The sequence below is a fragment of the Pseudomonas asplenii genome (genome assembly GCF_900105475.1).
GTDB lineage: Bacteria > Pseudomonadota > Gammaproteobacteria > Pseudomonadales > Pseudomonadaceae > Aquipseudomonas > Aquipseudomonas asplenii.
This window is the reverse complement of the sequence record NZ_LT629777.1, coordinates 1-226,695: the sequence shown is the minus strand read 5'-3', so window position 1 is coordinate 226,695 and position 226,695 is coordinate 1. Positions and strand designations below refer to the sequence as shown.

Here is a 226,695-nt window from a genome sequence, read left to right as displayed (position 1 = left end):
GGACCGCCATCGGCAAGGACGTGCCAGCTTATGTCACGGTGTTCGGCAACCCGGCCGAAGCCCGCAGCATGAACTTCGAGGGCATGCGCCGTCGTGGTTTCAGCGATGACGCGATCCATGCGCTGCGTCGAGCCTACAAGGTGGTCTATCGCCAGGGCCTGACTGTAGAACAGGCGATTGCCGAATTGGCCGAACCGGCCGCTCAGTACCCCGAGGTGGCAGTGTTTCTCGAATCGATCCAGTCCTCGACTCGCGGTATCACCCGCTGACCATGGCCGGTTTGCGTATTGCGCTGGTCGCCGGCGAAGCGTCCGGAGACATTCTCGGCTCCGGCCTCATGCGGGCACTCAAGGCCCGTCACCCTTCTGTCGAGTTCATCGGCGTGGGTGGTCCGTTGATGGAAGCCGAGGGCCTGGTTTCCTATTTCCCCATGGAGCGCCTGTCGGTCATGGGTCTGGTCGAAGTGCTCGGGCGCCTGCCTGAGCTGCTCAAGCGGCGCAAGCTGCTGATCCAGACGTTGATCGACGAGAAGCCCGACGTATTCATCGGCATCGATGCACCGGACTTCACGCTCAATATCGAACTCAAGCTGCGTCGAGCCGGGATCAGGACGGTGCATTACGTCAGCCCTTCGGTTTGGGCGTGGCGCCAGAAACGTGTGCTGAAGATCCGCGAAGGCTGCGACCTGATGCTGACGCTGCTGCCGTTCGAAGCGCGTTTCTACGAAGAGAAGGGCGTACCGGTGCGTTTTGTCGGGCACCCCCTGGCCGATACCATTCCCCTGCAGGCCGACCGCGTGGCCGCCCGTGCCGAACTCGGGCTGCCGGATGGTCCGCTGGTGGCGTTGATGCCCGGTAGTCGCGGTGGCGAAGTCGGGCGTCTCGGCGCGTTGTTCCTGGATACGGCCGAGCGGCTGCGGGCCGCTCAGCCCGGTATCCGCTTTGTCATGCCATGTGCCAGTGCGCAGCGGCGAAGCCAGATCGAGGCCTTGCTGGTCGGGCGCGATTTACCGTTGACCCTGCTCGATGGTCAGTCCCACAAGGCCCTGGCGGCCTGTGATGCGGTACTGATCGCGTCGGGTACCGCGACGCTGGAAGCCCTGTTGTACAAGCGTCCGATGGTGGTCGCCTATCGTCTGGCGCCACTGACGTTCTGGATTCTCAAACGGTTGGTGAAAAGCCCCTACATTTCCTTGCCCAACCTGCTGGCCCAGCGCCTGTTGGTGCCTGAGTTGCTGCAGGATGACGCCACGCCCGAGGCGTTGGCGAACACCCTGTCGCCACTGATCGAGGGGGGCGAGGAGCAGACCCGCAGTTTCGACGAGATCCACCGGACTCTGCGCCTGGATGCTTCGAACCAGGCCGCCGATGCAGTCCTGGCATTGATCGCAAAACCTGTATGAGTAATACCAAGATGCAGATGGGACTGGATTTTACCCTGGTGGCGGATGCCGAAGACCTGGTGGCCGGTGTCGATGAAGTCGGTCGTGGCCCGCTCTGCGGCGCAGTGGTCACGGCGGCGGTGATCCTCGATCCCAAACGACCGATCCTCGGTCTGAACGATTCGAAGAAGCTGACCGAGGCACGACGCGAAAAGCTCTTTGACGAGATTCGTGAAAAGGCGCTGAGCTGGTGCATTGCCCGGGCTGAAGTCGAGGAAATCGACGAACTGAATATCCTCCATGCCACCATGCTTGCCATGCAACGCGCGGTCGAGGGGCTGCATATTCAGCCCAAGCTGGCGATGATCGATGGCAACCGTTGCCCCAGGTTGTCGATGCCGGCGGAAGCGGTGGTCAAGGGTGATAGCAAGGTGCCGGCGATTGCCGCAGCATCGATCCTGGCAAAAGTCAGTCGCGATCGGGAAATGACTGCCTTCGAAGAAATCTATCCCGGTTACGGCATTGGCGGGCACAAGGGTTATCCGACGCCGGTGCACCTGGAGGCCCTGAGCCGCCTGGGTCCGACGCCGATTCACCGACGGTCGTTCGCGCCGGTGCGACTGGCCTGGGAGGCCCGCGAAGGGCGTTAGTCTGCTGATGTTTTAGCCAAGGCCCGGTACAATCCGGGCCTTGTTGTTTTCCAAGCTTTGGACAGGATCACTATGCCGGCTTCATTCGTTCATCTACGCCTGCACACCGAGTTCTCCCTGGTCGACGGTCTGGTCCGGATCAAACCGCTGGTCAAGGCCCTGAACGGCATGGGCATGCCCGCCGTGGCGGTGACCGACCAGAGCAACATGTGTTCCCTGGTCAAGTTCTACAAGGCCGCCATGGGGAGCGGGATCAAGCCGATCTGCGGCGCCGACCTGTGGCTGTCGAACAAGGATCCCGAGGCCCCGCTGAGTCGTATCAGCCTGCTGGCAATGAACGCCGAAGGCTATCGCAACCTCACCGAACTGATCTCCCGTGGGTATATGGATGGTCAGCGCAACGGCCTGATCGTCATCGAGCGTGAATGGGTGGCAGAAGCCGCGCAAGGCCTGATCATGCTTTCTGCGGCCAAGGAAGGTGAGATCGGCATGGCGCTGGTGGCCGGCAATCCGGAGGTGGCCGAGGCGTTGGCACTGGAGTGGATGGCGATCTTCCCGGATCGTTTTTATCTGGAAGTGCAGCGCACCAACCGCCCCTACGATGAAGAACATTTGCATGCGGCCGTGGCCCTGGCTGACAGGATTGGCGCGCCGCTGGTGGCGACCAACGATGTGCGCTTCATCAAGCAGGATGATTTCGACGCCCACGAAACCCGCGTGTGTATCGGCGAAGGTCGGGCTCTGGATGACCCGCGCCGCTCGCGCAACTACAGCGACCAGCAGTACCTCAAGAGCGCCGAGGAAATGGCCGAGCTGTTCAGCGACCTGCCCGAGGCGCTGGAAAACACAGTCGAAATTGCCAAACGCTGCAATATCAGCGTGCAGTTGGGTAAATACTTCCTTCCCGATTTTCCGACGCCCAACGGCATGGGGATCGACGACTACCTGCGCCATGTTTCCCATGAGGGTCTGGAAGAGCGTCTGACAGTCCTTTGGCCGAAGGAAACCACGCCCAATTACGAGGAAAAGCGCCAGACCTACCTGGACCGCCTGAAGTTCGAGCTGGACATCATCATCCAGATGGGCTTCCCCGGCTACTTCCTGATCGTTATGGACTTCATCAAATGGGCCAAGAACAACGGCGTGCCGGTCGGTCCTGGTCGGGGCTCGGGTGCCGGTTCGCTGGTGGCCTATGTGTTGAGGATCACCGACCTCGACCCGCTGGCCTACGACCTGCTGTTCGAACGTTTCCTCAACCCTGAACGTGTTTCCATGCCCGACTTCGACGTCGACTTCTGCATGGACGGCCGTGACCGGGTGATCGATTACGTGGCCGAGGCCTATGGTCGTAACGCGGTAAGCCAGATCATCACCTTCGGTACCATGGCCGCCAAGGCGGTGGTGCGTGACGTGGCGCGGGTCCAGGGCAAATCCTATGGCCTGGCCGACCGGCTGTCGAAGATGATCCCCTTCGAGGTCGGCATGACCCTGGAGAAGGCCTACGAGCAAGAGGAGATGCTGCGCGACTTCCTCAAAGTCGATGAGGACGGCCGGGAAATCTGGGAGATGGCCCTCAAACTCGAAGGGGTGACCCGCGGTACCGGCAAGCACGCCGGTGGCGTGGTGATCGCGCCTACCAAGCTGACCGACTTCTCGCCGATCGCCTGTGATGAAGAGGGCGGCGGCCTGGTGACCCAGTTCGACAAGGATGATGTCGAGGCGGCCGGCCTGGTGAAGTTCGACTTCCTGGGCCTGCGGACCCTGACCATCATCAAGTGGGCGATGGAAACCATCAACCGCGAGCAGGCCAAGAGCAACCTGCCTGACCTGAACATCGACTTCATTCCGCTCGATGACCGCAAAACCTACGAGCTGCTGCAGAAAGCCGAAACCACGGCGGTGTTCCAGCTTGAATCGCGGGGCATGAAGGAGCTGATCAAGAAGCTCAAGCCAGACTGTCTGGAAGACCTGATCGCACTGGTGGCGCTGTTCCGTCCGGGGCCTTTGCAGTCGGGCATGGTGGATGACTTCATCAACCGCAAGCACGGTCGTGCCGAGCTGGCCTACCCGCATCCCGACTACCAGTATGACGGCCTGAAGCCGGTCCTGGCGCCGACCTACGGCATCATCCTGTATCAGGAACAGGTGATGCAGATCGCCCAGGTCATGGCGGGTTACACCCTGGGTGGTGCGGACATGCTGCGCCGGGCAATGGGTAAGAAAAAGCCCGAGGAGATGGCCAAGCAGCGCGGCGGTTTCATCGAAGGTTGTGCCAACAACGGCATCGATGGCGAACTGGCGGGTAACATTTTCGACTTGGTGGAAAAGTTCGCCGGTTACGGTTTCAACAAGTCGCACTCGGCTGCCTACGGGCTGGTCTCGTACCAGACCGCCTGGCTCAAGACCCACCACCCGGCGCCGTTCATGGCCGCGGTACTCTCGGCGGATATGCACAACACCGACAAGGTGGTGATCCTGATCGAGGAAGTACGCAGCATGAAGCTGCGCCTCGATGCGCCGGATGTGAACAGTTCCGATTTCAAGTTCACGGTCAACGACGATGGGCGCATCGTTTATGGGCTGGGTGCGATCAAGGGCGTGGGCGAGGGGCCGGTCGAGGCCATCGTCGAGGCGCGGGCCGAAGGGGGCGCGTTCAAGGACCTGTTCGACTTCTGCAGCCGGGTCGACCTCAAGCGTATCAACAAACGCACCCTCGATGCTCTGATCCGCAGTGGTGCGCTGGATCGTCTGGGGCCGTATTTCCATGACGAGATCAAGGCCTACCAGGCCAACATCGACCGCAACCGCGCGGTGTTGCTGGCGGCGCTGGAAGAGGCGATCAAGGCCGCCGAGCAGACTGCCCGGACTGCCGACAGTGGTCACGCCGACCTGTTCGGCGGACTGTTCGTCGAAGAGGATGCCGACGTCTACGGCAGTCATCGCAACGCTCGCGAGTTGACCTTGAAAGATCGTCTGCGCGGTGAGAAGGACACCCTCGGCCTGTACCTGACCGGTCACCCGATCGACGAGTACGAAGGTGAGATCCGCCGTTTCGCCCGTCAGCGCATCATCGACCTGAAACCGGCACGCGACACCCAGACCGTGGCGGGAATGATCATTGCCCTGCGGGTGATGAAGAACAAGAAGGGCGACAAGATGGGCTTCATCACCCTCGACGACCGCTCGGCGCGGATCGAGGCTTCGTTGTTCGCCGATGCATTCATGGCGGCTCAGTCGCTGTTGCAGACCGACGCGATGGTGGTGGTCGAGGGCGAAGTCAGCAACGACGACTTCTCCGGCGGCCTGCGCTTGCGGGTCAAGCGCGTGATGAGCATGGAGGATGCACGGACCAACCTGGCCGAGAGTCTGCGCTTGAAGGTGCAGGGTGCTGCCCTGAAGGTCAATGAGCTACGCTGGCTGGGCGACCTGTTCAAGCAGTACCGAGGTGCCTGTCCGATCACCCTGGAGTACACCGGCCCTGATGCCAAGGCGCTGTTGCAACTGGGTGACAGCTGGAAGATCGACCCTGCGGACGGTCTGATTCAGGCATTGCGTGACCAGTTAGGGCGAGACAACGTCTTTCTCCAATACCGTTGAGGGGGTGGGTGCCATCGTTGCGCCCCAACCTTGAACTTACTTTAATCTCGACCTGAATGCGCCATATCCCTTAAGGTAGGGCGCGATACAGATCAATCGGCCGGCCAGGCTGTGTAAAAACTACTGTGCTCGACCCAAGACGGACGCTTATGAACCCGAATTTTCTTGATTTCGAACAGCCGATCGCTGACCTGCAAGCCAAGATCGAAGAACTGCGCTTGGTCGGTAACGACAACTCGCTGAACATCGGCGATGAGATTTCCCGACTGCAGGAAAAGAGCAGTACGCTGACAGAAGATATTTTCGGCAAACTGACCAGCTGGCAGATTGCTCGTCTGGCGCGTCACCCGCGTCGCCCCTACACCTTGGACTACATCGAACACATCTTCACCGAGTTCGATGAGTTGCACGGCGACCGGCATTTCTCCGATGACGCCGCCATCGTGGGCGGTATTGCCCGCCTGGACGACCAGCCGGTGATGATTATCGGTCACCAGAAAGGCCGTGAAGTGCGCGAGAAGGTTCGTCGCAACTTCGGTATGCCGCGTCCGGAAGGCTACCGCAAGGCGTGCCGCCTGATGGAAATGGCCGAACGCTTCAAGATGCCGATCCTGACCTTCATCGACACGCCGGGCGCCTATCCGGGTATCGATGCCGAGGAGCGCAACCAGAGCGAGGCGATCGCCTGGAACCTGCGGGTCATGTCACGCCTGAAAACGCCGATCATCGCCACCGTTATCGGTGAGGGTGGTTCCGGTGGTGCGCTGGCCATTGGTGTCTGCGACCAGTTGAACATGCTGCAGTACTCCACCTATGCGGTGATTTCGCCGGAAGGTTGTGCTTCGATCCTCTGGAAAACCGCCGAGAAGGCCCCGGATGCCGCCGAAGCCATGGGTATCACGGCCGAGCGCCTGAAAGGCCTGGGTATCGTCGACAAGGTGATCGCCGAGCCGCTGGGCGGTGCTCACCGTGATCCGGCTGCTGCCTCGGCGCTGATTCGTGCCGAACTCAGCTCGCAGTTGGCAATGCTGAAGAAATTCGACAACGATACGCTGCTGGCTCGTCGCTACGAGCGACTGATGAGCTATGGTCTCTAAATAGAGGCCACCTCGTCATTCGTCGCGGGCCTGCTCGCTCCTCCAGGAGACTGTAGGAGTCGAGCTTGCTCGCGAACCGCCGCAGGCGGCCATTCAGTGAGTTCGCCTCGTGGGTGAAATCGCTTTCGCGAGCAAGCTCTGCTCCTACGGAATCCGGGGGCGTCTCAATTCATGCGTCAGTCAGATATCGATCTACCCTCCCGGCTCCTTAAAGCCTTGGCGCCTTGGCGCAGCGCTTCGACCTGGCGGCTGGCCTTCTCCGGCGGCCTCGATTCCACCGTTCTCCTGCATCTGCTGGCCCGCCTGGGCAAAACCGAATCCCTGCCCGAACTCAAGGCCCTGCATATCCATCATGGCCTGCAGATCGCTGCGGACAGTTGGCCAGAGCATTGCCAGGCCATCTGCGATTCGCTGGGCGTGCCGTTGCAGGTGGTGCGGGTGAGTGTCCAGCTCGGTGCCAGTCTCGAACGTGCCGCGCGCGACGCGCGCTATCTGGCGTTTGCCGGAGTGACCGAACTGAACGATGTACTGCTCACCGCCCAGCACCGCGATGATCAGGCTGAGACTCTGCTGTTCCGCCTGTTGCGGGGAGCAGGGGTACGTGGCCTGGCCGCGATGCCGGTCGAGCGGGAAGTGGGGGGAGGGTATCTGGTGCGACCGCTGCTCGACGTTTCGCGTGGGCAACTGGAACGATACGCTCGTGAGCACGGCTTGAACTGGATCGAGGATCCGTCCAACACCGATGAGCAGTTTTCGCGCAACTACCTGCGGCATCGGGTTTTCCCCGGCTTGGCCGAGCGCTGGCCGCAGGCGGTCGGCAGCATGGTGCGCAGCGCGGCGCACCTGCGTGAGGCTCAGGAGCTGCTGGATGAGTTGGCCGAGATCGACCTGGAAAATGCCCAGGCCCATTCCCGCTATGACTGGCTGGGCATGCCCTCGCTGGCCCTGGACGCACTGACCGAGTTGTCCGAGGCCCGTCAGCGCAACCTGCTGCGGCATTGGCTGGAACCGTTGACGCGACTGCCGGACAGCGACCACTGGGCCGGTTGGGATGATTTGCGGGATGCCGGGCATGATGCCCGGCCCAGGTGGCGCCTGGCCGAAGGCGAGTTACACCGCGCTGACGAACACCTGTGGTGGCTGAGTGGCTCCTGGTTGCGCCAACCCGTGGCGGATCTTGAATGGAGCCATCCGCAGCGCGCCCTGGAATTACCGGACAACGGCGAGTTGCTGATCGTCGGTGATGCGCCGCCCGGACCGCTGCAGGTGCGCTATCGCCAGGGTGGCGAAGTGCTGCACCTGCCCGACCGTGGACACCGCGACCTGAAACGTCTGCTCAATGAAAGCGGCGTGCCCTGGTTTGTCCGCGGCCGATTGCCGCTGGTCTACCGCAATGGACAGTTATTGGCCGTGGCCAACCTGGCGGGGCTCGACGGGCGGGCCTTTGGTGACTGGCATTTGCAGTGGCAACCACCTTCGAGCGATCAAGGTTTGAGCTGAAAGCCGCTTTCCGGTAGACTACGCTCCCTTCTTGATACAACTTCTGTTGATTCGCCTGAATGACAGCAGTTGCCGATTACCAAGCAGTCTTTGCTGGGCGATTCCAAAAAATGTGTAGCGAGCAACGTACCGGTGTTTTCACTTCCGGTCTGTCCCAACGCGGCGGTTTTTTTGAAAGATGCACTGTGATTAATGCTGGTGATCGGGGGCTTCGGCCTTCCTTCGCTTTCCCGGGCGGCTCGGACCGCTTTAACGCAGACTTCTAGGGTTTTTCATGACGCGCTATATATTCGTCACGGGCGGTGTTGTTTCTTCATTGGGGAAAGGCATTGCCTCGGCTTCATTGGCGGCTATCCTGGAGGCGCGGGGGCTGAAAGTCACCATGCTCAAGCTGGATCCGTACATCAACGTCGATCCGGGCACCATGAGCCCGTTCCAGCACGGTGAAGTGTTCGTCACCCACGATGGTGCCGAGACCGACCTGGACCTGGGTCACTACGAGCGGTTCATCCGCACCACCATGACCCAGAACAACAACTTCACCACCGGCCGCGTGTACGAGCACGTACTGCGCAAGGAACGCCGTGGTGACTACCTGGGCGCGACCATCCAGGTGATCCCGCACATCACCGACGAAATCAAGCGTCGCATCATCAAGGGCGCCGGCGATGCTGACGTGGCTCTGGTCGAAATCGGCGGTACCGTGGGCGACATCGAGTCGCAACCGTTCCTCGAAGCCATTCGCCAATTGCGGGTCGAAGTCGGCTCCAAGCGCGCGATGCTGATGCACCTGACCCTGGTTCCGTACATCGCCACCGCTGGCGAGACCAAGACCAAACCGACCCAGCACTCGGTCAAGGAACTGCGCTCCATTGGCCTGCAGCCTGACGTGCTGATCTGCCGCTCCGACCATCCGGTGGATGTGTCCTCGCGTCGCAAGATTGCGCTGTTCACCAACGTTGAAGAGCGTGCGGTGATCTCCCTGGAAGACGTCGACACCATCTACAAGATCCCGGCTGTGCTGCACGCCCAGGGTCTGGATGACTTCGTCGTCGAGCGTTTCGGCCTGCAATGCAACGGTGCCGATCTGTCCGAGTGGGAAAAGGTGGTCGACGCCAAGCTCAACCCCGAGCACGAAGTCACCATCGCCATGGTCGGCAAGTACATGGAACTGCTGGACGCCTACAAGTCGCTGATCGAAGCGATGAGTCACGCCGGCATTACCAACCGCACCAAGGTCAACCTGCGCTATATCGATTCCGAGGATATCGAGAACCAGGGCACCGGCCTGCTCGAAGGTGTCGATGCGATCCTGGTTCCGGGCGGCTTCGGTCTGCGCGGCGTGGAAGGCAAGATCACCGCCGTTCAGTACGCCCGTGAGAACAAGGTGCCGTACCTGGGTATCTGCCTGGGCATGCAAGTGGCGGTCATCGAGTTCGCGCGTAACGTGCTGGGCTGGAAAGACGCCAACTCCACCGAATTCGACCGTACCAGCGCTCACGCGGTCGTGGGTCTGATCACCGAGTGGGAAGATGCCACCGGCGCGGTCGAGACCCGTACCGAAACTTCCGACCTGGGCGGTACCATGCGCCTCGGCGCCCAGGACTGCCTGCTGGAGTCGGGCTCCAAGGTTCACGACTGCTACGCCAAGGACGTGATCGTCGAACGTCACCGTCACCGCTATGAAGTGAACAACAAGCTGCTGCCGCAGATCATGGAAGCCGGCCTGAAAGTTTCCGGTCGTTCCGGCGATGGCGCGCTGGTCGAAGTGGTTGAAGTGGCGGATCACCCATGGTTCGTCGCTTGCCAGTTCCACCCGGAATTCACCTCGACGCCACGTGACGGTCATCCGCTGTTCAGCGGTTTCGTCAAGGCGGCGCTGGCCCAACACCAGAAGAAGGCGTGAGACTGATGGCCCAGAAGATCATTCGCGTCGGCGACATCGAGATCGCCAACGACAAGCCGATGGTGCTGTTCGGTGGCATGAACGTGCTGGAAAGCCGTGACATGGCGATGCAAGTCTGCGAAGAGTACGTGAAGGTGACCGAAAAGCTCGGTATCCCCTACGTGTTCAAGGCCAGCTTCGACAAGGCCAACCGTTCCTCCGTGACCTCTTACCGTGGCCCAGGCCTGGAAGAGGGCATGCGGATCTTCCAGGACATCAAGCAAGCCTTCGGCGTGCCGATCATCACTGACGTCCACGAGCCGGCCCAGGCCGCCGTGGCTGCCGAGGTCTGCGACATCATCCAGTTGCCGGCCTTCCTGTCGCGCCAGACCGACCTGGTGGTCGCCATGGCCAGGACCGGGGCGGTGATCAATATCAAGAAAGCCCAGTTCCTCGCGCCCCAGGAAATGAAACACATCCTGAACAAGTGCGTGGAAGCCGGTAACGACCAATTGATCCTCTGCGAGCGTGGTTCGAGCTTCGGCTACAACAACCTGGTGGTGGACATGCTCGGCTTCGGCATCATGAAGCAGTTCGAGTACCCGGTGTTCTTCGACGTGACCCACGCCCTGCAGATGCCGGGCGGTCGCTCGGATTCTGCGGGTGGTCGCCGGGCCCAGGTCACCGATCTGGCCAAGGCCGGCATCAGCCAGGGCCTGGCGGGCTTGTTCCTTGAGGCGCATCCAGACCCGGACAACGCCAAGTGCGATGGCCCTTGTGCCTTGCGCCTGGACAAGCTGGAGCCATTCCTGAGCCAACTCAAGACACTGGATGAGTTGATTAAGAGTTTTCCGACGATAGAAACCGCTTAATCGGAAAATCTCCGGTAAAGTACCGCACGATTCAGGGCTCTGGACCAAGGTTCGGAGCCTTTTCGTCTGCAAGGCTGCCAATTTTCATACGCTTGCGGGCGAACAAAGATTTCCTTCAGCTGCGTCGTTTTCGTCAACTTTGGAGTGTTTACAACAATGGCAAAAATCGTCGACATCAAAGGTCGTGAAGTTCTCGACTCCCGTGGCAACCCCACTGTGGAAGCGGACGTGCTTCTGGACAACGGCATCATCGGCAGCGCCTGCGCTCCGTCCGGTGCTTCCACCGGCTCGCGTGAAGCGCTCGAGCTGCGTGATGGCGACAAGAGCCGTTACCTGGGCAAGGGCGTACTGAAGGCCATTGCCAACATCAACGGCCCGATCCGTGACCTGCTGCTGGGCAAGGATCCGTCCGACCAGAAGGCCCTGGATCACGCGATGATCGCCCTGGACGGAACCGAGAACAAGGCGAACCTGGGGGCCAACGCCATCCTCGCGGTATCCCTGGCTGCGGCCAAGGCTGCTGCACAGGACCAGGACCTGCCGCTGTACGCGCACATTGCCAACCTGAACGGCACCCCGGGCGTCTACTCGATGCCGGTGCCGATGATGAACATCATCAACGGTGGCGAACATGCCGACAACAACGTCGACATCCAGGAATTCATGGTTCAGCCGGTTGGCGCCAAGACCTTCTCCGAAGGCCTGCGCATGGGCACCGAGATTTTCCATCACCTCAAAGCCGTGCTGAAGGCCCGTGGCCTGAGCACCGCAGTGGGTGACGAAGGTGGCTTCGCGCCGAACCTGGCCTCCAACGAAGATGCCCTGAAAGTCATCTCCGAAGCCGTCGCCAACGCGGGTTACACCCTGGGCACCGACGTGACCCTGGCTCTGGACTGCGCCGCCAGCGAATTCTACGAAGACGGCCAGTACAACCTGTCCGGTGAAGGCCAGGTGTTCACCGCCGAAGGTTTTGCCGACTACCTGAAGGGCCTGACCGAGCGCTACCCGATCATCTCGATCGAAGATGGCCTGGACGAGTCCGACTGGGCCGGCTGGAAAATTCTCACCGACAAGATTGGCGAGAAAACCCAACTGGTGGGTGACGACCTGTTCGTGACCAACACCAAGATCCTGAAGGAAGGCATCGACAAGAAGATCGCCAACTCCATCCTGATCAAGTTCAACCAGATCGGTTCCCTGACCGAAACCCTGGAAGCCATCCAGATGGCCAAGGCGGCCGGTTACACCGCGGTGATCTCGCACCGTTCCGGTGAAACCGAAGACTCGACCATCGCCGACCTCGCCGTGGGCACCGCTGCCGGCCAGATCAAAACCGGCTCGCTGTGCCGCTCCGACCGCGTTTCCAAGTACAACCAACTGCTGCGTATCGAAGAGCAATTGGGTGCCAAGGCGAAATACAACGGTCGTTCCGAGTTTCGCGGTTAAGCCGTAGATGGTAAAAAGACACCTGATTGTGTCGGAAAAGTCGCTATAGCGATTTTTCCGCTACTAATCTGATGGCTGACAAGCACACGCCTGGGTATACCCATGTTTGTGCTGTTGGTGTATTGACGTCGGCTTGGCTGTCTTTTTCACTGGGTAAACGAAATTCGATGCGCAGTCCCAACTGGTTGTTCCTTGTCTTGCTCTTGCTGCTGGCTGGCCTGCAGTACCGCCTTTGGGTGGGTAACGGGAGCTTGGCGCAGGTAGCCGACCTGACCCAACAGATTGCCGAACAGCATGCCGAGAATGCGCGCCTGCTGGAGCGTAATCGCGTCCTCGATGCAGAAGTTCTTGAACTGAAGAAAGGCATGGAAACCGTAGAAGAACGGGCCCGCCATGAACTGGGCATGGTCAAGGACGGCGAAACCCTTTATCAGTTGGCGCAATGACTGACTCATCGTTACCGGCCTTCTGGGCCGTGATTCCTGCCGCGGGTGTGGGTGCCCGTATGGCTGCCGACCGTCCCAAGCAATACCTGCAACTGGGCGGACGAACCATTCTCGAACACAGCCTTGGCTGTTTTCTCGATCATCCGGGTCTCAAGGGGCTGGTGCTGAGCCTGGCGCCCGATGATCCCTACTGGCCGACCCTGGCCTGTGCCGGCGATTCGCGTATCCGCCGTGTCGACGGTGGTGCCGAGCGTGCCGATTCGGTGCTCAATGCCTTGTTGCATCTGCATGCCCTGGGGGCGGCGGATGAGGATTGGGTGCTGGTGCATGATGCGGCCCGACCGAATCTGTCCCGCGACGACCTCGATAACCTGCTCGCCGCACTGGCCGACGATCCGGTGGGTGGCCTGCTGGCCGTGCCGGCGCGTGACACGCTCAAGCGTGTGGACAAGCAGGGGCGGGTGCAGGAAACCGTCGATCGCGCGCTGATCTGGCAGGCCTACACGCCGCAGATGTTCCGCCTGGGCGCCCTGCATCGGGCGCTGGCCGACAGCCTGGTGGCCGACGCGACCATCACCGACGAAGCCTCGGCGATGGAGTGGGCTGGCCAGGCCCCACGGCTGATCGAAGGGCGCTCGGACAACATCAAGGTCACCCGTCCCGAAGACCTGGAGTGGCTGCGCCTGCGCTGGGCCAATCGTCGCTGAAACCTTCAAGTCTCACCGCCCCTGTCGACGCCATCGACGGAACGCCGGTCAGACGGTGTATTCGGGCTGTTGCGCCAACCCCTCCTTGAGATAATCCACCAGCTTGCGCACCTTCGGTGACAGGTGTCGTTGTTGTGGATACAGCGCCCACACTGCGGTATTGGGCGGCTGGTGCGCGTCGAGCAGGGAAATCAGCGTGCCGTTGTGGAGATGCTCCAGCACGTAGTAGTCCGGCAACTGGCATAAGCCAACCCCTTGCAACGCTGCATCGAGCACGGCCTGGCCGCTGTTGCAGCGCCAGTTGCCCTGCACCCGCTGGGAAAACTCGCGGCCCTCCTGTTCCAGTTGCCAGATATCCGAACTACCGATCAGGCAGTTGTGCCGGCTCAATTCCGACAGACTGTGGGGCCGGCCGTAGCGCTCCAGATAGGAAGGGGAGGCGCACAGGTACATCCGCCGCGGTGCCAGCCGCGTCGCTACCAGCCGTGAATCCTGCAGGCGACCCAGCCGAATCGCCAGGTCCAGGCCTTCCTGCACCAGGTCCAGGGTGCGGTTGCTCAATTCGATGTCGACCCGCAACTGCGGATACAACCCCATGAAGGTGGTCACCAGCGGCACGATGAAGCGTTCGCCATAGGCCACCGCACAGGTCATGCGCAACATGCCCTTGGGTTCGCTGGTCAGGTCGCCCACCGCGCGCAGGGCTTCTTCGCGACCATCCTGAAGGCGCTGGCAATGCTGCAGGAAGGTCTGGCCGGCTTCGGTCAGCGTGACTCGGCGGGTGCTGCGATACAGCAGGCGGGTTTGCAGGCGTTCTTCCAGGCGGGCGATCTGCCGGCTGATATGCGAAGAGGACACCCCCATGCGTTCCGCCGCCGCAGTGAACTGGCTGCACTCGGCCACGGCGACGAACTCGTCGATCCCTTCCCAGCCGTTATCGCTCATCTGATTATCCCTGTATGGCAATAATGTTTTGCTTTTGGCTGGATTATTCACCAATAGTCGATGATTTACACTGGGGTCTTTGCCATTCACTGTCAGGAGTTGCTGGATGATCAAGTCACGTGCTGCCGTTGCCTTCGAGGCGAAGAAGCCTCTGGAAATCGTCGAAGTCGATGTCGCCATGCCCAAGGCCGGTGAAGTGCTGCTGCGTGTCGTCGCCAGCGGCGTCTGCCACACCGACGCCTACACCCTGTCCGGCGCGGATCCGGAAGGCATCTTCCCGTCCATTCTCGGTCACGAAGGTGGCGCGATTGTCGAGGCCATCGGCGAAGGCGTGACTTCGGTGGCGGTCGGTGATCACGTGATTCCGCTGTACACCCCGGAATGTGGCAAGTGCAAATTCTGCCTGTCGGGCAAGACCAACCTCTGCCAGGCGATCCGCGCCACCCAGGGCAAGGGCCTGATGCCGGACGGCACTTCGCGTTTCTCCTACAAGGGTGAGACGATTTTCCACTACATGGGCACCTCGACCTTTTCCGAGTACACCGTGCTGCCGGAAATTTCCGTGGCCAAGATCGCCAAGGATGCACCGCTGGAAAAGGTCTGCCTGCTGGGCTGTGGCGTCACCACCGGGATCGGTGCAGTGCTCAACACCGCCAAGGTCAAGGCTGGTGATACCGTGGCGATCTTCGGCTTGGGCGGGATTGGTCTGTCGGCGGTGATTGGCGCGGTGAAGGCCAAGGCTGCGCGGATCATTGCCATTGACATCAATCCGGCCAAGTTCGAGATCGCCCGGCAACTGGGCGCCACCGACTGCGTCAACCCGAAGGATTTCGATCGTCCGATCCAGGAAGTCATCGTCGACATGACCGACGGCGGTGTGGATTTCTCCTTCGAATGCATCGGCAATGTGCAACTGATGCGTGCGGCGCTGGAATGCTGCCACAAGGGTTGGGGCGAATCGGTGATCATCGGCGTGGCCGGGGCTGGCCAGGAAATCGCCACCCGTCCGTTCCAGTTGGTGACCGGTCGCGTCTGGCGCGGTTCGGCATTCGGCGGCGTGCGCGGTCGCAGCGAACTGCCGAGCTATGTCGACATGGCACAGAAGGGCGAGATTCCGCTGGATACCTTCATTACCCACACGATGGGGCTTGAGGACATCAACAAGGCGTTCGACCTGATGCATGAAGGCAAGAGCATCCGTACCGTCATCCACTTCTGATTACTGTGCAGGGGCCTGCGTGTCAGCCGGCCCCTGCCGTGCGGAGTTGTCCCAATGTCTCTGGAAAACCTCTCTTGCCAGAAGAGCTTCGGCGGCTGGCATAAACGTTATAAACATCATTCCGATGTGCTCGGTTGTGACATGGTCTTCGCCGTCTATCTGCCGCCGCAGGCCGAGCAGGGCGTCAAGCTGCCGGTACTGTACTGGCTGTCCGGGCTGACCTGCACCGATGAAAACTTCATGCACAAGGCCGGCGCCCAGCGCATGGCCGCGCAACTGGGGTTGATCATCGTTGCGCCGGACACCAGCCCGCGCGGCCCTGAGGTGCCTGGTGATCCCGATAACGCCTGGGACTTCGGGCTCGGTGCCGGTTTCTACCTGAATGCCACCCAACAACCCTGGGCTCGTCACTACCGCATGCACGACTATGTGGTGCACGAGTTGCCGGCCCTGGTCGAAGCGCATTTCCCGGCTAGCGACAAGCGCGGCATCAGCGGCCACTCCATGGGCGGCCACGGCGCGCTCGTCTGTGCCTTGCGTAATCCGGGGCGTTACCAGTCGCTCTCGGCCTTCGCGCCGATCAGCAATCCGATGGATTGCCCATGGGGGCAGAAGGCTTTCTCGCGTTATCTGGGTGATGAGCGTTCGCGCTGGCGCGAGTGGGATGCCTGCGCGTTGATCAGCGAGGCGAGCGAGAAGCTGCCGATCCTGGTGGACCAGGGCGACCGCGATGACTTCCTGGCCAATCAGCTCAAACCGGAAGCCTTGCAGCAGGCGGCCAGGCTGGCCGGGCATCCGCTGACCCTGCGCATGCAGCCGGGTTACGATCACAGCTATTTCTTCATCGCCAGTTTCATCGACGACCATCTGCGGCATCACGGCGAAGCTCTGGGCGCCGGTTCTGCACGATAATGGTCTGCGCCCGCTCGGCCTGTTTTACCTGGCCTGAGCGTTGCTCGACTAATTCTCGTACTAGAACCTAATACCGGACAAAATAGGTAGAATCACGCCCTGACTAAATCGGGGCGTTTTTTATGCGTATTGGCCACGGCTATGATGTTCACCGTTTCGCCGAAGGCGATTTCATCACTTTGGGCGGTGTGCGGATTGCCCACCACCATGGGCTGCTGGCTCATTCGGACGGCGACGTGCTGCTGCACGCCCTGAGTGACGCGCTGCTGGGCGCGGCGGCATTGGGTGACATCGGTAAACATTTCCCCGACACCGACCCGACCTACAAGGGCGCCGACAGCCGCGTGCTGTTGCGTCACGTGGTGTCGTTGCTCAAGGCGCGCGGCTGGCAAGTCGGCAACGTCGACAACACCATTGTTGCCCAGGCTCCGAAAATGGCGCCGCATATCGAATCGATGCGCGCGCTGATCGCCGAAGATCTTGAAGTTGAGTTGGACCAAGTGAACGTAAAAGCCACCACCACTGAAAAGCTCGGTTTCACCGGGCGCGAAGAAGGCATCGCCGTGCATTCCGTCGCCTTGTTGCTGCGCGCATGACGGAACTTGAACTGCTGGGCCCCCGAGCCCATGGCGATGCCCTTGGCCGCGCGGTACTGAAGGCCACTGCGGAAGATTTCCAGGTCGATGAAGTCCTCGATATTCCCTTGTCCGGTGATGGCGAACACCTGTGGTTGTGGGTGGAGAAGCGTGGCCTGAACACCGAGGAAGCGGCTCGGCGCCTGGCCAAGGCCGCTGGCGTGCCGCTGCGGACGGTCAGCTACGCCGGCCTGAAGGATCGCCAGGCCCTCACCCGGCAATGGTTCAGCATCCAGTTGCCGGGCAAGGCCGATCCGGACATGACGGCCGCGCAAAACGATACGCTGCGGATTCTCAAGAGTGTCCGGCACAAGCGCAAACTGCAACGCGGGGCCCATTCGGCCAATGGCTTCACCTTGCGCCTTAGTCAGTTGCAGGCTGACAAGGCGGGCCTGGAACAACGCCTCGAACAGATCTGCCAGTTGGGTATTCCCAATTACTTCGGCACCCAGCGCTTTGGTTACCAGGGCGGCAATCTTGGTGAAGCCCGCGACTATGCGGCGCGCCAGGCGTTGCCGGAGCAGCGCAACGTACGCTCGCGGCTGCTTTCCACCGCCCGCAGTTATCTGTTCAACCAGGTGCTGGCGGCGCGGGTCGCCGAGGGCAGTTGGAACCGCGCCCAGGTCGGCGACCTGCTGGCCTTTACCGACAGCCGCAGCTTTTTCCCGGCCAACGAAGCCGAATGCCACGACCCGCGCCTGGCGATTCTCGACCTGCATCCGACCGGCCCCCAGTGGGGCGAGGGGCCTTCGCCGACCGCCGGGGCGACCTTCGACCTGGAACAGGCGGTCGCAGCCAGTGAACCGCAACTGTGCCAATGGCTCGCCAAGGCAGGAATGGAGCACGAACGTCGCATCCTGCGGCTGCCCATTGGCGGGCTGACGTGGCATTATCCGTCGCTGGACATTCTGCAACTGGAATTCGTCCTGCCGGCCGGATGCTTCGCCACTGTTCTGGTGCGCGAACTTGTTGATCTGGTGCCGGTGGGACAGACGGACAGCTCATGCGTATTCTGATTTCCAACGACGATGGGGTTTTCGCCCCCGGCCTCGCCGCGCTTCACGCTGCGCTGGCGGACTATGCCGAGTGCCGGGTGATTGCCCCGGATCAGGACAGGAGCGGTACCAGCAGTTCGCTGACCCTCGACCGTCCGCTGCATCCGCACGCCTTGCCCAATGGCTTTATCAGCCTCAACGGCACGCCGACCGACTGCGTGCACCTGGGGGTCAATGGCCTGCTGGGCTACGAGCCGGACATGGTGGTCTCGGGTATCAACCTGGGCGCCAACCTTGGCGATGACGTGCTGTATTCCGGTACGGTCGGGGCGGCGCTGGAAGGCCGTTTCCTCGCCCGGACCTCCTTCGCCTTCTCGCTCGCCTCGCATCAGGTCGACAATCTGGCGAGCGCGGCGCATTTCGCAAGGTTGCTGGTGGAGGCCCACGAGAGCCTTCAACTACCGCCGCGCACCGTGCTCAACGTCAATGTGCCGAACCTGCCGCTGGAGCATATCCGTGGCATCCGCCTGACCCGCCTGGGACACCGGGCACGGGCGGCCGCGCCGATCCGCGAGGTCAATCCGCGCGGCAAGGCCGGATACTGGATCGCGGCGGCCGGTAATGTCGAGGATGGCGGTCCCGGGACGGACTTCCATGCCCTGATGCAGGGCTTCGTTTCGGTCACGCCGCTGCAGCTGGATCGTACGTTCAACGATGCCTTTGCCAGTCTCGACGGTTGGCTGGAGGGGCTTGCCTGATGGCACGTGAAAACGATTTGCTGCGGGGCGGGATCGGCATGACATCGCAACGGACTCGCGAACGTCTGATCCAGCGACTGTACGACGAAGGGGTGTCCAATCCCCAGGTGCTGGAAGTGATCCGCCGTACGCCGCGCCATCTGTTTGTCGATGAAGCCCTGGCCCATCGGGCCTATGAGGACACCGCGTTACCGATCGGACACAACCAGACCATTTCCCAGCCTTATATGGTGGCCCGCATGAGCGAGCTGCTGCTGGAGGCCGGGCCGCTGGACAAGGTAATGGAGATCGGTACCGGCTCCGGCTACCAGACCGCCGTGCTCTCGCAACTGGTCGAGCGGGTGTTTTCGGTGGAGCGGATCAAGGTCCTGCAGGACCGCGCCAAGGAGCGCCTGGTCGAACTCAACCTGCGCAACGTGGTGTTCCGCTGGGGCGACGGCTGGGAAGGGTGGCCGGCGCTGGCACCGTACAACGGCATTATTGTCACCGCGGTCGCGACCGATGTGCCCCAGGCGTTACTCGACCAACTGGCTCCCGGTGGGCGCCTGGTAATTCCGGTCGGGTCGGGCGAAGTCCAGCAACTGATGCTGATCGTGCGTGAGGAACATGGATTTTCCCGGCATGTGCTCGGCGCGGTACGCTTTGTGCCGCTGCTCAACGGGCCGCTGGCCTGAGCCTTGATGTTATTTGTTCAGGTCGTGCGCTGAATTCTGTTGAGTGTTGTCGGTCTTAGTGCCGGAACTTGCAGGCAGCGTCTGTTTAAAAGTGTGTCGAGTTTCACTGTCGAACTGTACAAGCTGCTCGCATATCGGGCTTTGCTGTCCGTAAAACTCCAACGGCCAGTTATACTTGCGTCACACTACGGCCTGTATGGGCACTCTATTATTCATGTCAGCCAACACAAAGGGAGCGGCGGGTGAGTCTCACAGTCATTCGGCAGCGTATGGGTAAAACAAGCGTTCAGCGCCTGATGATCGGTCTTGCCCTCAGTGCGTTACTGGCTGGTTGCTCCAGTGCTCCCAAGAACGGCGTACGCGTCGTGGATCGCAATGGCAATGTAACCAGCTCCGCCAGTGCCGCACCGCAACGGCCGATGACCACCACTGGCCAGCATGTGGTGGTCCGGGGCGATACCTTGTTCTCGATCGCTTTTCGCTACGGCTGGGACTGGAAAGCCCTGGCTGCACGCAACAATATTCAAGAGCCATACACCATTCACGTCGGTCAGGCGATTCGCTTTGACAGCCGTTCAAATTCAACAGCGGCTGTGGCGACATCGACGACGACCTCTTCGTCCTCTTCGTCGAGCAAAACCACCATCACCCGACGCCCGGCGACCGTCGCCGGCACCCCGGCGGCAGCGACTCCCACGCCAACCGCCACGGCGACACCGACCCCTCCACCGGGGCCCGCCCCGAAGGGCTGGGCCTGGCCGGCAAACGGCATTTTAATTGGAAAATTTGCTTCAAACGGTAGTTTGAATAAAGGTATTGATATCGCCGGGGATTTGGGACAGCCTGTTTTAGCTGCGTCTGATGGCTCAGTTGTATACGCCGGAAGTGGGTTACGGGGCTACGGCGAACTGGTCATCATCAAGCACAGCGATACCTACGTCAGTGCCTACGGTCATAACCGCAGGCTGTTGGTTCGGGAGGGGCAGCAGGTCAAAGTCGGACAGACAATTGCCGAGATGGGATCAACTGGTACAGACCGGGTGAAACTGCACTTTGAGATTCGCCGCCAGGGTAAACCCGTAGATCCGCTGCAATTCCTGCCCCGTCGTTGATCCGTTTTCCAGCCTGTTCTCATGATGTAGTGGGAACAGGCTCCAGCGTTGCCAGGGATAAAGGCGCCGCTTGAGCCTGAGGTCGAACTCACCAAGGGACTATAAAAATGGCTCTCAGTAAAGAAGCGCCGGGGTTTGACATCGACGATGAGGTGCTCCTTATGGACTCCGACATTGTCATGGACATGATGCCGGAGGACGACGGTTCTCCCCCCCCAGTTCGTGCCAAGACCAAAAATGCTGCGGCACTCAAGCAGCACAAATACATTGATTACACCCGGGCCCTTGATGCGACCCAGTTGTATCTCAATGAAATCGGTTTTTCCCCTTTGCTGTCCCCGGAAGAAGAAGTCCATTTTGCGCGTCTGTCGCAAAGCGGCGATCCGGCGGGCCGTAAACGCATGATCGAAAGCAACTTGCGTCTGGTGGTGAAAATTGCCCGACGTTATGTCAATCGCGGGCTTTCGCTGTTGGACCTGATCGAAGAGGGCAACCTCGGGTTGATCAGGGCGGTCGAGAAATTCGACCCGGAGCGCGGCTTCCGCTTTTCGACCTATGCCACCTGGTGGATTCGTCAGACGATCGAACGGGCGATCATGAATCAGACCCGCACCATCCGTCTGCCGATCCATGTCGTCAAGGAACTCAATGTCTACCTGCGGGCTGCCCGTGAGTTGACCCAGAAGCTCGACCATGAGCCTTCTCCCGAAGAAATCGCCAACCTGCTGGAAAAGCCGGTCGCGGAGGTCAAGCGCATGCTCGGCCTGAACGAACGGGTCTCCTCGGTGGACGTTTCCCTCGGTCCGGACTCGGACAAGACCTTGCTCGATACCCTGACGGATGACCGGCCGACCGATCCCTGCGAGTTGCTGCAGGACGACGACCTGTCCCAGAGTATCGACCAGTGGTTATCGGAGTTGACCGACAAGCAGCGTGAGGTGGTGGTACGCCGCTTCGGTCTGCGCGGCCACGAAAGCAGCACGCTGGAGGATGTCGGCCTGGAGATCGGCTTGACCCGTGAGCGGGTACGGCAGATTCAGGTCGAGGGCCTCAAACGGCTGCGCGAGATCCTGGAGAAGAACGGTCTGTCCAGCGAGTCGCTGTTCCAGTGACTGCCGAGGGCCTGTAGGAGCAAGGATTGCCTGCGAAGGGGCCAGTGCGGCCATTAAAAGCTTCGCGGGCAAGCCCGGCTCCTACAGGGAACGCTAGATCACCCGCCCCTATCAAGCAGTGGTCCTGAACCCAGCTTCAAGCATCCTTCCTCGCCAGCAGGCTGTAGACGCATGGCAGCACGAACAGCGTAAACAGCGTGCCCACCGACATCCCGGTGGCGATCACCATGCCGATGTCGAAACGACTGACCGCCCCCGCACCGCTGGCGAGAATCAACGGCACCATGCCGAATACCATGGCCGCCGTGGTCATCAGCACGGGTCGCAGGCGAATCGCCGCAGCTTCTTCCACCGCCTCACGAGCCGACAAGCCCTTGTCCTGGCGCAACTGGTTGGCGAACTCGACGATCAGGATGCCGTGCTTGCTGATCAGTCCGATCAGTGTCACCAGGCCCACCTGGGTGTAGATGTTCATGCTCGACCAGCCCAGGAACAGCGGAATCAGCGCCCCGCAGATCGACAACGGCACGGTCACCAGGATCACCAACGGATCGCGGAAACTTTCGAACTGGGCGGCCAGCACCAGAAAGATGATCGCCAGGGCCAGGCCGAAAGTTATCCACAGCGCGTTGCCTTCGTGGACAAATTGCCGCGAGGCACCGGCGTAGTCGCTGGCAAACCCCGTCGGCGCCTCTTCGGCGGCGATCTGGCGAATGGTCTCGATGGCCTCTCCCATGCTGACGATGGGTACGCCGGAAATGATCGCCGAGTTCAGTTGCTGGAACTGGTTCAGCTGGCGGGGTCGGGCGCGGTCCGACACCTTGATCAGCGTTGACAGCGGCAGCAGCCTGTCGGCGCTATTCTTCACGTAATAGTTGTTCAGCCAGTCGGGGTTGTCCCGATAGGCGCGTTCCACCTGGGCAATCACCTTGTAGCTGCGGCCTTCGAGTGTGAACCGATTGATCTCGGCTTCCCCGAGCAGGGTCGCCAGGGTCGCGCCCAGGTCCTGCATCGATACGCCCATCTGCGCAGCCTTGCCCCGGTCGATATCCACCACCACTTCGGGTTTGTCGAACGCCAGGTCGATGTCGAGGAACGCGAACTTGCCGGATTCCAGTGCCCGCTTCTTGATGCGGTTGGCAACGTCCAGCAGGGCGCTGTAGTCGTTGGAGGTATTGAGCACGTACTGGAACGGCAGGCCCTCGCCAGTGCCTGGCAGCGACGGCAGGTTGAAACCGAAAACCTGCAGTCCGCTGATACTCGCCAGCTTGCCCTGGACCTCGGGCAGAATCTGCATCTGGGTCCGTTGGCGCTCATTCCAGGGTTTGAGCAGGAAGCCGCCGATACCCGACTGCACACCGTTGAAACCGTTGATCTGGAACGACGAGTAGTACTCCGGGAACTCCTTGAAAATGGTGATGAATTCGTCGGTGTAGTGGTTCAGGTAGTTCAAGTTGGTGGGTTGCGGTGCGGTGGCCATCATGAAGATGATGCCCTGATCCTCGTCGGGTGCCAGTTCCGAATGGGTGAATTTCAGCAGCACCGGAATCAGTCCGAGGACGATGACCGCGAAGACCACCACCACCGGCCGGGTATCGAGGGTGCCATGCAGCAGTGTGCGGTAGCGCCGCTTGAGCCCTTCGAACAGTTGGTCGAGGCGATGGGCCAGCCCCGAGGCGTTTGCATTGTGGCGCAGCAGCAGGGCACACATCATCGGTGACAGGGTCAGGGCAACTATCCCGGAAATCACCACCGCGCCGGCCAGGGTCAGGGCGAACTCCTTGAACAGCGCGCCAGTCAGGCCCTGCAGGAAACCGATGGGGGCGTAGACCGCGGCCAGGGTGATAGTCATCGAGACCACCGGCAGGGCGATTTCCCGTGCACCTTCGAGGGCGGCTTCCAGCGGTGTCTTGCCTTCCTCGATATGTCGGTGGATGTTCTCCACCACCACGATTGCATCGTCCACCACCAGCCCGATGGCCAGCACCATCGCCAGCAGGGTCAGGAGGTTGATCGAGTAGCCCATCAACTGCATGAAGAACAGCACGCCAACCATCGACAGCGGAATGGTGATGACCGGAATCACCACCGAACGCAAGGCACCGAGGAACAGGAACACCACGACGATGACGATCAGGACCGCTTCGAACAGCGTCTTGATCACCTCGTTGATCGAAGCCTGAATGAACAGGGTCGCGTCGTAGGCAATTTCCGCCTTGAGGTTGGTGGGCAGTTGGGCCTCCAGTTCCGGCATGATCTTGCGCACTTCCTTGATCACATCCAGCGGGTTGGCGCCCGGCGTGGCCTTGATCCCGATGTAGACCGAAGGCGTGCCGCCGAAGGAACTGATGGTGTCGTAGTTTTCCGCGCCCATCTCCACCCGGGCCACGTCGCCGAGCAGCACCCGGCTGTCGCCGGCGGTCTTGAGGGGGATCGCCGCGAACGCCTCGGCAGACTTCAGTTCGGTGCTGGCATTGATGCTGGTCACCACGTATTCGCCCTTGACCTCACCGGCTGCAGACAGGAAGTTGTAGTGGCGTACCGCGTTGGTCACGTCGGCTGCGCTGAGGCCGAAACCGGCCAGCTTCACCGGGTCCAGCCACAGGCGCATGGCGAACACCTGGTTACCAAGAATTTCCGCTTCGGCCATGCCGGGCAGGGTCGCCAGTTTGGGCTGGATCACCCGCGACAGGTAGTCGGTGATCTGCGGGTTGCTCAACTGGTCGCTGAAAAAGCTGATATACATCAGCGCCGAGGCATCTGCGGCTTCCTTGCTCAGGACCGGATCTTCGGCGTCCTGTGGCAGCTTGTTCTTGACCTCGTTGGCCTTGGCCAGCAGTTCGGTGAACAGCCGGTCGCTGTTGGCGCCGATCCGTGCATAGACCGAAATCACCGAGAAGTTCTGTCGGCTGACCGAGGTCATGTAGTCGATGCCTTCGGCACTCGCCAGGCTCTGTTGCAACGGTTGGGTGATATAGCCCTGAATGGTCTCGGCGTTGGCCCCGGGGTAGGCGGTGGTCACCGTGATCAGGGCGTTTTCCATCTGTGGATACTGGCGCAGCGGCAGCTTGCTGTAGGCCTGGAAACCCAGCAGAACGATCAGCAGGCTGACCACGCAGGCAAGCACCGGACGACGGATGAACGGGTCGGTAAAGGCCATGATCGACTCCCTGATCAGTTCGCTGGAGGGGCTGGAGTAGCTGTCGGGGCCATCTTGTCCTGACTGATGGCGATGTGTGCGCCATTGTCCAGCTTCAACTGACCGCCGCTGACCACCTGCTCACCGTCCTTGAGGCCCTCGATGACCTTCACCAGTCCGTCGCGGCGTTCGGCGGTCTTGATGAACCGGCGTTCCGCCATCAACTGTGGCCGGCCGTCGGGCTCCTTCAGCAGCGTGCCATCCTCGGCTTTTTTCTCGGCCACGACATACACCGAGTTGCCATAGAGGGTGTAGGTGACGGCACTCTCCGGTATCACCACCTGGGCTTGCGGGGCTGGCAGCAACACCTGCAGGTTGGCGAACATGCCCGGCAACAGCTTGCCATCAGGATTGGCCAACGTGGCCCGGACCAGCACGTTGCGGGTGGCTTCATCGACCTTGGGGTTGATGGCGCTGAGCCGACCCGGGAACACTTCCTGGCCATAGGCGGCGACGCTCAACTGCACGGGTTGGCCGACCGCCAGTTTGGGGACGAACTGTTCGGGCAGGTAGAAGTCGACGTAGAGGCTGCTCAGGTCCTGCAGGGTGGCAATCACGGTGCCACTGGCGAGGTAGTCGCCGACATCCACCTGGCGAATGCCGATGGTCCCGCTGAAGGGGGCGAGGATCTTCTTTTTCGCCAGAGAGGCCTTGAGCTGGTTGACCGTGGCCCGGTTCTTTTGCCGAACCGCCGAAAGCCGGTCGAACTCACCCCGGGAGATCGCCTGGCTACCGACCAGCTTGGCGCCGCGTCCATAGTCCAGTTCCGCCAGACCGAGGTCGGCCTGGGCGGTTTCCAATTGGGCGCTTTCGACATCGCTGTCGAGTTGCAGCAGCGCTTGACCGGCCTTGACCTTTTGCCCCGACTCGAACTGCAGGGTCTTGACCGTACCCGCAACTTCCAGGCTCAGGTTGACGCCTTGCAGTGCCTTGAGGGTGCCGACCGTGGGGAGGCGCTCCTGCCAGGGGCGGGCGTTCGCGGTGACGGCAGTGACCTGAATGGCCGGTTTGGGGGCGGAGTAGACCTGGATCTGCTTGTAGATCGAAAAGGCCTTGTAACCGGCGAGCGCCAGTACGACAAGCAGGACGATACCCAACATGATCAGCATGCGGCGACGCAGCATATTCCAGTTCCTTGGAAGCGAGGCTAAAGGGAGGTCGAAAAACCGCCTTGCACGATAACTCCCGCACCCAGGCGTCGCCTTGACGCTATGTGAGCAGATATTACGCCAATGGCGAGAGTTGAGAAGAGGGGGTATTTGGTGAGGGATGCGGTGGCTGGTCATGCCCTTTCGCGGGCAAGCCGGGACCCCGCACCGCCAGGGGCCCTCCAGGTCCTACACCAGATGCAGATGGTTGTCCCAAAGCCCTGCAGGCAGATCCAAGGGTTTTGCTGTCAGCTCTTTCTGCCGGCAATCATAGAAACGGCAGCGGCCCTGGCCGGAAGTGACCACGAATCCATCGGCGACTGCGCCGACACCGGCACAGTCGGGCAGTGGTGCATCCAGGCGCAGTTGTCCGCTATCCAGCTCCCAGATGAAGAATCGGTTGCCCCTGGGCGCCGTCAACGCCACCAGGCGCAGTTCACTGTGCACCGCAACACTGGCGGTGTAGTGCCCCATCGCCTGCAGTTGCTGTTCGGCCACCGGGAAGGCCACGAACGGTTGGCCGGGACGCTTGATCGCCAGCAACTCGGACGACTCATGGGACGGCCCCATGAACTGCTGGCCGGCGACGATGGTGCCGTCCCTGGCCACGCCCAGGTGCCGGACGCTGTTCATCTGCTGGGCCAGACGCTCCTTGCTCAACAGGGTACCGTCACGCCGCATCAACACCAGGCTCGGTTCCATGGCATTGAGGTTCATCTCCACCCGGCTTTCGGCCTCGGTACGGATACCGCCGTTGGCGACGACCAGGGTTTCGCCATCGGGCATCCACGAGACCTGGTGCGGGCCAATGCCATGGGTCGGAATTTCTCCATGATGGACCAGGCGCTCGTCCTCGAACCGATAGACCCCCAGCAGACCCCGCCCGGGATCGCGGGTGTCGTTCTCGGTGGCATACAACCAGTCGCCGCTCTGATGGATTACCGCATGGCCGTAGAAGTGCCGGTCCGGCTGCGACACGAGGGTCTGCAACAGGCGTCCGTCGCGCAGGTCGATCAGGTAGCTCTCGGTGCCGGGACGACGGGCGATGAACACCGCCAGGGGCAGTGTCGGGTGGTTGATGATGTCGTGGCAACGCTGGCTGACACGGGTCGCGAAGACCTGCTTGCCGTCCAGCCGATACCCCACGGCATAGTGTCCGCCGTCGCCATCGTCGCGGGCCGAGAGCAGCAGCGGGTTTTGGTCTTTCTGTCGGAACAGGGTCCAGCCACCCAGCGTGATCGCGCTGAGCAGCAGGCTACCCAAGGTCAGGGCCTGGCGTCGCAACATCATCAGTCACCGTCGTTGGCATTGAAGCCGAGTTGGATGCCCAGCGCCTTGGCCAACTCGCCTTCGTGCAGGCGGTGGACGACGTTGAGGCTGTCGTAGAGGTCATTGAGTTGCTGGCGACCGGCGTCGTCGCCGAGCATCTCGGTCAGCGAGCGCTGGTTGCTGGCGAACAGCTTCAGCGACGCAGCATAGGCGGCGTCGATCTTGTCGGCCAACGGCTTCTGCTCGGCCGGCAGCAGGCCGCGCAGGCCCTTGTCGTCGACCCCAGCCCAGACGGTGCGGGCGGCGGCCAGGCTGGCTTGCAGGCTTTGCAGCGAAGACTGGCTGCGCCAGGCGTCGGCCTGGAATGGTTGGGCGATCCCCTTGGCCTGACGCCCCATCGGCGTGCCGAGTTTTTTCTTCAGGGTGTCCAGCGCGGTGACCTGCACCCGCAGCAGATCGGCGATGGCTTCGTGGGAATCGGCGTAGCGCTGGTTCGGGAACTTGCTCATCTGCGCGAGCATGCCGTCCTGGGTGTTCCAGCTCGACAGGATCTCTTCGGCAAGGTTCTTCTGGCGTTCGCCAATGGCCATCAGCAGGGGGCAATAGTGGGCTTTCTGGGCGCTGTCGGCCATGTCGATCCGGCTGTCGAACAGGATGTATTCGTAGGCTGACAGGCCTTGCACCACCACGCTGGACTTGGCCAGGGTCGCGGCATCGATCTGTGGCTGGGCGCTGACCAGTTGCTCGACCTGGCGTCCGACGAGGTTCTTCTTGTCCGGCCAGAACTGGACCTGCCAGGAGCGATTGCCTTCGGCCAGAGGCCCGATCAGCAATGGCTGCAACTCGGCCCAGGCTTTTTGCGCGTGGAGGAAATCGGCACGGGCGGTGTCCAGGCTGGCTTTGCCTTGGCAGAACGCCAGGGCGCTGACCGCCAGTTGCCGGTCGGCATCGACCCAGCGGCTATAGGTCGGCAGGATCACCTGCTTGGCGATGGCCGCCGAGGTGATTGCCTGCGGGTCCTGAGGTGAGCAGGCGCCAAGGGCGAGTGCGGCGAGGCTGGTGAACAACAGTTTGGGGCGGAACATGTCCAGGTCCTCTGATTTAAGGATTTCTTATAGCGAATTCAGGAAAGCCAGCAACGCAGCGCGCTGCTCGGCATTGAACGACAACACGCGCTGCTGCGCCGGCAAGGCTTCGCCGCCGTGCCAGAGCACCGCTTCGATCAGGTCGCGGGCCCGACCGTCATGCAGGAACTGGCTGTGGCCGCTGACAGTGCGGGTCAGGCCGATGCCCCACAGCGGCGGGGTACGCCAGTCGCTGCCGCTGGCGAGGAACTCGGTACGGTTGTCCGCCAGGCCCGGGCCCATGTCATGCAGCAACAGATCACTGTAGGGGCGGATCACCTGGCTGGCCAGTTCCGGTTCGGCGGCGGTGGCCGAGGTGGTGAATTGCGGGGTGTGGCAGTTCTGGCAGCCGGCCTGGTGAAACAGTGTCTTGCCGGCCAGCACTTGCGCCGCACCGACGTCCCGGCGGGCTGGAACGGCCAGGTTGCGGGTGTAGAACAGTACCAGGCGCAGGATGTTGTCGCTGACTTCCTGTTCGCCGTCGGCACCGTTGCCGTTGGGGGCGTTGCGGCAGGCGGTCTGGGTGGCGGTGCAGTCATCGAAGGGCCGCAGCGTCGTGGTGAGGCCTATGTCACCCGAAAAGGCGTGAACGTTCTGTTGATTGAGGTTGGGTTGCCCGGCTTTCCAGCCGAAGCGGCCGAGTACGGTTTTACCCAGGGCATCGTCCCAGACCCGGTTCGGCCGCCCGGCGATGCCATCGCCGGGCGGGTTTTTCGCGTTGGCGAGAATCGCTTCCTCGGGAATCGCCTCCAGCAGGCCCAGCCCGATCATCGGCGGGGCGACGCGGGCGGAAAAACGTGTGTCTGGGTGCATCGGACCGTAGCCCAACTGGCTGATCAGCAAGCGTGGCTTGCGCAGCTCGACTTCGGTGCCGTCCTTGAAACGTACCGGCACGGGCTCGTACTCGACCCGGACCTTGCCTTCCGGCACAACGCCGGGAATGGCCATGTCCTGCAACTGGCCGCCGTAGACCGGTTCAGGTACCACGCCCTGTTGTTCGATCAGTTGCGCGTAGGCCGGGGCGTTGGGGATCGACAGGCGCACCAGCATCGAGACAGCGTTATCCGAATCGGGTGTGGGCGGATGGCCGCGTCCGTCCCTGATATGGCAGTTCTGGCAGGCATTGGTATTGAACAGCGGCCCCAGGCCGTCACGGGCCGTGGTGGTCGAGGGCGCGATCACCCAGGGGCTGCGAAAGAAACTGTTACCGACACTGAAGTCCAGGCGGCGGTTCGGCGACAGGTTGGCCGCCGGTAGCGAAAAGGCGTTGCGATCGCTCCCGCTCACCGTGGTCTGGCCACCGGAGCGCGCTTCGCCGGGTTCGGGCGCGGTAAAGCGCGAGGCGTCATCGCAGGCACTCAGGCCCAGGGCCAGGAGCAACGAGGACAGGCGAAGGGGTAACGAAGGCATGGACATAGGAACAGGATTCGAGACAGGGCGCGAATTTTATCGGGCCGGGACTGGGCAAGTGTTTGCCCAGATCAGTAAATGTTGTGCTGAACCAACCGTTATCCGTGACGGCATCAGCCGTTTTTGGCAAGTGGGTTCGTTTGTGGCGAGTGGGTATCCGTCTACAGGACCGCCCCTCTGTTCAGGAGGGGCGGCCAGGTGTCGATCAGAACTTGTGGTCGGCGCTGTCCGGGTTCAGTTCACTGATGCCCAGCTTGCCAGCAGCCTGTTCGATCGAGCCGGTCTGCTTGACCAGTGCGGCGATGGCGTCGCGCACGATCTTGTTGCCCGCGTCGTTGCCGGCGGCGATCAACTGGTCATAGTGCTCACCCTTGTTGGCATGATCGACCATGACCTGGATCTTCGCTTCGGTCGTTTCCAGGTCGCTCTTGAGCGCGCTGTCGGTGGCCGGGTCGACCTTCGCCACCAGCGACGACAGGCTCGGACCGGTCAGCTTGGTACCGTCGGTACGGGTGTATTCACCCAGGTAGACGTTGCGGATGCCCTTGGCATCGTAGAAGTGCGAGTTGTGGGTGTTGTCGCTGAAGCAGTCCTGTTCGTCTTCCGGGGAGTTGGCCTCCAGGGACACTTTCATCCGCTCGCCCGCCAGTTCGCCGAGCGACAGGCTGCCCATGCCGAACAGCATCTTGCGCAGGCCGCTTTCGGCCGGTTCGGCCTCCAGGCTGGCGCGATAGTTGTCGGCCACGTTCGGCTTCCAGTTGTCGACCATCTCATCCAGGTCGTTGACCAGCAGTTGGGTCACGGCCTTGAGGTAGGCTCGGCGGCGATCGTTATGACCACCGGTGGCACCGGCACCTTCCAGGTAGTCCGAGGCCGGACGCTGGCCGGCGCCCGGGCCGGTACCGTTGAGGTCCTGGCCCCAGAGGAGGAACTCGATGGCATGGTAGCCGGTGGCGACGTTGGCTTCGGAACCGCCCAGTTCGTTCAGTTTGGCGAGGTTTTCCGGGGTGATCTCGGAGACATCGAACTTGTCTTCGCCGACCTGAACCTTCTTGTTGGCGATGATGTTGGCGTTGGCGCCCGCGTTGCCCACGGTGTGCTCGTAGGAGGCATCGACATAGTCGATCAGCCCCTCGTCCAGGGGCCAGGCGTTCACCTGGCCTTCCCAGTCGTCGATGATGGTGTTGCCGAAGCGGAACACTTCGCTCTGCAGATAAGGTACACGAGCCGCTACCCAGGCGGCCTTGGCGGCCTTGAGGGTGTCGTCGTTCGGCTTGGCGAGGAAGGCGTCGATGGCTTGTTGCAGGGTCTTGGCGGTGGATTCGGCGTCGCTGTATACCGCGAAGACCAGTTCGGCGTAATGCGCGACCACCGCCTTGCCGGCGGCCTCGTCAACCTTGCCGGCAGCGTCGCTGGCAGGCGTGGCCGCAGCGCTGGCGGCCGGTGTCGGCGTGGCGGCTGCGGTTTTTTCCTTGTCCTTGTCGCCACAGCCGGCGAGGGCGATGGCAAGGGCCAACAGGCTGGCGGTGGCCAGAGGCATACGAATCATGGCGGAGTATCCTGCTTCGAGAGGTTGGGCAAGTGCGCGTGGGGACACGCAAAACCGGCACATAATGCGAAAGATTTGCATTTTGTGTAAAGGATTAGTGGTGGAAATATTTACTAATAATCTATTGATTGATTACGGTTTGATATATGCATGGGGCGGCAGTTACTGAAGGAGGAGCGCGTTGTTGCGTTGGGCCTGTTTGAGATAGGCGCCCAGCTCCCGCGCCGGGAGTGGCTTGCTGTAGTAATAGCCTTGGCCTTCATGACAGCCTTCGGAAATGATATAGGCCTCCTGCTCGACGGTCTCCACGCCCTCGGCGATCACCTGCATGCCCAGGCTCTTGCCCAGCTGGATGATCGCTCGGACGATGGTCGCATCGTCGTCGTCATCCAGCAGGTCCTGGACGAAGCTCTTGTCGATCTTGATCTTGTCCAGCGGCAGACTCTTGAGATAGCTCAGCGACGAATAACCGGTGCCGAAGTCGTCGATGGCAATCAGTGCGCCGGAGCGGCGCAGGCTCAGCAGATGCTGGGCGGCGGTGCTGATGTCTTCCATCAGGCCGGTTTCGGTGACTTCCAGTTCCAGGCTGCGCGGCGGCAGGCGGTACATCTGCAGCAGATTGTTGACCACCCTTGGCAGCTCGGCGTGGTGCAACTGCACGGTGGACAGGTTGACCGCCATGCGCAGCTCGCTGAAACCCAGGTCATGCCATTCGCGCAGTTGCCGGCAGGCCTGGTCCAGTACCCATTCGCCGATGGCGATGATCGTGCCGTTCTGTTCAGCCAATGGAATGAACAGATCAGGTGGTACCAGCCCATGCTCCGGATGTTGCCAGCGAATCAGCGCCTCGACGCCGACTACGCGATGATCGCGGTAGCTGATCTGCGGCTGGTAGACCAGATAGAACTGGTTGCGATTGAGGGCTTCGCGCAGGTCCTTTTCCAGCTCGCGCCGGCGGCGCATTTCGCTGTCGACGCTGGCGATGTAGAACTGGTAGCGATTGCGCGAGCGCGTCTTGGCCAGGGTCATGGTCTGCTCGGCTTTCTGCAGCAGCTTCTCGGTGCTGTCGCCATCTTCCGGGAACAGCGTGATGCCGATGGTGGCCCGCAGGCGGATTTCCTGGTGGTCGAGGGCGAACGGTGCTTCCAGGTCATCGAGGATGCTTTGCGCCAATTCGGCGGCTTCGTAGGGCTGTTCGATGTCGGCCTGGACCAGCGCGAACTGGTCACCACCCAGCCGTGCCAGGGCTCCGAGGCGTCCACTGTGGGCGCGCAGGCGGTCGGCGAGGGCGAGCAGCAACTGGTCGCCCGCCTGGTAACTGAACTGTTCGTTGATGCCCTTGAAGTCATCGAGGCCGACCACCAGTACCGCAACCCGACGTTGCAGGCGTCCGGCGTCGATGAGGATCTTGTCCAGTTGTTGCTGCAGTTGCAGACGGTTTGGCAGACCGGTGAGGAAGTCGTACTGGGACATGCGCAGCAGGCTGTTTTCCGCTTCGTGGCGCAGATGGGTATTGCGTTCGATCGAGGCCAGCAACTGGTTGGCGGTGTTGATCCAGGTACCCAGTTCGTTGGTCTCGTGGCCCTTGAGCAGGGGCAACTGGTTGGCGGCGGGGCGATCGGGATTGATGTTGGTCAGGTGATCGATGATCCGCGACAGCGGCTTGGTCAGCAGCCAGTGGTAGACCAGGTACAGCACCAGTGCCATGAGCAACGCCCGCAGCATGCCGGAGATGAAGATGATCACTGAACTGAAGAGAAAGCTCTGGCCATAGGTTGCGGTGTCGAGGGTGATGCTCAGGTCGCCGTAATACTCGCTGTAGGGGCCGCGGCCCACCAGTTGAGTGGTGAAGGTACGTTCCTGGCCGAGGATCAGGTCGGTGAGCCAACGGCTGGAGGAGGTCTGTAGCTCACGGGATTTTTCTGCGAGCATGGTTTCATTCGGATGGCCGATGGACGCCATCCGCACGGATTTGTCCCGGAACAGGCCTTCGATTACTTGCATGCCCATTTCCCGGTCGAGGCTGTAGACGGCTTGAGTCGAGGGATCACGGAACATGTCGAGGATCCGCTGGGCGTCGTTGGCCACGGCCTCGCGGGTCTTGTAGGCATCGAACACGATTTGCGCACAGCTCAGCAGCATGCCGACAATCAACGCCGACAGCAGCACGACCCGGAGCAACTTCACCGACAAGCTGTTCTTGAGTTCCAGCTTCAAAGGGCTATTCCTTGTTCCGTGCGGGTAGCATCAAGTAGCCATGAGTATTGGCAATCCGGCCCCGGCAGTCAAAGGGACAATGCGGCGGGGGATGATCGGTGTCTACGCTTGGCCAAAATGCCACATTTGTGCCTTTTCGGACCCTAGGCACTGTGTCGGTAGCGCGCTTGCTGAACTTGAGGGTTCATCTTTCAATTTAGCTGACTTGGCGGCAGTCGGCTGGAGCGTTTAAACGATAAACAACATCCAGGCAAGGGACTTTCGCGGGCAGGCGCCGTCAACGACTGCCGCGTGGGCATAAAAAAACCCGGCAGGGCCGGGTTTCTTGAAGGCGAGCTTCAGTCTCAAGCGGTAAAGGTTTTGCCTTCGAACTGCTCGGCGACGAACTTCCAGTTCACCAGGTTCCAGAACGCCTCGACATACTTAGGACGCACGTTGCGGTAGTCGATGTAGTAGGCGTGTTCCCAGACGTCGCAGGTCAGCAGCGGGGTATCACCGCTGGTCAGCGGGTTGCCGGCGCCGATGGTGCTGGCCAGGGCCAGGGAACCGTCAGCCTTTTTAACCAGCCAGCCCCAGCCGGAACCGAAGGTGCCGACGGAAGTCTTGGTGAACTCTTCCTTGAACTTGTCGAACGAACCGAAGGCGGCGTTGATCGCTTCAGCCAGGGCACCGGTAGGTTGACCACCAGCGTTTGGCGCCAGGCAGTTCCAGTAGAAAGTGTGGTTCCATACTTGAGCGGCGTTGTTGAAGATGCCACCCGACGAAGTCTTGACGATTTCTTCCAGAGTCTTGCCTTCGAACTCGGTGCCTGGCACCAGGTTGTTCAGGTTCACGACATAGGTGTTGTGGTGCTTGTCGTGGTGAAACTCCAGAGTTTCCTTGGAGATGTGCGGCTGCAGGGCATCGTGTGCGTAGGGCAGCGGCGGCAGTTCGAAAGCCATGATTGTTCTCCTAATCAGGTCAGTTGCGGTGAGCGCAAGGCCGATCACGGGCGGCCCGACAATGCGCCGTGGAGTTTGTACTCCTTGCGGCACAGGCTTTCGATCATAGCACCGGGGTGGCGGCTTAACCACGCAACAACTGTGTGGAATAAAGGTTCCAGAGCCTTTTGTCCCCTTAACCGGCAGCGATCAGTTGCGCCGCCACGCCGAACATCATCGCCGCCACCAGCAGGTCGAGCACACGCCAGGTCGCCGGTCGCGCCAGCCAGGGCGCCAGCCACGCGGCACCCAGGGCCAGGGTGAAAAACCACAGCAAAGAGGCACTGGCGGCGCCGATCACATAGGCGCCCGGCTCGGTCTGTTGGGCGCCGAGTGAGCCGATCAGCAGCACGGTGTCGAGATAGACGTGGGGGTTGAGCAGCGTCACCGCCAGGGCGCTGAGCAGTACCGCCCGCAACGAGCGGGTGGTCTGGCCCTCGCCCTGCTGCAGGCTTTGCCGCGAGCAGGCGCGGCGCAGTGCCTGGCTGCCGTACCAGATCAGGAAAGCGGCGCCGCCCCAGCGGGCGATGGCCAACAATGTCGGGCTGTGGGCCAGCACGGTGGCCAGGCCGAACACACCGGCCGCGACCAGGATCGCATCGCAGGCGACGCACAGCGCGGCGACCGGCAGATGATGTTCACGGCGCAGGCTCTGGGCCAGGACAAAGGCGTTTTGCGTGCCGATCGCCATGATCAGTCCGGCCGCCACCAACAGGCCATTCACATAACTTTGCCACATAACCAGGGTGTTCCTTATCGTTCAAGAGTTTGGGTCGTTCAACCGTTCTGGCGGGCATTCTCCGCCGCGATCCTGTATAAGAAAAACAAATATTGATGATCGCTCATTAGGAAAACTGATGTTCGACTACAAGTTGCTTTCCGCCCTGGCCGCCGTGGTCGAACAGGCGGGGTTCGATCGTGCTGCGCAGGTACTGGGATTGTCCCAGTCGGCTGTTTCCCAGCGGATCAAACTGCTCGAGGCGCGGGTCGGCCAGCCGGTGTTGGTGCGGGCCACGCCGCCGAGCCCGACCGAGATCGGTCGGCGTCTGCTCAACCACGTGCAGCAGGTGCGGCTGCTCGAACGCGACCTGCAGAGCCAGGTCCCGGCGCTGGACGAGGAGGGCCAGCCGGAGCGTCTGCGCATCGCCATCAACGCCGACAGCCTGGCGACCTGGTGGGCACAGGCGGTGGGGGACTTCTGTGTGGCCAACCATCTCTTGCTGGATCTGGTGGTGGAGGATCAGACCGTGGGCCTCAAACGCATGCGTGCAGGCGAAGTGGCGGCCTGTGTCTGTGCCAGCGAGCGTCCGGTCGCCGGTGCGCGCAGCCTGCCTCTGGGCGCCATGCGATACCGGGCGCTGGCCACCCCGGCGTATGTGGCCCGGCATTTCCCCGGCGGGGTCGATGTGCATTCGCTGGCGCGGGCGCCGGCGCTGGTGTTCGGCCCGGACGATCTGCTGCAGCATCGTTACCTCGCCGCGTTGGGCGTGGAGGGTGGTTTCGAGCACCATCTGTGTCCGTCGGCCGAAGGTTTCCTGCGGATGAGCGAAGCCGGCCTCGGTTGGGGCCTGGTACCCGAATTGCAGGTCCAGGAGCTATTGGCACAGGGGCGATTGGTGGAGTTGATTCCAGATAGGCCGGTCGATGTGCCGTTGTACTGGCATCATTGGCGCAACGGTGGCCAGTTGCTCGGCCACCTGACCGAACACCTCGCGCGTTCGGCGGCCCACTGGCTGGTGCCTTTGCTGTGAGCGGCAGCGTTTAAGTAGCAGGCAACACGAATCAAGGTATTTGGAGACGACATGAAAATTCTGGTCACCGGCGCGAGCGGCTTTATTGGTGGACGCTTTGCGCGTTGCGCCCTCGAGCAGGGCTATGAGGTGCGTGTCAATGGCCGCCGGGCCGAGGGCGTCGAGCATCTGGTGCGCCGCGGTGCCGAGTTCATCCAGGGCGACCTTGGCGACCCGCAACTGGTGCGCGAGTTGTGCCGCGATGTCGAGGCCGTGGTGCACTGCGCCGGCGCTGTCGGCTTGTGGGGGCGCTACCAGGCATTTCACCAGGGCAATGTGCTGGTCACCGAAAACGTGGTCGAGGCGTGTCTCAAGGAGCAGGTGCGGCGCCTGGTCCACTTGTCCTCGCCTTCGGTGTATTTCGACGGCCGCTCGCATCTGGGGTTGACCGAGGAACAACTGCCCAAGCGCTTCCGGCATCCCTACGCGGCGACCAAGTTCCTCGCCGAACAGAAGGTCTTCGGCGCTCAGGAGTTCGGCCTGGAGGTGTTGGCCCTGCGTCCGCGTTTCGTCACCGGGGCCGGCGACATGAGCATCTTCCCGCGGCTGTTGAAAATGCAGCGCAAGGGCCGTCTGGCGATCGTCGGCAATGGCTTGAACAAGGTCGATTTCACCAGCATGCAGAACCTCAACGAGGCGCTGTTGAGCTGCCTGCAGGCCAGCGGCTCGGCGTTGGGCAAGGTCTACAACATCAGTAACGGCACGCCGGTGCCGTTGTGGGATGTGGTCAACTACGTGATGCGCCAGATGCAGGTCCCGCAGGTGACGCGTTACCGCTCCTACGGTCTTGCCTACAGCGTCGCGGCGCTCAACGAAGCGGCGTGTGCGTTATGGCCGGGACGCCCGGAGCCGACGCTGTCGCGACTCGGCATGCAGGTCATGAACAAGGATTTCACCCTCGACATCAGTCGCGCACGGCATTATCTGGGTTACGAGCCGAAGGTCAGCCTGTGGGCGGCGCTGGATGAGTTCTGCCACTGGTGGCAGGCTCAGGAGCCGGCTGCGCGCTGAAACATTCGGTGACCAGCACTGAACCGAACGCCCGGTTCAGAGTCGATCAGAGCGGCGGGTAACGGGTTTATACTCGCGTATTTAGCCATTAAACGGGTTCGTAAAGGTTCTTTCATGCGTAACGATGCCAACGACGATTTCGATGATGTACCGAGCCTGCGTGCCGACGTGGAGGATGACGACGAGTTTCCGGTCACTCCCGCCGCGCGTGAGCGCACGCGGGTTGCTTCGCGCAGCACGCCGGTGGTCAAGGTCAAGGGGCCGAGTACCGGTCCATTGTGGGCGCTGGTGGGGGCGCTGTTCTTTGCCTTTGCCGGGCTGGCCTGGTGGAGCTTCCAGCAGATCTCGCTGATGGAGCAGCAACTGGTGGCCACCCAGGAAAGCTTCGCGCGTATCAGCGAGGAAGCGGCGGGGCGCCTGCAGGCGATCTCCGGCAAGGTGGCGTCGAGCGAAACGAGCAGCACCAGCGATACCGAAGCCCTGAAGTCGCAGATCCGGCAACTGGAGGGCAAGTTGCAGGAACAGGATCGTCAGCAGCAGGGCGTCGCCGGGCAGCAGACCGGTCTGGATCAGCGCCTGCAGAAAATGAACGAGCAGACCGCTGACCTGAAGACCGCCAACGGCCAGTTGCAGGCGCAGCTCAAGAGCCTGAGCAGCGATCTGGCGGCACTGAAGACGGCCCAGTCGGATAACACCAAATACGACGCCGAGCTCAAGAGCCATGCGGCCGACATCGCCGCCTTGAAGAAGCAGGGCAATCCGAGTGCAGCGCTGGAGCGTCTGGAGCAGGACATGATCGTGCTCAAGAGCGAGCAGGACAATCGCCAGGCGGCGGGCGGCCAGGGCGCCAGCACGGCGGAGTTCGACGCTTTCCGAGGGCAGGTCACACGCAATATCAACACCCTGCAGAGCCAGATCCAGAACCTGCAACAGCAGCTCAACGCGCGTCCCTGAGACAGTCGCGCGAATCCCTTGGGTGCCGTTGAATGCATGTTTCAAAATATTGCGTAAACGGCACTTCATGAGGGTTTCAGTGTCTTAAAGGTAGGCGTCGATATCCCCATCGGCATCTGCCAACCAGCGTCGCTGGCCTGGCATCTTCGCGGTCCAGGAGGCCGCCATGTCCCTTCGACTTCTTCTCACGGCAAGCCTGGCTTTGACTCTCTCCGCGTGTGCGCCTTATTACGAGGGCGGTGGGAGCTATTACCGTTCCGACGTCTACACCTCACCGGCTCCGGTCTATTACGGCGGCGGTTCCTATTACCGGCGCGACTACTACTACGCCCCGCAACCTCGTTACTACGCACCGCAGCCGCGTTACTACTCGGCGCCGGCGCCGCGCTATTACGCTCCGCCGCCACGCCCTTATCCGAACCGGGGCTGGGGGCAGCCTAACTGGCAAGGCTGGGGCGAGCACGGTGGCAACGGCGGTCATGGTCACAACGGTGGCCATGACGGGCGTGGTGGAGGCCGTGGCCACTAGACAACACAGTGTGGCGAGACACAAGACCTGCCACTCCCCCTCAGTAATTGGAGAGGTCCGCCAGTGGATGGCGCCCTTCCCAGGCCTTGTGGAAATGTGCCTCGACCACCGCCCGTGGCATGCTCGTCACATCCGGCCAGTGCCAGCGCGGCTGCTGGTCCTTGTCGATCAACCGGGCGCGCACGCCCTCGCTGAATTCCGGGTGACGGCAGCAGTTCAGGCTCAACGTGTATTCCATCTGGAACACCTCGGTCAGCGACAGGTAGCGCGCCCGGGCGAGCTGTTCCCAGACCAGGTGAGCGGTCAGCGGGCAGCCGTCCCGCAGGTTCTTTGCCGCCTGGGCCAGCAGGCTGTCGGCATCCTCGGTGTGCTGCACCAACCCCTTCCAGGCACAGGCCACATCAGCGACATCCAGCAGTTCATCAATCCGCTCCCGACGCGGCATCCACTGCGCCGCCGGACGCAGCTCGCGGGCCTGATGTTCCAATGCCCTGAGCAGGCTGTTGAGTTGCAGCGCCGGGGGTTCCTGCCAGTTGAGCTGCAGCAGGCCGTCGATCAGTTCATCCTGCTGCGCGTCGTGCAGGATGCGGTCGGCCAGGCCGAGGTCGACCGCATCGCGGGCGTTCATCCGGGCACCGGTCAGGCCGAGGAAAAGCCCCAGCTTGCCGGGCAGGCGCGAGAGGAACCAACTGGCACCGACATCCGGATACAGGCCGATGCCGATTTCCGGCATCGCCAACTGGCTGCCCGGCGTGACGATCCGGATACTGGCACCTTGCAGCAGGCCCATCCCACCGCCCAGCACATAACCATGCCCCCAGCAGATCAATGGTTTGGGGTAGGTGTGCAGGGCATGATCGAGACGGTATTCGGCAGCGAAAAAGTCCGCGGCCAACGCCGGTACTTCCCCGGGCCGGGCGCGGCAGGCTTCGGCCAGGCTGCGCACTTCGCCTCCGGCACAGAAGGCCTTGGCGCCATTGCCGCGCAACAGCACACAGACGATATGAGGGTCTCTGGCCCAGGCATCGAGTCGTTCGTGCAGGGCGGTGATCATCGGCAGGGACAGGGCATTGAGGGTATGTTCGGCATTCAGGCTGGCGATGCCGATGCGTGCGCCATCGCTGCTGATGAGTTCTTCGAAAAGCAGGTTCATCGCGACCTCTGACTGCGGGTTGAATGCTCAGTATGATCCCTGTGTGGGAAACTGCCGGTAATGCCTCGGATCAATTGACAAGCGCGGTGGGCTTTCCCTAGTGTCCGCCCATTGTTATTTCCGGACACCTGCAGGCCATGACCGACGACGACCGCATCAAACTCGAACCGAGCTGGAAACACGCGCTGCGTGAAGAGTTCGACAAACCCTACATGAACGAGTTGCGGGAATTTCTGCGCCAGGAGCATGCGGCGGGCAAGCAGATCTATCCGCCCGGTCCCTTGATCTTCAATGCGCTGAACACCACGCCGCTGGACCAGGTGAAAGTGGTGATCCTCGGCCAGGATCCCTACCACGGTCCCGGCCAGGCCCATGGCCTGTGCTTTTCGGTGCAGCCGGGCGTACCGACGCCGCCATCGCTGGTCAATATCTACAAGGAATTGCAGCGCGACCTGAACATCGACATCCCCAACCACGGTTACCTGCAAAGCTGGGCCGAGCAGGGCGTGCTGTTGCTCAACACCACCATGACCGTCGAGCGGGGCAATGCCGCCTCTCATGCCAACCGCGGCTGGCAGTTCTTCACCGACCGGATCATCGAAGTGGTCAGCGAGCGTCAGGACAAGCTGGTGTTCCTGCTGTGGGGCGCCCATGCCCAGGGCAAGCAGAAACTGATCGACGCGACCAAGCACCTGGTGCTCAAGTCGGTGCACCCGTCGCCGCTGTCGGCCTATCGCGGCTTTATCGGTTGCGGGCATTTCAGCCGCACCAACAAGTTTCTCGAACAGAACGGCCTGGCGCCGATCGAGTGGGCCTTGCCGCCACTCTGACACGGCCCGAACTCGCCAACGCCCCCCGCCAGAACACCCCGGCCCCTGCTACCCAGGGGCTGATTTTTCAGACGTAAGGCCCTGCGACCTGTCATTTCTGACAGTACCCGTCGCACGGCTTTGCGCATTAAATGTGTTTCACGGCCTTGTCGGTTGGTCATGCGCCAACCCGGTGGTCAACGGCCGCTCGTTGATCATTGTTCGAGGAGAAGACAAATGGCCAAAGCCAAGGCTGAACCCAAAGGAAAATCCAGGTTATCCATCGCTGACCCGCCTCAGGACACGTCGCTGCCCAGTGCCCCCGACCCTGGAATCCTTGAATTGGACGAACCGCACATACCCGCCGCCTTGCCACTGCTGTTTGACGAAACCGCACTGACGATTCCGCTGAGTGCCCAGCTCGAGGACCTGCAGGTCACGATCGAGAAAGTCTGGGCGGGTCATCAGGCCCATCTGCCCGTCGTGACCACGGTCGAGCTGTTATGGGGCAGTGAGACGGCCGCCAAATACGAAATACAAGGGCCCTACGATCCAGACCAGCTGTTCCCCTATACCCGCACTATCCCTGTCAACTACCTGACCCAGCCCGGCTTTCGGGTCATCCGCTACCGAGTGACCAGCCCGGCGGTGGGCACCGCGACTTCGGATCCGACCTTTATCAATGTCGATCAAACCGCGCCGAATCAGGATAACTCCGGGCCTCCATTGCATTTCGAGAATGAGGTGGAGCGTGACGGGCTGACCGACGAGTACCTCAATACCCATGGTGGTGCGCCGACCACCGTCGATCGATGGCCTGATCTGTTGATGGAAGACCAGGTGATTTACTACTGGTCGAAAACGCCTCGGCGACTGACTGCAGATGAGGACGAGGCTGGAACTCTGTCGATCACCTTCGATCACGCCCAGGGGCAGCCCGTCGAGTACACGATTCCCGAATCCGTCATCCGCAAAAGCGGTCCCGGCGTGCGTTATGCCAGCTATCGCTTGAAGGATCGTGCCGGTAACCTCGGGGGTTTCTCCGATCCGACCAAGGTTGAAGTCCTGACGGCGCAGATGCCGGGAGATCTGGAGAAACCCAGGGTACCTCTGGCGAGTGATGACCTGATCGATCTGGCCGATGTTCGCGCCGGCGTGGTCATGAACATACCGTTCATTGATGGCGCGCAGGCGGGCGACGGGGTAATGCCCTATTGGAACACCCATGCGATGCCGTCTTTTTTGTTGGAGGATGTCAACCTCTGGCCGATTCCTCGTGACGTCAGTTGGCAGATCGTTTCCTCTGGAGGCTTTGCGGCACCCACGTCGACACGAATCTACTACAGATACCAGAAGGGCTCGCTGCCCCCCGAGAACTCACCTTCGGCATTCTTCATGGTCGACCTGACGGTCGCGGGCCCGAACCCGGAAGGGCCTGATCCGATCAATCGGTTGCTTGACCCTGTCACGGTCAAGGGGGTGACCGGCGACGATATCGTCACCTCGGCCGATAGCAATCGGCACCTGAGGGTGGAGGTGCTTCTGTTCGATGATCCCCAGGTGGGCGAAACCCTTGAGTTGATGTGGGGTAGCGATTCGGCCCTGGCCGTCACTTACACGGTCAAGGCCGGGGATATCGGCGGACAGTTGCTCGAACTCTACGTGCCATGGCCCATTGTCGAGGGAGTTGGCAGCCATCCCCGCTTGCCGGTGTATTACTGGACCGATAATGGCGTCAATCGGCAACGTTCCCGCGATACACCTGTTCAGGTGACCATTACCCGGATCGAAGACCTGGTGGCGCCGAGCTTCATCGATGCGGTTCAGGGCAAGATCAATTGCCACACCATGCCGCCTCCCTGGGAGGGGGTCCGAGTGCAGATTCCCGGCGATCCGCGTTTTGCTGAAAACGACACCGTCACCCTGTTCTGGGGGGGCCACAGCTCGACCAACGGCTCGGGGCCAGCCATTCCGGGCTCGGAGGAGCGATTTCCTCATGTACTGAGTGAGGAAGAGGCCCGCAATGGTGTGGTGATCACCGTCCTGCCGTTCAACCCGTTGATCACGCTTCCCGGGCTGGTTACGCCACAGAATGGATCTGCGGTGGTCTATTACACCCTGAGTAAAACAGATGGCACGGGCGGCGAGTCGAAGATGAGAATGGTGGCGGTCTCATTGATTCTTGCATCAGGAAAACGATGCCTGGGGGAATAGCGCACCGGCCTTGAGCATCAGCGAAGCGAGTAGACGAGAGGGCGCCATGCCCTTTCGTTTTTCATTCTCGTAGAGGGGTTGTTAGTTTGTTTTGAAATAGCCGCCGGGTCTGCTGAGCATCACGCGTTTTAAAAAAAACACTTTTCCGGTTTTTTCCCGCGATGCACAGTTTTCCGATTCTGGCACCTGTCAGAACTGACAGGATGCGCGAGGTACGGATTTCCCCTCTAATGAATTCACCTTGATCGACGTACGGCGGTGGGCCCTTTTCGGGCTGCCGGTGGTAAAGGCCGCAAAACATGTTCACCTGCACACAAGGGTGAGTGTTCCGTTACCGCGAGGGAGTTCATCAGCATGCGTACCACCAAAAAACATTTTGAAGCAGAGCGCCAACGGGCGCAGTACTTGACCGCAAGAAACACCGGGGCCAGTACCCGTGAGGAAGTGGAGATCGCCCCGGTAACCCTGACCAATTTGCTGCCTGATGTGCCCGGCGGTCAACCGGGGCTTATCAGTCGGGCAGAATTGAACAGCAACGGACTGATGTACGATATTCCGCAGTGGGTCGGCAACAACGTGCCGGGACCGGACTATTTGACGATCAAGCTTGGCAACGTGACGCTGGACCCGATCATCAGGGTGGATAAGCCGTTGGCCGGCAAATTTCCCATGAAGCTGAGCATTCCGAAAAGCCTGCTGGGGGCGGATGGTCTGAAAAAGTTGCACTATGAAGTTCAGACTTCAGGCATACAATACGGGATCGCGGAACCGGTCAGTTTCACCGTCGACCTGTACGATCCCAATACCCTGAGTGAGCCCAAAGCCGTGGAGTTGCCCGCAGAGGTCGGCGATCTGCTCACCGGCGACTACCTGGATGACCATGGGGGGGTGGAAGTCACGATTCCTCCCTATTCGGATCCCCATCCGGGTGACTGGTACGAGTTCTTCTGGAGTTACTTCGATACCCAGCCGATTGCCCGGGGGGACTTGCCGGGCGATGGCACGGCCTTCTCCTTCACGATCCCGGCCACCGCCATCGTTGCCCAACAGGACGGTGAAAAATACCTGACCTACAAATTATGGGATCGGGCCGGTAATGACAGTAAACCTGCCAAACCCTACCCTTTGCGGGTGGTCATCGACCCGGTGCCTTCCAATCTGCAGCCGCCTCGGGTCCCCCTGGCGCCCATCGATCTCAAGGATGCGCAGATAGGTGTCACGGTCGAGATCGATCGTTACGACAACGCCATGATTGGCGACAGCATCGTCGTCAGCTTCAACGGGCATTCGCTGGTCAAACCATTGGATCGGCTGTCATTTCCTGCCTCGGTGAATGTGCCCTGGGAGACTCTCAAGGCCGGAGGCGTCACGGCGCCATATACTGCGCCGGTGAGCTACAAGATCGTGCGCGGTGGCGATAATTATGATTACACCCCGCCCATTTCCGTGGATGTGGACCTGTCGGTCGCTGGCGGCGGTGTTAATCCGATTGATCCGGGGCCGATCAACCCGGACCTTGATCCACCCCTGGTGACCTCCTCTGAGGACGAAGAAAATGAACTGGGGCCAGGTGATATCGGCGAGCCGGCGACCGTCACCTTCGATCTGTATGACGATGTTGCGATCGGTCATCAGGTTCAGTTGTATTGGGGGACGGAAGCGGTTTTCTCTCCTGCGCATACGGTCGACGATGCGGACCTGACACGAGGTCATTTCGAGTTGATCGTTCCCTGGACGGTGATCGACACCGTCAAAAATGGCGCACACCCGGTGTATTACACACTGAATAACAATATCAACGACAATGAAATCGAATCACCCAGGACAACGGTCAACGTCAATATATTTGAAATAGGCGATCTTGAAGTCGTCACTTTCATGCGCAAGATAGATTTGACGCCGGGGTTGTTTCTGATCAACTGCACGCACCAGCCCTATAATGGAATTCCCCTTCGGATATTGGACAGGACCCATATAAAAGTCGGTGATCAGATCGTGGTCGAGTGGCGACTGTTACAGGGGTTTGAGACCGAGACCGAGATTGGTGCCGCCGCAGGCGATTTCCCCATCGAGGTGACCCAGGACCACAGTGATGCCGGTCATCCCGGAGAGCTGCTGACCGTGCCCTATTCACCCTATATCGAATTGGGCGGATTCGAGTCGAAAATCAGGGTTCGCTATCGGCTGATCAAGGCGGATGGCTTCGGCGGTGGCACTTCCGACCCGGCTGAAGCCTTACTGCTTCAACAGGAACTGGACGGTGAAGGCTGTCGCATCACCCTGGACGAGTGAACGAAGGGCCTTGTTTGACCCGGGAGCAAGGGGTTTGAACCTCGTGCTCCCTTTTTTATATCTGGACAGATCTTGAGGAAATTACTTCATTGTTGAAGGAATTATCCTACATGATCTTTGCCTTCATATCTGTAGTTTGAGCGCCTCTCGAAGCCGGGACCAAATACTCGGCTTTATGGATCGGGATATTCCCGTCACATGATGTTAGAGGTTTGCTTGAAATGTGTGTAGATATGAAAAAAGGTTTCAACTATTCGCGATTATCCATCGCCATCAAGTTTATTGCAGTAGCGCCCTTTACCCTGTTGGGTAGTTATGCGCAGGCCGCTGTGATTGATGGTCGGGAGCATACTGTTCGTTCTGGCGATCTTCTTGATCGTTATCAGTTGAACAATGGCGCGACCTTGAATGTCGTCGATGGAGCTCGCTCCCTGGATATTAACGCGCGTAACTCGACCGTGAATATCAGTGGCGCGGGTGTTTCCGCCTCCACGCAAACGGGTATCCAACTGTTCAACAGTAATGCCAGTATTACCGACTCCACGGTTTCCAGCCGCGATGGCGCCGGGCTTTCGTTGGGTAGCCTTATTGGTGTGCCAAACAGCGGGTCCACTGCCGTGGTCCGTAACAGCAGCATCAGTGGTGGTTCCCGGGGTGTCATCATCGGCGCCTATGGCGATCTGACCCTTGAGGGTTCCCGCGTCACCGGAACGGGAGCCGAGAGCAGTGGCGTGGACATGTTGGGCGGACGCCTGACCGCGATCAACAGCACCATCACCGGCAGCGCCAACGGTGTTGTCATGTACCCGGACTTTGAAACGGACGAGGGTGCCACCCTGACGCTGGACGGCACCCGGGTCGAGGGTTTGACCGGCGCCGCGCTGCGGGTTGTCGCTGACCCGGCGTTCCCGACCACCGCCGAAATCGATGTCAACAACGGCTCGACCCTGATCGGCGGCAACGGCAACATGCTGGAACTGGCCGAGGGTGCCGACGCCAACATGCGCGTCAGCAACAGCGCCCTGACCGGCAATATCCAGGTGGGCGATGCCAGTACCCTGAACCTGAGCCTCAATGGCGCGTCCATGACCGGCGACCTGGTCAAGGATGTCAACGGCACCGCCCATGTAGCCCTGAACAATGGCTCGGTGCTCACCGGCCGCCTCGACAACGTCGACAGCCTGGCGCTCAACAGCGATGCCACCTGGGTGATGACCGACGACCAGAGCATCGGTGACCTGAACATGGCCGGCGGCAACGTCAAGTTCGGCGACCTGGGCGCGTTCTACCAGTTGGACGTGGAAAACCTCGCGGGCAACGGTACCTTTATCATGAGCGCCGACTTCGCTCATCTGCAGGGTGATTTCCTCAACGTCACCGGCACCTCCGAAGGCGCGCATCAACTGCTGATCAACAGCAGCGGTGCCGACCCGCTGTCCGAGGACCGTCTGCACGTGGTGCACACGGCCGATGGTCGTGCGACCTTCAGCCTGCTGGGCGACCGCGTGGACGTCGGGACCTACTCCTACAGCCTGATCGCCGATAACGACGGCAAAGACTGGCACCTGGACCCGGACACCAAGGTCATCAGCCCGGGCACCCGTTCGGTACTGGCCCTGGCCAATGTCGCGCCGACCGTGATGTACGGCGAGCTGACCTCCCTGCGTTCGCGCATGGGCGAGTTGCGCTTCAACGGCGGCCAAAGTGGCGGCTGGATGCGCACCTATGGCAACAAGCACAAGGTCGATGCCGGCAAGGGTGTCGCCTATGACCAGAACCAGCAGGGCTTTGCCCTGGGTGCGGACGGGCGCCTGCCGGTCGGTGACGGGCAATGGCTGGCCGGTGTGATGGGCGGCTACAGCAAGTCCGACCTGAACCTGGGTCGTGGTACCCACGGTACTGTGCACAGCACTTATATCGGTGGTTACGCCACCTGGCTGGACGAGCAGAGCGGTTACTACTTCGACGGTGTGGCCAAGCTCAACAGCTTCCACAACAAGTCGTCGGTGGCGCTCAGCGACGGCCAGAAAGCCAAGGGCAATCACAAGAACATGGGTGTGGGTGTTTCCGGCGAGTTCGGTCGTCACATCAAGCTGGACAACGACTACTTCGTCGAGCCGGCGGTACAGCTTTCGGCCATGGCCGTGGGGGCCAAGGACTACAAGCTGAGTAACGACATGAAGGCAGAAAACGGTCGTACCCTGTCGCTGCTCGGCAAGGTCGGCGTGACTGGCGGGCGCAACTTCGACATCGGCGACGGTCGCGTGGTCCAGCCGTACCTGCGCACTGCCTTCGTGCAGGAGTTCGCCAAGAACAACAAGGTGCAGGTCAACGACAACACGTTCCACAACGACCTCTCGGGTTCGCGAGTGGAAGTGGGGACCGGTGTCGCGGTGTCCTTGAGCGATAAGTGGCAAGTGCATGCCGACCTGGACTTCAGCAAGGGCGAGAAGGTCGACCAGCCCTGGGGTGCGAATGTCGGGATTCGCTATAGCTGGTAAGTAGGTTGTGTCATACGAAAAGAGGAAGCCTTGGCTTCCTCTTTTGGTTTGCTTTGTTTTGTCATGAATAATGGGAGGTCATTTTACAGTGAAGACAATGCTGTGGGTTAATACGAAGCTCGTATACAAAAAGCCGTCAAAACCAAAATAACCCTGCAGTAGGGTTCCTGCAGCAATTGTGCCTGTGGTCACAGTGCCTATTTTTAAAAATTCCAATTTTGCAGTAGAGTTCAGATTATTGCCGAAAGTAGCACCTGCTCCCAAAAGCCTTGGTCCTGTAATCTGTCCCGGATTACCACTAATAACGTATCGGTACCAGATTCCAGGTACGTTGGTGGGGTTTAAATTTGATGAAGGGGCCGGCTCGCTTCCGATTCGATTGATATAATAGTAGTGCATCGCTTTTGAGTCGGCTTCACGCATTTTCGTGACTCTATCCGCGGTATTCCCGTTTGTGGTCAGCAGTACGGTATAATCTGGAGTGTTGGGGTCTACCATAATGATCGAGTACGAAGCCGTTAATCGATAGGTATGGTGTGTTGTACCCTCCAGGTAAATGGGACGACCGGTCGGTTGGATGTTACTAATGGCAATGCTCAGAGTGGGCGATGGATCCATCTCCTCGGTTGCCCCCTTGGGGAGTACGCGGTAGTAGATCCTTACCGTTCGATTCCAGTTAGGGTTAAAAACTATATAGGTCACAGGAAATGTCTGGAGCCCTAGTGCCGTGACCGTTTGGGTCTGTGATGTGGAGCCTGGTCCAGCGGTACCTTCCCAGACCATTGTGATCTGATCCCCAATTTGCATGCCCTCATAATCTACTTCGATATGGACGGTGGTGAGGGGTTTTATCAGGTTGAGGGTGTCATTGAGCGAGTCCGCTTGCCGCATGACCGGTGCCTTCAGGATTCGAGGGTTGTTTTTCACCCTCAATCCGAGTGTCGGAAATACCTGGGCATTGGCCTCGACGCTGCTGTGGTCAAACGTTACCTTGAACGTTGCCGACAGCGAGCTGCCATCGCCCAGCTCAATCAGGTAACTGGCCGGTACCGATATTTCCGCATACCCGGTGCTGACCCACGTCGCCGAAACCGTGGTGGCTTCCCATAGGGGATAGTTGTGCTCTGCGCCGCTGGCGTTCCGTCCCTCCAGTCTCAACCAGACTTTCTGCCCTGCGGCGATCAATGGCCAGGAGAGCACGCGCACTTTTATGGCCTTGCGGACATCAAGCGTATCGCCAGTCACTTCGACGTTATCCGCGTAGAATTTGGGCCTCTGCAGGTTGGCCTGTGGAATCTCCAGCACGCTGAGGTTCAGTAGCGGCGAGGGCTGGGTCGCCCCGGCACGGGTCACCTCATAGCTGACCTCCACCACCTTGCCGATATTGGGCCCCACAGCCGTGGCACCCGAGAGGGTGAAATCAACATAACCCTGGGCGGCATTCCCCGGTTTTGGCGCCACGACCGGACTGCCGATCCCTGCTACGCCTTTCCAGTAAACCTGGATATTGTCGGTATTGCTCATGCCGTCGTAGCGCACGCGCACGGTGACGGCGGTCTCGGCATGGATCGGATTGAGCTGATTACCGCCCGGCTCAGTGGTTTCCAATACTTCGGGTTCTTTCAACTGCAGAGCGGCACCGATGGTGATCGGGAGCACATGGGAGTAACGCACCGGCTCACGCCCGCGCTCGACGATGTAGAACGCCTTCACCGATCCGCCCTTGTTGGCCTCGACATACTGCTGCCCGATCGGGAACGGAATATCGCTGTTGAGCCAGGCGCTGGTCACTTCGAACTTGCGGTAGGAAAAGTTGCCGCCGGGCTTGCTGCCTTGCCAGTAGACGCTGACCAGATCGCCTTCCTCCAGGTTGGCGGCGCGTGGCACCACCACGTTGGCTCCGCGGGTCGAGGCCTCGGGGTCCAACACCCCGTCCGGAGCTTCGGGGACATTCGGTGGGGGCAGGGTGGCGGTGGCTTCGCCGACATTGAGCAAGGTGTGCAGGGATTCACGTTCACCTTCGGCATTGGTGATCACATAGTGCACCTCCAGCCTGCCGCCGTTGAGCCCGGCAATATCGATGTCCAGATCATGCTGCAAATGGAAGAGCACCGGCGCATCGGTGCTGCCAGCCATCTTGAAGAAATGCCAGAATTCCCGCTCACCGTTGGCACGGGTCCCCAACAAGTACAGGTCGACACGGTCGCTGGCTTGCTGGCCGGTGTAGGGGCTGATTTCCACGGTGACCAGCAACGAGGTGGGGTCAAGGAAGTCGCCGATAGCTTCGAGCACTACCGGCTTGGCCAGACGACTGAGGAAGCTGCCGACAATGACGAGACGTGTCAACTCGGAAGGTTGTGGTTCGGCTCCGGCACGAATCCGTTGATAGCTGAGCACCGCCGTGCCGCCGACCAGTTCCCGGACCACCTCGTTGCGCAGGGGCAGGCGGGTGTTACGGCCGATCTGATCGTCGGGAATGTCGTAGTCGATCACCTCGCGCACGATGGCTCCGTCCACGGTGCGACCTTCGAGGGTAATGCGTAGTGCATCGCCGATTACGTAACCCTGGCGCACCTGGGTGATCACCAGGGTGGCGTCGTTGTCCTCGCCGAGTAAGTCGTAGTCGAGGGTATCGAATTCCTCGCCCAGGTCCGACTCGTCGATATAGGCATAGGGCAGACGAGGCCGAGCGTCGTTGCCGATATCGACCCGTAGCACCACCTGTGGCGACCACTTCACCGAGTAGTTGCCGCACTGGTCGATGACTTCGTATTCGAGCACCTTCTGGCCGTCGCCGACCTTGAGCCAGGTTTCGTAGTAGATGGTCAGGGCCAGTTCCCGCCGGTTGTTGGCCTCATCCCAGGTGACGCTGTGCACAGGTGTGACCAGGACGCCGCCGATAAACAGGCGAACCTTGTCGAATTCGGCCATTTTCCAACTGGCCGGTGCGGACTCATCCAGCGGATACGGGGCAATGGTGATGGGCACGCCTTGCTCGGCGGTGCCCTTGTCGACCCCGTAGTCGATGACGAACTGGGGTGGCAGCGGCGGGGCCAGCTCTTCATGCCAGGGCGTGCTGGGGATCGGGTCATGAGGGCCGGCAGGTGGAACCGTGTCGACCAGCAGGCTCTGGTGCTCGGTCTCTTCGTCGTTACCACCGCTGAAGCGGCTGAGGCGAAAAAACAGCGGCTGGATCAGACCGTCGGGCAGTCGGGCGTAGGGAATGAACAGCGGGATCTTCTCGCCTTTTTCTTCCTGGGCCGCAGTCACCGAGGTAAAGGCGACGGGGTCGTCGACGTTGCCACAGAACAGCTGGACGAAATCGCCTTCTTCCTGCCTGTAGTAGGGGTTCAGGTAACAGAGCAATCCTTCGGGGTAATAGGTATCGAAGGCGCCCTTGTTGACGCCGATATCGGCGCCGATCACCTTGCGCTGGCCATAGACTTCGATGAACAGGTCTTCGAAGTCACGGCGTTCGGGTTTGGGTTCCCGCTCGAAACTGTGGTCGGGGGGGCCAGGTACGAGCAGCGGGTCGATAACGGAGGACGCGGGCAGGGAAGGATCTTCGTTCATGACGAGGCACCTTTGGAGTACTCAAAGAGGTGACCCGAATGCCCGACCGCCAGGTCCTGAAGATGTATTCAACGCCGGGAGGGAGGTGCTGACTAGCTGTCAGAAATGACAGTGGCGACGAGTGGTTGAGAACATTCGTCGCGTTGATTGCGCGGCGGTATCCGGCGTTATCGCTAACCTGCGATCCAGTTTTCGACAATCAGGCCATCGACGCGCTTGAATTCACCTTCATTGTTGGTGACCACCACCAGGCCCGAGCTTCTCGCATGTCCGGCAATGTGCAGGTCATTGACGCCGATGGGGATGCCTTTCTTTTCCAGGTCTGAACGGATAGAACCGTAGTGATAGGCGGCTTTTTCGTCGTAGTGCAAAACATCGAGCCTGGAAATGAAGTCTTCGACGGCACGGGTGTTTCTTTCGACGAGCTGACTTTTTTCGGCTCCGTGCATGAGCTCTGCCAGCGTGATGGACGAGATAGCCATGCGCCCGGCATTGGCATTGAACTTGTCCAGCACTTCGAGGGGGCGGCGCTTGATGACGTAAATGACAATGTTCGTATCAAGCATGTATTTAATCATCAAACGACTCTCTTTCTTTCTGCGCCTGTTCGGCTCGTTCGGTCATGAAGTCGTCTGATACCGACTCTTCGGCGAGGAAAAAACTGTCCCAGGTATTTTCAATCGGCGAGATGATTCGCTCGCGTCCCACGGCGCGGACGGTGACCAATTTGACGTCAGCCGGAAAGCGCATATCCGCAGGGATGCGAATGTTTTGCGTGCGGTTGTTGATGAAGACAGTGCCGTGGGACATGGGGAACCTCTCTTGAATGGATAGCCCTTGGAAATCATACCAAGGCCATGCTCTATCGCATAGCTCTATAGCGGTGGACGTTAAACCCATACCTCACCAAAACCCTCAGTTCGACGGGGGCTTGTCTGTTGCGTTGCCACCGCTCTCATGACTATCATTAATCGTCGTTGCCAACTCAACGACCGGGCTTGGTCGCCCGATGACCTCAATGCGCACAAGCGCCACCATCCGAATGCGGGCGTTTTTTTTCGTCCCGACTTCGTGTCATGGCGGCTGTGCGCGGGACACCTTCGGGTGTGCTGGGAGTCATTGAGGCCCGGTCGACCAACCTGCGTACAGCTGCCACCCCCTTTGCTTGGTCGCAAAATGTGGCAGCTCCTGACCTCAATGGAGTTTCACATGATCTACCAGCCGCTTACCCCCACCTGCACCCATCACCACATTCTGCTGATCAACTCCCGTGCTTCAGTGCTGGATCTGCATGCCTACGGCAGTGAAAGACTGCGGGCCGGCAAGGACATTATCGACAGCTTGTCCTGCATGAACCTGGGCAAGATTGATGACGAAGACCTGGCCCACCTCATCCAGGGCGCGGCGCTGTTGTTGCGTGATGGTTATGATATCTGGAAGGTGATCGAGGTGAGGGCGTTGGAGGCTGATCGGCAGGGGAGCTTATCTGCTGGTATGGCCTGAAAAAACAGTATAGACAGCCATTCAACTTCTTCGTGACGGCCAAAGGTCTTGATCGGTTTGAGAGGATCGACCAGCCCAAGGATGCCAATTCGGGTTCCGCTATAGCTGGTAAGCGAGTTGTGTAATACGAAAAGAGGAAGCCTTGGCTTCCTCTTTTTGTTTTGGCTGGTGTGGTATATCCGACAGGTTCGTTGCGCTCAGCCCCACAGGGTAAAGAAGTCCAAGGAGATCCCGTCGCGGTCACTTGTCACTTCCATGAACGCAATGGGGTCATTGATCGACGTAGCGTAGTCAACCCAGTAGTGGCGAAGGTCATGCCCCCCTCCTTCATAGGTACGCTCGTCCAGGAGTGCCCCAGCAGAGTTATAGAAAAAAACCTGCACAGGACGATTGAGGTACGTCAGGGCAAATCTGACTCTCACGTATGGCCGTTTGAACGTCAGGCGCATGCGTTGTACGCCTGTGTTTCCTCGGCTCACGATAATCGAGTGTCCAGATTGCATATCAGCAGGAGCGTGACTGCCTTCATAATCTATTATCCCAGCCTCCCCTATTGATCCAGGCAGTAAGAGAATCACCATCAATGAGGTGTCGATGCTCTGCCCGGCCGTGATCAGCCGCTCGGGTTCTGTTTCGAAGTCTTCATAGTAGATTTGGATAACGGTAAAGGTACGCGCTGGGGACGACTCCGGATTGCTGCCATAGAGGCCACGCGCGACGATGCTGTAGCCCTTGCTTGTCACCGCCAGGGCGGGGGTGGTCCAGACCCCGCTGCTGGAATTGGCAGTGACCGTGCGCATGACGTTGTTGCCGTCACGAATCTCCACCTGTTCTCCCTTGGCCGCTGTGCCTGTGAGCGTCACTGTTGTCGTGATCACGGCAGTGGTGTTGGCGATCTCTTTGCCGGTGGCGTCCCTGATGGAGGTGATGGTCGGCACCTCGACCACGTTACTCACGGTATAGGTCTTCGTCGGGAACACCAGGGCCTCAGCCTCGTTGCTACTGCCACCGAACGCTACCTTGAAGATCACGCGCAGGGTGCTGCCGTGTGCCAGGGCTCGTAGCCATTCGGCATGAGCCGATGTGTTGGTGATCACCCGTTGCAGGTAGCCCTGGTTGAATTCCCCGGCGCTGATTGACGATGCGGTCCAGATCGGCAATCTATTGACGCCCGGACTATCGCTTTCCAGCGCCAACCATACCCGATCACCCTGGCGATAGAACGGCCAGGCATTGACCCGGAAGGTCACGGTGCCGTTGACATCCACCTGGCCGTCGGCGTGGGCCTGGAGGATCTGCAACGGCGGCAAGGCCGAGACGGGCAAGCTCTGTACGGTCAGGTTCAGTGTCGATGAGGGCTTGGTTGCTCCGGCGCGGGTCACCTCATAGCTGACCTCCACGGTCTTGCCGATATTGGGGCCCACGGCGATGGCACCCGACAAGGTAAAATCAACATAACCTTGGGCGGCGTTCCCCGCTTGTGGGGGGACGACCGGGCTGCCGATCCCGGCAACGCCTTTCCAGTAGACCTGGATATTGTCGGTATTGCTCATGCCGTCGTAGCGCACACGCACGGTGACGGCGGTCTCGGCATGGATCGGATTGAGCTGATTGCCGCCCGGCTCGGTGGTTTCCAATACTTCGGGTTCTTTCAACTGCAGGGCGGCGCCGACGGTGATCGGGAGCACATGGGAGTAACGCACCGGCTCACGGCCACGCTCGACGATATAGAACACCTTCACCGATCCGTCCTTGTTGGCCTCGACATACTGCTGCCTGATCGGGAACGGAATATCGCTGTTGAGCCAGGCGCTGGTCACTTCGAACTGGCGATGGATGAAACTGCCACCGGGCTTGCTGCCCTGCCAGTAGACACTGACCAGATCGCCTTCCTCCAAGTTGGCGGCGCGGGGTACCACGACGGTGGCGCCATCGGTCTCGGCCTCCGGGTCCAGCACGCCGTCCGGGGCTTCGGGGACACGCGGTAGGGGCAGGGTGGCGGTGGCTTCACCGACATTGAGCGGGGTGTGCAGGGACTCACGTTCACCTTCGGCATTGGTGACCACGTAGTGCACCTCCAGCTTGCCGCCGTTGAGCCCGGCAATATCGATGTCCAGATCATGTTTTAAACGGAAGGTCACCGGGTCATCGGTGCTGCCGGCCATCTTGAAGAAATGCCAGAATTCCCGCTCGCTGTTGGCGCGGGTTCCCAGCAGGTACAGGTCGACGCGGTCGCTGGCTTGCTGGGCGGTGTAGGGGCTGATTTCCACGGTCGCCAGCAACGAGGTGGGGTCGAGGAAGTCGCCGATCGATTCGAGCACCAAGGGCTTTGCCAGGCGACTGAGGAAGCTGCCGACAATGACGAGACGGGTCACTTCCGAGGGTTGTGGTTCAGTGCCGGGGCGAATCCGCTGATAGCTCAAGACAGCCGTGCCGCCGACCAGTTCGCGCAGGATTTCGTTGCGCAGGGGCAGTTCAATATTTCTGCGGGTATCGGCGTCCTGAAGGGGGTAGTCGATGGTTTCACGGATGATGGCGCCTTGCGCAGTACGTCCTTCCAAGACGACATGCACACTGTCCCCCATCAGATAACCCTGGCGGATGGTGGTGATGACAAGTGTGGCATCGTCGTCCTCGCCGATCAGGTCGTAATCGACCGTATCGAATTCGGCACCGAACTCCGCTGACTCCTCGATATAGGCGTAGGGCAGGCGGGGCCGAGCGTCGTTGCCGATATCGACCCTGAGCACGGTCTGTGGCGACCACTTCACCGAGTAGTTGCCGCACTGGTCAATGACCTCGTACTCGAGCACCTTCTGGCCATCGCCGACCTTGAGCCAGGTCTCGTAGTAGATAGTGATGGTGAGTTCCCGCCGGTTGTTGGCCTCGTCCCAGGTAACGCTGTGCACGGGTGTGACCAGGACGCCGCCGATAAACAGGCGAACCTTGTCGAACTCGGCCATTCGCCAGCTGTGGGGTGCGGACTCATCCAGCGGATACGGGGCAATGGTGACCGGCACGCCTTGCTCGGCGGTGCCTTTGTCGACCCCGTAGTCGATGACGAACTGGGGGGGTAGTGGCGGAGCCAGTTCCTCGTGCCAGGGCGTGCTGGGAATCGGGTCATGAGGGCCAGCAGGTGGCACGGTGTCGACCAGCAGGCTCTGGTGCTCGGTCTCTTCATCATTGCCGCCGCTGAAGCGACTGAGGCGAAAAAACAGCGGCTGAATCAGACCGTCGGGCAGACGGGCGTAGGGAATGAACAGCGGGATCTTCTCGCCTTTTTCCGCCTGGGCTGCGGTCACCGAGGTAAAGGCGACGGGGTCGTCGATGTTGCCACAGAACAGCTGGACGAAATCGCCTTCTTCCTGCTCGAAGTAGGGGTTCAGGTAACAGAGCAGTCCCTCGGGATAGTAGGTATCGAAGGCGCCCTTGTTGACGCCGATATCGGCGCCGATCACCTTGCGCTGGCCATAGACTTCGATGAACAGGTCTTCGAAGTCACGGCGTTCGGGTTTGGGTTCACGTTCGAAACTGTGGTCGGGTGGGCCAGGGGCGAGCAGCGGGTCGATGACGGAGGACGCGGGCAGGGAAGGATCTTCGTTCATGACGAGGCGCCTTTGGAGTAATCGAAGAGGTGACCCGAAAGCCCGACAGCCAGGTCCTGAAGGTGTATTCAACGCCGGGAGGGGAGAGGTGGCTAGCTGTTAGAAATGACAGTGGCGACGAGTGGTTGAGAGAAATAGCGTGACGCCGTTGGTCTGTTTTGCAGCTCGGCAAGGCGGAACCTGTCATTTCTGACAGTAGACACTCGTCCCGTTTCCGGCCCCAATGAGGCCAATCAGCAGTGGCGGCGGGCGGCCGATGGCCCATGTTCCGAATGGAAGTGTGCCTGATGAAAGACCAACCGCTTGCCGAACTCGATCTGCCCCAAGCCACTTTACTGGATGCTGTCGGTGGTGACCTGGACTGTCTCCAGGTGCCACTGGACGGTACACCTGTCGAGGTCAGTTACCCCGGCATGCTGCCAACCGACCTGATCCGTTTCTGCTGGCCCGGGCTACCGGAGAAGGAAACCTTTGCGCCGATAGAGCCTGTCTACGGCAACACCGATGAAGTAGTTCATTTCACGGTGCCCTATGACTATGTCGGCTATTACCTGGATACCTACGCCCACTTCTTCTACACCGTGACACGGGATGAGGAGACCTTCGAGTCGCGGGGAGCCAATGTCAGGATCACCCGGCCGAACACTTTTCCGCCTCTGGATCTTCTGCCATTGATCGACGAGACTCTGTTCCTGTCGGCACTGGTCGACGATCACTTCACGCTGGAGATGGCACCCTGGCCGTTCATCACCTCGGCCTGCCGGGTCACGATCTGGGCCCACGTCGAAGAACCTGAGGGTGAAAGAACCAACTTTCGCCTACTGGCACAGGAGCCGGTGACCGAGGACGATATTCGCTTCGGCTGGAAGCGCAGTTTCTCCAGCGACGTGTACGCGCAGAGTCCCTCCGGCAGCCGGCTGTTCTTCGATCTGTTCGCCTCCTTCGGTGGGCATACCCATACCATTCAGTTCCGTCCGGGCATCGCTTTCGTGATCTTGAACAAGGACCCTCTGCCGGTTCCTCGGGTGACGCAGGCCCATCAAGGCGAACTGGATATCCGCACGTTCGACGGCGATGCCGAGTACACCGTGGCGCCCTGGCCGTTTATCCAGGCCGGGCAAAAGGTCTGGTTGCAGGCGGTGGGAACGCGGCGCGACGGTAGCCTGTTGGACTTCACGTTGATGCAGGGCGAAGCGGTCACGGACAGTGAAGTGCAGAAGGGGTTGAGTCGTCTCCTGCCGCGTGAGGACCTGGAGCAGTTGGCCGATTCGAGCCTTTTGACGGTCACCTGCAAGATCGACCGGGGAGACGGCGGGACAATTGCCCTGGCGCCGTTGGAACTGACCCTGCGGGTACCGATCCGGCTGGTCCTGCCGCCGCCTGTTGTTCGTGAGTCGACACAGGACGAGACCGAGGGGTGGTTGCTCAATCCGCTCAACACCACGCACGGCGCGACTATTCAGGTGGCGTATGACGGCATGAGCGCCGGTGATTGGGTCTGCCCCGCCTGGGCCGGCACGCCTGGGGCCGGTTCGCCATCACTCGAGTGTCGTGAGGTGGTGGAGGGGGAAACGTCGCTTGAGTTCCGGGTACCGCCCTCGGCCATCAGTGCGAATTTTCGTCAGACGGTGACGGTGTCCTACAGCGTGACGCAAAGCTCGGGCGTCTTCTGGGAATCGCCAACGCGCCCGGTGAGCGTGCTCGATATCAGCCAACTACCGCGACCGGTAGTGGAGCAGGCCACTGCCGACACACTGGATCTCAATACCTTTTCCGGGGATGCCAATTGCCTGGTGGAACCCTGGGACTATCGGGCGCTTGAGCAACCTTGCTGGCTGTGGGTGACCGGTGAGCAGGAGGATGGCATCGGCTACAGCTTCCAGGTGCTTGAAGGCGAGCCGCTCGATGCCGAGTGGCTGGAGCAGGGCGTAAGTACCTGGCTACCGCGTGCCCAGTTGCAAAAGCTGGCTGACTGCAGCCGGTTCGAGGTGCACTTTGCGGTGAATTTCAACGGCGTTGCCGATAAGCCCACGGCCACGCTGTTCCCGACCCTGACGCTGGAGATCACCCAGGAGGACTGGGTGTTGAAGGCGCCCACGGTCCGTGAAGCCGTCGGCTCGCTGCTGACCGTGTACAACGGCCGGGACGGCGTGACACTGCGTGTGGAATACGACGCGATCAGTGCCCGGCAGAGCATTCAGCCGTGCTGGAAACTCGAGGTCGGAGGTTGTTTGCCGCTGGCGCCGAAACCCGGTAACAGCGATCCGGGACATGTCGATTTTCATATCCCGCGCGAGGCGGTGATCCATGGTATCGGCAAGACGGTGCCGATCAACTATACGGTTACCGGTAGCTGCAAGGTCGCGACTTCCGCGGATCTCAACCTGCAGATCAGCATGCCGGTGCGCTTGCCGATCCCCGTCGTGCCGCAGGCTATCAAGGACCTTCTGGACCTGCGTACCTTTACCGGAAACGCCTCGGTCACCGTGGAGCGATGGTGGTTCATCCTGCCGGGGCAACGGGTCTGGTTGTCTGGTGTCGGGACTGGGAAGGACGGCCTGCCGTATACCCTCAAAATATTGCAGGGTTTGGTGGTGACAGCAGCCCATGTGCTCCATGGGCTGAACGAGCCCTTGCTGCGCTCCCAGCTTGATAGGCTGCAAAACGTCAGCACCCTCAGGTTTACCTGCAAGGTCACGGCCGATGGCAGTACTCATGAAAGTGAGGCGGTGGTGTTCCCGGTATTGACGCTGACGGTACGCCTGCCATTCGACGACCTGACCACGTTCGACAACAATAACTGGAATGGTTGGCAAAAAGGGCCGGCGGCCGCTGATCCTCGTGATCTGGTCATCAAGCATGAAGACGGGAACTGGTTTCTATACAACTGGACGTATACGGACCGATCCAATGGTGTGTTTTTGTATCGGGACTACCGTGGCCTTGAGCCGGGCATGCGTTATGAGTTCAGCATTTACATCAGGCGGGTGAACAATGTGCCGAGCGCGCCGATGGTATCCCTATTGGTCGAAGGTAGAACCCTGGTGGGACCAGTGACGATTTCCCAGGAGCACTGGCAGACCATGAAAGGCGTGTTTACCGCAACCGCTACCACCATGCGTCTGCAACTCTACAACCATGTTGCGACCGGGCTGGGCAATGACTACGCGGTGGACAATGTCCGCGTCAGGGAACTGGGACTGTCAGGTTGAATCACGTGGCCCCGGGTCACCCGGGGCCTTTCGTCGGGACTGTCAGAATTGACAGTATCCCGAGTGTTGGAATCTTGTTTGGATAATCAGGGGAAATGACGATAGGGCAGAACAACTCTGCTCCTGTCGACGTTTCTTATATCTGTCCTTATTAAGGGAGTTGCAATCATGTCTGGATCAAAAAAAGTTCTCAAAGTCAGCCTGCCGGCACCTCATGTCGTTGAGGTTAAAAATGGCGTGCTTTACGTTACTGGCCTTGATGGCAAGCCTGCCACGGCAGAGGTGAGGTATGACGATATCAAGGTGGGTGATTCCATTGTGCTGGTCATGGACCGGCTTTTCGTCATTTACGAGATGACCCATATCGTTTCAGCGTCTGATGTTTCAAATGGCAAGGTGACCATCTTGCTTGATAATGAAGATCTTACCGATGACCCGGGTCTTGATCGGGTGAATCTGTTTTACCGTGTTAATTTGAGTCCTCGGTCGGAGGTACTTTTGTTTCAATTGACCTACTGACCAACGCAAAAATCAGGCGCTTTAACGATGTGCACGGGCGGTTTTCCTGAAACGTTTTCCTTGCCGATGATCCGGTATTGATCGGCAAGGAAAGGGTTGCGCGACCCGCAAGCCAGGCCGACTCTCAGGCAGGCCGGTTCCAACGCCGAAACAACGGCTCTGCCAGAAACAACACGAACAACAACCGCATCACCTGCATGGCCGTCACCAGGGGCACCGACAGTTGCAGGGTCTCGGCGGTCAGGCTCATTTCCGCGATGCCACCGGGCATCATGCCCAGGGTCAGCGAACGCAGGTCGAGGTGGGTCAGGGCGCTCAAGGCCCAGGCCGACAGGCTGGCGATCAGCATGGTCAGTGCCGTGCCGAGCAGGGTTCGGCCCATGAACGAAGGCGCCCTGCGGAAGAATTCACGATTGAAATGACAACCCAGGCCACTGCCGATCAGCCACTGGCCGATCTGGCTGCCACCGTTGGGCAGGCCGATATGCAGGTCCCAGGCGATGCTCACCGTCGCGCTCAGCAGCAAGGGGCCGAACAACCACGGGTTGGGTTGGCGCAGGCGCTGCCAGAGCCAGGCGAGCAGGGCACCGAGAGGAAACAACACGGCCAGCCAGTGCCAGTCGACGACGCTTGCGCCGTTCAGCGGCACGCCGTCGCCGAGCAGGTACTTGAACGCGGCCGGCACACAGAGCACCACCACCAGTACCCGCAGGCTCTGCCCGGCGGCGACCCGGCTGAGCACCGCGCCGTTACGGGCACCGAGGTTGACCATTTCGCCGGAGCCGCCCGGCATACTGGAAAAGAATGCCGTGGCGCGATCTTCACCGGTGCGCCGTAGCAGCCACACGCCGAAGACGCTGGAGAGGCTGGTGACCAGCGCGCCGAACAGGATCAGGCCGAAATGCGCCAGCACCTGTTCCATCACCAGTGGCGTGAAGTGCAGGCCGATACCGATGCCGACCACCCACTGGCCGGTCTTGCGTCCACCGGGAATCTCCGCCAGTTGCCAGGGGGTCAGGCAACGCACCAGGATGATCGCCAGCAACGAGCCGACCATCCACGGCAGCGGCCAGCCGACCTGGCTGGCGAGGTAACCGCCAGCCAGACCGACCAGCGGTGTTCCCCACCAACCACGCCAACCGGTGTCAGGCATTGGCCAGCGCACGCCGTTGGGCGGCACGCTTGCGCCAGATGCGCAGCAACGGCATGGCCAGCATGAACACGGTCAGCACCCAGACACCCATGCTGATCGGGCTGGCCCAGAGGATCTCCAGTGCACCGTTGGAAATCGACAGCGCCCGACGCAGGTTCGACTCCATCAGCCCGCCGAGGATAAAGCCCAGCAGTACCGGCGACAGCGGGAAGTCGAGCTTGCGCAGGATGTAGCCGAAGATGCCGATGCCGATCATCAGGAACAGGTCGAAGGTGGTGGCGTGCACCGCGTAGACCCCGATCGCGGTGATGATGGCGATCACCGGCACCAGCGCCCAGTTCGGCACCGAGAGGATGCGGGTGAAGATGCGGATCATCGGGATGTTCAGGATCACCAGCATGATGTTGGCGATGAACAGCGAGGCGATCAGGCCCCAGACGATATCCGGCTGCTGTTGGAACAGCAGTGGGCCAGGGGTGATGTTGTACAGCGACAGGGCGCCGATCATCACCGCGGTGGTGCCCGAGCCGGGTACGCCGAGGGTCAGCATCGGCACCAGCGCGCCACAGGCCGAGGCGCCGATCGCGGTTTCCGGTGCCGCCAGGCCGCGCTTGTCGCCCTGGCCGAAGGTGCCGCTATTACCGGCCATGCGTTTCTCGGCCATATAGGCCACGGCGCTGGCCAGGGTTGCGCCGGCACCGGGCAGTACGCCCATGATGAAACCCAGCAGGCCGCAACGGATGTTCACCACGAACACCGACGCCGCTTCCTTGAAGTTGAACATCATCCGTCCGGTGGCCTTCACCGCTTCCTGACCATGGTGGGTCTTTTCCAGCAGCAGGAGGATTTCACTGATGGAGAACAGGCCCAGCACCAGCACGACGAACTGGATGCCGTCGGTCAGGTGGATGTTGTCGCCGGTGAACCGGTACACGCCACTGTTGGCGTCGATCCCGACACTCGACAGGAACAGCCCGATCAGCGCCGCGATGAAGGTTTTGAGCGGGCGGTCACCGGCCATGCCGCCGAGGCAGACGATGGCGAACACCATCAGCACGAAGTATTCCGCCGGGCCGAAGGCGATCGCCCATTTCGCCAGCAGCGGGGCGAACAACACCATGCCGCAGGTGGCGATGAAGGCACCGATGAACGAACTCCAGGCCGACAGCGAGAGGGCAACGCCGGCCAGGCCCTGGCGAGCCATCGGGTAGCCGTCGAGGGTGGTCATCACGGTGGAGGCTTCACCGGGGATGTTGAGCAGGATCGAACTGATCCGTCCGCCGTACTCGCACCCGAGGTACACCGCTGCCAGCAGGATCAGCGCCGACTCCGGCGGCAGGCCGAGGGCGAAGGCGATCGGGATCAGCAGCGCAACGCCGTTGATCGGGCCCAGGCCCGGCAGCAGGCCGACGACGGTGCCGATCAGGGTGCCGCAGAGGGCGGTGACCAGGTTGTAGGGACTGAGCGCGACGCCGAAGCCCTGGCCCAGGTAGCTGAAAGTATCCATGTCAGTTCTCCAGAACGTCGAGCAGTCCGAGGGGCAGCGGTACGTCCATGGCCTTATCGAACAGCAGATAAAGGCCGACGCTCATCAGGCTGATGATCACCACGCTGGGCAGCCAGCGGCCGCCATACAGGCGCGCCATCGGCACACCGATCAGAATGCTGCTGAGGATGAAGCCCAAGGGTTCGAAGGTCCCGGCGAACACCAGCAGCAGGCCGGTGCAGATCGCGATCTTGGTCAGGGTTTCGCGGTCCAGCGGCGGCTCGTCGTCGCTGTGCTTGATCGGCGCCGGGCGAAACAGCATGTACAGCAGGGCCAGACTCATCAGACCGAGCATCAGCAGCGGGTAGGCACGCGGCCCGACCGGCTCGTAGGAAAAGGCGGCCTGATAGGGCCAGGCCATCAGCGCCAGGCCGGCACAGGCCAGCAGCAGCACGGAGGCAAAGAGACGTTGCAAGAGCATGAGCGACTCCTGGGCCACACCCCGCCATGCAGCAGGGTGTGGCCGCGACTAGAGGACGGTGGTCACTGGATCAGGCCGAATTCCTTGGCCAGCACTTTGTAGTCGGCGACTTGCTTCTTCACGTAGCTGTCCAGCTCCGGGCCGGTCATGGCGAACGGGAAGAGTTCACGCTGGTCGCGCAGCTTGGCGAACTCGTCGGAGGTCAGCAGCTTGTCGAAGGCGTTTTTCCACCAGGCGTAGTCTTCGTCGCTGACCTTCGGCCCCAGGTAGAAACCGCGCACCACTGGCCAGACGATGTCGTAGCCCTGCTCGCGAGCGGTAGGGATGTTTTTCATTTCCGGCTCGTCCAGGCGCTGTTCGGAGAACACCGCGAGCAGGCGCATGTCACCGCTGAGAATATGCGGCATGGAGTCGGAGATATCGGTACTGCCGACCTGGATGTGCCCGCCGAGCAGGGCCGTGGCGATTTCGCCGCCGCCTTCGAGGGCCACGTAGCGCAGGTCGCGCGGGTTGATCCCGGCAGCCTTGGCGATCAGCGCGGTCTGCATCCAGTCCTGGCTGCCGACGGTGCCGCCGGAGCCGATCACCACGCTGCCCGGGTCTTTTTTCAGAGCCTTGACCAGGTCGTCGAGGCTCTTGTACGGCGAATCGCTTTTCACCGCGATGGCGCCGTAGCTGGTGCCGACCGCTGCCAGCCAGCGGACTGCGCTTTCATCGAAGCGACCGAACTTGCCCTGGGCCAGGTTCAGCAGCGAGCCGCTGGACCAGGCCACCAGGGTCCCGGCATCGGCCGGGCGCTGGGCGACCACCGCGTTGTAGGCCACGGCGCCGACGCCACCGGGCATGTAGGTCACGCGCATTGGCTTGCTCAGGACTTTTTCGTTGACCAGGGCGCTTTGCGCCAGTTTGCAGGTCAGGTCGAAGCCACCGCCGGGGGAGGCCGGGGCGATGCATTCCGGGCGCTTGGGCTCGGCGGCGAAGGTCTGGCCGGCCAGCAGGGCAAGGCTGGCGGCGAGGGCGATTTTACGTAGTGACAGGTCCATTGTTCTCTCCACGGGAGTTGTTGTTATGGGGTGTTCGATGTCCATGGGGCCACGCAGCGGCGTGCCGGCGGGTACGCGCTGGCGTTGGCGGGATGCGTGGAAGCGGCCAGGGTAGTTGCGCTGGCGCAAAGGGGGGGAGCGGTAGGGAAAAGCGGGCCAGGTAGGCAGGCCTGAGGCTTTGGGGACAGCATGCTGTCGGACTCCGTTATTGTTCTTATTCTTGATGGAAACGCATCGTGGCGTCTCTCGAGGTATTACTATTCTGGAAGCAGTTGCAATGCGTAGGATCTTGCGCTTGGAACTGTCCGTAACAAGACTGTAAAGACTTAACCTTTCACCAAGCTTTCAGCAGGAAAGGCCCGCCAAACAAGGGCGAAGGTGACTGGCGGGCGCGGGTTTATTGGGTAAACTCCGCGCTCAGAAGGGCCTCCAGCAGCCCCAGTCGAGGTAGCAAATCCATGCGTGTGCTTCTGGTCGAAGACCACCTGCAGTTGGCCGAAAGCGTCGCCCAGGCCCTCAAGAGTACCGGTTTGACGGTGGACGTCCTGCATGACGGGGTCGCTGCTGACCTGGCCCTGAGCAGCGAGGACTATGCGGTGGCAATCCTTGATGTCGGCCTGCCGCGCATGGATGGCTTCGAGGTACTGGCACGCTTGCGGGCACGCGGGAAAAACCTGCCGGTACTGATGCTGACCGCCCGCAGCGATGTGAAGGACCGGGTCCATGGCCTCAACCTGGGGGCCGACGATTACCTGGCCAAGCCGTTCGAACTCACCGAACTCGAAGCGCGGGTCAAGGCGTTGCTGCGGCGTAGTGTGCTGGGTGGCGAGCGCCAGCAACGCTGCGGTGTGCTGGTCTATGACCTGGATACCCGACGTTTCACCCTCGGTGACGAACTGCTGACCCTGACCTCGCGCGAGCAGGCGGTGCTGGAAGCGCTGATCGCCCGCCCAGGCCGGGTGATGAGCAAGGAGCAACTGGCATCCCAGGTCTTTGGTCTGGACGAGGAAGCCAGCGCCGACGCCATCGAAATCTATGTGCATCGCTTGCGCAAGAAACTCGACGGCCATGCGGTGGCTATCGTGACCTTCCGTGGCCTCGGTTATCTGCTGGAAGCCCGTGATGCATAAGCCCAGCAGCCTGCGTTGGCGGTTGCTGTGGAACCTTGCGTTGTTGTTGGTGCTGCTGATGCTCGCCAGTGGCCTGAGTGCCTACTGGAACGGACGCGAGGCGGCCGACACCGCCTATGACCGAACCCTGCTGGCCTCGGCCCGGACCATTGCCGCCGGCCTGTCGCAGCGCGATGGCACCCTCAGCGCCGATGTGCCCTATGTGGCGCTCGACACCTTCGCCTACGACAGCGCCGGGCGGATCTACTATCAGGTCAACGACATTCACCGGCAGCCGATTTCCGGCTACGAAAACCTTCCGCCGCCACCGCCCGGCACGCCGCGCACCGATGATTATCCGGCCCTGGCACGGTTCTACGACGCCCAGTATCGCGGGCAGAACGTGCGGGTGGTGAGCCTGCTCAAGGCGGTCAGCGAGCCGAACATGAACGGCATGGCGGAAATCCGCGTGGCCGAAACCGATGAGGCGCGAGTCAACATGGCACGCAGCCTGATGGCCGACACCTTGCTGCGCCTGGGCATGCTGGCGGTGGGCGCGCTGCTGCTGGTGTGGTTTGCCGTGAGTGCGGCGCTGCGACCGCTGGAGCGTTTGCGCACGGCGGTGGAAGAGCGCCAGCCGGACGACCTGCGGCCCTTGCCGCTGGTGGAGGTGCAGCATGAACTGGGGCCGCTGGTGCGCTCGCTCAACCATTTCACCGAGCGCCTGCGTCGGCAGTTCGAGCGCCAGGGGCAGTTCATCGCCGATGCCGCCCACGAACTGCGTACGCCGTTGGCGGCCTTGAAAGCGCGCCTGGAACTGGGCTTGCGCGCCTCCGACGCCGACACCTGGCGCAGCACCCTGGAAACCGCAGCCCAGGGTACCGATCGACTGACTCACCTGGCCAATCAGTTACTGTCCATGGCGCGGGTGGAGAACGGTGCGCGGGCGATTGCCGAGGGTGGCGCGCAACGGCTCGACCTGAGCCAACTGGCGCGAGAACTGGGCATGGCCATGGCGCCGCTGGCCCATGCCCGTGGCGTGGCCCTGGCGCTGGAGGCGGACGATCCGGTGTGGTTGCGGGGGGAGCCGACCTTGCTCAACGAACTGCTCAGCAACCTGGTGGACAACGCACTGGCCCACACGCCGGCCGGCGGCAATGTGATCCTGCGGGTCAGTGCGCCCGCCGTGCTGGAAGTGGAAGACGATGGTCCGGGCATTCCGCTGGAAGAACGCGATCGGGTGTTCGAGCGCTTCTACCGTCGTAACCAGCAAGGCCTGGGTTCGGGTCTGGGTCTGGCGATTGTCGGTGAAATCTGCCGGGCGCATCTGGCGCAGATCAGCCTGCATGATGGCGAGCCGTGTGGCTTGAAGGTGCGGGTAAGTTTCATCGCCGGTTGACCGCACGCTCAGTGTCTTGCTCAGAACCTGTGGCGAGCGGGCTTGCCCGTGCTGTGCCGCAAAGCGGCCCTGAAACCTGGACGTGCGGTATCTCTGGCCGGCAGCAAGAGCCCACCTGCAACGCGTGCAGGCCCGCTCGTCAGACCTGGCCTGAAGGCCAAGTCAGTTGAGCATCATCCGCGCATCATTGAGCTTCTCGATCCAGGCCTCGCTGTTCGGGTCGAGCCCCAGTTTGCGAAAGGCCGGCAGACTGCTCGGCTCGACATGGGCGAAGGCCTGCGTCGTGCCCTGGTGGCAGAACACCGTGGCGATCTGCACCAGGTCGACGTAATCCAGGCTCGCGCTGTCGCGTTGCAGGTCCAGGTACTGGCCCGGCAGCGTGGCCAGTCGCTTGGGGAAGTCCCACACCCGTAGCAGCTTGTCACCCAGTATCGGGTGAATGCTGTCGATCATATGATCCAGGCTCAGCGGGTCGGCCAGCAGTTCGTAATGATCCTCGGCATACGTCAGGATCGGTAGCGCGCCGATCTGGTGTACCAACCCGCCGAGGGCGGCCTGATCCGGCTTGAGCTGGGTGAAGTCGCGACACAGTACGTAGCAGATGCCGGCGATTTCCAGGCTCTTGCGCCAGATATCGCGCATCTTCTGTTCGACTACCTCGGAGCGGGCATGGAAGATCTGCTCCATCACCAGGCCGATCGCCAGGTTACTGCTGTAGTTCACCCCCAATCGGGTGATGGCGGTATACAGATCGGTCACTTCATGGCTGGCACGCAGTAACGGGCTGTTGACCACCTTGATCAGGCGCGCCGACAACGCAGTATCGCCGCCGATCACCTTGCTCAAGGTGCTGACGCTGATCTCCGGATCTTCGGCCGCCTCGCGAATCTTCAGGGCGACCTCCGGCAGCGTGGGCAGCACCAGGTCATCGTTATCGATGGCTGCTACCAAGTCCCGCAGGACCTTATCCGCCAGCTTGTTCATTCGTGGTCTCTACAGCGGTGCGATTAACGCTGGATTTCGCGGTCGCGGTCCAGTTGATAAGGCAGATCCAGCAGTGCCAGTACGGGGCCTTGCAGATCGCCCAGGTGGACAGTGCCTTCTTCGGCCGCTTCAGCCTGCAGCACAGCCAGCAGTTCGATACCGTCTTCGGCCCTGGCCGCGATCACCACCTCACCGATGGCGCTGTTATGAGACGGCGAAAACAGTTCGGCACCCGGTTGCGGCAGTTGCTCGGCGCTCAGCTCCAGGCGATACAGGCGGCGCTTGAGCTTGCCCAGGTACTGCATGCGCGCGACGATTTCCTGGCCGGTGTAGCAACCTTTCTTGAAGCTGACGCCGCCGACGGCCTGCAGGTTGAGCATCTGCGGGATGAACAGCTCGCGGGTCTGTGGCATGACCTGGCCGATGCCGGCACGAACCTGGCCGAGCAGCCAGGTATTGAGGTCGGCTTCGCGCAGATGACTGGTCAGTTGGGCCCGTACCGATTCGGCCTGCGCCGCCGGCACCCAGAGTTCGCTGCGCCCGGGCGATACGCGTACCGCGATCAGGCCATTGGCACGGACCGCGCTGTCGTTGTCGTGTGGCAACTCCAGACCCAGGCTGGCCAGAACGGCGTCGGCGTCGCCGAGGCCGAAACGGACCCAGCCGGCGCTTTCATCGCTGAGCTTGGACTTGGAGAACACCGCATACTTTTTCAGGTCCGCCAACTGGGGCTCAAGCAGCTCGCTGGCCATGGCCAGCAACACCCCATCGCCTTCGAGCAGGATGCGAAAGCTCGATTGCATGCGGCCTTTTTGCGTGCAGCGCGCGCCGAGGCTGGTATGGGTGTCGCTGAGGTAATTGAGGTTGCAGGTCAATTGGCCTTGCAGGAACTTGCTGGCATCGGCGCCGCGGACGGCGAGAACGCCTTCGTGGGAAAGGCTACAGAAAAAAGCGGAATCGGCCATGGGTCTTCGCAGCATGAAAAGGTCTGGTACACATCATAGAGGGGTGCCCTGGAAATGGATAGTTTACAAAGCGCGGTGCCATGCCGACCAAAGCCGACTGTGCGGTGACGATCAGGCCTGTATACTTGCGCGCAAATTCGAGGAGTGTTCCATGGTCGAAGATGTAGAACTCAACCGCCTCTATTGGCACAGCCGTCGCGGCATGCTGGAGCTGGACGTGCTGCTGGTCCCCTTCGTCAAGGAGGTGTACCCGCACCTGAATGACGTCGACCGCGAGTGCTATCGCAATCTGCTCGAGTGCGAGGATCAGGACATGTTCGGCTGGTTCATGGAACGTGCCGAGTCGCCGGACCCTGAGCTGCAGCGCATGGTGCGCATGATCCTGGATCGTGTTCAGCCCAAGTAATCGCTTCGAATGCCGCTGGCAGGCCTCACGGCTGTTGCTGGCGGCCTATCTCGGGGCCTTGTGCCTCTCGCTGTTGTCGTTGCTCCTGCTGGATATCCCGTTCTGGGCAAGCCTGTCCGGGGCGTTTGCGTGCCTGTTGCAGGCTGCCTGGGTGCTGCCGCGACACATCCTGTTGAATCATGCGTCGGCGGTGACCGGACTGCGTCGTGACGAGCAGGGCTGGCAACTCTGGAGCCGGGCAGACGGCTGGCAGCCGGTGCAGTTGCACCGCGACAGCCTGGCCTTGCCCTGGTTGGTGGTGCTGCGTTTTCGTCGACGCGCAGACTGGCTGCCGCGCTCGGTCTGCGTGCCCCGCGACGCGCTGGCGCCCGATGTGCATCGGCGCCTGCGCGTGCGGCTCAAGTTCAGCCGACGTAGGTGGGCGGTACCAGGATAGTGTCCAGCGCCTCGGGGAGCAGGTCCGGGTAGTCGAGGGTGTAGTGCAAGCCCCGGCTTTCCTTGCGCTCCATGGCGGAGCGGATCATCAGCTCCGCCACCTGGGCCAGGTTGCGCAGTTCGATCAGGTCGCGGCTGACCTTGTAGTTGCTGTAGAACTCATCGATCTCGTCGAGCAGCAGGCGCACCCGGTGTTGTGCCCGTTGCAGGCGCTTGTTGGTCCGCACGATGCCCACGTAGTCCCACATGAAACGCCGCAACTCGTCCCAGTTGTGGGCGATGATCACGTCTTCATCGGAGTCGGTGACCTGGCTCGCATCCCAGCTGGGCAGGGCCGTGGGCTGGGCGATCTCGGGCAGTTGCCGGAGGATGTCGGCTGCCGCCGAACGGGCATAGACGAAGCACTCGAGCAGCGAGTTGCTGGCCATGCGATTGGCGCCATGCAGGCCGGTGAAGCTGGTTTCGCCGATTGCATACAGGCCGGGGACATCGGTGCGGCCCTGCTGGTCGACGAGGATGCCACCGCAGGTGTAGTGCGCGGCAGGCACCACCGGGATCGGCTGGCGGGTGATGTCGATGGAAAACGCCAGGCAGCGTTCGTACACCGTCGGGAAGTGCGTCTTGATGAAGGCTTCGGGTTTGTGGCTGATGTCCAGGTAGACGCAGTCGATCCCCAGGCGCTTCATTTCATGGTCGATGGCCCGGGCGACGATATCCCGTGGCGCCAGTTCCGCCCTCGGATCGAAACGCGGCATGAAGCGTTCGCCATTCGGCAGCTTGAGATGCGCGCCTTCGCCACGCAGGGCTTCGGTGATCAAAAAGCTCTTGGCCTGCGGGTGATACAGGCAGGTCGGATGGAACTGGTTGAACTCCAGGTTCGCCACCCGGCAGCCCGAGCGCCAGGCCATGGCGATGCCGTCACCGCAGGCACCGTCGGGGTTGCTGGTATAGAGGTAGACCTTGGCCGCGCCGCCCGAGGCCAGAATGGTGAAGCGCGCGCCATGGGTATCGACCTCACCGGTGCTGCGATCGAGCACGTAGGCGCCCAGGCAGCGCTCGCCGTCCAGGCCCAGGCGTTTCTCGGTGATCAGGTCGACGGCCACGCGCTGTTCCAGCAGTTCGATATTCGGGCGCTGCCGGGCCTGTTCCAGCAGGGTCTTGAAGATCGCCGCGCCGGTGGCATCGGCGGCGTGGATGATGCGCCGATGGCTGTGGCCGCCCTCGCGGGTCAGATGGAACTCGAAACCGCCGTCGTCGACCTTGGCATTCTCGTCGCGGGTAAAGGGTACGCCCTGGTCGATCAGCCATTGGATGGCCTCGCGGCTGTGCTCGACGGTAAAACGTACCGCGTCCTCATGGCACAGGCCGCCGCCCGCGTTGAGGGTATCCTCGACGTGGGATTGCACCGTGTCGGTATCGTCCAGTACCGCCGCGACCCCGCCCTGGGCCCAGAAGGTCGAGCCGTTGGCCAGGTCGCCCTTGCTCAGCACGGCAATGCGCAGGTGGCCCGGCAAGGTCAGCGCCAGGCTCAGGCCGGCGGCACCACTGCCAATCACCAGCACATCGTGTTGAAAATGTTGGCTCATCTCAATCAATCCGAAAAAGGCACCGCGTGAACGGTGCGGCGGGCCCGGTCAAGTCAGGGCTCGGAACTCGCCACGCAGCCTACTGGTAAGTGCTGAAGGGGATCGGCACAATAGCCGGGCCTTCGTGGCATTGTGAAATTACCGCGGGCAGGAAGTGTGCGCCACTCCGGATCGTCGTGCATGTGGTTTTGCACGGTAAGACGATGATTTTTCGGCGATAACAAGGTTCATGCAGTCTTTGCCCGATGGCACGGCACAATGCTATTACTTACCCTGGCGTCCGGGAACTTTTAACGGGGTCCGGGCTCCAAAGAAGGGGACAGCGTCGGTTGTCTGCGCAGCCTGATCCAGGGATGCGCCAGCAGAATTCGACGACAAGATCATTCACGCAGCCGGCCAGGGCCGTACTGCGTTTTTCGTGTGGGTCCGTTTGACGGGTCGCAGGAAACTTGCTTGAAGGGGGAGAACTTTTGCCAACAGCCCGAGTCTATGTTTACAAGCCTGATCGATTAGCAATGGCAACCTCCTTCAAGTCCTATGAGGAGCGTTCATGCTAACCCAGGAAGAGGATCAGCAGCTGGTCGAGCGCGTTCAACGCGGCGACAGGCGTGCTTTTGATCTGCTAGTGCTGAAATACCAGCACAAAATTCTCGGGTTGATCGTGCGATTCGTGCACGACACCCATGAAGCCCAGGATGTTGCACAGGAAGCGTTTATCAAGGCCTACCGTGCGCTGGGGAATTTTCGCGGTGACAGTGCGTTTTATACCTGGCTGTACCGCATCGCCATCAACACGGCGAAAAACTATCTGGTATCCCGCGGTCGCAGGCCACCAGACAGTGATGTGAGTTCCGAGGATGCCGAATTCTACGACGGCGATCATGGCCTCAAGGACCTTGAGTCTCCGGAACGTGCGTTGCTGCGGGATGAGATCGAAGGCACCGTCCATCGGACCATCCAGCAACTGCCAGAAGATTTGCGTACGGCGTTAACTTTACGTGAATTCGATGGTCTGAGTTATGAGGACATTGCAGCCGTCATGCAATGTCCGGTGGGCACCGTGCGCTCCCGGATTTTCCGCGCTCGGGAGGCCATCGACAAAGCCCTGCAGCCGTTGTTGCAGGAAACCTGAGACAGCGGCGACAGCCAAGAGAGGAATCGTCATGAGTCGTGAAGCCCTGCAGGAATCGCTGTCCGCGGTGATGGATAACGAAGCGGACGAATTGGAATTGCGTCGAGTGCTCAATGCGCTTGATGATGCCGACACTCGTGCAACCTGGTCTCGTTATCAGATTGCCCGGGCAGTGATGCACAAGGATCTGTTGGACCCGCGCCTGGATATCGCATCGGCTGTATCGGCGGCGCTGGCGGGTGAGGATGTACCTGCCAAGAGCATTCGCGGTCCATGGCGCACCCTCGGTCGCCTGGCAGTTGCGGCTTCTGTGACCGTGGCGGTGTTGGCCGGTGTGCGCTTCTACAACCAGGACGACATCGTCGGTGCGCAACTGGCCCAGCAAGCGAACCAGCTAGGTCTGGCAGCTCCAACGGCCAAGGGGCCGGCGGTACTGGCCGGTTACACCGAAGGCTCCGAGCCTACCGGCCCGATGGCCAGCGGGGTGTTGCAGCAAGGTCAGGCCGGCTGGGATCAGCGCCTGCCAGGCTACCTGCGTCAGCATGCTCAGGAAGCGGCCTTGAAAGGCACCGAAAGCGCGCTGCCTTACGCACGTGCCGCCAGCCTGGAAACCGCCAAGTAAGGAGGATCATGCGCGCACTCCCTCTTTTATCGCTAGCCCTGGCCGGTGGGTTCGCCCTGACCGCCCAGGCCGACGAAGCCCAGGACTGGTTGAGCCGTCTTGGGCAAGCCGAGCAGCAGCAAAGCTTCCAGGGCACTTTTGTCTACGAACGCAATGGCAGTTTCTCGACCCACAGCATCTGGCATCTGGTCCAGAATGGTCAGGTTCGTGAACGCCTGCTGCAACTCGACGGTTCAGCACAAGAGGTGGTACGCGTCGATGGTCGCACCGAGTGTGTCAGTGGCACCTTCGTCGCAGGGCTTGGCGCATCGCCCGATGCTCACACCCATTCCCTCGATCCGCAAAAACTCAAAGCCTGGTACGACATCAGCGTTGCGGGCAAGTCCCGTGTTGCTGGTCGGGCGGCAGTGATCGTTTCGCTGACGCCTCGCGACCAGCACCGTTATGGTTTCGAACTGCACCTGGACCGCCAGACCGGCTTGCCATTGAAGTCGTTGTTGATCAACGATAAAGGGCAATTGCTGGAGCGGTTCCAGTTCACCGACCTCAATACCCGCGATATCCCCCAGGAAAGCGAGTTGCAGGGCGGTGCCGACTGCAAACCGGTGGCCTTGGCCAGCACCCAGCCACAGGCGAAGGTGCAGGACGGCAAGGTTGCCCAGCAATGGCATTCCGATTGGCTGCCACCGGGCTTCGACCTGGTGAGCAGTACTTCGCGTTTCGATCCGCAGACCAGGACCCGGGTCAGCAGCCTGATGTATGACGATGGGCTGGCGCGTTTCTCGGTGTTTCTGGAGCCCCTCAACGGCGCCAATATCACCGATACCCGCACTCAACTGGGACCGACCGTCGCAGTTTCCCGGCGCCTGACCACCCCTGCCGGGGAAATCATGGTCACGGTGGTGGGGGAAATTCCCATCGGTACCGCCGAACGCATCGCCTTGTCGATGCGCTCCGGCGACGTACAGACTGCCAAGCAGTGAGAGGCTGATCCAATGACGCCTGCTGACTCGATCATGCCCTCAACTGCACGCTGATTGGCGGCGAGGTCGAAATGTCTGGTGATCATTTTTTCTTGCAAATTAATCTGGATTTTCCTATAGGTCAGGACCCTTTCGGTCCTGGCCTTGTTTGTTATTTCCGGTCCGTAATCCAGGCTTAATCGTCTTTGGGTTTGATGGTACCTGTCGCTTAACCATGCTCGTTGTTCACGGGAGCCGTATGTCGATACCAAGCTTGAAATCCTATCTGTCCATTTTCGCCACCGTTCTGCTGCTCGGGCAGGCGGTGACGGCCCAGGCCGCAGACCTGCCCGATTTCACCCAGTTGGTGGAGCAGGCCTCGCCAGCGGTGGTGAACATCAGTACCACCCAGAAGCTGCCGGACCGCAAGGTTTCGGATATCCAGGGGCTCGAGGGCTTGCCTCCGGAGATCCAGCAGTTCTTCCGCGGCTTCCCGCAACCACGTGGCCCCAAAGGGGGTGGCGGTGGTCGGCAGCGCGAGGCCCAGTCGCTGGGTTCGGGCTTCATCATCTCCAATGACGGCTACATCCTGACCAACAACCACGTGGTCGCCGATGCCGACGAGATCCTCGTTCGCCTGGCTGACCGCAGCGAGCTGAAGGCCAAGCTGGTCGGCACCGACCCGCGTTCCGACGTCGCCCTGCTGAAGATCGACGGCAAGAACCTGCCGACCCTCAAACTGGGCAAGTCCAAGGACCTGAAGCCCGGCCAGTGGGTGGTTGCCATCGGTTCGCCGTTCGGTTTCGACCATACCGTGACCCAGGGTATCGTCAGCGCCGTGGGCCGCAGTCTGCCGAACGAGAACTATGTGCCGTTCATCCAGACCGACGTCCCGATCAACCCGGGCAACTCCGGTGGTCCGCTGTTCAACCTCAATGGTGAAGTGGTCGGGATCAACTCGCAGATCTATACCCGTTCTGGCGGCTTCATGGGCGTGTCCTTCGCGATCCCGATCGATGTGGCCATGGACGTGTCCAACCAGTTGAAAGCCGGTGGCAAGGTCAGCCGTGGCTGGTTGGGCGTGGTCATCCAGGAGGTCAACAAGGACCTGGCCGAATCGTTCGGTCTGGACAAGCCTGCTGGTGCCCTGGTCGCCCAGGTGCAGGATGACGGTCCGGCGGCGAAGGGTGGCCTGCAGGTCGGTGACGTGATCCTCAGCATGAACGGCCAGCCTATCGAGCTGTCGGCCGATCTGCCGCACCTGGTCGGGGCGCTGAAGGCGGGCGAGAAAGCCAAGCTGGAAGTGGTTCGCGAAGGCCAGCGCAAGACCATCGAACTGACGGTCGGGGCGATCCCGGACGAAGGCAAGGAAATGGATGGCGGCAAGTCGGCAGCGGCCGAGCGTAGCAGCAACCGCCTGGGCGTTTCCGTCTCTGACCTGAGCGATGACCAGAAGAAGGCCAATGACCTGCTCAAGGGCGGCGTGGTCATCAAGGAAGTCCAGGATGGTCCTGCGGCACTGATCGGCCTGCAGCCGGGTGATGTGATCACGCACCTGAACAACCAGGCGATCACCGATGCCAAGCAGTTCACCGACATTGCCAAGGCCTTGCCGAAGAATCGTTCGGTGTCGATGCGCGTTCTGCGTCAGGGACGTGCCAGCTTCATCACCTTCAAGCTGGCTGAGTAATCACCGCCGGTTTGTCGGTGAAGCCGGTGCCGCGCTGTCGCGCTGGCACCGAGATATGAAAAAGCCCGCCTCGATCCGAGGCGGGCTTTTTCATGGGTGAACGCAAAGTCTCAGCGTTGCTTGGGAATGCGTACCAGCTGGCTGTCGGAGTAGATGTCGTGCCAACTGCGTTTGTTCTTGTCGAAGAGCACCCAGATGAAGCCCAGGCCAGCAAAGATCCAGGACACGATGGCGATGAGAAAACGCAGCAGAGCCTGCCAGAGGCTGATGGCCGAACCATCGGCGTTCTGCACGCGAATGCCCCAGACTTGCATGCCCAGGGTCTGGCCCTTGTAGGTCCAGAATTTGGCGAAGAAGCCGAACAGCACGCAGAACATCACGGTCGAGAACAGCGGATCGCCGTCCAGGGCTCCGGCTTCCGTCAGGGTCCTGAGGCGTTCTTCGCCCATGATCGCCATCTGCGCCAGCTTGTAGAGGAAGCCGGTCACGATCAGCAGAGCGGTGCACAGCAGGAAGTCATAGAACATTGCCGCCAGGCGACGGCCCAGGCCGGCGGCGGGGAAGTCACCCTGTGGGCTGAGTACGTGCTTCGTCATGGGGCTTTCTCTCAAGGAAAAGGCCATTTTACGAAGCTACCTCTATAAAACCAGCGCTACCTGGGCTGATGCACAAAACCGCACACACAAAAAAGCCCCTGATGTCACCATCAGGGGCTTTTCATGGTCTGAAAACTGAACTCAGTTCTCGGCGATGACTTCGTCAGCCTGCATGCCTTTCTGGCCTTGCACGGCAACGAAGGTCACTTTCTGGCCTTCTTTCAGGCTTTTGAAGCCGTTGCCCTGAATGGCGCGGAAGTGGACGAACAGATCCGGACCGCTTTCAGGAGTGATAAAACCAAAACCTTTCTCGTCGTTAAACCACTTGACGGTACCGCTCTGACGTGTGGACATTTCTTATTTCCTTTGACACTAAAATTAATGACAGCCCCTTTCACCTGAAAGAGTACTGGGCTGGGTTGCAGGAAAGTAAGAGACGTCGAACGGGTTGTAGCAAAACTTAGAGCTACTGCCCAGGTCACGATTCCAAGCGACCCATGCAAACACAGTAGGGAAACTCTACGCCAACTGTGGGAGAAAAAACAAGCCCCAGCCCAGCCCGCAGTTTGAGGCGGTTTGCCGCAGTTTTCGGGCTTCGGCGGGGTTGTCTCGGAAATACACTTAGCCCGATTGTTATAAGCCAAGTTCATTTGTGAATATATGCACTGATTTGTGGCGATGACGTTACAAACCAGTGCACAGTTTATTACCCTTAGTTGTTACTGAAGGTATCAACCACGATAGTAACGCTGCGCAACAAATGGCATTTTGCTGACTTTCAGCGGTATGCGCTTGCCGCGCACGATGGCCCAGACCTCGCTATCCAGGGCGCAGTAGGCGCTGTCCAGATAGCCCATCGCCAGAGGTGCGCCGAGGGACGGGCCGAAGCCGCCGCTGCAGACGTTACCGATGACCGTCCCGGCGGCGTCGACGATTTCCGCGCCTTCACGCACCGGTGTACGTTCCTGGGGCAGTAGGCCGACCCGCTTGCGTTTCACCCCGTGCTGTTGCTGGGCAAAAATCTGTTCGGCTCCCGGGAAACCACCGGCGCGTGCGCCATCGGCGCGCCGGGCCTTGGACACGGCCCAGAGCAGGCTGGCTTCGACCGGAGTGGTCTGCTCGTTCATGTCATGCCCGTAGAGGCACAGGCCGGCTTCCAGCCGCAGGGAATCGCGGGCACCCAGGCCGATGGCCTCGACTTCGGTTTCGGCCAACAGGCTGCGGGCCAGGCATTCGGCACTGGCCGCCGGCACGGAAATTTCGAAACCGTCTTCGCCGGTGTAACCCGAACGACTGACGTAGCAGTCGACCCCCAGCAGGCGCAACGGCGCGAACTGCATGAAGGTCATCCGGCTGACTTCCGGTGCCAGGCGCGCCAGCACGGTCACCGCGGCAGGGCCTTGCAGGGCGAGCAGGGCACGCTCTTCGAACAGCGGTTGCACCTCGCACAGATGCCCCAGATGCGTTTGCAGGTGGGCCAGGTCCTGTTCCTTGCAGGCGGCGTTGACCACCAGGAACAGTTCGTCGTTACCCAGGTTGGCGACCATCAGATCGTCGAGAATGCCGCCGTTTTCGTTAGTGAACATCGCATAGCGCTGCTGGCCTACCGGCAGGTCGACGATATCCACCGGAACCAGGGCTTCCAGGGCCTTGGCGGCTGCGGCACCGACCAGGCGGATCTGGCCCATGTGCGAAACATCGAACAGCCCGGCCTGCTCGCGGGTGTGCTGGTGTTCCTTCAGTACGCCTAACGGGTACTGCACCGGCATTTCATAACCGGCGAACGGCACCATACGGGCGCCGAGTTGCAGGTGCAGGGCATGCAGCGGGGTTTTCAGCAGGTTATCGGTGGACATCTTCAAACTCCTGGAAATTGCCGGGAGGCCGCTTGCGCCGCCTCGCCGATCAGCATTCGATAATGTTTACGGCCAGACCGCCACGGGCGGTCTCCTTGTATTTGCTCTTCATGTCGGCACCGGTCTGGCGCATGGTGCGGATCACCTTGTCGAGGGAGACGAAGTGCTGACCATCGCCGCGCAAGGCCATCCGAACGGCATTGATGGCCTTGACCGAGCCCATCGCGTTACGCTCGATGCACGGCACCTGCACCAGCCCACCGATCGGGTCGCAGGTCAGTCCGAGGTTGTGTTCCATGCCGATTTCGGCGGCGTTCTCGACCTGTTGCACGCTGCCGCCGAGCACTTCGCACAGGGCGCCGGCAGCCATCGAGCAGGCCACGCCGACTTCACCCTGGCAGCCGACTTCGGCACCGGAGATCGAGGCGTTTTCCTTGTAGAGGATGCCGATCGCGGCAGCGGTGAGCAGGAAACGCACCACGCCATCCTCATTGGCACCGGGAATGAAGCGCATGTAGTAATGCAGCACGGCGGGGATGATCCCGGCAGCGCCGTTGGTCGGTGCGGTGACCACGCGGCCGCCGTTGGCGTTTTCCTCGTTCACCGCCAGGGCGTAGAGATTGACCCAGTCCAGTACCGACAAGGCATCGCGCAGCGCCGCCTCCGGGTTCTTGCACAGTTGCCGATGCAGTGCAGCGGCTCGGCGCTTGACCTTGAGGCCGCCCGGCAGGATGCCTTCGTTGCGGCAACCGGCGGCGACGCAGTCCTGCATCACCTGCCAGATCTTCAGCAGCCCGGCACGAGTTTCCGCTTCGGGCCGCCAGGCGCTTTCGTTGGCCAACATCACCTGGCTGATGGACAGGCCGTAGGTGTTGCAGTGGCCCAGCAGTTCCTTGGCGCTCTTGAATGCAAAGGTCAGCGGGGTGCTGTCCTCGACGATGCGATCGGCACCGGCGGCATCTTCATCGACGACGAAACCGCCGCCCACCGAGTAGTACTCGCGGCTGCGGATCTGGATACCGGCGCTGTCGAAGGCGCGGAAGATCATGCCGTTGGGGTGATAGGCCAAGGGCTTGCGGATCATCGCCAGGTGAAGTTTTTCGTTGAATTCGATGGTGTGCTCGCCGAGCAGCTTCAAGCGTCCTTCGTTGCGAATGGCTTGCAGGCGCTTGTCGACGGTTTCGGTATCGACGGTATCGGGGTATTCACCTTCCAGCCCGAGCAACACGGCCTTGTCGCTGCCGTGGCCCTTGCCGGTGGCGCCGAGTGAGCCGTACAACTCGACCTTGACGCAGGTGGTCTGTTCCAGCAACTGCTCGCGACGCAAGCCTTCGACGAACCGTGCGGCGGCGCGCATCGGTCCGACGGTGTGGGAGCTGGAGGGACCGATGCCGATCTTGAACAGGTCGAACACGCTCAGGGACATGGTGGTTCTCCGTTTTTTCTAATAATTATTGGCGTAAACCTTCGTGGATACGCTTAACAGGCCATTTTGCAGGAGACAGCGTGTGGCGAGCGGGCTTGTCGGAACGCCGCAACGCCCCGCTCGGCTGCGAAGTCGCCGTGAAAACAGCCAATGCGTTCTTTCTGATGCAACGCAGTGGTTGGTTTCGACGGCGCAGCGCACCCCAGTGGGGCCGTGCGGCGTTCCGACAAGCCCCTTCGCCACAATGAAACGTTAAGCGTAGTTCTCGATCGACGGGCAGGCGCAGACCAGGTTGCGATCGCCGAACACGTTGTCGACGCGCCCGACCGGTGGCCAGTACTTGCCTTCGACCAACGACGCCACCGGATACACCGCCTGTTCGCGGCTGTACGGGTGCGACCATTCGCCGACCAGTTCCGCCGCCGTGTGCGGGGCGTTCTTCAGCGGGTTGTCGTCCTTGTCCAGGCTGCCGTTTTCCACCGCGCGGATTTCTTCGCGGATGCGAATCATGGCGTCGCAGAAGCGATCCAGTTCTTCCCTGGATTCACTTTCGGTCGGCTCGATCATCAGCGTGCCGGCGACCGGGAACGACATGGTCGGTGCATGGAAGCCGAAGTCGATCAGGCGCTTGGCGACGTCATCGACGCTGATGCCGCTGCTGTCCTTCAACGGACGCAGGTCGAGGATGCACTCGTGGGCCACCAGGCCGTTGCTGCCGGTGTAGAGCACCGGGTAGTGCTCCTCCAGACGCCGGGCGATGTAGTTGGCATTGAGGATCGCCAGTTGCGAGGCGCGCTTGAGGCCTTCACCGCCCATCATGCGGATGTACATCCAGGTGATCGGCAGAATGCTTGCGCTGCCGAACGGTGCCGCGCAGACCGCGCCTTCCTTGCGCTCCATGACGCCATGACCCGGCAGGAACGGCGCCAGGTGCGATTTCACACCGATCGGGCCGACGCCCGGGCCACCACCACCGTGGGGAATGCAGAAGGTCTTGTGCAGGTTCAGGTGCGAGACGTCGCCGCCGAACTTGCCCGGGGCGCAGAGGCCGACCATGGCGTTCATGTTGGCGCCATCGATGTAGACCTGGCCGCCGTTGTCATGGACGATGCCGCAGATTTCGCGGATACCTTCCTCGAATACACCGTGGGTCGACGGGTAGGTGATCATCAGCGCGGCGAGGTGTTCGCGGTGCTCGATGGCCTTGGCCCGCAGGTCTTCGATGTCGACGTTGCCACGGGCATCGCAGGCTGTAACCACCACGCGCATGCCCGCCATGTTGGCGGTGGCCGGGTTGGTACCGTGGGCCGACGATGGGATCAGGCAGATATCGCGACGGCCTTCGCCACGGCTCTGGTGATAAGCGCGGATCGCCAGCAGGCCGGCGTATTCGCCCTGGGAGCCGGCGTTCGGTTGCAGGGACACCGCGTCATAGCCGGTGGCGGCGCAGAGCATCGCTTCCAGTTCGTCGGTCAGTTGCTGGTAGCCGGCACTCTGTTCGGCCGGGGCGAACGGGTGCAGGGCACCGAATTCGGCCCAGGTCACCGGGATCATTTCGCTGGCTGCGTTGAGTTTCATGGTGCACGAACCCAGCGGGATCATGGTGCGATCCAGTGCCAGGTCCTTGTCGGCCAGCTTGCGCAGGTAGCGCATCAGCTCGGTTTCCGAGTGATAGCGGTTGAACACCGGATGGCTGAGGATCGGCGACTGGCGCACCAGGGTTGCCGGAATGGCGCTGGAGACCGACGCGGCGAGGGCGGCGAAGTCCGGCAGTGCCTTGCCTTCGGCCAGCAGGCTCCACAGGGTTTCCACGTCGGCCTGGCTGGTGGTTTCGTCCAGGGACAGGCCCAGGCGTTCGCCATCGACGACCCGCAGATTGATCTGCCGGGCGCGTGCCTTGTCATGCAGGGCGGCCGTGTGGGCGCCGGTCTTGAGGGTCAGGGTGTCGAAGAAGGCGCTTTGCTCGACGCACAGACCCAGCGCGTCCAGGCCCTTGGCCAGAATGGCGGTCAGGTGATGGATACGGTTGGCGATCTGCACCAGGCCTTTGGGACCATGGTAGACGGCGTACATGCTGGCGATGTTGGCCAGCAGCACCTGGGCGGTGCAGATGTTGCTGGTGGCCTTCTCGCGACGGATGTGCTGTTCGCGGGTCTGCATGGCCAGGCGCAGCGCCGGCTTGCCGAAACGGTCAACGGACACCCCGACCAGCCGGCCGGGCATGTCGCGCTTGAACGCATCGCGGGTGGCGAAATAGGCCGCGTGTGGGCCACCAAAGCCCAGCGGTACACCAAAACGCTGGGCGCTGCCGAGGGCGACATCGGCACCGAATTCACCCGGCGGGGTCAGCACGGTCAGGGCCAGCAGGTCGGCGGCGACGGCCACCAGGGCGTTGGCGGCATGGAAGCGTTCGGTCAGCTCGCGGTAGTCGAACAGGTCGCCGTTGCTGGCCGGGTATTGCAGCAGGGCACCGAAGAAGGCGCTGACATCGCTCAGTTCACGCTCGTCGCCCACCACCACCTCGATGCCCAGTGGTTCGGCACGGGTGCGCAATACGTCGAGGGTCTGCGGGTGGCTGTGCACGGAAGCGAAGAAGGCGTGGCTGCCCTTGTTCTTGCTCAGGCGCTTGCAGAAGGTCATGGCTTCGGCGGCGGCGGTGGCTTCGTCGAGCAGTGAGGCGTTGGCGATCGGCAGGCCGCTGAGGTCACTGATCAGGGTCTGGAAATTCAGCAGCGCTTCCAGGCGGCCCTGGGAAATTTCCGGTTGGTACGGCGTGTAGGCGGTGTACCAGGCCGGGTTTTCCAGCAGGTTGCGCAGGATCGGCGCCGGCGTGTGGCAATTGTAGTAACCCTGGCCGATGTAGGTCTTGAACAGCTGGTTCTTCGCCGCGATGGCCTTGATCGAGGCCAGGGCATCTGCCTCACTCTGACCGGCCGGCAGGTCGAGAACGCTGGTGCCCTTGATGCTGTCGGGAATCACGCTGGCGCTCAGGGCTTGCAGGGAGTCGAGCCCGAGGGTGGCGAGCATGGCCTGCTCGTCATCCTGGCGCGGGCCGATGTGACGGGCGATGAATTCGTTGGCGGTGCCGAGGTTGATGGTCATGGCGATTCCTCAGGCCTGGGCTTTGATCAGACGGTCGTAAGCGTCCTGATCCAGCAGTTGCTCGACAGCGGCCGCATCGGCGGGTTTGAAGCGGAAGAACCAGCCATCACCCAGCGGGTCTTCGTTGACCCGTTCCGGGCTGTCTTCCAGTGCCGGGTTGATTTCCAGCACTTCGCCGTCCAGGGGCATGTACACGCCGCTGGCGGCCTTGACCGATTCCACGGTGGCGGCTTCGGAGCCCTTGTCGTAGCTCTGCAGTTCCGGCAGTTGAACGAATACCACATCACCCAGGGCGTTCTGGGCGAACGCCGTGATCCCGACCGTTACGCTGCCATCGGCTTCGGTGCGCAGCCATTCGTGGTCTTCGGTAAAACGCAACTCGCTCATGGAAACTCCTCAAGGGCCAGATTCGTCTGGTGGACGCTGATAGAAGGCGAGGACTGCGCCCCGCTTGAATGGGACTCCCTTAGCAAGTTCGCGGCCAATCTTGTCAGAGCCTTTGAAATCAAGGGTTTGGCGGAAGTTTCGAGGGGATTGGGCGGGATGCGCTGTAGCGAAATCGCTACAGCCTTGGCGGCCGGAAAAAGCGCAACAGGATCAAAGCCTTGTCAGACAGGGGACGCGTGCGTGTGTAGCGAAATCGTTCCGCTGTATCGTTTTCAGCACAGATGGGTGTCGCTTCTGGACTGGTTTGCTGTAGGAGCCGGGCTTGCCCGCGAAGCTTTTGGTGTCCCTACTGGCCTCTTCGCGGGCAAGCCCGGCTCCTACAGGTTCCTCAGGGTTTTCCGGGGATTGCGTATTTTCGCAGGCGATGGGCTATCGCGGTATGGGAGGTCTGCAGACGGTTGGCCAGTTGGCGGGTCGAGGGGTACTGGGCGTAGAGCTTTTCCAGCAGGTCACGTTCGAAATCCTCGACCGCCTGTTCCAGGCTTTCGATTTCGCCGTCACTCTGGCGCGCCACGGAGGTGCCGGCGATGTCCAGGTCGCCGATATCCACCAGGCTGCTCTCGCAGATCGCCGCCGCGCGGAAGATCACGTTCTGCAACTGGCGGACGTTACCCGGCCAGCGGTTGCCGAGCAGCGCCGGGTAGGTCCCGGGCGCGAGCCGGCAGACCGGGCGCTGGATCTGCGTGCAGGCCTGCTGCATGAAGTAGCGCGCCAGCAGCAGGATGTCCTGGCCACGCTCGCGCAGTGGCGGTACTTCGACGTTGAGCACGTTGAGGCGGTAGAACAGGTCTTCGCGAAAGTTGCCCTCGCTGACCATCTTCTCCAGGTCTCGGTGGGTGGCGCTGATGATGCGCACGTTGACCTTGACCTCGCGGTCACCGCCGACCCGGCGAAAGCTGCCGTCATTGAGAAACCGCAGCAGCTTGGCCTGCAGATACGGCGACATCTCGCCAATTTCGTCGAGAAACACCGTGCCCTGGTTGGCCAGCTCCATCAGCCCCGGTTTACCCCCGCGCTGGGCGCCGGTGAAGGCACCGGGGGCATAGCCGAACAGCTCGCTTTCGGCGAGGCTTTCCGGCAGTGCCGCGCAGTTCAGGGCGAGGAACGGTGCACCGTAACGGGCGCTGATGGCATGACAGGCACGCGCGACCAGTTCCTTGCCGGTGCCGGTTTCGCCCTGGATCAGCAACGGTGCATCCAGCGCCGCGACCCTTTGTGCCCGGGCCTTGAGGGTCCGAATCGGCACGGACTCGCCGAGCAACGAGTCGAAACCTTCGGCATGGTCGTGATGCAGTGCGGACAGGCGCTCACCGATCCGATTGTGTTGATACAGCGTCAGCAGGGCGCCCGCGTCGGTGATCGGCGTGGCATCGAGCAGCAGGGTCTGGCCGTTGACGGTGATCTCCCGCAGCGGCAGGCGAAAGCCGTTTTCCAGCAGGGCATCCAGCAGGCCGGGGTCGGCGAACAGTCCGGCGATGCTTTCGCCCGCCGGCTCACGTCCATACAAGGCGATCATCGCCGGGTTGGCGAGCAGTACCAGACCTTGGCTGTCCAGGGCCAGGACCGGATCGGTCATGGCCGCGAGCAAGGCATCGAGCTGCAGGTGCCGGCGTTGCCCGGGAAGGATGTCGACCACCGTCACCGCTTGCACACCACGGACGCTGAACAGCGCGTCGCGCAGTTCTTCCAGCACTTGCGGGCTGAGGGTCGGCGCATCGATGTAGACGTTGGGCGGAACCATCTCCACCGCATCCAGGTTCAGGTTGCGCCCACCGAGCAGCGCCAGGACCTCCTGGGTGATGCCAACGCGGTCGATGAAGCTGACGTGGATACGCATGGGACGGGCTACGGTTCCGGGCGAGAAGGGCGCAATTATGCCATCTCTGCCGGAGGCTTCCCACGTGCATGATCGGCGTGGGTGGGGACACGCGCTATTGGAGGTGCTCGGGCTTCATCGGGTCGCCGGATTTGACGTGAAGCTGCGCGCGTACATCCTCGAACATCTCGTCGTAGTATTTGTGCATCGACGCGATATTGGCGCTCTTGGGCAGGCCATGCTGCTGGGCGATACGGCTGGCATAGCGGGCGAAGTCGAAGGCCTGGTCCTTGGCCAGGAAGAATGTCTCGTCGAGCGGCTTGCCCTCGATGGTGCCGTGCAACCTGAATTGCATGCCCTGGCCTTCGCGCGGATCCTGGGCGAGCTCGTAGTCGATACACAGGTTGTAGCTGAAATCGTCCTTGTTCAGGGCGTGCCGTTCGGTGTGCAGGTGACCGGGCTCGAACTGGGCCATGGCGGTGTCTCCTTACCAGGTGTCAATAGGGCAGACCCTGGCCTGCCCCGAAGGTTCTCATGAATAAACGATGCCGGGCCGGGCGGTACTGATCCGGGTCCCCGCTTTACCTTGGACGATCGCTTCGATATCCGCCAGTGAGCCGATCACCGCGACCTTGCCGGTCTGGCGTGCGAACTCGCAGGCGGCCTCGATTTTTGGGCCCATGGAACCGGCGGCGAAACCAAGTTTTTCGAGTTCGTCGGGGTGCGCCTGGACGATGGCTTTCTGGTTTGGCTTACCCCAGTCGACAAAGGCCGCGCTGACGTCGGTGGCGATCACCAGCAGGTCACTTTCCAGTTGCCGGGCCAGCAGCGCCGAGCACAAGTCCTTGTCGATCACCGCTTCGACACCCTGCAACTTGCGGTTGTGGTCATACATCGTCGGAATCCCACCTCCGCCTGCGCAGATCACGATACTGCCGTTTTCCAGTAACCACTGGATCGGACGGATCTCGAAGATACGTTGCGGTTTCGGGCTGGCGACCACCCGACGAAAATGCTCACCGTCGGGGGCGATGCTCCAGCCTTTTTCCGCCGCCAGCCGTTTGGCCTCGGCTTGGGTATAGACCGGGCCGATCGGTTTGCTCGGCTGCTGGAAAGCCGGGTCGGCAGGGTCGACCTCGACCTGGGTCAGCAGGGTGGCGAAGGGCACGTCGACGTCCAGCAGGTTACCCAGTTCCTGTTCGATGATATAGCCGATCATGCCTTCGGTTTCCGCTCCGAGCACATCTAGCGGGTAGGGCGATACCGGCGTGTAGGCGGCCGCCTGCAACGACAGCAGACCGACCTGCGGACCGTTGCCGTGGGCGATCACCAGTTGGTTGCCGGGATGGATTTTCGCGATCTGCTCGGCGGCGATGCGGATATTGGCGCGTTGGTTGTCTGCGGTCATGGGTTCACCACGACGCAGAAGGGCATTGCCGCCCAGGGCTACGACGATACGCATGGTGCAAGTCCTTCTTCGAGAGCGGTGTGGCCGGTTTTCGTGGGAGCAGGCTTGGGGCCGCCAAAGGCTTCGCGGGCAAGCCCGCTCCTACAGGTCAGATATCTGCCAGGGCCGCCACCAGGATCGCCTTGATGGTGTGCATGCGGTTTTCCGCCTGTTCGAAGGCGATGTTGGCCGGCGACTCGAACACCTCTTCGGTCACTTCCACGCCATTGGCCAGGTGCGGATAACGCGCGGCGATATCCTTGCCGACCTTGGTGTCGCTGTTATGGAAGGCCGGCAGGCAGTGCATGAACTTCACCCGTGGATTGCCCGCGGCCTTCATCAGTCGGCTGTTGACCTGGTACGGCAGCAACTGCTCGATACGCTCGTCCCAGGCTTCCACCGGCTCACCCATGGAGACCCAGACGTCGGTGTGGATGAAGTCCACGCCCTTGACCGCCGCTACCGGGTCCTCGGTGAGTGTGATACGCGCGCCACTTTCCTCGGCGAACGCCTGGCACTGGGCGATGAAGTCTTCGTGGGGCCACAGCGCCTTCGGTGCGGCGACACGCACGTCCATGCCGAGCTTGGCGCCGATCATCAGCAGCGAGTTACCCATGTTGTAGCGCGCATCGCCCAGGTAGGCGTAGCGGATGTCATGCAGCGGCTTGTCGCTGTGCTCGCGCATGGTCAGCACGTCGGCGATCATCTGCGTTGGATGGAATTCGGCGGTCAGGCCGTTGAACACCGGCACACCGGCGAACTGCGCGAGTTCCTCGACGATCTCCTGGGCAAAGCCACGGTACTCGATGGCGTCGAATATCCGGCCCAGCACGCGGGCGGTGTCCTTCATGCTTTCCTTGTGGCCGATCTGCGACGACACCGGGTCGATGTAGGTGACGTGGGCGCCCTGGTCGTGGGCCGCGACCTCGAAGGCGCAGCGGGTGCGGGTCGAGGTTTTCTCGAAGATCAGCGCGATGTTCTTGCCCTGCAGGTGCGGGCGTTCGGTGCCGGTGTACTTGGCGCGCTTGAGGTCGCGGGACAGGTCGAGCAGGTAGTGCAGTTCGCGGGTGGTGTGGTGCATCAAGCTCAGCAGGCTGCGGTTGCGCATGTTGAAAGCCATGGTGTGGATCTCCTCGATAACGGTCGTTGTCGCGATGGTTCGGTCTTTCCCGCCCGGCTCCTACAAGGAGCAGGGACGGGCTTTGAATCTCGCTCAGTAGTCGATGGGGTCGCGGACGATCGGGCAGGTCATGCAGTGGCCGCCGCCGCGTCCTCGTCCCAGTTCGCCGGCACTGATGGTGATGACCTCGACGCCGGCCTTGCGCAGTTGGGTGTTGGTGTAGGTGTTGCGGTCGTAGCCGATCACTACACCGGGCTCCACGGCCACCACGTTGTTGCCGTCGTCCCACTGTTCACGCTCGGCGGCGAAGCTGTTGCCGCCGGTTTCCACCACGCGCAGGGCTTTGAGGCCGAGGGCCTTGGCGACGGTGTCGAGAAAACCGGTTTCCTCGCGACGCACATCGATGCCGCCGGGTTTGCTTTCGTCGGGGCGCAGACTGAAGGCGACGATCTGGTTCACCACTTCCGGGAAGATGGTCACCAGGTCGCGGTCGCAGAAGCTGAACACGGTGTCCAGGTGCATGGCCGCGCGGGATTTCGGCAGGCCGGCGACGATCACCCGTTCCACCGCCTGGTGCTTGAACAGGTTCAGCGCCAGTTGGCCGATGGCCTGGCGCGAGGAGCGCTCGCCCATGCCGATCAACACCACGCCGTTGCCGATCGGCATCACGTCGCCACCTTCGAGGGTGGCGTTGCCGTGGTCCTGATCCGGGTCGCCGTACCAGACCTGGAAGTCGGCGTTGACGAATTCCGGGTGGAACTTGTAGATGGCGGTGGCCAACAGGGTTTCCTGGCGTCGCGCCGGCCAGTACATTGGATTGAGGGTCACTCCGCCGTAGATCCAGCAGGTGGTGTCGCGGGTGAACTGGGTATTGGGCAGCGGCGGCAGGATGAAGCTGGAGTGGCCGAGGAAGTCGCGGAACATCGAGAGGGTTTTACCGCCGAAGCTGTCGGGCAGATCATCGGCAGAAACCCCGCCGATCAGGAATTCGGCGACCTTGCGCGGCTCCAGGCTGCGCAGCCAGGAGCCGACCTCGTGGACCAGGCCGAGGCCGACCTGGTTGGCGGTGAGCTTGCGTTCGAGAATCCAGTCCAGCGCTTCCTTCTGACCGACGATATCGGTCAGCAGGTTGTGCATCTCCAGCACGTCGATATCACGCTCACGCATCTTGGTGACGAAATCGAAATGGTCGCGTTTGGCCTGGGCAACCCAGAGCACATCGTCGAACAGCAGTTCGTCGCAGTTGTTCGGGGTCAGCCGCTGGTGGGCCAGGCCGGGGGAGCACACCATCACCTTGCGTAGTTTGCCGGCTTCGGAATGAACGCCGTACTTCACTTTTTCCGTGGTCATTGCAGATCCTCCAGATAGAACAAACAGGCTGTTACAGCGTCAGGAAGCCGGCGTAGAGGCCATAGGCGGCGAGCAGTGCGCCGGCTACGACGGCTGCGAACACCAGCTTCTCGACGCCGGTGAAGATGGGTTTGCCCAACTCGTGCTTGGCCTTGGCGAACAGGAGCGCGCCAGGGGCGTAGAGCAGGGCGGACAGCAACAGGTATTTCATGCCGCCGGCGTACAGCAGCCAGATCGCATAGACGAGGGCGATGGCGGCGATGAGCAGATCCTTGCGGCGTTCACCGAGGGCGTTTTCGTAGGATTCGCCGCGCACCGCCAGCAGCACCGCGTAGGCCGCCGACCACAGGTAGGGCACCAGAATCATCGAGGTGGCCAGGTAGATCAGCGACAGGTAGGTGCTGGCGGAGAACAGGGTGATGACCAGGAAGATCTGCACCATGGCGTTGGTCAGCCAGAGGGCGTTGGCCGGCACGTGGTTGGCGTTCTCACGGCGCAGGAACGCCGGCATGGTGTGGTCGCGGGCGGCGGCGAACATGATCTCGGCGCATAGCAGCACCCACGACAGCAGGGCGCCGAGCAGCGAGATGATCAGGCCGATGCTGATCAGCAGCGCGCCCCAGTGACCCACCACGTGCTCCAGCACCGCGGCCATGGACGGGTTCTGCAGCTTGGCCAGTTCGGGCTGGGTCATGATCCCCAGCGACAGTACGTTGACCAGTACCAGCAACAGCAGCACGCTGACGAATCCGATGACCGTGGCCTTGCCCACGTCCGAGCGCTTTTGCGCGCGTGAGGAGAAGATGCTCGCCCCCTCGATGCCGATGAACACCCAGACGGTGACCAGCATCATGTTGCGCACCTGGTTCATCACGCTGCCCAGGCCGGGGTTCTTCACGCCCCAGATATCGGCGGTGAAGATCTCCAGCTTGAAGGCGAACAGCGCGATCAGCACGAACAGCAGCAGCGGGACCACCTTCGCGACGGTGGTCACCAGGTTGATGAACGCCGCCTCGTGGATGCCGCGCAGCACGAGGAAATGCACGGCCCACAGCAGCAACGAGGCGCCGACCACCGCTGCGACGGTATTGCCCTCGCCGAAGATCGGGAAGAAGTAGCCCAGGGTACTGAACAGCAGAACGAAGTAACCGACGTTGCCCAGCCAGGCGCTGATCCAGTAGCCCCAGGCCGAAGAGAAGCCCATATAGTCGCCGAAGCCGGCCTTGGCGTAGGCGTAGACCCCACCGTCCAGGTCCGGCTTGCGATTGGCCAGGGTCTGGAACACGAAGGCCAGGGTCAGCATGCCCACGGCGGTAATGGCCCAGCCGATCAACACCGCACCGACATCCGCACTGGCGGCCATGTTTTGTGGCAGGGAAAAGATTCCGCCGCCAATCATCGAGCCCACTACCAGCGCAACCAGTGCGCCTAAACGTAGTTTTCCGGGAGACTCAGCCATTGCCTGACTCCAGTTCAGGAAAAGTGAGGCTTCAGCGTAGGGCGGTAAGTCGAGGAGGGAGATGATATGGATCAGGTTATTGGGGGAATTTAATCGTGGGGGAATAACTTGAGCTTATTGAGCAGGTGTATTTAATTTATTTTATGTGTTTGATTTTTAAGGTTTTATTTAAATCATAAGAAGTTTTTGAGTAATAGGTGTCGCCAATTTGAAAGTTTGTGGCGCCTTGAGTTGAAAAAGTTGATGGCGGGTTTAATTGTTTCCGGAATTTGAATGAATTGGAAGTAAGAGGGCTGGCTCTGTCATTGCCAGCCCTCCCTCTCACCACTTGGCCGGCTGCATGCCCAGCTTCCCGGCGGGCAATTGCCAGTGCAACGGCGTCCCCTCGATGTTCAGTGGGGGTATCAGGCGATGCGCGGGGCCCCAGGCGGTGTACTCGATCCAGGTGCTACGGTCCCGGGCGGTTTCCCGGCGCAGGGGCTGCGTGTCGTTGACCGTTCCGTGCTCCACCAGCAATTTCGCCGTGCGCGCCAGCGACAACCTGGCTGAGCCGCCGCGTCCGCTGTGCAGCCGTTCGGTCAGCGCACGGATCGCCGTGGCCGCCATCAGGTAGCCGGTGGCATGGTCCAGCGCCTGTACGGGCAAGGGCGTCGGCACATCCGCTTGTTGCCAGCGCTGTCCGGCCTCGGCGATGCCGCAGCTCATCTGCACCAGGCTGTCGAAACCGCGACGGTTGCGCCACGGGCCGTTCCAGCCATAGGCATTCAGGCTGATGTCGATCAACCCCGGCGCCAGTTGCCGACGGTGTTGCGCGGCGTAGCCAAGTCGCTCCAGGGCGTCGGCCCGATAGCCATGCAGGAGGATATCGGCCTGGCCCAGCAACTGCTCGAAGGTCTGCCGGTCGGTGCTGTCATGCAGGTTCAGGCGGGCGCAGCGTTTGCCGCGGGTGACTTCCGGCACCAGGCTCGGTTCTTCCCAATCGGGTGGATCGATTCGCAGCACATCAGCACCGAGCCCGGCCAGCATGCGGCTGGCAACCGGGCCGGCAAGGATACGGGTCAGGTCGAGGACCTTGACTCCTGCCAGCGGTTGCGCCGCCGAACCGGTCCAGACGCGGACTCTCTGATCATCGTCGAAGCTGCGTTGGATCAGCGCCTCGGCATTCACCGCCAAGCCCTGGGGATGACTTTTCCAATCGTCCCAGGAACGCATTTCGGCGGCGCAGCCACCGCTGTCGATGACCGCCTGTTCCAGTTCGCCCTTGTTCCAGAGGGCGACCCGCTTGGCCATCGCCGCCCGGTCGCTGACCTGCCCCAGCACCCGCTCGGCGGCGGCTCGATGGTGGGGGGCGTTGGTGTGCAGGCGAATCCAGCCATCGGCCGTGGCGTAATCACCGGCAATCGGATCCCAGGGCGCCGGCAGGCTCCAGCCGATGGGGCGCAGGGAGCTGGCGAACCAGAAGGAAGCCAGGCGCCGATCGACACTAACCCCCGGACTCTCTCCGGTCTGTTGTCGGCGCAGTTCGGCCACTGCCTGGCCCACGGCCGCCAGGCTGGCGCTGGCGAGGTCCGTGACGGCGAAGGCCGAGGGCAGCGCGCCGGATTCGGTGAAGTCAGGGGAAGAGGCGGGTAGCTCGAGTGCGGCTTGAATGGATGTCAGCAGAGCGGTCATCGAAAGGCCCTCCATGAGAAAGGACATTGCAGCGCAAATATTCGGGGCTGTCGATGTTTGCAGGAAAGCCCACCGATGATTGTAGGCCAGGTGCGATGACTGAGGTGGACGCCGTCTGGCTGGCGATGGCGTCAGTGCCGGCGTCAGGGCAGTTCGGTGCTCGGCAGGCGCTCTGGGCGGGACCAGATCCACAGGTTGCCGAGGGTCATCCCGGCAATGGCCAGGTAGATCGGCCAGTGGTGTTCGAGCATCACCAGCATCAGCGTCGCGCACAGCAGCATGCTGACCGTGGCGCTGACCTTGGCCCGGCGGGCGATGATCTTGCCGTTGCGCCAGTTGCTGAGGATCGGCCCGAACAGCCGGTGGTTCTCCAGCCAGGCGCTCAGCCGCGGTGAACTCTTGGTGGCGGCCCAGGCGGCCAGCAGGATGAATTCGGTGGTCGGCAGGCCGGGCACGACGATGGCGATCAGGCCGATGCCGAGGCTGACATAGGCGAGCAGGCCGAACAGGATGCGGGCGAGTTTGGACGACGAGGGCGTTTTGCTGGTCATGGTTTCAATTGTGGTGCGCTGGGCGATTTGTCTCAAGCCTGGTGTTTCATTCGCATGGTAGGGGGCCTTCCGGGCCTCTTCGCGGCGGTCCGGCGATCCGGCAAGCCCGGCTCCTACAGTTTCGTGTCGTACTAAGGATCCGTGTACGACGTATCCCTGTAGGAGCCGGGCTTGCCCGCGAAGAGGCCCCCGAAATCACCGAAGGCCCCCCAGGCAAACCCGAATCACTCAGGCCAGCTCAGGCGCCGATGCGTAAGCCTGTTCCAGCAGCACGGTAAAGCGCACGAACGCATTGATGGCGCCTTTTTCCACCGCCGCTTCCTCTTCGGCGCTGAACTCCAGACCGTCGAGGGTCTTGATGAAGCTTTTCCAGCCCTCGGCACGGCCACCCGCCGGTTCGCCCAGATGACGGGCGCCAAAGGTTTCGCTCAGGCCCAGGCCGACGGCCCGCTTGATCAGGAACGCCGCACCGAGCTTGGAGCCCTCGGAAACGAAGATCCAGCCCAGGGCTTCGGCCTTGCTCGGGTTCTTCACGGCGCCGGCCACGGGTTCCGGTACTTCGGTTTCCAGGTCCGCCAGGTCGGCCTTGGCCGCTTCGGCCCGGCAGCGCGCCGGCAGGTCGGGGATGAGGGCGATCAGTTCAGGGGCGTTGTACAGCGCAACCAGTTCCGACTGGAACAGGTACTGAGCGACGACGAAACGGGCGAAGTTGGCCGGGGTCTCGAAGGGCGCGTGGGCCTTCACCAATTGGTCGAGCTGGCTGTGTGGTTCGTGGGTGATCTGGTTCAGGCGCTGGGAGCGCAGGCTTGGGCGTTGGGTAGTGTCCTGGGAGGTCATCACGGAGTCCTTGGGAATGAGAGGCGCTTTCAGTTACTAGACGAACAAGGAGACGCGCCACAGTAAAAAAACCTCACCCTGCTGTTGGTTCGGGTGAGGTGTGGGGGGCTCAGATATCCCAGATCAGGTTCACCGAGACGTTGCGACCCGGAGCGGTCAGGCGGTCGAGGTTGGCCGGGCTGAGCACGCCGGCTTCGCCCACGCCGTCGTAGCCGCGCACGTCATCCCAGTTCCAGTATTTCTTGTCGGTCAGGTTGTACAGGCCGGCATTGACCGTCACGTCGTCGGTGACCTTGTAGAAACCGGTCAGGTCGAGCACGCCATAGCCCGGGGTCTTGAATTGCTTGCTGCTGGTCAGGCCGTCGGGGGCGTTGAAGGTGGTGTCGTCCACCCGGTCCTTGCGCTTGACCAGGGTCCAGCTGAGCAGCGTGCCGTAGTGCTCCTGGTCGTAGCCCAGGCCGAATACGCCGGTGAGCGGGTTGACGCTGTTGATCGGTTCGCCATTGTCGTTGTTGCGACCATAGGCATAGGCCAGCGAACCCTGGGTGTAGAGCCCTTGCGGTGCGCCGAAAGCGTCCAGGTTCAGGCGCCCCTTGACCTCTGCGCCCTTGATGGTGGCGTGCTTGATGTTGTTGGTCTGGAAGGTCAGTTCGCTGTAGCCGGGAGCGACCGCGTCTTCGTTGATGAAGTCGCGATATTGGTTGTAGAACAGCGCCACGTCGAAAGAGCCGGTATCGAATCGACCGCGCAGGCCGGTTTCGTAGCTTTTGCTTTTTTCCGGTTCCAGATTCGGGTTGGGTTCGACGTTATAGCCGGTGGTACCGTTCTGGAAGCGACCGTACAGTGCCTTGGCGGATGGGGTGCGGAACCCTTCGGCGTATTGGCCGTACCAGGTGTACTGGTCGGTCAGGGCGTAGGTCAGGCCGAACTTGGGCGATACGCGGTGCCAGGTCTTGTTCGAACCATCGATATCGCCACCGCCCGCTGCGGTGATGGTGTTGATGAACTCCTGGGTGATGTGTGGCTTGAGCTGGGTGTAGTCGTAGCGCAGGCCAGGCAGGAAGGTCCACTTGTTCCAGCTGATCTGGTCCTGGGCAAACAGCGAGTAGGTATTGATGGTCGGATCGGGGAAGTCGCTGGATTTCACCAGGCGATCCAGCGGGCTGTTGCCGCCAACCGTGGTGCAACCCTGGCCTGGCACGCTGCTCACCGCCAGGCAGGTGCCGCTGCCGCTACGCGAGCCCGTGACTTTCTGTTGCTTGATCGTGGTGCCGTAGGTCAACAGGTGATCGGTTTCACCGAGGTTGAAGGCCTTGTCCGCCTGGGCGTCGAGTACCCATTGCTGTTCCTTGTAGAGCGTGTTCCGGCTGCGCATCACACGACGCACGAAGGGGAAGTAGTCCTCAAGGGTGCTCTCGTCGGTCTTGGCGGTCTGATAGTTCAGGCTCAGCTTGACGTGATCGGCCACGGCGCTGTCCAGGCCGAAGCTGTTCTCGATGCCGAAGCGTTCGCGGGTGACGGTGTCGTTGCCGGTACGCGAGCGATACATGCCGACTCCCGTGCCGTTGCTGAACGGTCCACCCACGGCGCTGCGCTGGTTGGTGTCGACATCGCTCTTGTAGCGCTCATAGGTCAGGCCCAGGCGCGAGTCATCGTTGTAGTTCCAGCCCAACTTGGCCAAGACGTTGCTGGTGCGGTTGGTTTCCGGGTTGGCCTCGGTGCGTTTCAGCCCGGTGCCGCCGGTGTCATCGTAGGATTCGGTTTCGCGGCCGTTGCGTTGGCTCAGGTGCAGCAGGCCGTCGAAGTCACCGCTGCGGCCGGCGAAGGTGCCTGAGGTCAGCCAGCTGTTGTCGGCGGAACTGTAGCCGGTCTTCAGGCGGGCACCCACGTCCTCGCCGGGCTTGATGATGTCGCTGGGATCAAGGGTGTAGTAGCTGACCGCGCCGCCGATGGCGTTGCTGCCATAGAGCACCGAGGCCGGGCCGCGAAGGATTTCCACGCGCTTGACGATTTCCGGGTCGACGTAGTTGCGATGGGTTTGCGCGTAGGGCCCGTTGAAGAAACTGTCCGGGATCTCGACGCCATCGACCTGGGTCAGGATCCGGTCGCCGTCGATGCCACGGATGTTGTAGCCACTGATACCACCACCCCGCAGGCCCGCGCCGCTGACGGAAACCCCCGGTTCATAACGCACCAGTTGCCTGATGTTGTTCACGTTCTGCCGATCGAGTTGCTGGCGGTCCTGCACGGTGACGGTGTTGGGGACCGAGGACACGTCCTGTTCCTGACGGGTGGCACTGATGGTCACCTGCTGCAGGTTGAGGGTGGCACTGCTGGCACGTTTTTCCAGCACGACATTGTTCTCGCCGAGCTTGCGGTAGCTCAGGTTGGTGCCGTTCAGCAGTTGTTCCAGGGCCTTCTCCGGTGTCAGTGCGCCGCGCACGCCCGGCGATGCCACACCCTGGCCCAGTTCGGCGGGCAGGCCGATCTGCCAACCGGTCACTGACGTGAAGGCGTTCAGTGCCGAGACCAGGGGCTGCTGGGCAATGGAAAAGTTGTAGTTGCCCAGACTGTGCGCCGGTTGGGGGTTGTCGGTGGCCGCCAGTACCGGCGTTGCCTGGGCTCCAGCGAGCAGCACGGCGACGGTGAGCAGGGACAGGGTGCACTGTTGCAGGCCGCCGCTGCCGGCCTTGGAGGTGAAACGAGTGGGCATCGAGAGCGCTCCGGTATTCGAAACTTATAGTTGCGACGCGATTCGATATGAGAATCACTTGCATTGGCTATGACGAGACGAATTATCGATGGCTATCGAGTAAAAATATTTGTAACTAGTTGAGAATCACCACGGCCGGGTATTCCGAGATTCGCGCAGAGGTGATGTGGGCCAGTGAGCGGACCACGTCCAGCGGCTTGTCCAGGCGGTAGTTGCCGGTGACGGTGACCTTGGCCAACTGCTCGTTGTTGTTGACGATCCAGCCCGGGTAGTAGCGTCGCAGTTCGGCCAGCACCTGGCCCATCGGGCAGTTTTCGAACACCAGGCGGCCTTGGATCCAGGCCAGGTCCTTCTGGGCATCGAGCTTTTCCGGACGACCGAAACCGTGGGGGCCGATCCGCACACTGCTGCCGGCGGACAAGCGCAGATGGGCGCTGTCATCGCGGGTGCGCAGGTCGACGTTGCCACGCTGGACCTGCACCTGCGCTTCACCGTCCAGGTAGCGCACGGCGAAGCTGGTATCCCGCACGCTGGCCTGGACCGGACCTGCATCGATCTCCAGCGGCTGTTCGCGTTGGCCGGACACCTCGAAAAATGCTTCGCCCCTGTAGAGTCGGGCCAGGTGCTGCTGGTCGGTGAAACGGCTGGAAAACGCTGAATTGGTATTGAGCAGGACCTTCGAGCCATCCTCCAACTGGAGATGCTGGCGCTCGCCAACCACGGTCAGGTGGTCGGCCTGCAGGCGCAGCGGCAGGTTGCCGTAGATGCCCACGGCGACCAGCAGCACGGCGGCGGTCGCCAGGGGTTTCCAGTGGGGGCGCAGGCGCTGTGACAGCGAGGGACGCTGGCGGGTCGTCGCCTGCAAGGCCTGGGCGGCGGCGATCACCGGCTGGGCGTTCCAGGCGCCGCTGGCGTGGGCATAAGCCTGGGCATGGGCCGGATCGGCGGCAAGCCAGGTGTCGAATTCGGCACGTTGCGTGGCTGTCGGGCACTCCATCACGATCAGCCAGTCCAGTGCCTGATCCATGGCGTCGTCTGGCAACACCTGTCGAGCGGTCTCGGGAGGAGGTGGCTGGTTGGGGCTGTCCGTCACGGGTGTTCCTCGGCAATCGCTGTCACGGTTCGATTCGGTGATCCGCTTGATCAGTGGGCGGCGGATCTTATAGGTCTTGGGTCTGGCGGCAAGCTTACGGGTGATCCAGGCGGTCAGCTACCCCGACGCAAATGGCCATGATCAGCTTGAGGTCCTTTTGCACAGTGCTCAGGGACACTTCGAGTCGTTTGGCGATCTCCTGGTAACTGCAGCCGTGCAGGCGATTGAGGATGAAGATCTGCTGCTGGCGGGCAGTCAATTGGCCAAGGCTCATACTCAGGCGCTCCAGCAGTCGTTCGGCATGGGTGGCTTCTTCGGGGGTACTCAGCGGTGCGGCGACACTCTCCACGACCTCCGCTGGCACGTCTTCCAGCAACGTACGCGACTGGATACGCCGCGCCCGCAGATGGTCCAGCGCGAGGTTGCGGGCGGTCTGGAAGACGAAAGGCTCAAGGTGATCGATGGGACGTTCGCTCAGCGCCCGGGTGACTCGCAGGTAGGTCTCCTGCAACAGGTCCTCGGCGGTGCTGGGGTTTTGCACCATGCGCTGCAGCGTACGCAGCAAGGTGAGTCGCTGGCTGAGGAAGACCTGGTTGAACTGGGATTGCGTCACGACGACACCTGACCGATTTTGTGATAATGATAATATTTATCATTTGAATGTCCGGTCAAGGGCCAATCTGCCTGCTGCGTGACTGTGCGGGTTGGGGCCGCCAAGAAAATAGAGTTATTGCTGTTTGCTTTTTAATTATCTCAAGTGTTCATGGAACACCCAGCTTTGGTTGTTTTGGCAAGGAGCGATTTATCGTATTTTTGTTTTTCGCTGGTGCGGTAGGTTCTGGAAATACTCGAATCTGCGTAGAGGAAAAACATGAAACTTGTGGGTGGTGTCGGTTCCCTGGATTTCGCAAGTCAGAAAGTTGCCGATGATATAGGCGGCAGGCAATTGTGGCCTTCGGTGGAAAAGGATGTGGAAAAGATCAAGGGCGCCCTGTATGTCGAGGACAACCCCTGCTGTCTGCCTGAGCGGATTGATCTGGAGACCGTGAATAATATGGCGGCATTTGTGAACAATACCAGGGTCAACTATTCCGGAAACTGCTCCTTGTTGGCCGCAGCCTTGCACTTCAATGCCACCCGAGGGGAAAATATTCTTAGAGTAGGGAATACCGGGCTGTTTTTCTGGGGGACAGAGAGTGATACGGTTCATAGAGTCATATTTGGCCATAGACTGAAAAACTCCCACTGTCTTGAGTCGATCGAGCAAGTGCAGGAAGAAATTCTTCGGCGGCATGCGGAAAGTGGCGAAACATCCTTTGTCGTCGGCGTTGAAGACTACTCCGGCGCTCTTTTCGAGCGTAACCATGACTTCAATGCGGTTATTCTATTCGATAATGAACAAACACCCTATGTCCAGTTCGTCGATGCCTGGAGCAAATTCGATACGACGCCTGCTGCTGACACCCTGAACAAGACGTATGACCCGAAAAAACCTTTCACCTTTCATGTCTACTCCTGACCCTCGTTGAGGCACGCAAGGGCGGTGATTTTCTCAGACCTTCAGAAACCCAGAAGCTCTGTTTTGGTTGCCTGGCGGTGTAAGTCTTTGCTTACGCGTTACGTAAGCGATCAAAGATCAGTACCGAAACAGTTTATCGAGCGATCTGTTTAACTATTTGAAATAGAATGATTTTTTATTTCTGTTTAAAAATCAAAGTGTCGTCGTGTGCCGCTCGATCCCCTTGCGGACGTCCGGAAAGTCATTAATATCAGCCCTGTGTCGACGGATAGACACGGCGATCACGGAAGATCGCTGAGAGGAACATCGCAGGATGCGATTCATCAGGATGATGAAAGGGAAAAAAGGGACTAGGGAAAAAATGTGGGCGGGTTACACCGCCCCTTTTTTTTGCCTGCAGAAAAGTGCCGGCCCTGACCCGAAAATGCAAAAAGGCCCGCAACGGGCCTTTTTTGGCAGCACGCAGAACGTCAGCGTTCGAGATCCTTGATCTTGCCCTTGACGCCATCCCACTCTTCGGCGTCAGGCAGCGATTCCTTTTTCTCGGTGATGTTCGGCCAAATCTCGGCCAACTCGACGTTCAGTTGAATGAACTCTTGCATGTCCTCTGGGACTTCATCTTCGGAGAAGATGGCCACGGCGGGACATTCTGGCTCGCACAGTGCGCAATCGATGCACTCATCCGGGTGAATCACCAGGAAGTTCGGGCCTTCGTAAAAGCAGTCCACCGGACAGACTTCTACGCAGTCGGTGTACTTGCACTTGATGCAGTTGTCGGTGACGACGAAGGTCATTTCTAATTTTCTCCTCAGGCGGCGGCAGCGATAACCCTATCAGGATGGGCTCGCAGGGTTTGGGAACGGCTCTGCGAACCAGGCTAATAGCCCGCAGCTTCCCAAACCGCGCGAGATTCTAGCAGCTTGCAGCCGTCTGCGTTAGATCCGTGTCTTCAAGGTGTAGAGCATTTCCAGTGCACGGCGCGGCGTCAGGTCGTCCAGGTCGAGCTTGGCCAGTTCGTCGAGCACCGGGTGCGGCAGGCTCGCGAACAGGTCGCTCTGCTGCGGCACCGCGGGCTTGCCGGGCTTGGCCACCGGGGCTTCATGGGGCAGGCTGGTGGTTTCCAGGCGGCTCAGGTGTTCGCGTGCACGGCGGATCACATCGCCCGGTACGCCGGCCAATTGTGCCACTGCCAGGCCGTAGCTCTGGCTGGCGGGGCCGGGCAGCACGTGGTGCAGGAAGACGATACGTTCGTTGTGCTCGGTGGCGTTCAGGTGCACGTTCGCGACCAGCGGTTCGCTTTCCGGCAGCACCGTCAGTTCGAAATAGTGGGTGGCGAACAGGGTGTAGGCCCGCAGGTGCGCCAGCCGCTCGGCGGCGGCCCAGGCCAGGGACAGGCCGTCAAAGGTGCTGGTGCCACGGCCGACTTCGTCCATCAGCACCAGGCTGCGTTCGGTGGCGTTGTGCAGGATATTGGCGGTTTCGCTCATTTCCACCATGAAGGTCGAGCGACCACCGGCCAGGTCGTCGCTGGAGCCGATCCGGGTGAAGATCCGGTCCACCGGCGACAGCTCGCAACTGGCGGCGGGCACGTAGCTGCCGATGTGGGCCAGTAGCACGATCAATGCGGTCTGGCGCATGTAGGTGGATTTACCGCCCATGTTCGGGCCGGTGATTACCAGCATGCGGGTGTTGTCGTCCAGTGCCAGGTCGTTGGCGACGAACGGGGTGGTCAGGACCTGCTCGACCACCGGATGGCGACCCTGGCCGATGCGCATGCATGGCTCGTCGACGAACCGTGGGCAATTGAGGTCCAGGTTCAGCGCACGTTCGGCGAGGTTGCTCAGCACATCCAGTTCGGCCAGCGCGGCGGCGGTGTCCTGCAGCGGTGGCAATTCGCCGATGAGCATTTCCAGCAGGGCTTCGTAGAGCATCTTCTCCCGAGCCAGCGCCCGGCTCTTGGCGGACAGCGCCTTGTCTTCGAACTCCTTGAGTTCCGGGGTGATGAAGCGCTCGGCGCCCTTGAGGGTCTGGCGGCGGATGTAGTCGGCCGGTGCCGACTCGGCCTGCTTGCTCGGCAGCTCGATGAAGTAGCCGTGCACGCGGTTGTAGCCGACCTTGAGGTTGGCCAGGCCCGTGCGGGCCTTTTCCCGGGCTTCCAGATCGATCAGGAATTGTCCGGCGTTTTCGCTGAGCGACAGCAGTTCGTCGAGTTCTGCGTCGTAGCCGGTCTTCAACACGCCACCGTCGCGGATGACCGCGGGCGGGTTGTCGATAATGGCCCGCTCCAGCAGGATCGCCAGTTCCGGGTAGGTGCTGGTGGTCGTGGCCAGTTGCTTGAGGTGCGGGGCATCGAGTTCGAGCATCGCATCCTGCAACTGCGGCAGGGCCCCGAGGGCATCACGCAGCCGCGCGAGGTCACGGGGCCGGGCGTTACGCAGGCCGATCCGGGCGAGAATCCGCTCGATATCACCGATTTCCTTGAGCTGTGGTTGCAGCCGTTCGAAACGGTAGCCTTCCAGCAGGCAGCCGATAGAGGTCTGGCGCGCGATGAGGATCTTCAGGTCACGCAGCGGACGATTCAGCCAGCGGGTCAGCAGGCGGCTGCCCATGGCGGTCTGGCAACGGTCGACCACCGACTGCAGGGTGTTGTCGCGCCCGCCGGCAAGGTTGGTATCCAGTTCCAGGTTGCGCCGGCTGGCGGCATCGAGCACCACGGTGTCGTCCAGGCGCTCGTGGCGCAGGCTGCGCAAATGCGGCAGGGCGGTGCGCTGGGTTTCCTTGGCATACCCGAGCAGACAGCCGGCGGCGCCGATGGCCAGGGTCAGGGTTTCGCAGCCGAAGCCCTTGAGGTCCTGCACGGCGAATTGCTGGCAGAGGCTTTTATGGGCCGAGTCGTGTTCGAAATCCCACGGTGCGCGTCGACGCGTGCCACGGCGTTTTTCCGCCGGCAGGCCTTGCGGCCAGTCGTCCGGGATCAGCAACTCCACCGGATTGATCCGCTCAAGCTCGGCCAGCAGGTTTTCCCAGCCCTTGATCTCCAGCACGCTGAAGTTGCCGCTGGTGATATCCAGTACCGCCAGGCCGAACAGGCGCTCGTCGCCCAGTACCGCGGCGATCAGGTTGTCGCGGCGCTCGTCGAGCAGCGCTTCGTCACTGATGGTGCCGGGAGTGATGATCCGCACCACCTGACGCTCCACCGGGCCCTTGCTGGTTGCCGGGTCACCGATCTGCTCGCAGATCACCACCGATTCGCCGAGTTTCACCAGCTTGGCCAGGTAGCCTTCGAGGGAGTGAAACGGAATCCCGCACATCGGAATCGACTGCCCGGCTGACTGCCCGCGTGCGGTCAGGGTGATGTCCAGCAGCTTGGCGGCCTTCTTTGCATCCTCATAGAAGATCTCGTAGAAGTCGCCCATGCGGTAGAACATCAGCTGATCGGGGTGCTGGTTCTTCAGGCGCCAGTATTGCTGCATCATCGGGGTGTGGCTTGAAAGGTCTGTCATACGGGGCTTTCGGCTCTGCCTGTCTATTTGACAATTCACATCTGTCTAATACTACAGGGATTTTTTAGGCATTGTTGGCGGCAGGCCAATGTTGATTTTTCGCAGGCGCAGATATCGCTGCGTCATCTTGGCGTCTGTGTGACCGCCAAGTTTTTGCGCGTCATTGCCCTGATCATCGGTATCGGAAAGCGACTTGGCACGCAGGTCATGAAGGCTCGCATCCTCCACGCCAGCTTTCTTGCAACTGATCGCAAAGGCGTCCTTGACCGAGCTGTAGTGGACGGGCTTTCCGCCGCGAGGGGAGCAAAAAAGGGTCAGGTCTCGGATTTTCCTTGGTAGCGCCTTCACCCTGGCGATCAGGTCATCAAGGTCTGGAGTCATTTGCACCAGCAGCTTTGCACTGGTCTTTTCCTGCTTGAATGCGATGCCCTCGGCGCTGATATCCGATAGCCGGATGGCCAGGATGTCACCAATGCGCTGACCGGTCAGGTATCCACCGCTTGCCGGTGGTGATGTCCGTGTAGTGCGCCCCGATACTCGGGGGCTTTGTTGCCGGCGCGCCCGCACCGGTGACTGTGTGCTGAATGTTCGCCATTTCATGCTCCAGATATGAGGTGGTTTCCCTGGCCATCGACCAGTGTGTTTCCTGCGCCGTCTACCAGCGCGCCATCCGTGCCAGGGTCGACAGGACCGCCGCCGCCTTCGAGCGTGGTGACACGCTGCTGCAGGTCGACCACCGCGTTGAACAAGCCGGATACATGGTACTGGCTCTGGCGCTCATCGGCGCCGGTGCTGGTGCTGCATGGGAGTGGCAGGCAAACGCCTACGGCAAGCGCTTGGCCGAGCAGGGCGCCGCCTACCAGGCTGATCTTTCCTCGATCGCTACAGCCGGCGCCGCCCAGGCCCGGCAGGCTGTTGAGCAACAACAGGTCGCGCAGAAGGCGCTGGCCGACCTCGATGCAAAATCTACCCAGGAGAAAGCCGATGCTCTGGCCAAAAACGATTTGCTACGCCGGCTGTACGGCGTTTCGCAGACTGATAATGAAAAGCTTCATGCTGATGTTGCTTCTGGCCAGCGCCGGCTGCGTATCGCGGCAGCCTGTTCAGTCGCTTCCAGTGGCAGCGTCGTGCCCCAGGCCGCCAGCGCCTCCGGCCTGGGCGATGCAGCCTCCGTCGAACTCGCTCCAACTGCTGGACAGACTGTTTTCGATATCCGCGCCCGAATCATCGCAGACCAAGCAGCCTTGAGGGCGTTGCAGGCGTACGTACGAGAGGTGTGTCAGTAGGGCAGAAACAAGAAGCCCGGCGCTAGGCCGGGCTTCTCTGTAGGTTTGTATGTAGCTCAGTTTGCCGCAGATGCTGCCTTGAACAAGTCTTTAGCTGATACGGTTATGAGAGCCATTCCTGCCAATGCAAAAGCAAATGTGGCACCTTGAATTTTTGAGGTAAATTCTGGGAAGAAAGCACACATCAAAAAAGCCAATCCATTTGGAATGCTAGCTGCCGAAAAACTCTTCAAAAAAGCATTATTCAAAGCGTCTGGGATACGCCGCACAGCACAAATCAAATTATGAGAGACAAAGCCAAGCACTGCCGACCCGACGATAATTTGATCTAGGTAGCCAAAGAAGGCAGTGACAATCTCAACCATGGCGCTGCTTTCGCAGTCGAGACGAGATAATCCTGCCGCCTATGAAGCCTGCGGCAGTCAGGGCTACAGCAATGGCCTTTGGGGGTGGCGAGCTGAGCGCCATGCTAAATGCCATGTTTGTGGCAGCACCAAGCAGCGATGCAGATCCGATCATCACGGCAAGATCCTGCGTGTCAAAATTCAGGAAATTTTTCACGATCCTCCACTCCGTCTTGGATGAAGATTCTGTCAGCGAACCAATCCTGATGATTACAGGGGTTTCGCCGTCGCTGTTCTTCAGTATAGAGAATCTGGGGTCAACGACCCTTAAATCAACAGTGTTTTTTAGCGTGGTTAAACGTTAAGAAGATAAGGTTGTTGCATCTGATCGCTGAATGGAGTACGGGGAAAGGTAGGATGTTTTAGGTTGAGGATTTCGGCGAAATAAAAGTGATATGTTTAAAGCTGTGAGGTGTATATTGTTTTATTAATTTTTTAATAAATTTATAAGTCGACTGCTTCAGTCGATATGGTTTTTTATTTGATTTTTTGTGTTCGTGACCGATTTTGGTTTTCTGATTTGTGCAGGGTTTATCGGTCACTTAATTTTTTCGAATATTAGGCAGCGTCTGGAGGGTTTTCCTGTTTGCGTTGTTTTGTTCTTATTTTTTCCATAGGGGTGGATATTTTTTTGTTTATCAAGATTGAGCAGGCAATGCTCAGTGCTATGCATGTATAAGAAAAATACAGTTGGTCATGCATAAAGCCTATTTTATGTCTGTATGATGACAGGACGTAAATTACGAACATGTGGACTATGTATAGTGGATAGCTTAGCTCCCCAATCCATTGGTCCATTTTGCTTGTTCCTTGATAAAAAAATGCAAGAGGCATGAGGGCAAAAACTATTAGAATGAGTGCACAGCCTTTCGCTAATTCGCTTTCAATGGGGATCAGGAAGTATGTTGAAACCAATAAAAGTAGCAGCCAAGTGGAAGCGCTTGAGTAAAGTTTTATATTTTTTATTTTTCTTTTGTATAGAGGCATTAGTATTTGGTGAGATAGTGCGCCCATCAAAAAAAGCGCCAGTTCAGTAGGGAAGAAGCGGTATGTCCAAGGATCTTTAAATCCTAGTCCTATCGAGACTATGTAGTACCGTAGGGCTAATGAGGAAAGTAGTATCGCAATCAGGATTTTTTTTCGTGGCAGAATAAACGGGGCTATAAGGTAGAATGACAATTCGACCCCGAGTGTCCAAGCTTGAGGTAATAATAGACCCTGGTATAGGTTCAGTCCGTCTTTATTGAATTGGGAGGCAAAACCCAAGGAACCGTCTTTTATTCCGAGAAAAAGGACCCAGTCTTGGAAGAAAATTGTAATATTTGATATTGCTAATATTAATGAGGCGCTTAGAGAGCTTGAATGGTATGCGTCGAAAAAATAGTGTATTTTGTGCGGAAGAACCAAAGGAGCGTCAGTGTTGCTATGATTGCATAGGTTGGAAATATGCGAAGATATCGATTTAGGTAGAAATCTTTAAGTGTCGAGTAGGATTTTTTTTCTACTATTATGAATGATATCAAGAAACCGGATATCATGTAAAATATCTGGACTGCGATTTGTCCGCCAACAAGCACAAAGCCGTATGAATGTGCAAATATGACTGATATTGCTAGTAGGGTCCTCAGTAGTCCCATGAATTTTTAGTCCTTTTATATGATGTTTTCTAAAGTTTTTCGCCGAAGTTTATGGCGTTGACTTTTGGGGTTGATTTTTATGTTAAATTTATTAAATGATATCATGAGATGGTGTTTTTCTCAATGTCCGTGGTTTAGGTGTTCGTTGCACTTGCATCAGGTGATAATCTTTCGGAAGTTTCTGGTTTTGAGGGCGATTTCGAGTTCTGTGTCTGCTTTGGGACGTTTTTGAGTAGAGTCATTATTGGCAGTGATTATCTCAAGCCTTTCTCGGATGCTGCCAGAAAAACGGTGTTCTCGTTTCTATCTCTGCTATGAGCAACTCCTGTTTTCGGCTATTTATGCATGCGGTATTCGTTGCTTTACCCTGCAGCAACTGATTGACCTGCGTCATATCTACCACATTCGCCGCCGTGCCCACCAGGCTAGGGACTAGGCCGGAGTCTGCATCGACGCGGATGTGCGCTTTCATCCCAAAGGAATACTGGTTTCCTTTCTTCGTCTGATGCATCTCAGGGTTGTACTTGCCCTCTTTGTTCTTGGTCAAGCTCGGCGCGTGAATAATCGTGGCATCGACCATTGTGCCTTGGTGCAGCATCAGGCCACTATCACCCAGATAACCGTTGATGATCTGTAAAATCCCACTGGCAAACTCAATGGTTTTCCAGCAGCCGATGAAAGTTGAGAATCGTCGTTTCATCGGGAATCTGGTCCAGGAGCAGCCTTGAAAACTGGCGCAGGATTGTTGTTTCGTAGAGTGCTTCCTCCATCATCGGGTCGCCGTAGCCGAACCAGTTCTGCATTAGATGAACCCGCAACATCGTCATCAGCGAGTACTCCGGACTGCCGCCTTCACCTTTTCGATAATATGGTTCGATCAAGGCAATCAGGCCCTTCCAGCGCACGACCTGATCCATCTCAATCAGGAATCGCTCACGCCAGGTCTGTTTGCGTTTACTGACATACTCAGCATTGGCGAATGGCATTTGTTTCATTGGGATCAACCGTTCAGTGTGGATGAGACGGGTATTTCCCCAAATTTGGAAGTGTTTTTCAGAGTTTCCTTAGGTCGCTCAAGAGATAGGGCAGAAGGCATCGCAGCCTGTTGTCGATGAGAAATTTTATGCGTAGGGTATGCAAATTAGCATTTGCTATTCAAGAAAAGCCCCATCAATATGCGCATTATGCAAATACGCAACGTTTCTACCGTCCTCCGAGCACTGCTCGACCGCCACGGGATCTCCCCCACGGAGCTTCACCGGCGCACCGGCGTGCCCCAATCCACCTTGTCGCGGATACTCAGCGGGAAGATCGTCGACCCTTCGGACAAACACATCTCGAAGATCGCCGAGTATTTCCAGGTCAGTACTGACCAGTTGCGTGGCCGTGCCGATATCGGTGCCGCCCGTGACCAGGAACAGGGCCCGCTGCACTCTGAACTCAAGGATATAAGCCTGTGGGACGACGACACCCCCGTCAATGACGACGAGGTGTCCGTGCCCTTTCTTCGCGAGGTTGAATTGGCTGCTGGATCAGGAAGATTCGTCATCGAGGAAAGCGAGAAGGCCAGCCTGCGCTTCGGCAAGCGCAGCCTGCGTCACAACGGCGTGCAGTTCGACCAGGCCAAGTGCGTGACCGTGCGTGGCAACAGCATGTTGCCGGTGCTGCGTGATGGCGCCACGGTCGGGGTCAACGCCGGCAAGAGTGCCATTGGCGACATCGTCGATGGCGATCTCTACGCGATCAACCATAACGGCCAACTGCGGGTGAAGCAGCTCTATCGCCTGCCGACCGGTATTCGCCTGCGCAGCTTCAATCGCGACGAGCACCCGGATGAAGACTACAGCTTCCAGGAAATCCAGGAAGAGCAGATCACCATCCTCGGCCACGTCTTCTGGTGGGGCATGTACGCCCGTTAACGCTCTCTGACTCGGAAAAAACCCACAGCGATGTGGGTTTTTTTTCGCCTGCAAAAAAGCCCCAGCCCTTGATCGGCGCGGCTTCCATGCGCTTGTGCATTTGTCGTGCAAAAATAAATGCATTTATGCATTGACTGTATATGCATACATGCATATTATTTGCTCCAAGCCGGCCGGAAAGGCCAGCCAAGGGCAGCGATGCCAGGGGATGACCCCGAAGCTCTTTAGTCGTACCGCTTCAAAGAACAGGCAGCGATGAACCGGCCTTGACGGTTCAGAGGGTTGGCAACTGACCCGGGTGTGCAGCGTAAAGCACCGTGAACAGTTATCCGGCGGGCAGGGACCGCGGTCGGAAGAACAATTTGAATTGATTCGTACCGCGCCAGTCGCGCCGAAGGATCGGGTGTCCGTTTCGCGTATCCCATGTTCGCCCCAAGGGCGTGCGGGGCCGGAACGGACGCCGGCATTACCAAAGTGCCTGGTATGAGCCGGGCTTTTTGGAATGCCCACCGAACATGGGCTTCGTCGAGAACCCCTTATCTTGAAAAACAAGCCAAACCATCACCGGCCAATGAGTGGCCTTTTTTTATTGCAGGAGGCGTGACATGACGAGCGAGCAACAAGCGTTGGCGGACATGCCTATCTGGCTGGTCATCGTGCTGGCCGTGATCGGCGGCGTGTCCGGCGAAATGTGGCGCGCCGACAAGGAAGGCGCCCGCGGCTGGTCGCTGTTGCGGCGGCTGGTACTGCGCTCCGGGGCCTGCATGGTCTGTGGCGTGTCGACCATCATGCTGCTGTACGCCGCCGGACTGTCGATCTGGACCGCCGGCGCCTTCGGCTGCCTGACCGCGATGGCCGGGGCGGATGTCGCCATCGGTCTTTACGAGCGCTGGGCGGCCAGACGATTGGGGGTTGGCGAAGTGCCTCCTCCGGAGCCCGGGAACAGCCAGTGAGCGCATTGCCAATTGAACAGGGAGGTCCACCGATGTTGCAAGATTTTCGCTGCGGCAAATGCAATCGACTGCTGGCCCGCATCGGCGAATTCAGCCAGATCCAGATCAAGTGCTCGCGGTGCGCGGCACTCAACCACATGAAGACCGAGCGTCTCCAACCATCGCCCCAGAGCGAATCGTCCAGCGCGCCAGTGCGCGCCTCATCCATTCGATCTTGAGGTCACTACCATGACGTTCCATCAAAAACTGTTCGTTTTCGCGGCGATTGCCGCCAGCTCGCTGCTGGCCTCCATCAACGCCCAGGCGGCGCAGATCCAGCAATGCGAAAACATGTCCCGGCCCATCGGCTACCTGACGGTCGAGGCCAATATTCTCTCCGGAAACTGCCCGACCCGTAAGTCCATTCGCTACCGTACTCCGGAGGAGAACCTGACCATCATCAAGCCACAGGAACTGCCGAGCCTGAGCGAACCGTGGGTGGTGATTTCCGCCAACGACAGCCTGGGGGCGAATGCCAACTATCGTATCGCAGCGGCGCGAGATGGCATTGTTGCTTGCGCGATCCCCGGCACCTATCGTCCGGCGGGTTATTTCTCCCTGCCTGCCGGTCGTGTCGGCGGCTGCGGTAACAGCGGTGGTTCTGTGGACAATGCCCTGACCCACTACAAGATTGTGATCACCGATATCGTCAAGTCAGCAGGCACTCTCGCCTCGATCAAGGTCACGCTCAACCCGAAGAACCCTGAGCGCACCCTCAACTACGTGATCCGCGTCTCCGCCGACCTGAACGGCACCCGCACCACGGTGAGCAAACAAGGGCTGACCGGCTCGGGTTCGTACACCCTCAATACCCTGGCGCCGTCGTTGGTGCCGCTGGCGCAGCAGAACGCCTACTTCACTTTTGAAACGGAAGTATTCGCCCTGGGCACTTCGCTGACCAAGTCGCTGAACATGGCCTACGGCCTGGAGTTGCTCGGGCAGTAAGCGGCGCCCGGTCTGCTGGGATGTAGGCTCTCCGAAGGCGAACAATCGTCAGTCGAACCCGTCTTGCGGCGGGTTTTCAATGTCCGGTATCCCCCATGAACATCACCCCGATCATCACGCAACTGCGTGCTGAATGCCCCAGCCTTGCCCAGCACATTTCCACCGGTCTCGACCTGGACCTGCTGCAAGGCAACACCACGCTGCCGACCCCGTCAGCCTTTATCACCGTTCGTTGCGACCTGGCCGCCGAGAACACCGCGCAGAACGTTTCCCGGCAGACCATCCGCGACCGCCTGGAACTGACCCTGGTGCTCGACGCCAGCAACGGCCAGGCCCCTTTCGATCAACTCCACGCCCTGCGCGCCGAACTCTGGCGCGCGCTGGTGGGGTTCAAGCCCGACACCTTCTACACGCCCCTGCAATACGGCGGCGGCCGGCTGGTGTCGATCAATGCCACTCGCTTGCTGTATCGCCTGCGTTTCTTCGCCGAGTTCCAACTGGGGCGCAACCGCGCCACCGACCCGGCGGAAACCTGGCATGAGCGTGAACTGGACGGCTTGCCGTCCTTTACCGGGGTGACGGTGCGGGTCGATGCCATCGACCCCGCCGACCCCAATCTGCATCGCCCTGGCCCCGATGGGCGCCTGGAGCTGGCTTTTTCAGGAAACGTAAAACCATGACTCAACGCATCAACGTAGTACCGGCCGCCGGCCGCGCCGTACCGGATCCGGAAGCCGGCGACCTGCTGCCGGTCGCCGGTCGCGAAGTGGCTGACAGCGCCTGGTGGCGCCGCCGCCAGGCCGATGGCGATATCACCCTTTCCGCCGTGCAAGCGGCACAACCACAGGAAGCCCAATAATGGCTATCGGATTCAGCAACATTCCTTCGGACCTGCGTGTTCCGCTGTTCTACGCCGAGATGGACAACTCGGCGGCCAATAGCGCGTCGTCGACCCTGCGTCGACTGATCGTCGCCCAGGTCAACGACAACGCCACCAGCCCGGAAATCGGCAGCCTGGTGCTGGTCTCCAGCGTCGCCCTGGCCAAGAGCATCGGCGGTCAGGGTTCGATGCTCGCCGCCATGTACGACACCTGGCGCAAGGCCGACCCGGTCGGCGAGATCTGGTGCCTGCCGCTGCGCAACACCACCGGCGCGATTGCCAAGGCCGACCTGAAACTGACCGGCGCCGCCACCGAAAGCGGTGTGCTCAATCTGTATGTCGGCGGTGTCCGCGTACAGGCCGCCGTGGTCAGCGGCCAGACCGCCGCCCAGGTCGCCAGCACCCTGGCGCTGCAAGTGAATGCCGCCGCCGACCTGCCGGTCAGCGCCGTGGCCACTGATGGTACCGTCACCCTGAGCTGCAAATGGACCGGTGACAGCGGTAACGACATCAGCCTGCAATTCAACCGCCTGGGCAAGAGCAACGGCGAGGAAACCCCGGCCGGCCTGACCATCGTCAGCGCGAAGATGGCCGGTGGTGCCGGTATTCCGGATCAGGTCGCGGCCCTCGCGGCACTGGGCGACGAGCCTTTCGAGTTCATCTGCCAGCCCTGGTCCGACGTGGCCTCGCTGAATGCCTGGCAGGCGGCAATGGATGACAGCGTCGGTCGCTGGTCCTGGTCCAAGCAACTGTTCGGACATGTCTACACCGCCAAGCGTGGCACCGTGGGCACGCTGGTCGCTGCCGGTCAGACCCGCAACGACCAGCACGTCACCATCCTGGCGATGGAGCAGGGCGTACCGCAACCGGTCTGGGTTCAGGCCGCCGCACTGGCTGCACGCACTTCGGTGTTCATCTCGGCTGACGCCAGCCGTCCGACGCAGAGCGGCAGCCTGCCGGGCGTCGATCCGGCCGCGGCCAGCGAGCGTTTCACCCTGACCGAGCGCCAGTCGCTGCTCAGCTACGGTGTCGCCACCGCCTACTACGAAGGCGGCTACGTACGCATCCAGCGGGCGATCACCACCTACCAGAAGAATGCCTATGGTCAGGCGGACAACTCCTACCTGGACAGCGAAACCATGCACCAGTCGGCTTTCATCGTGCGCCGTCTGCAAAGCGTGATCACCAGCAAGTACGGCCGCCACAAACTGGCTGCCGATGGCACCCGCTTCGGCGCCGGCCAGCCGATCGTCACCCCGAGCACCATCCGCGGTGAGCTGATCGCCCAGTACGCCAAGCTCGAACTGGAAGGCCACGTGGAAAACGCCGAACTGTTCGCCGAGCACCTGATCGTCGAGCGCGACAGCCAGGACCCGAGCCGGGTCAACGTGCTGTTCCCGCCTGACTACGTCAACGGCCTGCGCGTATTCGCGCTGCTCAACCAGTTCCGTCTGCAGTACGACGCGGCGGCCTGAGCCGCGTCCTCTTCACGGTTTCATTTCAGCCCGCCATGAGCGGGCTTATTTTTTGGAGATACACCATGGGACAACTGATTGCGGGCACCTGCTACGTCAAAGTGGACGGCGCTCAACTGACCATCAACGGCGGCTGCGAAGCGCCCCTGATGGCCGTCAAACGGGAAACGGTGGTGCCGGGTTTCTACAAGGAAACCGACATCGCTCCCTCCTTCAAGGTTACCGCACTGCACACCGCGGACTTCCCCCTCAAGCAACTGATCGCCGGTTCCGACATGACCGTTACCTGCGAATTCAGCAACGGCAAGGTCTACGTCCTGGCCGGTGCCTACCTGGTCGAGGAGCCGGTCATCAAGGGTGATGACGCGGCCATCGAACTGAAATTCGAAGGCATCAAGGGGACCTGGCAATGAGCGAGCCGATGAAGCTGCAGGTGCCCATCGAAGCCCACGGCGCAACCCTCGACGAACTCACCCTGCGCCGTCCGACGGTGCAGGAAGTGCGGGCGATCAAGGCGCTGCCGTACAAGATCGACAAGAGCGAAGAGGTCAGCCTCGACATGGATGTCGCGGCCAAGTACATCGCGGTCTGCGCCGGCATCCCGCCGTCGTCGGTCAACCAGCTGGATCTGTCCGACCTCAATACCTTGAGTTGGGCGGTGGCGGGTTTTTTCATGAGTGCGGCATCGCAGCCATCGGCGAACTGATTGCGGTCGCCTATGACCTGGCCTGGTTCTGGAAGGTTGACCCCGAACAGATGATGGCAAGGCCACTGGATGTGCTCCGGGAGTCCCTGGAGCACGCGCAACGGATCAATGCGATGCAGCAGGTGCAGTGATGGCTAAGAAGAAACCAGGTAATGTCCGCTTGAAGGACTTCGTCCACGTGAAGGACTTGAAGGCTTTGGTGGAGACGGTCAGTGCGGCTCTCAAAGATAAAAGCACTCATCAGGAAAAAATCACTGACAAGGACCAAGGCACTGACAAGGATAAAAGTCCTGACGAAAAAACCAGAGGGTTCAACTTCAAGATCGGTGACCTGAAAACGGGATTCACAGACAGCGGTCTTGATAAGGTGGATCTGGAGGGCGGTGGTTTGTTGGCGCCCTTTACCAATGGACTCAAGGCCGCTATCAACGAGCAGGATCGCCAGGCCCAGGCGGATTTCGCACGTAAAGCGTCGCAGCTGCAGGTGATACCGAAGGCGGGCGAAGTCTCAAACGGTTCAGGAGCTGTGTCCCCTGTAACGCCTTCAATCGGAACCGTGTCCAAGGTACCGATTGCCCAGAAGTCATCTGCGCAGGTACTGGGAGAAACTGCACAGCATGTGGCGGCGCTCAGCAAGGCCCTGGATCAAATCTCCCTGAAGATCGGTCAGGCGTTGCTACCAGCCTTCGACAGTATCGTGACCGCGTTGATACCTCTGGCTACCCAGTTCGGACAATTCGTCGCGAACAATCCAGCCTTGGTACAAGGCTTGGCAGCTGGCGCTCTGGCATTCACTGCGATTGCCGGAGCAGCTGCCGGGTTTATTGCACTGTCCTCGCCTGTTGGGCTGGTGGCAGCAGGTATAGCGGCCGCGGCTACCTTGATTGTCACTTTCTGGAAACCCCTCTCGGGATTTTTCATGGGGATCTGGGGGGCGATCAGTGACTATTTCTCGAGTCATTGGGACACGATCAAAACCGGTCTTGCAGCGTATCTCGACTTTATCCTGACGGTGTTTTCCTGGACTCCGATGGGAATAGTCATCAACAACTGGGGACCTTTGGCCGACTTCTTCAGCGCAATGTGGGGATTGCTGAAAGCGTTGGCCCTACCGGTCATGGATTTTCTCAAGGGAATATTCGACTGGCTACCGCTGGACCTGATCATCAAGAACTGGGAGCCGATCATCGGCTGGTTCTTTGGCTGGGTGCAGAAGTTGAAGGAACTGTTTGAGCCGATCCGGGAGTGGCTCGGTGGCCATGTCGGAGGCTTCGTCACCCAGATTACGGGCAAGGTGGAGGACTGGACCGAGCAGCAGCAACAGCGCAATGCCGTGACAACCGCAGATGGACGTCATTCGTTCTTCTGGGAGCGTGACGAAAGCACTGGGGCAGGCAGCAGCCTGACGCAGAACGCCAACCTGCTCGTCCAGCAAACCGCCACCAACAACCGTACCCAACTCGAAGGCGGACTGACCGTGCGTTTCGAAAACGCGCCTCAGGGCCTGCGTGTCGACCAACCCCAAACCAACCAACCGGGCCTGAACCTGACGTCTGCCGTCGGCTACCGCTCGCTTTCCCTCGGAGGTGCCTATGGCGACTAACTGGCGTGATCGCCTGTTGCCGGCGTCGTTTCGCGGCGTGCCGTTCTGGGTCGACCAGGCGAAGACCCCGGTCGGCCAGAAAGGCCAGTTGCATGAATATCCCCAGCGCGACCAGCCGTTCTTCGAGCGGCTTGGCCAGCAGGCGAAAATCCATGACCTGACCGCCTTTATCGTCGGCGCCGATTGCCTGGAGCAACGTGACAACCTGCTCAAGGCGCTGGAGGAGGGCAGCGGCGAACTGGTCCACCCATGGCTGGGACGGATGCAGGTCAAGGTCGGCGAATGCGACATGACCCAGACCCGCCAGGATGGCGGACTGGTGACCTTCAACCTGAAGTTCTACCCGGACCAGCCGCTGCAGTTCCCCAAGCCCATCGTCAACACCCAGGAGCAACTGCAGGTGGCGTCGAGCAAGTTGCTCGACGCCTCGGTGGGCCGTTTCGATGAGGCGATGAAACTGGTCAACCAGGCGCGGGTCGGCGTGGAGAACCTGCGCAAGGGCATCACCCAGGCGTATCAGGTGATCGAACGGGAGTTGCAGCCGCTGATCGAAACCTACGCGAATGTCTATGCCCTGGTCCGTACGGTCAAGGAGTTTCCCCATCAGGTGAGCGCGGCGGTCAAGGGCGTGCTCGGGGAGGTCAAGGCCGAGTTCAATGGACTGGTCGGCGAGGTCCGTGGCCTGGTCGGCGAAGTTCGCGGCTTGAAGGACTTTGCGGTCCAGGGCTATCACGGGATGCTGGCCGATCTGTCGAAACAGGTCGAGGAAGCCAAGTCCCTCGACGCCTCGCAACTGGCGATTGGCAAGGACACCGCTGCGGCCTCGCAGGCCACGGTGAACCTGATCCAGGATGCCCTGCTGGTGCAGATCGCCCAGTTGGTGTCGGTGATCCCGGCGGCGACCCAGGCGGTGAAGCTGGCCGTCACCCCGTCGCTGGCGCAACAGGCCCAGCAGCCGGTGCAGCGCGCCGATGTGCCGGTGGTCGATGACGTGCTGGCGCTGCGCGACAACCTCAACGAGGCGATCTGGCAGGCGGCGCTCAAGGCCGATTCGGTGCATTACCAGGCGCTCAATACCGTGCGCCAGGCGCTGGTGCAGCATCTCAACGCGGTGGCCTCCAACGGTGTGCGACTGATTGATCTGGTGCCCAAGAGCAACCTGCCGGCGCTGGTCGTCGCCTACAAGAACTTCGGCGATGCCACGCGGGTCGGGGAAGTGGTGCAGCGCAATCGCATTGCCCACCCCGGTTTCGTCCCGCCAGCACCGTTGCAGATCTCCCGGGAGTAAGCCATGAACGATATCGACAACGCCGTCGTCCTGTTGGTCGACGGTCTGAGCTACGAAGGCTGGAAGGCCATCGAGATCAGTGCCGATCTCGAGCGCCAGTTCCGCACCTTCAAGCTGGGCATCACCTGGCAATGGCCGGGGCAGACCCTGGCCGTGCCGATCAAGGCCGGCGCCCGCTGCCAGGTGCTGATCGGCTGCGATCTGGTGCTCACCGGGCATGTCTACAAGGCGCCCATCAGCTATGACGGCAAGCAGATCAGCCTGACCATCGAGGGCAGTTCGCTGACCCGCGACCTGGTCGATTGCGCGGCGATCAACCAGCCGAGCCAATGGCGTCAGCAGGGCCTGCTGACGATCGTCGAGGCACTCGCCAAACCCTACCAGGTCAACGTGCGCAGCGAGATCGCGCAAACCACCAAGCTGCAGACCCACAGCATCGTGCCAGGGGAGACGGTGTTCAAGTCCATTGACCGTTTGCTGACCTTGTATCGGGTGTTCTCCACCGATGATGCGAACGGCAACCTGGTGCTGGCCAAACCCGGCAGTGCCGGGCGCGCCAGCGATGTGCTGGAGTTGGGCAAGAACATCCTCTCGGCCAGCACCGCGCGGGACTACAGCGCGGTGTTCTCCGAGTACCGGGTGATCGGCCAGCACAAGGGCAGCGACCAGAAAAGCGGTAGCGCGGTGAGCGAAGTCAGCGGCGTGTCCAGTGAGGCCAACCCGCTGCGCAAGCGGGTCACGGTGATCAGCGAAAGTGTCCAGCTCACCCCGGAACTGGCCCAGCAACGGGCCGACTGGGAACGGGAGACCCGCGTCGGCAAGGCCCTGGCTACTACCTACAGCGTACAGGGCTGGCGACAGTCCAACGGTGACCTGTGGCGGCACAACCTGCTGGTGCGGGTGAAGGACCCGGTGCTGGACGTGGACCAGGACATGCTGATCTCCAGGATCACCTATTCGCTGTCCGCACAGGGTTCGATCACCACCCTGGAAGTGGCGCCGCCGGAGGTCTTCGAGGCCACGCCGACGAAGGCCAGGACCAGTTAACCACGTCATCTGCGGTGCCGGTTCTGCCGCTATCGCCAGCAAGCCGGCTCCCACAAGGGGCGAGGCGAGCCTGGTTTTTGTGTGCTGCCACGCACCTTGTGGGAGCCGGCTTGCTGGCGATAGCCATCTCCCAAACACCCAAGATTTCCTGACACACCGCTCGCCCAAGGAACCCTCATGAGCCTACTGACCCGCCTGCTGGCGCGCGGCACCGTCGTGCTTGCCAACTCGGCCAACAAACTGCAATCGCTGCAAATGCGCCTGACCGCCGGTGAAGTGAACGACGACGTGGAGCACTTCGAACCCTACGGTTTCACCAGCAACCCGCTGGCCGGCGCCGAAGGCATCGCGACTTTCCTCGGTGGCGACCGTTCCCACGGCATCGTGCTGGTGGTCGCCGACCGTCGTTACCGCCTGCAGAACCTCGCCCCCGGCGAAATCGCCCTCTACACCGACGAAGGCGACCGCATCCACTTCAAGCGTGGCCGGATCATCGATATCGACACCGGCACCCTGAACATCCGCGCCAGCACGGCCATCCACCTCGACAGCCCGACCCTGACCCAGACCGGCAAGATCGTCTCCCAGGGCGATCAGGTCGCCGGCGGTATCAGCCAGATGCAGCACGTGCACGGCGGCATCCAGCCAGGCGGTGGCCAGACTGGCGTACCGGCGGGAGGTGCCTGATGTTCGTTTCCAACAACCTCAAGGCGGCGCTGACCCGTTCGGTGCTGATCAGCCTGTTCACCTGGCGTCGCGCCAGCAGCGACGACCCGATTGACGACGATGAGCGTTACGGCTGGTGGGGCGACAGTTTCCCCATGGTCGCCAACGATCGTATCGGCTCGCGGCTGTGGCTGCTGCGACGGGTCAAGCTGACCGCGCAGACCCAGCTCGATGCCGAATTCTATGCCCGTGAAGCCTTGCAATGGCTGATCGACGACGGCCATTGCAGCGCCATCGAGATTCAAACCGAACGGCTCGACGCCCAGCGGCTGAACCTGCGAACGGTTCTGACCCTGGCCGGCGGCGAGCGCCTGGATATCAACCCGAACCACAGTTGGCAGGTGACTTATGCCGTTTGAAACCCCTTCGCTGCCGGTGCTGATCAACCGCACCCAAAGCGACCTGGCCAGCGATGCGCTGCGCCAGTCCGATGCCCAGGTCCTGGCCCGCACCCTCAGCGGCGCGGCCTTTGGCCTGTATGGATACCTCGACTGGATTGCCGAGCAGATCCTGCCCGACACCGCCGATGAATCCACCCTGGAGCGCATCGCCGCACTGCGTCTGCACCAACCGCGCAAGGCCGCCCAGGCGGCCACCGGCAGCGTGAGTTTTACCGCTGCCGCCGGTGCGGTGCTGGACGTCGACACCCTGCTGCAGAGCAATGACGGCCGCAGCTACAAGGTGACCCAGGGAGGCACCACCAGCGCGGGTAGCAATACCGCGCAGATCCAGGCGCTGGATGCCGGCAGCCTGGGCAATGCCGATGCCGGCCTGACGCTGTTTCCGATCCAGCCGGTGCAGGGCATCGGCAACACCTTCACGGTGCTCGCCCCCGGGTTGAGCGGTGGCGTGGCGGCGGAAAGTCTCGAGTCCCTGCGTTCCCGGGTCATCCGCTCGTACCGTGTCACGCCCCATGGCGGTTCGGCGGCCGACTACGAAACCTGGGCGCTGGAGTGTCCGGGCATCACCCGTGCCTGGTGTCGCGGCAATTACCTCGGGCCAGGCACCGTCGGCCTGTTCGTCATGCGTGACGACGATCCGGTGCCGATCCCTGATGCGACTCAACTGGCCCTGGTCCAGGCCTATATCGAGCCGCTGCGCCCAGTGACTGCCGAGCTGCATGTACTGGCGCCGGTACAGGTGCCGGTGACCTATACCCTGCGCCTGGTGCCGGACACCTCGGCCACCCGTGCCGCTGTCGAAGCGCAACTGCGCGACCTGCACAAGCGTGAGGGCGGCCTCGGCGAGACCTTGCTGCTGACCCATATCGCCGAGTCCATCAGCAGTGCCACGGGCGAGAACGACCACTTGCTGGTCACCCCGTCCGCCGATGTGCCAGCAACCACCAACCAGTTGCTGACCTTCGGAGGCTGCGTATGGCTGGAATAAGAACTGCCGCGCAATACCAGGAGCAACTGCGCAGCCTGCTGCCGGCTGGTCCCGCCTGGGACCCGGAGCTGGTTCCGGAGATCCAGCAGGTGCTGCTGGGGATTGCCCAGGAACTGGCCCGGGTCGATGCCCGGGCGGTGGACCTGCTCAACGAAGTGGACCCGGTGACCGTCAGCGAACTGGTGCCGGACTGGGAGCGGGTGATGAACCTGCCCGACCCGTGCCTGGGCCCCAAGCCGCTGTTCGACGACCGCCGCCTGGCAGTGCGTCGGCGCCTGCTGGCGGTGGGCGACCAGAGCATCGGCTACTTCCTGGATATCGCCCGCAGCCAGGGTTATCCCAACGCCACCATTACCGAACAGCAGACCCCGCGCATGGGCCGCGCCCGCTTTGGCCAGGCGCGCTTCGGTACCTGGACGGCGCAGTTCATGTGGACGCTCAACACCGGCGGCCGCCTGCTGCTGGGCCGTCGTTTCGGCGCCAGCTACTGGGGCGAGCGCTTCGGCGCCAACCCGGGCAGCGCCCTGGAATGCCTGATTCACCGCACAGCCCCGGCGCACACGCTGGTGCACATCAATTACGACTGAAGAGGACGGATACGTGGATTATCCAAAAAGCACGCCCAGCATTGGGTTGGTCAATGGCAAGTTTGTCGATGAAAATCCGGTCAATGGTTCGCCCGGTTCGCTGATCCCGGCGGCATGGGGGAATGCAGTGACCGAGGAACTGCTCAATGTGGTTCAGGCTGGCGGGCTGGAGCCGATGGAGGCGGAGCACGATCAGTTGCTCAAGGCCATCAGGACCATCATCCAGAGTTCGTTGCCGCCGGAGCAGATTCGCACGACGCTGGCGGCGTATGGGATTACCGATGCGTATACCAAGGCGGAGGTCGAGGCGCTGTTCAAGAACGCCACTGCGTTGCCGGTCGGGGCGATGATGGCGTTTCCCAAGGGGACTGTGCCGGCAGGGTTCTTGGAGGTCGATGGCAGTGTGCAGAACATTGCGACCTATCCGGATTTGGCGGCGTATCTGGGTACGACGTTCAACAAGGGTGATGAGGGGGCAGGGAATTTCCGTTTGCCTGAGTCGCGTGGGGAGTTTCTGCGTGGGTGGGATCACGGGCGCGGGGTTGATACCGGGCGAGAACTCGGCACCGTCCAGTTGGATGCACAGCAGAACATCACCGGTTCTGTCGGCGGTGTACGCAACGATATCTCATCCATAGCGCCGAGTGGTCCTTTCACTGCGCTCGGTAACGCGGGGAACTTCACGAGTGGTGGCGGACAGCTCTCGAACGTGAGCTTTGACGCATCGAAAGTTGTTAGAACTGCCTCAGAAGTACGCCCGCGAAACGTTTCGGTCATGTGGTGCATCAAGGCCTGGAACGCACCGATCAATCAGGGAAATATCGATGTTGCAGCGCTGGCTGCTCAAGTTCAGGGCACGCAGAAACTCGCGGTCGTTGGCTCGTACAAGGGGCTCGCGGTTTCGACATCTGGATTGAGTTCGCTGGTGAGTGTTGCCGCAGATCAATTGGTGGTCGGTAGCGACGCTACATTCAAAAACCTGAGTGCTGTCAGTCTGAACATCAACGCCGCTGTTGTGGGTGTGAACGGTCTGGATACCGGTGCTTTGGCTGCGTCGACCTGGTATAGCATCTGGGTTGTTTCGGGAACTGCCGGAACGGCAGGTTTGCTCTCACTGAGCACCACATCCCCGGTTCTTCCTTCGGGGTACACTCTCAAGGCAAGAGTTGGCTGGATCAGAACTGATTCCACTGCCAACAAGTACCCACTTTCCTTTACCCAGGTTGGAAAACGTGTCCAGTATAAGGTTGTCGCTGGAAGCAACGTCGCCAACCTTCCGGTCATGGCGACTACCACTGCCTCTGTAGCGCTGTGGACAGCCATATCAGTGACTAGTTATCTACCTCCAACAGCGCCTGTGATCGATGTCGGCATCCAGGTGCTGCCACTGGCTGGTCAAATTTCCTGGGTATATGTTGTACCCAGTAATTCGTACTCGACGACTGTCTCGATCAATAGTCCTGTTGCACTTGCTGCTGGGTCTTATCAGACGGCGACTGGAGCCCGTACGATGCTTCAACTGGAAAGTAGTTCGATTTATTGGGCGAGCGCTACTTCTTCTGGCGGCTCGATGACGGTTTATTGTGCAGGTTGGGAGGACTCTCTATGAGTGGTTATGCAGTAAGAAATGATGGTCAGGGATGGCGCTCTGTGAATGGTTCGGAAGATGTTTCTCCGGACGAGTGGTATACGAAGGAAAACCCACCTGATCCAGTTCTGCTTCCTCCTACTCGTGAGGAGTTGATTGAGCAGGCCAATACAAAGAGAGACAGCCTCCTGGTAACTGCAGCTAATCGCATGGGGCCCTTGCAGGACGCCGTGGACCTTGATGAGGCAACCTCGGATGAGGTTTCGCTGCTCAAAGCCTGGAAGCAGTATCGTGTTGCCTTGAATCGTGTAGCGCAGCAAGCAGGTTTTCCAATCGATGTGGTTTGGCCGGAGCTCCCAAAATAATTTGAAAGAGATAAAGGTAATTTTCTGATACGTCAGCCCTCTGGGTGACGTGAGTTACTCCTTTTGGTTTTATTAAATGTGCCTGACCTTGTTGGGGATTCTACCTTTGTCGTAGTAGTAATCTGGTAGTTTTGAATCTTCTATTTTACATGTTTTCGAAAGTTAGGGGGTCGCTTTGAATTGTGAAGTGTTTGGCTCAAAAAAATGGGGGCAGAGATGCTCTGAACAACGCACCCGTTTTTTCAAATGGAAGGTGCATGTCAATGATGGTTAGAGGAGATGTAAATGGATTATCCGAAAAGTGTGCCCGGTGTCGGGCTGTCGAATGGCAAGTTTGTTGATGATAATCCGATTACCGGCGCTCCCGGTTCGCTGATTCCGGCGAGTTGGGGGAACCTGGTGACGGACGAGTTGCTGAGTATTGTCCAGGCCGGTGGACTTGAACCGTCCGAAGCGGCTCATGACCAGTTGCTGGTCGCCATTCGGACGATTATTCAAAGCTCGTTGCCGCCCGAGAAGGTTCGCACGACGCTGGCTGAGTATGGCATTACCAACGCCTATACCAAGGATGAGGTCGAAGCGCTGGTGAGAAAGGCTTCGTCGCTCCCCGTGGGTTCCATGGTGCCGTTTCCGAAAGGCACGGTACCGGCAGGTTTTCTCGAAGCCGACCATAGCGTGCAAAGCATCGCGGTCTATCCGGATCTTTATGCGTACCTGGGAACGACGTTCAACGATGGTACGGAGCCTGCCGGCTATTTCCGTTTGCCGGAGTCGCGTGGGGAGTTTCTGCGGGGTTGGGATCACGGGCGAGGAGTGGATACTGGTCGTGCTGTGGGCACCTATCAGGTCAATTCCATGCAAGGGCATAATCATGTCCTTAGTTATTCAGGGGCTTCTGTAGGTCCATTTGGCCTGGCTGGGGGACCCAATATCGCGTTGGCCGTTACAAATGCCAATACGATACAGGCTGCAACCATAGTTTCAGACGGTGTCAATGGAGCACCAAGTGTTGCCGCTGAAACTCGTCCTCGAAATCTTGCGGTGATGTGGTGCATCAAGGCATGGAGCGCACCGATCAACCAGGCAAACATAGACATTTCGGCATTGGCACAATTAGTGGTTCCTGCCACTGAGGCTCGGCCAGGAACCGCGAAGGTTGCAACTCAGGAGCAGGTTGTCGCTGGTGTGGACAACGAGTCGTTCGTGACCTCGAAAAAACTCCGGCTTGGTTTCGCAATGAGTCTTGCTCCGAGTGGTTTCGTGGCGTTTCCTGCCTGGCTGGGTGGTCTGGTTATTCAGTGGGGCACGACCAACGCCACGAGCGTGACGTTTCCCTTGCAGTTTCCGGCGAACCTTCACTATCTGTCACTGGTCGCTGCCAACTTCGACAGCACCTCGGCATTCGCGGGCCAATATCAGTCCTATCGATCGGCTTCGACCACCGGTTTTACAGCCGCAGCTGTGCTTTCTGCTCCGGGCGCGATGAAATGGTTCGCTATCGGAAACTAAATTAAGGAATAACTATGATCTACGCAAAATGGATCGAGGCTGACGCCCGATTTGCTTTCTCGCTCGCCGACAATGGTGGGCAGCAGATCACCGCGAGCATGCGGGATGCACTGCTTTCTGAGGAAGCTGCTGGCAAGGTGATCATGCCGGATGCAAACGGACTGCCTGTTGTCGTTGCCCCAAGTCCTACGGCAGAGCAGTCTGCCGCCCGGGAGCGGGCATGGCGGGATCAGGCACTGTCGGCAGTCATGGGGATTCGCGACCGGCACCGGGACCAAAAGGAAATCAACGTGCCCACCACGCTTTCAGATGAACAGTTCAATGAACTGCTGATGTACATGCAAGCGCTGCGCGATTGGCCTCAGTCAGTTGATTTTCCGGCGCCCGGGCACCGTCCTGGCGGACCTGTCTGGATCGGTTCGGCCAACGATCAAGTATAGGTGAAGGCATCGACTGCACCATCAGTTTGATCAGTACCCAGATCTTATCTGCCGCCCTCGAGCGGTTTTTTTGGGCCCGGAGAAAGCCATGCCCGTTACCGAGCAGCAATTGCTGCAAATCATGCCCAACGCCGGCCCCAAAGCCGGCGTTTTCGTACCCGCTCTCAACACCGCCATGTCCCGGCACGACATCACCACCCCCAAGCGCATCGCCGCCTTTCTGGCCCAAGTGGGCCATGAATCCGCGCAACTGCGCTACGTGCGTGAGCTGGGCAGTGACCAGTACCTGAGCAAGTACGACACGGGCACCCTGGCGATTCGCCTGGGCAACACCCCGGACGCCGACGGCGATGGCCAACGCTATCGCGGTCGCGGGCTGATCCAGATCACCGGTCGCAGCAACTATCGTCAATGCAGCCTTGCGCTGTTCGGCGACGAGCGTCTGTTGCAACAGCCGGAGCTGCTGGAACAGCCACAATGGGCCGCCGAATCGGCGGCCTGGTTCTGGGAACAGCAAGGGTTGAACGGGTTGGCCGATGCCGACCAGTTCAACAGCATCACCCGCAGGACCAACGGCGGCCTGAACGGCCTCGATGACCGCCTGCAGCTCTGGGCGCGGGCGAGGGCGGTGTTATGCGCCTCCTCGACCTGATCCCGGCGCCTTACCGTCTGTTCGCTGTCGTCGTGCTGCTGGCCCTGGTGGCCGGTGGTTCGGCGGCATTGGCCTGGCGGATTCAAGGCTTGCGTTACGGCCTGCAACTGGAGCATCAAGCCCGGTTGCAGGCTGATGCGCTCAAGCAGATTTCCCTTGCCGCGGTGACGCAACAGCGTACCGAGCAGGATAAACGTCTGGCGCTGGAGCAGCAGCTCCAGGTCAGCGATCAAACCCATTCCAAGGAGCTGAACGATGTGCAACAGGATCAGGCTCGCCTGCGTGATCGCCTGGCTACTGCCGATCTGCGGCTGTCAGTCCTCCTCGATAGCAGCGACCCCGCCAGCGGTTGTGCACTGCCTGCCACCTCCGCCACCGTCGGCGTGGTTCATGCAGCCCCACGCGCCCGACTTGACCCGGCGCATGCTCAACGAATTATCGCCATCACCGACGACGGCGACCGCGCCCTGATTGCCCTGCAGGCCTGCCAGGTGTATGCCGCCAAGGTCTCGCACTGACATCCTGATGCAAAGCGCGGCTTGAAAGCCCGAGGGGCTCGTGTAGGGTATTCATTTTGCGAAACCGCCTCAGGGTGCAGGCGCGACCCTTGTGGGAGCCGGCTTGCTGGCGATCCGCCAAAGGCGGCCAGCCACTGATGCCTATGGCTTCCGTAAGATCGCTATCGCCAGCAAGCCGGCCCCCACAGAAAAAAGCAGGGCGCGGTTTATCTTCAGACAGGAGAGCAACGTGGACGATATCACCCAGCTTGCCGCCGAACTCGGCAAGCGCCTGCAGACCCTCAAGGCGCAGGTCACTACCGCCGAGTCCTGCACCGGCGGCGGCATCGCCGAGGCGATCACGCGGATTCCCGGCAGTTCGGCCTGGTTCGAGGCCGGCTACGTGACCTACTCCAACCAGCAGAAGACCCGCCAGTTGCAGGTGCCCGAGGCGTTGTTCGGCCAGGTCGGCGCGGTCAGCCGCGAGGTGGTCGAGGCCATGGTCCGTGGCGCCCAGACGCACAGTGCGGCGCGTTTTGCCGTGGCGGTCAGTGGCGTGGCCGGGCCGGACGGCGGTTCCGCCGAGAAACCGGTGGGCACCGTCTGGCTGGCCTGGGCTGTCGGCGATGAGCTGAGCAGCGAGCGTCGGCAGTTCCCTGGCGATCGCGACGCGGTCCGGCGCCAGACCGTAAAGGCCGCGCTGGAAGGGCTGTTGCGACGGGCGGAAGCAGAAATCGCAAATCGGGGGTAGGCGAGTCGCCAAGGCTGTGGAATAATACTGGCTACTTATACAGGTGTTGGCCGTCACAGGCCTTATTGATTACGTGAGGACTTTAATGGACGACAACAAGAAGAAAGCCTTGGCTGCGGCCTTGGGTCAGATCGAACGTCAATTCGGCAAGGGTGCCGTGATGCGTATGGGCGATCATGACCGTCAGGCGATCCCTTCGATCTCCACCGGTTCCCTGGGCCTGGACATCGCTCTCGGCATCGGCGGCCTGCCAAAGGGCCGTATCGTGGAAATCTACGGTCCGGAATCCTCGGGTAAGACTACCCTGACGCTTTCCGTCATCGCTCAGGCCCAGAAAGCTGGCGCCACGTGCGCCTTCGTCGACGCCGAACACGCCCTGGACCCGGAATACGCCGGCAAGCTGGGCGTCAATGTCGACGACCTGTTGGTTTCCCAGCCGGATACCGGCGAACAGGCCCTTGAAATCACCGACATGCTGGTGCGCTCCAACGCGGTCGACGTCATCATCGTCGACTCCGTGGCGGCCCTGGTACCCAAGGCTGAAATCGAAGGCGAGATGGGCGACATGCACGTCGGTCTGCAGGCTCGCCTGATGTCCCAGGCGCTGCGCAAGATCACCGGCAACATCAAGAACGCCAACTGCCTGGTCATCTTCATCAACCAGATCCGCATGAAGATCGGCGTGATGTTCGGCAGCCCTGAAACCACCACCGGTGGTAACGCGCTGAAGTTCTACGCCTCGGTTCGTCTGGACATCCGCCGTACCGGCGCGGTGAAGGAAGGCGATGAAGTGGTGGGTAGCGAAACCCGCGTCAAGGTCGTGAAGAACAAGGTGGCTTCGCCGTTCCGTCAGGCCGAGTTCCAGATTCTCTACGGCAAGGGCATCTACCTCAATGGCGAGATGATCGACTTGGGCGTGCTGCACGGTTTCGTTGAAAAGTCGGGTGCCTGGTACAGCTACAACGGTAGCAAGATCGGTCAAGGCAAGGCCAACTCGGCCAAGTTCCTGGCGGAAAACCCGGAAGTCGCGGCGACCCTCGAAAAGCAACTGCGTGACAAGCTGCTCAATGCCGGCGCAGTGGCCGAGGCCAGCAAAGGCGCTGCAACCGCCGACGAAACCGAAGACGATCTGGCTGACGCCGACATCTGAGTGAGCCGATGAGTGCCGTACTGGATACCCCGGTCGCCGTACGGCGTGCTGCAATGGACCTGCTCGCGCGACGCGAGCATGGTCGAGTCGAGCTGACGCGCAAGTTGCGTCAGCGAGGTGCCCCGCCTGAACTGATCGACACTGAACTCGACCGCTTGACGGAAGAGGGCTTGCTGTCAGAGTCCCGTTACCTCGAAAGCTTCGTTTCCTACCGTGCCCGTTCCGGCTATGGCCCTCTGCGTATTCGCGAAGAGTTGAGCCAGCGTGGCCTGCAGCGCACCGATATCGAGTTGGCTCTACGCGAAAGCGGTTTCGACTGGCAGGCGCAGTTGGAAGACACCTGGCGACGCAAGTTTGCCGGGCGCCTGCCAGCAGACGCCCGCGAGCGTGCCCAGCAGGGACGCTTTCTCAGTTATCGGGGTTATTCCATGGACATGATCGGCCGCTTGTTGATCGGCCGAGGGCTGGATGACTGATCAGGTTACCTTGATCGGTTCCCGTACGCGCGGTTGCGCCGTTGTCGTGGGCTTGCTCCAGTTTTCCGGCTGGTTGATGAAATCCACCAGTTCCCGCAGACGCCCCTGATCCCGCGCCGTGAAGTGAAACGCCAGCCGCGATAAATGGCTGAATTGCGCTTCATCGTGTTCCTCGCCAGCGTAGCCATGCTGATGGAAACCACCACTGACACACAGATCGGCGAACGACGTGTCGAGTTGTGCCAGTGCCTGTTCGTTCAGCGGATGGTTCATGCGAATCACGAACTGGTTCTTCAGCCAGCGGCTGGAGTGGAAGTTGCTGTAGAACTGGTTGATTTGCGCCACGGCCTCGTCAGCGCTGTAGACCAGGCGGACCAGTTTCAGGTCGTTGGGCAGGATGTAGCGATTGTCCTCCAACTGGTTGCGGATAAAGTCGATGGCGCTTTGCCAGAAGTTACCGCCGGGCGTATCCAGGAGCACCACCGGCACCAGCGGGCTCTTGCCGGTCTGGATCAGGGTCAGCACTTCCAGCGCTTCATCGAGGGTGCCGAATCCGCCCGGGCACAAGACCAGTGCGTTGGCCTCCTTGACGAAGAACAGTTTGCGGGTAAAGAAAAAGTGGAACGACAGCAGATTGACGGTACCGTCGACGGTCGGGTTCGCATGTTGCTCGAAGGGCAGGGTGATGTTGAACCCGAGGCTGTGATCCAGGCCGGCCCCTGCATGGGCGGCGGCCATGATACCGCCACCGGCGCCGGTAATGACCATCAGGTCGGACTTGGCCAGTGCAGCTCCCAGCTCGCGGGCCTGAGCATACAAGGGATGCTCGATGGGCGTACGGGCGGAGCCGAACACGGTCACCTTGCGGCGCCCCTTGAACTGATCCAGCACTCGGAAGGCGTTCTCCAGTTCGCGCAAGGCCTGCAGGACGATCTTGGCGTTCCAGCGATTGCGGTCGTCCTGGGCCATGCGCAGGACGGTCAGCATCATGTCGCGGTAAAGCGTAAGGTTGGGGCTGTCGGGGGCAATCTGTTTGAGTTGTTCTTCGACCTGGCTTGTGAGGTCGACGCCGTTATTCTGGAAATGACGGGACAGGAAATCATCCGGTTCGTAAGGCATTCATATTCTCCTTCTACGCAGACCCTCTGGCGGCATCGAAATCATCGTCGCCGCCGCGACACTGCATGTGTCGCTGTATGCCCAGTCTGATGACTTTGCATGACAACTGGCGAATTGATCATGGGCCCATGAAGTCTGGTCTGGCAACCGCTTGTTGTCATGCCTTAGGCGATTGTCGCCGCTCGTCAGAAGTGCTGTCCCCGAGTGCCCGCTCTGATTTACTTGATGTGGAGTGGGGCGGATGCGCTTTGCTGCCCAGGCAGTTTCAGGCCGTGTTTCGGAGAGGGAGTAGGGGGGCTAATGAGGATGGTACTGGAGGTCGAGAACGAGCTGTATCAGCTGTTGCAGATAGCCGCCCAACTGAATCAGCTCAGCCTTGAAGACGAATGTCTGCGGCGCCTGGACGGTGGGCAGCGGCGCTCGCGTTATCTGCAGGCGCTGGTGGCGGAACTGCGCGCCGATGATGAACAGCGGCGCCAGGCCCGGCAGTGATCATTTTTTCTTCGCTGGGGTTTCTTTCGGGCAGTCGCTTTCCACGAAACGGGCGGATGCGACGGGGCGATTGCTCTTGTTCTCGGTGAACTCGTAGCGCATCACTGCGCCCTTGGCCATCAGCTTGCGGTAGTTGGTGTTGCGGCAGACGCTGGCACCCAACTGCAGGTAGACCGCCTTGGCGTTGTCCCGCATGCTTTGGGCGTAGTCCGATTGCACGCTGAGGTGGTCGATCAACTGATTGTCTTCGACCGTGTAGGCAACTTCCAGGATGTGTTCGTTGAGTTCGCGGGGCAGGCTTTCGTTGCTCTTCTGCGCGACGTCCTTGAGCATATTGTTCAGTTCGAAATCCTTCAGCGAGGCCGCCTGGGCACTGAAAGGCAACGCCAGCAAAAGGGCGATGGACGGTACGGTAAGGCGCAGCATGCAACTCTCCTGGTTCAGTGACTGTTGCTTCGACCCGTTACCGGGCTGTGCGTTCAGTGGTCGCGAAGTATAGAGGTCGCTTGTAAGACCTACTAGCTGATGATTGAAGGAAATGTCGACATCTCGCGAACCAAACCCGACTACTGCCTCTGTTAGACTGCGCAGACTTTTTACCGCAGTGGGTCGTATCTTTCGTGTTCAACCGTTCTTCCTGCCGGTGTAGCCTGCTATGAGCCACGCCGTTTCCCGCCTGCGCACCGAACGTCTGGCCCGCGCGAAAGCGCCGTTCACTGCCCGTGGCTCGCGAGCCGAGCGTTGTGAGGGCTGTCGTGTGATTCCACAGTATTGCCTGTGTGACTGGCTCCCGCGGGTCGACGCACGTTCGGCGGTGTGCCTGTTGATGCACGATGTCGAGCCGATGAAACCGAGCAACACCGGCTGGTTGATTGCTGACGTGCTGGGCGATACCACGGCTTTCAGTTGGTCGCGCACGGAAGTCGACCCGCAATTGCTGGCGCTGCTGGACGATCCGCAATGGCAGCCGTTTATCGTGTTCCCTGGTGAGTTCGTCGCGCCGCAGCGGGTGGTGACCGAGGTGCTGCCTGTCGAGGGTAAGCGGCCGTTGTTCATTCTGCTGGATGCGACCTGGACTGAAGCCCGCAAGATGTTTCGCAAGAGCCCGTACCTGGAGCGCTTTCCGGTGCTGAGCCTGGAGTCGGAACAGTTGTCACGCTACAAGCTGCGTCGTTCCAAGCGTGATGACCATTTCTGCACGGCGGAAGTCGGCGCGCTCTGTCTGGAGTTGGCCGGAGATACCCGTGCCGGCGAGGCGGTCAGCGCCTTGCTGGAGGTCTTCACCACTCATTATCTGGGCGCCAAGTTCCAGCTGCCGCTTGATCTGGACGATGAAGTGCACCGGCAACTCAGGCCCTTTCTGCCGACGCCGTAGCTTCTGCTCGCGGCCAGAGCTGAGCGATCAGCATGCCGGCGAGCATCAGTGTGCAGCCAATATAGCCACGCAGGTGCAGAGACTCGTTGAGCAACCAGGCCCCGGCAATGGCAGCAAACACCGCCTCCAGCGAGAAAATGATCGCTGCGTGGGAGGCAATCGCATCCTTCTGCGCGATGACCTGCAGGGTATAGCCGATGGCGACCGCAACGATGCCGCCATAGAGGATCGCCGGACCGGCCGCGACGATGGCCGACCACTGGATCGGTTCAAGGCACAGGGCCAGCAGCAGGCTGACCACGGCACAGGTGGCGAACTGCAGGAACGCCAGGCGGATCACGTCGTGGCGCTTGGCGAACACGCCGACCAGAATCACATGCCCGCCCCAGACAAAGGCACCGATCAGTTGCAGCCAGTCTCCCGGCGACACCTGGAACTGCTCGCCGACGCTCAGCAGGAACATGCCGACCACCGCGAGCACCGCTCCGAGCCAGGTGCCCAGGCCCGTCTTGTGGCCGATGAGCAGTCCCAGCAGCGGCACGACAATGACATAGAGGCCGGTGATGAAACCGGCATTGGTCACGGTGGTGAACAGCAGACCGACCTGTTGCAGGTTGATACCCACCGCCAGAGCCAGCCCCATCAATAGGCCGCCAAGCAGCAGGCTACGGGTGAGAAAAGGCTCGGGACGGATCTGCCGGGGATTGCGGCGCAATACCAACGGTAACAGGCACAGTGAGCCGAGGGCGAAGCGCAGGCCGGAAAAGAGGAAGGGGCCGATATGTTCCATCCCCGACGTTTGTGCGACAAAACCGGAGCCCCAGATCATGGCGGTCAGCAGCATCAGGATATCGGCGCGCAGGGCTTGGCTTCGCATAATGGCACTCTTGTCAGGTAGCCGGTGACTTTGCCGTAAAGCATCGAACTTGACCACCCCGGCTGCGCTGGGCATGCTGGGCGCCGATTCGGGTGCGGCAGAATGTTCAAACGCCGGCTCTTCAGGGCTCCAGGCGTGTAACGTGCCCTTTGGCGCATGGCCTTTTCGGGCTGTCGCTTCGAGATGCCTCGGCGTGTATCGACCTGTTCGGTACTCGCCTAAAAACAGGATCATTTGAAAAATGACCACATACGAAATCCTGATCGCCGATGACCATCCTCTTTTTCGCAGTGCGCTGCGCCAGGCCTTGACCCTTGGGCTTGGCCCTGACGTACGACTGGTGGAGGTGGCGAGCATCGCCGAGCTGGAAACCCGCCTGACCGAGAAGGCTGACTGGGACCTGGTCCTGCTGGACCTGAACATGCCTGGTGCCTATGGCTTCTCCGGCCTGGTGCTGTTGCGTGGCCAATATCCGCAGATTCCGGTGGTGATGGTCTCGGCTCAGGAAGAGGCTGCAGTGGTGGTGCGCTCTCGCGAGTTCGGCGCCAGCGGTTTCATTCCCAAGTCCAGTTCCCTGGAAGTGATTCAGCAAGCCGTGCGCACTGTGCTCGATGGCGAGGTCTGGTGGCCGCCCCAGGCGTTCGAGGCGGTCAGCGTTTCCGACGAGGCCAAGGCAGCGAGTGCCGGGCTATCGAGCCTGACGCCGCAGCAGTTCCGCGTCTTGACCATGGTCTGCGAAGGTTTGCTGAACAAACAGATCGCCTACGAGTTGAGCGTTTCCGAGGCGACCATCAAGGCGCATGTGACGGCGATCTTCCGCAAGCTGGGCGTTCGCACTCGGACTCAGGCGGCACTGCTTCTGCAACAACTTGAGTCAATTTCGAGCCAGTAAAGCGCCGGGCATTCACGCTTTTTTGACTTTTGTTGAACTAGCTTTCCTACACTATTTCTGTCAGTTGCCTATCTATGTCGTCGCCTTTTAAAGGTCAAACCGGTTTAAAACGTATCCTCAATGCATCGGGATATTCCCTGGATGGCCTGCGCGCCGCCTTCACGGGCGAAGCGGCGTTCCGCCAACTGGTCCTGTTGAATGTGATCCTGGTTCCGTTGGCGTTCTTTCTGAACGTCAGTCGGGTCGAGCGTGCGCTGTTGATCGCCGTGTGCCTGTTGGCGCTGATCGTCGAGTTGCTCAACTCGGCGGTGGAAGCGGCGATCGACCGGATCTCCCTCGACCGTCACCCCTTGTCGAAAAACGCCAAGGACATGGGCAGCGCTGCGCAGTTCGTGGCCTTGAGCATGATTGCCCTGGTCTGGGCGGTGATCCTGCTCTAACCCGCGCTAGTGGCCGATTCGACGTTGAACCAGCGAATGAGCCACGCAGGCGACTAGACCAGAATGGGCAGCACGATCTCATCGCTGCGGCGTACGCCGGCGGTGAGGTTGCGGCACAGCTCGAGGAACTCGCGCATCGCCGAGGTTTGGTATTTCTGCTTGTGCCAGATGAAGTAGAACTGCCGCGCCAGGTCCAGCTCCGGGGTCTCCACTGCCACCAGGCTGCCGCGGCGGAACGCGTCGCGCAGGGCCAGGCGCGAGATGCAGCCGATCCCCAGTCCCGATTCCACCGCACGCTTGATGGCCTCGGTGTGCTCCAGTTCCAGGCGGACGTTCAGCGCACTGCGGTGATGACGCATGGCCTGGTCAAAGGTCAAGCGGGTGCCGGAACCCTGTTCACGCAGGATCCAGGCTTCACGGGTCAGCTCCTCCATGCTCGCGCGACCGCGTTGGGCCAATGGGTGCTGAGGCGCGCAGAACACCACCAGATCATCCTCGACCCAGCTCTGCACCTCGATATCGGGGTGGCTGCAGTCGCCTTCGATCAGACCCAGGTCAATTTCGTAGTGCGCCACCTGTTGCACAATGTTCGCGGTGTTCTGCACATGCAGCTTCACCTGGCTCTCCGGGTGCAGTTGCATGAAGCTGCCGATCAGCAGGGTTGCCAGGTAGTTGCCGATGGTCAGGGTGGCGCCCACGGCGAGGGAACCGAAGCCGGACTTGCCGTTGAGCAGATCCTCGATTTCCTTGGCCTGGTCCAGCAGTGCCACGGCCTGCGGCAGCAGTTGCTTGCCCAGGGCGTTGAGGCTCAGGCGCTTGCCGGCACGGTCGAACAATTGGCAGCTCGATTGGCGTTCCAGCTCGGTGATCGAGGTGCTCGCGGCGGACTGGGAAAGCGCCAGCAGGCCAGCGGCGCGTGATACGCTTTCCTGCTGGGCGACGGCGACGAATACTTGTAGTTGACGGAGAGTAAATCGCATATCGATATAACCGATAACCCTTATCTTGATAATGCATTTAACAGATATTGTCGCCGCCATTAGAATGCTATGCAATTGCGCTCATTGATAGCGCAGGCCAAATCTCCAGGAGCCCCATCCCAATGAGCAACATGAATCACGAGCGTGTCCTCAGTGTTCACCACTGGAACGACACTCTGTTCAGCTTCAAGTGCACCCGCGACCCTGGGCTGCGCTTCGAAAACGGTCAGTTCGTGATGATCGGCCTGCAGCAGCCCAACGGCCGGCCACTGATGCGCGCCTACTCGATTGCCAGCCCGAACTGGGAAGAGCATCTCGAGTTCTTCAGCATCAAGGTGCCGGATGGTCCACTGACCTCGCAATTGCAGCACCTGAAGGAAGGCGATGAGATCATCATCAGCAAGAAGCCTACCGGCACACTGGTCCTCGACGACCTCAAGCCGGGCAAGCATCTGTACCTGCTGAGCACCGGCACTGGTCTCGCGCCCTTCATGAGCGTGATTCAGGACCCGGAAACCTACGAGCGTTTCGAGAAGGTCATCCTGTGCCACGGCGTGCGTTACGTCAACGAAGTCGCCTACCGCGAATTCATCACCGAGCACCTGCCACAGAACGAATTCTTTGGTGAAGCGCTGCGTGAGAAGCTGATCTACTACCCGACCGTGACCCGCGAGCCGTTCGAGAACGAAGGTCGTCTGACCGACCTGATGCGCAGCGGTAAACTGTTCCGCGACATCGGCCTGCCGCCGATCAACCCGCAGGATGACCGCGCGATGCTGTGTGGCAGCCCGAGCATGCTCGACGAGACCAGCGAAGTGCTCAACAGCTTCGGCCTGACCGTTTCGCCACGCATGCGCGAGCCGGGCGACTACCTGATCGAGCGTGCGTTCGTCGAGAAGTAAGCGTCCCACAGAAAAAGCCCGCGTTGCCGAAAGGCAGCGCGGGCTTTTTCGTTTCTGGCGTTTCTATTCGGCGGGGACGACTTCCAGCACGCGGATCACACCTGCCTGCGGGTAGTGCCAGCGCACATCCAGGTCCCAGAACTGCGCGCCGTATTCACGTTCGGGCGTGGGTGTCTGGTAAGCCGGGCGCGGGTCCTGGGCCAGACACTGCTCGATCAGCTCGACCAGTGGCTCGCCAAGGCGCTGGGCGTGCGTTTGGGCCTGTTGTAGGGCGTTATCCGTCCACTGTACGGGAATCAGCTGTGGTGCCGCGCTGGCGATGTCGTTGACGGCCGTGGCCACGCTGTCGGCATAGGGCACGTAGGGCTTGATATCGAGGATCGGCGTGCCGTCCAGCAGGTCGATACCCGAGATCCACAGCCGATGGCCTTCGACCTTGTCCAGCCGGACCACCGACTGACCGATGCCGTTGGGCCGATGCGTCGCGCGCGTGGCAAACACACCGATGGATTTGTTGCCCCCCAGGCGCGGTGGCCGGACCTTGAGCCGCGGCTTGTCCTCCAGGGCCTGGTGGAACAGGAACAGCAGCCAGACATGGCTGACCTGCTCCAGCCCCTGGACGGCATCGCCCTGGTCGAACGGTGCCACCAGTTCCAGTACACCCCGTGCCGCCGGCGCCAGTTGCGGCTGGCGGGGGATGGCGAACTTCTCCTTGAAGCAGGAGCGTACGAAACCGATGGGCGAGACGCTGTAGCTCATGGCGGCGAACCTCAGGCCTCGATCCCGAGGATATTGCGCGCCACCGCTTCGGCGATACGGATACCGTCGACACCGGCCGAGAGAATCCCGCCGGCATAACCGGCGCCTTCGCCCGCCGGGAACAGGCCCTTGACGTTCAGGCTCTGCAGCGACGCGTCGCGGGTGATCCGGAGCGGCGACGAAGTACGGGTCTCAATCCCGGTCAGGACTGCATCGTGCAGCGAGTAGCCCTTGATCTGCCGCTCGAAGGCCGGCAGTGCTTCGCGGATGGCCTCGATGGCGAAGTCCGGCAAGGCCAGCGCCAGGTCACCGAGGGCTACGCCCGGTTTGTAGGAGGGTTCGACGCTGCCGACGGCAGTCGACGGTTTGCCGGCGATGAAGTCGCCGACCAGTTGCGCCGGGGCTTCATAGTTGCTGCCGCCCAGTACGAACGCGAGGGATTCCAGGCGCTCCTGCAGCTCGATGCCGGCCAGTGGACCGCCCGGATAATCCACTTCCGGGGTGATGCCGACGACGATGCCGGAGTTGGCGTTGCGCTCGTTACGCGAGTACTGGCTCATGCCATTGGTCACCACCCGGTTCGGCTCGGAGGTCGCCGCCACCACGGTGCCGCCCGGGCACATGCAGAAACTGTAGACCGAGCGGCCGTTCTTGGCGTGGTGCACCAGCTTGTAGTCGGCGGCGCCGAGTTTCGGGTGCCCGGCATACTTGCCAAGACGCGCGCTGTCGATCAGCGACTGTGGGTGTTCGATACGGAAACCGATGGAGAACGGCTTGGCCTCCATGAACACCCCGCGGCCGTTAAGCATGCGGAAGGTATCGCGGGCACTGTGCCCGAGGGCCAGAACCACATGCTGCGAGTCGAGTTGTTCGCCACTGTCGAGGATCACGCCGGTCAGTTGGCCGTCGTCGATCAGCAGGTCGGTAACGCGCTGCTGGAAGCGCACTTCACCGCCCAGGGCCTCGATTTCCTTGCGCATGTTCTCGACCATGCCGGTCAGGCGGAAGGTACCGATGTGCGGCTTGCTGACGTAGAGAATCTCTTGCGGCGCGCCGGCCTTGACGAACTCGTGCAAGACTTTGCGACCATGGTGGTGCGGGTCCTTGATCTGGCTGTAGAGCTTGCCGTCGGAGAAGGTTCCGGCACCGCCTTCACCGAACTGCACGTTCGACTCGGGGTTGAGCACGTTCTTGCGCCACAGGCCCCAGGTATCCTTGGTGCGCTCACGAACTTCCTTGCCGCGTTCGAGGATGATCGGTTTGAAGCCCATCTGTGCCAGCAGCAGACCGGCGAAGATGCCGCAGGGGCCGAAGCCGACCACGATCGGCCGCTCACGCAGGTCGGCCGGCGCTTGGCCGACCACCTTGTAGCTGACATCCGGGGCCACATTGACGTTGTGGTCGTCGGCGAACTTTTTCAGCAGGGCTTCTTCGTTCCGTGCCGATAGGTCGATGGTGTAGATGAACAGCATTTCGGACGACTTCTTGCGGGCGTCGTAGCTGCGCTTGAACAGGGTGAAGTCCAGCAGGTCATCGCTGGCGATGCCCAGGCGCTGGACGATGGCTGACCGCAGGTCTTCATCGGCGTGGTCGAGCGGCAGCTTGAGTTCGGTGATTCGTAACATGACAGGGTCCAGTATGCGGGCCACGCGGGCGCGCCGGCTTTACAACAAACCGGAGATTATAAGCCCCAACGACGGTTTTCCGTGAGGCTTGAATGACTGCTGGTCCGAATCAGTCGTTGCGCGCGCCGCCGAACGTGGCGCAACCGCGCTGCACCTGGCCGTTGACCCGCAGTTCCGCGCTCAGGTTGCGCAGGCTGCCGGTGGTGCTGTCGATACAGCGCTGGGGAGCCACCCACAGTTCGATGTGCTGGTTGTTGGCTTCGGTGCTGAGGCTGAAGCGCCCATCACCCAGTTGTTCTTCCAGGTAGGGCAGGACCAGTGGCGGCTGTTTGTCGCGTTCGAGCACCATGCCGTTGCCGGTGGCCTTGAACGACCAGTCCGGCGTGTGGCCGCTGGCGATGACGGTCTGGCGGCGGAAATCGGGGTCGCTGCAGCCGCCGGTATCACGTTCCAGGCGATAGAGTTGTTGCAGGTTCAGTTGGCCATCGGAGCCATCGGCCTTGCTCGAGGAAAAGCTGCCGCGCAGGTCGACGAACAATTTGCCGGGCTTGCCGGCGAAGCTGGCGGCTTCCTGGGCGATGCTGGTGTTACCGCTGTCGTTGACGACGAAGCGGCGCTGTTCCTGGCAGGGCTGGAACAGCAGCTTGCCATCGACGCTGCTCAGTTCGCCCTGCATGCGGTTCAGCCCGGCCGTGGGATGCGGACCGGAGGGGGCGAGCATCTGGCAACCGGCGGCGAACAGGGGCAGGGCGAAAATCATCAAGGAACGGGCGGCACGCATCATCGGGTCTCCTGGCAAGTGCCGCCACGTTACCCAGCCTGGCCCCGCATCACAAGCCCGCTATCGACTCGACTGCCAGGCCATGCCCATCCTGGCGAGCGGGCTTGCCCGCGCTGGACTGCGCAGCAGCCCAAGACCGGCCAACGCGGTGCACCAGGCAACCCCATCCACCCAGTGGGCTCAGCCGACGCGATAGGTCTGGCCGGTCTGCAGGCCTTCCACGCTTTTGGCGTAGGCCAGGGCCACGTCCACCGCCGGCACGGGCTTGAAACCACGGAAGTACGGCGCGTACTTGTCCATCGCCTCGACCAGCACGGTCGGGCTCACCGAGTTGATCCGCAGGCCCCTCGGCAGTTCGATGGCTGCGGCTTTGACAAAGCTGTCGATGGCACCGTTGACCAGGCTGGCCGAGGCGCCGAAACGGATCGGGTCATGGCTGAGGATGCCGGTGGTCAACGTGAACGAGGCGCTATCGTTGGCGTACTCGCTGCCGATCCGTACCAGGTTGACCTGGCCCATCAGCTTGTCCTGCAGGCCCACGGCGAAATCCTCTTCGCTCAGTTCACCCAGTGCAGCGAACTTGACGTTGCCGGCAGCGCAGATCAGGGCATCGAACTGGCCGGTCTGTTCGAACAGCTTGCGAATCGACGCGCTGTCGCTGATATCCACGTGCAGGTCGCCACGGGTGCGGCCGATCTTGACGATTTCATGTCGCGGGGCCAGTTCCTTGTCGATGGCCGAACCGATGGTGCCGTTGGCGCCAATCAAGAGAATTTTCATCCTGCGCTTGCTCCTGTAGGGGGATTGAGTCGTCAGTCTAGGCTGGATTTTTCCCTGAATAAGCCTGCTAATAGGCAACCTTTGGTTTTCTTTTGGAAACAATGCCGTGAGTGAAATGGATGATCTGGCCGCCTTTGCCGTGCTGGTCGATGCGGGCAGCTTCACCCTGGCTGCCCAGCAACTGGGTTGCAGCAAGGGCCAGTTGTCCAAGCGCATCAGCCATCTGGAGGCACAGTTCGCGGTGGTGTTGCTGCACCGTACCACTCGACGCCTGAGTCTCACCGCCGCCGGTGCGGCCCTGTTGCCACAGGCCCAGGCGTTGGTGGTGCAGGTGGAGCGGGCGCGTCAGGCCCTGGCCCGGCTCAAGGACGATATCGCCGGCCCGGTACGGATGACGGTGCCGGTGTCGTTGGGTGAAACCTTCTTCGATGGCCTGCTGCTGGAGTTCTCTCGGGATTATCCCGATGTGCAGATCGAGCTGGACCTGAGCAACAATTTCCGCGATCTGCTGCGCGAAGGTTTCGACCTGGCGATTCGCACCGAGGTCGGCAACGATGAACGGCTGGTGGCCCGCCCGCTGCTGGTAATGAACGAAATGACCTGCGCCAGTCCGGCCTACCTCGAGCGTTACGGCGAGCCCCGGACACCCCAGGAACTGGCCCAGCACCGCTGCCTGCTCAACAGTCACTACAGCGGTCGCGAGGAGTGGCAATACCATCGCCAGCATGAATTGGTGCGGGTGCGGGTCGGCGGCCCCTTTGCCAGCAATCACTACAGCCTGCTGAAAAAAGCCGCGCTGGCCGGTGCCGGTATCGCCCGCTTGCCGTCCTATGCCCTGGCCGCAGAGCTGGCTGATGGGCGTTTGCGCTGGTTGCTGCGTGATTATCGCACCCGCGATATGCCGGCCTACCTGGTGCATCCGTACCAGGGCGGGCTGCCCCGACGCACCCAGGTGCTGGCCGATTATCTGGTCGGTTGGTTCAAGCGCAGCAGCGAGGCGCTGGAGCGGCTCAAGCTTTAGTCACGCGGCCTGCATGCGGGTGATGGCGCCGTGGCGAATCAGCAGGCCCAGCGTCTGTGCCGGATCGAATGTGCAACTGGCCGCATGGGCACTGTCCAGGGCTGTTTCCAGCCGCTGGCCATCCAGCAGAAGCCGGATGAATACCTGGCTGGCATGATCGATCCTGAACACTTCGACCTGCCACTGACAGCGCAGGATCAGGGCCGCTTCTGCGCAGTTCGGGTCGATCAGCTCCAGTTGGCCGACGCCCTGGTGGGCCAGCCAGATCGACAGCATCGCGTAGGGTGATTCCAGTACCGCGACGCTGGGCTGCAAGCCGACCCGCAGGCTGCCCAGGGACTCGGGATCCGCCAGGTGCCGGCCGATCTGTTCCGGGCTCAGGGGCGTTGCATCGGCGGCGTGACAGGCATTGATCCGCAAGCGTTCCAGGCGGGCAACATCGGCCAGGTAGGGCACGCTGGCGGCGGGGGCGAAGGTGCGGATGAACGCGTCGAAGTCCTGCCCGTAGGCGTTGAGGACCGGGCTGCCGGGTGGGCTCTGGCGGACATGCACGGCGGCCATGGCCCGAAAGAACTCTTCCCCGACCAGTGCCTGGACCACCGGATAGCTGTCGGCCAGGGCATTGATCAGCGAACTCTGGACGTTGTTGCGATACACCGCGAAACGGCTGGCCGGGTCGGCTCCGTTGGTGCTGTACAGACCCGGCGGGCAGGGCTGTTGCGGGTCGAGCAGCGCCGCGCCGAAGGTGTCCTGGTCGCTCATCGGCGGGCCTCGGCAAGATCGAGCAAGGCCTGGGCCTGTGCGGCTTCGGCGAGCAGTTCGCTGAAGGCGGGAAGGTGGTTGTCGCGTTCGATCAGTGTGGGTTGCGCTCCGGTCCGGGTCAGGACCTGCTGGTACAGCGCCCAGACATCCGCGTCGATGGGCGCGCCGTGATCGTCGATCAGCAGCCGGTCGCCTAAGTTGTCACGGTCTTCGGCAAAACCTGCCAGGTGAATCTCGCTGACCGCGTGCAGCGGCAGGCCTTCGATATAGGCCAGGGCATCGCGCTGATGGTTGATGCAGGAGACATGCACGTTGTTTACGTCCAGCAGCAGGCCGCAGCCCGTACGGTGGACGACTTCGCTGATGAAGTCCGTCTCGTCCAGGGTCGAACGCTGGAACTGCAGGTAGGTCGCCGGGTTCTCCAGCAGCATCGGGCGCTTCAGTGTGTTTTGCACCTGGTCGACATGTTCGCAGACCCGTTGCAGGGTGGCCGGGTCATAGGCCAGCGGCAGCAGGTCGTTGAGAAACACCGGGCCGTGGCTCGACCAGGCCAGGTGTTCGGAAAAAGACTGTGGCTGGTAACGCTCGATCAGCGCGGCCAAGCGCTGGAGATGCTCTCGATCCAGTGGGCCTTCACTGCCGATGGACAGTCCGACGCCATGCAGCGACAGCGGATAGTCTTCGCGAATCCGTCCCAGGTAGTGATGGAACGGGCCGCCGGCAACCATGTAGTTCTCGGCATGCACCTCGAAGAAACCGAGGTCGGGACGGCTTTCCACGATTATCTGGAAGTGCTCGGCCTTGAGCCCCAGGCCTGCACGGGGTGGGAGCAGGCCTGGGGCGTTGGCGCGAGCACAAACAGCCGGCTCGGATTGCGCTGACGGCGACATCTTCGGTTCTCGAACGGGACTGGCGATCAGCCTTTTTCGTCGAAAGCCTGCAACTGACCGAAGCCGGTTGGCGAGGTGCTGCTGGCGGTTTTCTCGCAGGTGCCCTTGGGCACGAGTTTCCAGGCGCTGCCCTGGTTGTCCTTGGTCGAGCTGCCGGCGCAGCTGGTGCCGGCACCGGCGGCGCAATCGTTCTGGCCCTTGGCGGCGACGCCGAAGCATTTCTCGGTGTCGGCGGCCTGGGCGGTCATCGGCACGGCGGCGATGTTCAGGGCGGAACCGAGGGTCAGGGCGAGAGAGGCGGCGGACAGCGTGCGGCGGGTAGTGTTGCTCATGGTCGATCTCCGGTGATGGCCAGGCTGGGTGCGGCCAAAATAATCGATTATTCGAAACGAGGGTACAGACACATTGTTCAGGGGCAAAGAAAAGCCCCGATGAATCGGGGCTTTTCAGTCGAGGCGTTGTCGTTGCGCAGCGCTTGAATCAACCGCCCAGGTACGCCTCGCGGACCTTCGGGTCGGTCAGCAGGTCATGGCCGCTGCCTTGCATCACCACCCGGCCGTTTTCCAGCACATAGGCACGGTCGGCGATCTTCAGCGCCTGGTTGGCGTTCTGCTCCACCAGGAACACCGTCACACCGTCCTTGCGCAGTTGTTCGATGATATCGAAGATCTGCTGGATGATGATCGGTGCCAGGCCCAGCGACGGCTCGTCGAGCAGCAGCAGCTTGGGCTTGCTCATCAGCGCCCGGCCGATCGCGAGCATCTGCTGCTCGCCACCGGACATGGTGCCGCCGCGCTGGCTGAAGCGCTCCTTGAGCCGGGGAAACAGTTCCAGGACCTTGTCCATCTGCTCCTGGTAATCGCCCTTGTCGGTGAAAAAACCGCCCATGGCGAGGTTTTCTTCGACGGTCAGGCGTGAGAACACCCGGCGGCCTTCCGGCACCACCGCGATGCTCTTGCGCATGATCTGCGAGGATTCCTGCCCCACCAGCTCTTCACCCATGTAGCGAATACTGCCACTGTGAGCCTGTGGCGAACCGCAGAGGGTCATCAACAGGGTCGACTTGCCCGCGCCGTTGGCGCCGATCAGGGTGACGATCTCGCCTTGGCGAACCTCGACGTTGACGCTATGCAGGGCCTGGATCTTGCCGTAGAAGGTGGAAACGTTTTCGAACTGCAGCATTTACGCTTCCCCCAGGTAGGCTTTGATCACATCGGGATTGTCGCGGATCTGTTGTGGCGTGCCATCGGCCAGCGGCGTGCCCTGGTTGATCACGACGATATGGTCGGAAATGCTCATGACCAGCTTCATGTCGTGCTCGATCAGCAGCACCGTGACGTCATGCTCCTCGCGCAGCACGCTGATCAGCGCCTTGAGGTCGTCGGTTTCCTTGGGGTTCAGGCCGGCTGCCGGTTCGTCGAGCATGAGGATCCGCGGGCGGGTCATCATGCAGCGGGCGATTTCCAGGCGACGTTGCTGACCGTAGGCCAGGGTGCCGGCCGGGCGGTTGGCGAACTCGGTCAGGTTGACCTTGTCCAGCCAATACGCGGCGTACTCCATGGCTTCCTTCTCGCTCTTGCGGAACGAGGGGGTCTTGAACAGCCCGGCGAGGAAGTTGGTGTTCAGGTGGCGATGCTGGGCGATCAGCAGGTTCTCCACCGCGGTCATTTCCTTGAACAGACGCACGTTCTGAAAGGTCCGCACCACGCCCTTGCGGGCGATCTCGTGGCCGGCCAGGCCCTGGATCGGCTGACCGTCGAGGATGATGCTGCCGGCGCTCGGCTTGTAGAAACCGGTCAGGCAGTTGAACACCGTGGTCTTGCCGGCACCGTTGGGGCCGATCAGCGCCACGACCTGTTTTTCTTTCACGGTCAGGGCCACGCCGTTGACCGCCAGCAGGCCGCCGAAGCGCATGCTCAAGTTTTCGACTTTAAGGATCTCGCGGCTCATTTGCGCAGCTCCATGTGTGGACGTTGCATTGGCAGCAGGCCCTGAGGACGCCAGATCATCATCAGCACCATCATGGCGCCGAACATCAACATGCGGTAGTCGCTGAATTCACGCATCAGTTCCGGCAACAGGATCATCACGATGGCCGCGAGGATCACGCCCAGTTGCGAACCCATGCCGCCGAGCACGACGATGGCGAGAATGATTGCCGACTCGATGAAGGTGAACGACTCCGGTGTCACCAGGCCTTGGCGAGCGGCGAAGAAGCTGCCGGCGAAACCGGCGAACGCAGCCCCCAGGGTGAACGCGGACAGCTTGATGATGGTCGGGTTGAGGCCCAGGGCGCGGCAGGCGATCTCGTCTTCGCGCAGAGCTTCCCACGCACGGCCGATCGGCATGCGCAGCAGGCGGTTGATCACGAACAGGGCGGCCAGTGCCAGCAACAGCGCCACCAGGTACAGGAACACCACTTTGCTCACCGGGTTGTAGGCGATCCCGAAGTACTCGTGGAAGGTCTGCATGCCCTCGGCGGCACTGCGGTCGAACGACAGCCCAAAGAAGGTTGGCTTGGGAATGTTGCTGATGCCGTTGGGGCCGCCGGTGATGTCGGTCAGGTTACGCAGGAACAGGCGGATGATTTCCCCGAAACCCAGGGTCACGATCGCCAGGTAGTCACCACGCAGGCGCAATACCGGGAAGCCCAGCAGGAAGCCGAACGTTGCCGCCGCCATACCCGCCAGTGGCAGGCAGATCCAGAAGCTCCAGCCCAGGTAATGCGAGAGCAGCGCGTAGGTGTAGGCACCCACGGCATAGAAGCCGACGTAGCCCAGGTCGAGCAGGCCAGCCAGGCCCACCACGATGTTCAGGCCCAGGCCCAGCAGCACGTAGATCAGGATCAGGGTGGCGATGTCGACCGCGCCGCGCGAGCCGAAGAACGGCCAGATCAGCGCGGCCACGATCAGGCCGATGATGATCCAGCGCTGGGTCCGTGGCAGGGTCAGGAACTGACCGACCTTGGGCGAAACCAGCGGGCCACGGGAGGTCTTGAACATCGCGCTGACCTGCTGGCTGAACAGCACGCGCAGAAACATCAGCACCGAGGACAGGGCGATGACGGTCAGGGTCACCGGACCGGTACCCTGTACTTCGAGGTTGATCCCGACGATGCTCAGCTTCAGGCCGAGCACCGGAAAGGCCACGGCCCAGACCAGCAGGGCGCTGAACAGCGCCTGTTTGAGATATCTGTTCATACTTTCTCAACCTCCGGACGGCCGAGGATGCCGGTCGGACGGAACAACAACACCAGAACCAGAAGACCGAACGCCACCACATCCTTGTACTGGTCGCCGAACACGTCGGCACCAAAGGCTTCGGACACCCCCAGCACCAGCCCGCCGAGCATGGCGCCCGGAATGCTGCCGATGCCACCCAGGACTGCCGCGGTAAAGGCCTTCAGGCCCACCAGGAACCCGGCGTTGGGGTTGATCACGCCGTATTGCATGCTCAGCAGCACGGCCGCCACCGCCGCGAGAGCGGCACCGATGACGAAGGTCAGGGCGATGATGTTGTTGGTGTTGATCCCCAGCAGGTTGGCCATCTTGATGTCTTCGGCGCAGGCGCGGCAGGCGCGGCCCAGGCGTGAACGGGAGATGAACAGGGTCAGCCCGGTCATGGCGATCAGAGTGATCACGAAAACCAGGATCTGCATGTAGGAAATCATGACTTCTTCTGCGCCCCCCGGACCGAAGGAAAAGCTCCCCGGGATCAGGTTGGGAATGGACTTGTCCTTGGAGTCCTGGGACAGCAGTACGGTGTTCTGCAGGAAAATCGACATGCCGATGGCGGAAATCAGCGGGATCAGACGGTTGCTGCCGCGCAATGGGCGGTAGGCAACGCGCTCGATACTGTAACCATAGGCACTTGTCACGACGATCGTCGCGATGAACGCGGCGGTCATCAACAGCGGCAGGGAGTGGATACCCAGCATGGCCAGCCCGGCAAGGACGATGAAGGCCACGTAGGAACCAATCATGTAGACCTCGCCATGGGCGAAGTTGATCATTCCAATGATGCCGTAAACCATTGTGTAGCCAATGGCTATCAAGGCATAGGTGCTGCCAATGGTCAGGCCATTAACCAGCTGTTGGAAGAAGTGATAGATCTCAGGCATTACAGCGCTCCTAAAAACCCGATACGCATTTCACTGGTGGAGTCATGTTCCGGCTCGTTGGGCGTGGTCTTTCGCCACGTTGGTACGAGCGTTTGCCAGCGAACCGCTGGTGACGGTTTTAAGATTTTCAGGTGAGCCAGCTCCCGGATCGCGGGTGTCAGGCCCATAAACCTCGTAAAACAAAGCCCACTGTGTAAACAGTGGGCTTGTTGACCGGTCAGGTCCGACTTACTGAGGGGATACTTCGGTCTTCGGCTTGCCGAAGTGCCATTCGTAGACCACGAACTTGAAGTTCTTCAGGTCGCCCTTCTCGTCGAAGGACAGATCGCCAGTCGGAGTCTTGAAGGTACCGGCGTGGATGGCCGCTGCCACCTTGGCGGTGTCTTCGCTCTTGGCGTTCTTGATGCCGTCGGCGATCAGCTCGACAGCCGAGTAGGCCGGGAACACGAACGGACCGCTTGGATCCTTGCCGTCAGCCTTGATGGCGTCGACGATGGCCTTGTTTTCAGGCTCGGCATCGAACGACTTCGGCAGGGTGACCAGCAGGCCTTCGGAAGCGTCCTGGGCGATCTGCGAAATCGAGTCGTTGCCGACGCCTTCCGGACCCATGAACTTGGCGTTCAGGCCTTTTTCCTTGGACTGGCGCAGGATCAGGCCCAGCTCCGGGTGGTAGCCGCCGTAGTAGACGAAGTCGACGTTGTTCTGCTTGAGTTTCTGGATGATCGAGGAGAAGTCCTTGTCACCAGCGTTCAGGCCTTCGAAGACGGCGACTTTCACGCCTTTCTTCTCCAGGGTCTGCTTGACCGCGGTAGCGATGCCTTCACCGTATTGCTGCTTGTCGTGCAGTACGGCAACCACTTTCGGTTTCACGTGGTCGGCGATGTAGTTACCGGCGGCAGGGCCCTGGGCGCTGTCCAGGCCGATGGTGCGGAACACCAGCTTGTAGCCACGGGCGGTGATTTCCGGGCTGGTGGCAGCCGGGGTGATCATGATCACGCCTTCGTCTTCGTAGATGTCCGAAGCTGGCTGGGTGGAGCTGGAGCAGAGGTGGCCGATGACGAACTTGACGCCGTCGTTGACTACCTTGTTGGCTACGGCCACGGCTTGTTTCGGATCGCAGGCATCGTCGTATTCAACGGCTTCGAGTTTCTTGCCATCGACGCCGCCCTTGGCGTTGATGTCCTTGATGGCCTGTTTCGCGCCAGTGAACTGCATGTCACCGTACTGGGTCACCGGGCCGGTCTTGGGGCCGGCGATGCCGATCTTGATGGTGTCTGCAGCGAAAGAATGGCTGGCAATACCGGCCAGAACCATAGCGGCGAACAGTTTGGAAATCTGCTTAGTCATTAGTGCTCCACTCTTGCTGTTGTAGTTTTTATAGTTCTGACGCCAGGGCGGCAGAACCGGGTTTTAGAGCCCGATTTTACCCGGCAACTGTACCGATACAGTTTAGAGTGCTCGTTTATCGCTTGGATAGCGGGCAGCCAAGGACAAAATCGGGATGTGTCGCTTAAATGAAAGAAAGAGACAGAATGGCGGCAAGTGGCCATGCGGATTGTTAACCGAATGTTGCTGACCTGCACGGCAATCCTTGACTCCCTGCTCCCTCTTTCACCCCCACGTTTACATACGGGTTTTTCTACCTGGGTTGCGACGTTATGATTGCGCCGTTTTTTTCTCAGGTAGAACCCCATGACTCAAGAACCTAGCACCCTCTATGCCAAGCTGCTTGGTGAAACTGCATCTATTCGCTGGGAGGAGTTGCAACCGTTCTTTGCCCGGGGCGCCCTATTGTGGGTCGAGCCGTCGCTGGATCTGGTCGCGGCTGCCGAGGCCATGGCCGAGAATCAGGCCGAAAAAGTGGCGGATTGGCTGGCCACCGGAGCGCTGAGCAAGGTGTCTGAAACGCGGGCCCAGGATCTTTTCGAGCGTGATCCGAGCCTGTGGGCGGTAGTCGTATCGCCTTGGGTAATGATCCAGGAAAGGGCACTGCAGTAAGTCTGTGTATCGTAATGGTGCATGTGCGTTATGCATTTATGGCCTGTAAGTGGGTAGGCCAGTAACCGCGCAACGCCGTAGTGGCTGTTGCTCGTGGAGAAAATCCACAGTCTCGCTGTAGGACCATGATCCCGTAGGAGCCCGGCTTGCCGGCGAAGCTTCTGGCGGCCTGAAGGGCCTCTTCGCCGGCAAGTCGGGCTCCTACAGGGGCATCAGTACTCGGTCCGACCGGTGTGACTGTTCAGCGAAATGACCTTGGTCTTGCCGATGCGGTGGCGGTAGATCTCGCGCAGATACTTGATGGCCTTCTTCACGCAGTCGCGGGACAGGCGGATATCGTTGATCGAGACGAACTTGTCCTTGTCGTTGATCAGCTCGCGGTACTTCTTTTCGTACATGGGCTTGATCGCGTACCAGTTGGTATCGAGGATTTTCGCCGGGTTTTCGAACTCGTTGAGCAATTCGTCGATATGCCCTTCGTCGAACTCGTCACGGGTGATGAACTCGAGCATCGAGTTGTCCAGCGTCTCGTCGAAGCGGTACGGGTTGCGGGCGAAGCAGCGCTTGATGAAGGCCACGATCAGGGTCAGGAAATCGTCCGACAGGCACGGGCTCTTGGCGATCAGCGTGGTCAGCGACAGGTTGGCCGAGGCGCCGATCACCAGCGCATAACGCTTGAGCGTGGTGTTGGGGAACAGGCTGTTGAGGTGGGTCTTGAGCCGGTTCAGGTCCATGTAGGACAGTTTGTAGTCCTTGGGCAGCGAAACGATCGAGACCACCGACGAACAGTTCTTGAAGAAATGCAGGTCGTGCAGCGCTGCTGCGTCGTAACCCGAAGCCTTGTACTGCTCCAGGGCGGCGCGGTAGCGCTTGGACTCGATCGGCAGCAGGCTGATGCCTTCGATGGCCTGGGTGACCTTGTTGAAGTGCGGCAGATCGATGGAACGGAAGAACAGGTCGTCGATGTTCAGTCGCGGCTGCTCTTTCTCGAACACTTTGAATTTATCGCTGCTGGGTGCCGGCTGTTCCGGTACCACGGATTCGGCATAGGCAATCGCCACCGGGCCGGCCAGGCTCATGAACAGATCGTTGGCATCCAGGCGGATAGTCTCGCCGATGTCGATGCCGGCACGACGGAAATAGTTCTGGTCGTAATCGGTGGTGACGGCCTGGGCTGTCAGGATGTTGAAGATCTGCTGGGAGATGTACTGGTTGGCGTGCTTCTCCATGGCATTGACATCGATGTTCTGGATGTTGCCGTCATCGTTCTCTTCGGCATAGCGCATGATGTCGTTGGAGATCAGCATCATCGCGTTCCAGGGGCGGATACGGCCCATGACGCTGGCTTCGCTGCTGTCTTCATTGTCGAAGTTGTACGAGAAGTCCCATTCCTCCGATAGGTACTTGCAGAGCAGGCGGCCGGCATTGATGTGCAGTGCCTCGGACATCTCGCTGCGATGGTCGGAAATATTCGGCAGCACGCAGATGCCGCTGGTGAAGATCGGCTCGAAGACGAAGGAATGACCGCTTTTGCTGTCGTGCTCGTCCATCGGCTTGGTGTCGAACGTCTTGTTCATATACGAGTACTGCTGGGCCAGGCCGAATTCCGAGGCCATGCCCGAGCCCGTACCGCCGCCGGCACTGAAAATCGAAAAGTACAGGCGCGACTGGTTGGCCTTGATGCCGCAGGAGTCGATCAGGTACGAATGGATCATCTTCCAGTCGGGGCTGGAGAAGCGCTGGGTGTCCTTGTTCAGGATGATCTTGGCCAGGTACTGGCCGAGGATCGGTGCGTTACCCGCACCACCGGCGTGGACTTCCGACAGGTCCATGATCTTCATCTTGCTGTAGTCGCGGATAAAACCGCTTTTCTCGCCTTTACGCGAAAAACGGATACGCCCGGCAATGTCCTTGTCCAGGTCGCCGAGCATCACCAATGGTTCCACCAGGAACACCGGCTTGGCAGATTTGTTCTGGACCAGGCGCAGGTTGTTGCGAATCCACTGTGCTGGGCGGTAGCCCTTGTCGGCGGATTTGTCGTCGTTGTTGAATTCGTTGAGGTAGAACTTGCGGGCGTTGTAGACCAGTTCGGCGACATCCAGCGCGATGTTCGAGCCGCAGCGGCCCAGGCCGATCAGGCAGACCGAAGGAAATTCCTGCTCGCGGCGGGCTTCGTTTTCCATCTCCAGGTGCGGCGGACGCGGAAATACCATGTCGCGCAGGCCGTCGAGGTTATCGAGGATACGATCCGTATTGGTTTCGGTGAAATAAAGGTACTGCTGCGTCGCCAGTGGACGGGGCGTCGAGTAGGCCTTGTAGGTTTTTTCCACGACCGCGGGTGACATCAGATCGGATACTGGGTTGGCTGGGTTATTTTTGGAAGTCATTGTGCGCCATATGCCTGGTCTGGTTGGGCGGTCGAAATGATGTCAACGCGCCATCACGGTGAGAAATCGCGACGCTAACGCGCGATATCGGCTTGAGCGATAGGGTTTGGCCCTAGGCTTGCCTGGGGCGATCCTTGCTTTTGGTATCGTTGAATCGGCCAATAATTGGCGTTCTTTAATTGACAGGGAACTTTTTGTGAAGTGTGTATTACATTCCCCCGAGCCTCGCTGGGATCGGCCTGCGAGGGCATTGTCGATGCCGATCAGCGGATGGGACGCACAGTCGATGCGCCAGCCTGGTAGCCGGGGTTATCCGCAAAGGGCGGACGTGACGGCGCTGGGTCCGTGTCCTGGCCCGGCGTGAGGAGCGCGGAGGATGGCGGGCGATGCTGGTTGAGCTGTTGGAGCACCGCTGGCAGTTCTTCCAGCAGGACTGGTCGGCTGAACAGGTGGCCCTGGATATAGTCGCAGTCGTACTCGGCGAGGAAGTCGTATTGCTGCTGGGTCTCGACACCTTCGGTGACCACTTGCAGGTGCAGGGTATGGGCCATGACGATGATCGCCTGGATGATCTCCATGTCCGGGGCCGACTTGGGGATATCGAGGATGAACGATCGATCGATCTTCAGGGTATTGAGCGGCAGGCGCTTGAGGTAGGCCAGTGAGGAATAGCCCGTGCCGAAGTCGTCGATGGACAACGAGACGCCAAGGCTGCGCATCTGTCGTAGCAGTTGCAGGGTATTGGTGATATTGCCCATCAAGGCGTTTTCCGTGACCTCCAGCTCCAGCCGGCTGGCTGAAATACCAGTGGCGCGCAGCGCGCTTTCGATATCGTCGGCCAGTTCCTCACGTGCCAGATTCAGCGACGAGCAGTTCACGGTGACCATCAGTTCGCCATAACCCTGTCCGTCCAGCGTCGCGAGGTCCTGACAGGCGGTGCGCAGCACCCACTTGTCCAGATCGGCGATCAGCCCGTTGGCTTCGGCGATGCGGATGAAGCGGTCCGGTGTCAGCAGCCCGTGTTGCGGATGGTTCCAGCGCACCAGCGCTTCAAGCTTGGCAACCTGGCCGGTCTTGACTTCGCAGATGGGCTGGTAGATCAGTTGCAACTCCTTGCCTTCGCGCAAAGCCTGGCGCAGTTCCTCCTCCAGTTGCAGTTCCAGGGTGGCGCGGGTCTTGAGGTTGGTATTGAAGAAATGCAGGCTGTTGCGCCCTGCGTCCTTGGACTGGTAGAGCGCCAGATCGGCATTTTTCAGCAGTTCCTCGCAGGACTTGCCATCCTCGGGGAATACGGCGATGCCGATGCTGGTGGTCATCACCATACGCCGCCCGGCCAGCTCGATGGGCTCCTTCATTTTTTGCATGATGCGCAAGGCCATGTGCCGCGCTTCATCGCGTTTGTGCAGGCTGATGAGAATACAGAACTCATCGCCGCCAAAGCGCGCGACTACGTCGTCATGGCTGCGCGTGGCACTCTTGATGTGCGCGGCGATGACTTTGAGCAGTTCGTCGCCGGCGTCGTGGCCGAGGCTGTCGTTGATCCGCTTGAAATGATCGATATCGAGGAACATCACCGCGAGCATGCCGCCATTGTTAGTGCGTTCAATCAGCCGTTCGGCGAAGATCTGGTTGAAACCGCGGCGGTTGATCAGGTTGGTCAGGGCATCGTAGTGCGCGACCTGGGCGAGGGACATGCGGGCCTGGTCCAACTGGCTGAGCAGGGCGTTGACCCGGCGCAGGTCCTGTTCCTTGTACTGCAGCTTCTTGTCGGCGAGGGCGGCGCTGATACTGCTGCCAATGATCAGAAGGGCGATCAGGGCGATGGTCATGCCCAGTTGCAGGTGATTGTTCTCCACTGCGGAGGGCAGGCTGGTGCCTGCCGGCAGCACCAGGCTCAATGACCACATGCCGGTAAGGTGCATGCTGACGATGCCGGCGCCCATGACCAGGCTGGCGCTGTATTTGAGCAACTGATGGAACGTCCCGCTGCCGCTGCGAAAATGCCTGGCCAGCAACAGCGCCGCCAGGCTGGCGAGGATGGCGATCAGTACCGACAGGCCGACGAGAGTGGGCTGATAATACTGCTGCGCGCTCGAGCGGACGGCGGACATGCCCACGTAATGCATGGCGGCGATGCCCAGTCCCATCGACAGTGCCGCGCGAACGGTCTGCGACGGGCGTAATTGCGGGCGACCCAGGGTGTGCATGGCGAGGAACGAGGCAAACAGGGCGATCAGTAGCGAGATCATGGTGGTGGGCAGGTCGTAGCTCACCTGAATGGGCGTCTGGAAGGCGAGCATGCCGATGAAGTGCATGGCCCAGATGCCGCCAGCCAGGCAGCAGGCTCCGACCCAGCGCCAGAGCCGCTGTTGCGCCGGTTTCTCGACATGGCCGACGCGTTCGGCCATGTCGAGCGTGGCAAAGGCCGCCGCGCAGGCGACCATGTAGGCCAGCATCACCAGCAACGGATTATGACTGCACTCGAGTAGCAACTGCCCTTCATCGGGCAATTTGTCGACAAAATGCAACCCCAGCCACTCCATAGCTCGTCCTATACCCGATCACCCGGGACTACCGGCGCTGAGTGCACCGCCCAATGGTGAGGAGTATAGAAGCTCGTCTGGAGACGGGAGCCCTGAGGGCAGAGTGCTCCCAATGATTTGGCAATGACCTAAATAGCGATTGGTACTAAGGCAACTGGCTGTTCCGGCTCCAGCGGTGGCAGGCCGAAGGCGGCGCGGGCCGCATCGCAGCGTTCGTTGGGCTCATTGTTGACCCAGGCGGCATCGAACTCGCGGCAGGGGCTGGAGCGCTCATGGTAGATCGAGCAACTGACCGCTTTGCCGACTTCGCCCTCCAGTGCGGTGCAACGGGGTTTTTTCCCCTCGGTGCCGTTCATGGCCACGCGGCTCGGGCTGATCTGGCTGACCAGTTCGTCGGGCACCAGGCCGCCGCCCGAAACGCACTCTCCCCAGTAGAACGAGACACGGAAATACGAACAGCAGGCACCGCAATTCAGACACGGATTAGCATCAGGCATGGAAGGTCAACGGAGAAAGAAAGGAAGGAGGGAGTTTGTCACTATTCTAGGCTTCGCCCAGCGCTTTGTAAGGGGGTGTTACAAGTATTTTTAGCGGGCTCGATAGAGCCCCCATTGGCCGGTATCAGCGCCGCGAATGGTGGCAGACAGGTGTTATTCGGCTGACTAGATTGAGTAGCAGCAAAGCCCTATAACAATAAAGAGACGGCCCCCATGCAGAACTCGACCCAAGCGGCGAATGCCTGGCGCATTCTGTTCCTGTTGTTCCTCGCCAACCTGTTCAATTTCTTCGATCGGACCATTCCGGCGATCATCATCGAGCCGATCCGGATGGAGTGGCATCTCAGCGATTTCCAGATCGGCTTCATCGGTACCGCGTTCACGATCGTCTATGCGATTGCCGGCCTGCCCCTGGGGCGCATGGCCGATAATGGTTCGCGCAGCAAGCTGATGGGCTGGGGGTTGGCGGTCTGGAGCGGGTTGACGGCGGTGAACGGCCTGGTGGGCAGTTTCTGGGGCTTCCTGCTGGTACGCATGGGCGTTGGTATCGGCGAAGCCAGTTATGCGCCAGCGGCCAACTCGCTGATCGGCGACCTGTTCCCGGCCCATCGGCGGGCGCGGGCCATGGGCATCTTCATGCTCGGTCTGCCGTTGGGCTTGCTGCTGGCGTTTTTCACCATCGGAGCCATGGTCAAGGCATTCGACAGCTGGCGGGCGCCGTTTTTCATTGCGGCGGTGCCGGGGCTGGTGCTGGCGCTGTTCATGTTCTTCATCAAGGAGCCCAAGCGCGGTGCGGCGGAGAGCGTGCAGGTGGCCCAGGTGCGGATCGAGCGTCCGGTGCGCCGCCTGTTGGCGATCCCGACTTTTCTCTGGTTGGTATTGGCGGGGCTGACGTTCAACTTCGCCACCTATGCCTGCAACTCCTTCCTGGTGCCGATGCTGCAGCGCTACTTCCAGATGCCCTTGCAGGAAGCGGCGGTGGCCACCGGCGTGATCGTCGGCTTGACCGGACTGGTCGGTCTGACGCTGGGCGGCTGGGTGGCGGACAAGATTCACCAGCGTATCGCCAACGGGCGCCTGTTGTTCGCGGCCGCAAGCCTGGTGGTTTCGACCCTCGCTACCGCCTGGGCGCTACAGGCCGGGCGGATCGAGATCGGTGTGTTCGTGGCGGTGTTCAGCGTCGGCTGGCTGTTTGCCTATAACTTCTACACCTGCGTTTATACCGCGATCCAGGATGTGGTCGAGCCACGGCTGCGAGCGATGGCGATGGCGGTCTATTTTGCCGGGCTGTATTTGCTCGGTGGAGGCTTGGGACCGGTGGTGGTGGGCTTGCTGTCCGATCATTTCGCCCATACGGCGATGCTGGCGGCGGGCGCGCAGCAAATGACCGAGGCGTTCAAGGCCGTGGGGCTGCATGACGCGATGTATCTGATTCCGGTGGCGTTGTTGCTGACGTTGCTGTTCCTGTTCCAGGCAGCGCGTTGCTTCAGTCGGGATGCGGCGCGGATGCGCGAGGGAATGGAGCAGGATCAGGTGGGTGGGGCGCCTGCCCCGGCATGAGTCTTGCGCATGACGCTGACACTGTGGGAGTCGGATTCTTCCACGAAGAGGCTCTGAAGCCCTACGCGAATCCCGCCTCCCACAGTGTGTCGTCACCTCAACCGGCGACCAGCACCCGGATCGCTTCCAGGCGCAGCGCGGCTTTTTCCAGCATCGCCAGACCCTGCTCACGCTGTTTGCGCAATGCCTCCAGTTCACTGTCGCGCACGCTCGGGTTGACCGCTTGCAGTGCGGTCAGGCGCGCCAGCTCTTCGTCGATATCTGCTGCCAGACGACGTTGCGCTTCCGCCACGCGTTCGGCGTGACGTGGCGCGATCTTCGTTTCGCCAGCGTTGATCTTCGGCGCCAGGCTGTCGCGCTGGGCCTGGATGAACTTGTTGGCGCTGGCCTTGGGCACGCTTTCCAACTGGTCGTTCAGGGTCTCGAAGGCGACGCGTGGCGACAGGTCGTTGCCATTGGCGTCAAGCAGGCAGCGCAGGGCCGCCGGCGGCAGGTAGCGGCCCAGTTGCAGTGAGCGCGGCGCGACCACTTCGCTGACATACAGCAGTTCCAGCAGCACGGTACCCGGCTTGAGTGCCTTGTTCTTGATCAGCGCCACGGCGGTGTTGCCCATCGAGCCGGACAGTACCAGATCCATGCCTCCCTGCACCATCGGGTGCTCCCAGGTGATGAACTGCATGTCCTCGCGCGACAGCGCCTGATTGCGATCGTAGGTGATGGTCACGCCTTCGTCGTCGCCCAGCGGGAAGCTGGCGTCGAGCATCTTCTCGCTCGGTTTGAGGATCAGGGCGTTTTCCGAGTGGTCCTCGCTGTCGATGCCGAAGGCGTCGAACAGGGTTTCCATGTAGATCGGCAGGGCGAACTGGTCGTCCTGCTCAAGGATCGCCTCGACCAGCGCCTCGCCCTCGCCGGCGCCGCCGGAGTTGAGTTCCAGCAGACGGTCGCGACCGGTGTGCAGTTCGGCTTCCAGGCGCTCGCGTTCGGCACGCGCTTCGTCCACCAACTGCTGCCATTCGCCGTCGTCGCCGCCTTCGAGCAGCGGCAGCAGGCGTGGGCCGAACTGATGCTGCATGGCGTTGCCGGTCGGGCAGGTATTGAGGAACGCATTCAGCGCTTCGTGGTACCACTGGAAGAGACGTTCCTGCGGGCTGGTTTCCAGATACGGCACGTGCAGTTCGATCACGTGTTTCTGGCCGATCCGGTCGAGGCGGCCGATCCGCTGTTCGAGCAGATCCGGGTGCGACGGCAGGTCGAACAGTACCAGGTGATGAGAGAACTGGAAGTTGCGGCCTTCGCTGCCGATTTCCGAGCAGATCAGCACCTGGGCGCCGAATTCCTCATCGGCGAAGTAGGCGGCGGCGCGGTCACGCTCGAGAATGTTCATGCCTTCGTGGAACACCGTGGCCGGGATACCGGAGCGCACGCGCAGGGCGTCTTCCAGGTCCATGGCGGTTTCCGCGTGGGCGCAGATCACCAGCACCTTGGTGCGCTTGAGCATTTTCAACTGATCGATCAGCCACTCGACCCGAGGGTCGAAACGCCACCAGCGCTCTTCGTCGCCGCCTTCGGCCTGGGCCTGGAAGCTGACCTCCGGGTACAGCTCGGCGTGTTCGCCCAGCGGCAATTCCAGGTATTCGTCCGGGTTCGGCAGTGGGTAAGCGTGCAGTTTGCGCTCCGGGAAGCCTTGTACGGCGGCACGGGTGTTGCGAAACAGCACGCGGCCGGTACCGTGGCGGTCGAGCAGTTCGCGCACCAGGCGGGCGCTGGCTTCGGCGTCGCCATCGTTGACTGCGGTGAGCAGGGCCTCGCCTTCGTTACCGAGAAAACCCTTGATGGTCTTGTGCGCAGCCGGGGACAGGCGGCCCTTGTCCAGCAGCTCCTGCACGGCTTCTGCCACCGGGCGATAGTTTTCGCTCTCGGCGCGGAAGGCGGCCAGATCGTGGAAACGATTCGGATCGAGCAGGCGCAGGCGCGCGAAGTGGCTGTCCTGGCCCAGTTGTTCCGGGGTCGCGGTAAGCAGCAGGACGCCGGGGATGGTCTCGGCCAGTTGCTCGACCAGCGCGTATTCCGGGCTGACCTTGTCTTCATGCCAGACCAGGTGATGTGCTTCGTCGACCACCATCAGATCCCAGCCGGCGGCGAACAGCGCATCCTGGGCTTTTTCGTCCTCGACCAGCCACTCCAGCGCTACCAGCGCCAACTGGGTGTCTTCGAACGGGTTGCTCGCATCGCTCTCGATGAAGCGTTCGGCGTCGAACAGCGCGACCTGCAGGTTGAAGCGCCGGCGCATTTCCACCAGCCACTGGTGCTGGAGGTTTTCCGGGACCAGGATCAGCACGCGGCTGGCGCGGCCGGACAGCAGTTGGCGATGGATCACCAGGCCGGCTTCGATGGTCTTGCCCAGGCCCACTTCGTCCGCCAGCAGTACCCGTGGCGCGATGCGATCAGCCACTTCCCGGGCGATGTGCAACTGATGGGCGATAGGTTGTGCACGCACACCACCCAGACCCCAGAGCGAGGATTGCAGTTGGCGGCTGGTGTGTTCCAGCGTGTGGTAGCGCAGCGAGAACCAGGACAGTGGGTCGATCTGTCCGGCGAACAGGCGGTCGCTGGCCAGACGGAACTGGATGAAGTTCGACAGCTGGGTTTCCGGCAGCGTGACGCCTTCGTTCTGCCCATTGAGGCCGTGGTAGACCAGCAGTCCGTCGACATCCTCGACTTCGCGCACGGTCATCTTCCACCCTTCGAAGTGGGTGATGCTGTCCCCGGGCGAGAACCGCACGCGGGTCAGGGGCGCATTCCTTAGCGCGTACTGGCGGGTGTCGCCAGTGGCCGGGTAGAGCACGGTCAACAAGCGGCCATCCTGTGCCAGAACGGTGCCCAAACCCAGCTCGGCTTCGCTGTCACTGATCCAGCGTTGCCCCGGTTGATACTGCTGCGCCATGCTGCCTGACTCCCGCCTTGAAAAAGCCGACTATCTTAACGGAATCGATGCTTGCAGGCCAAAGCTCTTGATCGAAAGGACGCATTTCAAGAAAGTGCACCGACCCAGCCTAACGGTAGTTCACTGTGACGTTCGTCGGAACGTATTGCACCATCAAGCGATAACCGGGTCACAGTTTCGCGACTGACGCCTCAAGTCACCCGAATCGCAGCCGACAGCCTGCCGACAGGAGAACAAATCATGCTGCCACCGATGCTACCCCTGAGTGTCGTGCCGGTCACTTCACAACAGGATCCGATCCGACCGCGACCGGATATTCCACCTGTAGTGCCCGTGCAGGAAAGCTCCAACGAAAGCACCATCGATCTGCAGAAACGCGACCCGGAAGAGTCCGCGTGGCTGTTGCGCGAAGAACAGCGGCGCCAGCAGGAACAACAGCGCCAGCGTCAGCGCGAGGCTGACGACGATCCGGAGCTTCACCTGGCGGTGCCGGGTGATGAGTTGAACGCCGACAACACTGTCCCGGTGGTCGCACTGATGGAAGATCAGCCGCGTCAGGGGCTGTTGGTCGACGTCGAGGTCTGACGAGGCTCCGGAGCCAGTCGCTCAAGGGTTTCGAGCAGTCGTTCGATCTCTTGCGTGGTAGTGAGATAGCTCACTGCGATACGCGCCACCGCCGGCAGTTTGCGGGCCTGCATGTCCAACGGGGTATAGGCCGTACCGTTGGCGCCGATGTTGATATGCTTTTCGGCCAGCCGTTGTTTCAGCGCAAACACATCCCATCCCGCCAAGGTGAACGCAATCAGTCCCGACTGTTGTTCGGGCCGCCCCAGGTCCTGCAATTCAAGGCCGGGGATCTTGCGCAGATCATCCCGTAATTTTGTCGACAATCCCTGGATTCTGCGGCGAATACGCGCGATACCGAGCTGATTGGCCTCCTTCAACGCGTTGTTCAGGCCGGCCATCAGCACCAGCGAGCGCTCGCTGGTTTCGAAGCGGCGGGCATCGTCGCGCAGGACGAACGCCCGGTCGTCCCAAGGTGCTGACAGCACATCGAGATGGCTGGGGATCAGGCGTTCGAGAAAACCTTCGCGTACATACAGCAGCGCGGTGCCCCTGGGCCCGCGGAGAAACTTGCGGGCGGCGCCCTTGAGCACGTCGCAGGCCAGGGCCTGGACATCGCACGGCAGTTGCCCGAGCGCCTGGCCGGCATCGATAAAGTAGGCGATGTCATGACGTCGCGCGATCTGGCCGATGGCTTCGGCCGGATTGATCAGGCCACCATTGGCCGGTAGCCAGGTCAGGGCGATCAGGCGTACGCGGGCGTCGATCATCTGTTCGAGGGCGGTGACCGATACCGCGCCGGTTTCATCGCAGGGGATCACTTCCAGGCGAGCCCCGGCCTTGATCGCACCGGCCATGCAGGCCAGGTTGCCTGCCCATTCATGACGCCCGACCAGAATTCGCTCGCCGGCGTGCCAGGGGCCCAGCGCCGCGAATGCCTGACCCCAGGCCGCAGACCCGCTGCTGGCGAAGGCGATGTTCCGGGTCTGGGTGTTGAGCAGGTCGGCAGCCGCCTGGCGGGCTTCATCCTCCAGTCTTGCGCCCTGTAGGCCGGCTTCCATCGGGCCGATGCTCGCTTCGAGTTGCAACTGTGCCGTCATGGCGTCCAGGGTGGCCTGGCTTGGCAGTGAGGCACCAGCGTGATTGAAATGAATCACCTGCGAGCAACCGGGAGTCGCGGCGCGCAGGTTGGCTATTTCGCTTTCTGACCAATCGTCGACGCTCATGGCTGTAACTCGAAGATCGCGTCGATTTCCACGGCGACGCCGCTGGGCAGGCTGGACACGCCGATGGCGGTGCGGGCGTGACAACCTTTTTCGCCCAATACGTTGACCAGCAGATTGGACGCGCCGTTGGCGACGAGGCCCTGGCGTTGAAAGTCCGGGCTGGCGGCGACGAACACCCCGAGACGGATGATACGCACCACTTTCGACAGGTCGTCATCGACAGCCTGGCCCAGTTGCGCCAACAGGCCGAGGGCTGCCAGCTCTGCCGCCCTGGCACCGTCCTCGTCGCTCAGGGTATCGCCCAGACGCCCCTGATAAGCGGGTTTACCGTCCTGCAACGGGATCTGCCCGGAGATGAACAGCTGTTTGTGGCTGGTGACGTGATTCACATAGTTGGCAACCGGCTGACTGGGGGGCGGCAAGCTCAAGCCCAATTGGCTGACGCGGTCGGACAGGGAATGGCGCATGGCTGGAATCTCCTGGAAGAAGGTTCCAGCATGTTCGGCGCGAAGTTGGCTGACAAACGGATAGATTCAATCGAACGTATCTGATTGGCTCATGTGTGCACCTGGTTGCATTGTTCCGTCAGCCAGTCACAGAAGCACTCGGCTTCAGGGGAAAGCATTGCGTTGGGCTTGATCAGCCAATAGCCAATCTCGCCTTCATAGGGCGGGGTGTCGAAGGCCGGTACCAGCGAGCCGTCCTTGAGCCGGCGGTCGATCAGGCGCTGGCGGCCCATGGCGATGCCCTGGCCGGCCACGGCGGCCTCGACCACGATGTTGTAGTCATGGAGCATGACCGTGGGGTAGGGCTGCAGGTCGACCTGATGATACCGAGCCCAGTCGATCCATTCGAAGGGCTGTCGTGCCTGGGCCATCAGCAGGGGGCCGGTGCCTTCGGAACGGGCCTTGAACGCCGGGCTGCAGACGGGTAGCAGGCGTTCTGTCATCAGGCGCCGGGCATCGACGTCCGGCCAGCCACCCTTGCCGTAGCGGATGGCGAGGTCGACCTGGGCTCCGGCGACATCGGCCAGTTGGATCGAGGGCTCCAGGGCGACCTGGATATGCGGATGGCGGGTAATGAAGTCGGTCAGGCGTGGTGCCAGCCATAAGGTGGCGAAGGAGGCCAGCAGGCCGATCCGCACGACTTTGGGGGCAGTGGGCGCGCGCAGTTGTCGGCTGGCTTCGGCGATTTGCTCCAGCGCCGGGCGGATCTGCTGGTAGTAACGACTGCCGGCTTCGCTGAGGTCGATGGCGCGGGTGCGGCGGATGAACAGGCGCTGGTTCAGATGCTGTTCGAGCTTCTGGATCTGGTGGCTGACAGCGCTCTGGCTGACGGACAGTTCGTCAGCGGCCTTGCTGAAACTCAGGTGGCGAGCCACTGATTCGAAGGCGCGCAGGGCCATCAGGGGCGGGAGGTCCTTGGGCAATGTCACTTCAACGATCCTGGGCGGCCATGCTGAGTGGGCGATTTTGCGGGTAAATCGATGGCGCTGATACACTTTAATGAAGTGTTGGCGAATTTCCCGACTGGTCAGCGTTGGCGCTTGCCCGCATTATTGGGGTATTGCCCGAGCCGGGGCACACGACCTCGGCTGAATTCGACCGATAGCGATGTAGTGACCATGAGCCAAGATGACAAACTGATCGACCTGAATGCCGAGCGAGCCAAACGTGTCCATGACCTGAACGAGAAACGCCTGAATGAAGTGCGTCAGGCCTTCGAGCAGGCGATGCCATTGGGCAAGGCCAAGAAAAAGTCGAAGAACAAGCCGAAAAAGCGCTGATATCGGCGTTGAAACTTGATGCAAGTCAGTTAATTTCCTTTCCCAGCGCCCGGTTCCGGGCGGCATTGACGCCGGTCAATTTTCCTCCGCGCCCATTTGGGTAACTTAGCTCCATCGCAACAGGGCGAGTGCAGGAGGCCAGTCATGTTTTTCGATAACGTGGTGATCGCTGGAGTGTTGACCGTAGGTCTCATGGTGGTGTTTCTCGGCGGATTTGGATTTTTTATCTGGAAAGACTCACATAAGAGGAAGAAACCCTAGGTCTTTTCAGAGAACGAGCACGCAAGGCATTTTGGGCGACTTCGGTCGCCTTTTTTTTTGCCTGCTTTTTGGGGAGGGTTGGCTGTTATCGGGTGTGTATATGCGTTTGCGCGTTTTGATGATTTCAGGGTTTCGCCCCTTGCGGGTGAGTCCCTTTTGCCAAACGCCAGCATTAAACATTGAGACGAAAAAAAAGGTGCAGCCCGAAGGCTGCACCTTTTTTTCAGACCGAAGCAGTCAACTCAACTGCCAATAATCTTCGAAGCAATCCAGAACAGCCCGGCAGACAACCCGATGGTCGCTGGCAACGTCAGCACCCAAGCCAGCAGAATGGTCTTGATGGTGCTGCTCTGCAGCCCACTCTTGTTCGCCAGCATGGTCCCCGCCACACCCGACGACAGCACATGGGTCGTCGATACCGGCAGGGCAAAGATGTTCGCCAGGCCAATCATCCCGGCCGTGGTGATCTGGGCCGACATGCCCTGGGCGTAGGTCATGCCCTGCTTGCCGATCTTCTCGCCAATGGTCAGTACCACGCGTTTCCAGCCGACCATGGTACCCAGGCCAAGCGCCAGGGCCACTGCCAGGATCACCCAGAACGGTGCGTACTCGGTGGTGGTGGTCAGGTCCTTGCGCAGTTTTTCCAGGTCCGCTTTCTCACGCGCGTCCAGGCCTGGCAACTTGCCGACCTTTTTCGCGGTGTCGTCCAGGCAGAGCAGGTAGCGACGCACTTCGATGCGCTTTTCAGGCGTCAGCGAATGATAGTCGTTGACCCCCTTGAGGTCGTTCAGCAGGGTCGCGATGGTCGGTTCGGTCTGCTGCGGGTTGCAGCGGAACTTGCCCGGCAGGTCGTCCTGCACGCTCTTGCCCAGGGCCAGGAAGTCGCTCAGGGTCGCGCTGTTACGCTGGTAGAACTGGCTCAGGTGCAACGTCGCGTCACGGGTACGTTCGATCTGGTAGGTGGTGGTGCTCAAGTCGAGCACGAACTGCGCCGGCACGATGCCGATCAGTACCAGCATGATCAGGCCGATACCTTTCTGGCCATCGTTGGAGCCGTGCACGAAGCTGACCGCCATGGCCGAAACCACCAGCACCAGGCGATTCCAGAACGGCGGATGTTTCTTGTCGTCGAGCTTGCGGCGCTGTTCCGGGGTCTTGTGCATCTTCGACTGCGGACGCCACCACTTCAGGGCGACCAGAATCAGGCCCGCCACCAGCATGCCGGCCAGCGGCGAGAACACCAGCGAGGCACCGATATCGATCGCTTTTTGCCAATTGACCCCGTCGCCCAGCGGAATATCGTTGAGTAAGGCGTTGGCCAGACCCACACCGAGGATCGAACCGATCAGGGTGTGTGAACTCGACGCCGGTATACCGAAGTACCAGGTCCCCAGGTTCCAGGTGATGGCTGCGGCCAGCAACGAGAACACCATCGCCAGGCCATGGCCGGTGTTGACGTTGATCAGCAGTTCGACCGGCAGCAGGTGGACGATGGCATAGGCAACGCCAACCCCGCCGAGCAGGACCCCGAAGAAATTGAATACACCGGAAAAGAACACCGCAAGATGGGGTGGCATGGCCTTGGTGTAGATAACTGTCGCCACCGCGTTAGCGGTGTCATGAAATCCGTTGATGAACTCGAAGCTGAGGACAAAGGCCAGGGCGAGCACCAGGCTCACGAGGACCCAGGCATCCAGTCCGCTGAATAAATCGATCATTTAGGTTTTCTGACCCGGTCATAAGGGGGCGCGATTATGCCAGAAAAGCCCGCTAATCGATGCACTAGCTGCCTATCGGTAACATTCTTCAATGAAAAAAAATGTAGGAACCCGCCAAAACCAAGGCTTTCAGGGGGTATGGCAAGCTTCTGATTTCATTGAAAATGTCGGCCGAGCGCAGGGTCTCGGCAGAGCATCGGATGACCGAAACGGCCGTATGAAATTTCTGCGTGAGGACTTGCCTGGCGTCAATCAGCCCGATGGGCACGCAGGTCAAAGGGCTCATCGCGGGTAACGCAAGCCGTCGACGTCCAGGCGCCTGATACGATCCGGATAGGGTGAACAGGCTGCCCAGGCAGTCTCACAGGGTTCAAGTCCCAATAATCTAGGATTCCTGAGGCTTGAGTTCCTGTTCCATCTTTTGCAGTTCCTGGGTAAAGGCCTGATCCAGAAGGCTGGCTCGTTTGCGCCAGGGTTTGCGTTCCGGTTCGGGTTGCGCGGCGTAGGTGGTGACTGCCCCGCCGTAAACATCCTTGTAACGTTGTTCCTGGCGCTCAAGTTCCGCGCGCAGTTCTTCTTTCGTCACAGTGTTTCCTAATTTGAATTGAAAGATTTTTCCGTTTCTACAAACACGACCGCGCGGATACACCCGTATTGCACACGTGGCCCTTGACAGGGAGCCCTTGAGGAGGCGCCAGGGCCCGTAGCCACGATGGCAGCGGACAGTGCTGAATGTCTTGGGCGAATAGGGCGGTCGGTTTGATCAATATTACCGCGAAGAGGGGAGCGTCCGTCAACTTTGCCTCGGGGTTTTGTTGTGTAGGAGTTGTGAACTGCAACTTGAGGACGTGGGTAAGTACGCTCTGTTTCCTGATGACAAATTATTACTGCAAGTTTGTATCGAGGTTCATTGACCTGGTAATACCGGTTTCATATTGAAGTGGATATTGATAGGGGCGCAAAAAGAGAGGGGAGGAGAGAACGGCCTTACTTCGTGGGTAAGGCCGTGCCGGTGAGTTCCCCGGTGGGTACCTGACCAGTATGCCGGGAATCGCAGAGCGGCAAGACCACGTTATAAGCCTGACTCTCGCGGCGGTCAATTGCGATTATCGGCCGTCCGTTCGATAATCGCACAGTGTGGCGTCTGCCTGGCTTGTCTATCGGCTGACAGCAGCCTGTAATAGCGCCTGACAGTGTGAACGAGGATCTGGAATGAACGACCCACTGCGTACTGCCTTCAATTCCGTCGCGCCGCCTATCGTCGCTTCGCCCGCCAAGCGGATCCAGGCCTTTACCGGTGATCCGGATTTCATGACCTCGCTCGCCCGTGGCCTGGCGGTGGTGCAGGCATTCCAGGAGCGTAAGCGGCACCTGACCATCGCGCAGATCAGCCATCGAACGGAAATTCCCCGGGCGGCCGTACGGCGTTGCCTGCATACGCTGATCAAGCTCGGCTACGCCACGACCGACGGGCGTACTTATTCGCTGCTGCCCAAGGTGCTGACCCTGGGCCATGCCTACCTGTCCTCGACACCCTTGGCGGTGTCCGCCCAGCCGTATCTGGACCGCATGAGCGAGCAGCTTCACGAAGCCTGCAACATGGCCACTCTCGAGGGTGACGACATTCTCTACATCGCCCGTTCGGCCACACCCCAGCGGCTGATCTCGGTCGATCTGTCCGTCGGCGGTCGCTTGCCGGCCTATTGCACCTCGATGGGTCGGATTCTGCTGGCGGCGCTGGACGATGCGTCGCTGCATGACTATCTCGAACATGCCGACCTGCAGCCCAAGACCAGTCGTACCCTGCATACCCGCGAGGCCCTGCTCGAATGTCTGCAGCAGGTACGCCGGCAGGGCTGGTGCATCGTCGACCAGGAACTGGAGCAGGGGCTGCGCTCGATTGCCGTGCCGGTCTATGACGCCTCGGGCCAGGTGCTTGCGGCCCTGAACGTCAGCACCCATGCCGGGAGCGTCAGTCGCAGCGAGCTGGAGCAGCGTTTCCTGCCGAACATGCTTGCGGCCAGTCGCGATCTGAGTGCCCAACTGTTCGCCTGAGCCCTTGTTCTTCCGGCAAAGCTGTTCGGTAACCGCCCAATTACGCGTTTATCGAATTGCGCGGTTGGCTAGCGCTTATTAATGTCGCGGCAGCGCCCTGAGTTGAAGTGCCTGCAAGGCCCCGCTCCGGGCAGCCCTAATAATAATGAAGAGGCCAAACCGCCATGAGCATCTCTGCCGATCCCTCTCCCACGCGCCTGCCGTCCTGACACGGCGCGTCTGATCCAACCTGTTGTATCCCACGTCGCCGGCCCGGTCGGCGCCTGTTCGTCTGCGCGCTTGTGTGGAAATAAAAATAATGAACCAACCTCAATCCGCTGTCGGTCACTGCCTTGATGTGCAGTCCCTTATCAATAGCCAACCGCTGTCGAGCTACCAGTGGCGGGTGGTGATCCTGTGTTTTCTGATCGTTTTCCTCGATGGCCTGGACACTGCGGCCATGGGCTTCATCGCACCCGCGCTGTCCCAGGACTGGGGCATCGATCGCGCCAGCCTCGGCCCGGTGATGAGCGCGGCGCTGATCGGCATGGTCTTCGGTGCGCTCGGTTCCGGCCCGCTGGCGGACCGTTTCGGGCGCAAGGGGGTGCTGGTCGGAGCGGTCCTGCTGTTTGGTGTCTTCAGCCTGGCTTCGGCCTACAGCAGCAACGTCGACCAGTTGCTGGTCCTGCGTTTCCTTACCGGCCTCGGCTTGGGAGCGGGCATGCCGAATGCCACGACCCTGCTGTCGGAATACACCCCTGAGCGACACAAGTCGCTGCTGGTGACCAGCATGTTCTGTGGTTTCAACCTGGGCATGGCGGGGGGCGGATTCGTTTCGGCCAAGCTGATTCCGGCCTTTGGCTGGCATAGCCTGCTGTTGATCGGTGGCTTGTTGCCGCTGTTGCTGGTGGTGGTCCTGCTGTTCTGGCTACCGGAGTCGGCCCGTTACCTGGTGGTGCGCAATCGCGGCACGGACAAGGTGCGCCAGGCCCTGGCACCGATCGCGCCACAACAGGTGGCGGAGGCGGCGAGTTTCAGCGTACCGGAGCAGAAGACGATCAAGGCGCGCAATGTGCTGGCGGTGATTTTCTCCGGCACCTACAGCGCCGGCACCTTGCTGCTGTGGCTGACCTATTTCATGGGCCTGGTGATCGTTTACCTGCTGACCAGTTGGCTGCCGACGCTGATGCGCGACAGTGGCGCGAGCCTTGAGCAGGCCGCGTTTATCGGTGCGCTGTTCCAGTTCGGCGGGGTGCTGAGCGCGGTCGGGGTCGGTTGGGCCATGGATCGGTTCAACCCGCACAAAGTCATCGGTACGTTCTATCTGCTGGCCGGGATCTTCGCCTATGCGGTCGGCCAGAGCCTGGGCCACATCGCCCTGCTGGGGACGCTGGTGCTGGCGGCGGGAATGTGCGTGAACGGCGCCCAATCGGCGATGCCCTCGCTGGCGGCACGTTTCTATCCGACCCAGGGACGTGCCACGGGTGTGTCATGGATGCTCGGGATCGGCCGTTTCGGCGCGATTCTCGGTGCCTGGATGGGCGCTACGCTGCTGGGCATGGGCTGGAACTTCGAGCAGGTACTGACCGTGCTGGTGGTGCCAGCGGCACTGGCGACCACCGCCGTGCTGATCAAGGGCCGGGTCAGTCACGCCGATGCGACCTGAGTCAGCCTGGGAGATGCGGTCAGCGTCCGTTCGCTGGTCGCCTGGTGACCTTCGATAGCCTGCAAACAATCAGTTCGATTACCGAACACATAAGCGATTATCGGATTGTTTGCAGGCCGAGCCCCGGCTTAATCTGGTTTTACTCCGGCGCTGAACCTCGCGCCTTTTTCTTCCAAGCTGGCTTGTTGAAACCGGGAGTCTGTATCCATGGCTGAAATCCTTTCGCTGCATGACGCGGTGAAGCAATTCGTCAACGACGGCGATACCGTCGCACTCGAAGGCTTCACCCATCTGATTCCGACTGCGGCGGGTCATGAAATCATTCGTCAAGGCAAGAAAGACCTGACGTTGGTACGGATGACCCCCGACCTGATCTATGACCAGCTGATCGGTGCCGGTTGTGCTCGCAAGCTGGTGTTTTCCTGGGGCGGCAACCCGGGTGTGGGCTCCCTGCACCGCCTGCGCGATGCCGTCGAAAAACACTGGCCACACTCGCTGGAAATCGAGGAGCACAGCCATGCCGACCTGGCCAATGCCTACGTAGCCGGTGCTTCCGGTTTGCCGTTCGCGGTGCTGCGGGCCTACGCCGGTTCCGACCTGCCGAAGGTCAATCCGCTGATCAAGACAGTGACCTGCCCGTTCACGGGTGAAGTGCTGGCGGCGGTGCCTTCGGTACGCCCCGATGTCACCGTAATCCATGCGCAGAAGGCCGACCGCAAGGGCAACGTCCTGCTCTGGGGCATTCTCGGGGTGCAGAAGGAAGCGGCGCTGGCGGCCAAGCGCTGCATCGTCACGGTCGAGGAGATTGTCGATGACCTCGAAGCGCCGATGAATGCCTGTGTCCTGCCGACCTGGGCCCTGAGTGCGGTCTGCCATGTACCCGGTGGGGCGCATCCGTCCTATGCCCACGGCTACAGCGAGCGCGACAACCGTTTCTACCAGGCCTGGGACCCGATTGCCCGCGATCGTGAAACCTTCACCGCCTGGATCGCCGAATACATCCATGGCACGGCGGACTTCGCCGAGTTCCGGGCCAAGTTGGCCCAAGCCTCGGAGGCAAAATAATGACCTACACCACTAATGAAATGATGACCGTTGCCGCCGCCCGCCGTCTGAAGAACGGTTCGGTGTGTTTCGTCGGCATCGGCCTGCCGTCCAAGGCTGCCAACCTGGCACGTCTGACGTCCTCGCCGGATGTGGTGCTGATCTACGAGTCTGGCCCGATCGGTGCCAAGCCCAGCGTGCTGCCGCTGTCCATCGGTGACGGTGAGCTGGCGGAAACCGCCGATACCGTGGTGCCGACCGGCGAGATCTTCCGCTACTGGCTGCAGGGCGGGCGTATCGATGTCGGCTTCCTCGGTGCCGCCCAAGTCGACCGCTTCGGCAATATCAACACCACGGTGGTCGGCGACTATTTCTCGCCGAAGGTCCGTCTGCCGGGGGCCGGCGGCGCGCCGGAGATCGCCGGTTCGGCGAAGAGCGTGCTGATCATCCTCAAGCAGTCGGCGCGTTCCTTCGTCGACAAACTGGACTTCATCACCTCGGTCGGCCATGGCGAGGGCGGTGATTCCCGTCAGCGTCTCGGTCTGCCGGGAGCCGGTCCGGTGGGGATCATCACCGACCTGTGCATCATGGAGCCGGAAGCCGGGACCCACGAATTTGTCGTCACTTCCCTGCATCCGGGCGTGACTCGCGAGCAGGTAGTGGCCGCCACCGGCTGGCCGGTGCGTTTCGCCGAACAGGTCGCCAGCACCGCCGAGCCGAGCGAAGTCGAACTCAGTGCCCTGCGCGATCTCGAAGCCCGTACCGCCGCTGCCCATGGCCAAGCTCCGGGAGAAGCCTGATGCGCGAAGTCTTTATCTGTGACGCTGTGCGTACCCCCATCGGCCGTTTCGGTGGTGGCCTGGCCGGTGTGCGCGCCGATGATCTGGCCGCAGTGCCGATCAAGGCGCTGCTGGAACGCAACCCGTCGGTGAACTGGAGTGAGGTCGACGAGGTGTTTCTCGGCTGTGCCAACCAGGCCGGCGAGGACAACCGCAACGTCGCGCGCATGGCGCTGTTGCTGGCGGGTTTGCCGCAGAGCGTGCCCGGTGTGACCCTCAACCGTCTCTGCGCCTCGGGCATGGAGGCGATCGGCACGGCGTTTCGCGCCATCGCCAGCGGCGAGATGGAGCTGGTGATCGCCGGCGGCGTCGAGTCGATGTCCCGTGCGCCGTTTGTCATGGGCAAGGCCGATGCGGCGTTCTCCCGCAACATGAAGCTGGAAGACACGACCATCGGCTGGCGCTTCATCAACCCGCTGATGAAGGCCCAGTACGGGGTCGATGCGATGCCGCAGACCGCCGATAACGTCGCCGATGATTATCAGGTGTCTCGCGCCGACCAGGATGCGTTTGCCTTGCGCAGCCAGCAACGCACCGCTGCTGCCCAGGCCGCCGGTTTCTTCGCCGAGGAGATCGTGCCGGTGCGTATCGCCCACAAGAAGGGCGAGACCGTGGTCGAGCAGGATGAGCATCCGCGCGCCGATACTTCCCTGGAGACCCTGGCGAAACTCAAGCCGGTCAATGGCCCCGACAAGACCGTCACGGCTGGTAATGCCTCCGGCGTCAACGATGGTGCGGCGGCGCTGATCCTGGCTTCCGCCGAAGCGGTGAAGAAACATGGACTGACTGCCCGGGCTCGGGTGCTCGGCATGGCCAGTGCCGGTGTGGCACCACGGATCATGGGTATCGGGCCGGTGCCGGCAGTGCGCAAGCTGACCGAACGCCTGGGCCTGGCGGTGAGTGATTTCGACGTGATCGAGCTGAACGAGGCTTTCGCCAGCCAGGGCCTGGCGGTATTGCGCGAGTTGGGGCTTGCCGACGATGCGGCCCAGGTCAACCCGAATGGCGGTGCCATTGCTCTCGGTCATCCCCTGGGCATGAGCGGCGCGCGCCTGGTCCTGACCGCCCTGCATCATCTGGAGAAGACCGGCGGCCGCAAGGGCCTGGCGACCTTGTGCGTCGGTGTCGGCCAGGGTCTGGCCCTGGCAATCGAGCGAGTCTGACACCTGCCTCTGCAGGAGCCGGCTTGCTGGCGATCAATACGATGCGGTATCTCAGGTATGCCGCATTGTCCTGATCGCCAGCAAGCCGGCTCCTACAAAAGTCTGGTGGGAGTGGGGAGCAGGTTTGTTGCAAAGTATGTGTAGACTGCAACCATCCCTCTACGAGTGAATGAACATGACAACAACAACGACGCCGTACACCGGTGAGGAACGTAGTAAAAGGATCTTTGCCATTGTCGGTGCTTCTTCCGGCAACCTGGTCGAATGGTTCGATTTCTACGTTTATGCCTTCTGCGCCATCTATTTCGCCCCGGCCTTTTTCCCTTCCGATGACCCGACGGTGCAACTGCTGAACACTGCTGGCGTGTTCGCCGCCGGTTTCTTGATGCGGCCCATCGGCGGCTGGCTGTTCGGTCGGGTGGCCGATAAGCACGGGCGCAAGAATTCGATGATGATCTCGGTGCTGATGATGTGCGCTGGCTCGCTGGTCATCGCCTTCCTGCCAACCTACGCCAGTATCGGCGCCTGGGCCCCGGCGCTGCTGTTGGTGGCGCGGCTGTTCCAGGGCTTGTCGGTGGGTGGCGAGTACGGCACCACCGCGACCTACATGAGCGAAGTGGCGCTGCGCGGTCAGCGCGGCTTTTTCGCCTCGTTCCAGTACGTGACCCTGATCGGCGGCCAGTTGCTGGCGGTGCTGGTGGTGGTGATCCTGCAACAGTTTCTCTCCGAGCCCGAGCTCAAGGCCTGGGGATGGCGCATCCCGTTCGTGATCGGCGCCATCGCTGCAGTGATCTCGTTGCTGCTGCGTCGCTCGCTGAAGGAAACCATCAGCAAGGAAACCCGTCAGGACAAGGATGCCGGCAGCATTCGGGCGTTGTTCCGTGACCACAAGGCGGCGTTCATCACCGTGCTTGGCTATACCGCCGGCGGTTCGCTGATTTTCTATACCTTCACCACCTACATGCAGAAATACCTGGTGAACACTGCCGGGATGACGGCCAAGACCGCCAGCTACGTGATGACCGGCGCGCTGTTCCTCTATATGTGCATGCAACCGCTGTTCGGCATGATCTCGGACAAGATCGGCCGACGTAATTCGATGCTCTGGTTCGGTGCCCTGGGCGCATTGTGCACGATGCCGATCCTGCTGACCCTGAAGACCGTCACCAACCCGTTCCTGGCGTTTGTGCTGATCACCCTGGCCCTGGCGATCGTCAGTTTCTATACCTCGATCAGCGGCCTGGTGAAGGCCGAGATGTTCCCGGTCCAGGTGCGGGCGCTGGGTGTCGGCCTGGCCTATGCGGTGGCCAACGCGATGTTCGGTGGTTCGGCGGAATACGTGGCGTTGAACCTCAAGTCGATGGGGATGGAAAACACCTTCTATTGGTACGTGACCGTCATGATGGTGGTCGGCTTCCTGTTCAGCCTGCGTCTGCCGAAGCAGGCGGCGTACCTGCACCACGATCACTGATCGACCTGCGCGCCCTCAGTGGGCGCGCCTTTACCAGGGATTTCCCATGCAGCGACCGAGCAACCAACTGTTCGATGCCTATTTTGTTGCCCGCGATATGGCCCAGGTCTTCTCGGACCCGGGCCGGGTCCAGGCGATGCTCGACTTCGAAGCCGCGCTGGCCCGTGCGCAGGCGCGGGTCGGGCTGATTCCGCAGGCGGCTGTCGCGCCGATTGCGGCCGCCTGTCAGGCCGGACTCTACGATTTTTCCGCGCTCGGTGAAGCGATCGCCACCGCCGGCAATTCGGCGATCCCGCTGGTCAAGGCGCTGGGCAAGCAGATCGCCGCCGGCGATGCCGGCGCTGAACGTTATGTACATCTTGGCGCAACCAGCCAGGACGTCATGGACTCCGGCCTGGTGCTGCAACTGCGCAGCGCCTGGCAACTGATCGATGCTGACCTGCAGCGTCTGGGCCAGGTGCTGGCGGCTCAGGCCCAGCGCCATGCGGCCACGCCGCTGGCCGGGCGGACCTGGTTGCAACAGGCGACGCCGGTCACCCTCGGCATGAAGATCGCCGGCTGGCTGGGCGCGGTCACCCGCCATCGCCAGCGCCTGCGCGAACTGCAACCACGGTTGTTGTGCCTGCAGTTCGGTGGCGCTTCGGGCACTCTGGCTGCGCTCGGTGAACAGGCGATGCCGGTGGCCGAAGCGTTGGCCGAGGAACTGCAACTCAAGCTTGCCGAGCAACCGTGGCATACCCATCGTGATCGTCTGGTGGAGTTTGGCGCCGTGCTCGGCCTGATCGCCGGCAGCCTGGGCAAGCTGGGGCGCGATATCAGCCTGCTGATGCAGACCGAGGCGGCGGAAGTCTTCGAGCCGTCGGCGCCGGGCAAGGGCGGTTCCTCGACCATGCCACACAAGCGCAATCCGGTGGGCGCCGCCGTACTGATCGGCACCGCGACCCGGGTTCCGGGCCTGCTCTCGACCCTGTTCAGCGCCATGCCCCAGGAACACGAACGCAGCCTCGGCCTGTGGCACGCCGAGTGGGAAACCTTGCCGGAAATCTGCCGGCTGGTCTCGGGCGCCCTGCAGCAGGCGTTGATCGTCGCCGAAGGCCTGGAGGTCGACCCGGCGCGGATGCTCAGCAACCTCGAACTGACCCGTGGCCTGTTGTTGGCGGAGGCGGTGAGCATCGTCCTCGCCCAGCGCCTGGGCCGCGAGACCGCCCATCACTTGCTGGAGCAGTGCTGCCAGCGCGCGGTGGCCGAGCAGCGGCACCTGCGCGCAGTGTTGGGCGATGAGCCGCAAGTGACCGCGCAACTGTCCGCGGATGAACTGGACCACCTGCTCGATCCGGCCCATTACCTCGGCCAGGCTCGCACCTGGGTCGAGCGCGCAGTGGCCGAGCATCTGGCTTTTACCTGAAGGAGATTGTCGTGGCTTTTGTACAACTGGCTGAAGGCGAACTGCATTACCGCTTCGATGGCCCGCAGGAGGCGCCGGTGCTGGTGCTCTCCAACTCTCTGGGCACGGACCTTGGCATGTGGGACACGCAGATTCCGGCGTTCGCCGAGCACTTTCGGGTGTTGCGCTACGACACCCGGGGTCACGGCCGTTCGCTGGTGACCGAAGGCCCCTACAGCATCGAGCAATTGGGACACGACGTGCTGGCCCTGCTGGATGCGCTGGAGATTGAACGTGCGCATTTCTGCGGGCTATCCATGGGCGGCCTGATCGGCCAGTGGCTGGGGATCCATGCCGGCCAGCGCTTGAACAAGCTGATCGTGTGCAACACGGCGGCGAAAATCGGCGACCCGGCCATGTGGAACCCGCGCATCGAAACCGTGCTGCGTGACGGCGCGGCGGCCATGAGCGCCTTGCGCGACGGGGCGATCGCCCGCTGGTTCACCCCGGCGTTTTCCGCTGCGCAGCCGCAGCAGGTCAAGCCGATCACCGATATGCTCGCCGCTACCTCGCCGCCCGGTTATGCGGCCAACTGCGCAGCGGTGCGTGATGCCGATTTTCGTGAGCAGCTTGGCGCGATCCAGGCGCCGCTGCTGGTCATCTCCGGCAGCGAAGACGCGGTGACGCCACCGGCAGGTGGGCTGTTCATCCAGCAACACGTCAAGGGCGCCGAGTACGCCGAATTCCAGGCCGCCCATCTGTCGAACGTGCAGGCGGGTGATGCCTTCAGCCAGCGTGTGCTGGACTTCCTGCTGGACCGGGTTTGAGGAGATTGTCCGTGGACGAGAAACAACGTTATGCCGAGGGGCTGCAGGTACGCCGTGCGGTGTTGGGCGATGCCCATGTCGAGCGCAGCCTGAACAACCTCACCGAGTTCAATTCGGAGTTCCAGGAGATGATCACCCGTCATGCCTGGGGCGATATCTGGACCCGTCCGGGGCTGCCTCGGCACACCCGCAGCCTGATCACCATCGCCATGTTGATCGGCATGAACCGTAACGAGGAACTCAAGCTGCACCTGCGGGCTGCGGCCAGCAATGGTGTGACCCGTGAGGAAATCAAGGAAGTGCTGATGCAGAGTGCGATCTACTGCGGCATTCCGGCGGCCAATGCCACTTTCCACCTGGCGGAGTCAGTGTGGGATGAACTGGGCGTGGAGTCGCGCCAGTAGGCACGTCGCCGAGCGTTCCCAGGCGTGGGAACGCTCGCTCGTTGCAGGCTGTTCTCATTCGTCTGAAAAAACACCGACCGCTTCGGAACACTGGGTGTTTGCGATAATCTGAGAGGAACGATGGCCCCTCTTGCGTGACGGCGGAGGGCAGGGACGTTGCGCCATTCTGTCAGTAAGATGCGCACTCAAGTTCCCATTCCGTTCTGCATGACGATGGCTTGAATACATCTTGGTTCTGTAATTGTTGTGACCTGGACCAGGCCAACCTCATGAAATCGCTTCTAACCTCTCTCCTGGTGCTTGCGCTCGCCACAAACCTGGCTGGCTGTATCGGCCCGCCGATCCCTTTGAGCCCGGGCACCGAACAGGCCTTGCGCACGCAGCCGCCGATCCGCTTCCTGCTGACCTTCGATGATGGGCCCAGTGCGTCGAGTTTCTACAACCCGACCGCCTCGGTACTCGACGATCTGGCGCATAACCCTATCCAGCCCGGGATCAAGGCGCTGTTCTTCGTCCAGACCGGTGCGCCGCGGGCCGGAAACAGTGATATTGGTCGGGCGCTGATGCGGCGCGAGCATGCCGAGGGGCATATCCTCGGTTTTCATACCGCAGGCCACTGGCACACCAACCATCGTTCATTGAATCCACAGGAGCTGGAGCAATCGCTGAACGACGGCAGTGCTGCCATCGCCGCGATCACCGGGGCGCCGCCGATCATTCTGCGCCCGCCGTTCTGGAACTATGACAAGCGTACTTTCGCCGCCTATCAGCGACATGGGTTGCATGTGTTGCTGACCGACCTGAGTGCCAATGACGGCAAGGTCTGGGGGATCACGGCCAGCCCGCAACGTCGCGCCAACCTGCTCAAACATCTGGCCGAGGTGCGCGAGCAGATTGCCCGGGGCGAGATGCCGGTGGTCGATGGGGTGATTCCGCTGGTGGTGACCTTTCACGACCTCAACCGCTACACCGCGCGGCATATGCAGGAGTACCTGCAGATCCTGATGGACTGTGCGCGGGAGACCGGCGTACGGACTGCCGAGCAGCCGTTCTATACCGACCGTTCGGCACTGTTGCGGGCCGTACTGGCCCGCACGGTGCCGAACAGTTCGGTGCCGGTGCATTTGCCCGGGTTCTGGAATTGGTGGTGGGACAGCGATTCGCATTGAGTCGGTCCCGACTGTGTAGGGGCGTTGGCTCATTCGCGGGCAAGCCGCGCTCCTGCAGGTCGGCGTTTGGCGTATACACATCTTCTAGGAGCGAGGCTTGCCCGCGAATGGGGCAGCAGGCCATGACCCCGGTCATGGCCCATTGCCGCAGCCTTACAGCAGTGAGATCGGATAGCTGATGAACAGACGGTTTTCGTCGAATTCGTTGGTGCTGAAGTTCTTGCGGATGCTCGAGTTGCGCCAGCGGATGTTCAGATTGCGCAAGGTGCCGCTCTGGATGGTGTAGGCCAGTTCCGACTCGCGGCCCCATTCCTTGCCGTCGGTGATCGCGCCGATGTGCACGTTGTCACCGCTGATGTAGCGGTTCATCAGGGTCAGCCCCGGAATCCCCAGCGCGGCGAAGTTGTAGTCGTGGCGCAGTTGCCAGGATTTTTCCTGGGCGTTGTCGTAGCTGTTGTTGTAGCTGTCGTTGGCGAGGGTGCCGCCGCTGGTGCCGTTGACCCGCATCCAGGCACTCTGGCCGGTGAGCTTCTGCAGGCCGACATAGAAGGTGTTGCCGCCGTACTTGGCCGAGAACAGGCCCGACCAGGTCTTGTTCTCCAGGTCGCCGGCCAGCGCGCTGCCGTCTTCCTTGCCGTAGAAGTAGCCGAGGTTGGCACCCAGGGTCCAGTCGCCCAGCGGTTGGCTGTGGACGAGGTTGACGTACTGCTGGCGGTAGATGTCCTTGAGCTGGGCATTCCACAGGCCGACCATCGTGCGCTTGTCGTTGAAGGTGTATTCGCCGCCGGCGAAGTTGAAGCGGTCGGACGTGATGCCGGGCCGGCCGTTCATGAACATGTCGCTCATGCTCGAATCGTTGCGCGGGCTGTTCTTCTGGAACTGGCCGCCGTACAGCGTCAGGCCATCGATTTCCTTCGAGGTGATCTGGCCACCTTGGAAGGTCTGCGGCAGCGAGCGCCCGTCGTCGGAACGGAGGATCGGCAGTACCGGCATCCATTCGCCGACCTTCAGCTCGGTCTTGGAGATTTTCGCCTTGAGGGCCACGCCCAGGCGGCCGAAGTTGTCGGCCGGACGCCCGTCATGGTCCAGTGGCAACAGTTGCGTGCCGCCGGTGCCCTTGCCGCCATCGAGCTTCTGGGAAAAGGTGCCGAGCACATCGGCACCAAAGCCGATGGTGCCCTGGGTGAAGCCGGACTTGGCGTCGAGGATGAAGCTTTGTGTCCATTCCTCAGCTTTGCCCTGGGTAAAGGCAGGGTTGGTGAAGTTGCGGTTGAAGTAGGCGTTGCGCAGGTTCAGGTTGGCCTGGGCGTCTTCCACAAAGCCATGCTCTTCGGCCATGGCCGGCAGGGCCGCACCGGCCATGGCGAGGGTCAGCAGGACACGGGAGGAACGTTTGCTGTTGTTCAGTGGCTTCATGGAGCGGTCTCTCTAATTGTTAGATATACAGCAGGGCGCAGCCGCAACCGGAGGTTGCAGACAAGGTTTGTCGCAGGGGCGCGAAGGGGGCGATCAGCCGTTGGGAGCAGGGCGTCGAGGCATGACGGATGAACCTGTTGTTATTGGTTTGGGTCGATGTGCTGGCATGGTGCTGCGTATCGAGCGGCAGGTTCAATCGGGATTCTGTGGTTTTGGGCGATTATCGAACGAAACAGTGCGGGCATGAAAAAACCCGCCGACGGCGGGTTTTTTGTACTGCATGAACGATCTCAGCCTTTGGGGGGCGTGTCGTCGATCGGGCGGGCCTGGCCGGTCTGCTCGTTCCAGCCACCGCCGAGGGCCTTGTACAGGTTGACCTCGCTGGTGAGCTGCGACAGGCGATCGCTGATCAGCGACTGCTGGGCGCTGAACAACGAACGCTGGGCATCGAGGAAGGTCAGGTTGCTGTCGACACCGATGCGGTAGCGACGCTCGGCCAGACGGTAGTAGTCCTGGTTGGCGGCGACCAGGTCACGCTGGGCCTTCAACTGCTCGTTGTAGGTCTGGCGCGCGGTCAGGCCATCGGAGACTTCCTTGAAACCGGTCTGGATCGCTTTCTCGTAGTTGGCGACGCTGATGTCCTTCTGGATCTTGGAGTAATCCAGGCTGGCTCTCAGGCTGCCGGCGTTGAAGATCGGGATGCTGATCTTCGGCGAGAACAGCCAGGTGCCCGACCCGCCTTTGAACAACCCGCCCAGATCCGGGCTCAGGGTCCCGGCATTGGCGGTCAGGCTGATGCTCGGGAAGAACGCCGCGCGTGCCGCACCGATATTGGCGTTGGCCGCCATCAACTGGTGCTCGGCGCTGAGAATGTCCGGCCGGCGTTGCAGCAGGTCCGAAGGCAGGCCGGCTGGCAGATCGCTGAGCAGCTTGGCCGACAGTGGCTGAGCAGCCGGCAGGTTGGCCGGAATCCCGGTACCCAGCAGTTGCGTCAGGCTGTTCTGGTCTTCGGCAACTTGACGGGTGAACTGGGCCAGTTTGACCCGGGCACTTTCCACCGAGGTCCGCGACTGGCTCAGGTCCAGTGCCGAGGCCACGCCGACTTCGTTGCTGCGCGAGGTCAGCCGATAGCTTTCCTCGTAGGCCGCCAGGGTTTCCTGGGTCAGCTTGAGCAGTTCCTTGTCGGCCTGCCAGGTCAGGTAGGCGTTGGCAACACTGGCCACCAGGCTGATCTGCGTGGTACGGCGGGCCTCTTCGCTGGCGAAGTAGGTCTGCAGTGCCTGCTCGCTCAGGCTGCGGATGCGGCCAAACAGGTCCAGTTCATAGGAACTGACGCCGAGGGTTGCCGAGTATTGGCTGGTGATCGCTGCCTTGCCGCTGCTCGATGCATCGGCCGGGACCCGCTGGCGGCTGCCGCTGCCGTCGGCGGTGACGGCCGGGAACAGGTCGGCGCGCTGGATCTGGTACTGGGCCCGGTAGGCTTCGATGTTCAAGGCCGCGACCCGCAGATCGCGGTTGTTTTCCAGGGCTACCTGGACCAGTTGCTGCAATGCCGGATCGTTGAAGAACTGGCGCCAGCCCTGTTCGGCTGCGGCGACGTTCGCCGCCTGGCTCGGCGAATAGGCCGGACCTTGCGGGTACTGCGCCGCCACCGGCGCTTGCGGGCGCTGGTAGTCGGGGATCAGCGAGCAGCCGCTGAGCACAAAGGCCGCGACCGCTACAGAGAGAAGGGACTTGCTCATTGGCCAGCCTCATGGGGTGGAGTGTCAGGGGTTGCAGGTTTTGCGTGCTTCTTCTCGCCACCAATGGCCGAGACGGCAACGAAGAATAACGGAACCCAGAAAATCGCCAAGATGGTTGCACTGATCATACCGCCAACCACCACGGTACCGATCGCGTGCTGACTGCCGGAGCCGGCGCCGGTGGAGATTGCCAGCGGAACCACGCCGAGGATGAACGCCAGCGAGGTCATGATGATCGGACGCAGGCGCATGCGGCACGCCTCGATCGCGGCATCGCGCAGGCTCTTGCCCTGTTCGTGCAGTTCCTTGGCGAACTCGACGATCAGAATGGCGTTCTTCGCCGCCAGACCGATGGTGGTCAACAGCCCCACCAGGAAGTACACGTCGTTGGACAGGCCTCGCAGGGTAGTTGCCAGCAGCGCACCGATGATCCCCAGCGGTACGACCAGCACCACCGCGATCGGGATCGACCAGCTTTCGTACAACGCCGCCAGGCAGAGGAACACCATCAACAGCGAGAGGGCGAACAATGCCGGGGCCTGGGAACCGGACAGGCGCTCTTCATACGACAGGCCGGTCCAGGAAATACCGACGCCGGTCGGCAGTTTCTTGGCCAGGGCCTCGACTTCCGCCATGGCTTCACCGGTGGTGTGGCCCGGTGCCGGGGCACCGAGGATTTCCATTGCCTCGACGCCGTTGTAGCGGGCCAGTTTCGGCGAGCCGTAGACCCACTCGCCCTTGGCGAACGCGGAGAACGGAACCATGGTGCCGCTGCTGCTGCGCACAAACCACTTCTGCAGGTCTTCAGGGCTCATCCGCGAAGCGGCCTTGCCCTGGATGTAGACCTTCTTCACCCGGCCATGGTCGATGAAGTCGTTGACATAACTACTGCCCAGCGCGATCGACAGGCTGTTGTTGATGTCCGACAGGCTCAAGCCCAGGGCGCTGGCGCGCTCATCGTCGATGCTCAACTGGTATTGCGGTTCGTCGTTCAGACCGTTGGGACGCACCGCCGCCAGGACCTTGCTCTGCGCCGCCATACCGAGGAACTGGTTGCGCGCTTCCATCAGCTTTTCGTGGCCGATACCGGCACGGTCTTGCAGGTAGACGTCGAAACCGGTGGCGTTACCCAACTCCAGTACCGCCGGTGGGGCGAAGGCAAACACCATCGCATCGCGGAAGCTGAAGAAGTGTGCCTGGGCCCGCTCCGCCAGCTTGAACACACTGTTGTCGGCGTTTCGTTTATCCCATGGCTTGAGCATGATGAAGGCCATGCCCGAACTCTGGCCGCGACCGGCGAAGTTGAAGCCGGTGACGGTGAACACCGAACTCACGGCCGCCGATTCATCCTTGAGCAGGTAGGCGCGCATCTTGTCGACCACCGCCTGGGTCCGCTCGGCACTGGAGCCGGCTGGTGTCTGGACCTGAGCGAACAGTACTCCCTGGTCTTCTTCCGGCAGGAACGAACTCGGGATACGGGCAAACAGCCAGATCATGCCGACCACGATCAGGGCGTAGGCCAGCAGGTAGGGCAGCTTGTGCGTCAGGATATTGCCGACGCTGCTTTCGTAGGCGCGCACGCCACGGTCGAAGTTGCGGTTGAACCAGCCGAAGAAGCCGCGCTTGGGCGTGCCGTGCTCGCCATGGGGGATCGGCTTGAGCAGGGTTGCGCACAGGGCCGGCGTGAAGATCAGTGCCACCAGTACCGACAGGCCCATGGCCGAGACGATGGTGATGGAGAACTGCCGGTAGATCACACCCGTGGAACCGCCGAAGAACGCCATGGGCAGCAGTACCGCCGAGAGCACCATGGCGATACCCACCAGGGCGCCCTGGATCTGCCCCATGGACTTTTTGGTCGCCTCCTTGGGTGACAGGCCTTCCTCACTCATGACCCGTTCGACGTTCTCCACCACGACGATGGCGTCGTCCACCAGCAAGCCGATGGCCAGGACCATGCCGAACATGGTCAGGGTGTTGATGCTGAAACCGGCAGCGGCGAGGATCCCGAAGGTACCCAGCAGTACCACTGGCACCGTCATGGTGGTGATGATGGTGGCGCGGAAGTTCTGCAGGAACAGGAACATCACCAGGAACACCAGCACAATCGCTTCGGCCAGGGTTTCGACCACACCCTTGATCGACTCGGTCACTACTGGCGTGGTGTCATACGGGAACACCACTTTCATGCCCGGCGGGAAGAACGGTTCCAGCTCGCTGATGGTCTTGCGCAGTGCCTTGGCGGTGTCCAGGGCGTTGGCGCCGTTGGCCAGCTTGACCGCCAGACCCGATGCCGGGCTGCCGTTGTACTGGGCCGAGACACTGTAGTTCTCACCCCCCAGGCCGACGTCGGCGACATCGCCCAGGCGCACTTGCGAGCCGTCCTTGTTGACCTTGAGCAGGATGTTCTTGAACTGCTCGGCGGTCTGCAGACGGGTCTTGCCGATGATGGTCGCGTTCAGTTGCTGGCCCGGCATGGCCGGCAGGCCGCCCAGTTGCCCGGAAGACACCTGGACGTTCTGTGCGGACACGGCCGTCTTCACATCCACCGGCGTCAACTGGTAGTTGTTCAGCTTGGCCGGATCGAGCCAGATACGCATCGCGTACTGGGCACCGAACACCTGGAAGTCACCGACGCCCGCGGTCCGCGAGATCGGGTCCTGCATGTTGGAGACGATGTAGTTCGACAGGTCGTCCTTGGTCATGCTGCCGTCGGTCGACACCACGCCGATCACCATCAGGAAGTTCTTCACTGACTTGGTGACGCGGATACCTTGCTGTTGCACTTCCTGTGGCAGCAAGGGGGTCGCCAGGTTCAGCTTGTTCTGGACCTGGACCTGGGCCGTGTCGGAATTGGTGCCCTGCTCGAAGGTGGCGGTGATGGTCATGCTGCCGTCGGAGTTACTTTCCGACGAGACATAACGCAGGTTGTCGATACCGTTGAGCTGCTGTTCGATCACCTGAACCACGGTGTCCTGCACAGTCTGCGCCGAGGCGCCCGGGTAGGTCACGGAAATGGCGATGGCCGGTGGCGCGATCGCCGGATACTGGTTGATCGGCAACTTGAGGATCGAGAGCGCGCCGACCAGCATGATCACCAGGGCAATCACCCAGGCGAAGATCGGGCGGTCGATAAAGAATTTCGACATGGTTTACTCCCCTTTGCTGCTCGCGGCTTTGTCGGTTGCCGGGGCAGGGGCCGGGTTGGCGGTTTTGACGTTGGTGGCTTCGCTGGCCTTGACCTCGGCACCTGGGCGCACGAACTGCAGGCCTTCGGTGATCACGCGGTCGCCGGACTTCAGACCATCCTCGACCAGCCACTGGCTGCCCTGGGTACGGCTGGCCTTGAGCTGGCGCAACTCGACCTTGTTGTCCGGGCCGACGACCAGTGCGGTCGGGGTGCCCTTGAGGTCACGGGTCACGCCTTGCTGCGGCACGAGAATCGCGGCGTTGTTCACCCCGGATTGCAACTGCGCATGGACGAACATGCCAGGCAGCAGCGAGTGGTCAGGGTTGGGGAATACCGCACGCAGGGTCACGGAGCCGGTGGTTTCATCCACGGTGACTTCCGAGAACTCCAGCTTGCCCGGCTGGGCATAGGTGCTGCCGTCTTCCAGGGTCAGCTTGACCATGGCGGCGGTGTCGCCAGATTTCTGCAGGCGGCCGCTTTCCAGTTCGCGACGTAGCTTCAGCAACTCGGCGGTGGATTGCGTGATGTCGACGTAGATCGGATCCAACTGGGTGATCACCGCCATGGCATCGGTCTGGCCGGTGCTGACCAATGCACCTTCGGTCACCGAGGAACGGCCAATGCGGCCGGACAACGGGGCAAGCACCTTGGTGTAGCGCACGTTGATCTGCGCGCTTTGCAGGCTGGCTTCCGATTGCAGGCGGTTGGCCACGGCCGTGTCGTATTCCTGACGGCTGACGGCCTGTTCGTTCACCAGTTGCTTGTAGCGGTCGGCGATCGACTTGGTCGACTGCAGGTTCGCTTCGGCGCTTTTCAGGGTCGCTTCATAGACCGAGGGGTCGATCTGATAAAGCTGCTGGCCGGCCTTGACGTCGCCGCCTTCCTTGAACAGGCGCTTGAGAATGATGCCATTGACCTGGGGACGGACTTCGGCGACGCGATAAGCCGTCGTGCGACCGGGTAGTTCGGAGGTCAGGGTGAAGGGTTGGGCTTTCAGGGTGACGACGCCGACCTGAGGGGTGGGGGCAGCCGCCGGAGCGGCCTCTTCCTTTTTATTGCATCCGCTGAGCAGCGATGCCAGGGCGACGGCGGTGACCAGAGCGGTAACAGCTGGCTTGAGTTGCATGAAGATCCTCGGGTCAGGCGCGCATGAAGCGCACAAGAAGGTTGGAAAGGTGATTCGGCTGGATTAATAGGCTGCTAATGAATATACTTACATTCATGGTTGTTTGTAAAGGCTTGAACTTTTGCTCAAAGTCGTTACAACTCATGGAATTCATCTCGGGAAAAAGGCCCCAGAATCGCCGCCCGTCGTTAAGCCCGGATTAAACCCAAGGATAGTCCGAGGCACCCTGATCGAGGTTTTACTGCCATGGCCCGTCGTACCAAAGAAGAAGCTCAGGAAACCCGCAAGCAGATACTCGAGGCCGCCGAAAAGGCGTTCTACGAGCGTGGCGTGGCGCGTACCACCCTGGCCGATATCGCGACCCTGGCGGGGGTCACCCGCGGTGCTATCTATTGGCATTTCAGTAACAAGGCCGACCTGGTACAGGCCATGCTCGATTCGTTGCGCGAACCCCTGGACGACATGGCCAAGGCCAGCGAGGACCAGGACGAGCCCGATCCGTTGGGATGCATGCGGCGGTTGTTGATTCATTTGTTTCAGCAGATAGCCCTTGACCCGAAAGTCCGGCGCATCAATGAAATTTTGTTTCATAAGTGCGAGTTCACCGATGAAATGTGTGACCTTCGCCGTCAGCGCCGTGCTGTCAGCCTGGACTGCAACGCGCACATCGAACTGGCGTTGCGCAATGCGGTCAATCGCGGACAGCTTCCCGAGGACCTGGACACGGCCCGTGCGGCCATCACTCTCCATGCCTGGGTCGATGGCATCCTCTATAAATGGCTATTGGTGCCGGACAGCTTCGACCTGAATAAAGATGCCGAGCGTTGGGTCGATACAGGCCTGGACATGCTGCGCTTGAGTCCCAGCCTACGCAATTGAGTCAAAATGCGTAAGTGAGTCTAGTTGTGTCAATATCCTCGACGCCAGTCACATCAGCCTGACGATGTGTGTTTCGACAGAGGGCAACATTTATATACTGCTAAGGCGCAGGTTGGTAGTTAGTGTGCTAAGTATTTTGTAGGGAATTTGTTGCGAGCCTGTGAATGAATGTACCCAACCTGCTACACAAGAGCGCCGAGCAGCCCATGCGGGGCATCGCTCTGATCTGTTTGGCGGTGTTGCTGTTCGCCAGCCATGATGCGATGTCCAAATACCTGTCGGGTTTTTATCCGATCGTGATGGTGGTCTGGGCCCGTTACGTGGTCCACACCTTGCTGATGCTGGTGGTTTTCGTACCTCGCAGTGGTTTATCGGCGGTGGTGCGCACCAAGCGGCCCGGGCTGCAGTTGCTGCGTGCGCTGTGCCTGATCGGTACCAGCCTGCTTTTCACTACCGGTTTGCGTTATATCCCCTTGGCGGAAGCTACTTCGGTCAACTTCCTCGCGCCGTTGCTGGTGACGGCGCTGTCGGTGCCGCTGCTGGGCGAGCGGGTCAGCCGCAGCCAGTGGGCGGCGGTCATCACCGGTTTTATCGGTGTACTGATCGTCATCCGGCCGGGAGGGGCGCTGTTTACTCCGGCAATCCTGCTGCCGCTCTGTTCCGCATTGTTTTTCGGTTTCTATCAGTTGCTGACCCGCATGCTCAGCGGCATCGACAGCCCGACCACCAGCAACTTCCTCACCGGCATTTTCAATAGCCTGATCATGAGTGCGCTGCTGCCGTTCTTCTGGAGCACGCCCAGCCTGGTCCATGGTCTGTTCATGGTCGGCCTGGGCGCCTGCGGGATGCTCGGCCACCTGCTCCTGACCCAGGCGTTCCGGCATGCTCCACCGGCGATGCTGGCGCCGTTCAGCTATGGGCAGATCCTCTTCGCCGGTATGTATGGCTACCTGGTCTTCGACCATATGCCGGACCTGTTCGCCGTGGTCGGCATCTCTGTAGTCTGCCTGAGTGGGCTGGCCGTGGTCTGGGGGCAGCGTCGGCGCGGTTGATGACTGCCGTGTGTTTAGCCCATGCTGAATTTCACGCTATAGCTGTAGGGGGGCGCCTTGAGTGTCTTGCTCAGGCGTGCCTTGCAGGATGCCTGGTGTTCGCCGATCGATTCGGCCTGGCGAGTCCACACCGGCAGGTAGCTGGAGTGCTCCGGGCCGCTGAAGCGTTGCTTGAGTGCATGCTGGGCAACGAAGCGGCACTTGCGGGGGCCGGAGCCATAGATGAACCAGGCCTTCGATCCCGTCAGGTGCAGCTTGCGGCGTTCGCCGCTGGCTATGGCAAAGCTGGCGACGGGCGCCCCTTGCAGATCCAGGCCGGTACCCAGCAACTCGAGCGGTTGCGCGGAATCGTTGCGGATTTCCACGGTGACGATTCCCGGGACATCGGGCGGCATTGCATAGGCGGCATATGACAGCAGGCTGGACAGGACCGCGCAGGACAGGGCTATGCCCAGGACTTGCAGGAGATATGGCATGTTAATTCCTTTTAAGTGGATCGTGCAGCAACGCCATTCCATGACGTTGCCTGCTGTCCGAGGGTTTCGGGCAGCGCCGCATAAGTATGGTCATCATGACCCAAAAAACCTGGGATAAAGTGCCTCCGATTCTGTGAGTGTTTTCCGATATTCGAGCCGGTCCATTCAACCGAAATACAAAGGCCCCGACTCTTGCGAGCCGGGGCCTTGTGGTACTGCCGAGCGGTGTCGAGGTTACAGCGTCGGGTAATCGATGTAGCCGACCGGGCCCTTGCCATAGAAGGTTTCAGGGTGCGGCGCGTTCAGTTCGGCATCGGCCTTCAGGCGGGCTGGCAGGTCCGGGTTGGCGATGAACGGGATGCCGAAGGCCACTGCATCGGCCTTGCCGTCGGCCAACCAGGCATTGGCACTGTCCTTGGTGAAACGTTCATTGGCGATGTAGGTGCCGCCGAACGCTGCCTTCAGTTGCGGGCCGAGGCTGTCGTCGGCTTCCTTTTCGCGCGAACAGATGAAGGCGATACCCCGTTTGCCCAGTTCACGGGCGACGTAGGTGAAGGTTTCCGCCAGGTTGGCGTCGCCCATGTCGTGGGAGTCGGCGCGGGGTGCCAGATGGACGCCAACGCGGCCGGCGCCCCAGATTTCCACCACGGCGTCGGTCACTTCCAACAACAGGCGGGCACGGTTTTCCAGGGAGCCGCCGTAGTTGTCGGTGCGCTGGTTGGTGCTGCTCTGCAGGAACTGGTCGAGCAGGTAGCCGTTGGCGGCATGGACTTCCACACCGTCGAAGCCGGCGGCCTTGGCGTTTTCCGCACCGACCCGGTAGGCGTCGACGATGTCGGCGATTTCAGCGCTTTCCAGTGCGCGCGGGGTTGGGTAGTCCGCTTGCGGACGGACCAGGCTCACATGCCCCTTGGGCTGGATCGCGCTGGGGGCGACCGGCAGTTCACCGTTCAGGTACGAAGGATGGGAGATGCGGCCGACGTGCCACAGTTGCAGGAAGATCCGCCCACCGGCGCCGTGCACGGCCTTGGTCACGTTGGCCCAGCCGCGAACCTGGTCGTTGGACCAGATGCCGGGAGTGTCGGGGTAGCCGACGCCCATCGGGGTGACCGAGGTCGCTTCGCTGAGGATCAGTCCGGCGGAAGCGCGTTGTACGTAGTACTCGGCCATCAGCGCGTTGGGTACACGACCCTCATCGGCCCGGCAGCGGGTCAGTGGGGCCATGACGATGCGGTTCGGCAGTTCGAGGTCGCCCAGTTTGATCGGATCGAAAATAGTTGCCATGTGTACAAGCCTCTTGATGATGAGTGACTAGCAGGAGCCAGATCGGCAGTGCCGTTCTGGCCAAAGATGATCAGGGCGATTGCATGCAGCCGGTTGTCGCTTAGAGTTCCTGGCTCATGATGCGCAGGAATGCCTGGATGGTTTCTTCGTTGCGTTTGAAGAAGTGCCACTGTCCCGCCTTCTGGCTGCTGATCAGGCCGGCCCGTTGCAACGTCGCCAGATGTGCCGACACGGTCGACTGCGACAGGCCGCAGCGTTGGTCGATCTGTCCGGCGCAGATGCCGTATTCATGGTTGTGCAGCTGTTCGGGAAACTGGTTTTTCGGATCTTTCAGCCAATGGAGAATGTCTCGGCGTACTGGGTGTGCCAGCGCTTTTATTATTTCGTCGAGGTCAAGGGTCATGGCGGTGTCTCAGGGGTAAGAAAACGGTATATCGCGATAGGACGAAATATAGATCGTTATTTCGCGATATTCCAATATGATTTTGCTCTGAGTACCGCACAAATCGCTATATCGGGTTATAACGATATAGGGATGGAAGATGCTAAGCTGAGCCCATGAACTATCTCGCGCATCTTCACCTGGGTGGTCGGCACCCGGAACAACTGCTCGGCAGCCTCTATGGCGATTTCGTCAAGGGCCGCGTGGAAGGGCAGTTCACGCCTTCGATCGAGGCAGCCATTCAGTTGCATCGCCGGATCGACGTGTTTACCGACAGCCATTCTCTGGTCGACCAGGCATTGTCGCGTTTCGAACTGACCCGGCGGCGATATGCCGGGATCGTTCTGGATGTGTTCTTCGACCATTGTCTGGCACGTGACTGGTCCCTTTACGCCGAGGGCTCGCTGGAGAATTTTACCGCCGGGGTCTACCGCGTGCTGGCGAGCGAACCGCGCTTGCCGGGGCGCCTGGCGCAGATTGCGCCATATATGGCGGCCGATGACTGGCTCGGTTCCTATCGGCAATTCGAGGTGCTGGGGCAGGTATTGCGGGGGATTTCCCGGCGCTTGTCGCGTCCGGAGGAAATGGTCCACGCGATGGGCGAACTGGAGGCATTGTACGAGCCGTTGAGCGAGGACTTCCGGTTGTTCTATCCCCGGCTGCAAGCGTTTTCGCAGGCGCAGTTGTAGTGATTGTGCCGGCGGCTGGCGCTCTTGCGCGGGCGACGTACCCGCCCGCGAAGGCGCCTGCAAGGACGCGGATCTCTTGCCTGCAAGCAACACTCAGGCGGCTTGCGCCTCGCTGGTGGCTGCCGGCTGCGGTGCCGGGCGCTTCGCTTCGGCGGCTTCACCGAACAACGCCATCTGCACCGCCTGCTGGGCCTGGAAGGCCAGGGCAGCGCGTTCCTGGCCGTTGCACGGAATCGGCTGCAACAGCTGGATTTCCACATCACCCTGGTCATTGGAGAACAGACGCATCAGGTGCGACAGCAGGTCATCATCACCGATGAAGGGGGCCAGCAGGTCCGGTTGTCCGTCACGGCTGTAACGAATCGCCACCGGCTGCAGCGAGACGTCCGCATCGATGGCCGCCGACAGCAGACGTCCGTGGAACGTGCGCAAGGAGCGGCCATCGGTGGTGGTGCCTTCGGGGAACATCAGCAAGGGATGTGCCTGCTCCAGATGACGGGTCATCTGCTTGCGCACCAACTGGCTGTCACCCGAGCCCCGGCGAATGAACAGGCTGCCGGCTTTCGCCGCCAGCCAGCCGGCCACCGGCCAGGTACGGACCTCGGCCTTGGACAGGAAAGACAGTGGCGTCAGGGCGCCGAGCAGGGCGATATCGGTCCACGACACGTGGTTGCTGACCCACAGCATCGACTGTGTCGGCAGGTTGCCGCGTACGGTCACGCGAAAGGGCAGCGCGTTGCTCAGGCGGGCCATGAAAAACCGCGACCAGCTCTGCCGACGCGCCATCGAGTTGGCGACCCCCAGGCGTTCGAAGACACCGAACACGCTGGCCATGCTCAAACCGAGCGTCACCACCAGCAGTACCCGGGCGATCCGAGCGTATATCCGCAGCCGGCGCATTACACGGCCGCCTTGAAGTGCCGGGCATAACGCGGGCACAACTCGTCGCGCTTGAGCAGGATGAACACGTCGGCGACCTGGAAGTCTTCGTCCCAGCACGGTTCGCCGCAGATCTTGGCGCCCAGGCGCATGTAGGCCTTGAGCAAAGGTGGCATTTCGGCGATGACGTTGCCGGGGATGTCCAGGGTCGGCAGCGGCTTCTTCGGTTCGGCGCGCAGGTGCTCGGTGCTCAGGTAGCGTTCGCGCAGGCGTTGCATGATCGCCTGGGCCTGGATGCCGCCATCCTGCATCGGGATGCTCGCGCAACCCATCAGATAGCTGTAGCCGCCCTCGTTGAGCACTTCGGCCAGTTCACCCCAGAGCACGGCGATGGTGCCACCGTTGCGGTAGGCCGGGTCGACGCAGGTGCGGCCGATTTCCAGGATCGGGCCTTGCAGGTGGCCGAGGCCATGCAGGCTGAATTCTTCTTCACTGTAGAACCGCCCCAGGGTGTTGGCGGCCTTGTGGTCGAGCAGGCGGGTGGTTGCCACCAGCCGGCCGCTGTTCAGGTCGCGCACGCCGATGTGGCTGCAGTGCACATCATAATCATCCATGTCCAGGCCAAGCTCGGCGCCTTTCAGCTTGGCATTGAACTCGCCGCTGAAAACGTTGAAGCGCAAGGCTTGGGCTTCTTGCAAGGCCGCGGTGCCCAAGAGGCGTTCGGCTTGCAGGCGGCGTTCACTGCCGGTGTCGCTGATGCGGGCGATCTGAGTCATGACGCGTCTCCGGTTGCCGGCCAGGGTTGCGGCCAGTCGACTTTGTTGTGCAAAGTCAGGCTATGTAGCCCCGGTGTCATCGCCATTAAGCTTTGGTGATGCTTATATGACAGCCCCTTTGAGGGCGTGGACTCCAGATTGAGCTGAACTGTCATCAAGTCCCGCTAGACTAGTCGCAAGCTATTTATCCGAGTTCGCTCCATGCCCAAGGGTTCGACCTTTCTCGCGTTTGCGCTGCTGCTTGTCACCTCCATCACCCACGCCGAGAGCTGGCCTGGCACCGACTGGTCGCAAGGGCCACAGGTTGCCGGTCCCACCGTCGCGGACTTGCAGGCCTATGCCTTCCCGACGCGCGATGACGAAATTCGCAAAGGCGTGCGTACCGATGCGCTGCTGGTGATCCACCAGGGGCAGATCGTTTACGAGCGTTATGCCGGGCCGACCCGTATCGATACGCCGCACCTGACCTGGTCGATCAGCAAGAGCATCATGGCCACGGTCCTGGGCGTTGCCTATGGCGAAGGCCTGTTCCAGTTGAATGATCCGGTGGCGAAGTTCTATCCCTCCTTCCAGTCCCACCCCCAGGTCAGCCTGGAGCATCTGTTGAACTGGTCGTCAGGCATCGACTGGCAGGAAGACTATGAATATGCCCCGCTCAATTCCTCGGTGGTGGCGATGCTGTATACCCTCGGTCATGCCGACATGGCCGGCTATACCGCCAAGCAGGGCGAGTACGAGGCGCCCGGTCGGGCCTTCCGTTATTCCAGTGGCGACAGCAATGTGCTGGCAGCGGCCCTGCGCGGTATCGTCGGGCCCCAGCGTTATCCGGATTATCCGTGGACGGCATTGTTCGATCCGCTGGGTATCCAGGGTGCGATCTGGGAGCGCGACGGCAGCGGCACCTTCGTCGCGTCGTCCTATGCCTACCTGACCGCTCGCGACCTGGCCCGGATCGGCCTGTTGATGGAGCGCAATGGTCGCTGGCAGGACCGGCAGCTGCTGCCCAAGGCCTGGGTCGATTTCAACCGACAGGCCTTTGCCGGTTATAAACCGGGTCAGGATGAGGCAGTGGCCGGCGGCCAGTGGTGGCTCAACCGCTCGATCGACGGCGCAGCCAAGCCCTGGCCGGATGCACCGGACGATACCTTCGCCGCTCTCGGCCACTGGGGGCAGGCGCTGTATGTCATCCCCAGCGCCGGCCTGGTGATCGTGCGCTACGGCGATGATCGCGATGGCAGCTATCGTCATAATGAACTGCTCAAGCGGGTCCTGGCGGCCTTCGGGCCGAAGGTGTTGCCATGAAAGTCGCCGGTTTCGTTCGTCGTCACCCGTTCATCAGCCTGCTGGCGCTGTTGCTGCTGGTACTACTGGCCTGGGTCTGGCATGAGCGCGTGGCCTTGCGCGCCTTCCCGCAGATCATCAGCGCCTATACCGCCAAGGAGTATTGTTCGTGCCGGTATGTGATGAACAACTCTGCCGATTATTGTCAGAGCTATGTGAAACAGTCGGTTCCGATCAGCCGCCTGCTTGATGATCCGCAATCGCGCCGTGTCAGTGCCGCAGGCCTCGGGCGCGACGCCACGGCGATCTGGGTGAGCGAACGCGAAGGCTGCCGGCTGCAACCCTGACTGTCGTTTGCTAGCGCCAGCGTGGCCGGGTAAGGTGGCGCCTACGTTCAATCAGGAGCTTGCATGCACCGGTCCCGCCTTCTTCTGGCACTTCTCGGGGTACTGGCCCTGCCGGCCCACGCCAACTGGTACCTGGACAACGAGTCCTCGCGCCTGTCGTTTGTCAGCACCAAAAATGCCGATATTTCCGAAGTCCATCGTTTCCTGACCCTGCATGGCAAGGTCGATCGCCAGGGGGTGGCCATCCTCGATGTCGAACTGGAGTCGGTCAGCACCGGCATTCCCCTGCGCGATGAGCGCCTGCGGCGTGAGCTGTTCGAGATCAAGCAGTATCCCGAGGCGCAGGTCAGCGCGCAGATCAACATTCAGCCGATCAACGATCTGGCGCCCGGCGCTCAACTGGAGCTACGCCTGCCGCTGGTGGTGCGCCTGCATGGTCAGGAGCACCATTACAACGCCGAACTGCTGGCGACCCGCCTCGACGACCGGCGTTTCCAGGTGGTGACCCTGGAGCCGCTGGTGGTCCACGCCGAGGATTTCGGCCTGTTGCCGGGCCTGGCAGAGTTGCGCAAGCTCGCCGGCCTGTCGGCGATCAGTCTGTCGGTGCCGGTGGGTGCGGTGCTGATTTTCACGGCGCGCTGAACCATGGCCGGCGCGGTCTTTCCCTGGCGTAGCGACAACGCTTTCGAGCTGCTGATCGATGGCCCGGAATTTTTCCCGCGCATGCTGGTGGCGATCGCCCGGGCCGAGTCCCGGGTCGAGTTGGAACTCTATCTGGTCGAGGCCGGCGAGTGCGCCGATGCCATGGTTCAGGCGCTGGTTCAGGCTGCCGAGCGTGGGGTCCGGGTGCGTTGCCTGTTCGATGACTATGGCAGTCTCGCCTTCACCCTGGGGCTACGTCGACGGTTGATCGAGGCGGGTGTCGAGCTGCGTTTCTACAACCGCCTGCGCTGGCGGCGCGGGATGCGCAACCTGTATCGCGATCACCGCAAACTTCTGCTGGTCGACAGCAGCCTTGCGGTGGTTGGCGGCACTGGCGTCACCGATGAGTTCTGGACGCCCAGTGACAACCGCTTCGCCTGGCATGAGGTGATGGTGTTGATTCAGGGGCCGCTGGTTCTCGACTGGCAGTTGCTGTTTGACCGTCAATGGCTGGCCAACGAACAGCGTGCCGCCTGGAGACCCACCGCCCATTTCGGGCTGCCGCGTCTGCCGAAGTTACCGGCGGCCGGGCAGGGATTGGGCCGGGTGGCCTATGCCGATGCCCGCCAGCATCGCGACATCCTGCAGTCGCTGGTGCGTGCGCTGAACAGCGGCAAGCAGCGGATCTGGTTGGCGACCCCGTATTTCCTGCCGACCTGGAAGGTCCGCCGCTCGCTGCGCCGGGCTGCGCAGCGCGGGGTCGATGTGCGACTGCTGCTGACCGGGCCGCGTACCGATCATCCGTCGGTGCGGTATGCCGGTCACCGCTACTATCCCCGCCTGCTCCGGGCCGGGGTGCAGATCTTCGAATACCAGCCGTGCTTTCTGCACTTGAAGATGGTGCTGGTCGACGATTGGGTCAGCATCGGTTCGTGCAATTTCGACCACTGGAACCTGCGCTTCAACCTGGAGGCCAATCTCGAGGCACTGGATCCCTCCCTGACCGCAGCGGTCGCGGCCAGTTTTACGGCTGACTTCGACCTCAGCCAGTCGGTCAGCCTCGCCGACTGGAAGAAGCGGCCGCTGTGGCGTCGAGTCAAGCAACGGATCTGGGGTTGGATCGATCGCCTGGTGGCCAACGCACTGGATCGGCGCAGCTGATTTTCTCGGCTTGCCTGGCGGGGCCGTGGCATGCGCCATTCTCACCGGTATCGTGGGTGTGCAACGACGACGGGGCGTCTCGCCCCTGCCTATGACATCGTCAATACAACCGCCTACATCCCCGAGGATGTACTGGCGCTTAATCTCGACGGCAGCAAGAGCCTGTTTGCCTCGCTCCTGGGGTTGCTGGAGCTTGGCCGGCGTTGTCGTATCGAACAGCCGCAGGAGGAAATCCGCCAGGTCATGGCGGCCGTGTTCGAGGTGCTGGAGCGCGAAGTGTTGTTGTGCGAAGCCGTACCGGCTGTGACCACCGCGATCAGGCAGCATTTGAACCAGTTCGACAGTTGTTTTGGCTGAACCCAGGTACGGCGGGGCGCCGCGTGTTGCCATGTATCAGCTTGCTTACAGATCGCTCAAGTCCGTTTCCCACACGCCGATAAGTCAATATCAGTGTTTGAGTGAGTGCCGACATGGTTTCCATCAGCAGCGTCTCCATTCACCGTCCAACCCAGCTGTCTGTTCCGGCCAAGGCTGCTGCCGCTGCCGGAAAAGACCAGCCTGTCAGCAGTGCGGGCCAGGCGGTCGAAGGGGTCAAGGTGAGGATATCGTCCGAAGGTCTGGTGGCATCGAAGGCTGCCGGATCCGCTTCGAAGACTTCCGGAACCGCCCAGGCCAAACAGATTGAACAGTTGCGCAAGATGATGGCCGATCTGCAAAAACAGATCGACGAAAAGCGTGTGCAGATTCAGGCGTTGGCCGGTAGTCATTTGAGCGACGAACAGAAAACCCAGCAGATGGCCGCGCTCAATAGCGAGCTGGCGACTCTCAGTGCTTCGCTGACCAGCGCCACCGCGACCTTGTTCAGCCTGATGAAGCAGAAGCCGACACCGGCGCTGTCGACCGACCCGGTTTCGGTCACGGCGAAGGTCGCGTCGAGTGGCGGTTCAGCCGAGGCGGCGCCATTGGAAGGTTGACAAGCTGTCGCAGGCCGTTTGGGCGCTGAGAGCCATGACGGCTCTCAGGCTCCCCTTTCAAGGCTTGGGTTTACCCGCCTGATCCTTCCCTCGGCCGAAACGCAGCAATTTGGAGACGGTGTTGCGCAGGGTGTTGTCGACGACGCCCAGTGCACGACGTCCGGGTTCATCCGGACGGCCATTGAATGACGTTACATGGAAATAGTCCTGGTCATCGTCGTCAGGTGATTCCTTGGAGAAGTAGTAGTTGGAGACGCAGCAACGTGGTCCCTCTACTTGTACCTTACTTACCGAGTGCCAGGAATACTTGTTCGTTTCCATCACGACCAGACGGTTGAACTTCGAAACCAGGGTCTTCTGTACCTTGACCTGGGGGTCCCATAACTCAAAGTTGCCGCCATTTTCGAGAGCCCAGTCCGGTGCCACGTAGTAGAGCAGGTTCAACCGACGGTACAGGGCCCTGGCGGCATCATGGCTGTTGTCGATATGGGGATTGAGGAAGTCATCCTTGAACATCATCGACAGACCCCCGGCATAAAGAGTCGGGTCTGGCAGGATACCTTCGATGCCTACCAGTTCGGCAATTCTGCCTACGACTGACGGATGCTGAATCGCGAAGGTGATCGAACTGAGTATTTCGGGGTGCTCGGCCAGATTGCCCAGGGTTTTCTTCTTTTCGCGGAATGATTGTCTGTCAAAGAAACCATCGGCATTTTTCGGAAAGGCATCGTAAATCTGTTGAGCCATCTCGTCGGAGAGCAATCCGTCGATGATGAAATGACGTGTCTGGGTGCCTTGCGGGTTGTTCCATTGGCTTTGGATGTCGACGCTCAGCTCGTTCAAGCGTTCAACAATGAGAGCTGCAATTTGAGGGGCGTCCATTCAGCGGATCCTAGGCTCAGGTGAAGAGGTGTTTTACGTTGGGGCGATTTTCCCTGGATTCGCAGTGAATGCCAAAGTTAAATCAAGGTTGGGCTAAAGAATACTACGACAGATGGGGGCTAGGGATGGCGAGCCGGATAAACAGGGGGCCAGGGCAGTGTTCAAAAAATCCCATAAAAAAACCGGCTTCTGGGAGCCGGTTTTTATGTCTTCGTCGCCAGGGTTGGCAACGTCGGACGGTGTTCGATGTGGAGCGGGTAGAGGGAATCGAACCCTCAACTAAAGCTTGGGAAGCTTTCGTTTTACCACTAAACTATACCCGCAAAACTACACGCTTTTGCCTATCTCTTGACTCACCTGAGCGGCTTGTCCAGATGAGCACGCTTGTAATCACTCTGGAACGCTGGAGTGATGCCATCCAGTGACACCCGCTCGGGTGGCCACTTTGTACCAGATGTTGCCGCGCAATTGAAGTTTTTCTTTGAAAATCTGTATTTTAGCGGCGGTTGCCGACGGCACTTGTGCGAAGGCGCGTCACGGGCGAGCGACGCTGGGCCTGAGTGTTCTGCCAGGCCGTTGCCCGTGACCTGATCGGCTCACATGGCGTGCGCATGGTGCTCCTGGACGTGTTGGTAATAACGCGCCCGGCTTTCCTGGTGACTGGGTTTGAGGAAGTCGAGCAGGACATGACGAGTATCACGGCAGGCGGACTTGTGCTCCATGTCGAGGAAGTGGCCGGTGCCGCGTATGGTGCTGAAGTGGCTGTTGCGCACATGTTTGCCGAACTGCCGGGCGTCCTCGGGGGCGGTGTACTCGTCCCACTCGCCGTTCATGAACAGGACCGGGATGTCGATCCTGTGGGTGGTCTTCAGGCACTTGTGGCGATCGTCGCCGAGCACTTCGCGGATATGGAAGTTCATCTGCTTGTACTCATGCTCGGCCAGGCTGCTGACATGCCGGTAGTTGAAACGCTTGAACAGCGACGGCAGGTGCTTGCCGATAGTGTTGTTGACCAGATGGCCGACCCGCGCCCGGTCGCAGGCGCCCAGATAGTCGACGCCGCGCTCCAGATAGTCGCGCATCGGTTCGTTGATCACCGGCGAGAATGAACTGATCACCGCCTTCTCGATACGCCGTGGCCGTTGGGCCAGGGCACTCAGGGTCGCCGCGCCACCCCAGGAAAACGACATCACATGCTCGGCAGCGAAGTGGTCGATCAGTTCCAACAGGATCTGCCCTTCGATTTCGCGGGTCAGCATCTGCTCGTGATGGTTGTGTGCCCGGGACTTGCCCGCGTAAGGCTGGTCGTAGCACACCACGTTGTATTGCGGGTGCAGGCTTTTCACCGTTTGGGCAAATGACGCCGTCGTCGCCATCGAGCCATTGACCAGTATGATGGTCTTTTGCGCGGCATCTGCGCGATAGAACTCCGTGTAAACCCGATATTGACCCTGTATATCCAACACAGCGATTTCTGGTGTCATGTCAAAGACTCCTGGCAAGCGGGTATGCGCGCAACTGACTGTGCACGAGCTATATGACAGGTAGGCATTCGCCTGGAGTTTCTGGCCCATGTCGGTCTTGAAAACAACTGGCCGACGGATGTTCTTATAGGCGGGCAATCTGCCGCGAAGCCAGGGCTGGCAAGCCCTGCAGCGAGCAGAAAGTTTCTTGGAGTTATGGGGTGACCGTTCAGTCATATTTTGGCTGACGGTTTGATTCAAGCAGTGACCTGGCGATTGCGCAAGGAGCGATTTGGCATAAGCTGATGACTTCTGCCCAATGGTCGCCGATTCAGATCTGCTGGATTTCTTCGGTCGTCAGCGCACGGTATTGCCCAGGTGCGAGGGCGTCGTCGAGCACCAGCGTGCCCATGCGTTCGCGGTGCAGGCGCACGACCTTGTTGTCGAAATGGCCGAACATGCGTTTGACCTGGTGATAACGACCTTCGACGATGCTCAGCCGGGCCTTGCGCGGCCCGAGCAATTGCAGTTCGGCGGGCTGGGTGGTGAGGTCTTCGAAGGCGAAGTACAGGCCCTTGGCGAACGTCTCGGCGTAGTGCGGGCCGATCTCCTGCTCGGTTTCCACGTAGTAGACCTTGGGCAGTTTGGTCAGGGGCTGGGTCAGTCGCCTGGACCACTGGCCATCGTTGGTCAGCAGCATCAGGCCGGTGGTGTTGAAGTCCAGGCGCCCGGCGATATGCAATTCGTCGACATTCGGCTCCTGGAGCAGATCGAGCACGGTGCGGTGCTGCGGATCGCGGGTCGCGCTGACACAGCCCTGGGGTTTGTGCAGCATGAAGTAGCGGGCCGGCCGGCCAGCTTGCACAACCTCGTCGTCCACCTCGACCCGACTGAATTCGCGCACCTCGTGGTGTGGATCGGCGGTGGCCTGGTCATCGACCCTGATCCGTCGTTGCACCAGCAGCAGGCGCACTTGCTGGCGATTGAAGCGGGGCAGGTTGCTGAGGAAGCGGTCAAGGCGCATGGAGAGGGACAGTCGTGGCAACGCGGGCGGGTATTTTACGTCATGCCGACGGGGCCTGCCGCTTGAGTTGTTCATCCACCCGGGCGCAGCGTGGGCACAGGCATGCCGCGTTGCGCAATTCGGCAGGAAGGGCCTGGAGCACGGCCGGATCGATGCTCACGCTGTAGCACCAGCAGGGCTGGTCGGCGGTGCGCGGGTCGGCCAGGCGGCAGTCGTTGCGCGCACCGCAGGCCGGGCAGAGGTTGGGATCAGGCATGGGCGGGTTGGCTGAGGTCGCAGCAGACGCGGTTGCGCCCGCTTTGCTTGGCACGGTACCGCGCCAGGTCGGCACGCGCCAGCAGGTTGTGCAGGGTCTCGTCGGATCGCAGCGAAGTCCTACCGATGCTGACGGTCAGTTGCAGGCTCTGGCCGTTGTAGCGGTAACGTGGCTGTGCGGTGTATTGGCGAATCTTGCGGCCCATGGTCATTGCGGCCACCCCGGCTTGCTGAATGCTTCCGTATAGGCCACGGCGGTCTACGCTCTTGGCAGATCAATAAAAACGGGGGATGCACCATGGGGTTGGGTTTGATTCGGGCCTTGTCAGGCTGCCTGATGCTGTTGTGTCTGGGGCCGGTGCTGGCAGCGACTGCCCCGGGCGATGAGGCGCCGGCGGCCAGGGCCTTGCTGGAAAAGGCCGTGGCCTATTACCACGAGCAGGGTGACAAGGCGTTCGCGGCATTCAGTCGCCAGGGCGAGTTCATCGATCAGGATCGCTATGTCTTCGTGGTTGATACCCGTGGCGTGATGCTTGCCAGTGGCGGGCCGTCCTCGGCCCTGATCGGCCGGGATGTGTCCGAGGTGCTCGGCGCGGATTTGCGCAAGGCATTCAAGGATGTGCTCAAGACGCCGGATAACGGTGTCATCCAGGAGGCCGAGTATCGCTGGCAGAACTGGAAGGATGGCAAGGTCGAGCGTAAGCGGGTGTTTTACCAGCGGGTCGGTGAGCGCATCCTGGCGGTCGGCTATTACCTGCCCCGGGCGTCGGCGGAGCAGGCCAGGGCGTTTCTGGCCCGGGCCGCGACCGAGTTGGCCAGGAACCGCCAGGGCATGCTGGATGAGATCAACGCCTTGCCGGGTGGTTTCCTGCAGGATGACTTGTACGTCTTCGTTGTCGATCTGAAAACCCAGCGATATCTGGCGCACGGCAGCAACCAGCGGTTGGTGAATACCGATTTCGCCAAGGTCAGGGACCCTGATGACAAACCGGTGGGCGAGCCGATCCTGGCCTTGATGAACAAACAGGAGGAGGGGGAGTACGAGTATCGCTGGAAAAATCCGGTGACCGGCAAGATCGAGAACAAGCACACCTACCTCAAGCGCGTCGGATCACTGCTGGTCGCAGTCGGGTACTACCGCCCTTGAGGCCCAGGGGGTGAACCATCGTGGGGCTCAGCCCGTTGTGGCTTGCCCCTGCTGTGGTTCAGCCCTGGCGTGTCCGTTTATTCGATAGCCTCGTAAGGCAGGCCGACATAGTTCTCCGCGATGGTTCGACGCCCGGCTTCGGAGTCGACGAAGTACTCAAGCTCGGTTTGCTGCAGCCGTTGGCTGAAGGCGTCGGTGTCGGGGAAGCGATGCAGGATGGAGGTCATCCACCACGAAAAGCGTTCGGCCTTCCATACCCGTCGCAGGCAGATCTGCGAATACTGTTCCAGCAACTCGCTGCGTCCTTCTCGGTAGACCTTGAGCAGGATATCGAACAGCGTGCTGACGTCGCTGGCCGCCAGGTTCAGACCCTTGGCCCCCGTGGGCGGGACGATGTGGGCGGCATCACCGACGAGAAACATCCGACCGTACTGCATGGGCTCGACCACGAAACTGCGCAGTGGCGCGATGCTTTTCTCGATCGACGGGCCGGTGACCAGGCTCTGGGCCAGGCTTTCCGGCAGGCGTGCCCGGAGTTCGTCCCAGAAGCGCGCATCGGACCAGTCTTCGACCTTCTCGTCGGCCGGCACCTGTACGTAATAGCGGGTGCGGGTCGGCGAACGCATGCTGCACAGGGCAAAACCACGCTCATGATTGGCGTACACCAGTTCCTCGTTGACCGGCGGGGTATCGGCGAGAATCCCCAGCCAGCCGAAGGGATAGACCCGTTCGAAGACCTTCAGTGACTCGGCCGGAATCGACTGGCGGGCCACGCCGTGAAAACCGTCGCAGCCGGCAATGTAGTCGCAGTCCAGGCGGTGGGTCTGACCGTCCTTCTCGTAGGTCAGCCAGGGCGCGTCGGTCTTCATGCCGTGGGGGCGGACATTCTCGGCACTGTAGATCGTCCGCGCACCGGCGGCGTCGCGGGCGGCCATCAGGTCGCGGGTGACTTCGGTCTGGCCATAGATCATCACGCTCTTGCCGCCGGTCAGGGTCTTGAGGTCGATATGCACCCTGCGCCCATTGAACGCCAACTCGAAGCCATCATGCACCAGGCCCTCGGCATCCATCCGGCGATTGACCCCGGCCTGGCGCAGCAGGTCGACCATGCCCTGTTCCAGCACGCCGGCGCGGATGCGGCCGAGTATGTAGTCCGGGGTCTGGCGTTCGATGATCACGGTGTCGATCCCGGCGTTGTGCAGTAACTGGCCGAGCAGCAGGCCGGACGGGCCGGCACCGATAATGGCGACTTGAGTTTTCATGGTCGTTCTCTCTGCAAGCTTCACGCGGCGGGCCGGTGAACGGATTGTTATGGTTTGTGCTTGTATTTTTCGCTTGCGAAAGGCGCTTTAGAAGGTGAAAACTGCGTCTTTATCGGTACTTTTCAACAATCAGGGCGATTATCGCCCGAGGCATCTCACTGATGAGCAAGCCCGTGGCGGCATCGATCCCGGTGTTCAAACTCTATGGGGAAAACCAGGACTGGATCGCCCCGGACCTGCTGCACTGCGAGACCATTCCCAAGCGCAGCCGTCTGCATCATTGGGAAATCCAGCCGCACCGGCATGCCGATCTCTGCCAGTTGCTGTTTCTCCACAAGGGCGAGGCCCGGGTCGATATCGAGGGGCAGCGCAGTACCCTGCGGGAATCGGCGATCCAGGTGGTGCCGCCCTTGTGCGTGCACGGTTTTCAGTTCTCCGAGAACATCGACGGCTACGTGCTGACCCTGGCGTCACCGCTGGTGATGCAGTTGCAAGCGCAACTGGGCAGCTCGCCGGATGCGCTGGCGGTGCCTGCTAGCTATCCGGCGGGCCGCGACCGGGTCTACCTCCATCGGCTGTTCAGCGCCTTGCAGAGCGAATACGCGGCTAACCAGCCGGCACGGGACATGCTCCTGCGCTCATTGGTCAGCGTGTTGCTGGTGTGGCTCAGTCGCCAGGTGATCCACCGCGAGGCGGCCGGCCAGCTACCCGAACGGGGGCGTGAGTACCTGAGTCGTTTCAGCGGGTTGGTCGAGGCGCAGTTTCGCCAGCATCCGAGTGTCGAGCAGTTGTCTCATCAGGTCGGGATTTCCGTGGCGCACCTGAACAGCATCTGCCGGGAGTGGGCGGGGCAGTCGGCCTTGCAGATGATCCACCAGCGGCTGCTGCTGGAGGCCAAGCGCAACCTGATCTACACGCGCATGAGTGTCAGCCGGGTGGCGGACGAGCTGGGGTTCGCCGACTCGGCCTACTTCGCCCGGTTCTTCCGCCGCATGACCGGGCTGTCGCCCAGCGCCTTTCGCGCCGATCTCGATCGCAAGGACCTATCTCAGGGCACTCAGGCTCGCGGTGTGCGGCACGCAGTGCGCCAGGTCGCAGGTGGCGACTGAGTGGGGTGTTTGCCTGATCTGTTCAACCCGCCAGGCGGCGGTGGCATACAGAGCCAGGACGGCGCTGATGGCAAGTACGGCGGCACATTTTCTTGTTTTAAGAATATTCATGACGCAGACCTCTGACTGTCGCTAGAAGTACTGAGTTAGAGATTAGGTCAGTTGCCGTGACTTGCCAGCTTTTCGCCGATCAGAGGTCCTTGTCCCATACCGGTACTTCCGGAAACCGCAGCACCAGGAAGTCGAGCATGCTGCGCAGCGTCGCCGGCATGTGCTTGCGTGAGGCATACACGGCGTACATGTCCATGGTCCGGGGCTCGGCATGGGCCAGCAGGCGCACCAGCTCGCCACTGCGCAGATATTCCCAGGCCTGGTAGGTCGGCAGCATCGAGATGCCGGCGCCGGCCACGGCGGCACGCAGCAGGGTACTGGCCTCGTTGGCGCTGATGTTGCCCTGTACCGGTACTGACACCGGCTCGCCGTCCTGTTCGAAGTGCCAGAGGCTCTTGCCGAAGTAGGAGTGCGTCAGGCAGTTGTAGCGGCTCAGGTCTTCCACCCGCTGCGGCGCCGTATGCTCGCGCAGGTAGGCCGGCGAGGCGCAGATGACCGAGCGGCAGACGGTCAGCCGCCTGGCGATGAGGTTCGGGTCCAGGTCGTTGCTGGCGCGGATCGCCAGGTCGATGCGTTCGTCGACCAGGTTGACGGTGCGGTCGAGCATTTGCAGGTCGACGTTGACGCCGGGGAAACGCCTGACGTACTCGGTCATCGCATCAGCGAACTGGGCCTGGCCGAACGAGGTGCTGACGCTGATCCGCAGCAGGCCACGGGGCGCTTCGTCGGGAGTGCGCACGGCCGCCTGCAGGTCGCCGGAGAGTTCCAGCAGTTGCCGGCAACGCGGCAGGGTTTCGCTGCCGGCGGCGGTCAGGCTGAGCTTGCGGGTGGTGCGATGCATCAGCCGTGCGCCGATCCAGTCTTCCAGTTCCGCCAGGTAGCGCGATACCACCGGGCGTGACATTTCCAGGTGGTCGGCCGCTGCCGACTGGCTGCCGAGGTCGACTACCGTGACGAACACCCGCATTGCGGTGAGGCGATCCATGATTTGCTCGCTTTGAGAAACAAACTATGTCCCAGCATCGCATTTTTTGTATCGGTTCGGGCAACTAAGCTCTGACCATCGCCGATCACGGCCAACCGATACTGGAGCACCACATGATTGGATTCACCTCATTTCGCCGCCTCCTGCTCGCCAGTGCGGTGCTGGGGTTCGCCGCCCATGCGGCGGCGGCCGAGCCGGCACTGACCCTGGATGTCTACAACCCCGGCACCTCGGCGATTTTCCCGGTCACTTCGGTACTGGTCAGCGGCAGCAAGCAGGCGGTGCTGGTCGACGCCCAGTTCGGCAAGGCCCAGGCCGAGCAGGTGGTGGAGAAGATCCGCGCCAGCGGCAAGCAACTGACCACCATCTACATCAGCCACGGTGACCCGGACTACTACTTCGGCCTGGACACCCTCACCCGCGCGTTCCCCCAGGCAAAAGTGCTGGCGTCGGCGCCGACCGTTGCCCACATCAAGGCCACCGTCGACGGCAAACTGGCGTTCTGGGGGCCGAAAATGGGCACTGATATTCCGGCTAGAACCATCGTGCCCGAGGTGCTCAAGGGGAATCGACTGATGCTTGAAGGGCGCGAACTGGAGGTGATCGGCCTGGATGGCCCACAGCCGGATCGCAGCTTCGTCTGGATCCCCTCGCTCAAGGCGGTGGTCGGCGGCGTGGTGGTGGCGCAGGGCATCCATGTGTGGATGGCCGATACCCAGTCCGCCCAGTCCCATCAGGATTGGCTGGCTACGCTGCAACGGATCCAGGCGCTGCAACCGAAGACCCTGGTGCCGGGCCATTACCTCGGCGATGGCCCGCACTCGGTGGCGGCCGCGCAGTTCACGGCGGACTACATCAAGGCTTTCGATGAAGAAACGGCCAGGGCCAAGGATTCCGCGCAACTGATCGCGGCCATGAAACAGCGTTATCCGGACCTGGGCGAGGCGTCCTCACTGGAACTCAGCGCCAAGGTCGCCAAGGGCGAAATGAAGTGGTGAGCCGGTTCGCTCACTGACGCAAGGAATTAGCGCATCAACCGTCCTGTTCCCTGGACAGGACGCTCCCTCGACGCACAGCGTCATTCGATTGGAACTGGAGAGTGTCATGAGCAAGATTGCAATCATCGGTGCCACCGGTCGTGCCGGTAGCCAATTGCTGGAAGAAGCCCTGCGTCGCGGTCACAGCGTGACGGCCATCGCTCGTAATACGGCGAAGATCGCGGTGCGCCCCGGCGTCACCAGCAAGGCGGTCGATGCCCTGGATGCCGCGGCGTTGGAAGCGGCGGTTGCCGGCCACGACGTGGTGATCAGTGCGGCACATTTCGCCACCTTGCCGGCGGCAGCGGTAGTCGGGCCGGTGAAGAAGGCCGGGGTCAAGCGCCTGCTGGTGGTGGGTGGGGCGGGCTCGCTGTTGTTGCCGGACAACAGCCGTGTCATCGACAGCCCCGGTTTCCCGGCGGAGTACAAGGCCGAGGCACGCGCCGGGGCGGCGTTCCTGGAGAGTCTGCGTCAGGAAAAGGAACTGGACTGGAGCTTCCTGTCGCCGTCGGCGGAGTTCGTCGAAGGTGAGCGCACTGGCCGTTTCCGTCTGGGCAAGGATCACTTGTTGGTGAGCGCCGAAGGTCGCAGTTGGATCACCTTCGCCGACTACGCGATTGCCTTGCTGGATGAAATCGAGAAGCCGGCCCATTCGCGTCAGCGTTTCGCCGTCGGTTACTGATGCCGTTGGGGGGGCAGTCGACAGCGATGGGGCGTCTTTAAGGATCAGCCCGTTGCGCCGCCTGCCCCACCAGCCATTCCCGCAGCTCATGCAGCGCCGCCGTCCCCTCCGAGCGCTTCGGATACGCCAGGTAGTACGCCTGTCCGGTACGTACCCGTAATTCGAACGGCATCATCAGCCGCCCAGCGCTCAGGTCCTCGCCGATCAACGACCAATCGCCGATCGCCACGCCTGTACCCTGGGACGCCAGGGACATCGCCAGGTCCATGGTTTCCAGATGCTGGCCCTGGCCGATATTGCCCAGGCTCACGCCTGCCGCGTCGAGCCAGGTCTGCCAGTCCTGCTGATCCAGTGTTGGATGCAGCAGTGTGTGATGTTCCAGGTCGCTGACCTGCCGTAGGGCGATTGCACCCTGTTTCAACTGCGGCGAACAGACCGGCGTCAGTTGCTCGTCGAACAGGTGGTGGGCGTTCGCCGCAGACCCTGGCGGGGTGCCATAGACCACTGCCAGGTCGAAGTCTTCGCGGCGGAAATCGACGCTGTGCTGCAGGCTGGTGCTCAGTTCCACCGGCACGTCCGGGCGCTCCTTGCGCCATTGCAGCAGACGCGGCAGCAGCCAGCGGATCATGCAGATCGGTGCCTTGAGCTTCAGCGCCGGATGCTGGGTGCCGACCTGTTCCACGGCGTCCTCGATCTGGCGGAATACCTCCTGAATACGCGGAAACAGCTTGCGGCCCTGAGTCGTCAGGCTCAGGCCTCGGGCCTGGCGCTGGAACAGCGTATAGCCCAGGTGTTGTTCCAGGCCGGCGATCTGTCGGCTCACCGCACCCTGGGTAATGTGCAGTTGCTCGGCGGCCCGGGTGAAGTTGCAGCACTGGGCGGTGATCAGGAAGGTATGCAGCGCCGGCAGTGGTGGAAGACGTTTCATGGCGGACTCAGGCATGACGACAGGACATGGCTAGTATGACTATTTTTGCGTTGTGTCTGCCATCGCCCGGACGCTCCAATAACGCCAGCGCCGTGGGCTGCACTGTCACGGTCAAGACGAACAGGAAAGGTGGAGCCTGATGGCGACGTGCGGCGAAGTATTGGTCAAGTTACTCGAGGGCTACGGCGTCGAGCAGGTCTTCGGCATTCCCGGCGTGCATACCGTGGAGCTGTATCGCGGCTTGGCGGCGTCGCCCATCGAGCACGTCACGCCGCGCCATGAGCAGGGCGCGGGGTTCATGGCCGATGGGTATGCGCGGACCAGCGGCAAGCCCGGGGTGTGTTTCATCATCACCGGTCCCGGCCTGACCAATATCACCACCGCCATGGGCCAGGCCTATGCCGATTCGATTCCGATGCTGGTGATTTCCAGCGTGCAGTCGCGCAACCAGTTGGGCGGTGGTCGCGGCAAGCTTCACGAGTTGCCGAACCAGAGCGCGCTGGTGGCCGGCGTGGCGGCGTTCTCCCACACCTTGATGTCAGCGGCGGAATTGCCGGCCGTACTGGCGCGGGCATTTGCCCTGTTTCAGGCCGGGCGACCGCGTCCGGTGCATATCGAGATTCCGCTCGATGTGCTGGTGGAAAATGCTGACGCCGTGCTCGACAGCCAGCCGGTGCAGATTGCCCGGGCCGGTGCGGCGCCGAGAGCCGTCGCGCAGATGGTCGACTTGCTTGCGGCGGCCCAGCGTCCACTGATCCTCGCCGGTGGTGGTGCCATCGACGCCGCGCCGGCGCTGAGCCGGCTCGCCGAACGGCTCGAGGCTCCGGTCGCCCTGACCATCAATGCCAAGGGCATGCTGCCGGGCGAACATCCGCTGCTGATCGGTTCGACCCAATCGCTGCTCGCCACCCGCGCGCTGGTGGCCGAAGCCGATGTGGTCCTGGCGATCGGCACCGAACTGGCGGAAACCGATTACGACATCACCTTCGCCGGTGGTTTCGAGATTCCCGGAACCTTGCTGCGCATCGATATCGACCCGGACCAGACCGTGCGCAACTATCTGCCCAAGGTCGCCCTGGTCTCCGACTCACAGGTAGCTGCCGAAGCCTTGCTTGCCGCGCTCGACTGCCGGAGCCTGGCCGTGCGTCGCGACGATTGGGGACATCGACGCGCAGCGGTCCTGCGTGCCGAACTCGAACGGCACTGGGACGCACCGACCCGCGCCCAGACCCGCTTTCTCGAAACCATTCTCGACGTACTGCCGGACGCGGTGCTGGTGGGTGATTCGACCCAGCCGGTGTATACCGGCAACCTGACGCTGAATCCGCAGCATGCCCGGCGCTGGTTCAACTCATCCACTGGCTACGGCACCCTCGGTTACGCCTTGCCCGCAGCAATTGGCGCCTGGCTCGGGCGTTCCGCCAAGCGTGACGAGCGTGGTGCGGTGGTCTGCCTGATTGGTGACGGTGGCCTGCAATTCACTCTGCCGGAGCTGGCCAGCGCGGTCGAGGCGAGCACGCCGGTGATCATCCTGTTGTGGAATAACCGAGGTTACGAAGAGATCAAACGATACATGGTCAACCGCGCGATCACCCCGGTGGGCGTGGATATCCATACCCCGGATTTCGTCGCGGTCGCCAGGGGAATGGGTTGTGCCGCCGAGTCAGCGAGCAGCGAAGACAGCCTGCGCAGTGCATTGCATGCGGCTGCCGCGCGTCCGGGCCCCACCCTGATTGAAGTCGACCAGGATCTTTGGTGTTCACACGTTCGGTGAGCGCGCCCGTTCCCTGTGGGAGCTGGATCGTCGCGTATTTCAGACACTCTGGCGCAACCGCGCCAGATCCCGCAGTGGCGGTGCACCGAACAGCCGGCTGTATTCACGACTGAACTGCGACGGGCTTTCGTAGCCGACCCGATAACCTGCCGCCGAGGCGTCCAGCCCTTCGGCGAGCATCAGCCGCCGCGCTTCCTGCAGGCGCAACTGTTTCTGATATTGCAGCGGACTCATGGCGGTCATCGCCTTGAAACGGTGATGCAACGTCGAAACACTCAGGTTGACCTCCCGTGCCAGATCGTCGATGCGCAAGGGTTGCTCGAAATTGCCGTTCAGCCATTTGATCGCCTGGTTCACCCTATGCCCCTGACTGTTGGCAATAGCAATCTCGTACAGGCGATGGCCCTGGGGGCTGCGCAGTAACCGATAAAGGATTTCCCGACGCACCAGCGGCGCGAGCATGGGAATGTCCTTGGGCGTATCGAGCAGCCGGGACAGGCGCAGCAAGGCGTCGAACATCTGGGTATCGACGCGTTCGACATAGAGGCCCAGCCCGGTCGGCCGACTGGGCACGCCCAAAGGTCCGGCCTCGGCGATCAGCGCACTGATTTCGTTCGGGTCGATATCCAGGCGCAAGGCCAGGATCGGTGATTCTGGCGAGACATTGACCACTCGCCCGGCCAGGGGCATGGACACCGAGACCACCAGGTAATGCAGCGGGTCATAGATGAAATAATCGTCTCCCAGGCGTATTTCCTTACGACCCTGGGCCATGATGCACAGCGTCGGTTGCGCCAGCACCGGGGCGAAATCATAGGGATGGCTGTGACGTCCGAGCACCAGCGAGCCGACCGCGGTCGGGTAGTTGCCATCTTCGACCGTGTGGCGCTGAATGATGTCGGCCAGTTCCAGGCGCTGCTTTTCCATCTCCGGGGGGATCGGCTCTTGCGGATGGTAGGACAGTGGCATGCAGAATCCCCTCGCGAAAGTTTCGTTCAACGGGGCATAGCTTAAGTTTGGGCAAGTGGGATCGCCAGTCGGATCCTGCGCAATTCTTGCCTGATCCTGCCGTGAGCCTCGATGACAACCTGATGACTGCCCAGGCCGGGGAGCGCGCTTGCTTAAAACTGTGTATCAGCGTGTTGGCTGCGGGCTGGCCGCAGCAGCAAGGGGGCAAACCGCTCCGGCAGGATTGTGCAATAAGCCGACAGGAATCGACTAACGAGCGCTCGCCGTGTGCACTAATCTGTGTTCCTGTCGCCGTCATCCCTGCGGTTGATGGCGCGAGAACAACATTCCTTTCGGGAGAGCCGAGCATGTCCAAGCATATCCCTGTCAGTCACATGGCCTTCGTTCGCGCACGCCCGGGTCGCTCCGCCGAACTGGGCGCCCGTCTGAGCAGCCTGATCGAGCCTTCCCGCCAGACGCCCGGTTGCCTGCAGTTTTCCCTGCAGCATTCCCTGGCCGATGCCGACCTTTGGCTGGTCTCCGGTTTCTGGGTCAACCAGTCGACGATGATTGCCTATTTCAACACCCCGGCCATGCAGGTCTTCGCCGAGCTGGTGCAGGATCTGGTGGTCAACAGCCTGGACTTCCATACCTTCAGCGAGGTGTCCGCAGTCCGGGCTCAGTGCGACTATCATCTGTCCAGCACAGGTTCTCTGCAACGGCTGGCCAGCTGATTTAGAATGCCGGCCCATCAATTGGCCGGGATAAACAGGCATGGCACGTAGAGAGTTTGCACAGTTCGAAGCGGTTTCCGCCGCAGTTCGCGGCGAGGCCGGTTATAACGCGGCGATTGCGGTAAAGGCCCTGGGTGGTTTCGAGTCGCCACGCTTTCATAAAGTCCTCACCGACCAGACATTCAAGACTGCCCTCGACGCCGACCAGGCTGCCGAGCAGGAGTTGGCGCGGCTGATGGATGTTGACGCCGAGGGGGAGTTGTCCTGGTGATTGCGATGGTCCGCCGTGATCAGTCGGTCACTGTGGACGGTGCATCTTGAACAGCGCTTGCGGGCCCAACTGGAAGTAGTCCGCCGGACCGCCGCCGCGCAGGATCGGTTCGGCCGCAGCGGTATCGTAGACCCCATCCTTGAGCAGATGCCTGGCGATATGCACGGCGACCACTTCGCCGAGGATCAGCCAACTGGGCACCAGGGCCTGGTCAGCGCGTTGCAGTTGGATGATCTGGGTGACCTTGCATTCGAAGGACACCGGGCTTTCCTGCACCCGTGGCACGCTGATGATCTTCGAGGCGACGGGGGTCAGGCCGGCCAGTTGGAATTCGTCGACTTCAGGTGGCACGGCCGCGCAGCTCTGGTTCATCGCTTCGGCCAGTGGGCGGGTGGCGAGGTTCCAGGCGAATTCGCCGGTCTGTTCGATATTGTTCAGGCTGTCTTTGCGCCCGACGCTGGAGAAACCGATGATCGGCGGGATGTAGTTGAAGGCATTGAAGAAGCTGTAGGGCGCCAGGTTCAGGCGACCCTCGGTGTCTTGTGACGAGATCCAGCCGATGGGGCGCGGGCCGACGATGGCGTTGAACGGATCGTGGGGCAGGCCGTGACCGTTGGCGGGTTCGTAGTAGTGGATGTCGTCAGGCATGGTGGGCGGGTTCCGCAGGGAATTCAGGGATCGATAGTGTGCTTGGCATCGCCGGCAAAGGCGATAGGCAGTTCGCAGGTGTGGCCCTGGGTAGAGCGGATTGCAGGTTTTCCTTTCAGGGATTTTCTTCTGGGCTACAAGGGCAAGCCCCCTCGCCACACGGCATTTTTCCGGTCTCCAGAAATGACTAAGCCCGGCCTGAGCCGGGCTGTGATGCCATCTGGACCTGTCAGCTGATGGCTGCGGCACCTGGGGTTTTGTCGTAGCCATCAGCAGCGACAGCGTTGGCACCAGGGGTTTTGTCGTAACCGTCAGCAGCGACAGCGTTGGCACCAGGGGTTTTGTCGTAACCATCAGCGGCGATGGCGTTGGCACCAGGGGTTTTGTCGTAACCGTCAGCAGCGACAGCGTTGGCACCAGGGGTTTTGTCGTAGCCATCAGCAGCGACAGCGTTGGCACCAGGGGTTTTGTCGTAGCCGTCAGCGGCGACAGCGTTGGCACCAGGGGTTTTGTCATAACCGTCAGCAGCCACGCTGTAGGCGCCTGGCGTGTGGCTGTAGCCATCGGCGGCATAGGTGTTGGCGGCCAGTACGGAAAGGGTCAGAGCAAGGATCAGTTTGGTTTTCATGGTGGTGACTCCAGTCGGGTATGCGGTTTGTTCAGTGGGTGTGGAAGTGATATTACGCTTGTTTATTTGATTAAAAAGCGCAAAAAAACGCTTAAATCTATCGTTTAAATCGATGTATTTGGCCGGTGGTTCAGACGGCTGTTACGGAATGTCCGAGGGCCGGTGCGTACATCGATTTAGCGTAGGATCAGGATGGCGGAGGGGAATTAACGGGTCATTAATGCCAGCGCATCTTCCCCGCGTGCATCAAATACAGGCGGGCCCTGTGGTGGGAGACTCCAGGGGATGAGCAAGGCTTGAAGGGCTTTTCGCCGATAAATGCTGCTCCTGCACAAGAGCAGTGCCGGTCCCCGTCACTGAGGACCGGCAGGGGAGTGATCAGTCGGTCTCGATTCGCGAGTGCTTACGGGTGTCTTTCATAGTGACGTACACCAGCAGCGACACTGCGATGCAGGCGGTCACGTACCAGTAGTAGCCGGTTTCCATGCCGATGCTCTTGAACCACAGCGCAATGTATTCGGCGGTGCCACCGAAGATCGATACGGTCAGTGCGTACGGCAGGCCCACACCCAGGGCGCGGATTTCGGTAGGGAACAGCTCGGCCTTCACCACCGCGTTGATCGAGGTGTAGCCGCTGACGATGATCAGGGCCGCCATGATCAGGAAGAACGCCCCCCACCAGGTCTGGATGGTGTGCAGGGTGCTCAGGATCGGTACGGTGCAGAGCGTGCCGAGGATCCCGAAGGCGATCAGGATCGGTCGCCGCCCCACCTTGTCCGACAGCGCGCCGATCACCGGTTGCAGGCACATGAACAGGAACAGCGTTGCCGCCGAGATCGTGGTGGAGTCGGAGATGCTCATGCCGACGGTGTTCACCAGGTACTTCTGCATGTAGGTGGTGTAGGTGTAGAACGCCAGGGTGCCACCCATGGTCAGACCGACCACGGTCATCAGTTCCTTGGGATGACGCAGCAGTGTGCGCATCAGGCTCTCTTTCGGCTTTTCCTTCTTCTTCACGAACGACTCGGTTTCTTCCATGCCGCGCCGCAGGTAAAGCGCGACCACCGCACAGAGGGCGCCGATACCGAATGGAATCCGCCAACCCCAGTTCTGCAACTGCTCGACGCTGAGGGCCTGTTGCAGCACGATCAACACCGCCAGGGCGATGAGTTGCCCGGAGATCAGGGTGACGTACTGGAAACTGGAGAAGAAGCCACGGCGCTCCTTGGTCGCCATCTCGCTGAGGTAGGTGGCGGAGGTGCCGTATTCGCCGCCGACCGACAAGCCTTGCATCAGACGAGCGAGCACCAGCAGGATCGGTGCGCCGACGCCGATGGTTTCATAGCCAGGGGTCAGGGCGATGATCAGTGAGCCGAAGCACATCAGCAGGACCGAAGCCATCAGTGCTGCCTTGCGACCCTTGCGGTCGGCGTACAGGCCCATCAGCCAGCCGCCGATCGGGCGCATCAGGAAACCCACGGCGAAGATCGCGGCGGTGTTGAGCAGTTGCGCGGTGGTATCCCCCTTGGGGAAGAAGACCTTGGCGAAGTACAGCGAGAAGGCCGCGTAGACATACCAGTCGTACCACTCGACCATATTGCCGACCGATCCGCTGAAAATCGATTTCAGGCGGTTGGCGGTGGTTCTTTCTTTTGCCGGCGCAGCCGCCGCCCCCAGGGGCAGGGTAGTGGAGTTATCCATCGAGGGAACCTTCTGATTCATTGTTGTTGTGTAGAGCGCGCGTGAGCGCAGCCTGACTGCTCCATAGCAGGAGCCGTGCCAGGGCGGGAAGGGCCGTTCCAGAGGGGTTTTGACGATTTGGTGAGCGGAAATCCGCTTATGCCGGCGTGGGGCATGAGCGGATTTCCGCCGATATTGCCGCGATGCCTGCGGCGTATCGCTGTGGCGTGGTCAGTCGTCCAGCAGGAAGCTTTCGCGTGTCAGCCCGTGGCGCTGCATCTTCTCGTTGAAGGTACGCCGTGGCAGTTGCAGTTCTTCAAGCACCGCCTTGATGTCGCCCTTGTGCCGGGCCAGTGCCGAACGCAGGCATTGCGCTTCGAAGGCTTCCTGCTGGGCTGCCAGGGATTGGCCCGGCTCGATGCCGGTGGGCTCCGGTTCGCTCAGGCCGAGTACCGAGCGCTCGGCGGCATTCGCCAGTTCACGGACGTTACCTGGCCAGTCATGGCTCAGTAGCCGACTCAGTTGCGCCCCGCTCAGTGGCGTCGCACTGCGTCCCAGACGCTCGGCCGCGTCCTGGGCAAAGTGTTCGAACAGCAGGGGGATGTCTTCTCGTCGATCACGCAACGGCGGCAGGCGCAGTTCGGCCACGGTCAGCCGATACGCCAGGTCTTCGCGAAAACGCCCGGCGCGGGATTCTTCCAGCAAGTCGGGCTTGGTCGCGGCGACGATACGCAAGTCGACCGGGATGCTCTGGTTGGAGCCTAGGCGTTCGAGCTTCTGCTCCTGCAGTACCCGCAGCAGTTTCACCTGCTGGGCCAGCGGCATGCTCTCGATCTCGTCGAGAAACAAGGTGCCGCCGTCGGCATATTCCAGCTTGCCGATCCGCTTGCCCTGAGCGCCGGTGAAGGCTCCACTCTCATGGCCGAACAGTTCGGCTTCGAACAACGGCTCGGGAATCGCCGCGCAGTTGAGGGCGACGAACGGCTTGGCCGAACGTGGCCCGAAGTCATGCAGACAACGGGCGACCCGCTCCTTGCCGCTGCCGGTTTCGCCGCGGATCAGCACGTTGACCGGCAGTGGCGCCAGTTCCAGCACTTGGCGACGCAAGGTCTGCAGGCTGCGCGAAACGCCCAGCAGGCAGGCATCGAGGCGCGAGCGGCTGTCGGCCTGTTCGTGCAGGCGGCGGTTCTCCAGCACCAACTGGCGTTTTTCCAGCGCGCGCCCGAGGCTGCCAAGCAGGGCTTCGGGGCTGAAGGGTTTTTCCAGGAAGTCGTAGGCGCCATCACGCATCGCCTCGACCGCCATCGGCACATCGCCGTGGCCGGTCAGCAGAATCACCGGCAGGTCGGGGTCGAGTGCCCGCACCCGCGCCAGCAGTTCCAGGCCGCCGAGGCCGGGCATTCGCACGTCGCTGATGATCACGCCGGGAAAGTTTGCCGGCAGTTGTGCCAGGCATTCCTCGGCGCGGCTGAACAGTTGGACCGAGAACCCCGACAGGCTCAGCCACTGCTCCACCGCCAGACGAATGCTGGCTTCGTCATCGACTACGATCACCGAGTTCAACATGATTCGCGGGCCTCCAGAGCAATTGGCAGTGCCAGGGTGAAGACGGCGCCGCCATGCTGGTTGGCGACGCTCAGGCGACCGCTCTGTTCATGGACGATCGCGTAGGACACCGCGAGGCCCAGGCCCAGGCCTTCGCCGACCGGTTTGGTGGTGAAGAACGGATCGAAGACCTTCGCCAGGTGTTCCTCGGCAATGCCACCACCACTGTCGCCGACGGTCAACAGCCACAATTGCTGATCGGCTTCGATGCGGATTTCCAGGCGCTTGAGGGGTTTGTCGTGCATGGCATCGAGGGCGTTGCGCAGCAGGTTGATCAACACCTGTTCGAGACGGATCGCATCGCCGCGTACCCAGGCCGGCCGGGTCAGGTGCAGGACGATGCTGACATTGTCTTCGCGCAGGCGCGGGTCGAGCAGTTGCAGCGCCTGGTCGACCACGCAGGCCAGGTCCAGCGGTTCGCGCAGTCCGCTGGGGCTTTGTCGGGCGTAGGTCTTGAGATGACCGGTGAGCCCGGCCATGCGCGTCAGCATCTGCTCCAGGGGCGCCAGGGCCTTTTGGGCCGCCTCGATCCGGCCATGGTCGAGCAGCAGGCGCAGGGTCGCCAACTGCATGCGCTGGGCGGTCAGCGGCTGGTTGATTTCATGGGCCAGGGCGGCGGACATCTGTCCCAGTGCCGCCAGCTTGGCTGACTGCACCAGGCCATCCTGGGCCGTGCGCAGGTCGCGGGTGCGCTCCTCTACCAACTGCTCCAGTTCCTCACGGCTGCGCTGGTGCAACCGGGCCAGGCGCCAGCGCTGGTTGAGGAACAGCGCGAGAAACACCACGGTCAGCCACAGGCCGGCACCGGCCAGCGCGGCATTGCGCCGCTCCTCGGCGGCCACTGGCGGCTTGCGCAGCAGGTGCAGGGTCCAGTTCTCCGTCTCCAGCGGCAGCGAGTCCCAGAGCAGGTCGGCGCTGCCGTCGGGGGTTTCAACCCGGCTCAGGAAACTGTGGTTGTCGAAGACGCGCAGGGTCTGATGCTTGATGTTGCCCAGCGGCTGCTTGTCATATTGGCGGGTGCGGCCGATTTCACTGCGGTCGTTGTCCGACAGCGGGCGCAGCAGGCGATAACGCCAGTTCGGCTGGTTGGCGATGAATACGATGTCGCGGGAGTCGCTGACCAGCAGGGTGTCGTTGCCCTTGCTCCATTCGCGTTCGATCTCGGGAAACTCCAGCTTCACCACCATGGCCCCGATGAATTCGCCGTGGTCGTTGTACACCGCGCTGGAGAGGAAATAGCCGGGAATTCCGCTGGTCACGCCGACCGCGTAGAAGTGCCCGCTGCCCTGGCTGCGGGTCTGGTTGAAGTAGGGGCGAAAACCGTAGTAGTTGCCGACGTAGCTGCTGGGCAGACGCCAGTTGCTGGCCGCCACCGACAGACCGTTACGGTCGAGCAGTTGCAGGGTCGAGGATCGGGCGGCGCCGTTCATGCGTTCCAGCTTGCGGTTGAGCACATCCTGCTGTTGCGCGCTGATCGGTCCATTGAGTGCCTGGCGCAGTTCCGGGTCCAGGGCGATGACGGCTGGCAGGGCGCGGTAGCGCTCGATCAGGGTGTGCAGGGAGTTGGCATATAGCGCCAGTTGCCCATGGCCGCGTGCGGCGTCGTCCAGCAGTGCCTGTTGTGTGGCGCGGTGCATGGCCCAGCCAGCGGCCAGCGCTGTGCCTGCGAGGATCAGCAGGGTATGGAGCAGCAGACGCAGGGAACGGGGAATCGGCGGCATGCGGGCAACGACGGGCTTGAGAGAGGGCAGAAAAGATAACACGCCCGGCCAGGCCGACGTTGACTTGTAGGCGCCGGCTTGCTGGCGATCAGGGCCAGCAAGCCGTCTCCTGCAGGGGGAGGGTTACAGCAGTTCGAAGCTCTGTTGCGTCACGTCCTGGGAGTCCAGGCCAATCTGCACGTTGAACTTGCCCGGCTCGGCGGCGTACTTGAGCTGGGTGTTGTAGAACTTCAGGTCGTTCTCGTCGATGGTGAAGTGAATGACCTTTTCTTCACCGGCCTTGAGCAGCACCTTCTGGAAGTTCTTCAGTTCCTTGACCGGACGGATCATCGAGCCCGCGACGTCCTGGATATACAGCTGGACCACGGTCTCGCCATCACGCTTGCCGGTGTTGCGCACGGTGATGCTGGCGTCGAGCTTGCCGCTCTTGTTCAGCGTTGTCGAGGACAGCGCCATGTTGCTCAGGCTGAAGTCGGTGTAGCTCAGGCCATAGCCGAACGGATACAGCGGGGTGTTTTCCTCGTCGAAGTACTGCGAGGTGTAGTTGCCCGGCTTGCCCGGCGTGAATGGCCGGCCGATGGTCAGGTGGTTGTAGTACATCGGCACCTGGCCGACCGAGCGCGGGAAGGTGATCGGCAGCTTGCCCGACGGGTTGTAGTCGCCGAACAGCACGTCGGCGATGGCGTTGCCGCCTTCGGTACCGCTGAACCAGGTTTCCAGCACGGCGTCGGCCTGATCCTGTTCATGGCCGATGGTCAGCGGACGACCGTTCATCAACACCAGCACCAGCGGCTTGCCGGTGGCCTTGAGGGCGGCGATCAGCTTGCGCTGGGTCTCGGGGATGTTCAGGTCGGTACGGCTCGACGATTCGTGGGACATGCCACGCGATTCGCCCACCGCTGCCACCACCACGTCGGCCTGCTGTGCGGCCTTCACCGCCTCGTCGATCAACTGCTGCTCGGGACGCGGATCGTCGACCACTTCCGGGGCATCGAAGTTGAGGAAGTTGAGGTAGTCGACGACCTTCTTGTCGGTGGTGATGTTCGAGCCGCGGGCATAGACCAGTTGGCCCTTGTCGCCCAGGGCACGGCTCATGCCGTCGAACAGGGTGACTGATTGTGCTGGCAGGCCGGCGGCGGCCCAACTGCCCATCATGTCGATCGGCGCCTTGGCCAGCGGGCCGACCACGGCGATCTTCGCCGACTTCTGCAGGGGCAGGGTCTGCTTCTCGTTCTTGAGCAGCACCAGGCTGCGCTTGGCCACGTCGCGGGCTTCGGCGCGATGCAGGCGGCTCTCGGCGTTGGTGTCGGCCGGATCATCCTCGGCCTTGCCGATACGCAGGTACGGGTCCTTGAACAGGCCCATGTCGTACTTGGCGCCGAGCACTTCACGCACGGCGTTGTCCAGATCGCTTTGCGGCACTTCGCCGGACTTGATCAGCCCTGGCAGTTCCTTGCCATACAGCGAGTCGTTCATGCTCATGTCGATGCCGGCCTTGATCGCCAGCTTGGCCGCTTCGCGACCGTCCTTGGCGACACCGTGCTTGAGCAGTTCGAAAATCGCTCCGTGGTCGCTGACGGCCAGGCCCTTGAACCCCCAGTCCTTGCGCAGCAGGTCCTGCATCAGCCAGGTGTTGGAGGTGGCGGGTACGCCGTTGATCGAGTTCAGCGCGACCATTACCCCGCCGGCACCGGCATCGATGGCGGCGCGATAGGGCGGCAGGTAGGTCTGGTACATCTTCACCGGGCTCATGTCGACCACGTTGTAGTCGCGACCGCCTTCCACCGCGCCGTAGAGGGCGAAGTGCTTGACGCTGGCCATGATGCTGTCCGGTTCGCTCGGGCTCTTGCCCTGGTACGCCTGGACCATCACCTTGGCGATGCGCGAGACCAGGTAGGTGTCTTCGCCGAACCCTTCGGAAGTCCGGCCCCAGCGTGGGTCGCGGGAAATGTCGACCATCGGAGCGAAGGTGATGTCGAGGCTGTCGGCGCTGGCTTCCTGGGCGGCGATGCGCCCGGAGCGACCGATGGCGTCCATGTCCCAGCTGGAGGCCAGGCCCAGGCTGATCGGGAAAATGGTCCGGTGGCCGTGGATCACGTCATAGGCGAAGAACATCGGGATCTTCAGCCGGCTGCGCATGGCCGCGTCCTGCATCGGACGGTTTTCCGGGCGGGAAATCGAGTTGAAGGTGCCGCCGATGTTGCCTGCGGCGATTTCCTTGCGGATCAGTTCGCGGGGCATTTCCGGGCCGATGCTGATCAGGCGCAACTGGCCGATCTTTTCCTCGAGGGTCATCTGCTTCATCAGGTGGGTGATGAAGGCGTCCTTGTTTTCGACGGGGACGGGCTTGGTGTCCGCCACAACCGGGAGACTGGCCAGGCCGACAGCAAGGCCCAGCAAACACAGCTTCTTCATGAATGATTATCTCGGGAGCCCGATCCCGCGACTGCAGCTTGAGCACTGGTCGGGCTGTTTCGTTATAGGGAGCAACTATTGTTGTGCCAATAAATCCAGCACACTACTGAACTGTTTTTCGCGCTGGGCATCTTTTAGCTGATTGGCTTCATACATTCCAGTGCCGCTGGCGGATTATGTCCTGAGCATGGGTATGAAAAGCCGCCCTCTCACTATCGTTTCAAGGAGCGTTTCGAGCATGCAGGCACCATCGGGTTTACATTCGAGCTGGCGAGTCCTCGCTCTGGCTCTGCTGACCAGCGTGCTGGCTGGCTGCGGCATCAATAATATTCCCACCTACGACGAGCAGGTGAAGTCCAACTGGGCCCAGGTGCAGAACCAGTACCAGCGGCGCGCGGACCTGATCCCGAATCTGGTGGAAACGGTCAAGGGCTACGCGAAGCAGGAACAGGACACCCTGACCGCAGTGGTCGAGGCACGCTCGCGGGCGACCTCGGTCCAGGTCGACGCCAGTACCCTGGACAACCCCGAGAAACTCAAGCAGTACCAGGAGGCCCAGGGCCAGTTGACCGGTGCGTTGAGCCGGCTGATGGTGGTTTCCGAGCGTTACCCGGACCTCAAGTCGAACCAGAACTTCCTCGCCCTGCAGTCCCAGCTCGAAGGCACGGAGAACCGTATCAGCGTGGCCCGGCGCGACTTCATCCTCAGCGTGGAGAAGTACAACACCGAGATCCGTACCTTTCCCGGTCGTCTCTGGCATAGCCTGATGTACAGCGATCTGCAACTGCGGCCGAACTTCGAGGCGACCACGCAGGACGCCGACAAGGCGCCGCAAGTGAAATTCTGACCGGCCGTGTCATCACGGATGAGGTAGACATGCGTATATTCAAAGGTGCCTTGTTGCTGTTGCTGTGCACGTTGGCATTGACGGCCAGGGCCCAATTGCAGTTTCCCGAACTGACCGGGCGGGTAGTGGATAATGCCCAGCTCATCGAGGCGCCGGTGATCGCGACCTTGAACCAGGAACTGCAGGCCCACGAAAAGGCGACCGGTGAGCAGATCGTGGTGGTGACCCTGCCCGACCTGCAGGGCACCAGTATCGAGGACTACGGTTACCAGTTGGGCCGGCACTGGGGCATCGGCCAGAAGGACCGGAACAATGGCGCGCTGCTGATCGTCGCCCGTGACGAGCGCAAGGTGCGTATCGAAGTGGGCTATGGCCTGGAGGATCGTCTGACCGACGCCCGGGCCTCGCTGATCATCAACCACTTGATCGTGCCGCAGTTCAAGCGTGGCAATGCTTCAAGCGGCATTCGTGCCGGGGTTGAGGCGATACTCGACACCTTGGGCGGTCCCGTGGAAGAGAAACCCGAGCCGGCGGGTGATTTCGGTTCGCGACACCCCTATCTGACGGCCTTTCTGTGCGTGTTGTTCGTGCTGTTCTGCGCAATCATGCAACTGATGGGTTACGGACCCCGGGGCGGTGGCTCGGGCGGTTCGAGCAGCGGTGGCGGTCGTTCCGGTGGTGGTTTCAGCGGCGGCGGTGGCAGTTTCGGCGGTGGCGGATCGTCGGGCAGTTGGTAACCATAATAATCAGAGAGCAGCACAACCATGGCCTTACTCAGTGAATACGAACAACGCCAGGTCGCCGAAGCGATCGCGCGGGTGGAGCGCCAGACCGATGCCGAACTGGTAACGGTACTGGCCCGCCGCGCCGACGACTATGCCTATCTCCCGTTGCTCTGGGCCAGCCTGCTGGCGCTGCTGGTGCCGGGCGTGATCAATTTCGTCTTCGGTTGGCTCAATGGCCACACCCTGCTGGCGGTGCAGTGGAGCAGTTTTATCCTGCTGTGCCTGGTGTTTCGCATTCCGTCGGTGACCAGCCGGCTGATTCCGCGCTCGGTACGGCACTGGCGCGCCTCGGGGTTGGCGCGGCGGCAGTTTCTCGAACAGAACCTGCACCACACCGTTGGCGGCACCGGGGTACTGATTTTCGTCAGTGAGGCCGAGCGTTACGTGGAAATCCTGGTGGATGAGGGCATTTCCCGGCGCCTGGACAACAGCGTCTGGGAGCCGATCGTCAAGACGTTCACCGAGCAGGTCCGGCAGGGCCAGACGCTACAGGGCTTCGTGACCTGCATCGAGGCCTGCGGCACGCTGCTCACTACCCATGTGCCCTTGACTCAATCGCGCAACGAGTTGCCGAACCGCCTGGTGATGCTGGGCTGATACAATGCCCGGCATTCCCTGATCCGATTTCTGCACGCCCGAGGCGCTTCTTTCATGTCAGTCACTGCAAAACCCGCCCAGTCCGTGCCGGACCATCACGCCCAGTTCATCGAGTTGCTCGAAACCAGCCTGGCGCAGAACGCCTTTATCAAGCTGGTACTGGCCAAGTACGTGGGCACCGAGGCGGACCTGCAGCGGGTGATCATCAAGCAACTGACGGTCAAGGACCAGGCGTGCCTGTCCTTCGTTTACCGCTACAAGACCCGCGACATCACCAAGAATTTTTCCCTGGCCGAGGGCGTGGCGACCATCGGCGCCCTGCTGCCGGCGTCGTTCAAGAATGCCCACCTGCTGTCGTTGACCGATGAGGTCCAGCTTGAATACAGCAAGAAGGGCAAGAGCAGCCTGTTCAAGGGCAAGGCCCAGCAGGCGCGGGAGGTGCCGTCCGCCGAGCACAACCGCGAGAAGAACCGTTATCTGGAGTTGAGCCGGCCATTCCTGACCGACCTCGGCGTGACCAACAAGCAGCACGAGTTGATCCCGGCCATGTCGCGCAAATGGAAGCAGATCAACAAATTCATTGAAGTGTTTTCCCACGCCCTGGGCAGTTCACCGATCAAGCTGGACCAACCGGTGCGGGTGGCGGATTTCGGTTCGGGCAAGGGCTACCTGACCTTCGCCATCCATGACTACCTGTGCAACACCCTGGAGACCGAAGGGCAGGTGACCGGTGTCGAGTTGCGCGAAGACATGGTCAGCCTGTGCAATGCGGCGGCGGCGCGTCTGGAACATCCGGGGCTGCTGTTCAAGTGCGGCGACGTGCGCAGCGTGGCGCCGAGCGAGCTGGACGTGATGATTGCCCTGCATGCCTGCGATATCGCCACCGACTACGCGATCCATACCGGTATCCGTTCCGGGGCGGCGATCATCATGTGCTCGCCGTGCTGCCACAAACAGATCCGCCAGCAGATCCAGAGCCCGGCGCTGCTCAAACCGATGTTGCAATACGGTCTGCACCTGGGCCAGCAGGCGGAAATGGTCACCGACAGCCTGCGGGCGCTGTTCCTGGAAGCTTGTGGCTACGAGACCAAGGTCTTCGAGTTCATTTCGCTGGAACACACCAACAAGAACAAGATGATCCTCGCGGTCAAGCGGGCCGAGCCCCAGGATCCGGCCCGGCTGTTGGCGAAGATCGACGAACTCAAGGCCTTCTACGCCATCCAGGAACACTGCCTGGAAACCCTGCTGCGCGCCGATGGCTACTTGAGCTGAACCCCAGGCGGCAGTTGGCCCGGTTGTGCCGGGCGCACCCCGGACTTGCGCCCCAGCATCACCGTGACGATCACCCCGGCGGCAAACAGCCAGGTCACCGGCTCGACCTGCTCGCCGAAGAACAGCGCCGAAAAGGCGATGGTGAAGAAGATCTGCAGTAGCTGGATCTGGCTCACCCGGGCGATGCCCCCCAGGGCCAGCCCGGCGTACCAGGCGAAGAACCCGAGAAACTGCGAGAACATCGCCACGTAGCCAAAGGCCCACCAGGTCTTGCTGGAAATCGCCCCCTGATGCTGCCAGGCCAGGTACAGCACCGGGCCGATCAATACCGGTACCGACAGCACCAGCGCCCAGCAGATCACCTGCCAACCGCCCATTTCCCGGGCCAGGCGGCCACCTTCGGCATAACCGAGGCCGCCGACGGCGATGGCGCCGAGCATCAGCAGGTCACCGGCCTGGATGCTGCCGGCACCGCTGAGCAAGGCATAACCCAGCACCAGCGCGCTGCCCAGCGCGGCGCAGGCCCAGAAGGCTTTCGACGGCCGTTCGTGGGACAGCCACGCGGCATACAGCGCCACGCACAACGGTTGCAGGCCGTTGACCAGTGCACCATGGGAGGCCGGCAGACTCTGCATGGCCCAGGCCGACAGCACCGGGAAGCCGAGGATCACCCCGGCAATCACCAGCCACAAACCCTTGAACTGGCTCCAGGTCGGCCATTTCTCCCGTCGCCAGAGCAACAGCGCCGCCGCCGGAATCGCCGCCACCAAGGCCCGGCCGAGGCCGTTGAGCATCGGGTTGATTTCCTGCACCACGATGCGGGTGAAGGGCAGGGTCAGGCTGAAGATCACGACGCCCAGCAGGCCGAGCAGCATGCCGGTGTTTTCACGGGAGGACATAAGGGGGAACCGAAAGTAGGGTGGAGAACGAGTGTTCATCAAGCCATAAAACCCGCGACGGCGGCTGCTACAGATAGGTGCAGAGTTGTCCGTACAGTTCCAGTTTGCGGATAGCCGTAGTAGCCGGCGATTACCTGCCCCGGTGTCCAGCGACTACCTTGGCTACTCTTGTTTGCCCAAGCGTTCATCCAGAGGAGTTCACCACCATGGCTGCGAAAAAGATCCTGATGCTGGTTGGCGATTACGTCGAAGACTACGAAGTGATGGTGCCGTTCCAGGCGTTGCAGATGGTCGGTCACCAAGTGCATGCGGTATGCCCTGGCAAGACCGCCGGACAGACCGTGCGCACTGCGATCCATGATTTTGAGGGGGACCAGACCTACAGCGAGAAGCCCGGTCATCTGTTCGCGTTGAATTTCGATTTCGCCCAGGTCGATGCCGCCGACTATGACGGGTTGCTGGTTCCCGGTGGCCGTGCCCCGGAATACCTGCGCCTGAACGACAAGGTGCTGCAACTGGTGCAGGCCTTCGACAAGGCCGGCAAGCCGATCGCCGCGGTGTGCCATGGCGCGCAATTGCTGGCGGCGGCGGGTATCCTTGATGGTCGCGAGTGCAGTGCCTATCCGGCCTGCGCCCCGGAAGTTCGCCTGGCCGGAGGCCGCTACATCGATATCGCGGTCGACAAGGCCCATGTCCAGGGCAATCTCGCAACCGCCCCGGCCTGGCCGGCCCATCCAAGCTGGCTGGCGGCATTCCTGGGCCTGCTGGGCACCCAAATCACCTTGTAGGAGGAGGCTGCGCCCATGTGCGAGCTCTACGTCAAAGCCGATCCGATTCTCTATGAGTCGCGTTCCCGCTCACTGCGTATCGGTGGGGTGGTGACAACCCTGCGCCTGGAAAACCAGTTCTGGGACATCCTCAGCGAGATGGCCGAAGGGGAAGCTGTGACCACCAACCAGATGATCACCCGCCTGTATGAGGAGGTGATGGATTTTCGTGGGGAGGTGGTGAATTTCGCCTCGTTCCTGCGGGTCGGATGTACCCGTTACCTGAGCCAGAAACGTGCACAGGTCAGGGAGTTGAGTGTGGTGCGGGCGAACGCCGGCTGATGGCGGCATGGCTGGAGCAAGGCTCTTGCCGGCGGCAAAGGGCTGTTGTGGGAGCGGACTTGCCCGCGCAGCTTTGGAGCCTTCAAGGGCCTCTTCGCGAGCAAGCCCGCTCCCACAGGTAAACCAGTGTCCACAAGTAAGCAGTCCCCCACAGGTAAGGAGTACCGGCAGGTAAGCAGCCCGACAGGTGAGCAGAGTTCACGGATAGGTCGTTTCCATAAGAAGCAGCTTCCACTGGAAGCTGCTTTCATTGGGGCAACTGATGGTCAGAAGTAGCGGGTCAGGCTCACCTTCAAGTTGCGTCCCACACTGTAGGCGCGGTCGCCGCTCAGTTCCGGGAGGTAGTTGCGGTTCATCAGGTTATCCACCGTCAGGTTCACTTCCGTCCCCTTCAGGTAGCGTTGCTGCGGTTTCCACTGGGCGAACACGCTCTGCACCACATAGCTGTCGTTGGCGTACTGGTCGTAGAAGGCGTCGCCGACGCTGGTGCCCGGGCCACTGTTGTATTTGTCGCTGGGCAGGCGGTCGGTCTTGCGTACGTAGACGCCCTGCCAGCCGACGCGGGCATCAAGGGTGGGGATCTTGGTACCCAGCATCAGCACCCATTTTGCCGGTGGAATGTCCCGCGCCCAGACCGACGACCCCCAGGGGTTGGTATAGGGGTTGTCGCGCTTGCCGGTCAGGTAGCTATACGACAACTGGCCGAACAGGTAGCTGGAGTCGTAGAAGCTCTCGACCTCGAAACCCTTGATGGTCATGCCGCCGACATTGCGGTAGTTGGACATCGGGCCCGGTGGGCAGGACGTGCTGATGGTGCCGCCGACAATCGTCTGGTTTTCGCAACCTACGCCGGTGGCCTTGAAGATCTCGTCCTCGATCCGGTTGCGCAGGAAGGTGGTACGGATCATCAGGTCATCGTTTTCGGTGAGCAGTTGGGAGAAGTTGCTGATGCTGCCGAAACGCAATGCGGTGATGCGCTCGGGATCGAGGTCGACGCTGGTCGCAGTGCGGCTGCCCACCCCTTGCACTTCGTACTGCTCGTCGATAACCGGGGCACGCCAGGTCTTGCTGTAGTTGGCGTACAGGCCCTGGGTCGGGGTCACTCGCCAGAAGGCCGCCAGGCGTGGCGACCAGCCGGTGTAGGTGCGGTCGCTGTAGTCATGGCCGACGGCCGGATCTGTGTTCGAGTAATACGGCGCGTCGTTGGCTTCGCCACGGTTGCGTACGTGGTCGTAGCGCAGCGATGGCGTCAGGGTAAAGTCGCCCAGGGTCACGGCGTCCTCGATGAAGAAGGCATTGGCGTCGACCTTGCCGTGCGGCATGAAGGCCGGCTGGAAATGGCCGTAGTTGTAGCGGGCGGTGTTGTAGGTGGTGCCCGGCATCCACATCTCGGTTTCGCGGGCATGCTTGCGGATCTGTGTGCCTACCGTCAGCGCGTGTTGCAGGGAACCGCTATCGAACAGACTGGTGTTCTTGATTTCCAGCTCGCGGTCCTTGTAGTCGGTATCCATCTTGCGCCCGCCGGTGGCGAGGCTGAAGAAGGCGCTGGCGTTGCGTTCGTCGGTCTGGTCGGTGTTGGACTCGGAGTACTTGATCTGCAGATCCACCAGCGGATTATCCGATGGCTTGTACTCGTATTTGCCGGACCAGGTGGTGTCGATGGTTTCACGGTTGGCCAGCATGCGTTTCAGGGCGCCTTCGTAGCCATACAGGCGGATGTTGGACGCAGTCGGTGGAGTCGGGTAGCTCTGGGCCGAGAAGGGTGTCCAGCGCTCGCTGTTGGAGCGTGAATAGGAGAGCTTGAGGCTCTGCTCGTCGGTGAGGTTCAGGTTCAGCTTGAGCAGCACCGCATCCAGGTCCTGAGCGGTGTTGGGGATGCGCTTGGGATTGACCGGGTACTGATTGTTGGGGTTGGGCGGGGCCTCGGCCAGTTTCATGTCGCCGCCGTCACGCTGGGTCAGGAACACCAGGCCATCGGCCTTGCCATCGTCGGTACGGCCATAGACCGCACCGCTGTAGGTCTGTTCATGGTTGTTACTGGCGTAGCCGTACTTGACCATGGCACCACTGTTGCGACCTTCTTCCAGCAGATCGGGAGCGTCCTTGGTTTCCATGTGCACGGTGCCGCCGAAACCGCCATTGCCGGTTTCGGGCGAGTGCGGGCCCTTTTCCACCTCGATGCTCTTGATCAGTTCCGGCTCGATGAAGATGGTGCCTTGCTGATAGCGTTCGAAACTGCTCTTGTTCGCGCCATCGACGGTCAGCGGTACGTCCTCGGCATCGCCAAGGCCCCAGATGTTGATGGTCTGGCCGCCTGGCTTCATCGAACCGCCCATGCTGACGCCGGGCAGGGTGGCGAGCAGTGAGGGTATGTTGCTCGGTTGGCTGCGCTCGATGTCGTCCCGGGTCAGGGTAGAACGACCGACGCTGCTGGAATCGACCTCCTTGCCGTCGCCGAGGATGCTGACCGCGCCCAACTGGATGGCATCTTTATAGGCTGCCGGTTCAGGCTCGATCTGGCGTACCACGAAAGTGTTGCCGACCTGGATCAGCTTGAAGCCGCCGCCCATGAGCAGCAGGCCGATGGCTTGCTGGGCGGTGAACTGGCCTTCCAGTGCGCGGGCCGGAATGCTGCGCAACTGGTCCTCGTCGAACAGCAGCTGGATGCGGGTCTTCTGCGCTACCTGGCTGAGGGAGGTCGCCAGGGACTGCGATGGCAGGTTCAGGGCGACCTTGTCAGCAGCCTGGACCTGAAGGCTGGCTACCAGACCGGCCGCGATCAAGGTGGGGCGGGAACAGCGATGGAGCAGTTCGTGAGCAGCGCGAAACATTGAATCCCCCGATGTGGCCAAAGGCCAAAAAGGCGTTCGTTCAGAACGCAATCGGGGAGGAAGACGCGGCAGAGAAAAGAAACCTCACATGCGAATGCAAAATATTCGCATATAAGGTTATTTGCGGCTTTCGATTCTGACTTGACCGTCGTCCAGAGCCACGGTCCTGATCGGGATCAGTGCCGGCAGAGCGTTGAGCAAGGCATCCGGGTCACTGGCATCAAGGCTGCCGGAAACCTTGAAATGAGCCAGCGGACCGTCGGCCAGTTGCACCGGTTTGCTGCGGTACAGGTTCAACTCGTCGATCAGGCTGAGCAGTTCACGGTTGCGAAAGGTCAGATGGCCGCTGCGCCAGTCGGCGATTTCCTCGGCACTCACCCCCTGTTGTTGCACGGTGCCTTTGGCGTAGTCGTAGACTCCGCGTTGGCGGGCTTCGAGCAGGGTTGCGGTATTCGGATTGCCTTCGGGCTCGAAGGCAACCTGGCCGTGGGCGACGCTGACCACCAGCTGTTTCTGGCCGCGACGCATATCGAACGCGGTGCCGACCACCCGCACCCGCGCATTGCCGGCGTGCACCCAGAGTGGGCGTTCCTTGTCGGCGGCGACTTCCAGATAGAGCTGCCCCTGATCCAGGTAGATATCCCGTTGCAGGCTGCGGAAATTGATGCGCAGGCGCGTGTTGGCATTCACATACAAAGTGCTGCCGTCCGGCAGTTTCAGCGTGCGGGTGCCTTCGGCATGGGCGGCGACCTGATGTCGGTAAGGACTGTTGGGGGCTCCGACATTGCTGCTCAGCAGCGCACAGACCAGTGCGGCGGCCGCAGCCAGGGCCGGGCGCCAGGGTTTGTGGCGGCGTGAAGGCAGGGGGAGCGGTTTGTTCCGTTGTCTGAGTTCGGCCAGATCGGCCCACAAGGCTTCGAACTCGGCATAGGCCTTGGCGTGGGCCGGTGTGGCCCGCCATTGTTCGAAGTCCTTGTCGATGCCGGGAGCCTGCTCGCGATTGCGCGCAAACCAGCTGGCTGCCTGGGCTTCGACGCTGTTTTCATCGAACTCGATATCGGTGGCTTGGGTCATTCCGGCTGCTCCTTGCCAGGGTCCTGTTCCAGACGCTGTTTGCAGTGCAGCAAGGCAAAGGCGATATGTTTTTCCACCATGCTGACGGAAATCCCCATGCGTTCAGCGATCCGAGCCTGACTCAGGCCCTCGAAGCGGGCAAGCATAAGGGCTTCTCGGCGCCGAGGCGAGAGTTCGGCGAGAACCTCCTTCAATTGCTCGAGCCGTTGCAGACGCTGTACGGCGATCAGCGGATCGTTGCGATCGTCTGCCACGGGCTCCTGCTCGGGGTCGACCTGCTCACTGTGCACCGCTTGTCTGACCTTCTGCTTGCGCCAGTGATCGCGCAGCAGATTGCGTGCCATCTGGAACAGGAAGGCTCGTGGCTGCTCGACCTTGGCTTGCTGGTCGTAGTCCAGCCATTGGGTGAAGACATCCTGGGTCATGTCCGCGGCATCACTGGCGTTGTCCGTGCGTTTGCGCAGGAAATGCAGGATGTCCGCATAGAACCCGCGAAAGGTATCAGCCGACAGGGGGTCGGGCTTGGGACGAGACATGGCGATCCTTCACGACTTCAGGGGGCAAGGGCTGGAGTCGTGAATGATATCGAGAATTATTGCTATTTGTCTTGTTTGAAATACTTCTCCCGCTGCTGGAACCCACAAGGTTGGTTTCCGACAGCGGGAACCGGTTTTCATCGCCAGCCTGCCGCCCGATGTTCGGGGGCCGATGCCGACGGCTGCAAGGCCAGCCGCCTCATTTCCATTGGTGAATCGGCCAACCGGCCTTTTCCGCCTGTTCGCGCAGCACGGGATCGGGGTTCACCACGTGGGGGTGATCGACCCTGAGCAGCAACGGCAGGTCGTTGCGCGAGTCGGAATAGAAACTCGCGCCTTCGAGATTTTCCCCTTCGGCGTCGAGCCATTCCAGCAGGCGGGTGATCTTGCCTTCGCGGTAGGTCAGGATGCCGGTGGTATGGCCGCTGTAGACGCCGTGCAGTACTTCCAGCTCGATGCCCAGCACTTCGTCGATGCCCAGGCGTTCGGCGATCGGCTTGACCAGGTGGGTGCCCGAGGCGGAGATCACCAGGATGCGGTCGCCGGCGTCGCGGTGGCCGGTGATGGCCGTGCAGGCATCGCTGTAGATCAGCGGCTCGATCACGTCCTCGACCCAGGGCTCGACCAGATGTTCGATTTCCTGCGGAGTACGTCCGGCCATTGGCTCCAGGCTGAACAGCATGAAATCTTCCATGGCCAGTTCGCCCTTGCTGTAGGCATCCATCAGTTCGTTGTTGCGGCGCATGAACGATTCCGGGTCGACCCAGCCCAGGCGGCCCATCTGCTCGCTCCAGAGCGTGGCGCAGTCGCCGTGAATCAGGGTTTCATCCAGATCAAAAATTGCCAGGGCCATCAGTGCAGATCTCTCTTCAAAAGGACAGGCTTCAAACAGGGCATCAGGCTACCTCACACAGCGCTGTCGGATCGATGGACAATGCCAGGCGTCGACCATCGGGGTGCAGGTCGGCGGCCGAGCGATTGAGCACGTCGACCACCAGTTCGACG

208 protein-coding genes, 1 tRNA gene and 3 pseudogenes (1 of these 212 only partly in view) are annotated in these 226,695 nt (G+C 61.2%); 108 read left to right on the top strand and 104 right to left on the bottom strand.

The window, feature by feature from the left end:
* From lpxA to ispD, 11 genes are all read left to right on the top strand, one after another.
* Positions 1-269 carry the end of an acyl-ACP--UDP-N-acetylglucosamine O-acyltransferase gene (gene lpxA / locus BLU37_RS01060; RefSeq protein WP_010444734.1) on the top strand. 508 nt of this gene lie to the left of the window's left edge, so the window shows 269 of its 777 coding nt (coding positions 509-777); its start codon lies off the left edge, out of view; it ends in the stop codon at positions 267-269.
* A 2-nt stretch (positions 270-271) separates the two neighbouring features.
* Entirely contained in the window at positions 272-1,402 is a 1,131-nt protein-coding gene (gene lpxB, locus BLU37_RS01055) for a lipid-A-disaccharide synthase (RefSeq protein WP_090201978.1), read from the top strand.
* Positions 1,403-1,413: 11 nt separating this feature from the next.
* Positions 1,414-2,031: a ribonuclease HII gene (gene rnhB / locus BLU37_RS01050; protein ID WP_029532322.1), complete on the top strand. Its 618-nt coding sequence runs from the start codon at positions 1,414-1,416 to the stop codon at positions 2,029-2,031.
* A 72-nt stretch (positions 2,032-2,103) separates the two neighbouring features.
* Positions 2,104-5,628, top strand: coding sequence for a DNA polymerase III subunit alpha (gene dnaE / locus BLU37_RS01045; protein WP_090201977.1), 3,525 nt, complete (start codon positions 2,104-2,106; stop codon positions 5,626-5,628).
* 149 nt (positions 5,629-5,777) lie between these two features.
* The gene (locus BLU37_RS01040) at positions 5,778-6,725 is read left to right on the top strand and encodes an acetyl-CoA carboxylase carboxyltransferase subunit alpha (protein WP_090201976.1); all 948 of its coding nucleotides are present in this window, start codon (positions 5,778-5,780) and stop codon (positions 6,723-6,725) included.
* A 171-nt stretch (positions 6,726-6,896) separates the two neighbouring features.
* The gene (gene tilS, locus BLU37_RS01035) at positions 6,897-8,225 is read left to right on the top strand and encodes a tRNA lysidine(34) synthetase TilS (protein ID WP_090201975.1); all 1,329 of its coding nucleotides are present in this window, start codon (positions 6,897-6,899) and stop codon (positions 8,223-8,225) included.
* 274 nt (positions 8,226-8,499) lie between these two features.
* Entirely contained in the window at positions 8,500-10,131 is a 1,632-nt protein-coding gene (locus tag BLU37_RS01030) for a CTP synthase (RefSeq protein WP_010444728.1), read from the top strand.
* 5 nt (positions 10,132-10,136) lie between these two features.
* A complete protein-coding gene (gene kdsA, locus BLU37_RS01025) occupies positions 10,137-10,982 on the top strand; it encodes a 3-deoxy-8-phosphooctulonate synthase (RefSeq protein WP_090201974.1) in 846 nt (281 codons plus the stop codon).
* Positions 10,983-11,138: 156 nt separating this feature from the next.
* Positions 11,139-12,428: a phosphopyruvate hydratase gene (eno, locus tag BLU37_RS01020; RefSeq protein ID WP_019361569.1), complete on the top strand. Its 1,290-nt coding sequence runs from the start codon at positions 11,139-11,141 to the stop codon at positions 12,426-12,428.
* A gap of 167 nt (positions 12,429-12,595) precedes the next feature.
* Positions 12,596-12,874 carry a cell division protein FtsB gene (gene ftsB, locus BLU37_RS01015; protein WP_010444725.1) on the top strand — a complete coding sequence of 93 codons (279 nt, stop codon included), beginning with the start codon at positions 12,596-12,598 and terminating at the stop codon, positions 12,872-12,874.
* Positions 12,871-13,581: a 2-C-methyl-D-erythritol 4-phosphate cytidylyltransferase gene (ispD, locus tag BLU37_RS01010; protein ID WP_090201973.1), complete on the top strand. Its 711-nt coding sequence runs from the start codon at positions 12,871-12,873 to the stop codon at positions 13,579-13,581. Before ftsB ends, ispD begins: the two co-directional genes overlap by 4 nt.
* Before the next feature lie 48 nt (positions 13,582-13,629).
* Here the strand turns inward: ispD and BLU37_RS01005 are convergent, their stop codons facing one another.
* Complete coding sequence (locus tag BLU37_RS01005; protein ID WP_090201972.1) at positions 13,630-14,526, bottom strand: LysR substrate-binding domain-containing protein; 897 nt, start codon at positions 14,524-14,526, stop codon at positions 13,630-13,632.
* Positions 14,527-14,632: 106 nt separating this feature from the next.
* Here BLU37_RS01005 and BLU37_RS01000 point away from each other — a divergent pair, with 106 nt between their 5' ends.
* From BLU37_RS01000 to rpoS, 8 genes are all read left to right on the top strand, one after another.
* Positions 14,633-15,745 (top strand): S-(hydroxymethyl)glutathione dehydrogenase/class III alcohol dehydrogenase, encoded by a 1,113-nt coding sequence (locus BLU37_RS01000; protein ID WP_010444720.1) that lies wholly within the window; start codon positions 14,633-14,635, stop codon positions 15,743-15,745.
* 54 nt (positions 15,746-15,799) lie between these two features.
* Positions 15,800-16,657: an S-formylglutathione hydrolase gene (gene fghA / locus BLU37_RS00995; RefSeq protein ID WP_090201971.1), complete on the top strand. Its 858-nt coding sequence runs from the start codon at positions 15,800-15,802 to the stop codon at positions 16,655-16,657.
* Positions 16,658-16,779: 122 nt separating this feature from the next.
* Positions 16,780-17,253 (top strand): 2-C-methyl-D-erythritol 2,4-cyclodiphosphate synthase, encoded by a 474-nt coding sequence (ispF, locus tag BLU37_RS00990; protein WP_010444717.1) that lies wholly within the window; start codon positions 16,780-16,782, stop codon positions 17,251-17,253.
* The gene (truD, locus tag BLU37_RS00985) at positions 17,250-18,308 is read left to right on the top strand and encodes a tRNA pseudouridine(13) synthase TruD (RefSeq protein ID WP_090201970.1); all 1,059 of its coding nucleotides are present in this window, start codon (positions 17,250-17,252) and stop codon (positions 18,306-18,308) included. Before ispF ends, truD begins: the two co-directional genes overlap by 4 nt.
* Complete coding sequence (surE, locus tag BLU37_RS00980; protein ID WP_010444714.1) at positions 18,296-19,045, top strand: 5'/3'-nucleotidase SurE; 750 nt, start codon at positions 18,296-18,298, stop codon at positions 19,043-19,045. Before truD ends, surE begins: the two co-directional genes overlap by 13 nt.
* A 38-nt stretch (positions 19,046-19,083) precedes the next feature.
* Positions 19,084-19,719: a protein-L-isoaspartate(D-aspartate) O-methyltransferase gene (locus BLU37_RS00975; RefSeq protein WP_172833077.1), complete on the top strand. Its 636-nt coding sequence runs from the start codon at positions 19,084-19,086 to the stop codon at positions 19,717-19,719.
* A gap of 242 nt (positions 19,720-19,961) precedes the next feature.
* Positions 19,962-20,831 (top strand): peptidoglycan DD-metalloendopeptidase family protein, encoded by an 870-nt coding sequence (locus BLU37_RS00970; protein WP_090201969.1) that lies wholly within the window; start codon positions 19,962-19,964, stop codon positions 20,829-20,831.
* A gap of 107 nt (positions 20,832-20,938) precedes the next feature.
* Entirely contained in the window at positions 20,939-21,943 is a 1,005-nt protein-coding gene (rpoS, locus tag BLU37_RS00965) for an RNA polymerase sigma factor RpoS (RefSeq protein ID WP_010444707.1), read from the top strand.
* 136 nt (positions 21,944-22,079) lie between these two features.
* Here rpoS and BLU37_RS00960 read toward each other — a convergent pair whose 3' ends face one another.
* From BLU37_RS00960 to BLU37_RS00920, 9 genes are all read right to left on the bottom strand, one after another.
* Entirely contained in the window at positions 22,080-25,103 is a 3,024-nt protein-coding gene (locus tag BLU37_RS00960) for a multidrug efflux RND transporter permease subunit (protein ID WP_090201968.1), read from the bottom strand.
* A 14-nt stretch (positions 25,104-25,117) separates the two neighbouring features.
* The gene (locus BLU37_RS00955) at positions 25,118-26,266 is read right to left on the bottom strand and encodes an efflux RND transporter periplasmic adaptor subunit (protein WP_090201967.1); all 1,149 of its coding nucleotides are present in this window, start codon (positions 26,264-26,266) and stop codon (positions 25,118-25,120) included.
* Positions 26,267-26,479: 213 nt separating this feature from the next.
* A complete protein-coding gene (locus tag BLU37_RS00950; protein ID WP_090210882.1) occupies positions 26,480-27,577 on the bottom strand; it encodes a DUF1513 domain-containing protein in 1,098 nt (365 codons plus the stop codon).
* Between the two features lie 2 nt (positions 27,578-27,579).
* Positions 27,580-28,644 carry an imelysin family protein gene (locus BLU37_RS00945; RefSeq protein ID WP_090201966.1) on the bottom strand — a complete coding sequence of 355 codons (1,065 nt, stop codon included), beginning with the start codon at positions 28,642-28,644 and terminating at the stop codon, positions 27,580-27,582.
* 27 nt (positions 28,645-28,671) lie between these two features.
* Complete coding sequence (locus BLU37_RS00940) at positions 28,672-30,093, bottom strand: di-heme oxidoreductase family protein (RefSeq protein WP_090210881.1); 1,422 nt, start codon at positions 30,091-30,093, stop codon at positions 28,672-28,674.
* Positions 30,094-30,298: 205 nt separating this feature from the next.
* Positions 30,299-31,642 (bottom strand): imelysin family protein, encoded by a 1,344-nt coding sequence (locus BLU37_RS00935; RefSeq protein ID WP_090201965.1) that lies wholly within the window; start codon positions 31,640-31,642, stop codon positions 30,299-30,301.
* 162 nt (positions 31,643-31,804) lie between these two features.
* Positions 31,805-33,859 carry a putative bifunctional diguanylate cyclase/phosphodiesterase gene (locus tag BLU37_RS00930; RefSeq protein WP_090201964.1) on the bottom strand — a complete coding sequence of 685 codons (2,055 nt, stop codon included), beginning with the start codon at positions 33,857-33,859 and terminating at the stop codon, positions 31,805-31,807.
* 344 nt (positions 33,860-34,203) lie between these two features.
* Complete coding sequence (locus BLU37_RS00925; RefSeq protein WP_010452821.1) at positions 34,204-34,800, bottom strand: superoxide dismutase; 597 nt, start codon at positions 34,798-34,800, stop codon at positions 34,204-34,206.
* Positions 34,801-34,975: 175 nt separating this feature from the next.
* Positions 34,976-35,578 (bottom strand): LysE/ArgO family amino acid transporter, encoded by a 603-nt coding sequence (locus BLU37_RS00920; RefSeq protein WP_090201963.1) that lies wholly within the window; start codon positions 35,576-35,578, stop codon positions 34,976-34,978.
* A 118-nt stretch (positions 35,579-35,696) separates the two neighbouring features.
* Here BLU37_RS00920 and BLU37_RS00915 point away from each other — a divergent pair, with 118 nt between their 5' ends.
* The 4 genes from BLU37_RS00915 to BLU37_RS00900 all read left to right on the top strand — a co-directional run bounded on the left by BLU37_RS00915 (position 35,697) and on the right by BLU37_RS00900 (position 39,123).
* Complete coding sequence (locus BLU37_RS00915; protein ID WP_010452825.1) at positions 35,697-36,590, top strand: LysR family transcriptional regulator ArgP; 894 nt, start codon at positions 35,697-35,699, stop codon at positions 36,588-36,590.
* Positions 36,591-36,641: 51 nt separating this feature from the next.
* Positions 36,642-37,640, top strand: a complete 999-nt coding sequence (locus BLU37_RS00910; protein WP_090201962.1) for an NAD-dependent epimerase/dehydratase family protein — start codon at positions 36,642-36,644, stop codon at positions 37,638-37,640.
* A 114-nt stretch (positions 37,641-37,754) separates the two neighbouring features.
* A complete protein-coding gene (locus BLU37_RS00905; RefSeq protein ID WP_090201961.1) occupies positions 37,755-38,594 on the top strand; it encodes an ATPase in 840 nt (279 codons plus the stop codon).
* Positions 38,595-38,760: 166 nt separating this feature from the next.
* Positions 38,761-39,123, top strand: a complete 363-nt coding sequence (locus tag BLU37_RS00900) for a hypothetical protein (RefSeq protein WP_010452831.1) — start codon at positions 38,761-38,763, stop codon at positions 39,121-39,123.
* A 40-nt stretch (positions 39,124-39,163) separates the two neighbouring features.
* Here BLU37_RS00900 and BLU37_RS00895 read toward each other — a convergent pair whose 3' ends face one another.
* Positions 39,164-40,276 (bottom strand): enoyl-CoA hydratase/isomerase family protein, encoded by a 1,113-nt coding sequence (locus tag BLU37_RS00895; RefSeq protein WP_090201960.1) that lies wholly within the window; start codon positions 40,274-40,276, stop codon positions 39,164-39,166.
* Between the two features lie 137 nt (positions 40,277-40,413).
* Here BLU37_RS00895 and ung point away from each other — a divergent pair, with 137 nt between their 5' ends.
* The 4 genes from ung to BLU37_RS00875 all read left to right on the top strand — a co-directional run bounded on the left by ung (position 40,414) and on the right by BLU37_RS00875 (position 48,092).
* A complete protein-coding gene (gene ung / locus BLU37_RS00890) occupies positions 40,414-41,106 on the top strand; it encodes a uracil-DNA glycosylase (RefSeq protein ID WP_090201959.1) in 693 nt (230 codons plus the stop codon).
* Between the two features lie 216 nt (positions 41,107-41,322).
* Complete coding sequence (locus tag BLU37_RS00885; protein WP_157696360.1) at positions 41,323-43,299, top strand: hypothetical protein; 1,977 nt, start codon at positions 41,323-41,325, stop codon at positions 43,297-43,299.
* Between the two features lie 354 nt (positions 43,300-43,653).
* Positions 43,654-45,591, top strand: a complete 1,938-nt coding sequence (locus BLU37_RS00880; RefSeq protein ID WP_090201957.1) for a hypothetical protein — start codon at positions 43,654-43,656, stop codon at positions 45,589-45,591.
* Positions 45,592-45,824: 233 nt separating this feature from the next.
* Positions 45,825-48,092 (top strand): autotransporter outer membrane beta-barrel domain-containing protein, encoded by a 2,268-nt coding sequence (locus tag BLU37_RS00875; RefSeq protein ID WP_172832986.1) that lies wholly within the window; start codon positions 45,825-45,827, stop codon positions 48,090-48,092.
* A 78-nt stretch (positions 48,093-48,170) separates the two neighbouring features.
* Here BLU37_RS00875 and BLU37_RS00870 read toward each other — a convergent pair whose 3' ends face one another.
* The 3 genes from BLU37_RS00870 to vapB all read right to left on the bottom strand — a co-directional run bounded on the left by BLU37_RS00870 (position 48,171) and on the right by vapB (position 52,475).
* On the bottom strand, positions 48,171-51,665 hold the full coding sequence (locus BLU37_RS00870; RefSeq protein WP_090201955.1) for a hypothetical protein: 3,495 nt from the start codon (positions 51,663-51,665) through the stop codon (positions 48,171-48,173).
* A gap of 173 nt (positions 51,666-51,838) precedes the next feature.
* On the bottom strand, positions 51,839-52,243 hold the full coding sequence (vapC, locus tag BLU37_RS00865; RefSeq protein ID WP_090201954.1) for a type II toxin-antitoxin system tRNA(fMet)-specific endonuclease VapC: 405 nt from the start codon (positions 52,241-52,243) through the stop codon (positions 51,839-51,841).
* On the bottom strand, positions 52,236-52,475 hold the full coding sequence (gene vapB, locus BLU37_RS00860; protein ID WP_090201953.1) for a type II toxin-antitoxin system VapB family antitoxin: 240 nt from the start codon (positions 52,473-52,475) through the stop codon (positions 52,236-52,238). The genes vapC and vapB overlap by 8 nt, the downstream gene beginning before the upstream one ends.
* Before the next feature lie 399 nt (positions 52,476-52,874).
* On the opposite strand from vapB, the gene BLU37_RS00855 reads away from it, so the two are divergent.
* A complete protein-coding gene (locus tag BLU37_RS00855; protein WP_010452849.1) occupies positions 52,875-53,168 on the top strand; it encodes a hypothetical protein in 294 nt (97 codons plus the stop codon).
* Positions 53,169-53,365: 197 nt separating this feature from the next.
* Here BLU37_RS00855 and BLU37_RS00850 read toward each other — a convergent pair whose 3' ends face one another.
* Entirely contained in the window at positions 53,366-56,773 is a 3,408-nt protein-coding gene (locus BLU37_RS00850) for a hypothetical protein (RefSeq protein ID WP_090201952.1), read from the bottom strand.
* 287 nt (positions 56,774-57,060) lie between these two features.
* On the opposite strand from BLU37_RS00850, the gene BLU37_RS00845 reads away from it, so the two are divergent.
* Together BLU37_RS00845 and BLU37_RS00840 are read left to right on the top strand one after the other, a co-directional pair.
* A complete protein-coding gene (locus BLU37_RS00845; RefSeq protein WP_090201951.1) occupies positions 57,061-59,985 on the top strand; it encodes a carbohydrate binding domain-containing protein in 2,925 nt (974 codons plus the stop codon).
* A gap of 168 nt (positions 59,986-60,153) precedes the next feature.
* Positions 60,154-60,504 (top strand): hypothetical protein, encoded by a 351-nt coding sequence (locus tag BLU37_RS00840; protein ID WP_090201950.1) that lies wholly within the window; start codon positions 60,154-60,156, stop codon positions 60,502-60,504.
* 124 nt (positions 60,505-60,628) lie between these two features.
* On the opposite strand, the gene BLU37_RS00835 is transcribed toward BLU37_RS00840, so the two are convergent.
* The 4 genes from BLU37_RS00835 to BLU37_RS00820 all read right to left on the bottom strand — a co-directional run bounded on the left by BLU37_RS00835 (position 60,629) and on the right by BLU37_RS00820 (position 64,667).
* Positions 60,629-61,657, bottom strand: coding sequence for an AbrB family transcriptional regulator (locus BLU37_RS00835; RefSeq protein ID WP_090201949.1), 1,029 nt, complete (start codon positions 61,655-61,657; stop codon positions 60,629-60,631).
* On the bottom strand, positions 61,650-63,164 hold the full coding sequence (locus BLU37_RS00830) for a tripartite tricarboxylate transporter permease (RefSeq protein ID WP_010452855.1): 1,515 nt from the start codon (positions 63,162-63,164) through the stop codon (positions 61,650-61,652). Before BLU37_RS00830 ends, BLU37_RS00835 begins: the two co-directional genes overlap by 8 nt.
* A gap of 1 nt (position 63,165) precedes the next feature.
* Positions 63,166-63,624: a tripartite tricarboxylate transporter TctB family protein gene (locus BLU37_RS00825; protein WP_010452857.1), complete on the bottom strand. Its 459-nt coding sequence runs from the start codon at positions 63,622-63,624 to the stop codon at positions 63,166-63,168.
* A 62-nt stretch (positions 63,625-63,686) separates the two neighbouring features.
* A complete protein-coding gene (locus BLU37_RS00820; protein WP_081354393.1) occupies positions 63,687-64,667 on the bottom strand; it encodes a Bug family tripartite tricarboxylate transporter substrate binding protein in 981 nt (326 codons plus the stop codon).
* Between the two features lie 458 nt (positions 64,668-65,125).
* Between BLU37_RS00820 and BLU37_RS00815 the strand changes: the two genes are divergently transcribed.
* Both BLU37_RS00815 and BLU37_RS00810 read left to right on the top strand, forming a co-directional pair.
* Positions 65,126-65,797 carry a response regulator gene (locus BLU37_RS00815; protein WP_010452860.1) on the top strand — a complete coding sequence of 224 codons (672 nt, stop codon included), beginning with the start codon at positions 65,126-65,128 and terminating at the stop codon, positions 65,795-65,797.
* On the top strand, positions 65,790-67,175 hold the full coding sequence (locus BLU37_RS00810) for a sensor histidine kinase (protein ID WP_010452861.1): 1,386 nt from the start codon (positions 65,790-65,792) through the stop codon (positions 67,173-67,175). Before BLU37_RS00815 ends, BLU37_RS00810 begins: the two co-directional genes overlap by 8 nt.
* Before the next feature lie 162 nt (positions 67,176-67,337).
* On the opposite strand, the gene BLU37_RS00805 is transcribed toward BLU37_RS00810, so the two are convergent.
* A complete protein-coding gene (locus tag BLU37_RS00805; protein WP_019361952.1) occupies positions 67,338-68,159 on the bottom strand; it encodes an HDOD domain-containing protein in 822 nt (273 codons plus the stop codon).
* Between the two features lie 23 nt (positions 68,160-68,182).
* A complete protein-coding gene (ygfZ, locus tag BLU37_RS00800) occupies positions 68,183-69,124 on the bottom strand; it encodes a CAF17-like 4Fe-4S cluster assembly/insertion protein YgfZ (protein WP_090201948.1) in 942 nt (313 codons plus the stop codon).
* 151 nt (positions 69,125-69,275) lie between these two features.
* Between ygfZ and BLU37_RS00795 the strand changes: the two genes are divergently transcribed.
* Positions 69,276-69,530 (top strand): FAD assembly factor SdhE, encoded by a 255-nt coding sequence (locus tag BLU37_RS00795; protein ID WP_010452868.1) that lies wholly within the window; start codon positions 69,276-69,278, stop codon positions 69,528-69,530.
* On the top strand, positions 69,514-69,966 hold the full coding sequence (locus BLU37_RS00790; protein ID WP_010452870.1) for a protein YgfX: 453 nt from the start codon (positions 69,514-69,516) through the stop codon (positions 69,964-69,966). Before BLU37_RS00795 ends, BLU37_RS00790 begins: the two co-directional genes overlap by 17 nt.
* On the opposite strand, the gene nadB is transcribed toward BLU37_RS00790, so the two are convergent.
* On the bottom strand, positions 69,935-71,551 hold the full coding sequence (gene nadB / locus BLU37_RS00785; protein WP_081354394.1) for an L-aspartate oxidase: 1,617 nt from the start codon (positions 71,549-71,551) through the stop codon (positions 69,935-69,937). The two genes, BLU37_RS00790 and nadB, sit on opposite strands and share 32 nt — an antisense overlap.
* 550 nt (positions 71,552-72,101) lie before the next feature.
* On the opposite strand from nadB, the gene rpoE reads away from it, so the two are divergent.
* The 4 genes from rpoE (at position 72,102) to BLU37_RS00765 (ending at position 75,957) form a co-directional block, all read left to right on the top strand.
* Positions 72,102-72,683, top strand: a complete 582-nt coding sequence (gene rpoE, locus BLU37_RS00780) for an RNA polymerase sigma factor RpoE (RefSeq protein WP_010452874.1) — start codon at positions 72,102-72,104, stop codon at positions 72,681-72,683.
* A gap of 31 nt (positions 72,684-72,714) precedes the next feature.
* Complete coding sequence (locus BLU37_RS00775; protein WP_090201947.1) at positions 72,715-73,305, top strand: sigma-E factor negative regulatory protein; 591 nt, start codon at positions 72,715-72,717, stop codon at positions 73,303-73,305.
* 8 nt (positions 73,306-73,313) lie between these two features.
* The gene (locus BLU37_RS00770; protein WP_090201946.1) at positions 73,314-74,288 is read left to right on the top strand and encodes a MucB/RseB C-terminal domain-containing protein; all 975 of its coding nucleotides are present in this window, start codon (positions 73,314-73,316) and stop codon (positions 74,286-74,288) included.
* A 238-nt stretch (positions 74,289-74,526) separates the two neighbouring features.
* Positions 74,527-75,957 (top strand): DegQ family serine endoprotease, encoded by a 1,431-nt coding sequence (locus tag BLU37_RS00765; protein WP_090201945.1) that lies wholly within the window; start codon positions 74,527-74,529, stop codon positions 75,955-75,957.
* Positions 75,958-76,067: 110 nt separating this feature from the next.
* Here the strand turns inward: BLU37_RS00765 and BLU37_RS00760 are convergent, their stop codons facing one another.
* The 18 genes from BLU37_RS00760 to BLU37_RS00675 all read right to left on the bottom strand — a co-directional run bounded on the left by BLU37_RS00760 (position 76,068) and on the right by BLU37_RS00675 (position 98,054).
* Positions 76,068-76,553: an RDD family protein gene (locus tag BLU37_RS00760; protein WP_090201944.1), complete on the bottom strand. Its 486-nt coding sequence runs from the start codon at positions 76,551-76,553 to the stop codon at positions 76,068-76,070.
* Positions 76,554-76,694: 141 nt separating this feature from the next.
* A complete protein-coding gene (locus BLU37_RS00755; RefSeq protein WP_010452884.1) occupies positions 76,695-76,907 on the bottom strand; it encodes a cold-shock protein in 213 nt (70 codons plus the stop codon).
* A gap of 377 nt (positions 76,908-77,284) precedes the next feature.
* A complete protein-coding gene (gene gcvT, locus BLU37_RS00750; RefSeq protein ID WP_090201943.1) occupies positions 77,285-78,409 on the bottom strand; it encodes a glycine cleavage system aminomethyltransferase GcvT in 1,125 nt (374 codons plus the stop codon).
* 49 nt (positions 78,410-78,458) lie between these two features.
* A complete protein-coding gene (locus BLU37_RS00745; protein ID WP_090201942.1) occupies positions 78,459-79,835 on the bottom strand; it encodes an L-serine ammonia-lyase in 1,377 nt (458 codons plus the stop codon).
* A gap of 252 nt (positions 79,836-80,087) precedes the next feature.
* The gene (gene gcvP / locus BLU37_RS00740) at positions 80,088-82,937 is read right to left on the bottom strand and encodes an aminomethyl-transferring glycine dehydrogenase (RefSeq protein WP_090201941.1); all 2,850 of its coding nucleotides are present in this window, start codon (positions 82,935-82,937) and stop codon (positions 80,088-80,090) included.
* Between the two features lie 9 nt (positions 82,938-82,946).
* Positions 82,947-83,324 (bottom strand): glycine cleavage system protein GcvH, encoded by a 378-nt coding sequence (gene gcvH, locus BLU37_RS00735; protein ID WP_010451155.1) that lies wholly within the window; start codon positions 83,322-83,324, stop codon positions 82,947-82,949.
* Between the two features lie 388 nt (positions 83,325-83,712).
* Positions 83,713-85,221 carry a sigma-54-dependent transcriptional regulator gene (locus tag BLU37_RS00730; RefSeq protein WP_090201940.1) on the bottom strand — a complete coding sequence of 503 codons (1,509 nt, stop codon included), beginning with the start codon at positions 85,219-85,221 and terminating at the stop codon, positions 83,713-83,715.
* Positions 85,222-85,315: 94 nt separating this feature from the next.
* Entirely contained in the window at positions 85,316-85,675 is a 360-nt protein-coding gene (locus BLU37_RS00725; protein ID WP_010451160.1) for a DUF5064 family protein, read from the bottom strand.
* A 57-nt stretch (positions 85,676-85,732) separates the two neighbouring features.
* Complete coding sequence (gene arcC / locus BLU37_RS00720) at positions 85,733-86,662, bottom strand: carbamate kinase (protein WP_090201939.1); 930 nt, start codon at positions 86,660-86,662, stop codon at positions 85,733-85,735.
* A gap of 94 nt (positions 86,663-86,756) precedes the next feature.
* The gene (locus BLU37_RS00715; RefSeq protein ID WP_090201938.1) at positions 86,757-87,767 is read right to left on the bottom strand and encodes an ornithine carbamoyltransferase; all 1,011 of its coding nucleotides are present in this window, start codon (positions 87,765-87,767) and stop codon (positions 86,757-86,759) included.
* Positions 87,768-87,860: 93 nt separating this feature from the next.
* Entirely contained in the window at positions 87,861-89,117 is a 1,257-nt protein-coding gene (gene arcA, locus BLU37_RS00710; protein WP_090201937.1) for an arginine deiminase, read from the bottom strand.
* A 31-nt stretch (positions 89,118-89,148) separates the two neighbouring features.
* Positions 89,149-90,576: an arginine-ornithine antiporter gene (gene arcD / locus BLU37_RS00705; RefSeq protein WP_090201936.1), complete on the bottom strand. Its 1,428-nt coding sequence runs from the start codon at positions 90,574-90,576 to the stop codon at positions 89,149-89,151.
* Positions 90,577-90,897: 321 nt separating this feature from the next.
* The gene (locus BLU37_RS00700; RefSeq protein ID WP_090201935.1) at positions 90,898-92,247 is read right to left on the bottom strand and encodes a CoA transferase; all 1,350 of its coding nucleotides are present in this window, start codon (positions 92,245-92,247) and stop codon (positions 90,898-90,900) included.
* A gap of 143 nt (positions 92,248-92,390) precedes the next feature.
* Positions 92,391-92,798: a YbaN family protein gene (locus BLU37_RS00695; RefSeq protein WP_026007713.1), complete on the bottom strand. Its 408-nt coding sequence runs from the start codon at positions 92,796-92,798 to the stop codon at positions 92,391-92,393.
* Positions 92,799-93,026: 228 nt separating this feature from the next.
* Entirely contained in the window at positions 93,027-93,635 is a 609-nt protein-coding gene (locus BLU37_RS00690; protein ID WP_090201934.1) for a biliverdin-producing heme oxygenase, read from the bottom strand.
* Positions 93,636-93,744: 109 nt separating this feature from the next.
* Complete coding sequence (locus BLU37_RS00685) at positions 93,745-96,348, bottom strand: TonB-dependent receptor (protein ID WP_090201933.1); 2,604 nt, start codon at positions 96,346-96,348, stop codon at positions 93,745-93,747.
* 115 nt (positions 96,349-96,463) lie between these two features.
* Entirely contained in the window at positions 96,464-97,441 is a 978-nt protein-coding gene (locus BLU37_RS00680; RefSeq protein ID WP_090201932.1) for a FecR family protein, read from the bottom strand.
* Positions 97,442-97,535: 94 nt separating this feature from the next.
* Positions 97,536-98,054 carry an RNA polymerase sigma factor gene (locus BLU37_RS00675; RefSeq protein ID WP_090201931.1) on the bottom strand — a complete coding sequence of 173 codons (519 nt, stop codon included), beginning with the start codon at positions 98,052-98,054 and terminating at the stop codon, positions 97,536-97,538.
* 258 nt (positions 98,055-98,312) lie between these two features.
* Here BLU37_RS00675 and BLU37_RS00670 point away from each other — a divergent pair, with 258 nt between their 5' ends.
* On the top strand, positions 98,313-98,960 hold the full coding sequence (locus BLU37_RS00670; protein WP_090201930.1) for a T3SS effector cysteine hydrolase SpvD family protein: 648 nt from the start codon (positions 98,313-98,315) through the stop codon (positions 98,958-98,960).
* 470 nt (positions 98,961-99,430) lie between these two features.
* Here BLU37_RS00670 and fdxA read toward each other — a convergent pair whose 3' ends face one another.
* From fdxA to BLU37_RS00655, 3 genes and pseudogenes are all read right to left on the bottom strand, one after another.
* Positions 99,431-99,754: a ferredoxin FdxA gene (gene fdxA / locus BLU37_RS00665; protein WP_003222178.1), complete on the bottom strand. Its 324-nt coding sequence runs from the start codon at positions 99,752-99,754 to the stop codon at positions 99,431-99,433.
* Positions 99,755-99,895: 141 nt separating this feature from the next.
* The gene (mutS, locus tag BLU37_RS00660) at positions 99,896-102,463 is read right to left on the bottom strand and encodes a DNA mismatch repair protein MutS (protein WP_090201929.1); all 2,568 of its coding nucleotides are present in this window, start codon (positions 102,461-102,463) and stop codon (positions 99,896-99,898) included.
* A 51-nt stretch (positions 102,464-102,514) separates the two neighbouring features.
* Positions 102,515-102,955, bottom strand: a pseudogene (locus BLU37_RS00655) (tyrosine-type recombinase/integrase); the annotation flags it as partial.
* Positions 102,956-103,047: 92 nt separating this feature from the next.
* Here BLU37_RS00655 and BLU37_RS29395 point away from each other — a divergent pair.
* Positions 103,048-103,749, top strand: coding sequence for a lysis system i-spanin subunit Rz (locus BLU37_RS29395; RefSeq protein WP_232000449.1), 702 nt, complete (start codon positions 103,048-103,050; stop codon positions 103,747-103,749).
* A 56-nt stretch (positions 103,750-103,805) separates the two neighbouring features.
* Here BLU37_RS29395 and BLU37_RS28940 read toward each other — a convergent pair whose 3' ends face one another.
* The 5 genes and pseudogenes from BLU37_RS28940 to BLU37_RS00625 all read right to left on the bottom strand — a co-directional run.
* A complete protein-coding gene (locus BLU37_RS28940) occupies positions 103,806-104,114 on the bottom strand; it encodes a hypothetical protein (protein ID WP_157696358.1) in 309 nt (102 codons plus the stop codon).
* Positions 104,107-104,310 carry a hypothetical protein gene (locus BLU37_RS28935; protein WP_157696357.1) on the bottom strand — a complete coding sequence of 68 codons (204 nt, stop codon included), beginning with the start codon at positions 104,308-104,310 and terminating at the stop codon, positions 104,107-104,109. Before BLU37_RS28935 ends, BLU37_RS28940 begins: the two co-directional genes overlap by 8 nt.
* 401 nt (positions 104,311-104,711) lie before the next feature.
* Complete coding sequence (locus BLU37_RS29765) at positions 104,712-105,560, bottom strand: acyltransferase family protein (RefSeq protein WP_157696356.1); 849 nt, start codon at positions 105,558-105,560, stop codon at positions 104,712-104,714.
* The gene (locus tag BLU37_RS29760; protein ID WP_090201925.1) at positions 105,503-105,790 is read right to left on the bottom strand and encodes an acyltransferase family protein; all 288 of its coding nucleotides are present in this window, start codon (positions 105,788-105,790) and stop codon (positions 105,503-105,505) included. Before BLU37_RS29760 ends, BLU37_RS29765 begins: the two co-directional genes overlap by 58 nt.
* A gap of 355 nt (positions 105,791-106,145) precedes the next feature.
* Positions 106,146-106,785 (bottom strand): annotated as a pseudogene (locus BLU37_RS00625) (IS5 family transposase); the annotation flags it as partial.
* 180 nt (positions 106,786-106,965) lie between these two features.
* Between BLU37_RS00625 and BLU37_RS00620 the strand changes: the two are divergent.
* The 25 genes from BLU37_RS00620 (at position 106,966) to recX (ending at position 126,775) form a co-directional block, all read left to right on the top strand.
* Positions 106,966-107,709: a LexA family transcriptional regulator gene (locus tag BLU37_RS00620; RefSeq protein WP_026007711.1), complete on the top strand. Its 744-nt coding sequence runs from the start codon at positions 106,966-106,968 to the stop codon at positions 107,707-107,709.
* Between the two features lie 605 nt (positions 107,710-108,314).
* Positions 108,315-108,662, top strand: coding sequence for a phage holin family protein (locus tag BLU37_RS00615; protein ID WP_010451186.1), 348 nt, complete (start codon positions 108,315-108,317; stop codon positions 108,660-108,662).
* 32 nt (positions 108,663-108,694) lie between these two features.
* The gene (locus BLU37_RS00610; RefSeq protein ID WP_010451188.1) at positions 108,695-108,880 is read left to right on the top strand and encodes a Com family DNA-binding transcriptional regulator; all 186 of its coding nucleotides are present in this window, start codon (positions 108,695-108,697) and stop codon (positions 108,878-108,880) included.
* A gap of 10 nt (positions 108,881-108,890) precedes the next feature.
* Positions 108,891-109,646: a hypothetical protein gene (locus BLU37_RS00605; protein ID WP_090201924.1), complete on the top strand. Its 756-nt coding sequence runs from the start codon at positions 108,891-108,893 to the stop codon at positions 109,644-109,646.
* 95 nt (positions 109,647-109,741) lie between these two features.
* Positions 109,742-110,326: a phage tail terminator protein gene (locus BLU37_RS00600; protein WP_090201923.1), complete on the top strand. Its 585-nt coding sequence runs from the start codon at positions 109,742-109,744 to the stop codon at positions 110,324-110,326.
* The gene (locus tag BLU37_RS00595; protein ID WP_090201922.1) at positions 110,323-110,505 is read left to right on the top strand and encodes a DUF2635 domain-containing protein; all 183 of its coding nucleotides are present in this window, start codon (positions 110,323-110,325) and stop codon (positions 110,503-110,505) included. The genes BLU37_RS00600 and BLU37_RS00595 overlap by 4 nt, the downstream gene beginning before the upstream one ends.
* Positions 110,505-112,001 carry a phage tail sheath subtilisin-like domain-containing protein gene (locus tag BLU37_RS00590; RefSeq protein WP_090201921.1) on the top strand — a complete coding sequence of 499 codons (1,497 nt, stop codon included), beginning with the start codon at positions 110,505-110,507 and terminating at the stop codon, positions 111,999-112,001. Before BLU37_RS00595 ends, BLU37_RS00590 begins: the two co-directional genes overlap by 1 nt.
* 65 nt (positions 112,002-112,066) lie before the next feature.
* Positions 112,067-112,414 (top strand): phage tail tube protein, encoded by a 348-nt coding sequence (locus tag BLU37_RS00585; RefSeq protein WP_010451233.1) that lies wholly within the window; start codon positions 112,067-112,069, stop codon positions 112,412-112,414.
* The gene (locus BLU37_RS00580; protein WP_026007905.1) at positions 112,411-112,707 is read left to right on the top strand and encodes a phage tail assembly protein; all 297 of its coding nucleotides are present in this window, start codon (positions 112,411-112,413) and stop codon (positions 112,705-112,707) included. Before BLU37_RS00585 ends, BLU37_RS00580 begins: the two co-directional genes overlap by 4 nt.
* A gap of 130 nt (positions 112,708-112,837) precedes the next feature.
* Positions 112,838-114,310: a phage tail tape measure protein gene (locus tag BLU37_RS00575; protein WP_232000448.1), complete on the top strand. Its 1,473-nt coding sequence runs from the start codon at positions 112,838-112,840 to the stop codon at positions 114,308-114,310.
* Positions 114,300-115,598: a DNA circularization protein gene (locus BLU37_RS00570; protein WP_090201920.1), complete on the top strand. Its 1,299-nt coding sequence runs from the start codon at positions 114,300-114,302 to the stop codon at positions 115,596-115,598. The genes BLU37_RS00575 and BLU37_RS00570 overlap by 11 nt, the downstream gene beginning before the upstream one ends.
* Positions 115,599-115,601: 3 nt before the next feature.
* Positions 115,602-116,645 (top strand): phage baseplate assembly protein, encoded by a 1,044-nt coding sequence (locus BLU37_RS00565; protein WP_090201919.1) that lies wholly within the window; start codon positions 115,602-115,604, stop codon positions 116,643-116,645.
* A 177-nt stretch (positions 116,646-116,822) separates the two neighbouring features.
* Positions 116,823-117,332: a phage baseplate assembly protein V gene (locus BLU37_RS00560; protein WP_090201918.1), complete on the top strand. Its 510-nt coding sequence runs from the start codon at positions 116,823-116,825 to the stop codon at positions 117,330-117,332.
* Positions 117,332-117,730, top strand: coding sequence for a phage GP46 family protein (locus BLU37_RS00555; protein WP_090201917.1), 399 nt, complete (start codon positions 117,332-117,334; stop codon positions 117,728-117,730). The genes BLU37_RS00560 and BLU37_RS00555 overlap by 1 nt, the downstream gene beginning before the upstream one ends.
* Entirely contained in the window at positions 117,720-118,760 is a 1,041-nt protein-coding gene (locus BLU37_RS00550; RefSeq protein WP_090201916.1) for a baseplate J/gp47 family protein, read from the top strand. The genes BLU37_RS00555 and BLU37_RS00550 overlap by 11 nt, the downstream gene beginning before the upstream one ends.
* The gene (locus BLU37_RS00545; protein ID WP_019363383.1) at positions 118,748-119,347 is read left to right on the top strand and encodes a YmfQ family protein; all 600 of its coding nucleotides are present in this window, start codon (positions 118,748-118,750) and stop codon (positions 119,345-119,347) included. Before BLU37_RS00550 ends, BLU37_RS00545 begins: the two co-directional genes overlap by 13 nt.
* 13 nt (positions 119,348-119,360) lie before the next feature.
* Positions 119,361-120,956 carry a phage tail protein gene (locus BLU37_RS00540; protein ID WP_090201915.1) on the top strand — a complete coding sequence of 532 codons (1,596 nt, stop codon included), beginning with the start codon at positions 119,361-119,363 and terminating at the stop codon, positions 120,954-120,956.
* Positions 120,953-121,300, top strand: coding sequence for a tail fiber assembly protein (locus BLU37_RS00535; RefSeq protein WP_090201914.1), 348 nt, complete (start codon positions 120,953-120,955; stop codon positions 121,298-121,300). Before BLU37_RS00540 ends, BLU37_RS00535 begins: the two co-directional genes overlap by 4 nt.
* Before the next feature lie 285 nt (positions 121,301-121,585).
* Positions 121,586-122,809: a phage tail protein gene (locus BLU37_RS00530; protein ID WP_090201913.1), complete on the top strand. Its 1,224-nt coding sequence runs from the start codon at positions 121,586-121,588 to the stop codon at positions 122,807-122,809.
* A gap of 14 nt (positions 122,810-122,823) precedes the next feature.
* Positions 122,824-123,249 (top strand): phage tail assembly chaperone, encoded by a 426-nt coding sequence (locus BLU37_RS00525; protein WP_232000446.1) that lies wholly within the window; start codon positions 122,824-122,826, stop codon positions 123,247-123,249.
* 88 nt (positions 123,250-123,337) lie between these two features.
* Positions 123,338-123,901: a glycoside hydrolase family 19 protein gene (locus BLU37_RS00520; RefSeq protein WP_090201912.1), complete on the top strand. Its 564-nt coding sequence runs from the start codon at positions 123,338-123,340 to the stop codon at positions 123,899-123,901.
* A complete protein-coding gene (locus BLU37_RS00515) occupies positions 123,883-124,419 on the top strand; it encodes a lysis system i-spanin subunit Rz (protein WP_090201911.1) in 537 nt (178 codons plus the stop codon). Before BLU37_RS00520 ends, BLU37_RS00515 begins: the two co-directional genes overlap by 19 nt.
* A 229-nt stretch (positions 124,420-124,648) precedes the next feature.
* Entirely contained in the window at positions 124,649-125,149 is a 501-nt protein-coding gene (locus tag BLU37_RS00510; RefSeq protein ID WP_026007865.1) for a CinA family protein, read from the top strand.
* Between the two features lie 85 nt (positions 125,150-125,234).
* On the top strand, positions 125,235-126,299 hold the full coding sequence (gene recA / locus BLU37_RS00505) for a recombinase RecA (protein ID WP_010451267.1): 1,065 nt from the start codon (positions 125,235-125,237) through the stop codon (positions 126,297-126,299).
* A gap of 8 nt (positions 126,300-126,307) precedes the next feature.
* Positions 126,308-126,775: a recombination regulator RecX gene (gene recX, locus BLU37_RS00500; RefSeq protein ID WP_090201910.1), complete on the top strand. Its 468-nt coding sequence runs from the start codon at positions 126,308-126,310 to the stop codon at positions 126,773-126,775.
* On the opposite strand, the gene BLU37_RS00495 is transcribed toward recX, so the two are convergent.
* Positions 126,776-127,894: an LOG family protein gene (locus tag BLU37_RS00495; protein WP_090201909.1), complete on the bottom strand. Its 1,119-nt coding sequence runs from the start codon at positions 127,892-127,894 to the stop codon at positions 126,776-126,778.
* Positions 127,895-128,200: 306 nt separating this feature from the next.
* On the opposite strand from BLU37_RS00495, the gene BLU37_RS00490 reads away from it, so the two are divergent.
* Positions 128,201-128,386, top strand: a complete 186-nt coding sequence (locus tag BLU37_RS00490; RefSeq protein WP_010451271.1) for a hypothetical protein — start codon at positions 128,201-128,203, stop codon at positions 128,384-128,386.
* Here BLU37_RS00490 and BLU37_RS00485 read toward each other — a convergent pair whose 3' ends face one another.
* Positions 128,387-128,812: a PA3611 family quorum-sensing-regulated virulence factor gene (locus BLU37_RS00485; RefSeq protein WP_010451273.1), complete on the bottom strand. Its 426-nt coding sequence runs from the start codon at positions 128,810-128,812 to the stop codon at positions 128,387-128,389.
* 229 nt (positions 128,813-129,041) lie between these two features.
* Between BLU37_RS00485 and BLU37_RS00480 the strand changes: the two genes are divergently transcribed.
* The gene (locus BLU37_RS00480; RefSeq protein WP_010451275.1) at positions 129,042-129,761 is read left to right on the top strand and encodes a tRNA-uridine aminocarboxypropyltransferase; all 720 of its coding nucleotides are present in this window, start codon (positions 129,042-129,044) and stop codon (positions 129,759-129,761) included.
* Here the strand turns inward: BLU37_RS00480 and BLU37_RS00475 are convergent.
* Positions 129,736-130,638: a DMT family transporter gene (locus tag BLU37_RS00475; RefSeq protein WP_090201908.1), complete on the bottom strand. Its 903-nt coding sequence runs from the start codon at positions 130,636-130,638 to the stop codon at positions 129,736-129,738. The two genes, BLU37_RS00480 and BLU37_RS00475, sit on opposite strands and share 26 nt — an antisense overlap.
* Positions 130,639-130,879: 241 nt before the next feature.
* Here BLU37_RS00475 and erdR point away from each other — a divergent pair, with 241 nt between their 5' ends.
* Both erdR and BLU37_RS00465 read left to right on the top strand, forming a co-directional pair.
* A complete protein-coding gene (gene erdR, locus BLU37_RS00470) occupies positions 130,880-131,530 on the top strand; it encodes a response regulator transcription factor ErdR (protein ID WP_010451279.1) in 651 nt (216 codons plus the stop codon).
* A gap of 74 nt (positions 131,531-131,604) precedes the next feature.
* Positions 131,605-131,970 carry a diacylglycerol kinase gene (locus BLU37_RS00465; RefSeq protein WP_010451281.1) on the top strand — a complete coding sequence of 122 codons (366 nt, stop codon included), beginning with the start codon at positions 131,605-131,607 and terminating at the stop codon, positions 131,968-131,970.
* 53 nt (positions 131,971-132,023) lie between these two features.
* Here BLU37_RS00465 and BLU37_RS00460 read toward each other — a convergent pair whose 3' ends face one another.
* Entirely contained in the window at positions 132,024-132,950 is a 927-nt protein-coding gene (locus tag BLU37_RS00460; protein WP_172832985.1) for a LysR family transcriptional regulator, read from the bottom strand.
* A gap of 122 nt (positions 132,951-133,072) precedes the next feature.
* Between BLU37_RS00460 and fpr the strand changes: the two genes are divergently transcribed.
* Complete coding sequence (gene fpr / locus BLU37_RS00455; RefSeq protein WP_003198368.1) at positions 133,073-133,852, top strand: ferredoxin-NADP reductase; 780 nt, start codon at positions 133,073-133,075, stop codon at positions 133,850-133,852.
* A 63-nt stretch (positions 133,853-133,915) separates the two neighbouring features.
* Here the strand turns inward: fpr and tsaA are convergent, their stop codons facing one another.
* The 4 genes from tsaA to BLU37_RS00435 all read right to left on the bottom strand — a co-directional run bounded on the left by tsaA (position 133,916) and on the right by BLU37_RS00435 (position 137,797).
* The gene (gene tsaA, locus BLU37_RS00450; protein WP_090201906.1) at positions 133,916-134,611 is read right to left on the bottom strand and encodes a tRNA (N6-threonylcarbamoyladenosine(37)-N6)-methyltransferase TrmO; all 696 of its coding nucleotides are present in this window, start codon (positions 134,609-134,611) and stop codon (positions 133,916-133,918) included.
* 11 nt (positions 134,612-134,622) lie between these two features.
* Positions 134,623-136,236 carry an NAD(P)/FAD-dependent oxidoreductase gene (locus BLU37_RS00445; RefSeq protein ID WP_090201905.1) on the bottom strand — a complete coding sequence of 538 codons (1,614 nt, stop codon included), beginning with the start codon at positions 136,234-136,236 and terminating at the stop codon, positions 134,623-134,625.
* 109 nt (positions 136,237-136,345) lie between these two features.
* Complete coding sequence (locus tag BLU37_RS00440; protein ID WP_172833076.1) at positions 136,346-137,017, bottom strand: COG3650 family protein; 672 nt, start codon at positions 137,015-137,017, stop codon at positions 136,346-136,348.
* 180 nt (positions 137,018-137,197) lie between these two features.
* Entirely contained in the window at positions 137,198-137,797 is a 600-nt protein-coding gene (locus BLU37_RS00435) for a short chain dehydrogenase (RefSeq protein WP_090201903.1), read from the bottom strand.
* A 106-nt stretch (positions 137,798-137,903) separates the two neighbouring features.
* Here BLU37_RS00435 and BLU37_RS00430 point away from each other — a divergent pair, with 106 nt between their 5' ends.
* On the top strand, positions 137,904-138,818 hold the full coding sequence (locus tag BLU37_RS00430; protein ID WP_090201902.1) for a LysR family transcriptional regulator: 915 nt from the start codon (positions 137,904-137,906) through the stop codon (positions 138,816-138,818).
* On the opposite strand, the gene BLU37_RS00425 is transcribed toward BLU37_RS00430, so the two are convergent.
* From BLU37_RS00425 to BLU37_RS00385, 8 genes are all read right to left on the bottom strand, one after another.
* On the bottom strand, positions 138,819-139,580 hold the full coding sequence (locus BLU37_RS00425; RefSeq protein WP_090201901.1) for an HvfC/BufC N-terminal domain-containing protein: 762 nt from the start codon (positions 139,578-139,580) through the stop codon (positions 138,819-138,821).
* Complete coding sequence (gene bufB / locus BLU37_RS00420; protein ID WP_090201900.1) at positions 139,577-140,470, bottom strand: MNIO family bufferin maturase; 894 nt, start codon at positions 140,468-140,470, stop codon at positions 139,577-139,579. Before bufB ends, BLU37_RS00425 begins: the two co-directional genes overlap by 4 nt.
* 26 nt (positions 140,471-140,496) lie before the next feature.
* Positions 140,497-140,802, bottom strand: coding sequence for a BufA1 family periplasmic bufferin-type metallophore (locus BLU37_RS00415; RefSeq protein WP_090201899.1), 306 nt, complete (start codon positions 140,800-140,802; stop codon positions 140,497-140,499).
* A 148-nt stretch (positions 140,803-140,950) separates the two neighbouring features.
* Positions 140,951-141,652: an ABC transporter ATP-binding protein gene (locus BLU37_RS00410; RefSeq protein ID WP_010451300.1), complete on the bottom strand. Its 702-nt coding sequence runs from the start codon at positions 141,650-141,652 to the stop codon at positions 140,951-140,953.
* On the bottom strand, positions 141,653-142,420 hold the full coding sequence (gene livG / locus BLU37_RS00405; protein WP_090201898.1) for a high-affinity branched-chain amino acid ABC transporter ATP-binding protein LivG: 768 nt from the start codon (positions 142,418-142,420) through the stop codon (positions 141,653-141,655).
* Positions 142,417-143,670, bottom strand: coding sequence for a high-affinity branched-chain amino acid ABC transporter permease LivM (locus BLU37_RS00400; RefSeq protein WP_010451308.1), 1,254 nt, complete (start codon positions 143,668-143,670; stop codon positions 142,417-142,419). The genes livG and BLU37_RS00400 overlap by 4 nt, the downstream gene beginning before the upstream one ends.
* A complete protein-coding gene (gene livH / locus BLU37_RS00395) occupies positions 143,667-144,590 on the bottom strand; it encodes a high-affinity branched-chain amino acid ABC transporter permease LivH (RefSeq protein WP_010451310.1) in 924 nt (307 codons plus the stop codon). Before livH ends, BLU37_RS00400 begins: the two co-directional genes overlap by 4 nt.
* Positions 144,591-144,818: 228 nt before the next feature.
* Entirely contained in the window at positions 144,819-145,937 is a 1,119-nt protein-coding gene (locus BLU37_RS00385; RefSeq protein WP_010451312.1) for a branched-chain amino acid ABC transporter substrate-binding protein, read from the bottom strand.
* 345 nt (positions 145,938-146,282) lie between these two features.
* On the opposite strand from BLU37_RS00385, the gene BLU37_RS00380 reads away from it, so the two are divergent.
* Positions 146,283-146,588: a DUF2288 domain-containing protein gene (locus BLU37_RS00380; RefSeq protein WP_010451314.1), complete on the top strand. Its 306-nt coding sequence runs from the start codon at positions 146,283-146,285 to the stop codon at positions 146,586-146,588.
* Positions 146,589-146,800: 212 nt separating this feature from the next.
* Here BLU37_RS00380 and BLU37_RS00375 read toward each other — a convergent pair whose 3' ends face one another.
* The 3 genes from BLU37_RS00375 to BLU37_RS00365 form a co-directional block, all read right to left on the bottom strand.
* Positions 146,801-148,975: a hypothetical protein gene (locus BLU37_RS00375; protein WP_090201897.1), complete on the bottom strand. Its 2,175-nt coding sequence runs from the start codon at positions 148,973-148,975 to the stop codon at positions 146,801-146,803.
* A 263-nt stretch (positions 148,976-149,238) separates the two neighbouring features.
* On the bottom strand, positions 149,239-151,518 hold the full coding sequence (locus BLU37_RS00370; RefSeq protein WP_090201896.1) for a putative bifunctional diguanylate cyclase/phosphodiesterase: 2,280 nt from the start codon (positions 151,516-151,518) through the stop codon (positions 149,239-149,241).
* A 128-nt stretch (positions 151,519-151,646) separates the two neighbouring features.
* Positions 151,647-152,015 carry a YkgJ family cysteine cluster protein gene (locus tag BLU37_RS00365; RefSeq protein WP_026007756.1) on the bottom strand — a complete coding sequence of 123 codons (369 nt, stop codon included), beginning with the start codon at positions 152,013-152,015 and terminating at the stop codon, positions 151,647-151,649.
* Between the two features lie 213 nt (positions 152,016-152,228).
* Between BLU37_RS00365 and BLU37_RS00360 the strand changes: the two genes are divergently transcribed.
* A complete protein-coding gene (locus BLU37_RS00360) occupies positions 152,229-153,575 on the top strand; it encodes a spinster family MFS transporter (RefSeq protein WP_010450363.1) in 1,347 nt (448 codons plus the stop codon).
* 97 nt (positions 153,576-153,672) lie between these two features.
* Here the strand turns inward: BLU37_RS00360 and rapA are convergent, their stop codons facing one another.
* A complete protein-coding gene (gene rapA / locus BLU37_RS00355; RefSeq protein ID WP_010449445.1) occupies positions 153,673-156,519 on the bottom strand; it encodes an RNA polymerase-associated protein RapA in 2,847 nt (948 codons plus the stop codon).
* 240 nt (positions 156,520-156,759) lie between these two features.
* On the opposite strand from rapA, the gene BLU37_RS00350 reads away from it, so the two are divergent.
* Positions 156,760-157,104: a hypothetical protein gene (locus BLU37_RS00350; protein WP_010449447.1), complete on the top strand. Its 345-nt coding sequence runs from the start codon at positions 156,760-156,762 to the stop codon at positions 157,102-157,104.
* On the opposite strand, the gene BLU37_RS00345 is transcribed toward BLU37_RS00350, so the two are convergent.
* The 3 genes from BLU37_RS00345 to BLU37_RS00335 all read right to left on the bottom strand — a co-directional run bounded on the left by BLU37_RS00345 (position 157,074) and on the right by BLU37_RS00335 (position 159,744).
* Positions 157,074-158,309, bottom strand: a complete 1,236-nt coding sequence (locus BLU37_RS00345) for an aminotransferase class V-fold PLP-dependent enzyme (RefSeq protein WP_090201895.1) — start codon at positions 158,307-158,309, stop codon at positions 157,074-157,076. The two genes, BLU37_RS00350 and BLU37_RS00345, sit on opposite strands and share 31 nt — an antisense overlap.
* Positions 158,306-158,776 carry a RidA family protein gene (locus BLU37_RS00340; RefSeq protein ID WP_019362771.1) on the bottom strand — a complete coding sequence of 157 codons (471 nt, stop codon included), beginning with the start codon at positions 158,774-158,776 and terminating at the stop codon, positions 158,306-158,308. Before BLU37_RS00340 ends, BLU37_RS00345 begins: the two co-directional genes overlap by 4 nt.
* Positions 158,777-158,865: 89 nt before the next feature.
* Positions 158,866-159,744 (bottom strand): LysR substrate-binding domain-containing protein, encoded by an 879-nt coding sequence (locus BLU37_RS00335; protein WP_090201894.1) that lies wholly within the window; start codon positions 159,742-159,744, stop codon positions 158,866-158,868.
* A 189-nt stretch (positions 159,745-159,933) separates the two neighbouring features.
* On the opposite strand from BLU37_RS00335, the gene BLU37_RS29205 reads away from it, so the two are divergent.
* Together BLU37_RS29205 and ccoM are read left to right on the top strand one after the other, a co-directional pair.
* Positions 159,934-160,095, top strand: coding sequence for a hypothetical protein (locus tag BLU37_RS29205; protein ID WP_010449455.1), 162 nt, complete (start codon positions 159,934-159,936; stop codon positions 160,093-160,095).
* A 144-nt stretch (positions 160,096-160,239) separates the two neighbouring features.
* The gene (gene ccoM, locus BLU37_RS29735; protein WP_010449458.1) at positions 160,240-160,356 is read left to right on the top strand and encodes a cytochrome c oxidase subunit CcoM; all 117 of its coding nucleotides are present in this window, start codon (positions 160,240-160,242) and stop codon (positions 160,354-160,356) included.
* 242 nt (positions 160,357-160,598) lie between these two features.
* Here the strand turns inward: ccoM and BLU37_RS00325 are convergent, their stop codons facing one another.
* Together BLU37_RS00325 and BLU37_RS00315 are read right to left on the bottom strand one after the other, a co-directional pair.
* A complete protein-coding gene (locus BLU37_RS00325) occupies positions 160,599-162,074 on the bottom strand; it encodes an inorganic phosphate transporter (RefSeq protein WP_010449459.1) in 1,476 nt (491 codons plus the stop codon).
* A 385-nt stretch (positions 162,075-162,459) separates the two neighbouring features.
* Positions 162,460-162,660 carry a hypothetical protein gene (locus tag BLU37_RS00315; protein ID WP_010449464.1) on the bottom strand — a complete coding sequence of 67 codons (201 nt, stop codon included), beginning with the start codon at positions 162,658-162,660 and terminating at the stop codon, positions 162,460-162,462.
* A gap of 626 nt (positions 162,661-163,286) precedes the next feature.
* On the opposite strand from BLU37_RS00315, the gene pcaR reads away from it, so the two are divergent.
* The 10 genes from pcaR (at position 163,287) to BLU37_RS00265 (ending at position 174,075) form a co-directional block, all read left to right on the top strand.
* Positions 163,287-164,129 (top strand): pca regulon transcriptional regulator PcaR, encoded by an 843-nt coding sequence (gene pcaR, locus BLU37_RS00310; protein ID WP_010449465.1) that lies wholly within the window; start codon positions 163,287-163,289, stop codon positions 164,127-164,129.
* Positions 164,130-164,427: 298 nt separating this feature from the next.
* The gene (locus tag BLU37_RS00305) at positions 164,428-165,774 is read left to right on the top strand and encodes an MFS transporter (protein WP_010449467.1); all 1,347 of its coding nucleotides are present in this window, start codon (positions 164,428-164,430) and stop codon (positions 165,772-165,774) included.
* A 207-nt stretch (positions 165,775-165,981) separates the two neighbouring features.
* On the top strand, positions 165,982-166,839 hold the full coding sequence (locus tag BLU37_RS00300; RefSeq protein WP_090201893.1) for a CoA transferase subunit A: 858 nt from the start codon (positions 165,982-165,984) through the stop codon (positions 166,837-166,839).
* Positions 166,836-167,618, top strand: coding sequence for a CoA-transferase subunit beta (locus BLU37_RS00295; RefSeq protein WP_172833075.1), 783 nt, complete (start codon positions 166,836-166,838; stop codon positions 167,616-167,618). Before BLU37_RS00300 ends, BLU37_RS00295 begins: the two co-directional genes overlap by 4 nt.
* Complete coding sequence (pcaF, locus tag BLU37_RS00290; RefSeq protein ID WP_172833074.1) at positions 167,615-168,820, top strand: 3-oxoadipyl-CoA thiolase; 1,206 nt, start codon at positions 167,615-167,617, stop codon at positions 168,818-168,820. The genes BLU37_RS00295 and pcaF overlap by 4 nt, the downstream gene beginning before the upstream one ends.
* Positions 168,821-168,995: 175 nt before the next feature.
* The gene (locus BLU37_RS00285) at positions 168,996-170,291 is read left to right on the top strand and encodes an MFS family transporter (protein WP_090201892.1); all 1,296 of its coding nucleotides are present in this window, start codon (positions 168,996-168,998) and stop codon (positions 170,289-170,291) included.
* A 46-nt stretch (positions 170,292-170,337) separates the two neighbouring features.
* Complete coding sequence (locus tag BLU37_RS00280; RefSeq protein WP_019362765.1) at positions 170,338-171,696, top strand: 3-carboxy-cis,cis-muconate cycloisomerase; 1,359 nt, start codon at positions 170,338-170,340, stop codon at positions 171,694-171,696.
* 11 nt (positions 171,697-171,707) lie between these two features.
* A complete protein-coding gene (pcaD, locus tag BLU37_RS00275) occupies positions 171,708-172,502 on the top strand; it encodes a 3-oxoadipate enol-lactonase (RefSeq protein ID WP_010449480.1) in 795 nt (264 codons plus the stop codon).
* Between the two features lie 11 nt (positions 172,503-172,513).
* The gene (gene pcaC, locus BLU37_RS00270; protein ID WP_010449481.1) at positions 172,514-172,906 is read left to right on the top strand and encodes a 4-carboxymuconolactone decarboxylase; all 393 of its coding nucleotides are present in this window, start codon (positions 172,514-172,516) and stop codon (positions 172,904-172,906) included.
* Between the two features lie 269 nt (positions 172,907-173,175).
* A complete protein-coding gene (locus tag BLU37_RS00265; protein ID WP_172832984.1) occupies positions 173,176-174,075 on the top strand; it encodes a polysaccharide deacetylase family protein in 900 nt (299 codons plus the stop codon).
* 153 nt (positions 174,076-174,228) lie between these two features.
* Here the strand turns inward: BLU37_RS00265 and BLU37_RS00260 are convergent, their stop codons facing one another.
* From BLU37_RS00260 to BLU37_RS00245, 4 genes are all read right to left on the bottom strand, one after another.
* Positions 174,229-175,491 carry an OprD family porin gene (locus BLU37_RS00260; protein ID WP_172832983.1) on the bottom strand — a complete coding sequence of 421 codons (1,263 nt, stop codon included), beginning with the start codon at positions 175,489-175,491 and terminating at the stop codon, positions 174,229-174,231.
* 290 nt (positions 175,492-175,781) lie between these two features.
* Positions 175,782-177,233 (bottom strand): AdeC/AdeK/OprM family multidrug efflux complex outer membrane factor, encoded by a 1,452-nt coding sequence (locus tag BLU37_RS00255; RefSeq protein ID WP_090201890.1) that lies wholly within the window; start codon positions 177,231-177,233, stop codon positions 175,782-175,784.
* Entirely contained in the window at positions 177,230-180,382 is a 3,153-nt protein-coding gene (locus BLU37_RS00250) for an efflux RND transporter permease subunit (protein ID WP_090201889.1), read from the bottom strand. The genes BLU37_RS00255 and BLU37_RS00250 overlap by 4 nt, the downstream gene beginning before the upstream one ends.
* A 3-nt stretch (positions 180,383-180,385) precedes the next feature.
* A complete protein-coding gene (locus tag BLU37_RS00245; protein WP_010449228.1) occupies positions 180,386-181,549 on the bottom strand; it encodes an efflux RND transporter periplasmic adaptor subunit in 1,164 nt (387 codons plus the stop codon).
* Positions 181,550-181,795: 246 nt separating this feature from the next.
* On the opposite strand from BLU37_RS00245, the gene emhR reads away from it, so the two are divergent.
* Both emhR and BLU37_RS00235 read left to right on the top strand, forming a co-directional pair.
* Entirely contained in the window at positions 181,796-182,428 is a 633-nt protein-coding gene (gene emhR / locus BLU37_RS00240; protein WP_010449227.1) for an efflux system transcriptional repressor EmhR, read from the top strand.
* 164 nt (positions 182,429-182,592) lie between these two features.
* Complete coding sequence (locus tag BLU37_RS00235) at positions 182,593-183,480, top strand: DMT family transporter (RefSeq protein WP_090201888.1); 888 nt, start codon at positions 182,593-182,595, stop codon at positions 183,478-183,480.
* Between the two features lie 14 nt (positions 183,481-183,494).
* Here the strand turns inward: BLU37_RS00235 and BLU37_RS00230 are convergent, their stop codons facing one another.
* From BLU37_RS00230 to BLU37_RS00220, 3 genes are all read right to left on the bottom strand, one after another.
* Positions 183,495-183,956, bottom strand: coding sequence for a hypothetical protein (locus BLU37_RS00230; RefSeq protein ID WP_010449224.1), 462 nt, complete (start codon positions 183,954-183,956; stop codon positions 183,495-183,497).
* A gap of 234 nt (positions 183,957-184,190) precedes the next feature.
* Positions 184,191-185,240 carry an alkene reductase gene (locus BLU37_RS00225; protein WP_010449222.1) on the bottom strand — a complete coding sequence of 350 codons (1,050 nt, stop codon included), beginning with the start codon at positions 185,238-185,240 and terminating at the stop codon, positions 184,191-184,193.
* Between the two features lie 100 nt (positions 185,241-185,340).
* Positions 185,341-185,643, bottom strand: coding sequence for an ArsR/SmtB family transcription factor (locus tag BLU37_RS00220; RefSeq protein ID WP_090201887.1), 303 nt, complete (start codon positions 185,641-185,643; stop codon positions 185,341-185,343).
* 155 nt (positions 185,644-185,798) lie between these two features.
* On the opposite strand from BLU37_RS00220, the gene BLU37_RS00215 reads away from it, so the two are divergent.
* Positions 185,799-186,371, top strand: a complete 573-nt coding sequence (locus tag BLU37_RS00215; RefSeq protein WP_010449218.1) for an acyl carrier protein phosphodiesterase — start codon at positions 185,799-185,801, stop codon at positions 186,369-186,371.
* A gap of 93 nt (positions 186,372-186,464) precedes the next feature.
* On the opposite strand, the gene BLU37_RS00210 is transcribed toward BLU37_RS00215, so the two are convergent.
* Positions 186,465-187,271, bottom strand: coding sequence for a lysophospholipid acyltransferase family protein (locus BLU37_RS00210; protein ID WP_019363344.1), 807 nt, complete (start codon positions 187,269-187,271; stop codon positions 186,465-186,467).
* Positions 187,271-188,026 carry an L-ornithine N(alpha)-acyltransferase gene (olsB, locus tag BLU37_RS00205; protein WP_090201886.1) on the bottom strand — a complete coding sequence of 252 codons (756 nt, stop codon included), beginning with the start codon at positions 188,024-188,026 and terminating at the stop codon, positions 187,271-187,273. Before olsB ends, BLU37_RS00210 begins: the two co-directional genes overlap by 1 nt.
* A 201-nt stretch (positions 188,027-188,227) precedes the next feature.
* Between olsB and BLU37_RS00200 the strand changes: the two genes are divergently transcribed.
* From BLU37_RS00200 to BLU37_RS00175, 6 genes are all read left to right on the top strand, one after another.
* A complete protein-coding gene (locus tag BLU37_RS00200; RefSeq protein ID WP_090201885.1) occupies positions 188,228-189,328 on the top strand; it encodes a serine hydrolase domain-containing protein in 1,101 nt (366 codons plus the stop codon).
* On the top strand, positions 189,325-189,654 hold the full coding sequence (locus tag BLU37_RS00195) for a hypothetical protein (RefSeq protein WP_010449211.1): 330 nt from the start codon (positions 189,325-189,327) through the stop codon (positions 189,652-189,654). Before BLU37_RS00200 ends, BLU37_RS00195 begins: the two co-directional genes overlap by 4 nt.
* A 63-nt stretch (positions 189,655-189,717) precedes the next feature.
* Positions 189,718-190,296 (top strand): YceI family protein, encoded by a 579-nt coding sequence (locus tag BLU37_RS00190; protein WP_090201884.1) that lies wholly within the window; start codon positions 189,718-189,720, stop codon positions 190,294-190,296.
* 3 nt (positions 190,297-190,299) lie between these two features.
* The gene (locus tag BLU37_RS00185) at positions 190,300-191,457 is read left to right on the top strand and encodes a phospholipase D-like domain-containing protein (RefSeq protein ID WP_090201883.1); all 1,158 of its coding nucleotides are present in this window, start codon (positions 190,300-190,302) and stop codon (positions 191,455-191,457) included.
* A 30-nt stretch (positions 191,458-191,487) separates the two neighbouring features.
* Positions 191,488-191,814: a hypothetical protein gene (locus tag BLU37_RS00180; RefSeq protein ID WP_090201882.1), complete on the top strand. Its 327-nt coding sequence runs from the start codon at positions 191,488-191,490 to the stop codon at positions 191,812-191,814.
* Between the two features lie 113 nt (positions 191,815-191,927).
* Complete coding sequence (locus tag BLU37_RS00175) at positions 191,928-192,431, top strand: hypothetical protein (protein ID WP_090201881.1); 504 nt, start codon at positions 191,928-191,930, stop codon at positions 192,429-192,431.
* A gap of 57 nt (positions 192,432-192,488) precedes the next feature.
* Here the strand turns inward: BLU37_RS00175 and BLU37_RS00170 are convergent, their stop codons facing one another.
* The 6 genes from BLU37_RS00170 to BLU37_RS00145 form a co-directional block, all read right to left on the bottom strand.
* Positions 192,489-193,313 carry a 2OG-Fe(II) oxygenase gene (locus BLU37_RS00170; protein WP_090201880.1) on the bottom strand — a complete coding sequence of 275 codons (825 nt, stop codon included), beginning with the start codon at positions 193,311-193,313 and terminating at the stop codon, positions 192,489-192,491.
* 249 nt (positions 193,314-193,562) lie between these two features.
* Positions 193,563-193,636: transfer RNA gene (locus tag BLU37_RS00165), tRNA-Gly, on the bottom strand.
* Between the two features lie 273 nt (positions 193,637-193,909).
* Positions 193,910-194,797 (bottom strand): alpha/beta fold hydrolase, encoded by an 888-nt coding sequence (locus BLU37_RS00160; protein WP_090201879.1) that lies wholly within the window; start codon positions 194,795-194,797, stop codon positions 193,910-193,912.
* Between the two features lie 310 nt (positions 194,798-195,107).
* On the bottom strand, positions 195,108-195,800 hold the full coding sequence (locus tag BLU37_RS00155; protein ID WP_090201878.1) for a pseudouridine synthase: 693 nt from the start codon (positions 195,798-195,800) through the stop codon (positions 195,108-195,110).
* 40 nt (positions 195,801-195,840) lie between these two features.
* Entirely contained in the window at positions 195,841-196,056 is a 216-nt protein-coding gene (locus BLU37_RS00150; protein ID WP_090201877.1) for a cysteine-rich CWC family protein, read from the bottom strand.
* On the bottom strand, positions 196,049-196,267 hold the full coding sequence (locus BLU37_RS00145; RefSeq protein ID WP_090201876.1) for a GGDEF domain-containing protein: 219 nt from the start codon (positions 196,265-196,267) through the stop codon (positions 196,049-196,051). The genes BLU37_RS00150 and BLU37_RS00145 overlap by 8 nt, the downstream gene beginning before the upstream one ends.
* Positions 196,268-196,353: 86 nt before the next feature.
* On the opposite strand from BLU37_RS00145, the gene BLU37_RS00140 reads away from it, so the two are divergent.
* Positions 196,354-197,202: a cache domain-containing protein gene (locus tag BLU37_RS00140; RefSeq protein ID WP_090201875.1), complete on the top strand. Its 849-nt coding sequence runs from the start codon at positions 196,354-196,356 to the stop codon at positions 197,200-197,202.
* Positions 197,203-197,279: 77 nt separating this feature from the next.
* Here BLU37_RS00140 and pobA read toward each other — a convergent pair whose 3' ends face one another.
* Positions 197,280-198,464: a 4-hydroxybenzoate 3-monooxygenase gene (gene pobA, locus BLU37_RS00135; RefSeq protein WP_090201874.1), complete on the bottom strand. Its 1,185-nt coding sequence runs from the start codon at positions 198,462-198,464 to the stop codon at positions 197,280-197,282.
* A 161-nt stretch (positions 198,465-198,625) separates the two neighbouring features.
* Here pobA and BLU37_RS00130 point away from each other — a divergent pair, with 161 nt between their 5' ends.
* A complete protein-coding gene (locus BLU37_RS00130; protein ID WP_090201873.1) occupies positions 198,626-199,573 on the top strand; it encodes a helix-turn-helix domain-containing protein in 948 nt (315 codons plus the stop codon).
* Between the two features lie 190 nt (positions 199,574-199,763).
* Here the strand turns inward: BLU37_RS00130 and BLU37_RS00125 are convergent, their stop codons facing one another.
* Positions 199,764-200,669 carry a LysR family transcriptional regulator gene (locus BLU37_RS00125; protein ID WP_090201872.1) on the bottom strand — a complete coding sequence of 302 codons (906 nt, stop codon included), beginning with the start codon at positions 200,667-200,669 and terminating at the stop codon, positions 199,764-199,766.
* A 113-nt stretch (positions 200,670-200,782) separates the two neighbouring features.
* Between BLU37_RS00125 and BLU37_RS00120 the strand changes: the two genes are divergently transcribed.
* Together BLU37_RS00120 and BLU37_RS00115 are read left to right on the top strand one after the other, a co-directional pair.
* On the top strand, positions 200,783-201,667 hold the full coding sequence (locus tag BLU37_RS00120; protein ID WP_090201871.1) for an MBL fold metallo-hydrolase: 885 nt from the start codon (positions 200,783-200,785) through the stop codon (positions 201,665-201,667).
* Positions 201,668-201,773: 106 nt separating this feature from the next.
* Entirely contained in the window at positions 201,774-202,388 is a 615-nt protein-coding gene (locus tag BLU37_RS00115; RefSeq protein ID WP_090201870.1) for an NAD(P)-dependent oxidoreductase, read from the top strand.
* 37 nt (positions 202,389-202,425) lie between these two features.
* Here the strand turns inward: BLU37_RS00115 and BLU37_RS00110 are convergent, their stop codons facing one another.
* Entirely contained in the window at positions 202,426-203,316 is an 891-nt protein-coding gene (locus tag BLU37_RS00110; protein ID WP_019362129.1) for a LysR substrate-binding domain-containing protein, read from the bottom strand.
* A gap of 139 nt (positions 203,317-203,455) precedes the next feature.
* On the opposite strand from BLU37_RS00110, the gene BLU37_RS00105 reads away from it, so the two are divergent.
* Positions 203,456-205,090 (top strand): 5-guanidino-2-oxopentanoate decarboxylase, encoded by a 1,635-nt coding sequence (locus tag BLU37_RS00105; RefSeq protein ID WP_090201869.1) that lies wholly within the window; start codon positions 203,456-203,458, stop codon positions 205,088-205,090.
* A gap of 39 nt (positions 205,091-205,129) precedes the next feature.
* Here the strand turns inward: BLU37_RS00105 and BLU37_RS00100 are convergent, their stop codons facing one another.
* Positions 205,130-206,059 (bottom strand): AraC family transcriptional regulator, encoded by a 930-nt coding sequence (locus BLU37_RS00100; protein WP_090201868.1) that lies wholly within the window; start codon positions 206,057-206,059, stop codon positions 205,130-205,132.
* A 347-nt stretch (positions 206,060-206,406) separates the two neighbouring features.
* Here BLU37_RS00100 and BLU37_RS00095 point away from each other — a divergent pair, with 347 nt between their 5' ends.
* Both BLU37_RS00095 and BLU37_RS00090 read left to right on the top strand, forming a co-directional pair.
* A complete protein-coding gene (locus BLU37_RS00095) occupies positions 206,407-206,772 on the top strand; it encodes a putative quinol monooxygenase (RefSeq protein WP_010449172.1) in 366 nt (121 codons plus the stop codon).
* 40 nt (positions 206,773-206,812) lie between these two features.
* Positions 206,813-207,043, top strand: coding sequence for a hypothetical protein (locus tag BLU37_RS00090; RefSeq protein WP_090201867.1), 231 nt, complete (start codon positions 206,813-206,815; stop codon positions 207,041-207,043).
* Between the two features lie 27 nt (positions 207,044-207,070).
* On the opposite strand, the gene BLU37_RS00085 is transcribed toward BLU37_RS00090, so the two are convergent.
* From BLU37_RS00085 to bglX, 6 genes are all read right to left on the bottom strand, one after another.
* The gene (locus BLU37_RS00085; RefSeq protein ID WP_090201866.1) at positions 207,071-207,691 is read right to left on the bottom strand and encodes a flavin reductase family protein; all 621 of its coding nucleotides are present in this window, start codon (positions 207,689-207,691) and stop codon (positions 207,071-207,073) included.
* Between the two features lie 229 nt (positions 207,692-207,920).
* Positions 207,921-208,319: a hypothetical protein gene (locus tag BLU37_RS00080; protein WP_090201865.1), complete on the bottom strand. Its 399-nt coding sequence runs from the start codon at positions 208,317-208,319 to the stop codon at positions 207,921-207,923.
* A 378-nt stretch (positions 208,320-208,697) separates the two neighbouring features.
* Entirely contained in the window at positions 208,698-210,020 is a 1,323-nt protein-coding gene (locus BLU37_RS00075; protein ID WP_010449164.1) for an MFS transporter, read from the bottom strand.
* A 210-nt stretch (positions 210,021-210,230) separates the two neighbouring features.
* A complete protein-coding gene (locus tag BLU37_RS00070; RefSeq protein ID WP_010449162.1) occupies positions 210,231-211,565 on the bottom strand; it encodes a sigma-54-dependent transcriptional regulator in 1,335 nt (444 codons plus the stop codon).
* Complete coding sequence (locus BLU37_RS00065) at positions 211,559-213,325, bottom strand: sensor histidine kinase (RefSeq protein WP_090201864.1); 1,767 nt, start codon at positions 213,323-213,325, stop codon at positions 211,559-211,561. The genes BLU37_RS00070 and BLU37_RS00065 overlap by 7 nt, the downstream gene beginning before the upstream one ends.
* Positions 213,326-213,448: 123 nt before the next feature.
* Complete coding sequence (gene bglX / locus BLU37_RS00060) at positions 213,449-215,740, bottom strand: beta-glucosidase BglX (protein WP_090201863.1); 2,292 nt, start codon at positions 215,738-215,740, stop codon at positions 213,449-213,451.
* Between the two features lie 238 nt (positions 215,741-215,978).
* On the opposite strand from bglX, the gene BLU37_RS00055 reads away from it, so the two are divergent.
* Genes BLU37_RS00055 through BLU37_RS00040 form a run of 4 tightly spaced genes read left to right on the top strand, consistent with a single transcriptional unit; the run spans position 215,979 to position 219,241 of the window.
* Complete coding sequence (locus BLU37_RS00055; RefSeq protein ID WP_010449157.1) at positions 215,979-216,587, top strand: LemA family protein; 609 nt, start codon at positions 215,979-215,981, stop codon at positions 216,585-216,587.
* 29 nt (positions 216,588-216,616) lie between these two features.
* Positions 216,617-217,324, top strand: a complete 708-nt coding sequence (locus BLU37_RS00050) for a TPM domain-containing protein (RefSeq protein ID WP_019362121.1) — start codon at positions 216,617-216,619, stop codon at positions 217,322-217,324.
* 27 nt (positions 217,325-217,351) lie between these two features.
* The gene (locus BLU37_RS00045) at positions 217,352-217,969 is read left to right on the top strand and encodes a TPM domain-containing protein (protein ID WP_029533359.1); all 618 of its coding nucleotides are present in this window, start codon (positions 217,352-217,354) and stop codon (positions 217,967-217,969) included.
* A gap of 54 nt (positions 217,970-218,023) precedes the next feature.
* Complete coding sequence (locus BLU37_RS00040; RefSeq protein ID WP_090201862.1) at positions 218,024-219,241, top strand: class I SAM-dependent methyltransferase; 1,218 nt, start codon at positions 218,024-218,026, stop codon at positions 219,239-219,241.
* Here BLU37_RS00040 and BLU37_RS00035 read toward each other — a convergent pair.
* Positions 219,229-220,140, bottom strand: a complete 912-nt coding sequence (locus BLU37_RS00035) for a DMT family transporter (protein ID WP_019362118.1) — start codon at positions 220,138-220,140, stop codon at positions 219,229-219,231. The two genes, BLU37_RS00040 and BLU37_RS00035, sit on opposite strands and share 13 nt — an antisense overlap.
* Before the next feature lie 206 nt (positions 220,141-220,346).
* Between BLU37_RS00035 and BLU37_RS00030 the strand changes: the two genes are divergently transcribed.
* Positions 220,347-220,928, top strand: coding sequence for a DJ-1/PfpI family protein (locus BLU37_RS00030; protein ID WP_090201861.1), 582 nt, complete (start codon positions 220,347-220,349; stop codon positions 220,926-220,928).
* Between the two features lie 15 nt (positions 220,929-220,943).
* Positions 220,944-221,249: a ribbon-helix-helix domain-containing protein gene (locus tag BLU37_RS00025; protein ID WP_090201860.1), complete on the top strand. Its 306-nt coding sequence runs from the start codon at positions 220,944-220,946 to the stop codon at positions 221,247-221,249.
* Positions 221,250-221,515: 266 nt separating this feature from the next.
* Here the strand turns inward: BLU37_RS00025 and BLU37_RS00020 are convergent, their stop codons facing one another.
* The 5 genes and pseudogenes from BLU37_RS00020 to BLU37_RS29390 form a co-directional block, all read right to left on the bottom strand.
* Complete coding sequence (locus tag BLU37_RS00020) at positions 221,516-224,080, bottom strand: TonB-dependent receptor (RefSeq protein ID WP_090201859.1); 2,565 nt, start codon at positions 224,078-224,080, stop codon at positions 221,516-221,518.
* Between the two features lie 117 nt (positions 224,081-224,197).
* Positions 224,198-225,154 carry a FecR family protein gene (locus BLU37_RS00015; RefSeq protein WP_090201858.1) on the bottom strand — a complete coding sequence of 319 codons (957 nt, stop codon included), beginning with the start codon at positions 225,152-225,154 and terminating at the stop codon, positions 224,198-224,200.
* On the bottom strand, positions 225,151-225,690 hold the full coding sequence (locus tag BLU37_RS00010) for an RNA polymerase sigma factor (protein WP_010449146.1): 540 nt from the start codon (positions 225,688-225,690) through the stop codon (positions 225,151-225,153). The genes BLU37_RS00015 and BLU37_RS00010 overlap by 4 nt, the downstream gene beginning before the upstream one ends.
* Positions 225,691-225,889: 199 nt before the next feature.
* Positions 225,890-226,543 (bottom strand): HAD family hydrolase, encoded by a 654-nt coding sequence (locus BLU37_RS00005; protein ID WP_090201857.1) that lies wholly within the window; start codon positions 226,541-226,543, stop codon positions 225,890-225,892.
* A gap of 43 nt (positions 226,544-226,586) precedes the next feature.
* Positions 226,587-226,695: pseudogene (locus BLU37_RS29390) on the bottom strand (spermidine/putrescine ABC transporter ATP-binding protein); the annotation flags it as partial.

Coding starts and splice junctions, on each gene's coding strand:
- BLU37_RS00685 (WP_090201933.1), bottom strand. CDS start 96,348: ATGCCCACTCGTTTCACCTCCAAGGCCGGCAGCGGCGGCCTGCAACAG.
- rpoS (WP_010444707.1), top strand. CDS start 20,939: ATGGCTCTCAGTAAAGAAGCGCCGGGGTTTGACATCGACGATGAGGTG.
- BLU37_RS00910 (WP_090201962.1), top strand. CDS start 36,642: ATGAAAATTCTGGTCACCGGCGCGAGCGGCTTTATTGGTGGACGCTTT.
- BLU37_RS00360 (WP_010450363.1), top strand. CDS start 152,229: ATGCAGAACTCGACCCAAGCGGCGAATGCCTGGCGCATTCTGTTCCTG.
- BLU37_RS00375 (WP_090201897.1), bottom strand. CDS start 148,975: ATGACTTCCAAAAATAACCCAGCCAACCCAGTATCCGATCTGATGTCA.
- nadB (WP_081354394.1), bottom strand. CDS start 71,551: ATGAGCCAACATTTTCAACACGATGTGCTGGTGATTGGCAGTGGTGCC.
- gcvT (WP_090201943.1), bottom strand. CDS start 78,409: ATGTCCACCGATAACCTGCTGAAAACCCCGCTGCATGCCCTGCACCTG.
- BLU37_RS00170 (WP_090201880.1), bottom strand. CDS start 193,313: ATGGACGCCCCTCAAATTGCAGCTCTCATTGTTGAACGCTTGAACGAG.
- BLU37_RS00210 (WP_019363344.1), bottom strand. CDS start 187,271: ATGCGCCGGCTGCGGATATACGCTCGGATCGCCCGGGTACTGCTGGTG.
- livG (WP_090201898.1), bottom strand. CDS start 142,420: ATGAGCCGCGAGATCCTTAAAGTCGAAAACTTGAGCATGCGCTTCGGC.
- BLU37_RS00010 (WP_010449146.1), bottom strand. CDS start 225,690: ATGTCTCGTCCCAAGCCCGACCCCCTGTCGGCTGATACCTTTCGCGGG.
- ygfZ (WP_090201948.1), bottom strand. CDS start 69,124: ATGGCCGATTCCGCTTTTTTCTGTAGCCTTTCCCACGAAGGCGTTCTC.
- BLU37_RS00690 (WP_090201934.1), bottom strand. CDS start 93,635: ATGACCTCCCAGGACACTACCCAACGCCCAAGCCTGCGCTCCCAGCGC.
- BLU37_RS00520 (WP_090201912.1), top strand. CDS start 123,338: ATGCCCGTTACCGAGCAGCAATTGCTGCAAATCATGCCCAACGCCGGC.
- BLU37_RS00250 (WP_090201889.1), bottom strand. CDS start 180,382: ATGTCGAAATTCTTTATCGACCGCCCGATCTTCGCCTGGGTGATTGCC.
- BLU37_RS00760 (WP_090201944.1), bottom strand. CDS start 76,553: ATGACGAAGCACGTACTCAGCCCACAGGGTGACTTCCCCGCCGCCGGC.
- BLU37_RS28940 (WP_157696358.1), bottom strand. CDS start 104,114: ATGGTTGAGATTGTCACTGCCTTCTTTGGCTACCTAGATCAAATTATC.
- kdsA (WP_090201974.1), top strand. CDS start 10,137: ATGGCCCAGAAGATCATTCGCGTCGGCGACATCGAGATCGCCAACGAC.
- BLU37_RS00550 (WP_090201916.1), top strand. CDS start 117,720: ATGCCGTTTGAAACCCCTTCGCTGCCGGTGCTGATCAACCGCACCCAA.
- dnaE (WP_090201977.1), top strand. CDS start 2,104: ATGCCGGCTTCATTCGTTCATCTACGCCTGCACACCGAGTTCTCCCTG.
- bufB (WP_090201900.1), bottom strand. CDS start 140,470: ATGTCGCCGTCAGCGCAATCCGAGCCGGCTGTTTGTGCTCGCGCCAAC.
- BLU37_RS00920 (WP_090201963.1), bottom strand. CDS start 35,578: ATGTGGCAAAGTTATGTGAATGGCCTGTTGGTGGCGGCCGGACTGATC.
- BLU37_RS00345 (WP_090201895.1), bottom strand. CDS start 158,309: ATGAGCGTCGACGATTGGTCAGAAAGCGAAATAGCCAACCTGCGCGCC.
- BLU37_RS00180 (WP_090201882.1), top strand. CDS start 191,488: ATGCGCCATTCTCACCGGTATCGTGGGTGTGCAACGACGACGGGGCGT.
- BLU37_RS00490 (WP_010451271.1), top strand. CDS start 128,201: ATGGTACTGGAGGTCGAGAACGAGCTGTATCAGCTGTTGCAGATAGCC.
- BLU37_RS00195 (WP_010449211.1), top strand. CDS start 189,325: ATGAAAGTCGCCGGTTTCGTTCGTCGTCACCCGTTCATCAGCCTGCTG.
- BLU37_RS00530 (WP_090201913.1), top strand. CDS start 121,586: ATGGATTATCCGAAAAGTGTGCCCGGTGTCGGGCTGTCGAATGGCAAG.
- BLU37_RS00770 (WP_090201946.1), top strand. CDS start 73,314: ATGCGCGCACTCCCTCTTTTATCGCTAGCCCTGGCCGGTGGGTTCGCC.
- BLU37_RS00885 (WP_157696360.1), top strand. CDS start 41,323: ATGGCCAAAGCCAAGGCTGAACCCAAAGGAAAATCCAGGTTATCCATC.
- BLU37_RS00445 (WP_090201905.1), bottom strand. CDS start 136,236: ATGTTACGAATCACCGAACTCAAGCTGCCGCTCGACCACGCCGATGAA.
- BLU37_RS00580 (WP_026007905.1), top strand. CDS start 112,411: ATGAGCGAGCCGATGAAGCTGCAGGTGCCCATCGAAGCCCACGGCGCA.
- BLU37_RS00255 (WP_090201890.1), bottom strand. CDS start 177,233: ATGAGCAAGTCCCTTCTCTCTGTAGCGGTCGCGGCCTTTGTGCTCAGC.
- BLU37_RS00370 (WP_090201896.1), bottom strand. CDS start 151,518: ATGGAGTGGCTGGGGTTGCATTTTGTCGACAAATTGCCCGATGAAGGG.
- BLU37_RS00840 (WP_090201950.1), top strand. CDS start 60,154: ATGTCTGGATCAAAAAAAGTTCTCAAAGTCAGCCTGCCGGCACCTCAT.
- BLU37_RS00955 (WP_090201967.1), bottom strand. CDS start 26,266: ATGCTGCGTCGCCGCATGCTGATCATGTTGGGTATCGTCCTGCTTGTC.
- BLU37_RS29395 (WP_232000449.1), top strand. CDS start 103,048: ATGTTCGCCATTTCATGCTCCAGATATGAGGTGGTTTCCCTGGCCATC.
- vapB (WP_090201953.1), bottom strand. CDS start 52,475: ATGTCCCACGGCACTGTCTTCATCAACAACCGCACGCAAAACATTCGC.
- BLU37_RS00055 (WP_010449157.1), top strand. CDS start 215,979: ATGCAGGCACCATCGGGTTTACATTCGAGCTGGCGAGTCCTCGCTCTG.
- arcA (WP_090201937.1), bottom strand. CDS start 89,117: ATGACCACGGAAAAAGTGAAGTACGGCGTTCATTCCGAAGCCGGCAAA.
- olsB (WP_090201886.1), bottom strand. CDS start 188,026: ATGACTCAGATCGCCCGCATCAGCGACACCGGCAGTGAACGCCGCCTG.
- ispD (WP_090201973.1), top strand. CDS start 12,871: ATGACTGACTCATCGTTACCGGCCTTCTGGGCCGTGATTCCTGCCGCG.
- ftsB (WP_010444725.1), top strand. CDS start 12,596: ATGCGCAGTCCCAACTGGTTGTTCCTTGTCTTGCTCTTGCTGCTGGCT.
- BLU37_RS00485 (WP_010451273.1), bottom strand. CDS start 128,812: ATGCTGCGCCTTACCGTACCGTCCATCGCCCTTTTGCTGGCGTTGCCT.
- BLU37_RS00535 (WP_090201914.1), top strand. CDS start 120,953: ATGAGTGGTTATGCAGTAAGAAATGATGGTCAGGGATGGCGCTCTGTG.
- BLU37_RS00670 (WP_090201930.1), top strand. CDS start 98,313: ATGAAACTTGTGGGTGGTGTCGGTTCCCTGGATTTCGCAAGTCAGAAA.
- BLU37_RS00950 (WP_090210882.1), bottom strand. CDS start 27,577: ATGTTGCGACGCCAGGCCCTGACCTTGGGTAGCCTGCTGCTCAGCGCG.
- BLU37_RS00350 (WP_010449447.1), top strand. CDS start 156,760: ATGCTGCCACCGATGCTACCCCTGAGTGTCGTGCCGGTCACTTCACAA.
- BLU37_RS00220 (WP_090201887.1), bottom strand. CDS start 185,643: ATGACCCTTGACCTCGACGAAATAATAAAAGCGCTGGCACACCCAGTA.
- BLU37_RS00600 (WP_090201923.1), top strand. CDS start 109,742: ATGAACATCACCCCGATCATCACGCAACTGCGTGCTGAATGCCCCAGC.
- BLU37_RS00905 (WP_090201961.1), top strand. CDS start 37,755: ATGCGTAACGATGCCAACGACGATTTCGATGATGTACCGAGCCTGCGT.
- BLU37_RS00715 (WP_090201938.1), bottom strand. CDS start 87,767: ATGGCTTTCAACATGCGCAACCGCAGCCTGCTGAGCTTGATGCACCAC.
- BLU37_RS01040 (WP_090201976.1), top strand. CDS start 5,778: ATGAACCCGAATTTTCTTGATTTCGAACAGCCGATCGCTGACCTGCAA.
- fghA (WP_090201971.1), top strand. CDS start 15,800: ATGTCTCTGGAAAACCTCTCTTGCCAGAAGAGCTTCGGCGGCTGGCAT.
- bglX (WP_090201863.1), bottom strand. CDS start 215,740: ATGAAGAAGCTGTGTTTGCTGGGCCTTGCTGTCGGCCTGGCCAGTCTC.
- BLU37_RS00835 (WP_090201949.1), bottom strand. CDS start 61,657: ATGCCTGACACCGGTTGGCGTGGTTGGTGGGGAACACCGCTGGTCGGT.
- BLU37_RS00245 (WP_010449228.1), bottom strand. CDS start 181,549: ATGCAACTCAAGCCAGCTGTTACCGCTCTGGTCACCGCCGTCGCCCTG.
- BLU37_RS00020 (WP_090201859.1), bottom strand. CDS start 224,080: ATGTTTCGCGCTGCTCACGAACTGCTCCATCGCTGTTCCCGCCCCACC.
- BLU37_RS00615 (WP_010451186.1), top strand. CDS start 108,315: ATGACGAGCGAGCAACAAGCGTTGGCGGACATGCCTATCTGGCTGGTC.
- BLU37_RS00855 (WP_010452849.1), top strand. CDS start 52,875: ATGATCTACCAGCCGCTTACCCCCACCTGCACCCATCACCACATTCTG.
- BLU37_RS00765 (WP_090201945.1), top strand. CDS start 74,527: ATGTCGATACCAAGCTTGAAATCCTATCTGTCCATTTTCGCCACCGTT.
- BLU37_RS00465 (WP_010451281.1), top strand. CDS start 131,605: ATGTCGTCGCCTTTTAAAGGTCAAACCGGTTTAAAACGTATCCTCAAT.
- BLU37_RS00090 (WP_090201867.1), top strand. CDS start 206,813: ATGGCACGTAGAGAGTTTGCACAGTTCGAAGCGGTTTCCGCCGCAGTT.
- BLU37_RS00025 (WP_090201860.1), top strand. CDS start 220,944: ATGTGCGAGCTCTACGTCAAAGCCGATCCGATTCTCTATGAGTCGCGT.
- BLU37_RS00225 (WP_010449222.1), bottom strand. CDS start 185,240: ATGGCAACTATTTTCGATCCGATCAAACTGGGCGACCTCGAACTGCCG.
- BLU37_RS00415 (WP_090201899.1), bottom strand. CDS start 140,802: ATGAGCAACACTACCCGCCGCACGCTGTCCGCCGCCTCTCTCGCCCTG.
- BLU37_RS00775 (WP_090201947.1), top strand. CDS start 72,715: ATGAGTCGTGAAGCCCTGCAGGAATCGCTGTCCGCGGTGATGGATAAC.
- BLU37_RS00815 (WP_010452860.1), top strand. CDS start 65,126: ATGCGTGTGCTTCTGGTCGAAGACCACCTGCAGTTGGCCGAAAGCGTC.
- BLU37_RS00945 (WP_090201966.1), bottom strand. CDS start 28,644: ATGTTCCGCCCCAAACTGTTGTTCACCAGCCTCGCCGCACTCGCCCTT.
- BLU37_RS00110 (WP_019362129.1), bottom strand. CDS start 203,316: ATGAAACGTCTTCCACCACTGCCGGCGCTGCATACCTTCCTGATCACC.
- BLU37_RS00495 (WP_090201909.1), bottom strand. CDS start 127,894: ATGCCTTACGAACCGGATGATTTCCTGTCCCGTCATTTCCAGAATAAC.
- BLU37_RS00975 (WP_172833077.1), top strand. CDS start 19,084: ATGACATCGCAACGGACTCGCGAACGTCTGATCCAGCGACTGTACGAC.
- fpr (WP_003198368.1), top strand. CDS start 133,073: ATGAGCAACATGAATCACGAGCGTGTCCTCAGTGTTCACCACTGGAAC.
- tilS (WP_090201975.1), top strand. CDS start 6,897: ATGCGTCAGTCAGATATCGATCTACCCTCCCGGCTCCTTAAAGCCTTG.
- BLU37_RS00795 (WP_010452868.1), top strand. CDS start 69,276: ATGGTCGAAGATGTAGAACTCAACCGCCTCTATTGGCACAGCCGTCGC.
- BLU37_RS00460 (WP_172832985.1), bottom strand. CDS start 132,950: ATGCGATTTACTCTCCGTCAACTACAAGTATTCGTCGCCGTCGCCCAG.
- BLU37_RS00745 (WP_090201942.1), bottom strand. CDS start 79,835: ATGTCCCTGAGCGTGTTCGACCTGTTCAAGATCGGCATCGGTCCCTCC.
- BLU37_RS00050 (WP_019362121.1), top strand. CDS start 216,617: ATGCGTATATTCAAAGGTGCCTTGTTGCTGTTGCTGTGCACGTTGGCA.
- BLU37_RS00595 (WP_090201922.1), top strand. CDS start 110,323: ATGACTCAACGCATCAACGTAGTACCGGCCGCCGGCCGCGCCGTACCG.
- BLU37_RS00075 (WP_010449164.1), bottom strand. CDS start 210,020: ATGGATAACTCCACTACCCTGCCCCTGGGGGCGGCGGCTGCGCCGGCA.
- BLU37_RS00280 (WP_019362765.1), top strand. CDS start 170,338: ATGCAGCGACCGAGCAACCAACTGTTCGATGCCTATTTTGTTGCCCGC.
- BLU37_RS00155 (WP_090201878.1), bottom strand. CDS start 195,800: ATGCGCCTTGACCGCTTCCTCAGCAACCTGCCCCGCTTCAATCGCCAG.
- BLU37_RS00035 (WP_019362118.1), bottom strand. CDS start 220,140: ATGTCCTCCCGTGAAAACACCGGCATGCTGCTCGGCCTGCTGGGCGTC.
- BLU37_RS00610 (WP_010451188.1), top strand. CDS start 108,695: ATGTTGCAAGATTTTCGCTGCGGCAAATGCAATCGACTGCTGGCCCGC.
- BLU37_RS00230 (WP_010449224.1), bottom strand. CDS start 183,956: ATGCCATATCTCCTGCAAGTCCTGGGCATAGCCCTGTCCTGCGCGGTC.
- eno (WP_019361569.1), top strand. CDS start 11,139: ATGGCAAAAATCGTCGACATCAAAGGTCGTGAAGTTCTCGACTCCCGT.
- BLU37_RS00440 (WP_172833076.1), bottom strand. CDS start 137,017: ATGCGTGCCGCCCGTTCCTTGATGATTTTCGCCCTGCCCCTGTTCGCC.
- BLU37_RS00695 (WP_026007713.1), bottom strand. CDS start 92,798: ATGACCAGCAAAACGCCCTCGTCGTCCAAACTCGCCCGCATCCTGTTC.
- BLU37_RS00260 (WP_172832983.1), bottom strand. CDS start 175,491: ATGAAGCCACTGAACAACAGCAAACGTTCCTCCCGTGTCCTGCTGACC.
- arcC (WP_090201939.1), bottom strand. CDS start 86,662: ATGCGTATCGTCGTAGCCCTGGGCGGCAATGCCCTTCTGCGTCGTGGT.
- BLU37_RS00820 (WP_081354393.1), bottom strand. CDS start 64,667: ATGGACCTGTCACTACGTAAAATCGCCCTCGCCGCCAGCCTTGCCCTG.
- BLU37_RS01005 (WP_090201972.1), bottom strand. CDS start 14,526: ATGAGCGATAACGGCTGGGAAGGGATCGACGAGTTCGTCGCCGTGGCC.
- BLU37_RS00960 (WP_090201968.1), bottom strand. CDS start 25,103: ATGGCCTTTACCGACCCGTTCATCCGTCGTCCGGTGCTTGCCTGCGTG.
- BLU37_RS00400 (WP_010451308.1), bottom strand. CDS start 143,670: ATGAACAGATATCTCAAACAGGCGCTGTTCAGCGCCCTGCTGGTCTGG.
- BLU37_RS00190 (WP_090201884.1), top strand. CDS start 189,718: ATGCACCGGTCCCGCCTTCTTCTGGCACTTCTCGGGGTACTGGCCCTG.
- pcaR (WP_010449465.1), top strand. CDS start 163,287: ATGAACGACCCACTGCGTACTGCCTTCAATTCCGTCGCGCCGCCTATC.
- BLU37_RS00605 (WP_090201924.1), top strand. CDS start 108,891: ATGACGTTCCATCAAAAACTGTTCGTTTTCGCGGCGATTGCCGCCAGC.
- rnhB (WP_029532322.1), top strand. CDS start 1,414: ATGCAGATGGGACTGGATTTTACCCTGGTGGCGGATGCCGAAGACCTG.
- BLU37_RS00435 (WP_090201903.1), bottom strand. CDS start 137,797: ATGAAAATTCTCTTGATTGGCGCCAACGGCACCATCGGTTCGGCCATC.
- BLU37_RS01030 (WP_010444728.1), top strand. CDS start 8,500: ATGACGCGCTATATATTCGTCACGGGCGGTGTTGTTTCTTCATTGGGG.
- fdxA (WP_003222178.1), bottom strand. CDS start 99,754: ATGACCTTCGTCGTCACCGACAACTGCATCAAGTGCAAGTACACCGAC.
- BLU37_RS00870 (WP_090201955.1), bottom strand. CDS start 51,665: ATGAACGAAGATCCTTCCCTGCCCGCGTCCTCCGTTATCGACCCGCTG.
- BLU37_RS00265 (WP_172832984.1), top strand. CDS start 173,176: ATGAAATCGCTTCTAACCTCTCTCCTGGTGCTTGCGCTCGCCACAAAC.
- BLU37_RS00480 (WP_010451275.1), top strand. CDS start 129,042: ATGAGCCACGCCGTTTCCCGCCTGCGCACCGAACGTCTGGCCCGCGCG.
- livH (WP_010451310.1), bottom strand. CDS start 144,590: ATGCCTGAGATCTATCACTTCTTCCAACAGCTGGTTAATGGCCTGACC.
- BLU37_RS00515 (WP_090201911.1), top strand. CDS start 123,883: ATGCGCCTCCTCGACCTGATCCCGGCGCCTTACCGTCTGTTCGCTGTC.
- BLU37_RS00880 (WP_090201957.1), top strand. CDS start 43,654: ATGCGTACCACCAAAAAACATTTTGAAGCAGAGCGCCAACGGGCGCAG.
- BLU37_RS00620 (WP_026007711.1), top strand. CDS start 106,966: ATGCGCATTATGCAAATACGCAACGTTTCTACCGTCCTCCGAGCACTG.
- truD (WP_090201970.1), top strand. CDS start 17,250: ATGACGGAACTTGAACTGCTGGGCCCCCGAGCCCATGGCGATGCCCTT.
- BLU37_RS00040 (WP_090201862.1), top strand. CDS start 218,024: ATGTCAGTCACTGCAAAACCCGCCCAGTCCGTGCCGGACCATCACGCC.
- BLU37_RS00120 (WP_090201871.1), top strand. CDS start 200,783: ATGATTGGATTCACCTCATTTCGCCGCCTCCTGCTCGCCAGTGCGGTG.
- BLU37_RS00555 (WP_090201917.1), top strand. CDS start 117,332: ATGTTCGTTTCCAACAACCTCAAGGCGGCGCTGACCCGTTCGGTGCTG.
- BLU37_RS00305 (WP_010449467.1), top strand. CDS start 164,428: ATGAACCAACCTCAATCCGCTGTCGGTCACTGCCTTGATGTGCAGTCC.
- arcD (WP_090201936.1), bottom strand. CDS start 90,576: ATGGCTGAGTCTCCCGGAAAACTACGTTTAGGCGCACTGGTTGCGCTG.
- BLU37_RS00810 (WP_010452861.1), top strand. CDS start 65,790: ATGCATAAGCCCAGCAGCCTGCGTTGGCGGTTGCTGTGGAACCTTGCG.
- BLU37_RS00925 (WP_010452821.1), bottom strand. CDS start 34,800: ATGGCTTTCGAACTGCCGCCGCTGCCCTACGCACACGATGCCCTGCAG.
- recX (WP_090201910.1), top strand. CDS start 126,308: ATGAGTGCCGTACTGGATACCCCGGTCGCCGTACGGCGTGCTGCAATG.
- BLU37_RS00145 (WP_090201876.1), bottom strand. CDS start 196,267: ATGACCATGGGCCGCAAGATTCGCCAATACACCGCACAGCCACGTTAC.
- BLU37_RS00725 (WP_010451160.1), bottom strand. CDS start 85,675: ATGGCCCAGTTCGAGCCCGGTCACCTGCACACCGAACGGCACGCCCTG.
- rapA (WP_010449445.1), bottom strand. CDS start 156,519: ATGGCGCAGCAGTATCAACCGGGGCAACGCTGGATCAGTGACAGCGAA.
- BLU37_RS00700 (WP_090201935.1), bottom strand. CDS start 92,247: ATGACCGCTCTGCTGACATCCATTCAAGCCGCACTCGAGCTACCCGCC.
- BLU37_RS00115 (WP_090201870.1), top strand. CDS start 201,774: ATGAGCAAGATTGCAATCATCGGTGCCACCGGTCGTGCCGGTAGCCAA.
- BLU37_RS00285 (WP_090201892.1), top strand. CDS start 168,996: ATGACAACAACAACGACGCCGTACACCGGTGAGGAACGTAGTAAAAGG.
- BLU37_RS00130 (WP_090201873.1), top strand. CDS start 198,626: ATGAGCAAGCCCGTGGCGGCATCGATCCCGGTGTTCAAACTCTATGGG.
- BLU37_RS00575 (WP_232000448.1), top strand. CDS start 112,838: ATGGCTAAGAAGAAACCAGGTAATGTCCGCTTGAAGGACTTCGTCCAC.
- BLU37_RS00845 (WP_090201951.1), top strand. CDS start 57,061: ATGAAAGACCAACCGCTTGCCGAACTCGATCTGCCCCAAGCCACTTTA.
- BLU37_RS00365 (WP_026007756.1), bottom strand. CDS start 152,015: ATGCCTGATGCTAATCCGTGTCTGAATTGCGGTGCCTGCTGTTCGTAT.
- BLU37_RS00185 (WP_090201883.1), top strand. CDS start 190,300: ATGGCCGGCGCGGTCTTTCCCTGGCGTAGCGACAACGCTTTCGAGCTG.
- BLU37_RS00015 (WP_090201858.1), bottom strand. CDS start 225,154: ATGACCCAAGCCACCGATATCGAGTTCGATGAAAACAGCGTCGAAGCC.
- BLU37_RS00160 (WP_090201879.1), bottom strand. CDS start 194,797: ATGACACCAGAAATCGCTGTGTTGGATATACAGGGTCAATATCGGGTT.
- BLU37_RS00570 (WP_090201920.1), top strand. CDS start 114,300: ATGGCGACTAACTGGCGTGATCGCCTGTTGCCGGCGTCGTTTCGCGGC.
- BLU37_RS00080 (WP_090201865.1), bottom strand. CDS start 208,319: ATGAAAACCAAACTGATCCTTGCTCTGACCCTTTCCGTACTGGCCGCC.
- vapC (WP_090201954.1), bottom strand. CDS start 52,243: ATGATTAAATACATGCTTGATACGAACATTGTCATTTACGTCATCAAG.
- BLU37_RS00340 (WP_019362771.1), bottom strand. CDS start 158,776: ATGCGCCATTCCCTGTCCGACCGCGTCAGCCAATTGGGCTTGAGCTTG.
- rpoE (WP_010452874.1), top strand. CDS start 72,102: ATGCTAACCCAGGAAGAGGATCAGCAGCTGGTCGAGCGCGTTCAACGC.
- BLU37_RS00125 (WP_090201872.1), bottom strand. CDS start 200,669: ATGGATCGCCTCACCGCAATGCGGGTGTTCGTCACGGTAGTCGACCTC.
- BLU37_RS00425 (WP_090201901.1), bottom strand. CDS start 139,580: ATGAGCGACCAGGACACCTTCGGCGCGGCGCTGCTCGACCCGCAACAG.
- BLU37_RS00215 (WP_010449218.1), top strand. CDS start 185,799: ATGAACTATCTCGCGCATCTTCACCTGGGTGGTCGGCACCCGGAACAA.
- BLU37_RS01000 (WP_010444720.1), top strand. CDS start 14,633: ATGATCAAGTCACGTGCTGCCGTTGCCTTCGAGGCGAAGAAGCCTCTG.
- BLU37_RS00100 (WP_090201868.1), bottom strand. CDS start 206,059: ATGCCACTGTCCTACCATCCGCAAGAGCCGATCCCCCCGGAGATGGAA.
- BLU37_RS00235 (WP_090201888.1), top strand. CDS start 182,593: ATGAATGTACCCAACCTGCTACACAAGAGCGCCGAGCAGCCCATGCGG.
- ung (WP_090201959.1), top strand. CDS start 40,414: ATGACCGACGACGACCGCATCAAACTCGAACCGAGCTGGAAACACGCG.
- BLU37_RS00085 (WP_090201866.1), bottom strand. CDS start 207,691: ATGCCTGACGACATCCACTACTACGAACCCGCCAACGGTCACGGCCTG.
- pobA (WP_090201874.1), bottom strand. CDS start 198,464: ATGAAAACTCAAGTCGCCATTATCGGTGCCGGCCCGTCCGGCCTGCTG.
- BLU37_RS00105 (WP_090201869.1), top strand. CDS start 203,456: ATGGCGACGTGCGGCGAAGTATTGGTCAAGTTACTCGAGGGCTACGGC.
- erdR (WP_010451279.1), top strand. CDS start 130,880: ATGACCACATACGAAATCCTGATCGCCGATGACCATCCTCTTTTTCGC.
- BLU37_RS00030 (WP_090201861.1), top strand. CDS start 220,347: ATGGCTGCGAAAAAGATCCTGATGCTGGTTGGCGATTACGTCGAAGAC.
- BLU37_RS00150 (WP_090201877.1), bottom strand. CDS start 196,056: ATGCCTGATCCCAACCTCTGCCCGGCCTGCGGTGCGCGCAACGACTGC.
- BLU37_RS00095 (WP_010449172.1), top strand. CDS start 206,407: ATGTCCAAGCATATCCCTGTCAGTCACATGGCCTTCGTTCGCGCACGC.
- BLU37_RS00475 (WP_090201908.1), bottom strand. CDS start 130,638: ATGCGAAGCCAAGCCCTGCGCGCCGATATCCTGATGCTGCTGACCGCC.
- BLU37_RS00850 (WP_090201952.1), bottom strand. CDS start 56,773: ATGAACGAAGATCCTTCCCTGCCCGCGTCCTCCGTCATCGACCCGCTG.
- BLU37_RS29205 (WP_010449455.1), top strand. CDS start 159,934: ATGAGCCAAGATGACAAACTGATCGACCTGAATGCCGAGCGAGCCAAA.
- BLU37_RS00325 (WP_010449459.1), bottom strand. CDS start 162,074: ATGATCGATTTATTCAGCGGACTGGATGCCTGGGTCCTCGTGAGCCTG.
- BLU37_RS00895 (WP_090201960.1), bottom strand. CDS start 40,276: ATGAACCTGCTTTTCGAAGAACTCATCAGCAGCGATGGCGCACGCATC.
- ispF (WP_010444717.1), top strand. CDS start 16,780: ATGCGTATTGGCCACGGCTATGATGTTCACCGTTTCGCCGAAGGCGAT.
- mutS (WP_090201929.1), bottom strand. CDS start 102,463: ATGACAGACCTTTCAAGCCACACCCCGATGATGCAGCAATACTGGCGC.
- BLU37_RS00065 (WP_090201864.1), bottom strand. CDS start 213,325: ATGCCGCCGATTCCCCGTTCCCTGCGTCTGCTGCTCCATACCCTGCTG.
- ccoM (WP_010449458.1), top strand. CDS start 160,240: ATGTTTTTCGATAACGTGGTGATCGCTGGAGTGTTGACCGTAGGTCTC.
- gcvP (WP_090201941.1), bottom strand. CDS start 82,937: ATGACCATCAACCTCGGCACCGCCAACGAATTCATCGCCCGTCACATC.
- BLU37_RS00900 (WP_010452831.1), top strand. CDS start 38,761: ATGTCCCTTCGACTTCTTCTCACGGCAAGCCTGGCTTTGACTCTCTCC.
- tsaA (WP_090201906.1), bottom strand. CDS start 134,611: ATGAGCTACAGCGTCTCGCCCATCGGTTTCGTACGCTCCTGCTTCAAG.
- BLU37_RS00175 (WP_090201881.1), top strand. CDS start 191,928: ATGGTTTCCATCAGCAGCGTCTCCATTCACCGTCCAACCCAGCTGTCT.
- BLU37_RS00560 (WP_090201918.1), top strand. CDS start 116,823: ATGAGCCTACTGACCCGCCTGCTGGCGCGCGGCACCGTCGTGCTTGCC.
- BLU37_RS00385 (WP_010451312.1), bottom strand. CDS start 145,937: ATGACTAAGCAGATTTCCAAACTGTTCGCCGCTATGGTTCTGGCCGGT.
- BLU37_RS00300 (WP_090201893.1), top strand. CDS start 165,982: ATGGCTGAAATCCTTTCGCTGCATGACGCGGTGAAGCAATTCGTCAAC.
- BLU37_RS00830 (WP_010452855.1), bottom strand. CDS start 63,164: ATGGATACTTTCAGCTACCTGGGCCAGGGCTTCGGCGTCGCGCTCAGT.
- BLU37_RS00730 (WP_090201940.1), bottom strand. CDS start 85,221: ATGCGTATCCACGTCAGCTTCATCGACCGCGTTGGCATCACCCAGGAG.
- BLU37_RS00825 (WP_010452857.1), bottom strand. CDS start 63,624: ATGCTCTTGCAACGTCTCTTTGCCTCCGTGCTGCTGCTGGCCTGTGCC.
- BLU37_RS00380 (WP_010451314.1), top strand. CDS start 146,283: ATGACTCAAGAACCTAGCACCCTCTATGCCAAGCTGCTTGGTGAAACT.
- BLU37_RS00140 (WP_090201875.1), top strand. CDS start 196,354: ATGGGGTTGGGTTTGATTCGGGCCTTGTCAGGCTGCCTGATGCTGTTG.
- lpxB (WP_090201978.1), top strand. CDS start 272: ATGGCCGGTTTGCGTATTGCGCTGGTCGCCGGCGAAGCGTCCGGAGAC.
- BLU37_RS00070 (WP_010449162.1), bottom strand. CDS start 211,565: ATGTTGAACTCGGTGATCGTAGTCGATGACGAAGCCAGCATTCGTCTG.
- BLU37_RS00585 (WP_010451233.1), top strand. CDS start 112,067: ATGGGACAACTGATTGCGGGCACCTGCTACGTCAAAGTGGACGGCGCT.
- BLU37_RS00590 (WP_090201921.1), top strand. CDS start 110,505: ATGGCTATCGGATTCAGCAACATTCCTTCGGACCTGCGTGTTCCGCTG.
- BLU37_RS00940 (WP_090210881.1), bottom strand. CDS start 30,093: ATGCCTTCGTTACCCCTTCGCCTGTCCTCGTTGCTCCTGGCCCTGGGC.
- BLU37_RS00005 (WP_090201857.1), bottom strand. CDS start 226,543: ATGGCCCTGGCAATTTTTGATCTGGATGAAACCCTGATTCACGGCGAC.
- BLU37_RS00200 (WP_090201885.1), top strand. CDS start 188,228: ATGCCCAAGGGTTCGACCTTTCTCGCGTTTGCGCTGCTGCTTGTCACC.
- BLU37_RS00935 (WP_090201965.1), bottom strand. CDS start 31,642: ATGATTCGTATGCCTCTGGCCACCGCCAGCCTGTTGGCCCTTGCCATC.
- BLU37_RS00545 (WP_019363383.1), top strand. CDS start 118,748: ATGGCTGGAATAAGAACTGCCGCGCAATACCAGGAGCAACTGCGCAGC.
- BLU37_RS29760 (WP_090201925.1), bottom strand. CDS start 105,790: ATGGGACTACTGAGGACCCTACTAGCAATATCAGTCATATTTGCACAT.
- BLU37_RS00755 (WP_010452884.1), bottom strand. CDS start 76,907: ATGTCCACACGTCAGAGCGGTACCGTCAAGTGGTTTAACGACGAGAAA.
- BLU37_RS00045 (WP_029533359.1), top strand. CDS start 217,352: ATGGCCTTACTCAGTGAATACGAACAACGCCAGGTCGCCGAAGCGATC.
- BLU37_RS00525 (WP_232000446.1), top strand. CDS start 122,824: ATGATCTACGCAAAATGGATCGAGGCTGACGCCCGATTTGCTTTCTCG.
- gcvH (WP_010451155.1), bottom strand. CDS start 83,324: ATGAGCGAGTTGCGTTTTACCGAAGACCACGAATGGCTGCGCACCGAA.
- recA (WP_010451267.1), top strand. CDS start 125,235: ATGGACGACAACAAGAAGAAAGCCTTGGCTGCGGCCTTGGGTCAGATC.
- BLU37_RS00410 (WP_010451300.1), bottom strand. CDS start 141,652: ATGCTGCAGTTCGAAAACGTTTCCACCTTCTACGGCAAGATCCAGGCC.
- surE (WP_010444714.1), top strand. CDS start 18,296: ATGCGTATTCTGATTTCCAACGACGATGGGGTTTTCGCCCCCGGCCTC.
- BLU37_RS00565 (WP_090201919.1), top strand. CDS start 115,602: ATGAACGATATCGACAACGCCGTCGTCCTGTTGGTCGACGGTCTGAGC.
- BLU37_RS00805 (WP_019361952.1), bottom strand. CDS start 68,159: ATGAACAAGCTGGCGGATAAGGTCCTGCGGGACTTGGTAGCAGCCATC.
- BLU37_RS00875 (WP_172832986.1), top strand. CDS start 45,825: ATGAAAAAAGGTTTCAACTATTCGCGATTATCCATCGCCATCAAGTTT.
- emhR (WP_010449227.1), top strand. CDS start 181,796: ATGGCCCGTCGTACCAAAGAAGAAGCTCAGGAAACCCGCAAGCAGATA.
- BLU37_RS00915 (WP_010452825.1), top strand. CDS start 35,697: ATGTTCGACTACAAGTTGCTTTCCGCCCTGGCCGCCGTGGTCGAACAG.